Here is a 177,792-nt window from a genome sequence, read left to right as displayed (position 1 = left end):
ACAACTCCCACCACGCCGACCCGACCGGCGCGCGGCACGGCGTACTGCGCGGACAGCTCGACCCGTCGGCCCGGCTGATCTGGGGCTTCGAGAAACTCGGCTGGGTGTGGGACGTCCGGTGGCCCGATCCGATCCGGCTGGCGGCCAAGCGCAACGTCGATCAATAACTTTTCGTTTCGGTAACCAGGGTCAGGCTACTATTGGAGTACCGAGTCATTTGAGCGTCGACATCATCGTCCGCGTCGGCTCGGTCGAACAGCGATTACCGGATATTTTCCGGAGACAGGTCGATGTCATGGACGTCACCGCTGCCACCACCTCAGAAGCCCGAATTCAGCTCGATTCGACGCTGTCGGGAAAAGGCATGCTCGACGGCGGTTGGTGGCCGTATTCCACTGATCCTCTCGCCGAGCTACCCGCCTTGATCGCCGCGTTGGATGCGCAGGTGGGCACCGTCCACCGGATCACGTTCAACAAGACGCTCTGGCAGAGCACACCCCGGCGAATCGCGGTCGGGGGGCGCACCGTCCGGCTCGGGTGGTACGGCCCCGCGGACATCCACGAGCTCAGCGTCTCCGGCGCCGGGCGCGACCGTCTTGACCTCCTCGTGGTTCCGCCGGACACCGGCGAGGCGGCCGCGGTGGCGGCCATGGCGGCCGCCGCGCGCGGTAACAACGGCTCACACGGGACGTCCCTCCTCAAGGCGGAAGAGACCTCGGACGGCGGATCCGCGGCTCGGACCGACGCGTCGTCCGCCACCCTGGGCTGAGAACACCGGCGCCGTCATGGGCGCGGCAGGATCTTCGACGGGCCTGCCGGTGGCGCTTCTCCTCGCTCGACCGCGGCGTCATGGCTGTCGCGGGCGCGCTGGAGGAGAGCCATCAGGGCAGGTTCGTCTCGGACCATTTGCCGGTACTTCGGCCCGAGCGCCACGATCTGATCGCGCTCGGCGAGCAGCAGGCGGAAGATTCGTTCGCGCTCGGCCGGGTCGGTCGTGTACTCCGCGTCCAGGTACGACGCGGCGTGCCGACGTGCGCCGGCGATCGCGGTACGCGCTTTGCCCGCGGGGCTGAGCATCGAGGCCACGACCGTCACCAGCAGGACTCCGACGATCACGCTCAGGGACAACCCGGTGCTGATCTCCGCCACGTGAACCGATGTGCCGTTGTTGATGAACGGGACGTTGTTCTCGTGCAGCGCGTGCAGGATCAGCTTCACCCCGATGAACCCCAGGATCGCGGCCAGGCCGTACGAGAGATAGATGAGGCGGTCCAGCAGGCCGTCGATGAGGAAGAACAGCTGCCGCAGCCCCAGCAGCGAGAACGCGGTGGCCGTGAAGACGATGTAAGTGCTCTGGGTGAGCCCGAAGATCGCCGGGATCGAGTCGAGGGCGAACAGGACGTCGGTGCCGCCGATGGCCACCATCACCAGCAGCATCGGGGTCATCGCCCGCTTGCCCTCGTGGACGGTGAACAGCTTGTCGCCGTCGAAGTAGTCGGTGGTGTGGAAGAACCGGCGGCCGAGCCGTACCGCGAGGTTGTCCGCGGTGCGGGACTCCTTGTCCTCGGGCTTGAGCATGTTCCCGGCGGTGAGCAGCAGGATCAGGCCGAACACGTAGAAGACCCAGGCGAAGGAATTGATCAGCGCGGAGCCCAGGAAGATGAACGCGGTCCGCGCCACGAGTGAGAACACGATGCCGAACAGCAGCACCTTCTGCTGGTCCTCGCGGGGCACGCGGAAGCTGGTCATGATGATGAGGAAGACGAACAGGTTGTCGACCGAGAGCGCCTTCTCCGTGACGTAGCCGGCGAAGTACTCCGATCCCGCCTGGGTGCCGCCGAGCGCGAAGACCCCGACGCCGAAGAGCAGCGCCATTCCGACGTAGAGCGCCGACCAGAGCGCGGCCTCGCGAAGCGTGGGCACATGGGCCTTGCGGACGTGGAAGACGAAGTCGAACAGGAGGAGCCCGACGATCGCTGCGATCGTCAGGCCCCAAACCAGAGAAGAGACCTCCACCAGAGCTTGCTCCTGCCAAAAGGACGGGCGGTCGAGGATCAGGCTAGGCCGGGCACGCGGGTTCGGTCGGCAACCACGGCGTGGGCGACGTCGGTGAGCCTCTTGTTGTTGTTGCGAGCGTAGGCACGGATCCGGACGAACGCTTCGTCGACGCTGATGTGGTGGATCTGGGCGATGGCACCTTTGGCTTGTTCGATCACGATGCGGCTGTTGAGCGCGCCTTGAAGCTGCTCGGTGAGGACCTCGCCGCGGCGGATCGCGCGTTCCTGCAGCAGTGAAATGGCGGCGACGTCGGCGAGTGCCTGCACGATCGGAACGTCGTTCTCGTCGAAATCGCCGCCTTCGGCGCTACCGAAGACGTTCAGCGCGCCGATGGTCTGGTTGCGCAGCCGCAGCGGGAACGCATGGACGGACTGGTAGCCGCTGGCGGTGGCCCGGGGGGCGAACCAGGGCCACCGGTCGGCTGCTTCGCCCAGATTGACGTTGATGACGGGGCGTCCGGTGCGGTAGGCATCGAGGCAGGGTCCCTGTTGGGTCTGTAGCTGGAAAAGTTCGAGAAGTTTGACGTTCTCGTTCGATCCGGCCATGAATTCCAAACGTCCGTCTTTGTCGGCCAATACCAGCCCCACCGCCGCAGCGCTCACGAGGTCAGCGGTTCGGTCGGTGAGCATGTGCAGGAACTCGAGCAGGTCGAATTGCTCGACGAGCGTGTCGGCGACATCGACGAAAATCGACGCCAACCGCTCAGCGGAAACGGTCGTCATACCTGCCTCCCGGCGTCTGGACGTTGAATTTTCGCGGTCACGAATTATCCTGCTCGAAGCTCAGACGGCCGGTGACGACGTCACGGGCGATCTCGCTCAGGCCGCGGCTCTCGGCGTACGCGTACGCGCGCATGCGGGCCATGGCCTCACTGATTGTCCCGCCGATCTGCACCATCACCATCCCCTGAGCCTGGAATAGTTCCGCCCGATGTTCGACCGCGTCGGTGATGCCCGCGCGGCCCGCGGCGCCGAGGCCGTCTTGTTCGTCGAGGAGCGCGGAGACGGCGACGTCGGCGAACGTCAACGCGTCGGTGAGTTGCTCGCTGGACAACGCGCCCGCCCGATCGCGGAACACGTCGAGGACGCCGAGACGAGCCCCGCCGATCTGCAGCGGAATCGCGAACACCGCTCGGACACCGTGATCGTGCACGGCAGGCGCGTACATCGGCCACCGGGCCATACCGTCCTCGGCGAGGTCACCGACGAGGACGGGACGGCGGCTGTCGAAGGCGTCAACGCACGGGCCTTCCCCGAGAACGAACTGCAGCTCCTCGAGCCGTTCGCTCCGAGGGTCCGAGGCGGCGCACATCCCCCGGACGGAGTCGGGGGTGAACACGCTGATCCCGGCCCCCGACGCCGCGAGCGACTCCGACGCGGCGCGGCAGATTCGCAGCAGGGTCCCCCTGCTGCCGGGTGAAGACGGTTGAGCCTCGATGAGTTGTCTGATGACGCTTTCCCGCTCAGCCACGATTTCCCCCCACGGAGCAGGGGATTCGAGTCCGGCTCAGGGAAAGAGTACCGAGAAACTGCGGGCGGCGATTCCTGCGGGGCACAACGAGGCCTCTCTCGGTGTCTCGAATTGACCGCCGAGGGCCTGGGCAGCAGGACCAGAGGCTCCGGTCCTCAATATTTCCACGGTACTCCTCTCACAACCCGGCATCCGAAAATTGGCTTCTTCCCGGAGCCGTTGTCGGCTAGCTGCGGAGCGCCCGGCGCCGTAGGATCGGAGAGCGGTCCCCGTGGTGGGCCGTTGCCCCAGACCCGGCATGCATCGCTCTGTCGGAGGCGGGCTATGCCATCGGGTGACACCTTTCACCGGTCTCAAGCAGGGCTCACGGTCACCGTTTCGGCCGCTCCAACCGCGACCGGTCAGGCCCGAGTGAGCTTGGTCGGCGATGTCGACACGGCCGCAACCAGGCTGTTGTCCGATGCCGTCGACTGGCTAGCCGACGACAGGGCGCCCGTCGTGCTGATCGACCTTGCCGCGGTGACCTACGCAGGCTCGGCACTTCTCAACTTCCTGGTCCGGCTGTTCCAGGTGATGCCTGCCGACACCGAGGTGATCTTGTGGCGGCCTTCACCACGAGCCAATTTTGTCCTGCGAACCGCCACCATGCGTCGTTCGGACATGTGCGCGATGGCCCGTATCAGCTAGGGGCCGCCGTAGCTGATTTCGGTGACGGAAGGGAGATGAAGTCATTCTCGGGGGGTACCCGCGCCCCGTGACGGGGCGGCGTTTCCTCCGGTGGATTCCGACGGCCTGGCGGCGGCTCCGTCGGCGGGTCGGTTGGCTGGATCACCTCGTCCGCGCCGCGCTGCGCTACGACGAGGCTGACGGCGGACGGCTCGCCGCCGCAGTGACGTACTACGCGTTCTTCGCCATGTTCGCGCTCGGCTTGCTGAGCTTCGCCGCTTTCGGGTTCGTCCTGGACGACCCCGCGGTGCTGCGCACGGTGGAACGGTACGTCGCCGAGAACGTGCCCAGCCTCGATGTGGAGTCGATGCGCCGCGTCCGGCGCACCGTCGGCATCATCGCGTTCATCGGCCTGCCGATCACCGGCTGGTTTTGGGTCGATGCGTTGCGGTCCTCGATCCGCAGGATGTGGCAGCTAACGGAGTACCCCGGCAACCTCGTCGTCCGGGTGCTCGTCGACTTGCTGGTGCTGGCCGGCCTGGGGCTGCTGCTGGCTGCCTCGCTGGTGGTGGCATACGGGACCACCGTGGCCGCGAACGGGCTGGTTGTCGCGACGGACCCCGGCGCCACCGGCTCGCGGTGGCTGCTCGGCGCGCTGGGGGTGCTGCTGGGCATCGGTGTGAACGTGGTTCTGGCCCTGGGCATGCTGACTGGACTGCCGCGGGTGCGGATGCCGTGGCGACGCGTTCTGGGGCCGGCGCTGCTGGTGGCCGTCGGCCTGGAACTGCTCAAGACCCTCGGACGGCTCTACGTGCAGCACACCGAGGCCAATCCCACCTACCAACTGGTCGCCGGCTCGGTCGGACTGTTGGTCTTTCTTAACGCCGTCAACCAATTGGTACTTTTCGCCGCTGCGTTGACCGCGACGAGCACCACCGGTCGTCCGGCTGACCTCGCCGCCGGAGCCGACGACGTGCCACCGGTCCGTACGACGCGACCCGCCGGCGTCGGCCGTCAGCCTTGATGAGGGGCGCCCCTAGGTGTCCTGCGTTGCCGTCGCTCGTGTGAGGTCGGCGCCGTTGTGGGTGGTTCGTTGGGTGCCGTGGTCGCCGTACCAGTCGAGGACGAGAAGAGACGCGTCGTCGGTAAGGGTGGGACCAGCGACGCTCAGAACAGCGTCCCCGAGTGCGCGGACCACTTCTCTGGGGTGCGTTTCGGCCAGCTCCAGTAGGCGGGCCGTCAACTCCAGCGCGGCAGCGCGGCGTTCGACCATGCCGTCGGTGAGCAGGACGACGCGGTCGCCCGGTCGCAGTGCCACGTCGGTGGTGCGGTAGGTCTGCTCGCGGCGAATCCCGAAGGCCAGGTCGATCGGGAGGTGCAGTGTCTCGACCATCCGGCCACGGATCAGCAGCGGCGGTACGTGGCCGGCGTTGACCAGACTGAGGTTGCCGGTGGGCAGGTCGAGCCGGGCGAGGATGCCGGTGGCGAATCCGAAGCCCTTTGGTGCGTTGTCGGTCAGCGCCAGGTTCGCCGCGGCGGCCCGGTCGGCGAGCGGCAATCCTTGGCGGCGGGTGTTGCGGAGGCTCCCGACGGCGAGGGTGGCGAGCAATGCGCTATCCACGCCGTGGCCCATCGCGTCGGTCATGCTCAGGTGCAAGGCGTCGCGGGCCAGGCTGTAGTCGAAGGTGTCACCGCCGATGGTGGCTGCCGGCTCGAGCCAGCCCGAGAGGGAGAACGCGGCTGCCTCGCACGTGAAGGCCGCGGGCAGCAGTCGTCGTTGGATCTCGGCGGCGAGGTTGAAACGGCTGGTGCGCTGGCCCCACTCGAAGAGGTCGGTGTGGCGTCGGGCGGCGATCACGACGAACGCGAGGGCGTGAGCGCCCCGGCTGGCGGCCTCGAGCGTCGATTCATCGGGTTCGGTCGGAAGGCTGATCTCCAGCACGCCGATGGCCTCACCGCGTTCGGTGACCGGTGCGAGGATCACGTGACCGCCGTTCGCACCGGCGTGAACCTGCACGCGCTGGGAACGCACCGCCTGTTCCTGCGGCCCACCGTTGAACGGGAGGACCGTGGCGACTTCCTCATCCTGTCGCCGGGCTTCCGCGGCTCCGACCAGCGGAAAATGAGCCAGCCGGACCAGGGCCCTGCCACTCAGGTCGGCGACGAGGAACGACACCGCGGTTGCGCCGAGGCTGGCCCCCAGCTGCCGGGTTACTGCCTCCACGGCGTCGACCGGCGCCGCGTTCTCCACGGCCGTAAGGATGTATCCGAGATCTCCGGCCACCGGCCCGTCCGCGCCCACCTACCGAATCAAAGCACAGTCGGCCGGCCTAGCGAGCTGAGCGGGAGGTGGACGGTGACGTCCAGGCCGCCGCCGTCCGGGGCGGTGACCTGAATCCGCCCGCGGTGAGCGAGCGCGACCGCCTGCACGATCGACAGGCCCAGCCCCAGCCGGTCGGTGTGGACCCGGGCGCCGTACCCGTGGACGAACGGTTCCAGCAGCGTCTGGGCCTGGTCGGGCGGGATGCACCGGCCGGTGTTGACGACACGCAAGACGGCGAGCCCGTCCGCCGTGCCGGTGGTGACCGTAAGCTGCCCGCCGGGGCGGTTGTAGCGGATCGCGTTGTCGACCAGGTTGCCGATCATTCGTTCCAGCAGGATCGGCTCGCCGCTCACCGGCGCCGGTTGCAGGTCAGTGCGGAGGTCGAGGCCGCGCGCCCGGTCCTTCGCGTCCTCGAGGGCACCGGCAGCGAGGTCGGCCAGGTCGGCGGGTTCGGCCGCGCCGATGCCGGCCTGGCTGCGGGCCAGCAGGAGCAGGCCGTCCAGAATGCGCTGCACGTGCTCGACGGCGGAGCGGACATCCCCGGCCATCGTGAGCAACTCGGCGCGGTCGGGCTCGCCGTCCAGGGTCACGTCGATCGCGGTGCGCGCGGTGGTCAGCGGTGTCCGCAGCTCGTGGGCGGCGTTGGCGGTGAACAATCGCTGGCTGCCGAGGATCTGTTCGCGCTCGGCGACGCCGCGCTGGATGCGATCGAGCATGTCGTTGACCGTGCCGGCGAGCACGGACAACTCGTCGGCGGGCGCGGTGACCGGCACCCGCTCGGTGAGGTTCTCGGCGGACAACCGCCGCGCGGTCGACGAGATCGCGCGGATCGGCCGCAGCACCCGCCCGGCCACCAGCCACCCGAGCAGGGCGGCCAGCGCGGTCACCACGACGAGCGCCAGGCCGGCCTGGACCGCCAGGGCCGACAGCGTGTCGGCGACCACCCGCTCGGATTGATCGCGCAGGGGTGTCGACGGCGGGGGCGTCGCGCCACCGCTCGGGTCGACCTCGAGGAAGAACGAACGATGCCGCAGGTTCTGCCGCATCAGCAGGTAGGTGAGTGCGGCGAGCACCGTACCGGCGGCCAGCACCAAGCCGATCAGCAGCAGGGTCAGACGGGCGCGGGCGGTCAGCCGCATCAGCCCGCTCCGGTGAGCCGGTAGCCGGCGCCGGTCACCGTCTCGATCAGCGGCGGGTCCCCGAGCTTGCGGCGCAGCGTACCCACGGTGATCCGGATCGCGTTGGTGAACGGGTCCGCGTGCTCGTCCCACACCTTGTCCAGCAGGGTCTCCGCACTGACCACGTCACCGCCCGCCGCGAGCAGCAACTCGAGCACTCCGAACTCCTTGGGCGTCAGGCGCAGCAACCGCCCCTCCCGTTCGGCCGTGCGGCGGGCCGGATCGAGCGACACCCCGGCCGCGCGCAGCACCGGCGGGCGGGCGGGGGTGCTGCGCCGGCCCAGCGCATGCACTCGCGCGACCAGTTCGGAGAACGCGAACGGCTTGCCCAGGTAGTCGTCCGCGCCGAGCGTCAGCCCACCCACCCGGTCCTCGACGGCGTCCGACGCGGTCAGCATCAGCACCCGTGACGTCCCCCGCTCGGCGAGCCGGCGGCACACCGTGTCGCCGTGGACGATCGGCAGGTCCCGGTCCAGGACGACCACGTCGTACGGCATGACATCGCACTTGTCCAGCGCGGTCTGCCCATCCTCCGCCAGATCTACCGCAAACCCGTGCTTGCGCAGTCCGACCGCGATGTATGCGGCGAGCGGCTGCTCGTCCTCAACCAGTAGCACCCGCATCCGGCGAGTATCGCAACGCCCACCTATGGAACGGATATAGCTCGTCGATCGGCTACCGATCGGCGTCGGTCAGTAGACGTGGTCAGCGTTCTAGCCAGTCAGAAAGGAACCATCATGACCACGAGTCGTCGGGCTGCTCTCGGCCTACTGGGCGCCGGTTCGCTGGCCGCCACCGGAGGGCTGGCCGTCTGGACCGCGGGCGGCCAACCCGTCGGTGCGCATCCGACCCGGCGAGTGCCGGCGGGCTTACGGCCCGGCGGCGAACTGGACAAGTTGATCGCCGGCATGGCGGACCGGGATGTGTTCTCCGGCAGCGTGCTGATCACACATGAGGGGCGGACCGTGCTGTCCCGGTCGTACGGCATGGCCGACAAGGCACGGTCGGTGTCCATCAAGCGCGACACGCTGTTCGGTCTGGCCTCGGTCGCCAAACTGTTCACCGCTGTCGCGGTGGCGCAGCTCGCCCAGCGGGGCACGCTGAACTACAACGACACGATCGGCGCCCACCTGGACGGCTTCCCGGCCAAGATCTCCGACCACGTGACGCTCCACCATCTGCTCACCCACACCTCGGGCCTGGGTGACTTCTTCGGCGATCCCGGCTTCTTCGATGCGGCCCGCACGTGGACCAGCGTGCAACAGCAGACGGACGCCATGGCCGGGTTCGTCCGCAAGGAAACGCCGGCCTTCGCTCCGGGCGCAGGCTCGCGGTACAGCAACTCGGGATACTTCGTGCTCGAACAGATCGTCGCGCGCGTGTCCGGGCAGACGTTCCACGACTACGTCCGCGAACACATCGTCCGCCCGGCCGGGATGGGTGACGCCGGCTACTACACCGTGCCGCAGATCCGCGCCAACCACCGCATCGCCCACGGCTACTACCGGCCGAAGGGCTCGAAGGAGCGAATCGACAACACCGCCGAACAGATGTTCCTGCCCGGCGCCTTCGCGACCTGCGACCAGATGGCGCGGTTCGCGCACGCGTTGTGGGAGGAACGGCTGCTGAACCCGGCGTACACCCGGCTGGTGCTCAGCCCGAAGCTCCCCTCGTTGCCGCCGCCCGGGGCGTCGACGATTGTCTTCACCGGGTACGGGCCCGGCATCACCCTCGCCGGCGACCGTTGGTCCTACGGCTACAACGGTGCCGCCTCGAACGGCGCGGTGGCCGTGCTCGAGTTCTACCCGGACAGCGGGTACGTGACCGTGATCCTGTCCAACTACGAGATGGAGAGCATCAGAGGGATTCCGAGCCTTGCCCGCAAGCTGATCGTCGGGTCCTAGCGCTCTGGGCGAGGAGCTTCACGGCGCCCGCGGAGGAGGCGTCGTTCGGCGTGTAGATCTCGAGCCGGTGGCCCGGGCTGTCGGGCTGCAACCACACCTGGTACGCGACGGTCACCGTGCCGACGGTGGGGTGCTGGAGGTACATGTCGCCGGTGGTGCAGTCGGAGACCTCACCGGTCGCCCACATGGTGGCGAACTGATCGCTGCGCATCGTCAGCTCACCGATGAGGTTCGCCAAGCGCGCGTCGGTCGGAAATCGTCCGGCGTTGAGTCGCAGATAGGCGACGTGGATCCGGGCGAGCTCCTCCCAATTGCGGTACAGCAACTTGCCCCGAACAAGACCGACGTCCGGGCCTGGCTCGGATTGCTGCTCGTGCTCGGCCCGGTGCCGGTGTGCTGCACCTCGTGCTCGGCGGCGTCACGCTCCGCCTCGGCCGTCGTCTCGAGCGACCCGGCGGATAGTGGTCAGCTCAGGGCGTCGACCAGCCCGTTGACGAGGCGGCGGATCAGCGTCCCGTCGACGTCGTTGTTGGGGTTCACCTCGGTCACCACGACGGCGGCGAGGTCGGGCACGTCGCAGAGCGCGCCCAGGACGGCGAATGCCGCGTCCGCGGTCAGCCCTCCGTTGAAGTGCGGGAAGTTCGCCAGCGGGAAATCACCGCTGTCGATCACATCGACGTCGAAGTGGACCAGCACCGGACCACGCGCGGCGAGCGGATCCACCGCGGCGCGGATCTGGCTCGCCGTGCCGTCCAGCTCGGTGACCGGAAGCGCCGTGACCGCGCTCGACTTCAGCCACGCGTGGTGCGCCGGACTCGCCTCGACCGGATGGAAACCGACGGCCAGCACGCGGTCCGGCGCCAGCAGCGGGAAGCGCGGGCCGAGTCGGGACAGGCCGGTGTCGGCCAGCCCCAGCAGGTGCGCCAGCACCATCGAGTCCAGCACGCCGGACGTGCTGTCGGCCGGCGTCGACAGGTCCAGGTCACCGTCGAAATAGGCCAGCACGGGGTCGCGTCCGGCGTCGATCAGGCCCGCGACCACACCCACCTCGATGGAGCAGTCTCCGCCGAGGACGAGCGGGACGCGGCCCTCCCTGGCGATCGCCGCGACACCGCGCGCCACCGCCGCCGCCTGCTCGGTGACCCGGGCCAGGTCGCGCGCGACGACGCCGACGCCCTGCGGTTGGTACGCCATCGGCGGGGTGTCACCGGCGTCGTGAACGTCCAAGCCCCGCGCTTTCAACGCGTCGAGGAGGCCGGCCTCACGCAGTACCCGGGGAGCGGTTTCCTGGCCTGCGTTGTGGGATCCGGCCGTCGTCGGGGCGCCCAGCACACTGAAAGCCATGCGTCCATCCTTGCCTCGACCCACGGAAGAAGCCAGGGCGGATCAGCTCGGTTGCTGATGTCAGCCTTTCCTGACATCCGCCGTCAGGCTAGCCTGACGGCATGCTTCCTGCGCTGCTGGGTGCGACCGCGCCGGCGGTGCGCGACCGAACCGTGCTCACCTATTACGACGACGCCACGAGCGAGCGCGTCGAACTCACCGTCCGCGCGTTGAGCGGGTGGGCCGCCCGCACCGCGGGATTACTCCACGAGGGCTGCGGGCTCGGCGTCGGTGACCAGGTCGCCGTAGCGTTGCCACCGCACTGGCGGACGGCGGGTGTGCTGCTCGGCGCCTGGGCTGCTGGCCTCTCGGTGTCGTTCCGGCTCTGGGCCACCGCGGGCCTGGCTCCGGCGGCACCGGTCGACGCGAGCTTCGTCAGCGCGGCCCGTCTGCGGAGCTGGCTCGATTCTCCCCCGGCAGCGCGCCACCGCTTCGTCGTGGGGCCGACGCCGTCCGGCTGTCGCGACTACCTCGCTGAGGTATCCCGCTACACCGACACGCTGCCCTCGGCGGCGCCGCTGAGCTGGATCGACGCGGCGACGGTCGACGGGACGACGTTCCGGGAGTGGGGGCGGCTCGCGGCCGAGGTCGGTGCCAACCTCGGGCTGCGCGGCGGGGACCGGTTGCTGGTGGACGCCGACGCGCACGAGCATCCGGTCGAGTGGCTGCTGGCGCCGCTCGCGGTCGGCGCGTCGGTGGTGCTCTGCGCGAACCTCGACCGCTCGCGTCTGAACGGGCGAGTCGAGTCCGACAGCGTCACCCACGTCCTGGCCTAGTCGCGACAATCTTATTGGTACGAGCACGGTTCGCGTGTGGCTCGGCGCGTCCATCGGCTCAGCGTGAGCTGCACGAGCGGAGCAAGGCGCCGGAGTGAGGCCCGGCGTGCCTGCTCGCTGCCTGGCGTCCTCGTTAGGGGGCGGGTGGGCCGAAGGTGATCGGGCCGGAGATCGTGTGGGCTTGGATCACCGGTCCGCTGACCCGGGCCTGTCCCGCGACGATGTTCGACACCTCCGTCGGCGCGCCCACCAGCGGCGCGCTGCTCTGCATCCAGCCGCGTAGCCAGTCCGCGACGTCGTCCTCGTCGGCTGCGGCCTGCTCGAGCAGAACGGCGAGGCGCGGAGCGTCCGGCTCTTCTGCGGGGTGAGCGATCAGCTCGGTGCCGGCTTCGGCGGCAGGTGAGCCGCGGCCGAACCGGTCGCGGACGAACGTCACGAGCCGATCCAGTGCCAGCTTCCCCGCTTCACCCGCAGCGCCGGTGGCCAGCGGAACGAGGACGGCGCTGAGAGCGGCGGCGCTGATGGGGTCCATGTCGTCACTCCATGGTGATGCTGATCGTGTGGGCCTGGAAGACGGCGCGGGCTTCGACGTCCGCCTCTCCGCTGATCGTGTTCCGAACCTCGGGGTTGGGTTCCGGGGTCGGTGTTTCGGGCGGGGCGTCGTCATCCATGCGCTGATCCCTTCTGCACGGTGGGCTCGGTGTTCTACGGTAACCGCGAGCCGATACCGTCCGTAGGCCGTTCAGTGCGTCGGGTGAGGGAGGGCGTCCAGATGCTTCCGCCGGACGGGACCGACGGATCGGTGCGCAACGAACTGTCCGGCCATGCCAGGGCGGAGTTCCTGGTGATGGCCGGACGGGCCGAGATCCACACCGGAGACCGGCGCTCGACACCCGAGGCTGTCGTACCCCGGCAGCTCCGCCGCGCCCCGGACCGATTCGTCGACCGCGATCAGCAGCGCGCGGCGCTGAACGAGGGACTTGCCGCTTCCAGCCGCACCGGGCCGCTGGTGGTGTTACTCGTCGGCCCCGGCGGCGCCGGGAAATCGGCGCTGGCGTTGCACTGGCTGGACGTCGTCAAGGGCGAGTTTCCGGACGGCCACTTCCAGCTCGACCTCGGCGGCAGCACGGGCCATGCTGTCTCTCCGCACGACGCACTCGGCGAGCTGCTCCGGGCGACCGGCGTCGCACCGGAGGCAGTGGCCGACACCCTCGACGGGCGGGAGAAGGACTGGCGGACCTGGACCGACTCGCGCCGGGTCGTCCTCCTGGCCGACGACGCCGTCACCGCAGCCCAAGTGCGCTCGGTGCTGCCCGCCTCTCCGGGAAGCCTCGTCGTGGTCACCAGCCGTTCGACGCTCGGCGCGCTGTGGGTGGACCTCACCCCGGTCGAGGTGCGCGTCGGGCCGCTCCCGACGGACGCTGCGCGTGACCTGCTGAGTCGAATCGTGGGCGACGACCGTGTCCGCGACGAGCCGGGAGCCGCCGAGGAACTGGTCGAGCTGTGCGGACGCTCGCCGCTGGCGATCACGCTGGTGGGCGTCCGGGGCAGGTTGCGGCCGAGAACTCGGCTGACGACGCTGGCCGAGCAGCTTCGCGGCCACCGGTTGCTGGGCATGAACGTCGCCGGGGACGTCGCACTTCGCGCCGGCTTTGACGTCGCCTACCGGGAGCTGTCGCCGCCGGTGGCCGCGCTCTACCGTGCGCTCGGCGCGCATCCCGGCCCGGAGTTCGGTCTGCAGGTTGCTGCTGCCGCGGTCGGCGAGGACCTCGACGTCGTCCGCGAGTGGCTGGACGATCTCGCCGACCGCAGCTTCCTCCAACCGGTGGGCGAGGACCGCTACAGGTTCCACCATCTGTTCTGGGAACACGCGGGGGAGACCGGCGCCGAGGTCCGCGCCGACGCGCGGCGAGCGATCGTCGAGTGGTACCTGCGGCAAGCGGTCCTGGCCGAAGTGCTGATCACGCCGCGACGCTGGCGGGTCGGCCCGCCGTATCCGGTGCCGACCGGTCCGAGCACTCCGGCGGAGCGCGCCACCGCGATGGCGTGGCTGGAGGCCGAGCACGGCAACCTGGTCGCGGCGGTCCTGGCCACGGCTGACGACGAAGCGCTGGCTGAACAGTGCTGGCAGCTGTGCCAGGCACTGTGGACGATCTGCTTCCGGCGCAAGCACCACCAGGACGGCGTCGCCACGCACACGGTGGGGATCGCAGTCGCGGAGCGGCTGGGAAACGTCCTGGCGCAGGCCCGGCTCCGGTGCCAGCGCGGGCTCTTCCACCTGGAGATGGGCGACGTAAGCCGGGCCGGCGAAGACTTCGCGGTGGCGCTGGCCACGGCGCGCCGCTGCGGTGATCGACAGGCCACCTCGACCGCGCTGGAGCTGCTGGGGCTGGTCGCGCTCGCCGACCGCCGTGGTGCGGAGGCGCTGGACTGGTTCGACCAGGCCGTCGCGGCCGCCGATCCGGGCAACCGCAGAGGTGCCGCCCTCCTCACCCATCATCGCGGTCGCGCCTACAGCCTTCTCGGCGATCACGATCGCGCTCGCACGTTGCTGCGGGACGCGATCGATCGGTTCGTCGCGCTGCCGGACGAGTACAACCAGGCCCGCGTCCTGACCAGCCTCGGCGAGACCGAGTTACGAGCCGGTCGGCCGGAGGCCGCGCTGGCGCCCCTGCGTGGCGCCCGGGACGGTATGCACGAGGCCGACGCGCCGTACCAGGAGGCGCGGGTCGTGCTGCTGCTGGCGATCGCCGCCGGGCGCGCGGGCCTTCGTGATCAAGCGCGCACCCATTGGGGCCAGGCTGCGGAGCTGTGCCGCGCGGTCGGGCTCAGTGATCCGGGCGTTCTCGCTCGGCGGTTCGCCGAGTTCGAATTCGAGCCGGATGAGTCGTCGCCACCGGCGTGAGCCGGACACGGTGGCGCCGCGCTCCGACGACGAGGGTGAACACGGGCGGCGTCGAACGATTGGCCAGCAGCGCCAGCACACCGGCGGTGACACAGGCCGCATCCGGCGCGCCGACGGTCACGCGAGCCACGAACAGCTGCCCGCTCCGCGTCCCGATCAAGCTTGTGGACGCGGTGAGTGCGACGGCGGCGAGCGTGCAACCCGGCAGACGTCCCAGCGCGGATCGGATCCAACGGCGGGGACGCCCGGCGGTGTCCTCGATGGTCGCCACCACCGTGTCGGCCGCCGCCAGCAGCTGCGGATCGTCGTGGCGCCAGGCCACCGACAGGTGGGTGACGCCGTCCGGGGGATCGTCGAGCCGCAACGCGGCGGGGTAGCGCTCGACCGCGACGACGTCCCGGTGGTGAACGGTCGTCATCACGGTTGCGGTGACCGGCGTCGGGTCGGGGGAGCGGGGGATCGGCACGATCGGGGTGCGAGCCGGTGCGCTCGGTTCGGGCAGCCGGAGCTGTTCGTAGAGGAGCGCGCGGATCAGCGCGGCGGATTGACCCGGTGCGCTGCTGGCCTCGGCGGTGAGGTGGACGTAGCGGTGGTGCTGCGGGTCGCGGATCACGGCGTCCAGTTGGTGGCGTAACGGCTGGGACGGATCGAGCCGTGGCGCGGCGACCAGCAACCGTGCCATCGGGGACGCGGGGTCCAGCTCGGACGGTTCGACGACGGCAAACGCGATCGGTCGATCCGCCGCCGCGGCGTAGAACATCACCGAGCCGTGGTCGCCGACGACAAGATCCGCGGCCACCACCGCTGCCTGCCATCCCTCTTCCGGCGGTAGCAGCGCGACTCCCGCGCGTCGGTACGGCGCCATCCATGCCCGTACTTGGTAGGGCGAGTGCCAGTGCCAGACGTTCGGGTGGAGTGCGAGCACCAGCGCGTACCGATCGAGGGGGAGCTCGGCGGCCAGTTGGAGAGCGAGGCCGGGAAGGCGGCCGTCCAAGGATCGGCTACCCCAGGTCGAGCTCAGCACCACCAGGCGTCGGTCCGGTTCGACGCCGAGCGCTGCGCGGTAGGCGTCCCGGAGATGGTGGCTGGCGTTCAGCCGGTCGAGGCACGGGTCACCGGCGACGACCGCGACGTCGGCAGCCGGCGGGTAGTACCGCCGAAGGCGGGCGAGTTGTTCGTCGGAGGAGAGGACCAGCGCATCGGGGACGAGCGCGCCCTGCGGTGCCAGCCAGGGCGCCGACAGGCCGAAGACCGGAAGATTCGATGGTTCGATGGTTCGATGGTTCGATGGTTCGATGGTTCGAGTAACTTATTGTAACCGATACCGTGCGGGAGGGTTACCAGGGGCGCTCGGATCGCCGCGAGGTCACCGCCGTAGCTGGTCGCTATCGCGAGGTCGAACTCGCTGGTGATTGCCTCGGCCCACGACAGGGCGTGCGCGCCGAGGCGCTCGAGATAGGCGTCGATACCGCGGCCGAACGCACTGGAGCCGGTGACCGTGAAGACGATCTGAACGCGTGGGTCGGAATCGAGGACGGTGAGGATCTCGGTCAGCCGGATCGCGGAGGTGACGTTGTGGACCACCGCCAGGACCGTCTTTTCCGGTTGCCGTGTCCGCCATCGCTCGACCTGGCCAATCGCGGAGGACACGGGCACAGGCTAGCTGGGCTCGCGGCAGTGCCCGCGCGTTGCGTGCGCTCACCACGAGCACGGGGTGCCTGACGGTGACCGCCGGACGGGCGTCCTGGCGGTCACCGTCCACCCGGCTCAGGTCCGCAGCCCCCATCCGTACGGGAACAGCGGACGGTACGTCGCGTCGCCGACGTTCACCGGCACCGCGTCGACGCTGCGCGGCCAGCTCACCGGCAGCCGGCCGGTGAATCGTCGCTGCCCGAACAAGACGTCCGCGACGCCGGCGCCTTCACTGCCGGGAAGCCACGAGGCCACCAGGGCGTCCATCGACCCGAGTTGATCGGTGACGACCTGCGGCCGGCCCGAGACGAGCAGAACCACGCAGGTGCCGACCGCACCGCAGACCTTCTCGACGACCGCGCGGTCGCCGGGCTGCAGCGTCAGCAGCTTCGGCTCCCGCTGCTCGGGTGTACCGGTCTGCCAGATCGGCCCGCCGACGTCACCGAACCCCTCGGCGTAGGGCGTCTCCCCGACGACGACGACGCCGACGTCGGAGTTGGTCATCGGAGCGGACGCGTCCGCGCTGTAGGTCACTCGCGCCTGTGGTGCGACCTCGCGGATTCCCTCCAGGATCGTCGTACCGGGGATGGCGTCGCCGGACCGGCCCTGCCAGTCGATCGTCCAGCCACCGGCCTGGTTGCCGATGTTGTCGGCGTTGCGGCCGGCGACGTAGATCCGGGCGTTCTTGCGCAAGGGAAGGGCCTTGCCGCTGTTCTTGAGCAACACCTGCGACCTGGCAACGGCGTCGCGCGCCAGCTTCCGGTGTGCGGCGCTGCCGATCACGTCGATCCGGTCGGCCGGGGCGTAGGGGCGCTCGAACAGTCCCATCCGGAACTTCGTCCGCAGAATGCGGCGGACCGCGTCGTCGATCCGGGCCTGGCTGACCCGGCCGGCGGTGACCTCGGCCTTCAGCAGCTGCTGGAACTGGGGGGCGGTGTTGGGCTCCATGAACATGTCGATGCCGGCGTTGACCGAGATCCGGACCTGGGCCGCAGTGGGGCGGGGTGCGCCGGCGGGCACCGACGGGTCGGGGATCTGGTGAATGCCTTCCCAGTCGGAGATGACGAACCCGTCGAACCGCATCCGACCCTTCAGCTCGCCGGTGATCAGCTCGCGGCTGGCGTGCATCTTCACCGGGTTGCCGACGCCGTCCTCGGTCCAGTCGACGCTGGAGAACGAGGGCATGACGGTGCCGACGCCGTGCTTGCGGATGGCGGCGACGAACGGCGCCAGGTTGATCCGGGCGAAGTCGGCCCGGCTGGTGACCGTGATGCCCTGATCGATCGTGAAGTCGCCCTCACCGGTTCCGTACTCGGTGTCGCCGTCACCGGCGTAGTGCTTCGCGGTGGCGAGGACCCGGTCCGGCCGGCTGGGGTCGTCGCCCTGCAGGCCGTCGATCGCGGTCGTCATCTCGGTGACCAGCCGCGGATCCTCGCCGAAGCTCTCGTAGCTGCGTCCCCACCGTTCGTCGCGGGTGACACAGATGCACGGCGCGAAGTTCCACGGGACACCGCTGGCCCGCGTTTCGGCCGCGGTGGCGGCGTAGACCCGCTTCACCAGCCCGGGATCCCGGGTCGAGCCCAGGCCGATGTTGTGCGGGAAGACCGTGGCCCCGAGCAGGTTTCCGTGGCCGTGCACCGCGTCGACCCCGTAGATCATCGGGATCTTCAGCCGTGTGTTCAGCGCGTTCCGCTGGAACGTGTTGACCATCGACACCCAGGCTGCCGCGGTGTTCGGGGTGGGTGTGGAACCGCCGCCGGACAGGATCGAGCCCAGATACCAGTCGGTGATCCGGGTCGGTGCGTCCGCGACGGCGGCCCGCTCGGCCTGCGTCATCTGGCCGATCTTCTCGTCCAGCGTCATGCGCCGGATCAGGTCGTCGACGCGTTGCTCGACCGGTAAGCGCGGGTTCAGGTACGGCACGGCGGCGGGTACCGCGGGCGCCGTCGTGGGCACGGCCTTCGCGACGTCGGTGAACGCCGCCGAGGACAACGTGAGTAGGGGTGCGAGTAGTAGGACGACAGCCCGGTGGGGTCGCCGTCGTGGGGGTCGGGTCGCCGGTGGAATGCGTCGCTGCATGCCGCCCTCCTCGATGAGAGAGAACCGGCTCGCCGGGTCGGGGGCCGGTTCGACCGCACCGTCGATTGTGGCCCGTTGCGAGGCGAATTTGGCATTTTTCGCAGCATTGGATCCGCTATGCCCGCCAGGTCTACCGCTATTTGTTGGCTCGTAGGAATGAGTGTAGAGTCGCCATCGCGTAGGAGATCGAGTTCTGGGAGGATTGATGACGACCGAAGTTCTGGATGCGCTCGCGGCATTAGATCGTCGAGTCACTGCCCTGGAGGACCGAGCCGAGAGGGAGACGGGCTTCCGAATGTCCATCGAGAGTGATCTGGCCACGATCAAGACTCGGCAAGCTGCGCAGGGCCAGATGCTTCAAGCGCTGCATCTCACCCAGAGCGAGCACACCGGGCGGCTGAACGCGATCGAAGCCAAGCTGGACGAGCACGGCCGGGTGTTGGCGGAGCACGGGCTCAAGTTGAGCGCTCTGGAGGGTGGCGTCGACCGGATCATCGGCATGCTCGACACGCTGATCGCCCGCGAGCGCTGATCGCCTATCCGTTCGTGGCGAACGGGTCGTGCTCGGCGAGCAGTTTGTCGATCCGGGCCTGGTCGACGCGGCTTACGACCGCTGTCGCCTCCTGCTGGTCACGGACGCACTTGGCCAGCGTGAACGTCGACGTCACGAGGTAGAGCAGGCTGAGCGCGAGGAACGCTCGCGGCCAGGGCCCGACCGGCAGGTTGAGGACGGCGAAGCCGGCGGCCAGCACGGCGACCCCGAACGAGATCCCGGACTGGACGAAGAACGCGGTAGTCGTCTTGCGCGGAGGAGTCGTGGTCATGGCCAAATGGTCCGGACCAGCGACGCCGGCGTCTTGAGCAGTGCTACTCAGAAATGTGGCGGCCCCGGGGGCTTTACCCGTCCCCCGGGGCCTGAACGTGGTGTCGAGCCACGTTGGAGTCGGCGGGAATCGAACCCGCACTTCATCCTCTGAAGGGATGCGCGCTTCCGTTGCGCTACAACTCTCGCCTCGCGTTGACGACCTCCGTCACCGTCGGCGCCGGTCAGCCTGATTCGCTGCGCTCTGCCGTTGAGCCATTCCGCCGTGGTGGAGGCGGAACCGGGATTCGAACCCGGACTCTCAGCGAGTGAGCCGGCGTACATGGTGTCGGACGGCCCGAGGCGATATTCAGTTTGGCGCAAGAGCTTCAACCTGAAGGCGGGCGCATCTGCCCTGGTCAGCCTCAATCTCAGTCTCAGCTTCTCCGGCTTTTGCGGCCGGTACCCCGCGCGCCAGCGGGGAGCTCTGGGTCAGTCCCGCAGAAGGTATCCGGTCAGTGCGGCACCGAGGGGGTTGTCCACAACCTCCTCCATGTTCGCCTGCTCACGCGCCATCCGAACGGCTGCGATGAGCTTGTCGACGCGGTCGAGCAGCGTCGCCTTCCGGCCGGCCGGGATCGCTCCGGAGAGCTTCACGGTCGTCCAGAAACCGACCACGACGTCCTCGTTGTACGAGGTGACCTGCGCCGGGTGCTTCTCGGTGGCCTCGTAGAGCACCTGCACCCGCGGGACCTTCGCGGTGCGGGTCGTCTCCCGCGGATCGGACCGATAGGCACCCGCGTCGGCGTCCCGGGTCCAGACGTCGGCGATGTCGAGAACCGGCAGTTTGGCCACGACGCCGCGCCAGTCGATCAGTTCCTTCTCCAGCGTCATCAGGAACGTGACCGGCACCTGCGCCGCGATCGTCTCGCCGTCGACGACGATGTCGCCGCGGGCACGCGCGTTCGTCTCGTCCTTGCTCGCCGTGACGTCGAACAGGCGGGACAGCGTGCGGGCCGCTTCGTCGAGAAGCTCGTCGACGTGTACCTGGACGCGGGTCCGCTCGTCGGGGAGCCGGACGCCCTCGTCGTCGATCGGCCGGTAGGTCCGGATCAGACCGGTGAGAGCCGCCTCCAGCGAACCGCGCTGCATCTGCTGGTGGATCGTCGTCTGCGCGTCCTTGGCACGAGCCTTGACGCTCTTCTCGATCGCGACGAGCTGGTTGAGCAGCGTCGTCCGGTTGCGGGCCTGGGTGGTGGTGGTCGTGCTCACATCCGCGAACTTTATGACTCACCGTCAACGGCGCCAACCGAGTTTCACCGCGACGACAGCACGAGCAGCAGCTCGAACCGCCGCTGTGGATCGTCCAAAGTGCCCCCGAGCAGCTCCCGCAGGAGCTTCAACCGGTAGCTGACCGTCTGCGGGTGCACGAACAGCTCGGCGGCCACCTCGTTGCGCGCTCCCCAGTGCAGCAACCAGCTGTGCAGCGTGTCGAGCAGCCGGTCGCGCTGCGTCGGACGGAGGTGCTGCAGCGGCGCCAGCCGACGCGCGGCCAGCACCGCCAGCGCGGCCGGCTCACCGCGCAACGCGAGCGTCGCCAGGTGTTCCTCGACGAACACCGGCTCGGCGCCGGTGCCCACCAATTCCGCCGTGAGCTCGGTCAGCCGCACGCCTTCCGGGGTGCGGTCCCAGCTCAGCGGTGGTCCGACGACGGCGCCCCGCCCGTGCAGTGCGTCCGGCGCCGGAGAACTCCGCAACAACAGCACGGCGTCGCGGGAACGCTCGACCACGATCCCTTCCGACCCGTACCGGAATCGGGCATCCCGCGCCTGGTCCAGCGGCAGGAGCACCGGCACGATCTCCTCCGGCGGAGGCCAGCCGATCGTGGTCGCCGCGGCCCCGACCACGCTCTCCGCCGTCCCGCCGCGGAGCAGCAGCTCGGCGAACTGACGCCGACGCCGGTCGCCCTCACCGGCCTGTTCGCGGAGCTGGCGACCGTATCCTTCGGTGCTGCCTGCCGACAGCTCGTCCACGAACGCGGTCACCGCGTCCGACAGGTCGATCAGCTCCGCGGCGCTCACCGGCCGTAGCTCGGCCAAGGCCTCGCTGAACTTCCGCAACATCAATCGGGACGCCGTCCGCAGCGCCGCGAGCAGCGCATCCGGCCCTCGTTCCTCCCGTGCCTCCGCGGCGCCGAGGCTCGCGAAGACCTCGCGGGACCGCGGTGGCAGCGCGGGCTCGTCGGTGCCCGCCAGGTCGAGGAATCGCTCCAGCGCAACCGTGACCGCGGTCCGTACGTCCCGCTCGAACTTCGGGTCGGAGATCGCGCTGAACGCGGGAGACGTCGCGGTGACCGCATCGACGATCTCCCGCACGGTCTCCTCCAGCCGAGGACGCACGGCAGGCGCAAGATCGTGCGGAAGGCGCCGCCACGGCGCCAGGATTATCACCACGAGACAAATCGTGCCCGATTTCTCGCTTGTTCGGGAACGGAGATTTTGTCGGTGGGGGCCGCCACGATGGTCAGGTGATCGCCCGCCTCTGAGTTCCGGGAGTCCCCATGGAGCACCGCACCTCCCGCCAGCACGTCGTGGACATGTGCCGCACGATGCTGGAGCGCGGCTACCTCAAGGCGACCGAGGGCAACGTCTCGGTCCGCGTACCGAGCCACGACTGCTACGCGGTCACGCCCAGCAACTACGACTACGACCGGATGCGCGCCGAGGACATCAGCCTGGTCGGGTTCGACGGGAAGCCGCTGCCGGGGTCGGGCTCCGGTCTGCCGCCGTCGATCGAGTGCGGGATGCACGCGAACATCTACCGCGAGCGGCCCGACGTCAACGCGATCGTGCACACGCACCAGCCGTACGCCTCGGCGCTGGCGTTCCTCCGCCGGGAGATCCCCGCGCTCACCGACGAGCAGGTCCGGTTCCTCGGGCGCAAGGTCGCGATCATCCCCTACGCGCCGTCGGGCACGAGCTTCCTCGCCGGGAAGGTGCAGAAGAAGGTCGCCAGCGGCGACAACGCGTTCATCATCGCCAACCACGGCATCATCGCGCTGGGCACCGACCCCGATCGTGCGGTGTTCAACATGGCGCTGCTGGAGAAGGTGTCGCTGGCCTACCTGCTGGCGCTGACCACCGAGGCCGGGAAGGTCTACACGATCCCGGACGCGATCCGCGAGATCGCGTTCACCAAGCTCCGCAAGGACGAGAAGCGGATCGCCGCCCAGATCACCGCAGCGGTGGAGCCCCTTCGCGTCCCCACGGACGAGTCGCTGCCCAGCGTCGCCGAGGCCGCCCGCCGAGCCGTGGCCGGCACCGGCTCAGCTCCGACGACCGTCCCCGCGCCGACCGTGGCCGTCCCCGCGCCGACCGTGGCCGCTCCGGTGCCCGCCGAGGCCGTCCCCGGAGCTGCCGACAGCAAGCCCGGCCTGGCCGCGGTCGTCGCCGCGGCGACCGACCTCGGATCCGCTGCGGGCGACGACCCGGCCGCGGCCCCGTCAGCGACGCCGGCCGAGGGTGCGGCCGCATCCGTCACGACCAACGACAAAACCGCTGCGGACGACGTCCCGCAACCAATTGGGGCGGAATCCGCAGCGCTCGGCTACGCGATCACGACCTATCCCGACGTCGACGACACGATGCGGCGGCTCAAGGCGCTGGTAGCGCAGCCGGTTCGCGGCCTCCGGCACGACGCGATGCACGACGTCCTCAACTACTTCGAGACGAAGTGCCGGGCCAGCAAGGAGATCACCGACCGGGCCAAACTCCGGATCCCCGGCGGCGTCCAGCACAACCTGGCGTTCAATTACCCGTTCCCGCTCGCGATCGACCGGGCGGAGGGCGCCTACCTCACCGACCGCGACGGCAACACGTACATCGACTTCCTGCAGGCAGGCGGCCCGACACTGCTCGGCAGCAACTACGCGCCGGTCAACGAGCGGGTAGCCGAGGTGATCAAGGCGAGTGGCCCGGTCACCGGCCTGTTCCACGAATACGAGCTCAAGCTCGCCGAGATCATCAACCGGTACATGCCGCACATCGAGATGTACCGGTCACTGGGTTCCGGCACCGAGGCCGTGATGGCCGCGGTGCGCGGCGCCCGCGCGTTCACCGGCAAGAACGTCGTGATCAAGGTCGGCGGTGCGTACCACGGCTGGTCCGACACGATGGTCTACGGCCTGCGGGTGCCCGGCACGTACCGGATGAACGCGAAGGGCATCCCGTTCGGCGCCACCAACAGCACGCGCGAGGCGTTCCCGCACGACCTCGGGCTGCTCAAGCGCAAGCTGATCGAGAACCGGCTGCGCGGTGGCACCGCAGCGGTCATCGTCGAGCCGGTGGGCCCGGAGTCCGGCACGCGGCCGGTGCCGTACGACTACAACGCCAAGGTGCGCGAGCTCTGCGACGAGTTCGGCGCGTTGCTCATCTTCGACGAGGTCGTCACCGGGTTCCGGCTCGGGCTCGGTGGGGCGTCCGGCTATTTCGGCGTCACCCCCGACCTCACCGTGCTGGGCAAGGCGGTCTCCGGCGGTTACCCGATGGCCGGCGGCGTCGGCGGCCGGGCCGACGTCATGGCGGTGTTCGGGTCCGGGCTGGACGGCAAGAACGGCTCGCACGTCCAGGTCGGTGGCACGCTGTCGGCGAACCCGCTGTCCTGCGCCGCCGGTTACTTCGCGATCGAGGAGATGGCCCGCACCAACGCCCCGGTACTCGCCGGGCGCGCCGGTGACCGGCTCACCCGTGGTCTGCAGCGGATCGTCGACAAGTACGGCCTGCCCTACGTCGTCTACAACCAGGGGTCGATCGTCCACCTGGAGTGCAGTGGCGTGATGTTGCTCGACATGCGTCACCCGGTGAAGCTGCTGAAGGAGAACAAGCCGCGTAAGCGGCTGATGGAAGAAATGAGCGCGGCGTACGCCGCGCACGGCATCATTACGCTCGCCGGTTCGCGGATGTACACGTCGATGGCCGACACCGACGAGGTGATCGACGACGCGCTGGCCCGGTTCGACCAGGTCTTCGCATTGGTGGAGGGCGTTTGAGCATCGAGCCGCAGGTGCTCGCGATCGACCTCGGGACGTCGGGCATGAAGGCGGCCCTGGTCGCCGCCGATGGCACCGTGACGGGCTGGGCCGAGCGTGAGGTGCCGCTGCACGTGCTGCCGGGCGGCGGCGCCGAACAGGACCCGTACGACTGGTGGAACGCGCTCGCCGACGTGGTGGCTGCGCTCGGCCGCTCGCACCCCGATCACCTGCGTGCGGTGACCACGGTCTGCTCCTCGACGCAGGGCGAGGGCACGATCCCGGTAGACGCCGACGGCGAGCCGTTGAGCCGGTGCATCACCTGGCTCGACATGCGCGGCGCGTCCCACCTGAAGAAGCAGTTCGGCGGGTTTCCGGCGGTCGACGGCATCTCGGTGCGTCGCATCGCCCGGTGGCTGCGGCTGACCGGCGGCATGCCGTCGACGACCGGCAAGGACCCCGCCGCGCACATGCTGCTGGTGCGCGACGAGATGCCCGAGATCTACGAGCGGACCGCCTCGTTCCTCAACGTGCTCGACTGGATCAACCTCAAGCTCACCGGGCGGACGGTGGCGACCGTCGATTCGATCCTGACGTCGTGGGTCACCGACAACCGGCGGCCGGCGCAGATCCGCTACTCGCCCGCGCTGGTCGCCGACAGCGGCATCGACCGCGACAAGCTGCCGCCGATCGTCGCCTGCACGGACGTGATCGGCGAGCTGTCCCCGAGCGCGGCCGCGCACCTTGGGCTGCCGCTGCGGGTGCAGGTCGTGGCCGGCGCGATCGACAACACCGCGGCCGCGGTCGGCGCCGGCACCGTCGCTGACAACCAGCCGCACCTGTACCTCGGGACGTCGTCGTGGATCGCCGCGCACGTCCGTCGCAAGAAGACCGACGTGTTCGCGCAGATCGCGTCGGTGCCCTGTGCGGTGCCCGACCGGTATCTGATGACCGCGCTGCAGGCCACCGCCGGCGCGAACCTCACCTGGCTGCGCGACAAGGTCGTGGAGTACGACGATCCGCTGGTCGGGGCCGGTCACATCAGCCGCGACGAGGGGTCGATCTTCGACGCGTTCGACCGGATCCTGCCGACGGTGCCCGCCGGGGCGAACGGCGTCCTCTACACGCCGTGGCTCTACGGCGAGCGTGCGCCGGTCGACGACCCGAAGCTGCGCGCCGGCTTCTTCAACATCTCGCTGGACACGAACCGCTCCGATCTGTTGCGTGCGGTGTTCGAGGGCGTCGCGTTCAACACCCGGTGGCTGTCCGGTGCGGTGAACAAGTTCCTCGGTGCGCCGGTGACGTCGCTGGTCATCACCGGCGGTGGTGCGCGGTCGGACGCGTGGTGCCAGATCTTCGCCGACGTCCTCGGCGTCGAGATCCGGCGAGACGCCCGGCCGGTCGCGGTCAACGCCCGGGGCGCGGGGTGGATCGGGGCGGTCGGCGCCGGGCTGGTCACGTTCCCGGAGATCGCGGACCTGGCCCGCAACGACGAGATCTTCGCCCCCGACGCGAAGGCGCACGAGGCCTACGAGGACGTGTTCGCGATCTACAAGACGCTGCACAAGCAACTTGCCCCGGTCTACCGCCGCCTCAACGCCTAACCGCGGCGGCGCCGCTGAGCAGGGTCGCGTGGTGCGTGACCTGATCGGGACAAAAACGGTCTCACTGAGTGATGACGGATTAGTCGCGCTCCGCATCGGGTAGCGCGATCATCGGATGACCACAGCTGTCCGACGGGGGGCCGGCACGGAGAGGAACCTCTCCGGGGAGGTGGCCACGTGTACCAACAGGTGCTCGACCCCGTCGCCAATTCGCTCGCGTGGAGTTCGCTCGTCGCGGCGATCCCGCTCGTCGTCCTGTTCATCCTGCTCGGCGTCTTCCGGATGCGCGCCTGGCTGGCGTCGCTGATCGCGCTGGCGGTCGCGCTCGTGGTGGCGATCGGCGTCTACGGCATGCCGGCCGGACAGGCGTTGCTCGCGACGTCCGAAGGGGCGGCGTTCGGGTTCTTCCCGATTCTCTGGATCGTCATCAACGCGATCTGGGTCTACAACATCACGGTCGAGACCGGCCACTTCGACGTGTTGCGGCGCAGCTTCACGCGGGTGAGCGACGACCGGCGGATCCAGGCGATCATCATCGCGTTCTCGTTCGGCGCGCTGATCGAGGCGCTCGCCGGGTTCGGCACGCCGGTCGCGGTGACGTCGGTGATGCTGATGGCGCTCGGGTTCTCGCCGCTGAAATCGGCGGTGCTGGCGCTGACCGCGAACACCGCGCCGGTGGCGTTCGGGGCGATGGCCACGCCGATTCTGACGCTCGGCACGGTGACCGACATCAGCAGCGACACGCTCGGGGCGATGGTCGGGCGGCAGACTCCGATCCTGGCGATCTTCGTGCCACTGGTGCTGGTGTTCATCGTGGACGGAGCGCGCGGACTGCGGGAGACGTGGGTGTTCGCGCTGGTGTGCGGTGCGACGTTCGGCATCGGGCAGTACGTCACGTCGAACTTCATCTCGGTGCCGCTGGCCGACGTGGTGGCGTCGCTGCTGTCGGTGGCGGCGCTGGTCGGGATCGTGCGGGTGTGGCGTCCGATCGCGAACCCGGTGACTGCCGAGGCGCTGGCCGCCGAGCGGCCGGGTCAGGGCTCCGACGACGCCGACGACGAACGCGACGACGCGCGCACGCCCACCGCCGCGGGGCGGGACGCCGAGCGCGAACCCGTCGAGGATTCCGGGGGAGCGGCGGCGTTACCGGATACGCGGGCTGAGATCGCGCGGGCCTACGCGCCGTACGCGATCATCATCGCGGTTTTTGTCGTGTGCCAGATCGGGCCGGTCAAGGAGTTCCTCGAGCGCGCCACCCAGACGATCAGCTGGCCAGGCCTGAACCTCACGAACACCAGTGGCGAAGAGCTCTCGCTGGTCGCGTTCAAGCTCAACTGGCTGACCACGCCCGGCACGCAGATGCTGGTGGCCGGGTTGCTGACGATGCTCGCGCTCAAGGTCTCGGTCGGCCGGGCGCTGCGGGCGTATGGCGTGACGTTGGACCAGCTCAAGTGGGCGATCCTGACCGTGATGACGGTGCTGGGCCTGGCGTTCATCATGAACGCATCGGGCCAGACCGTGACGCTGGGGACCTGGATGGCCGGGGCCGGCGGCCTGTTCGCGCTGATCTCGCCGATCCTCGGATGGCTCGGGGTCGCGGTCACCGGCTCGGATACGTCGTCCAACTCGTTGTTCGGCGCGTTGCAGGTGACCGCGGCGGAGCGGGCCGACCTGTCGGCGACGCTGATGGCGGCGTCGAACAGCTCCGGGGGCGTGCTCGGCAAGATGATCTCGCCGCAGAACCTCGCGATCGCGGCGGCGGCGGTGGGGCTGCAGAACTCGGAGGGGGACATCTTCCGCCGGGTCGTCGGGTGGAGCGTCGTGTTCCTCGCCGGAATTTGCCTGCTGAGCTGGCTCCAATCCACTGCGGTGCTGGCCTGGATGGTCCCGTAAACCCAGCGCCCCACCTTCGGCGCGGATGAAACGCGGATCGGTCCAGCCAGGGCTGGACCGATCCGCGTTTCATCTCGGAGCGGCCGCTCGGGATCGCGTGCCTTCCGTTACCTCGCCCCGCGCGCTCCACGGCCTCCTTTGAACGCTTCGCGCCAGATCAACGTCGCGATGCTCGGTTCCCCCACAACCGTGACGACGCCGATCGCCGCGCGGACGTACTGGTCATCGGTGACCTGTCGCAGCAGGCAGTCGGCCAGGTCCGCGCGGGACGTGAAGCGGCCCTCGACGTGATCCTTGCCGACGCGGTAGGCCGTCACCTCGTCGGCGTCATAGAGCCCGGAGGGCCGGACGATCGTCCAGTCGAGATCGCTGGCCCGGACCGCCGCCTCCAGCGCGGCCATGTCCGCGTAGACCGTGCGGCCGACCACGTTGACGAGGAACGGCTGCAGGATCCGGTTGAACACGAATCCGCCGGTCTGCACGTGATCCGAGCCGGTGACGGTCGACGTCACGCACACCAACCGGCGGACGCCGTGCCGCTCCATGGCCGCGACGATGTGCGCACCGCCGCGCGAGTAGACCGAGACCGGCTTACGCGTGTACGGGACGCCGAGCGCCGAGATGACCGCGTCCTGACCGGCGACCGCGTCGTCGACGGATCCAGGGTCGTGGACGTCGCCGGTGTGGACGCGTAACCGCTCGTGCCGCCGGGGGAAAGCGCGCCGGGTGAACGCGGTGACCTCGTGGCCTTCGTCGAGGGCCTGCTGGGTCACGCGGCGGCCGGTCGGACCGTTGGCGCCGAACACCAGGATCTTCACGAGCGCACCCCGGTGAGCTTGTCCGGGTTGGTGATCGTGTAGACGCCGGGGATCGAACCGTCGTCGGTCAGGTCGAGCACCATCACCCCGAACGGTGCGCCGTCGGCCCGCAGCAACAGCGAGAGATCCCCGTTGACCAGCCGATACTCGACGCCGAAGCGGTCCGGGTAGCGCGTTCCGATCGTGGCGAGCACGCGGGCGACGGCGTCGCGGCCGGTGACCGGCCGGGGCACGGCGCGCGCCTTGCCGCCGCCGTCGGTCCAGAGCGTGACGTCGGGCGCGAGCAACTCCAGGAACGCGGTCAGGTCCCCGCTGCGCAAGGCCGCGACGAACCGTTCGGTGACGGCCTCCCGGACGCTCTGGTCGGCCGGGTACCGCGGACGCCGCGTCCGGACGTGCTCGCGGGCTCGGTGCGCGAGCTGGCGCACCGCGGCCGGTGAGCGGTCAAGCATCTCGGCGATCGTGGCCTGCGGATAACCGAACACCTCGTGCAGCACGAAGACCGCGCGCTCGGCCGGGCTGAGAGTCTCCAGGACGACGAGCAGCGCGAGTGAGAGCGACTCGGTCCGCAATACGGCGGCATCGGCGGCGTCGGTGCTGATCAGCGGCTCGGGAAGCCACGGGCCGACATACGTCTCCCGGCGGCGCCGGATCGTGGCCTGCCGCGCCAGCGCCTGGTTCACCGCGGCGCGGACCAGGTACGCCTTGGGGTACTCGACCGGCGTGTCGGCCGGGCGGCTGGCCCAGGCCAGCCAGGTCTCCTGGAGCACGTCCTCGGTATCGGCGACGCTGCCGAGCAGTCCGTAGACGATCGAGAACAGCAGCTCGCGGTGGTCGACGAAGACATCGGTGGGATCGGGCATCGGGCGGCCTCCTGTTGTGGTCGCCTCCTGAGAGAGCCCGCGAGCGCTGAATGTGACATGGCACCCGCGGTCGAGCTGACGGCCGCGCGCTCCGCCAGGTTACGTTGAGGTATCCGCGCCAGGAGAGAAGAGGGAACGGTGCAGCCGCACGAGTCCGCCCGGGGCCCGCACGTGTTGCGGCAGATCAATTTTGGCGCCGTGCTGCGGGCCGTGCGGGAGCACTCACCGGCCCGGGTGGCCGACCTCATGCAGGCGACCGGACTCTCCCGGCCCGCGGTGACCAGGGCGGTCGCCGAGCTGCGGGACGCCGGCCTGGTGGCGGACGTGGACGAGACCGCGCAGGTCTCGATGGGCCGACCGGCGCAGTGGATCCGGTTCCGCGCCGAGGTCGGTCACGTCGTCGGCGTCGACGTCGGGTCGCACAAGGTGATCGCGATGGTGGCCGACCTCGCCGGCAGGGTCGTGGCGTCCCGCCAGGTGACGATCGGGGAGGGTGCGACCGGCGCGCGACTGCTGCAGTCGGTACGCGACACGATCGTCGAAGCGCTGGCGAAGGCCGACCTGACCGGCGAGGACGTCTGGGCGATCGTGGTCGGTACGCCCGGCATCGTCGAGGAGACCAGCGGCGAGGTGCTCCTGGCGCCCGGCATACCCGGCCTCGCTCACCTGCCGGTGATGGACGAGTTGCACACGCTCACGCCGGGCCCGGTGCTGATCGAGAACGACATCAACCTCGCGGTACTCGGCGAGCGGTGGTGCGGTGCGGCCGTCGGCAGCGACAGCCTGGTGTTCGTGCACTGGGGCGTCCGGATCGGCGCGGGAATCCTCATCGACGGCAAGCCGTACCGCGGCGCGCACGGCGCGGCCGGTGAGATCGGGTTCGCCGACGTGTTCTCCGAGCCCGACGCGCCGGACCCGCTGCCGCTGGTCGGCGGCGGGACCAGCGGCGTGAGCGAGTGGGGCGCGTTCGAGCGGATGGTCGGTACGCAGGCGATCGCCGAACTGGCGGATGCCGCGCACGCGTTCACCGAGCGGGATCCCCGCGCGCTGCTGTCCCCGGACGCGGTGGCGGCGGTGTTCGCGGCGGCCACCGAGGGTGACCCGACGGCGCTCGCGGTGGTGGACCGCATCGCCGGGCGGTTCGCGCGCGGTCTGGCCGCGATGTTGCTGGTGCTGGACCCGCGCGAGGTGATCATCGGCGGGGGCCTCTCCCGGGCGGGGGAGACGCTGCTCGCCGCGATCGAGCGTCACCTGCGTCCGCGGATCCTCACCTCACCCCGCCTGGTCCTGTCTGATCTCGGCAGCGACGCGGTGGCGCTCGGCGCGGTCCGGCGCGCCCTCGACCACGTCGAAGCGCGCCTGCTGGCCCACCCCGACGCCTGACGCGCCGGGCCGGCGCCCGGCCCGCGGCCCGGAGCCGCGCCCCGAGGCCTGACTCGCCCGGCCCGCCGCCCGCGCCCCGACGCTTAACGGCTACGTCGCCGTCGCGAAACACAGCCCGGTTCGTGTCTCGACGAGCGATAACGACTCGGTCACGTCCCCGTCGACTGATTGACGGCCGTCACACCCACGCGATACTAACGATCCATTCGTTAATAACCCGGCAGCGCTGCCCGCGGTAGTCCCACGAACCCCCACCCGGGTGCTCTCACGAGCGCCCACCCTCAGGAGGAACACGCATGGGTGCAAGAGGCAAGACGCGCTGGTTCGCGCGTCTGGCCGGTGCGACCGCGCTGGCATTGGGCCTGGCCGCGTGCAGCGGTGGCACCGGTGCCGACGACGCGGACAACTCCGGCGGCGGTGACAGCGCCAAGGAAATCAAGGTCGTCATCGCCGAGTACAGCAAGGACCACACGGCGACCTTCTGGAACGCGTTCAAGGCCACCTACGAGAAGCAGACCGGCGTCAAGCTGAACCTGCAGATCATCAGCTGGAACGACATCGACCAGCAGGCCAGCACGATGGTTCAGAACGGCAACCCGCCGGACATCCTGAACCTCAACGCGTACGCCAGTTACGCCAAGGACGGCCTGCTCTACAACTCCGACGAGGTGCTGACCAGCGACGTCAAGTCGGACCTGATCGACGCGTTCGTCAAGAGCGGCACGTACAACGGCAAGATGTACGGCTTCCCGGACCTCTCGTCCGCCCGGGCGCTGTTCTACAACAAGGACCTGTTCGCCAAGGCCGGCATCACGAACCCGCCGAAGACGTGGGCCGAGTTCGTCACCGCGGCCAAGAAGGTCCAGGCCCTCGGCAACGGCACGATCGGCTACGCCCAGCCGCTCGGCCCGGAGGAGGCCCAGGCCGAGTACTCGATCTGGATGTTCAACAACGGCGGCGACTGGAAGACCGACGGCAAGTGGACGATCAACTCCGCGAAGAACGTCGAGACCCTGCAGTTCCTCAAGGACCTCTCCGCCAAGGAGAAGGTCACGCAGAACAACCCCGGCAAGACCAACCGGACCGACGGCGCGTTCCCGCTGTTCACCTCCGGTAAGGCCGGCATGATCGTGGGCTTCGGCCCGCTCCAGGGCGACCTGGACACGAAGTACAAGAACGTCAAGTACGGCATCGCCCCGATGCCGACGAAGGACGGCGGACCGCCGCAGACCTACGGCGTCACCGACTACCTGATGGCGTTCAAGAAGGACGGCAACCAGGAAGCCATCAAGAAGTTCTACGAGCTCTACTACTCGCCGGACCAGGTCAACACCTGGATCAAGTCCGAGGGCTTCCTCCCGGTGACCGAGTCGGGCCTGAAGGAGTTCTCGAGCGAGGAATCGCTCAAGGTCTACCTGGACACGCTGCCGAACGTGCACCTGACCCCGACCGACGACCCGGCCTGGGACAAGATCAAGCTCGCCGTCCAGCAGAACCTCGGCACCGCGGTCTCCCCGTCGGGTGACCCGAAGAAGGTTCTGGACGACCTGCAGAAGACCGCGGAAGCCGGCGGCTGACATGGCGCCCCGGGCTGACTCCCAGCCCGGCGCGCTCGCCGAAAGCCCGGCGCCCGCCCTCTCTCCGGAGGGCGGTGCGCCGGGCGCGGGTGCGCCGGCCAGAAAAAGACCGCGGCCGCGCGGCCGCGCACCGTGGTGGGTGGCACTGATCTGGCTCGGGCCGGTCCTGGTCCTGATCTTCGGTGTCGTGATCTACCCGGCGATCGAGCTGGTCCGGGCATCGACCGGCGAGTACTCGATCACCGGCCTCCGACGGGGTTCCGCAGGCATCGAGAACTACTCGAACGTCCTGAGCCACCCGGCGTTGGGCACCGTCCTGCTGAACACCCTGATCTGGGTGGCCGCGGTCGTGCTGATCACGATCCTGCTCAGCCTCGGACTCGCCCAGTTCCTGTCCAAGGAGTTCTTCGGACGACGGCTGGTGCGCTGGGCGGTGCTGGTGCCGTGGGCGGCGTCGCTGGTCATCACGGCGCGGCTGTTCACGCTGATCTTCGACTACTACCACGGCATCCTGAACGTCTTCCTGCTGAAGCTGCACCTCATCTCCGAGCCGATCGACTGGCTCGGCGACGACAGCTGGACGATGCCGTCGATGATCCTGGTCGGCGTCCTGGTCTCGATCCCGTTCACCGCGTACGTGCTGCTCGCGGGCTTGAACGCGATCCCGGACGAGGTGCACGAGGCCGCCCGGATCGACGGGGCGAGCCCGTGGCAGGCCTACCGGCGGGTGACGCTGCCGCTGCTGCGTCCGGCGCTGCTGGTCTCGGCGGTGCTGAACATGATCTACGTGTTCAACTCGTTCCCGATCGTCTGGACGCTGAACGACCGGAACCCGGGCTACACCCACGACACGACGATCACGTTCATGTACAAGCTCGCGTTCAAGAGCGCCGAGCGGGACGTCGGCATGTCCGCGGCCGCCGGCGTGTTCAACGTCCTCCTGATCCTGGTCGCGGTGGTGCTCTACCTGCGGCTGGTGAAGTGGCGAGAGGAAGACCAGACATGAGCCTGACCTGGCGCCGACTGCGCCCGGTGATGTTGCCGATCTTCGGGCTGCTGGTCGCGATGGTGTTCCTCGCGCCGTACATCGTCATGCTGCTGGACTCGCTCCGGCCGGGCAGCGAAGCGCTGGCCAGCCCGCCGACGTTCCTGCCGCAGACCTGGCAGCTGGACGCCTACGGCGAGATCCTCGGCGACTCCCGCTTCCAGAACTGGCTGAAGACGTCGCTGCTGGTGTCGCTGGCCTCGACCGTGATCGTCATCCTGGTCGCGATCCCGGCCGCGTACTTCACCGCGCGCTTCAAGTTCCCCGGCAAGACCGCGTTCCTGTTCCTGGTGCTGGTCACCCAGATGTTCGCGCCGACCTCGCTGGTCGTCGGCATCTACCGGGAGTTCTTCGAGCTCAGCCTGGTCAACACGTACGCGGCGCTGATCCTCACGAACGCGGCGTTCAACCTGGCGTTCGCGGTGTGGATCATGCACGGCTTCTTCGCCGCGCTGCCTCGCGAGCTCGAGGAGGCCTCGGAACTCGACGGCAACGGCCGGGTCGGCACGATGCTCCGCGTCATGCTGCCGCTGACGCTGCCGGGCGTCGTCACCGCGACGATCTTCACGTTCATCGCGGTCTGGAACGAGTACGTCGTCGCGCTCACGTTGATGCAGGACGACGACAAGAAGCCGCTGACCGTCGGCATCAACAGCTACGTGACCGGCTACGACCAGAACTGGGACCAGTTGTTCGCCGCGTCGATCGTCGCGATCGTGCCGGTCGTCATCCTGTTCGCCGTGATCGAGAAGCACCTCGTCGGCGGCCTGACCGCCGGATCGGTCAAATGACGGTGAATTCAGCGCCGACCGTCGTCACTCTCGACATCGGCGGGACGACGATCAAGGGCGCCCTGGTGGCGTCCGACGGACGAGAGATCACGCTGCTCGAACGCCCGACCGGGGCGGCCGAGGGCACCGACGAAGTGGTGAGACGAGTGCGGGCCGCGGCCCGCGACCTGGCCGACGCGGGCACGGTGGGAATCGGCCTGTCGGTGCCCGGCATCGTCGACACCGCTGCGGGCGTCGCACGGCACGCGGTCAACCTGGGCTTCCGGGACACACCGCTGGCCGCGCTGGTGGCCGAGGAGGTCGGCCTGCCGGTCGTGCTGGAGCAGGACTGCCGTGCGGCGGCCCTGGCCGAGAGCGAGATCGGCCTGGGCCGGGACGCCCGGGACCTGATGGTCGTCGTGCTCGGCACCGGCGTCGCCGCCGGGCTGATCGTGGACGGCAAGGTGCTGCCCGGCGCGGGCGGCAGCGCGGGCGAACTCGGTCACCTGCCGGTGTACCCGGACGGTGAGGACTGCGCCTGCGGTCAGCGTGGCTGCCTGGAGGTCTACGCGTCCGCATCGGGCATCGCCCGCCGCTACGCGGCGGCCGGAGGCTCGTTTGCCGGTGCGACCGCGGCGAACGTGGCCGCGTCGCTCGATTCGGACGTCGTGGCAGCGCGCGTCTGGCGGGAGGCCACCGAGGCGCTCGGGCTGGCGCTGGCCACCGCCACGCTCCTGCTCGACCCGGCGCTCATCGTGCTCGCCGGTGGCCTGACCGGGGCCGGGGACACGCTGCTCCGACCGGTGCGGACCGAGTTGCAGGGCGCGCTGGCCTGGCGGGCGGCGCCGAGCGTCGCGAACTCGCCGCTGGGCGGCACTGCGGGACGGCTCGGCGCGGCGATCCTGGCCTGGCGGGCAGCCGGCTACACCGACGTCGTCTCCCGCGAACTGCGCGACGCGGTCTGACCCCCGCTGTGACGACCTACCGACACTCGTGCCTCGGTAGGTCGTCACAGAGGGCAGAGTGATGGCGTGGCACCTCTCACTGACGCCGAGTTGCCGGGCTTCTGCCGCGACCTCGGGATACCGGGCTTCGTCGACATCCACGTACATTTCATGCCGGAACGCGTCCTGCACAAGGTCTGGGCGTTCTTCGACTCGCTGCCGTCAACGGTCGGTCTCGAGTGGCCGATCGAGTACCGGCTCGGCGAACCGGCTCGCCTGGAACGTCTGGCGGAGCTCGGCGTGCTGACCCACACCGCGCTGCTCTACCCGCACAAGCCGGGAATGGCCGCCTGGCTGAACGGGTGGGCGCTGGAGTTCGCGCAGAACGTCCCGACCTGCGTCCCGACCGGCACGTTCTTTCCCGAGGCCGGTGCGGCGGACTACGTCCGCGCGGGACTCGAGAACGGGTTGCGGGCCTTCAAGTCCCACGTGCAGGTGGGTGGTTACGACCCCACCGACCCGCAGTTGGACGACGTGTGGGGGCAACTCGCAGACGCAGGCGTACCGGTCGTCTGCCACTGTGGCAACGGACCGATGCCGGGAAACTTCACCGGACCGGGGCCGATTCGTGCGGTGCTCGCCCGGCACCCGAACCTGACGCTCGTCGTCGCCCACCTGGGGCAGCCGGAGTACGCCGAGTTCCTCGACCTGGCGGAGCAGTACCCGAACGTCCACCTCGACACGACGATGACGTTCACCGACTTCATCGAGCGGATGGCTCCGTTCCCGCCGGCGCTGCGGCCCCGGCTGCGCGACCTGGGTGACCGGATCGTGCTCGGCTCGGACTACCCGAGCATCCCGTACCCGTACGCCCACCAGGTGGACAGCCTGGTCCGCCTCGACCTCGGGGACGAGTGGCTCCGGGGCGTGCTGCACGACAACGGCGCGCGGCTCCTCACGTCATCATCGTCAGCAGCTTCGTGAGCGTGTTCCAGTTACGGGCGGTGGCGGCGACCCGGGCGTCCTTCGGATAGCGCTTCTCGAAGAACGGCGGGTTCAGCTTCGCCTTACGAACGCCGTCGGGATACCAGACGTAGACCTCGCGCTCGCCGACCGCCATCACCTCGGGTGCGTAGGTGGACGGGTCGACCGCGTCCAGCTCGGCCGGGCCGGTCGGCGCGGAGAGGAACGTGACCAGCAGCTTCGACGGGTCGGTCGCGACGTCGACGAGGGGGTTGTCCTCGACGACCCGGCGGAGGTCGGCGTCGTCGCGTACCAGGACACGGACGGTCAGGCCGAGTTCGGCGGTGATCGCGGACTCGATCGCGGCGGCGAGCGCGTCCGGATCCTTCTTCTTGCTCCGGAACACGGCGTTGCCGCTCTGCAGGTGGGTCGCCACGTCGGTGTGGCCGAGCCCGGTCAGGAGCGCTCGGAGGTCGGCCATCGCGATCCGCTGATGACGACTCACGTTGATGCCACGGAGCAGGGCGAGGTAGGCGGTCACGTCGTCATCCTTGCGTACGGAACGGACATTCGCCGGGGGCGGGCACACCCGCCGGGGGAGGGTTGGCCCCCAGTAACGTGTCGCGCCGGGAAAGGTTCCCGAAATTCGGACGCAATTCAACGGCCGAATTCCGGTGGGCTCCGCCGCTCTCGGAGCGTAATGAAACTACGCCTTTCCGGACGTCGTAGAAAAGCGAGCGCTCACCCTTCCGTGGCGCCGACTCGCGTCGGGGTGACGTTATGCCGGGACACCGGATCGACGTACCATCGAGCCATTCCGTACTGATTGGACGGTCGATTTCCGCAGCACTTGCCCGCCGATCGGGAGTGCGCGGCCGCATCGGGAACCCGGCGCCGCCGTGCCGGAACGAGGCGCCGGGCGACGGCATAGCCGCAGGCCGGACCGTACCTGAACGGATCGCCGACGCTGCCGGACGGCACCGGTCCATTCGCTACCCAGCGCGAAAATACTCGATCGATAAAGCCTGTCCGTAGTCGCTGAGCAACGCTTCGTAATCCCGTGGTGTAAATCGGGTGCAAGTCCTTGGGTTTCGTTAAGCCAAGTGGAAGCAGCGTTAACTGCGCGCTAGGGTGCTCGATGGGGCCGTTGGTGGCGGTGGTGGGGCCTGCTGCTGCGGAAATAGCCGTTTACCCGGTGCGGTGAATGGTGTCACCGTGACGGAGGGCATGCGATGCCGGGAATTGACGAGAGTCTCCAGCGTGCGATGGCGATCACCGGCGCGCGCGGGGCGAACCTCGTCGACTTCACCAGCGGTCTCGTGGTCGGCACGGTGGGCGAGTGGCCCCACGGTGGCTCGGAGGCGGCGGCGGCCGGTGCGACCGAGGTCGTGCGGGCGGCCCGCGACAACTCGGCGTTCGTCGGCCCGGAGCGGTCCGTCGGTCAGGCCGGGGAGACCGAGCGCTGGGAAGACATCGTGCTCACCGCCCAGGGCCGGTACGACCTCCTGCGGTTCGTCCATACCGCGTTCGACGGCCGCTTCTTCCTGCATCTTTGGCTCGACCGCAACCAGAGCAACCTGGCGATGGCCCGGCTGGAACTCCGCCGCCTCGCCGACGAACTGGTGCTGCAGTGAATTCGGTGCGGTGCGCCGGATGAGCGCGGTCGAAACCGCTCTGCGTGAGCTCGCGACGCTCGGCGCGACCGGTGCCTTGCACGTCGAGGCCGGTGGCGGCGGTGCGGTGCTCTACCTGCACGAGGGCCGGGTCGGGCACATCGACGCCGAGGCGGCGCCCGGCATCGGTGCGGTGCTCACCGCGTCCGGGCGGCTGTCCACGGACGTCTGGGAATCGGTGCTCACGGTCGGTGCTCCGTCCGGCCGGGTCGGCGCGCTCCTCGTCGAGCAGGGTTACCTGAGTCAGGGCGAGCTGGAGCTGTGCGTGAACGGCGCGCTGTTCGACGCGGCGTTCTTCGCGCTCGGGGCCGAGCCGACGTCGGTGCGGTTCGCCGCGGACGAGACGTCGTGGTTCGGCGGTGCGCTGCGCGTGGACGTCGAGCGGCTGGTGCGGGAGGTCGCGCACCGGCGTGAGCTGCTCACGACGGCCTTCCCGTCGTCCGAGTTCGACGAGGCGCCGCTGGTGCTGGCGTCCCGGTTGCCGCGCGACCAAGTTGTCGTGGACGGCCTGCGCTGGGAGTTGCTGCTCAACGCCGACGGGCGGCGAACACCGCTGGACCTGGCCCGGCAGCTCGGGCGCGGCGGGTTCGCGATGCTGCTGGAGGTGCGGCGGCTGGCGGCGATCGGCCTGGTGCAGCCACCCTCCGCGACCGGCGCGGCGCCCGTGGTCGGCGGCCGTCCGGCAGCGCCGGGGGTCAGCGACTCTCCGGCGTCCGGCGCGGCCGGGCGTCCCGCCGTGACCGCCTACCGTCCGGCGATCGGTGGGGCCGCAGCGAAAAACGGCCGAGCCGTTCTGCCCCACCGCGCGCCGCCGGCGTCGGCGCAGCCGGCCTCGCCAAGGCCCGGGGCGGCGGAGGCCGGCGGTGGGGGGCTGACGCCGTTGCCGCCCTTGCCACGGCGGACCGCCCCGATCGGGCCCGGCCGCGTCGTGCGGCCGAGCCGACAGGGCAGGCCGCCGGAGGAACCCGCGGAGGCGTCCGCCCCAGCGGATGACACCGCGGGCCCCCGCTGGCCGTCGCCGCCGCCGGAGATCTACGCGGACCCGCCGACGCTCTCCTCGCTACGGCGGTTCCGTGACGCCCTCCAAGAATTTTCCTGACCCACCCTCGAACCGGGAAGGAGACGTGTGGACAACGTCGAGCACGAAGTGCTGACCGAGATCCGAATCCTGCGCGACCGGGTTCGGTACGTTTCGGGCAGCCTCGTCTCCCGGGCGGACGGACTCCTGATCGCGCACGACACGCACGGGGTCCAGCCGGAGGGCATGGCAGCGCTGTCGGCGACCACGCTCGGACTGAGCGAGCGAATCGCCCTGGAAGCCGGGCACGGACGGTTCCAGGAAGCGTTGGTGCGCGGCTCGTACGGCTACGTCGTCACGTACGCGGCCGGCACCTACGCGGTGCTGACCGTGCTCGCGACGGCCGAGTCCAACCTCGGTCGTCTTCACCTCGAGGCTCGGGCGCTGGCCGATCGCATCGGCTCGCTGGTGGACGCCGCGGAGGGCGCCGCGGGTGGCTGGCGCTGAACGCGAACAGCTGGTGGTCCCGCGCTCGCGGACGGCACCGCCGTCGCTCGACGTCGTCGGATCCCGAGATCCCCCAGGTCGCGGCCGAAGCCGTCACGGCTGAAGCGGCCACGGCCGAATCAGCCGCGGCCGGAGCAGCCACGGTCGGGCGCGCCGACGCGATGGGTGTCGGCGGCGACCGGTACGACGCCGACGCCCAGTACCCGGTCTTCGCCCCGGCGCCGGTCGACGACGAGTACGTCGCCCCACGCGTCCTGCCGCCCGCACGGGCCGCGCCCGGTGCGCCGTCCAGACCCGCCGCCGAACCGAACGGCGGCAGCAGTAACCCCCATCCGATCGACCGACCCCGAACAGGAGCGCACATCATGAACCTGGAAGCTTCGCTCAAGGAAGCCATGAACATCGAGGGTGCGATGGGTATCGCGCTCATCGACTACAACAGCGGCATGCCGCTGGGCACCCTCACGTCGGTGAACGACCTCGACCTCGACATCATCGCGGCGGGCACCACCGACTTCGTCCGCGCGAAGATGCGCACGCTGGAGCTCATGCGGCTGGACGAGCCGATCGAGGACATCCTGGTCACGCTCGTCTCGCAGTACCACGTGATCCGCCCGGTGACCTCGCGGTCGGGCAAGGGCCTGTTCTTCTACCTGATGCTCGACAAGAGCCGCGCGAACCTCGCGCTGGCTCGCCACAAGCTCACCCGAATCGAACGCGAACTCGAGATGTGATGGCGCCGTCCTGAGCGGGCTCCAGGTCCGAGAAACAGCAATGCGCCCGGCGGCTTTGCCGCCGGGCGCATTGACGTGCGCTAGAGGACGTGTTGGCCGTACATCTCGCCTAGGGGGTCGGCGATGAGTTCTATGCGGGCGCCGTCCGGGTCGCGGAAGTAGACCGATACGCCGCTGTGGACGACGTGCTCCACGCCGGCGTCGGACAGCTTGCGGACGAGGAACTCCCACCGCTCCGGGTCCACCGAGATCGCGACGTGGTGCAAGCCGCCGAGCACCTCGGCGTACGGGCCGACGTCGAGGCCGGGGAAGTCGAAGAACGCCAGCAGGTTGCCGTTCCCGATGTCGAAGAAGAAGTGCGACGACCCGGGATAGTCGCGATTCTCGATCAGCTCGGTCAGCGGGAACTCCAGCAGATCCTGGTAGAACCAGATCGTCCGCTCGACGCTGCTGCTGATCAGCGCGGTGTGGTGCAGTCCGCGGGCCGACGACGCCGGGCGCTGATCGGCCGGGCGCAGGTAGGTGTCTCGGAGCAGGGCGCGCTGCTTCTCGATCGCAGCCGTGTCAACGGTCATCGTTGCCTCCTCATGCGGCGATCGTGGCGTGCATTTCCCAGACGAGTATCTCGGCCGGCTCGGTCGCGGACACCCGCTGACCACCGGTGGCGGTGAGCCGGGCGGCGTCGCCTTCGCCGAGCGGCCCGCTGCCCCCCAGCGTCACGCCGCCCTCCAGCGTCACGCTGCCCCGGGCGACGAACAAATGCAGGAACGGAGCCTCCGGCAGCCGCACCGAGCCGCCAGCCTCCAGGCGGGCGGCGTAGAGCGCCGCCGACGCATTGCGGATCCGGATCGCGGCGTCGTGTCGAGCCATCCCGGACGCGACCGGTACCAGCCCGCCGCGCAGCAGTTCGTGCTCGATCTCGAGCTGCTCGTAGCCGGGGTCGATGCCGGACTCGTCCGGCAGCACCCACATCTGGACGAACCGCACCGGCTCACGTGCTCCTGCGACATCGTTCTTCTCCGAGTGCAGGATTCCTCGGCCGGCGCTCATCCGCTGGGCGAGGCCCGGGTAGATGACGCCGGAGTGCCCGGTCGAGTCCTGGTGCACCAGCGAGCCCTGCAGCACCCACGTCACGATCTCCATGTCGCGGTGCGGATGGGTCTCGAAGCCGAAGCCCGGCCGGACGATGTCGTCGTTGTTGACCAGCAGCAACCCGTGGTGGGTGTTGTCGGGGTCGTAGTGCGTGCCGAACGAGAACGAGTGCTTCGAGTCCAGCCACGCGATCTTCGTCCGGTCACGGGACGCGGACCGGCGGACGTCGACCTTCGGTTCCATGGCTCCATCCTCCGCCCGGCGCCTGCCGTGGTGAAGCGGGCGGGCGCTCCGGTCGGAGCGCCCGCGCCCGGCTCAGGAGTTCTTGATCGCCGAGACCTCGAACTCCAGCGTGATCTTGTCGCTCACCAGCACACCACCGGTCTCCAGCGCGGCGTTCCAGGTGATGCCGAAGTCCTTGCGGTTGATCGTGACGGCGCCCTCGAAGCCCACCCGGACGTTGCCGAACGGGTCCTTCGCAGCACCCTCGAACGCGAACGGGATCGTGACCGGCTTGGTGACGTCCTTGACGGTCAGGTCGCCGATCAGCTCGTAGTTGTTCTCGTCGATCACGACGACGCCGGTGGAGACGAACGTGATCTCCGGGTAGGTCTCCGGGTCGAGGAAGTCGTTGGTGCGCAGGTGGCCGTCCCGCTGCTCGTTGCGGGTGTCGATGCTGACGGCCTTGATGACGACCTTCGCCGACGACTTCTCCGGGTTGTCACCGTCGAGTACGGCGCTGCCCTCGAACTCGTTGAACGCGCCGCGGACCTTCGTGACCATCGCGTGCCGGGCGACGAAGCCGATGCGGGTGTGGGACGGGTCGAGCGTGTACTCGCCGGAGAGGTCCGAAAGGGTGAAAGCGGGGGCGGTCATGGTTTGCTCCTCGGGAAGAACTTGTTGATGCTTCAAGTACGCTATCGACAACTTGGGTGACGTGTCAACTATTCCCGGGTAGAGTGGCTCACATGACCGTGTGCCCCGGCCCCCTCCTCCGCTCCGGTCCTCGCTCGCTAGGGCTCGCTGCGATCCTCACTTCGGAGGGCGCCTCATGACCTCCCCGCGGTGGCTCGACGCCGACGAGCAGCGGGCGTGGCGCCGGTTCCTGCGGATGCAGGCGGAGCTCACTGCCCGGCTGGCACGGCAGCTCCAGACCGAATCCGACCTCTCGCTCGCCGACTTCGAAGTCCTGGTCAACCTGACCGACGTCCCCGAGGGCCGGATGCGGGTGACCGAGCTCGCCAAGCTGCTCCAGTGGGAGAAGAGTCGCCTCTCCCACCACTTCTCCCGGATGGAGAAGCGCGGCCTCGTCGTCCGCGAGAACTGCCCCAGCGACGCCCGCGGTGCGTTTGTCGTCCTGACGCCGGAGGGCCGGTCGGCGATCGAGGCCGCCGCGCCCGGCCACGTCGAGACCGTGCGCCGGCTGATGTTCGACGGGCTCACCTCCGAGCAGGTCGCGGCCCTCACGGCGATCGCCAACGTCGTGCTGACTCGCATCGAGCGGGACGCCACCGGAGAGCCGGCCCCGGCCGACGTCTGAACGCCACCCCCCGCCCGCGCCGAGGCGCGGCCACCCACCCGCCCGGAATCGCGAGCGGGGCATGATGGGTGCGAGGGCGGCCCACGTCGGGTCCGGGCGGAGGGAGTCGTACGTGCTGAAGTTCGGGTACAAGGCGTCGGCGGAGCAGTTCGGTCCGCGCGAGTTGCTCGACTACGGCGTGCTGGCCGAGCAGGTGGGGTTCGACTCGGTGTGGGTGAGTGATCATCTGCAGCCGTGGCGGCACGACGGTGGCCACGCGCCGAACGCGCTGGCGTGGCTGGGTGCGCTGGGTGCGAGCACGGAACGCGTCACGATGGGCACCAGCGTTCTGACGCCGACGTTCCGCTACCACCCCGGGCTGGTCGCGCAGGTGTTCGCGACGCTCGGGCTGCTGTATCCGGGCCGGGTGATCCTCGGCGTCGGCTCGGGTGAGTCGATGAACGAGGTCCCCCTGGGCGTCGAGTGGCCGGACAACAAGGAACGGTTCGCCCGGCTCAAGGAAGCCATCGAGATCATCAAGCTGCTGTGGTCGGAGGATCGCGTCGACCACCAGGGCCGGTTCTGGAACCTGGAGAAGGCCACGATCTACGACAAGCCCGAGCAGCCGGTGCCGCTGTACGTGGCGGGGTCGGGTCCGGCGGCGACGCGGATGGCCGGCCGGATTGGCGACGGCTACATCACCACGAGCGGCAAGGCGCCCGAGCTCTACACCGACAAGCTGCTCCCGGCGCTCCACGAGGGCGCGGAGAAGGCCGGTCGCAGCGTGCAGGACCTCGACCTGATGATCGAGGTCAAGGTCTCGTTCGACCCGGACAAGGCCAAGGCACTCGAAGACACCCGGTACTGGGGTGCCCTCGCGCTCAAGCCCGAGGAGAAGAGCGACGTCGAGGACCCGATCGAGATGCAGCGGCTGGCCGACGCGCTGCCCACCGAGCGGACCGCGTCCCGATTCATCGTCTCCGACGAGCCCGAAGAGCACGTCGCGGCGATCAAGCGCTACCTCGACCTCGGGTTCACCCACCTGGTCTTCCACGCCCCCGGCCCGGACCAGGCGCGTTTCCTGAACCTCTACGGCGAACAGATCCTGCCCCGGCTGCGCAAACTCGGCTGACCGCGTCCGTCCACAAAGAGCGGCGTGACCGTCCAGGTCACGCCGCTCTTTTGTGCATGACTTCGGAACCGGCTGGGCATCCTCGGCAGGAGTGCTGACCGGGTGATGCGCTGACCTCGCGTGTGGACGGGCGTTTGCCGGTTACATTCAGACGTCAGAGTTGCACTCAATGTGGCCCCTGGGCCGCATCTGATCGAGGTGAGGGGCGTGAGCGGCGCGCGTCGGCGGTTTGTGATCTCGCACGTCGGCCGTGATCGGCCGTGGGCGGAGTGGATCGCGGCCAGGCTCGCCGACGCGGGAGAGCCCGACAGCATCGAGATCCGGCTGGTCAGCTGGCGCTGGAACGCCGGAACTTCGCTGGTCACCACCCTGGAGAACACGCTGCTGCAGGCCGAGGGCGGCGTCGATCGGATCGTGCTGGTGTTCTCCACCGCGATGATCGAGGCCCACGAGTACGCGGGCGATCGGCGTCCGGACCTCTCGTTGCTCGGCCGGGTCGTTCCGGTGCGGGTGGAACCGGTCGGCCTGCCCGAACCCTGGTCCGGGGTGTTCGGCCCGACGCTGTTCGACGTCTCGCCGGTCGAAGCGGCCAACCGTCTGGTCACGACCGTGCTCGGAGCCGGCGCGGCCACGGTCGCCTCGGACCGGCTGGCCCGGACCGTCGCCCGCGACCGGAGCGGCCCGGCGATCGTCACGCCCCGGCCCCGCCTGCCCGGCCACCGGCCGGACATCTGGAACGTCCCGGCGCGGACCGACGTCTTTGTGGGGCGGGACGAGGCGCTGGTCGCGCTGCGGACCGCGATCGTCGCCGACGGCCGCGTGGCGGTCGAAGGCCGGTTCGGGATGGGCGGCGTCGGGAAGACCCGGCTCGCGCTCGAGTACGCGCACCGCTTCGGCTCCGACTACGACCTGATCTGGTGGATCCCCGCCGACCGACCGGTGCTGGTGGGTGATCAGTTCGCGGCGCTCGCGGTACGGCTGGGGCTGGTGGGGCCGGAGACCGACACCGGTACCGCCGCCACCGTCGCCCGGACCTACCTGCGCAGGCACTCCGGCTGGCTGATCGTGTTCGACAACGCGGAGTCGGCCGAGGCGCTCGCACCCTGGCTGCCGGGCGGCGACGGGCACACGATCATCACCTCGCGGACGTCCGGGTGGGGACCGGTGGCGACGCCGCTGGAAGTGGAGTTGCTGAGCCGCGCGGAGTCGATCCAGCTGCTGCGCCACCGGGACCCCGGCCTGACCGTCGTGGAGGCCGGACGGCTGGCCGCGGTGCTGGGCGACCTGCCGCTGGCCGTGGTCCTCGCGGTGGGCTTCCTGGCCGAGACCGGCACCCGCGCGGGCGACTACCTGACCGAGCTCGCCCAGCACGTCGCCGACGTGCTCGACGAACAGCGCGCGGTGAACTACCCGCACGCGCTGGCGGGAGCGATCGCGACCGCGACGAGCTGGCTGGCCACGCGCGACCCGACGGCGCTGGCGGTCGCCCGGGTCTGCGCGTTCCTCGCGCCCCGCCCGATCCCGGTCGGCCTGCTGGGGCTTGCCGATCCGGTGCTGACCGACACCGGTGACGGCCGGGCCCGCCCGAGCCCGCGCGTGCAGTCCTCGGCCGCGCAAGCCCGGGCCGGGAGCGGTCCCTACCGGCATCCGCTGGCCGCGCTGGAAGGGATCTCGGACGGCAGCGCGCTCCTGCAGCGCAGCGTCGGCCGGTTGCAGCGGCTCGGCCTGGTCGAGGTCGAGCGGGTGACCCGCTTCGGCGTCGGCGTGGGCGACCCGTTGAACGGCAGCAACGGCGTGGTGAGCCTGCACCGGCTGGTCTCCGCGATCCTGCGCGACCAACTCGGCGACGACCGCAGGGACGACGTCCGCGCCCACGTGGACGCGCTGGTCGCCGCCGCCGATCCCGGCGATCCCACCGATCCGCACCGGTGGAGCAGCTGGATGCTGCTCCTGCCGCACCTCTACGCCGCGGAGCCGGCGCACACCGACAACGGGGCGCTGCGCGCAACCGCGGTATCCGCGGCCCGCACGCTGCTGGCCAGGGGCGACGTCCGGTCGGCGCGGGACCTGGCCGACCAACTGCACCGCCGTTGGCTCGACCGGCTGGGGCCGGACCACGAGGACACGCTGCGGGCGGCCCGCTGCCTGGCGCAGACACTTCGGACGCTCGGCCGGTTCGACGCCGCCCAGGAACTGGACGCCGACGTGCTGCGCCGCCGCCGCGAGACGCTCGGCGAGGACCATTCCGACAGCCTCGCCGCCGCCACGGATCTCGCCGACGACGCCTACGCGCTCGGCGACGTCGGCATGGCGCGCGCGCTCGACGAGGAGATCCTGGCACGGCGTCAGCGCGTTCTCGGGGAATCGCACCCGAGCGCGATCGAGTCGGCCCGCAGGCTGGCGCGTGACCTGACCGCGCTCGGCGAGGCCAAGCGCGCGGAGGAACTGCGTTCCTGGGTGGAGCGGGCCGAGGCCGACCGCCGCCGCCCCGCGGGCTGATCCGGGATCATCCGACCTGCGTAATCTCGAATGTGGGGCACGCAAAACGTTCCGCACTCCGCGGATAAGGTAATGATAAGGATTTAGGACATCGCACCTAACCGTGGGTGACGCCATTGTCGGCACATATATTTCGGAATCGATAACCCCCGGAAAGTCGTAGCAGGTATCTGCCGCGGTACGATTCCCCCGCTCCACCCTTGTGACCTGGATCGAGTCTCTACGCCCCGCGCCTGCCCACAGTGACCTGGGTGTCTCCGGTCAAACGGCATGACCGTGAGTGATTGTGTCGCCGATGACAATTTCTGGCGGAATTGCACTCAGTAGGTCGATAGCTTCGCCCGCAATGCCCCCGGTACGCATTTCGGCAGGCCGCCCGGAACGGGATTCGGTCTTGACAGTGTTCGATGGCGTAAATATCGTGACCGCACTCCACCGGTCTGGCAATCCGCGAAAAGAATAACGATCGGTTGTGGGGTGTTCTCCGGCCTTCCCCGTACCGCGCCACACGTTCAAGGGAGACCCGATGTCCCGCACCGCGGCCCCTGCGGCCATCGTCCCCGACCGGATGTCACCGCTGCCGGCGCACCTGGCCTACTGGGCCGGTCGCACTCCCGACGAGCCCGCGCTCACGTTTCTCGACTACCTCTACAGCCCGGACGGCATCGCCCGCACGCTCACCTGGGCGCAGCTCGACCGGCGCGTCACCGCGGCCGCCGCACGGCTGCAGCAACTCGTGCGACGCGGGGAACGGGTCGCGCTGCTGGCCCCGCAAGGGCTCGAGTACGTCGTCGGTTTCCTCGGTGCCCTGCGCGCGGGTGTGATCGCGGTTCCGCTGTTCACCCCGGACCTGCCCGGACACGGCGACCGGCTGGCGGCCGTGGTCGCAGACGCCGAGCCCGCGTGCGTCGCGACCACGACCGCTGCCGAGACGGCAGTGCGGGACTTTCTCGCGGCCGAAGGCCTCGCGCCGAGCGTCCTGGTGTTGGACGCGGATCAGCCGGAGCCCGAGTTCAGCCCGGTCGAGCTCGACCCGGACGAGGTCGCCTACCTGCAGTACACGTCGGGTTCCACCCGGACGCCGTCCGGCGTGATGATCAGCCACCGCAACGTCGTGGCGAACACGCACCAGGGGTCGGTGCTCTACGGCGCCGAGTACGGCCGTTCGACGCTGGTCAGCTGGCTGCCGCTCTTCCACGACATGGGGTTGGTGCTGACCGCGTGCGGCGGTGTCGTCTACGGCATCCCCGCGGTGTTCACCGACCCGGTGGCGTTCCTGCTGCGTCCGGTGCGCTGGCTGGAGATGCTCTCCCGGTACCCGGGCGGCATCACGGCCGCGCCGAACTTCGCGTTCGACTACTGCGCGAAGCGGATTCCGCCGGAGGAGCGGGCCGGGCTCCGGCTGGAGAACGCCGACCTGGTCATCAACGCGGCCGAGCCGGTGCTGGCCGAGACCCTGGACCGATTCGCCGAGACGTTCGCGCCGCACGGCCTGCGCCGCGACGTACTGTCCGGCGCCTACGGCCTCGCCGAGGCGACGGTGCTGGTGACGTGCTGGGCGTTCGACGAGCCGTTCCGGGAGCGCACGTTCGACGTCGAACAGCTCTCGCGGGGGATCGCGACCACCGCGGTGACGAGTCGTGGCCAGCGGATGGTGGCCTGCGGCGGCCCGGAGAACCCCGAGGGCGCGCAGCTCGCGATCGTCGACCCGGACACCCGGCAGCGCTGCCCCGACGGGCGCGTCGGCGAGATCTGGGTGACCGGCCCGAACGTGTCCGCCGGCTACTGGAAACGGCCCGAGGACACCGCCGAGACGTTCGGCGCGAACTTGGACGGCGCCGTCTGGCTCCGCTCCGGTGACCTCGGCGTCCTCGTCGACGGGGATCTCTACGTCACCGGCCGGATCAAGGACCTGATCATCCTCGACGGCCGCAACCACTACCCGCAGGACGTCGAGGTGACGGTCGAGGACGCGCACCCGGTCGTCGGGCGGCATCGGGTCGCCGCGTTCTCGGTGCCCGCGCCGGACGGCGAGGCGATGGTCGTCGTCGCCGAGGTGTCCCGGCACGCCACCCCGAGCGTGGGTGAGCTCGACGAGGCCCGGACCGCGATCCGGCGGGCGGTGTCCGCCCGGCACGGCGTCCCGCTGCACGACGTCGTCCTGGTCGACCCGAACGACGTCCCACGGACGTCCAGCGGAAAGATCGCGCGGTCCGCGACGCGCGACCGCTACCTCGCCGGATCCCTGGTGGTCGCCCGATGAACGAGCGTGAACTCACCGAGTGGCTCGTCGCTCGGATCGCGGCCGCCACCGGCGCCGACCCGGCCGACATCGACCCGCATCATCCGCTCGGCGAGATCGGCCTCTCGTCCCGCGACTCGGTGGCGATCATCGGCGAGCTGGAGCGGGTGCTCGGGCGCTCACTCGCGCCGACGCTGGTCTGGGAGTTCCCCACGGTCCAGCGGTTGGCCGCCGGACTCGCGTCCGTCAGTAACAGCGCGAGCCCGTCGACCGGCTCGCCGGTACGTGGAGCCACCGGCGAGCCGGTCACGGGCCGTCGCAGCGAAGGGGAGCCGATCGCGATCGTGGGCCTCGGGTGCCGCTTCCCCGGCGACGTCCGGACGCCCGCCGAGTTCTGGGAGCTGCTCGCCGAGGGTCGCAACGGCGTCCGGAAAGTGCCGGAAGACCGCTGGGAGCAGTTCAGCGACGGGTCGGCCGGGGACCAGGCCGTGATCGACGGGACTACCCGGTGGGGTGGCTACCTCGGTGACGTCACCGGCTTCGACGCGGAGTTCTTCGGGATCACGCCGCGCGAGGCCGAGTTGATGGACCCGCAGCAGCGGCTGCTGCTGGAGGTCGCCTGGGAGGCGCTGGAGCACGCCGGCCTGGTCCCGGAGAGCCTGCGCGGCACCGCGACCGGCGTCTTCGTCGGCGCGTCCGGCACCGAGTACGGCCACCTCACCGGCGCGAGCCTGCAGGCGATCGACGCCTGGACCGCGACCGGCTCGGCGCTCTCGATCGTCAGCAACCGGCTCTCGTACCTGCTGGACCTGCGCGGTCCGAGCGTCACGCTGGACACCGCGTGCTCGTCGTCGCTGGTCGCCGTGCACCAGGCGTGTCAGAGCCTGCGGGCGGGGGAGAGCGACACCGCGCTGGCGGGCGGCGTCAACCTGCTGCTGTCGCCGTCGGTGACCGTGACGTTCGACCAGGCCGGGGCACTGGCCCCGGACGGCAGGTGCAAGACGTTCGATGCCGACGCCGACGGGATCGCCCGCGGCGAGGGCTGCGGCGTCGTTGTCCTCAAGCGACTGTCCGACGCCCGGCGCGACGGCGATCGGGTGCTGGCGGTGATCCGCGGCTCCGGCGTCAACCAGGACGGGCGGTCGAACGGCCTCACCGCGCCGAACCCGGTCGCGCAGACCGACCTGCTGCGGCGCGTCTACGCCGCCACCGGTCTGTCCCCGACCGAGATCGACTACGTCGAAGCGCACGGCACGGGGACGCTGCTCGGCGACCCGATCGAGGCGCAGGCCCTCGGCGCGGCGCTCGGGGCCGGACGCGAGATCGACCGGCCGCTGCTGATCGGCTCGGTGAAGACGAACCTCGGTCACCTGGAAGCGGCCGCGGGTGTGGCCGGGCTGATCAAGGTCGTGCTGGCGATGGTCAACCACCGGATCCCGGCCAGCCTGCACTACACCGCGCCGAACCCGCACATCCCGTTCGAGGACGCCCGGCTCGCGGTCGCGGACCGCAGCCTTCCGTGGCCCCGGTACGCCGGTGTCGCCAGGGCCGGGGTGTCCGCGTTCGGCTTCGGCGGTACGAACGCGCACGTCGTGCTGGAGGAGCACCCCACGGCCCCGCCGCCGCGCAGCCGCCGCCGCGAAACCGAGCCGGTCGTGAGCCTGCCGCTGTCCGCGCCGACGCCCGAGCGGCTGCGCACCGCCGCCGGGGCGCTGGCGGACTGGCTCGAGTCGCCCGCCGGCCGTCAGGCGCGCCCCGCCGAGGTTGCCGCCACGCTGGCGCACCACCGCGGCCAGGGGCGGACCCGGGCCGTCGTGGTGCACCGCGAGGGCGAAGGCGGCTCCGCGAGCACGGTCACTGACGCGGCGGTCGAGTCGCTACGCCGCCTCGCGGCGGGCGAGGAGTGGCCGGGCGTCGTCACCGGCCCCGCCCGCCCGGCCCCGCCCGCGAAGGGCCCGGTCTGGGTGTTCTCCGGGTACGGCTCGCACTGGGCGGGCATGGGGCAGCGGCTGTACCGCGAGGAGCCGGTGTTCGCCGACGCGGTGGATGCGCTCGACCCGCACCTGGTCGCGATCGCCGGGTTCTCGCTGGCCGCGCTGGTCGAGAGCGGCGAGAAGCCGCGCGACCTGGCCGTGATCCAGATCGCGACGTTCGGGATCCAGCTCGCGCTGACCGCGGTCTGGCGCGCGCACGGCGTCGAACCGGCCGCCGTGATCGGCCACTCGATGGGCGAGATCACCGCCGCGGTGGTGGCCGGGGCGCTGTCGCCCGAGGACGGCGTCCGCGTGATCACGTTGCGGTCGAACCTGATGGTCGAGGCCGCCCGGCGCATCCTGTCCGGCGGCGGTGACCTGGGCGGGACGGCCGTCGTCGACCTCACCGCCGACGAGGTCGACGCGTTGGCCTCGCGCTGGCCCGGGGTGGGCGTCGCGGTGTACGCGTCCCCGACGCAGTGCACGGTCGCGGGCGACAGCGCCCAGCTGGCCGAGCTGGTCGCGCACGTGGAGTCGCTCGGCCGCGCGGCGCGGATGGTCAACGTCAAGGGCGCCGCCCACTCACCGATCATCGACGTGATCCTCGACGACTTCCGGGCGGGTCTGACCGGCCTCACGCCGCACGAACCGTCGATACCGCTGTACGGCACGGTGTTGCCCGATCCCCGGACGGTTCCGGCGTTCGACCCGGAGTACTGGGCGGCGAACGTCCGGCGGTCGGTGCGGTTCACCCAGGCGGTCGCCGCGGCCGCCGCCGACGGGCACACGGTGTTCGTCGAGGTCTCGCCGCATCCGATCGCGACCGTGCCGACCGGGCAGACACTCGAAGCCGCCGGGGTCGCCGCGCCGGTGCTGGCCTGGACGCTGCGCCGCGACACCGACGACCTGGTCACGTTCGCGTCCAACGTCGCGACGCTGCACGCCCACGGCGTCCCGGTCGACCTGCGGATCGCCCCCGGGCGGCTGGTGGACCTGCCGACGACGCCGTGGCGGCACCGGCCGCACTGGGTCGCCGCGCGTCCCCGCCACACCGTTCCGGCGGGCGTCCACCCGCTGCTCGGCGTCCACGTCGAGATGCCGGGGCAGCACGCGTTCCGCGGGAACGTCGGTACCGAGGCGGTCAGCTGGCTGGCCGATCACCGGGTGCACGGCGTGGTCGTGCTGCCCGGTGCGGCATTCGCCGAACTCGCGCTCGCGGCCGCGGTCATCGCGTTCGGCGTCCCGGCCGGACGAGTCGCGCTGACCGACCTGGAGCTGCAGCAGATCCTGCCGCTCAGCGCGTCGACCGAGCTGACGACCACGCTGACCGGCGCCGGAGCGGTCGAGGTCTGGGGCCGCTCGGCCGCCGGCGACTGGATCCGCTACGCCACGGCGACCGTGTCGATCACGGACGAACCGCTGCCGGACCCGGAACCGTCGTCGCCGGGCGGCGAGGCCGTCGACCTCTACACGCGTGTGCCGCTCGCGGGCCAGTCCTACGGTCCCGCGTTCCGCGGCGTCGTCCACGCGACCCTGCCCCCGGCCTCCGCAGCGAGCGGCCCGGCAGCGAGCGGCCCGGCGGCGGGCGACGGCGTCGGGCGGGCCACGGCGCGGGTGACGTTGCCGGAGGCGGCGGGTAGCGCCGCCGGTTACCACGCGCACCCCGCCCAGCTCGACGCGCTGCTGCAGACGCTGGCCGTGGCCGCGCTGGCGTACGACGTCCCGACCGACTCGATCTACCTGCCGGCCGGCATCGGCGCGCTGCGGCTGGCCGGGCCGTTACCCGCCGAGGTGCACGCCGACGTGACGCTGGTGCCGTCGGGCGACAACGGCGCGCTCGGGACCGTGCGGGTCCGCGACGCCGAGGGCGCGCTGGTCGCCGAGCTCCGCGACGTCTACCTGCGCCGCGCGGACCGCGGTTCGGTGCCGGTGCCGCTGGCGGAGAAGCTGTTCGAAGCCGCCTGGGAACCCGCCGAACGGCTCGAGGCGGCACACGACGGACGATGGCTGGTGCTCGGGTCCGGCGACCGCGCCGACCGGGTTGGTGTCCTTCTGGGGGACGCCGGACAGCAGGTGATTCCCGGCACCGATCTCGCGCCGGACGTCACCGACGTACTGGTGCTCCCCGACCACGGGTCGCCCGAGCAGGCCGTGCTGGCGGTGGCTCGCGCTGCTCAACTGCTCAGCGACACAGCGTCCCCACCCCGGTTGTGGACGGGAACCACCGGCGCCGCCGCGGTCGCCGACGGCGAGGTCGTCGAACCGGCCGTAGGCGCGGTTCGGGCGCTGATCCGGGTGCTCGGCGTCGAGCATCCCGAGCTCACCGCGACGCTGGTCGACGCGGACTCCGCCGAAGCGCTGGTGTCCGAGCTGCTCGCGCACGCGCCCGACACCGAGATCGCCCGTCGTGGTGACCGCCGCTGGGTGGCCCGCCTGACCCGGGTCGAGCTGCCGGACGCCACCGGCGGGCCGCTGGTCCGGCCCGGCGGGTACGTGATCTCCGGTGGCCTCGGCGGGCTGGGCCTGCTGCTCACTTCCTGGCTGGCCGAGCGCGGCGCCGGGCGGATCGTCCTGAACAGCCGCCGCGGCACCGCGACACCCGAGGTAGCGGACGCGCTGGACCGGCTACGGGCGGGCGGCACCGAGATCGAGGTCGTCACCGGCGACATCGCGGAGCCGGGTGTCGCCGAGGAACTGGTCGCCGCCGCGACGTCCGGTGACCTGCCGCTGCACGGCGTCGTCCACGCCGCCGGAACGCTGGCCGACCAGGCCGTACTGAACCTCGACGCGGAAACCCTGCAGCGGGTCTGGTCGCCGAAGGTGACCGGTGCGCTGCGCCTCCACGAGGCCGTGGGAGACACCGGCCTGGACTGGTTCCTCGTGTACTCCTCGGCCGCCGGGCTGCTCGGCTCGCCGGGCCAGGCGAGCTACGCGACCGCGAACGCCTGGCTGGACGCGTTCGTGGAGTGGCGGCGGGCCCAGGGGCTGCCGGCCACCAGCATCCAGTGGGGTGCGTGGGCGCAGGTCGGCGGTGCCAGGGACACCACGAACGCGCTGCTGGAGCCGATCACCCCGGAGGAGGGCATGGAGGCGCTGGCCGCCGTGCTCGGCTCCGGCCGGGCGGTGACCGGTGTGACCAGGCTCAACGCCGCCCAGGTGCTCGCGCTGTTCCCGCGGGTCGGGCAGATCCCGTTCTTCGCGCACGTCATGGCCGAGCTGTCGGTGCCGGACGAGCCCACGGCGGACTGGATCGGCGTCGAGGCGCTACGAGCGCTGGAACCGACGCAGGCCTGGGACGGGTTGATCGACCGGTTGCTGGCCCGCGTCGGCGGCATCATGGGGTACCGCGCCGGTGATCTCGATTTCGAGACACCGCTGACCGAGCTCGGGCTGGACTCGCTGATGGCGATGCGGGCCAAGAACGCGGTGGAGGCCGACTTCGGCGTCCAGCTGCCGGTACGCCTGCTGTTGCAGGGCGCGAGCCTGGACGACTTCGTCCGCCACATCGGGAGCGAGATCGGACTGCCGGAGAGGGAAGCGTCCGCGACGCCGAAACGCAAGGTTCTCGCCGGGCGCGACCACACCGAGCGGCTGCTGCGCGGGCTGATCGAAGAGGTGCTCGACCGCACGGACGTCAGCGTCGACGAGGAGTTCGCCGGCGACCGGGCCGCGGCCGAACGCGTCCGCGAGCTGGTGCTCACCCGCGCGCCGGACCTGCCGTACGACGTCGACACGCTGTTCGCGAACCCGACGATCGCCGCGATGGCCGACCTGGTGCGGCCGTACTACGAGGGATCACCGTCGCCGCTGCGGGTGCTGCGAGCCGAGGGCAGCAGGCGGCCGCTCTTCCTCGCGCATCCGGCAGGCGGGCCGAGCAGCGTCTACCAGGAACTGGTCAGCCTGCTGCACCCGGACCAGCCGGCCTACGGGCTGGAGCGGATCGACGAGCTGATCACGATCGAGGCGAAAGCCGCGCGGTACATCGAGCTGATCCGCGAGGTGCAGCCGCACGGGCCCTACCAGCTCGGCGGGTGGTCGCTCGGCGGGTGTGTCGCCTACGAGATGGCTCAGCAGCTCCGCGCCGACGGCGAGGAGGTGGCGTTCGTGGCAGTGATCGACACGATCGTCCCGCTGCCGCCGGAGCCGGGGAAGTCCGAGCAGGAGCTGATCACCGACCGCCTGATGGGGTTCCTCAATTACCTGCACGACATCTACGGCATCCAGGTCGAGATCCCGTACGACGAGCTGTTCCAGCTGGACGACATCGCCCAGACCGACCTGCTGATGAAGCTGATGGCCGACGCCGGACTCGGCATGAGCAAGGGCATCCTGCAGCACCAGCGGGACTCCTACCTGGACATGCGGGTCGCCGAGCGGTACCGGATCCAGCCGTACGACGGGCGGGTCATCCTCTACCGCGCCACCGAGGCCGCCGACCTCATCGCCGCGCAGGACCCCCGCTACCTCCGCACCGACGAGGCCCTCGGCTTCGACGAGTGGTGCTCGAACCTGGAGGTCGTCCCGCTTCCGGGCGACCACCTGTCGCTGATCGACCGTCCCAACCTCGACGTGCTGGCGAGTCACCTCGACGGGGTCCTCGCCGAGGAAGGTGCTCGATGACGACTACCGAGCTTCCCCGCAGTACCGCGGGGGGCACCGCCGCGAAGATCGCCGAGCTGGCCCGGCGCCGCGAGGTATCCCGGCAGGGCTCGATGGCCTCGGTGGAGAAGCAGCACGCGAAAGGCAAGCTCACCGCCCGCGAGCGGATCGAGGCGTTCCTCGATCCGGGCACGTTCGTCGAGGTGGACGAGTTGGCACGGCACGGCGCCGGCGCCTACGGCGACGACGCCAGGGAGTTGTACGGTGACGGCGTCGTCACCGGTTACGGGCTGGTGAGCGGCCGGCCGGTCTGCGTCTACGCGCAGGACTTCACGGTGTTCGGCGGCAGCGTCGGCGAACGCGTCGGGCAGAAGATCGTGAAGGTCATGCAGCGGGCGATCGACGTCGGCTGCCCGATCGTCGGGATCAACGACTCCGGCGGCGCCCGGATCCAGGAGGGCGTCGCGTCGCTCGCCGCGTACGCGGAGATCGGCTACCACATCGGGCTCGCGTCCGGCGTGGTGCCGCAGGTCTCGCTGATCCTCGGCCCGTGCGCCGGGGGAGCGGTCTACGGCCCGGCGGCCACCGACATCGTCGTGATGGTCGAGAAGACGTCGCACCAGTTCGTCACCGGCCCGGACGTCATCCGCGCGGTGACCGGCGAACAGGTGACGTTCGAGGAGCTGGGCGGGCCGTCCACGAACGCCGCGGCGGGCAACGTGCACTACGTCGCGGCCGACGAGAAGGACGCGTTCGACTGGGTGCAGACGCTGCTGTCGTACCTGCCGTCCAACAACCTGGACGAGGCACCGGACTTCGGTGCCGAAACCGAGTTGGAGATCGTCGCCGACGACCTCGGGCTCAACGCGGTGATCCCGGACGAGCCCAACCGGCTCTACGACATGACGACCGTGATCCAGTACCTGGTCGACGACGGCGAGTTCCTGGAGATGCAGGCCGCTTTCGCGCCGAACCTGCTGGTCGGGCTGGCCCGTCTCGAGGGCCGCACGGTGGGGATCATCGCGAACCAGCCGATGCACCTGTCCGGGGCGCTGGACATCGACGCGTCGGAGAAGGGCGCGCGCTTCATCCAGTTCTGCGACGCGTTCAACATCCCGATCCTGACGCTGGTCGACGTGCCGGGTTACCTGCCGGGGCTCGAGCAGGAGCGGGGCGGGTTGATCCGGCGCGGCGTGAAGCTGTCGTTCGCGTACGCGACGGCGACCGTGCCGATGGTGACCGTGATCGTGCGGAAGGCCTACGGCGGCGGGTACGCGTCGATGGGCTGCAAGCACTACCGCGTCGACACGAACCTGGCGTGGCCGACCGCCGAGATCGCGGTGATGGGCGGCGAGGCTGCGGTCAGCGTGCTGTTCCGGCGGCAACTGCAGGAGGCGGCCGCCGCCGGTAACGACGAATACGTCCGCGACGCGCTGATCGCGGCCTACCGTGCCGAGAAGTGCACACCGTACGAGGCCGCCGAGCGGGGCTACATCGACGCGGTGATCGCACCCTCGGAGACCCGCATCGAGGTCGCGAAGGCGCTGCGCATGCTGCGGACGAAACGCAAGACCGGTCCGGCCCGGAAGCACTCCAACATCCCACTGTGAGAGGTCGTCCCCCGATGAGATTCGTCCGCCTGCGGCGGTTGCGGTCCGAACTGCGCATGCGGACGCTGTGCGCAGCGCTGGCGCTCGTGGTCGGCGGCGCGCTCGGCGCGGTGGCCGTCCCGGCGGCGGCGCAGCAGCCGGCGGCGGCGCCCGGGCTGATCGTCGGGTCGGCGGCGCGGGCCGACGACGGCGCGTACGTCGTCTCCGAGACGCTCGTCGGCCCCCGCACGGTGGACCTGCTGATCCACTCGCCCGCGCTCGGCGGGAACGTCTCGACGCGGCTGCTGCTGCCGAAGGACTGGGCAGCCAACCCGACCGTCACCTGGCCGACGCTCTGGCTGCTGCACGGCGCCGGGGAGCCGCAGGACTACAAGTCGTGGACGCACTTCACCAACGTCGAGGCGTTCACCGCGGACAAGAACGTGCTGGTCGTGATGCCCAGCGACGGTCAGGCCGGCTTCTACACCGACTGGTTGTTCGGCGGCTCGGCGAAACCGCGCAAGTGGGCGACGTTCCACATGGTCGAGTTGTTCCAGCTGCTCGAGCGCGGGTACCGGGCCGGGCCGAACCGGGCGATCGCCGGCCTGTCGCTGGGCGGGTACGGCGCGCTGACCTACTCGTTCCAGTACCCGGGCCGGTTCAAGTCGGCGGCGTCCTACAGCGGTCTGGTCGACACGCTGTTCCCCGGCGCGCCGGTGCTGGTGCAGGCGATGGTGCTGCGCGCCGGTGAGCTGCCGATCCAGATGTGGGGCGACCCGGTGCTGAACTTCTTCGGCTGGGCGGCGCGGAACCCGGCGTCGAACGTGGCCAAGCTGCGCGGGATGCGGCTGTATCTCTCGTGCGGCAACGGCAAGACCGAGACGGGTGACGCTCCGCTGGACGCGACGCTGCTGGAGAGCGTCGCCGCGCCGGCGAACGACGCGCTGGCGTCGAAGCTGCGCGCGGCGGGCATCCCGGTGACCACCGACCTCGGCAACACGGGCGTCCACGCCTGGCCGTACTGGGAGCAGAAGCTCCGCTCGTCGTGGCCGGTCCTGGCCGCGGGCCTCGGCGTCCCCGCCTGAGCCCGGCAGGCAGGCTCCGGCCCGGCGCCGTCTGAGCCCGGCCGTTTCCGGCCCGGCCCCGCGGGGCCGGGCCGGCCGGTCAGACCTGGACGGGTTCGCGGACGTCGTCGGCCGCTGCGGGCGACGGCGTCCGGCGCCAGGGCATCCACCAGTTCGCCCGTCCGCACAGCTCCATCACCGCGGGGACGAGCACCATCCGGACGACCGTGGCGTCGATGAGCACCGCCACGGCCATACCGAATCCGGCCTGCTTGACCGAGATGTCCGGACCGAGCAGCGACGTCGTGAAGACCGCGATCATGATCGCCGCCGCGGCCGTGATGACCTTGGCGGTCCGGGCCAGCCCGCGCGCGACGGCAGCCCGGGTGTCGCCGGTGCGTTCGTACTCCTCGCGGACCCGCGAGATCAGGAACACCTCGTAGTCCATCGACAGCCCGAACAGGATCGGGAACATCATCATCGGCAGCCAGGTCGTGATCGGCATCGCGGTGGGGAAGCCGAGCGCGGTGCCGAACCAACCCCACTGCACGACCGCGACCAGGACGCCGTACGCGGCGCCGATCGACAGCAGGTTCATCACGGCGGCCTGCAGCGCGATCGTGACCGACCGGACCAGCGCGATCAGCAGCACCAGCGACATCGCGAGGACAACGGCGATCATCAGCGGCAGGCGCGAACTGATCTCCTCGGCCGAATCGATCGCGAGCGCGTTCGGGCCGCCGATGTGGACGCCGTCCCCGCCGGGCGCCGCGGGCAGCACGTCGTTGCGGAGTTCGTGCACCAGGTCCGCGGTCGCCTCGTCCTGGAACCCGGTCGTGGGGTATGCCATGAACGTGGCGGCCTGCTGGTCCGCGCTGATCCGCGGCGGCGTGACGTAGGCGATGCCCGGGGTCGCGCGGACCGCGTCGACGACGGGGCGCAGGTCGGCGTCCGAATCGACGCGGGTGGCGAAGACCAGCGGTGCACCGTACCCGGGGCCGAAACCCTCGGAGACGATCTCGTGCGAGGTGTAGCTGCTGCGGTCGCGCGGCTGGACGCTTGCGTCCGGCAGGCTCAGCCGCATCGACAGCGCCGGAGCGGCCAGCACCAGCAGCGCCACACCGGCCAGCGCGGCGGCGACCAGCGGCCTGCGCTGCACGACGGCGGCCCAGCGCTCGGCCGGAGCCCTGCGGTTCTTCCGCGCGCGGCGAGGCAGGCGCATCCCGAGGATCCGGTAGCCGGTGAAACCCAGGAACGCCGGGAGCAGCGTCACCGCGGCGACCATCGTGACCAGGACCGTCACCGAGGCGCCGATGGCCACGCCGGTCATCATCCGCAGCCCCATCGTGACCAGGCCGAGCAGCGCGATCACGACCGTGGTTCCGGCGAACAGCACGGCGCGGCCCGCGGTGGCGATCGCGGTGACCGTCGCGGCCTCCGGCTCGTCGCCGTTCTGCAGGCTCTCCTTGTAGCGGGTCACGATGAACAGCGCGTAGTCGATGCCGACACCGAGCCCGATCATCGCGGCGATGAGCACGGTGAAGTCCGGTGAGGGAGCGAGGTGCCCGGCGAGCTTCATCAGCGCGATGCCGCCGACGATCGCCAGCAGCGCGGTGGCGATCGGCAGGCCCATCGCCACCAGCGATCCGAACGCGATGAAGAGGATCACCGCCGCCGCCAGGACGCCGACGCTCTCGGCCGCGCCCTGCGGCGGCGTTTCGGCCTTCTCCGCCGCCTTGCCGCCCAGGCCCAGCGTCACACCGTCGCCGGAGGCCTCCTTGACCGTCGTCACCAGCGGCTCGACATCGGCCTCCGAGACCTCGGCCGCGGTCAGCGGGATCGTCGTTCTGGCGATCCGGCGGTCCGCCGTGACCAGGCTCCGATCCTGGTAGGGCGAGGTCACCGGCCCGGTGACCGGTGAGGCGGCCAGGTCGGCGATGACGGCCTCGATCGTGCGCCGGGCGGCCGGATCGTCGATGCCGTTGTCGGCCTTGATCGCCAGCGTCAGCGTGTCGCCCTGCTGGTCGGGGAAGTGCTCTTCGATCAGCGACTGCGCTCTGGCCGACCCGGAGTCGCCGCCGGAGGCGGAGTTGTCGGACGCGGCGCCGAACCCGAATCCGGCGAACGCCACGGCGATGACGCCGACGATCCAGGTCGCGACGACCAGGCGGCGGCGTCGGTAACAGAGCCGCGCCAGCGAGGCCAGTATTCCGGTCGACATCGGATGCTCCTCGGGGTTGGGAACCGTCGTGGCCGATCGTGTCGCCGGAGACCGCGCAGGTCGTCTGGCAGACGCAGACACTTCGGACTGCCGCGGAGGGCGTGGGAACGCTGCTGCGGGCGCCGCAGAAACCGCAGAACTACTGCGTGCGCAGTAGGCGGATGCTCGTCGCCGAGCACGACTCGCGCGCCGCGCCCGCGGGTTAGGGTGCGGCCATGAGCACAGGACGGCCCGGTCTCCGGCCGGCTGTCACAGACTGGGCGATCGCCGTCTGCGTGGCCGCGACGGCGGTGTTCACCGGGCTGTCCGGTGCGGGTTCCGGCGTCCCGGGTGTGGTGCTGCTGGCGCTGGGTGGTCTCGCGCTGGTGGTTCGCCGCCGGGCTCCGATCCCTGTCCTGGTCGCGATCGGGCTGTGCACCGTCGGCTACCAGGCCCTGGGGTACGACGTGCCTGCCGTCGCGTATCTGGTCGCGGTGTACTCCGCGGTGCGGGCCGGGCACCGTCTGCTCACCGTGCTGGTGTCGGTGGTGATGCTGGCCGCGCTGCCGCTCGCAGTGCTGATCGCCGTCGTGGACGGATCGGTGAGCCAGGCGCTCGCACAGGCCCGCGGTGCGCTGGAGCTGGCCTGGCTGATCGCCGCCGGCGCGGCCGGCGAGGCGCTGCGGCAGGCCGAGCGGCGGGCGGACGAAGCCGAGCGCACCCGCGAGGAGACCGCGCGGCGGCGGGCGAACGAGGAGCGGTTGCACATCGCGCGTGAGCTGCACGATTCCTTGACCCACCAGATCTCGATCATCAAGGTGCAGGCCGAGGTCGCCGTGCACCTGGCGAGCAAGCGCGGGGAGCAGGTGCCGGAGTCACTCCTCGCGATCCGGGACGCCGGCCGGGAAGCGACCCGGGAGCTGCGGGCGACGCTGGAGGCGCTGCGCGAGGACGGCAAGACGCCGTCGAACGGGCTCGACCACGTTCCGGAACTCGTGGAACGGGCCCGCGCGACCGGCTTGGACGCGACGCTGACGATCGCGGGGCAGCGGCTCGACGTGCCGGTCGCGGTGGATCGGACCGCGTACCGGATCGTCCAGGAGTCGCTCACGAACATCGCAAGGCACGCGGCCGCCGCGACGGCCTCGGTGCGGATCGACTACCGCCCGGACGCCCTCGCGATCCGCGTCGAGGACGACGGCAAGGCCACGCCCGCGACCGCGCCGGAACCGGGCGTCGGGCTGCTCGGGATGCGTGAGCGGGTCACCGCGCTCGGCGGGCGACTGCGGGCGGAGCCGCGGGACGAGGGCGGTTTCACCGTCCACGCCGAACTCCCGGTCGGCCGGGCGTCGTGATCCGCGTCCTGCTGGTCGACGACCAGCCGCTGCTGCGCAGCGGGTTCCGCGCGATGCTCGACGCCGAAGACGACATCGAGGTGGTCGCCGAGGCCGCCGACGGCGCCGAGGGGGTGGCGCTGGCCCGGGAGTACCTGCCGGACATCGCGCTCGTCGACATCCAGATGCCGGTGATGGACGGCGTCGAGGCGACCAGGCGCATCGCGGCGGACCCGGCGCTGGCCCGGGTGCACGTCGTCATCCTGACCAACTACGGCGTGGACGAGTACGTGTTCGACGCGCTGCGGGCGGGCGCCGCCGGTTTCCTGGTCAAGGACATCGAGCCGGAGGACTTCCTGCATGCCGTCCGGGTCGCGGCGCGCGGTGACGCGCTGCTCGCGCCGTCGATCACCCGCAGGCTGATCGACCGGTACGTCACCGAGCCGTTCCGCGCCGGCGTCGGATCCGGGCTGGCCGAACTCACCAACCGCGAGCGCGAGACCGTCGCGCTGGTCGCGCATGGCCTGTCCAACGACCAGATCGCCGAACGCCTGGTGATCAGCCCGCTGACCGCGAAGACCCACGTCAACCGGGCGATGGTCAAGCTCGGGGTCCGGGACCGCGCGCAACTCGTGGTCGTCGCCTACGAATCCGGGCTGGTGACGCCGCGCACGGGCTGAAGCGGACGAACCGGCTCCGCGGCGGGGAACGGGCGGAGCGTGACGAGGCTGATCGCACCACCGAGCAGGGTGAGCGCGGCGGAGCACCAGAGGCCGAGCGCGTACCCGCTCGCGAACGCATCCACCGGAGCTGCCCCGTCCGCCGTCGCCGCCGCCTCGCGGGCCGCGACGACCGCGCCGGTCAGCGCGATCCCGAGCACGCCGGAGACCTCCCGGGACACGCTCACCACCGCGGCCGCGACGCCGGCCTTCGCCTCCGGCACCACCTCCAGCACCGCCGACGTCAGCGGTGTGGTCAGTGCGGAGCCGACCCCGATCAGCACCAGGCCGGGTAACAGCATCGCTGCCGTGTCGCCACGGCCGACGAACGAGACCCACACCAGCCCGATCGCGATCAGCACCATCCCACCGGCAACCGTGCGGTGGACGCCGGCTCGGTTGGCGAGCAGCGCGGAGACCGGGACGAACAGCACCAGCGCGATCGCCAGCGGCACGAACATCGCCCCGGCGGCCGTGGGGCTGAGCGCGAGCACGTCCTGGAGGAACAGCGACGTGAAGAAGAAGACCCCGTTGATGCCGAGGCCCCAGAGCACCTGGGCGGCGGTGCCGCCGCTGAACACCCGGTTCGCGAACAGCGTCACGTCGATCATCGGTGCCTGCGCGAACCGTTCGACGACGACGAACGCGGCACCACCGACGACCGCGAGCACGGCGGCGATCAGGATGTCGGGCGAGCCCAGGCCCTTGGCATGGCCCTCGATCAGCGCGTACGCCAGCGCGGTCATCGCCACGGTCGAGGTGACCAGCCCGGCGACGTCGATGCCCTGGCCGTCGGCTCGCGACCGCCCGATCGTCCGGGCGCCCAGCGCCATCGTGAACAACCCGATCGGGACGTTGAGGAAGAAGATCCAGCTCCAGTGCCAGTACTCGGCCAGCGCGCCGCCGACCACCGGGCCCAGCGCGAGCGACAGCGCGATCGACGCGGTGAAGATGCCCGCGCCGAGATGCCGGGCGGCCGGCGCGACGTCGGCGGCCAGTACCGCGAGCGTGGACGGCAGCACCAGCGCGGCGCCGACGCCCTGGAGCACCCTGGCGCCGACCAGAAAGTCACCGGACGTGGCGAACCCGGCCAATACCGAGGCGCCGACGAACAGCCCGAGTCCGATCAGGAACACCCGCCGCCTGCCGTACAGATCGGTCAAGCGGCCGCCCGCGAGCAGCAGGCCGGAGAACGCGAGGATATAGCTCGTCGCGATCCATTGAAGGCCGCTGACCGGCAGGCCGAACTCCCGTTGCATCGACGGCAGCGCGACATTCACGACCGTGTTATCTAGCGACGTGACAAATGCTGCGAGCGCAATTGGCACCAGCACCACACGAGAAGTCACCGACGTCCTCCTTGTGCCGCCGCCGGGTGGTTTCGCCGTGACGCGGACGATCACGTCCGACCGTTTCCGCCCCGATGGTCACGCCATCATCGCAGAACGACCACGACGAAGTGGGCGATTCGTGCGAATTTGACTAATCTCGTGGAGGAGTCTGTCGCGGCCGTCGAGAAAGCGTCCACAGCGTGTTCTGAATGCGGAAAGGTTGCTCGGGAAACGGCCGCCCCCTCCTCACCGAGGGTATTTCCTGGAAATGGCAGAGCGGAACGAAAATTCGTGGTACTGCCAAAATTTCTGGTTCCGTGGGCGTAACTTGTCTGTTGACAGTTGCAACGCCTTGTTAATAGTCTGCCGTCAGTTTCGCATTACTGTCTGTGGCTTCGGGGTCGTCACAGGACGTTGCGCGAGCCACGCGCGCAGCCGCCTCCTCTCCGACCGAAGGCACCCTTCCGGTGTCCGGGGTGATGTGCAGCTTCCGCGTGCTCGCGATGCAGGTATCGCCGTGCGTCACCCGGCCGCCACGGGTCGGGTCGGCTGGAGGTGGCCAGATGTCGCAGTTAGCCCTGCGCCCAGGGGCGTTCGAACCCTGGGCGGGCCTGCCGTCCGAGTTGGCAGAGATCATCAAGCCCGAACTCGGCACGTTGGCCGAGGAGATCGTCGAGGCGGTGCGGGAGCGCATCCCTGAGTTCGGCCAGTCGATGGGCGAACCGTACGAGTACGTGATCCGCGTCGGGGTCGAGCGTGCGCTCACCCAGTTCGCGGACAAGGTCGGCGACCCGAGCCTCACCGTCGACGACTGGGACGCCGTGCACCGCAAGCTGGGGTACGGCGAATATCAGCAGGGCCGCAGCCTGGACGCGTTGCAAGCCGCGTACCGGCTGGGTGCCCGGGTCGCCTGGCGGCGGCTGGCCGACGCCGGGCTGCGGCTGGAGCTGCCCGCGCCGCTGCTGTTCCAGCTGGGCGAGGCGGTGATCGCGTACGTCGACCAGCTCGCCGCGCTGTCGGTCGAGGGGTACGCGGAAGCGCAGGCCCACGCGGCCGGCGCGAGGGAACGCCGGCGGCGGCAGCTGATGCAGATGCTGCTGTCCGACCCACCACCGTCCGCGGCGGCGATCGCCGACCTGGCGAAGTCGGCGCGGTGGACGGTGCCCGAGCGGTTGGTGGCCGTCGCGCTGGAGCCGCGCGCCGACGACCGGGAGCTGACGCTGCCGGACCTGGGGCCGGCCGTGCTGGTCGACCTGGAGGGCGCCGAACCCTGCCTGCTCGTGCCGGAACCGCAGCTGGACCGCACCGAGGGTGCGCTCCGCACGGTCCTGCACGGTTCGCGGGCGGCGCTCGGACTTCCGGTGCCGGTGCAGGACGCGCGGCGGTCGCTGCGCTGGGCCCGGCGTGCGCTGGCGCTGCTCCGGCGCGGGACGCTGAGCGGTAAGCACGTCGTCCGCAGCAACGACCACCTGTCCACGCTGATGCTGCTGGCCGACGAGCCGCTGGTCGAGCTGTTCGCCGCGCAACGGCTGGCACCGCTCCGGCAGCTCACCGTGAAACAGCAGGCGCGGCTGAGCGAGACCCTGCTCGCGTGGCTGGAGACCCGGGGTGGGGCGCCGGAGGTGGCGTCGCGGCTCCAGGTGCACCCGCAGACCGTGCGGTACCGCCTGCGGCAGCTCGAGGCGCTGTTCGGCGAGCAACTGCACGACCCCGACTCGCGGTTCGAGCTCGAGTGCGCGCTCCGTGCGCTGACCGTCCTCCGCGGCCCGACGGTCTTGGACGCGGACTGACGCGAAAGCGGGCTCTAACGACTCGTTAGAGCCCGCATTCGCGTCAGCGCACGGTCGGGACGCAGACCTCGGCGTACTCCTCGGCGGTGATCAGCGAGGGGGTCCCCGCGGCGGGCAGGCACTCCCGGACGTCGTCCGACCGGGGGCCGTGCCGACATGGCACGCACCTCCGTCGGTGTCCCCCTGAGATTAGGCAGGCGTGAGGACTTCGGCGACCTTCGCGAGCAAACTGCGCCGTGTGAACGGTTTCTCCACCAACGTGACGTCCGGGCCGATCGTTCCCTTTGACGTCAGCAGCGGCTGGGCGAAGCCGGACATGTAGAGGACCCGCATCGACGGCCGGTCGATCCGCAGCCGGTTCGCGACCTCCTGCCCGGACAGCCCGGGCATCGTGACGTCGGTGAGCAGCAGGTCGATCGTCCCCTCGTAGGCGCTGGCGAGTTGCGTCGCCTCGTCGCCGGAGCCCGCCGACAGCACCGCGTACCCGCCCCGGCCGAGGATGATCTCGATCGACTTGCGCAGGTCGGGCTCGTCGTCGACGACCAGCACGCACCGGTCGGGCCTGGCCTCCGGCGTCGGCGGCCGACCCGCGCCCGGCGCTTCCGGACGCGTGGTGGGCGCGCCGTCGGAGGCGGGCAGCAGGATCGTCACCGTCGTACCCCAGCCCGGCCGGGACCGCAGGTAGACGGTGCCCGCCGCCTGCGAGACGATCCCGTACACCGACGCCAGCCCGAGCCCGGTGCCCTGCCCCTCGGGTTTGGTCGTGTAGAACGGCTCGAACGCCCGCTCGGCCACCTCCGGCGGCATCCCGGTGCCGGTGTCGGTGACCCGCAGCTGCACGTAGCGGCCGTCGGTGAGCCCGTACCGAGCGGCCTGGGCCGAGTCCAGCGCGACGTTGGCCGCGTCGATCTGCAGCGTCCCGCCCTTGGGCATCGCGTCCCTGGCGTTCACGGCCAGGTTGACCAGCACCTGTTCGATCCGGCCCGGGTCGGCGGTCACCGGCCAGAGCTCCGGGTCGCTGCTCGTCGATACCCGGACGTCGGTGCCGAGCGTGCCCGCCAGCAGCCGGGTGACGTCCGCCATCACTTCGCTGAGCAGGAAGACCTGCGGACGGACCACCTCGCGCCGGCCGAACGCGAGCAGTTGTTTGGTCAGGCGGGAGCCGCGCTCGGCGGCCTGGTGCATCTGCTCGACGGCGCGGCGAGCGCCGGCGAGCCTGCCCTGGTCGTCGCCGAGCGAGATCAGCGACTCCAGGCCGTTGAGGTCCTCCTCGGCGATCGACGCGTGGCTCAGGATGATCGCCAGCACGTTGTTGAAGTCGTGGGCGACGCCGCCGGCCAGCTGCCCGAGGCTGTCCAGCCGCTGCGACCGCTGGAGTTCGTTCTCCAGGCGCAGTCGCTCGGCCTCGCCCTCCAGCCGCGCGGTCATGTCGTGCACGGTGACCGCGATCAGCACGCCGTCCTCGGTGAGCAGCGAGGAGAGCCGGATGTCGGCCGGGAACTCGGAGCCGTCCTTGCGGCGGCCAGTGGCCCGGGAGCTGTCGACGTCGGTCTGCCCGACGCCGCGGCGGGAGCTGCGGGATTCGTCGAGCACGGCCTGTCTAGCGTCCGGCAGCACCGTGTCGATCTGCTCGCCGACCAGTTCGTCGGCGAGGTAGCCGAACGCGCGGGTCGCCTCGGTGTTCGCCATCTGGATCCGGCCGTCGACGTCCACGCCGATGATCGCGAGCGGTGTGGCGTTGAGCAGCCAGCGGAACTTGGCTTCCGCGCGCTCGGAGTCGCTCAGGTCGCGGGCCGCGTAGGCGATCCCGACGACGCCCCCGTTCGGTCCGACGATCGGGGACGCGGTGACGCTCACCGCGACCCTCCGCCCGTCGGCGCGGAGGATCTGGCCGTCCGGGATGTGTACGGTCTCGCCCTCGCGGACCTGCGCGAGCGTCTCGGAGACCAGCTCGGCGTGGACCGGTTCGACGAACGCGGTGATCGGGCGGCCGACCATCTCCGCGGACGTCCAGCCGTAGACCCGCTCGGCGGCGGTGTTCCAGGAGGTGATCGTCCCGTCGGTGGACGCGCTGACGATCGGCGTGTGCGCGTGCTCGACGATCGCGGACAGCCACCGCATCCGCTCCACAGCCCGGTTGCGCCGCCCGAGGTCGCGGATCGCCACCGAGACGAGCGGCCCCTCCGGGGTGTCCATCGGGGTCAGCGAGAGCTCGGCGAGGAACTCGCTGCCGTCCTTGCGCAGGCAGGCCAGCTCGATGCCGGCGTGCGGTTGAGCCGTGGCGTCCTGCAGCTCGGCCGGTTCGCGGAGCAGGTCGTCGAGCGGCCGCTGCGCCAACTCGTCCCAGCTGTAGCCGAACAGGAACTCGGCGCCGGAGTTCGCCTGCGTGATCCGGCCGTCGGGGTCGACCGCGACGATGGCCTCGGGTAGGTCGGGAGGGAGGTCACCGCCCGACGCGCTCACCCGCGGGACCAGTTGATCGGTCACCCTGCCTCCCGATTTATCCCAATGATGGAGGATTGTACTTTCTCGGGCGTGTTGGCGGCCGGAGTGCCGCGCTCCGCGCGGCTGTGCGAGCCTTCCCGCGTGACTGCTGATTCGGACGCCGGGCTCGCGGCGGTCGCGGCGTTGGTCGCGGAGTACGGCGTTCACTCCCGGCCGATTCGGGACGTGGTCGTGGCGCTGACCGACCGTGGGTGGACGCTCGCCGAGTTGGTGCGGGTGACTGCGGTGCCGCGCCGCACGGTGGAGGAGGTGCTTGCCGCGCTCGGTCCCGATCTCGCGCCCGGCGAGGCCCTCCGGATCCGCGGCGACCGCGCGGGGGAGTACCGGGAGCGGTTCGGTCTGCCGCGCACCACCGCACTCGCGGATCCGCTCGGCCCGGCGCTGGCCGCGGCCGGTGACCTGCTGGCGACCATGACCCGGCTGCGTGCCGACGCCCCGCCGCCGCGGCGCGCGCTCGACCACGTCGCGGCGACCCCGGAGACCGCGGTCCGCCGCGCGCTCTGGCTGGACGCCCACTTCGACCTGGCCGGTGGCCACCTGCTCTGCGTCGGGGACCACGACCTGACCGCGCTGGCCACCTGCCTGCTCCGGCCGGAGCTGACCGCGACCGTGGTGGACGTGGACGAGCGGCTGCTCGCGTACCTCGACGGGGCGGCGGTGTCGGCCGGGCTCTCGGTGCGGTGCCTCGCCGGTGACCTGCGGTTCGGGCTACCGCCGGCGGCGGCCGGGCGAGCCGGACTCGCGTTCACCGACCCGCCGTACACGCCGGACGGCGTGCGGCTGTTCCTCGAACGGGCGGTCGAAGGGCTGACGGCGGGCGGCCAGGTTCTTCTCGCGTACGGGTTCTCGGAGCGGACGCCTGCCCTCGGGCTGGCCGTCCAGCGGACGTTCGGGGAGCTGGAACTCGTGGTCGAGGCGCAGTGGCCCGCGTTCTCCCGCTACGACGGCGCCCAGGCGGTCGGCAGCGCGAGCGACCTCTATCTCTTGCGTCCGACGAACAAGGCGCGCCGGAAGGGTGCGCGGGGCGGCCGGCCCACGATTTATACGCACGGCGAGCAGTCGGCCGAGGCGTCCGGCGTGGCCTCGGCGGAGGTCGCGGTCGCGCTGGTGGAGGCCGCCGCCGGCCCGGAGGGTCTACCGGTGCTCGAGGCGGCGCCGACGCCAGGCGTGCTGAGGGCCGCGCTCACGCGGGGCGGCTCGGCCGCGCGGCTGGTGGGGGAGCGGCCGCTCGGGGCGGTCTGGACCGGCGGGATACCCGGGCCGGCGCGTTCCGGGGCCGTCGCGGTCGACGCGACCGCCGACCCGGGGAGCTGGCTGCTCCGGATCCTGCTGGCGGTGGACGCCCGGCGGGTCGCGGTGGCGGTCGGTAACCAGCATCCTGACCTGGCGGACGCGGTGAGCCAGCGCGCGCTCGCGGAGCTGGTCGCGCCGAAGTGGGCGCTGCGCTTCCGGCGGAGTACGCCGGGACCGACGTCCGCGCTGGTCGAGGCCGTAGCCGTGGACGAGCCGCCGGACCAGGGCGATCGGCTGGTGCGGCACGTGCTGGACCGGGCGCACGGAAAGCTGGTGAACGTCTGGCGGGACGGGCTGGTCACGATCTGCGGCCTCCCGAAGCCCGACGCCACGAGGCGCGTCGCCGAGTTCCTCCCCACGGCGCGGCCGCCGGGGCGCCCGGGCGCCCCGGCCGCCGCGCCGGAGATCGACGCGACGCTGATGGAGATTCCGCGCCACCGCCTGACCCCCCTCTTCGCCGCGATTCGCGCATCTGTGTGAACCACGCCTACGAAGGGGATCATTCAGACACGCCGACGCGAGGTAGACCCCCGCCGAGTCAGACATGAGAGACGGACTATTCTGCTCGCGAGGCTTGCCAGCCGCGGGCCCGCACACAGGCTCAGCGACGCCGATCTGCCAGGAGGGTCCGGCTGTGACCATCGAAGCCGAGCGCATCGAACCCGAACCGATCGTGAGCCGGCCCTGGCCGGTGCGCGAGTCGGTCAAGGGCAACGCGTTGGCCCGGATCATCCGGACGACCGACGCGAAGCAAATCGGCATCATGTACCTGATCACGTCGTTCTTCTTCTTCGCAGCCGCCGGCATCATGGCGCTGCTGATGCGCGCCGAGCTCGCCCGCCCGGGCCTGCAGTTCCTGAGCAACGAGCAGTACAACCAGCTGTTCACGATGCACGGCTCGGTGATGCTGCTGCTGTTCGGTACGCCACTGGGCTTCGCGTTCGCGAACTTCCTGGTCCCGCTGCAGATCGGCGCGCCGGACGTCTCGTTCCCGCGACTCAACGCGTTCGCGTACTGGGCGTTCGCGTTCGGCGGCCTGATGGTGCTCTCCGGCTTCCTGACGCCGGGCGGCGCTGCTGACTTCGGCTGGTTCGCCTACGCGCCGCTGAACTCGCAGATCCACTCGCCGGGCGCCGGTGCCGACCTGTGGATCGTCGGCTTCGCAATCGCGGGTCTCGGCACGATCCTCGGTGCGGTCAACATCATCACGACGATCCTGACCATGCGCGCGCCGGGCATGACCATGTTCCGGATGCCGATCTTCACCTGGAACATGCTGGTCACCAGCCTCCTGGTGCTGATGGTCTTCCCGATCCTGACCGCGGCGTTCTTCGGTCTGCTGGCCGACCGCCACCTCGGCGCCCACGTCTACGACTCCGACACCGGCGGCCCGATCCTCTGGCAGCACCTGTTCTGGTTCTTCGGCCATCCAGAGGTCTACATCCTCGCGTTGCCGTTCTTCGGCATCATCACCGAGATCCTGCCGGTCTTCAGCCGCAAGCCGCTGTTCGGCTACAAGGGCCTGGTCGGCGCGACGGTGGCGATCGCGGCGCTGTCGATGACCGTGTGGGCGCACCACATGTTCGTCACCGGCGCGGTGCTGCTGCCGTTCTTCAGCTTCCTGTCGTACCTGATCGCGGTGCCGACCGGCATGAAGTTCTTCAACTGGATCGGCACGATGTGGCGCGGCCAGTTGACGTTCGAGACCCCGATGCTGTTCTCGGTCGGCTTCCTGGTCACGTTCCTCTTCGGTGGTCTGACCGGTGTTCTGCTGGCCAGCCCCCCGGTCGACTTCCACGTCTCGGACAGCTACTTCGTGGTGGCGCACTTCCACTACGTGCTGTTCGGAACGATCGTGTTCGCCGCGTTCGCCGGCATCTACTTCTGGTTCCCGAAGATGACCGGCCGGATGCTCGACGAGCGCCTCGGCAAGCTGCACTTCTGGCTGACGTTCATCGGCTTCCACACCACGTTCCTGGTGCAGCACTGGCTGGGCAACGAGGGCATGCCCCGCCGCTACGCCGACTACCTGCCGATGGACGGCTGGACGACGCTGAACACGATCTCCACGATCGGCGCGTTCATCCTCGGCATCTCGACGCTGCCGATCATGTGGAACATCTGGAAGTCCTACAAGCTGGGCCGCGTCGTGAACGTCGACGACCCGTGGGGCTACGGCGGTTCGCTGGAGTGGGCCACGTCCTGCCCGCCGCCGCGGCACAACTTCCTCGAGCTGCCGCGGATCCGCTCCGAGCGTCCGGCGTTCGACGTGAAGTTCCCGCACCTGGCGCCCTGGGCCCACGAGGTCAAGAACCCTCAGCAGCCCACGATTTCAGCCTGACCAACAGCGAAGCGGCTGGCCTCCCGGGGTCGGCCGCTTCGCTGTTCGGTGGAGTGGCTCACAGGAGGTGGGGGCGGGCACGTGACGAGCAGCGGCGGCGTTCTACGGTGGGTAGGCGCCACTTACGCTTCTCGAGCCGCGGAACCGGAGCGATGACCCACAGCACGCGTGCCCTGCTCACCGTCACCGGAACCGACCGCCCCGGCGTCACCGCGGCTCTGTTCTCCACGCTCGCCACGCTCGACCTCGAAGTCCGGGACGTCGAGCAGGTCGTGATCCGCGGCCAGTTGCTCCTCGGCGTCTCGGTGGAGCTGCCGTCCGCTGACGACCTGCCGACGCTGCGAGACCGCGTCACCGACCTCGGCCGCGCGCTCGGCATCTGGATGGAGGTGGCGCTGGCCCCGTCCGGCGACCACCCGATGACCCGCCGCCAGCAGAAACCGCACCACGTCACCGTGCTCGGGCGGCCGCTCACCGCGTCGGCGGTCGCCGCGATCGCAGCCGGGATCAGCGAGCTGGGCGGCAACATCGACACGATCACGCGGCTCTCGAAGTACCCGGTCACCAGCCTGGAGCTGCGGGTGTCCGGCGTCGACGGCGCACCGCTGCGCACCGCGCTCTCGGCACTGGCCACCGACCACCACATCGACATCGGCGTGGAGCGCAGCGGCCTCTCCCGCCGTGCCAAGCGGCTCGTCGTGTTCGACGTCGACTCCACGCTCATCACCGGTGAGGTGATCGAGATGCTCGCGGCGCACGCGGGCCGGGAGGCCGAGGTCGCCGCGGTCACCGCCGCCGCGATGCGGGGTGAGCTGGACTTCGCCGATTCGCTGCGGCAGCGGGTGGAGGCACTGGCCGGCCTGGACGCGGTGGTGCTCGAGAAGGTGCGCAACGAGGTGCGGCTGACGCCCGGCGCGCGCACGCTGGTCCGGACGCTCAAGCGCATGGGGTATCGCTGCGGCATCGTTTCCGGAGGATTCACGCAGGTCACCGACCATCTCGTCGACCTGCTCGGGCTCGACTTCGCGGCCGCGAACACGCTCGAGGTCGTCGACGGGGTGCTCACCGGGCGGGTGATCGGCGAGATCGTCGACCGCCCCGGCAAGGCCACCGCGCTGCGGCGGTTCGCCGAGGCTGCGGGCGTGCCGATGGCCCAGACGGTCGCGGTCGGCGACGGGGCGAACGACATCGACATGATCACCGCCGCCGGGCTGGGTATCGCGTTCAACGCGAAGCCGGCGCTGCGGGAGGTGGCCGACACCGCGCTGAACCAGCCGTACCTGGACGCGGTGCTGTTCTTCCTCGGCGTCCCGCGCGAGGAGATCGACGAGGTCGAGGACCTCTAGGACTCCCTCGCCGGCACCGGGTCGCGCTCAGAGCTGGCCGAGCTCGCGGGCCAGGACGGCCGCCTGCACCCGGCTCCGGAGCCCGAGCTTCGCCAGGATCCGGCTGACGTGGGTCTTGGTGGTCGCCTCGGCCATGTCCAGCCGGTCCGCGATCTCCGCGTTCGAGAGCCCCTGGCCGAGGCAATCGAGCACCTCGCGCTCGCGCGGCGTCAGCTTCTCCAGCCCGGGCGGCGGCTCGGTGATCGGGGCCGGGCCGCGGGCGAACGCGTCGATCAGCCGCCGCGTCACCCGGGGCGCGACCATGCCCTCCCCGGCGGCCACCAGCCGCACCGCCGCGATCAGGTCGGCGGCCTCCGCGTCCTTGAGCAGGAAACCGGCTGCGCCGGCCCGGAGCGCGCCGAACACGTACTCGTCCAGGTCGAACGTCGTCAGCACGAGGACGTCGGCCACGCCCTCCGCGGCCAGCGTCGCGGTCGCGGCGATCCCGTCGAGCCTCGGCATCCGCACGTCCATGACGACGACGTCCGGGCGCAGTTCCCGGGCGAGGTCCACCGCTTCGATGCCGTCCGCGGCCTCGCCGACGACCTCGATCCCGGGCGCGGAGCCGAGGATCAGCACCAGCCCGGTCCGCACCGCGGCCTGGTCGTCGGCGACCAGCACCCGAACGGTCACAGCGGGATCTCCGCGTGTACTCGCCATCGTCCGTCGCGTGGCCCCGCGTCCAACGCACCTCCCACTAGCGTCGCCCGCTCCGCCATCCCGACCAGACCCGCGCCGCCGACCAGCGGGAACGGGCAGTCCTCGGTCGGCAGCGGGTTCTCGACGGTCAGCGTCAGCGCGTCCGGACCGTACCGGACGAGCGTGTCCACCGGTTGGCTCGCGGCATGCTTCCGGGCGTTGACGAGCGCTTCCTGGACGATCCGGTAACCCGCCAACTCGACCGCGGGCGCCAGCCTGCGCGCCTCACCGTCCACCCGGAGCGTGGCGTCCTGGCCGTCCGCCCGGATGCTCTCGACGAGCGTCGGTAGCTGGTCGAGCCGCGCCTCGGCGGGGGAGTCGCCCCCGTCGTCGGCCCGCAGCACCCCGATCAGGTGCCGCATCTCGGCCAGCCCGCTGACGCTGTGCTGCCGAATGACGCCGAGCGCCTCCTGCGCGGCCTCGGCGTCGTCCGGACGCGCCAGCGCCGCGGTGGAGTGCAGCGCGATCACGCTCAGGTCGTTGGCCACCAAATCGTGCAGGTCACGGGCCACGCGGGTCCGCTCGGCGGTGATCGCGGCCCGCTGATCGAGCTCGGCGAGCCGGGCGGTCTGCTCCGCACGTTCCCGCTCGGCCGCGGCGGTCTGCCGGTGGCGCCGGACCGTCATCGCGGTGTCCACCGGCAGCACCGTGAACAGGGCCACCTGCACCCCGTACAGGGCGCCTTCGATGTCACCCTGCCGCGCCAGGCCGATCACGGTGAACACCAGGACCGCACCGATCGAGCCGATCATCAACCGACGACCGGTCCGCTCCGACCCCCGTTCGGTGAGCTCGTACAGCGCGTTGGCGAGGACGAAGATCGGCACCAGGTTCGGCCCGACCATCCAGTCCACGGCGAGCGCCGCTGACGCCACCCCGAGGCTGAGCCGGGGGTAACTGCGGAGGAACAGCAGCGACGCCGTCGAGGCGCCCAGCGTGGCCACCCCGACCCAGGAGTCCAGCGGGTAGCCCAGCGCGAACAGCACCAGGCCGACGGCGAACGCGCCGACCGCCAGCCCGAATCGCCGCCAGCTCAATCCCACCTCCCGATTCGACCACGGCCGCCGGCGGACGGCGTCCACCGGAACGACGGACGGCCGCTGACCGGCGTCCGCCGAAGGATGTACGGACAGAAGCGGTGAACGTCGGTCGGACGACGTACCGGCAGATCGTCGCTGAGCTGACGCGATGCGTCAGCACGGACGCGATGCTCGATCCATGGTTGTTTATGTCTTGGCCGCGTGTGAGATCGGGTTCTGGGCCGTCCTGCTCGCGGGGCTGGTGGCGCGGTACGTCTTCGGGTTGCGGAAGATCGGCGCGGGGCTGTTGCTGTCGACCGCGCTCGTGGATCTGGTCGCGTTGACGGCCGCGATCATCGACCTGCGCGGTGGTGCGACGGCCGACTGGACGCATGGTTTGGCGGCGATGTACATCGGGTTCTCGGTGGCGTTCGGGCCGATGATGGTGCGCTGGGCTGATCAGCGGTTCGCGCACCGGTTCGCCGAGGGCCCTGCGCCGACGAAGCCGCCGAAGTACGGCATGGCCCGGGCACGGTACGAGTGGACGCTCTGGATCCGGGCGGTCGTGGCGTGCGGGATCTCGGCCGCGTTGCTGTTCGGCGCGATCCGGCTCATCGACGACCACGACCGGACCGCAGCGCTCGACGTAACCCTGTCCGCGCTGCTCAAGGTCGTGGTCATCTGGGGAATCGTCGCCCTGACCTACACGGTCTTCCCGAAGCGGGCGAACGCCTAACCGGCGACGACCGGCTCGCCCACCAGCGCGACGCCCGCCTGCTCGAGCTCGAGGAGCGCGCGCTGAGTGGTGGGGGCCGCGACACCAGCGGTGAGGTCGAGCAGCACGGTCGTGGCGAAGCCGTTGCGGGCGGCGTCCAGCGCGGTCGCCCGCACGCAGTGGTCGGTGGCGATGCCGACGACGTCCACTTCGGTCACGTCGTGCGCCCGCAGCCAGGTCGTCAGGTCCGCGCCGTCGGAGTCGCGGCCCTCGAACCCGGAGTACGCCGCGGCGTACTCGCCCTTGTCGAAGATCGTCGCGATCCGCCCGGTCTCCAGGTTCGGGTGCAGCTCGACGCCCGCCGTGCCGACGACCGTGTGCGCCGGCCAGGTGTCGACGAAGTCCGGCTGGTCGGAGAAGTGGTGGCCGGGGTCGATGTGGTGGTCGCGGGTGGCGACCACGTGGTCCCACTTCCGGGCGTCGGCGGCCAGCGCGGCGGAGATGCCGCCGGCTACCCCGGCGCCACCGGCCACGGCCAGCGAGCCGCCCTCACAGAAGTCGTTCTGGACGTCGACGACGATCAACGCGCGAGCCATGAGCGTGCCCTCTCAGCTAGCAAAAGCGACAGAAATGGCCGGCTCTCCGGCCGACAGGCTCAGACCCTCCCAGGGGATCGTCACGAGGGCCTTTTCCAGGTGGTCCCGCGACTGCAGCAGCGTCGGGGCCTCGGGTACCCGGATCCCGTTGCGGACCAGCGGGATCTGCAGCAGCCGGTCGTGGTCGCCGAGTTCCGGGGTGGCCGCCCCTGCGGTGATCACTTCGTCGACGGCGGTGCCGGTGGGCTTGTAGCGCCGGACCGCGGTCTTCCGCCCGCCCCGGGACGCCTTGTTCTCGCTGCGCTTGGCCACCGGCCGGCCTTCGACCTCGACCAGCTTGTAGACCATGCCCGCGGTGGGTGCGCCGGAGCCGGTGACCACCGCGGTTCCGGCGCCGTAGGCGTCGACCGGGGCGACGGCCAGCGCGGCGATCGCGTACTCGTCCAGGTCGCCGGAGACGACGATCCGGGTGGCGGTCGCGCCGAGCGCGTCCAGCTGGTGGCGGGCCTGGACGGCGAGCACACCGAGGTCGCCGGAGTCGATCCGGACGGCACCGAGCGACGGCCCGGCCACCTCGATCGCGGTGCGGATCCCCGCCGTGATGTCGTACGTGTCGACGAGCATCGTGGTGCCGACGCCCAGCGCCGCGAGCTGGCCGGCGAACGCGGCCTTCTCGGTGTCGTGCAGCAGCGTGAACGCGTGTGCGCTGGTGCCGGTCGTCGGGATGCCGTAGCGCCGACCCGCCTCGAGGTTGGACGTCGCGGTGAAACCGGCCAGGTAGGCGGCCCGCGCGGAAGCCACCGCGGCTTCCTCGTGGGTGCGCCGGGAGCCCATCTCGATCAGCGGCCGGTCGCTCGCGGCGATGACCATCCGGGCGGCCGCGGTGGCGATCGCCGAGTCGTGGTTGAGGATCGAGAGCGCGAGCGTCTCCAGCAGCACGGCCTCGCCGAACGTTCCCCGCACCGTGAGGATCGGCGATCCGGGAAAGTACAGCTCACCCTCCGGATAACCGTCGATGTCACCGCTGAACCGGTAGTCCTTCAGCCAGGCGGCGGTGTCGGCGTCGACCGCTCCGGCGCTGCGCAGGAAGTCGAGCTCGTCGGCGTCGAACCGGAAGTCGGCCAGCGCGTCCAGCAGGCGGCCGGTGCCCGCGACGACGCCGAAGCGTCGCTCCTTCGGCAGGCGGCGGGCGAACACCTCGAACACGCACTCGCGTTGGGCCGAGCCGTCGCGCAACGCGGAGGCCAGCATCGTGAGCTCGTAGTGGTCGGTCAGCAGTGCTGTCCCCATGACTCCAGCCTACGAGCCGCCGATCGGTACCCCGGCTCGACCCCACGGACGAGAACTGCGTTGCCCGGGGTTGTTGCGAGAACCTCCAGCGATGGCACGATGGGGTTCATGACCGCTCCCCTGGTCGCTCCGGCGGAGACACCGAGCACCGTAGAAAGGCCCGCGCAGCAACGACCGTGGGTCACGGTTGTCTGGGACGATCCGGTCAACCTGATGTCGTACGTGACCTACGTGTTCCAGAAGCTGTTCGGATATGACAAATCCAAGGCGACCCAGCTGATGCTCGACGTGCATCACAAGGGCCGAGCCGTGGTGTCGAGCGGCAGCCGGGAACGCATGGAGCACGACGTCGCCAGGCTGCACTCGCACGGGCTCTGGGCCACCCTGCAGCAGGACTGAGATGACATACGGCTTCACACGGTCGAACAACGCCTACACGCTGCGGCTGAGCGCTGAGGAAGCGCAAGCGGTCGGGCTGGTGGTCGCGCAGGTCGCCGGGCTGATCCAGGCCGGCGACCGACGCGGCGTCATGAGCCTCGACCTCGGCCCGTCCTCGCTGGGGCGGGTCTCGGCTGCCGACCCGGACCCGTTCGGGCCCGGGCCGTTCGGGGCTTCACCCCGGCCGGGCGACGTCTTCGACGATTTCGACAAGATCGAACCCGACCCGGAGGACCTCGAGGTCGAGCTGGTGGACGACGGGGTCGACGCGGTCGGGGTCGCCGGTCCGAGCGCCGACCCGGTCCTGGCTCGCCTCTTCCCGGACGGCTACCGGGACGACCCGGAGGCGGCGGCCGAGCTGCGCAGCCTCACCGAGTCGTCGCTGCGTGAGCAGAAGATCGGCAACGCGGGCGTGATCCTCGACGACCTCCCGTTCGAGGGTGGCGAGATCCGGCTGGACGACGATCGGGCCGAGGCCTGGCTGCTCGCGCTCAACGACGCCCGGTTGATGCTCGGCACCGCGCTGGAGATCGAGGCCGACACCGACCCGCTCGCCGAGCTCGAGGCGGCTGCGGGCGTCGACCCGACCGGTGCCCGCGTGCTCGGGCTCTCGCTGTACCAGTTCCTGACCGGCCTGCAGGCCAGCCTCGTCGATGCGATAGACCCGGAGTGATGCGCGTCCCGTCTGGGTGAATCCCGCGCGATGGGCTGGGTACGCTGGACGTCGTGTTGACTCTCGACCGGGCTATCTATGACGCCATCGTGGCGCACGCCCGCCGCGATCACCCCGATGAGGCGTGTGGCGTGGTGGCGGGTCCGGCCGGTAGCGACCGGCCTGACCGGTTCATCCCGATGTTGAACGCCGCCCGGTCGCCCACGTTCTACGAGTTCGACTCGATGGACCTGCTCAAGCTCTACCGGGAGCTCGACGACCGGGACGAAGAGCCCGTCGTCATCTACCACTCGCACACCGCGACCGAGGCGTACCCCTCGCGCACCGACATCTCCTACGCGCAGGAGCCGGGTGCGCACTACGTCCTGGTCTCGACCCGGGACGCGGACACCGTCGAGTTCCGCTCGTTCCGCATCGTCGACGGTGTGGTGACCGAAGAGCCGGTGGAGATCATGGAGTCCGCGTCGTGACCCCCACCCAGTCCTACCTCTTCGGCCATACTCCGGCCGAGGTGGTCTACGACTGTCGTTGCCGCTGAGTCCAACCCGTGCCGCACGATCTGGCACGTGAGGATCCACCGCATCAGCCTGCCCCCGCCGGCTGCTCTTTCGTCACTTCCAGGAGGTTTAAGTACTTATGGCGATCGAAGTCCGCATTCCGACGATCCTGCGCACCTACACCGGCGGCGAGAAGACCGTGCAGGGCGACGGTGAGACGCTCGAGGCGCTCATCGCCGACCTCGACGGCAAGTACCCCGGCCTGCGTGGCCGGCTGGTCACCGACACCGGCACGCTCCACCGCTTCGTGAACGTGTACGTCAACGACGAGGACGTCCGGTTCACCGGTGCCCTCGACACCGGCCTGAAGGACGGCGACTCGGTGACCGTGCTGCCCGCGGTGGCCGGCGGCTGCTGAGCACGGCCGGCGGGGGCCTGCGGGCCCCCGCTAGCGGCCGGTGCCAGAAGGGAGATCGACGATGGCCCGATACGACTCACTGCTCGACGCACTCGGCGAGACGCCGCTCGTCGGGCTGCCGCGACTCTCCCCGAGCGACGACGTCCGGCTCTGGGCGAAGCTCGAGGACCGCAACCCGACCGGGTCGGTGAAGGACCGCCCGGCGATCTACATGATCGCCGAGGCCGAGCGAGACGGCCTGCTCCGTCCCGGCGACACGATCCTGGAACCCACCAGCGGCAACACCGGCATCTCGCTGGCGATGGCGGCGAAGCTCAAGGGCTACCGGCTGATCTGCGTGATGCCGGAGAACACGTCGGTGGAGCGGCGTCAGCTGCTGCAGATGTACGGGGCCGAGATCATCCCGTCGCCCGCCGCCGGTGGCTCGAACCAGGCCGTCGCGATGGCGAAGCAACTGGCCGAGGAGCACCCCGACTGGAAGATGCTCTACCAGTACGGCAACCCGGCGAACGCGCGTGCGCACTACGAGACGACCGGCCCGGAGATCCTGCGGGACTGCCCGTCGATCACGCACTTCGTCGCGGGCCTGGGCACGACCGGCACGCTGATGGGTACCGGTCGGTACCTGCGCGAGAAGGTGCCGGACATCCAGATCGTCGCCGCCGAGCCCCGGTACGGCGAGCTGGTGTACGGCCTGCGCAACATCGACGAGGGGTTCGTCCCTGAGCTGTACGACGCCAGCGTGCTCACCACCCGGTTCTCGGTCGGCCCGCGGGACGCGCTGCTGCGCACCCGGCAGCTGATCGAGGTCGAGGGCATCTTCGCCGGCATCTCGACCGGTGCGATCCTGCACGCGGCGCTCGCGACCGCACACCGCGCGGCGAAGGCGGGGCAGCGCGCCGACATCGTGTTCATCGTCGCCGACGGTGGCTGGAAGTACCTCTCCACCGGCGCCTACGCCGGAACCCTCGCCGAAGCCGAAGCCGCTTTGGAAGGCCAGCTCTGGGCCTAGGTTCCTAGCGGCGGCCCGAAGCGCACCGGCACGCCGGGCGAGAAGAGTACGGACGGCGGCGGGCCGCTCGGGGCGGGCAGGCCGGCGGCGGTCAGCAGGGTCTCGTCCAGGTCCGTGAGGGTTGCGCTGTGTAGCGGCCAGGCCGGGTGCTCGTTCGGGAGGTAGATCGTCCGGCCGCGCGAGACGGTGTGCAGGCCCCAGCGTGCGGTGAGGAAGTCGTTGAGTGGTTCGGCCGGCGCCGGACCGCCCGGTACCACGGTGAACGCCGTGCGCGGCCCGGCGTCGGGCCAGCGGCGGACGCTCTCGTACGTGTACGACCCGTCCGGGCGCCGCCGGATCGCCATCCGCGACCACACGTAGTTCAGCCCGAAGAGCGTCCGCCCGATGACTACGGGCAGTAGGCGTGCGGCGTCCAGCGACCGGAAGACGACGCCGCGCCGACCGGCGGCGTCCACCGAGTAGAGCCGCACGTTCGTCTCGGCGAACCGGCCGAAGTACGGCACGCCGACGCCCAGGCCGACCCGGTCCATCCGGAAGCCGATCAGCCCCACGTAGGTCACGCCGTCGAGCGTGTCGGGACAGGTGCCCGCCGGGAGCAATGGTGCCACCACGGACGGCTCGACCGGCCAGTGCAGGAACGCCAGCTCCCGCCACCACTGGGTCATGATCGCCCGGCGGATCGGCCGTGGCGCGGTGGGCGTGACCGGCTCGGTGTTCATGGGAACAGCCTGCCACCCCTGCTTCAGATCTCATATATCGAGACGCTAATCTCGAAATATGGAATCAAGGCGGCGTTGGGTGGTGTTGGCGGCGGGCGTGGCCGGGATGACGGCCGGGTGCGCGTTCCTCTACGGGCTGCCGTACCTCCTCCCGCGTCTCCGCGCCGACGGCCTCTCGCTCACCGAGGCCGCCGTCCTGGTCGCGTGCCCGTCGCTTGGACTACTGGCGACGCTGGTGGTCTGGGGTGCACTGGCCGACCGCTACGGCGAGCGCGGCGTCATCGGGCTGGGGCTGGCCGGGGCGGGCGTGGCGCTGCTGGTCGCGGCCGCGGTGTCCGGCCCGATCGCGCTCGGGGCCTGCCTCGTCGTCGGCGGTGCCGCCGCGGGCTCGGTGAACGCGGCCAGCGGGCGGCTGATCCTGGGCTGGTTCGGCGCCGCCGAGCGTGGGCTGGCCATGGGCATCCGCCAGATGGCGCAGCCGCTCGGCGTCGCGGTGGCCGCGGTCGCGGTGCCGGTGCTCAGCGAATCCGGCCGCGCCCCCGCGCTCGTGTTCCTGGCCGCGGCGTGCCTGGTGACCGCGGTGCTGATCGCGGTCGTCGTGCGCGATCCGGCGCGGGTCGAGTCCGGCGGAGCGTCCGAAGCCGGGAGCCCATACCGCACTCCGATGCTCTGGCGGCTGCACGGCTCCGGCGCCCTGCTGGTCTTCCCGCAGTTCGCGGTCGCGACGTTCGGTTTGGTGTTCCTGGTCGACGTCGAACACTGGGACGCCGCGCAGGCCGGTCGGCTGCTCGCGGTCGCCGCGTTCGGCGGGGCGGCGGCACGTCTGATGGCCGGCTGGTGGTCCGACCGAGCCGGCAGCCGCACCGGGCCGATGCGAGTGCTCGCCGGCACCACCGGCGTCGTCGTCGCGCTGCTCGCGGCCGGAGCCGCCGGCGTGCCGGGCGTGGCGGTGACCGCGCTGGTCGCGGCCGCCGTCGTGTCGGTGTCGACGAACGGGCTCTCGTTCACCGCGGTGGCCGAATACGCCGGGCCGGGGTGGGCCGGGCGTGCGTTGGGCATCCACAACACCGGGCAGAACGCGGTCGCCGCGCTGACCGCGCCGGTGCTCGGTGCGGTCGTGACGCACGCGGGCTACCCGGTGGCGTTCGCTTCGGCCGCGTGCGCAGCGGCACTGGCCGTCGCGGTCGTCCCCACGATCCACGTCCGCGAGCCCCAGCCCGTCGCCTGACGCGAAAGCGGCCTCTAAGCCGCCCTTAGAGGCCGCTTTCGCGTCGATCCGCGCGTGAAGGCGGAACAGCCCGCGCGCCGTGGGCTGTTCCGTCGGCCGGTCTCGGGGTTATGGTGGCCGCGTCACTTGTACGCGGGAGCTCGCGCCGAAAGCGGGCTGAGAGGGTGGCTGTCCGACCAGGACGGTGCCGCCGACCGCTCGAACCTGACCGGGTAATGCCGGCGTAGGGAGCGCTCACATGAGCCGTGTTATCTCTGTTGGTCCTCTTCCGGCGAGCCGCAAGGCATACCGGGGCGAACTACGCGTCCCGGTGCGGGAGATCGAACTGACCACCGGCCAGGTGGTCGAGCGTTACGACACCTCCGGCCCGTACACCGAGTCCGATTTCCGGCCCGACCTGGACAACGGCCTGCCGAAGATCCGGAAGGCCTGGCCACGCAACTACCCCACCCAGCTGCTGGCCGCCCGCGCCGGCGAGATCACCACCGAGATGGCGTACGTCGCCGCCCGCGAGCACCTACCGGCCGAGGTGGTGCGCGACGAGATCGCCGCAGGCCGCGCGGTTTTACCGGCGAACGTCAACCACCCGGAGTGCGAACCGATGATCATCGGCAAGCGCTTCCTGGTGAAGGTCAACGCGAACATCGGCACGTCGGCGGTCACCTCCTCGCCCGCCGAGGAGGTCGAGAAGATGGTCTGGGCGACCCGCTGGGGCGCCGACACCGTCATGGACCTCTCCACCGGCCCGCGCATCCACGAGACCCGCGAATGGATCCTGCGCAACTCGCCGGTCCCGATCGGCACCGTCCCGATCTACCAGGCGCTCGAACGGGTCAACGGCGACCCGACGAAGCTGTCCTGGGACGTCTACCGCGACGTCGTCATCGAGCAGTGCGAGCAGGGCGTCGACTACATGACCGTCCACGCAGGCGTCCGGATGGCCTACATCCCGCTCACGGTCGGCCGGAAGACCGGCATCGTGTCCCGCGGTGGTTCGATCCTGGCCGCGTGGTGCCTGGCCCACCACCGGGAGAACTTCCTCTACACGCACTTCGCCGAGCTCTGCGAGATCCTGCGCGACTACGACGTCACGTTCTCACTCGGTGACGGTCTGCGGCCCGGCTCGGTCTACGACGCGAACGACGACGCTCAGCTGGCGGAACTCCGCACGCTCGGTGAGCTGACCCAGGTCGCCAAGGCCCACGGCGTCCAGACGATGATCGAAGGTCCGGGGCACGTGCCGATGGACAAGATCGCCGAGAACGTGAAGCTCCAGCAGGAATGGTGCGACGAGGCACCGTTCTACACGCTCGGCCCGCTGGCCACGGACGTCGCGCCCGGCTACGACCACATCACGTCCGCGATCGGCGCCGCGATGATCGCGTGGCACGGCACCGCGATGCTCTGTTACGTCACGCCGAAGGAGCACCTCGGACTCCCGGACCGGGACGACGTCAAGGCGGGCGTCATCGCGTACAAGATCGCCGCGCACTCGGCCGACGTCGCCAAGGGGCACCCCGGCGCCCAGGACCACGACGACCAGCTCTCCGACGCGCGCTTCGAGTTCCGCTGGGCCGACCAGTTCGCGTTGGCGCTCGACCCGGAGACCGCGCAGTCCTACCACGACGAAACACTGCCGGCTGCGCCGGCGAAGACCGCGCACTTCTGTTCGATGTGCGGTCCGAAGTTCTGCTCGATGCGCATCTCGCACGACCTGCGTACAAGCTATGCGGACGCCACGGAGCCGGCCGCCGCACCCAACCTGGCGCTTGCCGAGGCCGGCATGGCCGCGAAGTCCGCCGAGTTCCAGGCCGCAGGCGCCAAGATCTACCTGCCCGTGGTGGAGCCGTGAACAGGCCCACGGTGGCGATGACCGTGGCGGGGTCGGACTCGGGGGGCGGGGCCGGTCTGCAGGCCGACCTGCACACGTTCGCCGCGTTCGGCGTTCACGGCACCACCGCGGTCACGGCGGTGACCGTGCAGAACACGGTCGGGGTCACCGGCGTCCACGAGATACCGCCGCAGATCGTCGCCGACCAGATCGCGTCGGTCGTCGGAGACCTCCGCCCGACCGCGGTGAAGACCGGGATGCTCGCGTCGGCGCCGATCATCGAGGCGATCGCCACGGCGTTCCGCGAGCACGGCATCGGGCGCGGCGGGACGATCCCGCTGGTTGTCGACCCGGTGTGCGCGTCGATGCACGGCGACCCGCTGCTCCGGGCCGACGCTCTGGCCGCGCTGCGCGACTTGTTCGCGCTGGCCACGGTGGTGACCCCGAACCTCGACGAGGCAGCGTTGCTGGTCGGGACGCGCGACCAGCCGGACGCCGCCCGGGCACTGCTCGCGCTCGGGGCGGAGCACGCCCTGGTCAAGGGCGGCCACGGCACCGGCCCGCGCAGCCGTGACCTGCTCACCGACGGCGTCACCTCCTGGTGGCTGGACGCCGAACGGATCGAGACCGGCAACACGCACGGCAGCGGCGACACGCTGGCCGCCGCGATCGCCGCCCGGCTGGCAGGTGGCGACACGCTGCCGGACGCCGTCGCGGTGGCCAAGCGGTACGTGACGAGGGCGGTCGCGACCAGCTACTCGGTCGGCGCGGGCCACGGCCCCGTCGGCCACCCCACGGCCGACGACCCAGCCGGCCACCCCAGCCCGGTCGCCGCGGCTGAGTCCACGTCGGCCGGGGCGGTGGCTGGAGCGCCGTCGTGAGCGCCGTCCGTGTCGCGGTCGTCGGGGGCGGGGTGATCGGGCTCTCGTGCGCCTGGCAGCTGGCCCGGGCAGGCGCCGACGTCACGCTGATCGAGCCGGACCCGGCCCAGGGTGCGAGCCGGATCGCGGCCGGCATGCTCGCGCCGATCACCGAGGCCCACCCCACCGAACCGGCCCTGCTCGCCGCCGGTCGCCGTGCCGTCGACGCCTGGCCGGCGTTCGCGGCCGACCTGACGTCCACCGGCATCGACCCCGGCTACCGGACGACCGGCACGCTCGTCGCGGGGTACAGCGCGGACGACGTGGCAGCCCTGGACGAGCTCGCGGCCCGGCTGGCCACGCTCGGCCTCGACGTCGAGCGGCTCACCGGCACGGCCTGCCGCCGGTCCGAGCCGGCGCTCGCCCCGGGCGTCCGGGGCGGGCTGAGCGTGCCGGGCGACCACAGCGTCGACAACCGGGCACTGTTGCGGGCGCTCTGGGCCGCGCTGGAAGTCGTCGGCGTCCACGTCGTCACCGACACCGTGGAAGCACCGCTCACGCTCGATGCCGACGTCATGGTGCTCGCCGCGGGTGCCTGGACACCGCGGCTCACGCCGACGCTCGCCGGGCTGGTCCGTCCGGTGCGCGGCGAGAACGTGCGGCTGGTCGCCGGGCGGCACACGCCGGTGCTCACCCGGACGGTGCGGGCACTGGTCGACGGCCGCGGGGTGTACCTGGTTCCGCGGACGACCGGCGAACTCGTCGTCGGGGCCACCCAGGACGAGGTCGGCTTCGACCGGACGGTCACCGCCGGAGGGGTCCACCGGCTGCTCACCGACGCGCGCAGGGTGCTGCCGTCGATCGACGAGTACGCGCTGGTCGAGACGTCGGCCGGGCTGCGGCCGATGAGCACGGACGGAGCGCCGCTGGTCGGGTGGGTCGGCGGCGACACCCTGGTGGCGACCGGGCACGGGCGTAACGGAATCCTGCTGGCGCCGCTCACGGCCGCGATCATCACGCACCTGGTCACCGGCGCGGGGCACACGCCGGACGCGGCCGTCGCCGGCGCGTTCGCCCCCGACCGCTTCCCCGCAGCAGCGGGAACATCCCGTGCCACGGGTCCCGGCGAGGCCGACGCGGCGGGAGTGCCGCGGGCGGCGCATCGCGGGGGTGGGCGATGACGACGCTGCGAGTGAACGGCCGGCGGATCGACGTGGCGGAGCCGCCCACGATCGCGGCGATCGTCCAGGAGGTGACGCAGCGCCCGGCCGGATTCGCGCAGGGCGTCGCGGTGGCGGTCAACGGAGAGGTGGTGCCGCGCGGCGGCTGGGCCGGGACCCAGCTGGTCGACGGGGACACCGTGGAGATCATTACGGCGGTGCAAGGTGGTTGAGACGGACGCGCTGATCATCGCCGGGAAGCCACTGGCATCCCGGCTCGTGATGGGGACCGGCGGTGGTGCGATCAGCCTCGCGGTGCTCGGGGAGGCGCTCCGCGCGTCCGGCACCGTGCTGACGACGGTGGCGCTCCGCCGGGTCGACGTCGAGACGGGCACGGGCGTGTTTCCGCTGCTCCGCGAGTGCGGCATCGAGGCGCTGCCGAACACCGCCGGGTGTCGCACCGCCGCCGAGGCGCTGCTCACCGCACGCCTCGGCCGGGAGGCGCTGGAGACCGACTGGGTGAAGCTCGAAGTGGTGGCCGACGACCGGACGCTGCTGCCGGACCCGGTCGAGCTGCTCACCGCGGCGGAGCAACTGGTCGCCGACGGGTTCATCGTGCTGCCGTACACCAACGACGACCCGATCCTCGCCCGGCGGCTGGCCGAGGTGGGCTGCGCGGCCGTGATGCCGCTCGGTTCGCCGATCGGGTCGGGGCTCGGGATCCGGAACCCGCACAACATCGCGTTGATCGTCGAGGAGGCGCCCGTTCCGGTCATCCTCGACGCCGGGATCGGCACCGCCAGCGATGCCGCGCTGGCGATGGAGCTCGGCTGTGACGGCGTGCTGCTCGCGACCGCGGTCACCGGCGCCCGCGACCCGGTCGCGATGGCCACCGCGATGCGGCTCGCGGTCGAGAGCGGCCGGCTGGCCTACCGCGCCGGGCGGGTGCCCCGCCGCTGGTACGCCCAGGCCTCGTCCCCACCGGTGCCCGAATGACGACCGCCCGGGCGCGGCTGGCGGACGCGCGGCTCTACCTGTGCACGCCCGACCGGCCCGACCTCGCCGAGTTCGCCGACGCCGTCCTCGCCGGCGGCGTCGACATCATCCAGCTGCGCGAGAAGGGCATCGAAGCGCGCCACGAGCTCCAGCGCCTCGAGATCCTGAAGGAGGCCTGCGAGCGGCACGGCGCGCTGCTCGCGGTCAACGACCGGGCCGACGTCGCGCTGGCCGTCGGAGCCGACGTCCTGCACCTGGGCCAGGACGACCTGCCGGTGACCTGGGCCCGCCGGATCCTCGGTGACGACGTGCTGATCGGGCGTTCCACGCACTCGCCGGAGCAGGCCGCGGCCGCCGACGCGGAGCCCGGCGTCGACTACTTCTGCGTCGGCCCGTGCTGGCCGACGCCGACCAAGCCGGGGCGCCCCGCCCCGGGCCTCGACCTGGTCCGGCACGTCGCGACCGTTGCGACCCGGCCCTGGTTCGCGATCGGTGGCATCGACGAGGCCCGGCTCGGCGCGGTCACCGACGCCGGCGCCGCCCGCGTCGTCGTGGTCCGGGCGATCACCGAAGCCGACGACCCCGAGCAAGCAGCACGCGTTCTACGTGCCGGCGTCGTGAGCGAGTAACGCCAGCTGCACGCGGTTGTTCAGCCCGAGCCGGGTCAGGATCCGCGACACGTGCGCCTTGACGGTGGCCACGCTCATGAACAGTTCACCGGCGATCTCGGCGTTCGAGGCGCCCCGTCCGACCGCCTCGGCCACCTCCAGCTCGCGCGGGCTGAGTTGGCCGAGCAGGCGGGTCGCATGCGCCTTGCGCGAGTCGACGCCCGCCTCGGCGACGTGCGCGATCAACTGCCGGGTGACGGTGGGGGAGAGCATCGGCTCGCCGGCCGCGACCGACCGGATCGCGCGGACGATCTCGGCGGGCGGCGTGTCCTTGAGCAGGAAGCCGCCTGCCCCGGCCCGCAGCGCGCGCAGCACGTACTCGTCCGCGTCGAACGTCGTCAGCACGATCACCTCGGGCGGATCCGGTCGCTTGCGCAGCGCCTCGGTGGCGGCCAGGCCGTCCAGCCGGGGCATCCGAATGTCCATCAGGACGACGTCCGGCGCGCACGCGGCGACCGCGGCGCTAACCTCGATGCCGTCCGCGGCCTCGCCGACCACCCGCAGGTCGTCGGTGCCGGACAGGATCATCGTCAGCCCGGCCCGTACCAGCGCGTCGTCGTCCACGATCAGCACCCTGGTCAGCTCTCCCACGGCAACCATGCTTTCAGCCGGAAGTCGCCTGCTGTCGAGGGGCCGTGCTCCAACCGTCCGCCGGCGAGCCCGACGCGTTCGCCGAGCCCGATGATGCCGGTGCCGGTACCAGGAATTTGATCGGTCACCACCGCACTCCGAAGCGGCAGCCAGTTCCGCACCTCGACGGTGAGCCCCTCGTGCCGGTTGCCGCTCACCATCACCCGCACCGCCGCGCCCCGCGCGTGTTTGCGGGCGTTGGTGAGCCCCTCCTGCACGACTCGGTACGCCGTCCGGCCGATCACCGGCGGCACCGCGTCCGCATCGTCCACCTGGACGTCCAGGTCGATCGTCGACCCGGCCCGCCGCGCCTCGGTGACCAGCCCCGGCACGTCGCCGAGCGTCGGCTGGGGCCGGTCGTGCTCGGTGTCGTTGCCCCCGGCGCGCAGCACGCCGATGACGTCGCGGAGGTCCTGGAGCGCCTCGTGAGCGCTCGCCCGGATCACGCCGGCGGCCCGTGCGATCTCGTCCGGCGGCGCGTCCGGGCGGAACTCCAGCGCACCCGCGTGCAGGCTCAGCAGCGAGATCCGGTGCGCGAGGACGTCGTGCATCTCCCTGGCGATCCGGGTGCGCTCCAGCTGGCGGGCCTGCTCGACGCGGCGGTGCTGCTCCTCCTCGGCGCGCCGGGCCCGCTCGCGCAGCGAGGCGATCAGCGCGCGCCTGGCCTTGATGAAGCTTCCCCACGCCACCAGACCGGCGGCGAGCAGGTTCACCATGAGGAACGTGACCCAGTACGGGACATCCGGGCTCGGCCGCACCATGTTGTAGACCGCGCCGGTCGCGACGAACACCGCCGAGGCGAGCAGGACCTGCCGCGGCCGTCGGTGGATCGCGACCGTGAGCAGCGTGATGCCCTGCGCGATGCTGGCCAGCGTCGCGACGGTGGCCAGCACCGAGACGACGACCGAGATCGTCGTCGGCCAGCGACGGCGCCACCAGACCAGCGGGGCGCACACCGTGGCCATGATCAGGTCGAACCACTGGATCGGCTCCTCGACCACGGTGTGGCCGGTCGCCAGCGCGATCCAGAAACCACAGGGCAGCGCGGCCGACACCACCACGCAGATCACGTCGATCAGGCGTTGGCGCCGGGGCGACGAGTCGGGCTCCGGGCGGTCGGTCGCGAGCGTCAGCAGCATCGCCTCGTCGGTGACGGGCTCGGCGTCCGCCTCGAGTTTGTCCGCCACCGAGCCCATGCGGTCAGGCTACGACCGCCGAAGGCGGTCGGATACCGACCAAAGTTGATCGTCGTTGCGACTTCGGTGACCCGCCGTAGCCTTCCGGGCGAAGCCTGGGGACGCCGTCCGCAGCGACGCTCATACCCATGATCGTTGTTGACCGACTCACCAAACGGTACGGCGGCTATCTCGCGGTGGACGACGTCTCGTTCCGCTGCGAACCGGGTAGCGTCACCGGCTTCCTGGGCCCGAACGGCGCAGGCAAGTCCACCACGCTGCGGATGATCTGCGGGCTCACCCCGCCCACGCACGGCACGTCGGCCGTCAGCGGCCTGCCGTACCGTGACCTACCCAACCCCGGACGCGAGGTCGGCGTCCTGCTCGACGCCGGTGCGCAGCACGCCGGCCGCACCGGCTACGAGGTGCTGGCCGTCTCCGCCCGCGTCCTCGGCGTCGAGCGGGACCGGGTCCGCGCGCTGCTCGACCGGGTCGGGCTGCCGCCGGAGGCCGCCAAGCGCCGCGTCGGTGCCTACTCGCTCGGCATGCGTCAGCGTCTCGGGCTGGCGCACGCGCTGCTCGGCGACCCGACCGTGCTGATCCTCGACGAGCCGGCCAACGGTCTCGACCCGGAGGGCATCTTCTGGATGCGCGGGTTGCTCCGCGAGTTCGCCGACCGCGGCGGCACCGTGCTGCTCTCCTCGCACCTGCTCCGCGAGGTCGAGGTGATCGCCGACCACCTGGTCGTCATCGGCCGCGGCCGGATCGTCGCCCAGGGCAGCAAGGCCGACCTGCTCAGCGCTGCGGGTGTCCGGGTGCGAGCCACCGACCCGAACGCGCTCCGCGCGGCCCTGGAGGCCGCCGGGCTGTCGGCGGCCGGAGCCCCCGGCGGCGGCTTCTCGGTCGACGCGGACACCGAAGCGGTCGGTCGTGCGGCCGCCGCGGCGGGTGTTGTCCTCACCGAGCTCCGATCGGCCGACGGAAACGGCCTGGAGGAGATGTTCCTGCAGCTCACCGCTGCCCAGCACGAGGAGGTGGCGGCATGACCGCGGTAGCCGAACAGATCGCCGTGCAACGGCCGGCGGCGCCTGCGGCCCCGTCGATGGGTCGCCTCACGCTCGTGGAGCTGCGGAAGATGGCCGACACCAGGGCCGGGCGCTGGTTGCTGGCGAGCGTCGGGCTGATCGTCGTCGGGCTGGTGACCGTGCGGGTCTTCGCCGGGCCGTCGGACACCCGGACGCTGGAGAACTTCCTGACGTTCGCCACCGGCGGGGTGAGCGTGCTGCTGCCGGTGCTCGGCATCCTCGCGGTGACCAGCGAGTGGAACCAGCGCACCGCGCTGACGACGTTCGCGCTGGTACCGCGGCGGCACCGGGTGCTGACCGCGAAGCTGTTGGCCGCGGTCGTCATCACGCTGCTGTCGGTGATCGTTTCGGTGGTCGTCGCGGTGCTCGGCAACCTGGCGGCCGACCTGCTGAACCGCGGCGGCGCGTGGGAGCTGGGCGTGGACGCGGTGTTCTACGCGCTGCTGTTCCAGCTGATCAACATGCTGATGGGGGTGGCGTTCGGCGCGCTGCTGCTCGCGTCCGGGCTCGCGATCGTCCTGTACTTCGTCGTTCCGACGGTCTGGTCGATCCTCGGTACGACGATCACGGTGCTGGCGGACGTCGCCGGGTGGCTCGACCTGGGCACCACGACCGAGCCGCTGCTGACCGCGTCGATGACCGGCGACGACTGGACGCGCCTCGCGGTGTCGGTGGCGTTCTGGGTGCTGCTGCCCCTGGTCGGCGGAGTCTTCCGAGTCCTACGCCACGAGGTGAAGTAGCGCCGGAAGGCGGGGCGCCGAGGCGCCCCGCCTTCTCAGCTCTCCCTACCGATCAGGGTGGCGAGGAACACCTTTTCGATGTCGGCGCCGGTTCGGGCCGGGTAGGCGTTGCCGCCGACCGCGTTAGTGATCGTCTTCAGCTCGACGAGGTCGGTGTCCGGCCCGTACCCGATGATCAGCACCTGGATCGGCTTGTCCGGGTTGGCGGTGGCCCGCAGCTGCTGTATCAGCTCCTGCTGCGAGATGCCGTCCGGGTCCTCGTTCTTGCCGTCGGTCATCAGCACCAGCAGGTTGAGCCGGTTGTCACCGAGCCAGTTTTCCTGCATGAACTTGTATGCGGCGAGCAGGGTGTCGTAGAGCCCGGTCGAGCCTTCCGGCTGGAGGTCGCGGTAGACCGACGCGTCCAGTGCGTCCCGCCGGGGCGTGCCGTCCGGCAGCTGGCCACCGACCGGCCCGATCGGCACCATCTCCTCGTAGTCCTTGTCGCCGTCCAGGTTCGTGGAGAACCGCCAGCTACCGACGGAGGACTCGGGGTGGAACAGCGCGTCCGCCCGCAGGCAGGCCTGCTGGACCACCTGCATCCGGGTACCGCTGCCGTCCGGCGCCGGCTCCGCCATCGAGCCGGAGCTGTCGATGACCGCCAGCAGGTTCGCCCGGCGCTGCAGCGCGGTCCAGTAGCCCACGGTCTGGGTGACCGACTTGGGCTCGGGCAGCTCGCGGGCCGCCTCCGCGGTCTGTCCCATGCCGAGTTCGGTGTCGAGCCCGACCGCGTACTGGGTCGAGAGCTGCGGGTCGCGGAACCCGGCCGCTCCGTAGGCCTTGCGGCTCTCGTCGCCCTGCAGGTACTTCAGGAACTCCGCGGCGACCTGCTGCCGCACCGAGTCGACCCAGTCGGCCTTGAGCACCAGGTACTGGTAGTCGGCGAAGACCGTGCCCTCGAGCGGGTTGACCGCGACGAGCGGGACCTTCGGCTTCGCGTTGTCGTAGGCGGCCACCTGAGCTTCGGTCGCCGGGAACGGCCCGGCGTCCTTCAGCGCGCCCTCGCTGGTGACCTGCCGCATCTTGGCGATGAACGCGTCCGCGGTGACGTCGGTCACGGTTGAGGCGCGGGACAGCACCAGCGCATTGCCGAGCTCGGCCTCGGCGACGGCGTTGTTGCCGTCGGCGTCGGCGACCGAGAGCAGCGTGCCGAGCGCGGCGAACGACGCCCGCGGGTCGCCGATACCGATCTTCAGCGGACCCCAGTCGGCGTGCTGGTACCGCGCCCACGTGGTGCCCGCGACCCTGGCCTTGGCCAGCTCGGCCCAGGAGATCACCTTGTCGGGCCAGCCCAGCGCCTCGGCCATCGGCTTCGGCAGCGCCATCACGACCGGCGACTTGGCGATCAGCGTGGGCTTGTTGGACACCATCTCGGCGATCTCGGTGCGGGCGGCGGCGCTCTGCACCCAGATCGACGAGTCCGGCATCCAGACGTCGATCCGCGGCTCGTCGGAGTCCGCTTTCCAGTTCGTGGTCAGCGAGTTCGCGACCTCGGCGGACTGCACCGCCCGGACGCTGATCTCGGCGCACCGTCCGTCGATCTCGGGGGCGTCGTCCTGCCACTTCTCGGCCAGCGACTCGACGACCGGCGCCTGATCGGGGGAAGCGGCGATCGACAGCTCGACCGGGCTGCCTCCGCAACTCGCGGTCACCCAGAGGTAGCCGAAGGTAGTTCCGCTGACCACGGTTGCGAGAACGATCGCCACGACCACCCACGGGGCGATCGCGCGACTCCGCCGGGAGGATCGAGTGGCGGCGACCCGTTCGACCGCCGACCGTCGGCTGACTTGCTCACTGCGGTGTCGACCGCGAGCCATCATTGCTCCGCGTTAGGCGTTGACACCTGTCAGTGTCAACAACGTCCATCACATCCGTCACGTAGGGCGGAGCATACGCAGCGCGGAGTGCGGAGGCGGCGTAGGCGGCAGAACCGGCCAGATTCGGCCCTTTTGTCGACGACCGTCTAGCCGAATTGGCCAGGCCGTTTTCCCCTCTTTGTTGGCAACTGTGCATCTCCGTGTCGTGCATCCTCGGATGCAGGTCGCCCGATTCCGAGAGAACATGGCCAGTCGGGCAGTGCGACAGCGGAGGTGGAAGACACGTGTCCGAGACGACGGTGACGTCGCGCGGTACGGCGGTGGCCGAGCAGGATCCGCTCGCCGAACCGATCCGTACTCGCGCGGACGCCGAGGCGTTCGTGGCGAAGATCTGCTTCAAGATCGGACCACCGCGGCTGGCGGGTATCGAGCTGGAACGCCTGATCTACGACCCCACCGACCCCGCCGCGCTCATCCCGGTCGAGCGGCTCGCCTCCGCACTCGGACGCTGGAGCCCTCCCATTCTCACCTCGTCGACGGCCGATCCGACGGCCCTCGGCGCCCCGCTCCCCGCCGGCTCGACGGTCACCGTCGAACCCGGTGGCCAGGTCGAGCTCTCCACGCAGGCGTGGGGGACGTTCGCCGACTGTCTGGCCGCCGCGAGCACCGACGCGGACGCCGTCCGGGCCGCGCTGGCCCGCTACGGCCTCGCGGTCGGCCACTCCGGCATCGACGCCCACCGGCCGGCCACCCGCATCGTGCAGAAGGCCCGGTACGCGGCGATGGAGCGGTACTTCGACCGGGACGGCGCAGCGGGCAGGCTGATGATGGGGTCCACCGCGTCGGTCCAGCTCTCGGTCGATGCGGGCACGGAGTCCGGTGAACACGCGCTCGCCGAGCGGTGGCGGACGCTGCACGCGATCGGCCCGACGCTGGTCGCGCTGTTCGCGAACTCGCCGATCTACGCGGGCGCCCCGACCGGTTGGCACTCCACCCGGCAGCGGGTCTGGATCAAGCTCGACCCAGGGCGAACCACCTCGGTCAGCGCCACCGGCGACCCGAGGGCCGCCTACGCGGCCGCCGCGCTCGACGCCCGGCTGCTCTGCCTGCCGAACGAGTCCGACTGCTGGGACGCTCCGCGCGACGTCACGTTCGCGGACTGGATCGACGGCGCGCTGGACCGTCCGGCCACCTACGCCGACCTCGAGTACCACCTCAGCACGCTGTTCCCGCCGGTGCGCGCGAAGGGCTTCCTGGAGGTGCGCTACCTGGACGCCCAGGCGGGCGACGACTGGCAGGTGCCGCCCGCCGTCCTCTGGACGCTGCTCGGGTCCGGCCGGCTGCGGGACGCCGCGCTGGCGGCGGTCGAGCCGCTCGGCGAGCCCACCTGGCCGGACGCCTGGGCCACGGCGGCTCGCGACGGCCTCACCGACCCGGGCACGGCCCACGCGGCGTCGCAACTGCTCACGATCGTGCTGGAGGGTGCGTCCGCGGCCGGTCTCCCCGGCGACGCGATCGCCCGGATCAGCCGGTTCGCCGAGCGGTACACGTTCCGCGGCCGGACACCCGCCGACGACCAGCTCGACCACTTCGCGTCCACCCACGACCTGCACCGCGAGGCCCCGGAGGCGATCTCATGACCCTCGAACAGCTCCGCCACTCTCCCGAGCAGCTGCGGACCCGGATCGCCGAGGAACTCGACCGGGCGCGGAGCCGGAGCGCGCGCCTCACCGACATCGACCGGGAGGACCTGGTGCGCCAGCACTCCCCGCTGATGTCACCGCTGGTCTGGGACTACGCGCACATCGGCAACCAGGAGGAGCTCTGGCTCGTCCGGGACGTCGGCGGCCGCGAGCCGGTCCGCGAGGACATCGACAACCTCTACGACGCGTTCCAGCACAAGCGGTCCGACCGCCCCTCGCTACCGCTGCTCGGACCGGACGAGGCCGGAGCCTACGTGGCCGAGGTCAGGCGCAAGGCGCTCGAGGTCCTCGAGCGCACACCGCTGGAGGGCCGCCGCCTCACCGAGGCCGGGTTCGCGTTCGGCATGATCGTCCAGCACGAGCAGCAGCACGTGGAGACGATGCTCGCCACCCACCAGCTCCGGGTGGGTGCCCCGATCCTCGACGCGCCGCCGCCGCCGCCGACGGGCCCGGCAGCCGACCGGACCGAGGTCTACGTCCCCGGCGGGATGTTCCTGATGGGCACCGACCTCGAGCCCTGGGCGCTGGACAACGAGCGCCCGGCACACGCGGTCGGCGTCGACTCGTTCTGGATCGACACCGACCCGGTCACCAACGCGCAGTACGCGGCGTTCATCGACGCCGGTGGGTACGACGACGAGCGCTGGTGGACGCCCGCGGGCTGGGCGCACAAGAACACGGCGGGCCTCACCGCGCCCCAGTTCTGGCACCGCGAGGACGGCGTCTGGTGGCGTACCCGGTTCGGTCACGTCGAAGAGGTACCACCGCACGAAGCCGTGCAGCACGTCTGCTGGTTCGAGGCCGACGCCTACGCCCGCTGGGCGGGCAAGCGCCTCCCTACCGAGGCCGAGTGGGAGAAGGCCGCCCGCTACGACCCGGCCACCGGCCGGAGCCTCCGTTACCCGTGGGGCGACGAGGACCCGACGCCCGAGCACGCGAACCTGGGCGGCGTCTACCTGCAGCCCGCCCCGGTCGGCGCTTACCCGAAGGGCACGTCGCCGCTGGGCGTCCGGGGGCTGATCGGGGACGTCTGGGAGTGGACCTCCAGCGACTTCACCCCCTACCCGGGGTTCGCGATGTTCCCGTACCCGGAGTACTCCGAGGTGTTCTTCGGGCCCGAGTACAAGGTGCTGCGCGGTGGCTCGTGGGCGGCCGACCAGAGCGCGGTCCGGGCGACGTTCCGCAACTGGGACTACCCGATCCGCCGCCAGATCTTCAGCGGGTTCCGCTGCGCCAGGGACGCCCGGGACGCCGATGTGTAGGCATCTGGCCTACCTCGGGCCGGCGATCTCGCTGGCCGAGCTCCTGATCGCGCCGGAACACGGGCTGTTCCGCCAGTCGTGGGCCCCGCGGCGGCAGCGGTACGGCACGGTGAACGCCGACGGGTTCGGCGTCGGCTGGTACGCGCCCGGCGACCCGGTGCCCGCGCGCTACCGCCGGGACCGGCCGATCTGGGGCGACCCCAACCTGCTCGACCTGGCCCGCGTCGTCCGCTCCGGTGCGGTGCTCGCCGCCGTGCGGTCGGGCACCGAGGGCATGGGGTTCGCCGAGGCTGCCGCCGCGCCCTTCGCGTCCGACCGGTGGTTGTTCAGCCACAACGGCGCGGTACCCGGCTGGCCGGGGTCGTTGCACGGCCTGGCGGCCGCGCTCCCGCCGGAGGACCTGGTCGGGCTGGAGGCCCCGACCGACTCCGCGCTGCTCTGGGCCTACGCCAAGCACCGGCTGGCCGCCGGTGATCCGCTGCCGGTCGCGTTGACCGCGACCGTCCAGCAAACCGCTGCGGACGCTCTGGGAGCGCGATTGAACCTGCTCGCCACCGACGGCACCACGATCGTGGCCACGGTCGTGGGCGACACGCTCAGCTGGCGCCGCGCGTCACCGGCCGGCGTCCTGGTCGCCTCAGAGCCGACCGACGACGGACCGGGGTGGCACGAGGTCCCCGACAACTCGCTGCTGGTGGCCACCGCCGACGCGGTCACCGTCAACCCGCTCGCACTCACCGTGGAGGTCGTGTCGTGACCGTTGCAGTGGCCAGCACCCTCACCGTCGAGAACCACCTGCCCGCCGACTTCACCGCCCGCGCGCTCCGCCAGGACGTCGTCACCGGGCTGTCCGCGCCGGCGAAGTGGCTCCCGCCGCGCTGGTTCTACGACGACCGCGGAAGCGAGCTGTTCGACGAGATCACCCGGTTGCCGGAGTACTACCCGACCCGGGCCGAGCGCTCGATCCTCCGGGCCAGGGCCGCCGAGATCGCCACCGTGTCGGCGGCGACGACGCTGGTCGAGCTCGGCGCCGGCTCGGCGGAGAAGACCCGCCTGCTGGTCGACGCGCTGCGAGCCACCGGAAGCCTGGGGACCTACGTCCCGGTCGACGTCTCCGACGCCGCGCTGCGCACCGCGGCGGCGGGTCTGCTCTGGGAGTACCCCGGGCTCGCCGTGCACGCGGTCGTCGCCGACTTCGAGCATCACCTGGACCGGCTGCCGGCCACCGGCCACCGGTCGGTGGTGCTGCTCGGCGGGACGATCGGCAACCTGGTGCCCGCGGACCGGGCCCGGTTCCTGCGGGACGTCCGGGCGGCGCTGCGCCCGGGCGAGACGCTCCTGCTCGGCACCGACCTGGTGAAGTCGCCGGACGTCCTGGTGCCCGCCTACGACGACGCCGCGGGCGTGACCGCCGATTTCAACCGCAACGTGCTCCGGGTGCTGAACCGGGAACTGGGCGCGGACTTCGAGCCGGAGGAGTTCGACCACGCCGCGGTCTGGGACGCCGAGCACGAGTGGATCGAGATGCGGCTGCGGGCCCGGCACGCGATGCGGGTACGGATCCCGGCCGTCGACCTGACCGTCGAGTTCGCCCGCGGCGAGGAGGTGCGGACCGAGATCTCGGCGAAGTTCCGCCAGGACGGGGTGGCCGCGGAACTGGCCGCCGCCGGGTTCGAGCCGACCCGGTGGTGGACCGACGAGGACCACCGGTTCGGGCTGAGTCTCGCGACCGCTCGGTGACCGCCGTCGCCCCGATCAGGTGACAGTCATGACACTGCCCGTCGAGTTAGCTTCCGGACAGACAGACCACCACCCCTGCCGCGTACGCTCGGCGCCGTGACGGAGGCGCCAATCGGGATTTTCGATTCCGGAGTCGGCGGGCTGACCGTGGCGCGTGCCGTGCTCGACCAGCTCCCGAACGAGCAGTTGATCTATGTCGGCGACACCGCCCACGTGCCCTACGGCCCGCGGCCGATCGCCGAGGTTCGCCGCTTCGCGCTGGAGGTGCTCGATCACTTGGTCGAGCGGAACGTGAAGATGCTGGTGATCGCGTGTAACAGCGCCTCCGCGGCGTGCCTGCGTGACGCTCGGGAGCGGTACGACGTCCCGGTGGTCGAAGTCGTGCTGCCCGCGGTGCGACGGGCGGTCGCGGCGACCCGCAACGGCCGGGTCGGCGTGATCGGGACCAGGGCCACCGTGACCAGCGGCGCCTACCAGGACATGTTCGCGGCGGCACCGGACGTCGAGGTGACCGCGGTGGCGTGCCCGGAGTTCGTCTCGTTCGTCGAACGCGGGGTGACCAGCGGGCGGCAGCTGCTGGGCCTCACCCAGGCGTACCTGGAACCACTGCAGCGTGCCGAGGTCGACACGCTGGTGTTGGGGTGCACACACTACCCCTTGTTGACCGGAGTGATCAGCCTGGTGATGGGGGACGGAGTCACGCTGGTGTCGAGCGCGGACGAGACCGCGAAGGACGTCTACCGGGCGCTCACCGCCCGGGACCTCCTGCGCGGGGACGACGCCGGACCGCCGCAGCACGAGTTCCTGGCGACCGGCGATCCGGGGCCGTTCGCGCGGCTGGGCCGCCGGTTCCTGGGGCCGGAGGCGGCAGTGGTGGGTTCCCTTAGGCTGCCAGCAGGAGGAAAGCTGGAGGTGGCCGGATGAAGCTCTCCGTTCTCGGGTGCGCCGGCAGCTTCCCGGGCCCGGATTCGCCCTGCTCGTCGTACCTGCTGGAGGCCGAGGGTTTCCGGTTGCTGCTCGACTTCGGCACCGGAGCGCTGGGCGCGCTGCAGCGTCACCCGGCGGGCATGCACGGCGTGGACGCGATCGTGCTCTCGCACCTGCACTGCGACCACATCCTGGACGCCTGCTCGTACGTCGTCGTGCGGCGGTACGACCCGGCGGGTAAACACCGCCCGATGCCGCTGTACGGCCCGGCGGGTACGGGGGAGCGGCTCGCCCAGATCTACGGCCCGGAGGACTACGTCGGCGGCAGCGTCGAGGATGTGTACGACGTCAAGACGCTCCAGCCGGGACGGTTCGCGGTCGGTCCGTTCGCGATCGTCGCGGCCAGGGTGAACCATCCGGTGGAGACGTTCGGCGTGCGGATCGAGCACGGAGACAGCGCGATCGCCTACTCGGCCGACACCGGGCGGAGCGAGGCGCTCGTCGACCTGGCGCGTGACGTCGATCTGTTCCTGTGCGAGGCGTCCTATTTAGAGGACAAGCCGCACCCGCCGGACCTGCACCTGACCGGCCTCGAGGCCGGCGAGTACGCCACCCGCGCCCAGGCCGGGAGGCTGGTGCTCACCCACCTGGTGCAGGCCTGGGGAGACCCGGAGAAGACGCTGGCCGAGGCGCGCAGCGCGTACGCGGGACCGATCGACCTGGCCTACGCGGGCGCCGAGTACCAGATCTGACGCCGCCGCTGCGTTCGGCGCAGCGGCGGCGGAAATCAAGCCACCGAGTTCGGGCAGCGCGCCATCGCGGTGGTGCGGAACGAGTCCTCGCTGGCGCTCTCCACCAGCACCACACCCTCGTCCAGGTGACACGGCGCCAGCAGCACGCCCCGCTCGGCCGCGACCGAGAGCAGCCGCTTGCGGGTCTTCGCCGCGTCGTCGGTGCCCTCTTCGTAGCGGTAGGCCAGGCTCGCGGTCGTCATCTGGCCGCGGTGCACGAACGCGTCGCCGGTGATCAGCAGCGGACGGTCCGGCGCGTCGACCAGCAGGCACTGGTGGCCCGGCGTGTGGCCGGGGGCCAGCACCAGGTCCAGCCGCTCGTCCAGCGTCGCCGCGCCGGCGACCTCGACCAGGAGCTGCGCGTCGACGAGTGGTTTGACGTGGGACTCGTACAGCTCGTCCCACTCCTCGCCGGATTCCCGCAGCCACTTCAGTTCCGCGCCCTGCACGACGTGCCGCGCGTTGGCGAAGTACGGCTTCGGATCGTCCTCGTCGGCAACCACCCACCCGATGTGGTCGGGATGCAGGTGGGTGAGGATCACATCGGTGATCTCCTCGGGGCCGACGCCGAGCGCGGCGAGTTCCTCGGGCAGTCGCCCGGGGCGGCCGAACCAGCCTCCGGCCGGCGCCCACACCGGCCCGATGCCCGCGTCCACCAGAACGGTCCTGGTCGGCGTCCGGACCAGGTGGCAATGCACATGCATCGGCCACCGGCCGGTGTTCCCCGCGTCGGGGAAGGCCTCCTCGAGAGGTTCGGGAAACGTTCCGGCGGCGTCACACAAGGTAGTCACCGTCAGGTCAGCACCCAACCTGAGCGTGTCGGTTGGCACGTCACCTCCGCTGTCCGGGCCATCACAGCGATAACCCGGTGGAGCCATCCTGCCTCGTCGCTGACCGCGGCGCACCGAAGGTAGCCGACTTCGCGGGGTGCGGACACCTTTGGCCGGTCGTTCCCCTCCCGGCCATCCGGTAGTGACCAGGGGAAAAGCCTCGATCGCGACGCTGAGTCGCATGCGTGTCGCGATCATCACGGAGTCGTACCCGCCGGACGTCAACGGGGTCGCCCACTCGGTGCTGCGCACCGTGGAGCATCTGCTCGCCCGCGGGCACGAACCACTGGTAGTGGCGCCGGTCTCGACGGCGGTGGCCCGTTCCGGGCTGCCGGACATCCCGGTCGTGCGGGTCCCGAGCGTCGGGTTGCCCGGTTATCCGAGCTTCCGGGTCGGGCTGCCGACCCGTCGGGTGGCTGCGGCGCTGCGCCGGCACCGGCCGGACGTCGTCCACCTGGCGTCACCGATCGCGCTCGCCGCGCAGGGCGCGTTCGCGGCCGCCCGGCAGGGCGTGCCCGCGGTCGCGATCTACCAGACCGACGTCCCCGGCTTCGCCGGATTCTACAAACTCGGTGCCGGACGCGCGGCCGCGTGGCGTTGGTTGCGCCGGGTACACGGGGTGACCGCGCGGACACTGGCCCCGTCCAGCGTGACCGCGACCGAGCTGGCGGCACACGGCATCGGACCGGTCCACCTGTGGCCGCGGGGTGTGGACGCGGTGCGGTTCGACCCGGCGAAGCGCTCGGACGCGTTCCGGGAGTCCGTCGGCGGTGACGTGATCGTGGGGTACGTCGGGCGGCTGGCACCGGAGAAGCGGGTGGATCTGCTGGAGCCGGTCACCCACCTGCCCGGCGTCAAGGTCGTGATCATCGGTGACGGACCGGCGGCACCGGCATTGCGGAAGCAGATGCCCCGGGCCACGTTCCTCGGCGAGCTGGTCGGCGAGGATCTCGCCACCGCGTTCGCCAGCCTCGACGTCTTCGTGCACACCGGCGCGCACGAGACGTTCTGCCAGACCGTGCAGGAGGCGATGGCGTCCGGTGTCCCGGTCGTGGCACCGGCCGCCGGTGGCCCGGTCGACCTGGTCCGCTCCGGCCGGACCGGCTACCTGGTGACGCCGTCGGACGCCGGCGCGATCACCGTTGCCGTTCGCGCGCTGGCCGAGGACGCAGCGCTCCGCCGTGAGTTCGGCGCTGCGGGGCGTGCCGCGGTGGCCGGGCGCAGCTGGACCGCGGTCGGCGACGCGCTGATCGGCCACTACCAGGACGTGATCGGCCGTGGCACGGTTGCGCCGGTGGAGCGCGCCGCGTGACCGAGCCCGGCGCGGAACCGGCGACGATCGTCCGGCTGGCGAACTTCGTCGGGCCGCGCTCGGGTGGCCTGCGGACGGCGCTGTACGAGCTCGGCCGCGGATACCGCGCGGCCGGACACGACCCGGTGCTGGTCGTCCCCGGCCCACGCTTCGAGGAGAACGACACACCGCAGGGCCGGGTGATCACGCTGCCCGGCCCCACCGTGCCGTGGATGGGCGGCTACCGGGTGGTCGTCGGCCGTCGCCGGCTGACCGCGCTGCTGGAGGAGCTGCGCCCGGATCGGCTGGAGGTCTCGGATCGCACGACGCTGCGCTGGACCGGCGCGTGGGCCCGCAGGCACGGGATCGCGTCGATCATGGTGTCGCACGAGAACCTCACCGCGCTGCTGGAGATGGCGCTGCCGCTCTGGGCCCCGGTGCGGCGGATCGCCGACTCGTTGAACCAGCGCACCGCGGAGACGTTCGACACGGTGGTCGCGACGACCGAGTTCGCCGCTGCCGAGTTCCGCCGGATCGGCGCGACCGGCCTGGTGAAGGTGCCGCTCGGCGTCGATCTCGCGCGGTTCCACCCGGGGCTGCGTGACGCGTCGCTCCGGGCCTCGCTCGCCCGGCCCAGCGAGCTGTTGCTGGTCCACTGTGGGCGGCTGTCGCCGGAGAAGCGGGTCGAGCGTTCGGTGGACGCGCTGGCGGCGCTGCGGGCCCGCGGGGTGTCCGCGGTGCTCGTCGTGGTCGGCGACGGGCCGCGGCGTCCGTTTCTCGAGCGGCGCGCCCGCGGCCTGCCGGTGCGGTTCCTCGGGTTCGTGCCCGACCGCGGGCTGGTGGCTCGGCTGCTGGCGACCGCGGACGCCGTGCTGGCCCCCGGGCCGGCCGAGACGTTCGGGCTCGCCGCGCTGGAGGCGATGGCGTGCGGGACGCCGGTGGTCGCGGCGGGCGACGGCGCGCTCGGCGAGGTGGTCGGTGACGCGGGGGTCGCGGTGCCGGGGAGCACCGGGTTCCGCTTCGCCGAGGCGGTGCTGGAGCTGGCCGCGCGTCCGGAAGCGGACCGGCGGTCGGCCGCGCGGCAGAGAGCACAGCGTTTCGGCTGGCCGACGGCGGTGAGCGGGATGCTCGCCGCTCATGGCCTTGACGCGTTGCAGACGTTCGAGGAGGTGGCGTCGTGGCCGGGATCGACCGTCCGAGCGTCCGCTTCGCGGCGCTCGGGGACTCGGTAACCGAGGGGTTGGGTGACCCGCTGCCCGGCGGTGGCTGGCGCGGGTGGGCGGCGCTGCTCGCCGAGGGCTTGTCGTCCGAGCGGTTCGTGAACTACGCGAGCAGCGGGGCGACCACCGCGCGGGTGGTCGACGAGCAGTTGCCGTCGGCGCTGGAGTTCGCCCCGACGGTGGCGAGCGTGGTCGTCGGCGTGAACGACGTCCTGCGTCCCAACTTCGATCCGGCGGCGATCGAGGACCGGCTGGACCACGTCGTCAGCGCGCTCTGCGCGTCCGGCGCTGTCGTGCTGACCGCCCGCATGCCCGACCCGGGCCGGATGCTGCGGCTGCCCGGCGCGCTGCGTCGCCCGCTCGGCCGGCGTACCGACGACCTGAACACGGCCGTCCAGGCCGTCGCCAGCCGGCACCGGACCATCCACGTCGACCTCGCTGATCATCCGGCCGTCGCGGACCGGTCCGCCTGGCACGTCGACCGGCTCCACCCCAACGAGCGCGGTCACCGGGTGGTGGCCAGGGAGTTCGCCGGAGCGCTCGCCGACCGGGGCGTGCCGGTGCCGCGGATGCCCTCGGCCGAGCCCGGCGGCGGTGCGGCGCCCCGTCCGTTCGAGCACGTCTGGTGGCTCGCCACGAAGGGCACCGGCTGGGTGATCGACCGGGGCACCGACCTGGTGCCGTACCTGGCCGGGCTGGCGGCGCGGGAACTCTGGGCTGCGATCCGCCCCCGTCGGTGGGGTCGCACGGGAGGATAGGCTGCCGCCCATGACGGACTCCTCCACCGTGCTGACGATCGGTCACCGGCCCGACGGGCGGGTAGCCCATGCTCTTCGCCCGGTTTCGTTCGAACGCGGCTGGTCCGACCACGCCGAGGGTTCGGTGCTCGTCGAGTTCGGCCGGACCCGGGTGCTCTGCACCGCGAGCGTGGTCGAGGGTGTTCCGCGCTGGCGCAAGGGCAGCGGCCTGGGCTGGGTCACCGCCGAGTACGCGATGCTGCCGCGCGCCACCCACACCCGCGGCGACCGCGAGTCGGTCAAGGGCCGGATCGGCGGCCGCACCCACGAGATCTCCCGGCTGATCGGTCGCAGCCTGCGCGCCTGCCTGGACCTCAAGGCGCTGGGCGAGAACACGATCACGCTCGACTGCGACGTGCTCCAGGCCGACGGCGGAACCCGCACCGCCGCGATCACCGGCGCCTACGTCGCGCTGGCCGACGCCGTCCAGTGGCTGGCGTCGCGGCACGCGCTCGCGGCGTCCCCGAAGAAGGCGCTGAAGAACTCGGTCGCCGCGGTCAGCGTCGGTGTCATCGACGGCGAGCCCCGGCTCGACCTCAACTACGACGAGGACGTCAAGGCCGGCGTCGACATGAACGTGGTCTGCACGGGCTCCGGCGAGTTCGTCGAGGTCCAGGGCACCGGCGAGGCGATCACGTTCGGCCGTTCGACGCTGGATTCCCTGCTCGACCTCGCGGTCGCGGGTTGCGCGGAGCTGACGTCGTTGCAGCAAAAGGCACTCTCATGACGCTTACCAGGGTCGTCCTGGCCAGCCGTAACGCCAAGAAGATCGCCGAGCTGCGGCGGATCCTCGCGGTGGCGGTGCCGCAGATCGAGGTCGTCGGGCTGGACGAAGTGCCGCCCTACCCCGACACGGTCGAGGACGGCGCGACGTTCGCGGAGAACGCGCTGCTCAAGGCCCGGGAGGCGGCGGAGATCTCCGGATTGCCCGCGATCGCCGACGACTCCGGGATCGCGGTCGACGCGCTCAACGGCATGCCGGGTGTGCTCTCGGCGCGCTGGGCCGGCCGGGCCAAGGACGACGAGGCGAACCTGCGGCTGGTGCTGGAGCAGGTGACCGACGTGCCGGACACCCGGCTGGGTGCGGCGTTCGTGTGTGCGGCTGCGCTGGTGTTGCCGTCCGGGGCGACGCACGTGGTCGAGGGCCGGATGGAGGGCTCGCTGGTCCGGGAGCCGCGCGGGACGAACGGCTTCGGGTACGACCCGATCTTCCTGCCGTCCGGCTCGGTCCTCACGTCCGCCGAGATGACGGCCGCCGACAAGGACGCGATCAGCCACCGCGGCAAGGCGTTCCGCGCGCTCGCCAAGGTACTTTCTGAGACTCTCACCACCGCTTAGTCCGTTTTCAGGGCGAGACATGGGGCTAAACAAAGGGCTGCAGCCGTCCCCGACCTCGTGAGGAGTCCACTTCGTGTTCGACGAGCTGCCCGATGTCGTGACAACCCTGGTGACAGCGGCCGTGAGCGTGGTGCTCGCGCTCGTGCTCGTGCAGATCGTGCACATCGTGGTGCGGCGCATCGGCCGCCGCGCCCCGCTCTTCGACCAGCTGGCCACGCGACTGCACCGGCCGGTGCAGTGTCTGGCGGTCGTGCTCGCCGTCCAAGGCGCGCTGCACGCCACTACTGCCACCGGTGACTGGCGAGGCCCTTTACTGCACGGGGTCACGGTGCTCGTGATCGCGTCCGGCGCCTGGGTCGTCGGCGCGTTGCTGTTGGTGCTGGAGGACACCGCGCTCGCCCGGTTCCGCACCGACGTGGAGAACAACAAGACCGCCCGCCGGGTGCACACGCAGATCACGGTGGTGCGGCGGGTCACGATCGCGGTGGTGGTCGTCGTCGCGATCGGCGCGGTGCTGGTGACGTTCCCGGCCGCGCGCGCCGCCGGAGCGTCGCTGCTGGCCTCCGCCGGTCTCCTGGGTGTCGTCGCGGCGCTGGCCGCCCAGTCGGTGCTGGGCAACGTGTTCGCCGGCATCCAGCTGGCATTCAGCGACGAACTGCGGCTCGACGACGTCGTGGTCGTCGAGAACGAGTGGGGCCGCGTCGAGGACATCACGCTGAGCTACGTCGTCCTGCACCTCTGGGACGACCGGCGGCTGACGCTGCCGACGTCGTACTTCACCACCAAGCCGTTCCAGAACTGGACACGGAACGAGTCCGCGCTGCTCGGTGCCGTCGAGATCGACGTCGACTGGGCGGTGCCGACCGAGGAGATGCGCCGGGAGCTGCGGCACATCTGCGAGGGCACCGACCTCTGGGACACGCGCGCTTGCATCCTCCAGGTGACCGACGCGATCGGTGGGCTGGTGCGAGTGCGGGCGCTGGTCACCGCCAAGGATGCGCCGACGCTGTTCGACCTGCGGTGTCACGTCCGCGAGCGGTTGGTCCAGTGGTTGCGGGAGAGCTACCCGGAGGCGCTGCCCCGGTCGCGCGCCGACGTCACCGGCATCCCCGGGCTGCGGATCGACAAGGTCGAGGGCCTCAACGGCCACTCGATCCCGGAGCAGCCGGAGCGAGTCCCCGGTGCCGGCGCTGCCGGCCGGGCGCTGCCACCCGGCAACGTGCCGGACGCCTCGCGGGACGCGCGGGTGTTCAGCGGCTCGGTGGAGGGGCGCGAGCGCTCCGCCGCGTTCGCCGGCCCCACGGAAGAGGACCACCGGCCGTAGGTGTCCGCGGGCCGTGCCGTCAGAATGGCACCGGCTGCGGAGGAGGAACCGATGTCGGACGGTCTGCGGACTGCGCTCTACGTGTTGAGCGCGGCGATGGGCGCGTTCGGCGTCCTCCTGCTGTTGCTCGCGTTCGTGCAGAGCCGGCTGAAGACGCGCGTCCGCGAGACCACGCCTTTCCGCGTGCTCGCGCTCGGGATCCTCGTCGTGTCGGCCGCGGCGACCGTCGGCGTCATCGCCTGGGTCTGGCCGCATCCACCGCAGTGAGGTTGAACCACTCGGCCGTGATCATCATCAGTCCCTGCGCGCGGCGGGGAGTGAAAATCGCGCCGGCTGAAGTGCGGGAGGTGGGAGTCGAACCCACATGTCCGTGAGGACACCGGGACCTAAACCCGGCGCGTCTAGCCTTTCCGCCACTCCCGCTCGGCTGACATCGTACGCACCCCGGACCCTCAGTCGATCCCGAGGTCGCGACGGAGCTTGGCGACGTGCCCGGTGGCCTTGACGTTGTACTGGGCCTTCTCCACCTTGCCGTCGGCGTCGATCACGAACGTCGACCGGATGACGCCGGTGACGGTCTTGCCGTACATGGTCTTCTCGCCGTACGCGCCGTAGGCCGAGAGCACGCTCTTGTCCGGGTCGGAGACCAGCGGGAACGTGAGCGACTCCTTGTCGCGGAACTTCGCGAGCTTCTCCGGCTTGTCCGGCGAGATGCCGATGACCGTGAGACCGGCGGCCTTGAGCGAGTCCAGCGAGTCGCGGAAGTCGCAGGCCTGCTTCGTGCAGCCCGGCGTCATCGCGGACGGGTAGGCGTACAGCACGACCCGTCCGCCGCGCAGGTCGGCCAGGTGCACGGTGTTGCCGGAGTCGTCGGTCAGCTCGAAGTCGGGAGCGGTGTCGCCGGGGGCGAGGCGTGGCGCGGCAGTCATGGCCCGAGCCTAAGCCGTCCGTTGCCCCTCCGCCGCGCTGCCTGTGTTAGCTAGCGAACGGCACGCCGCCTGCTATTGCAGATAAGTTGCAACAGCAGAGATGATGCGGCAAGCGTTAATCGAGGGGGAGCGGTGGAGCCAACGGGAACGCCCGTCGCGATGCATGTCTCCGACGGCATCGTCAATCTTCCGGTCTCGGCCGTCTTCGGCGTCGTCGCCGTGGCCTGGATCGCGTTAAGCCTGGTCAAGGCCCGCCGCGACCTCGACGACCGGCTCGCGCCGATGGCCGGCCTGGTCGCCGCGTTCATCTTCGCCGTGCAGATGCTGAACTTCCCGGTGCTGCCAGGCGTCAGCGGGCACCTGCTGGGTGGTGCGCTCGCGGTGATCCTGGTCGGCCCGTGGGTGGGCGCGCTCTGCGTCGCGACCGTGCTGCTCGTCCAGGCTCTGCTGTTCGCCGACGGCGGCCTCTCGGCGCTCGGCTTGAACATCACGAACATGGCGGTCATCACGACACTGGTCGCGTACGGCGTCGTCGCGGTGGCGCTGCGGGTGCTGCCGAAGAACCGGCTCGGCATCGTTCTCGCGTCGTTCGTCGCCGCGACGGTGTCGGTGGTTGTCGCGTCCCAGGGATTCGTGGCGCAGTACGCGCTCGGCGGTGAGGTCGACAAGGCGCTCGGCGAGATCTCGGTGACGATGGCCGGCGTTCACCTGCTGATCGGCATCGGCGAAGGCCTGATCACCGCGACGACCGTGGCCACGGTGGCCGCCGTCCGCCCGGACCTGGTCTACGCGCTGCGCCGCTACCGCACCCAGCCGCTGCTGATCACGGCGCCGCCGACGGCGTCCACCACGACGTCGTCCGAATCGACGTCGTCCGAATCGACCAGGGCCGCGGAGAGCAACGCATGAGCAACCACACCACCGGCCGGAGCCGGGTCCGGCTCGCGGTCTTTCTCGGCCTCGGCCTGCTGGTCGCGCTGCTGCTGGCCGGTGTGGTCAGCTCCGCGGCCAGCTCGAAGCCCGACGGCCTGGACGCGACCGCCCGCGAAGGGTGCACGTTCAACGCCGACGACGAGATCACCGGCGGCAACTGCCTGGCGAAGTCCGCGAAGGAGCACGACCTGGGCGACTCGCCGCTGGCCGACTACGGCATCCGGGGCATCGACAACTCGTTCGTCTCGACCGGCCTGTCCGGGGTGGCGGGCGTCCTGCTGGTCGCGGCGGTCGGCGGCGGCCTGTTCTGGGTGCTGCGTCGCCGCGGGCCGGCCGGTCAGTAAGAGATGGGCGCCGGCCACTCTCATCCGCTGCACCGTCCGGGGACCTCGCCGGTCCACCGGCTTCCGGCCGAGGTGAAGATCGTCGCGGCGCTGGCGTTCGTCGTCAGCGTCGTGGCGACGCCCCGGGAAGCGGTCTGGGCGTTCGGCCTGTACGCGGTCCTGCTGGCCTCGGTCGCGGCGGTCGCCCGGATCCCGGCCGGATGGCTGGTGACCCGCGGATTGATCGAGACGCCGTTCGTCGTGCTCGCGGTGCTGCTGCCGTTCCTCGAGGGCGGGCCGGTCGTCCACCTCGGTTTTCTGACGCTGAGCGAGGCCGGGCTGTGGGCCGGCTGGAACATCGTCGCGAAGGGCACGCTCGGTGTCTTCGCGTCGCTGCTGCTGGCCGCGACCACCAACGGCCGTGACCTGCTGCTCGGGTTGCAGCGCCTCCGGACGCCGGGGCCGATCGTGCAGATCGCGACGTTCATGCTCCGCTACGCCGACGTGATCCTCGGCAACGCCAGGGCGATGCGGATCGCGCGCCTCTCGCGGTGCCACGACCCACGGTTCCTCTGGCAGGTGCGGGCGTTCGCGACGTCGATCGGCAGCCTGTTCCTGCGGTCCTACGAGCGGGGTGAGCGGGTCTACGTCGCGATGCTGTCGCGGGGGTACACCGGCGCGCTGCCGATGGGAAACACGGACCGGCCGCCCGCTCGGCAGTGGGCGACCGCGCTGACGATTCCGGCGGCGGCCGCGGCGGTTAGCGTTACGGCGTGGCTGACGACCTGACCCTCGACGTGCAAGGCCTGGCCTTCGCCTACCCGGACGGCAGGCAGGCGCTGTTCGGCGTCGATCTCACGGTCGGGCGGGGTGAGCGGGTCGCGCTGCTCGGTCCGAACGGCGCCGGTAAGACGACGCTGGTCCTGCACCTCAACGGCATCCACACCGCCGGTGCGGGCAGCGTCCGGGTGGCCGGGTTGCCCGTGATCAAGGAGAACCTGACCGAGATTCGGCGTCGGGTCGGCATCGTCTTCCAGGACCCCGACGACCAGCTGTTCATGCCCACGGTCGCGGAGGACGTCGCGTTCGGGCCGGCGAACCTGGGTCTCCGCGGCACCGCACTCCAGGAGCGGGTCACCGAGGCGCTGACCGCGGTCGGCATGGCCGAGTTCCGCGACCGGGCCCCGCACCACCTGTCGTTCGGGCAGCGCCGTCGGGTGGCCGTCGCCACGGTGCTGGCGATGCGGCCGGAGATCCTGGTGCTCGACGAGCCGTCGAGCAACCTCGACCCGGCCAGCCGCCGCGAGCTCGCCGAGATCCTGCGGAGCCTGGACGTGACGCTGCTGATGGTCACCCACGACCTGCCGTACGCGCTGGAGCTCTGCCCCCGGTCGGTGCTGCTCGACGGCGGTGTCGTCGTGGCGGACGCCCCGACCGCGGAGCTGTTGCTCGACGCCGAGCTGATGCGGAAGCACCGCTTGGAGCTGCCCTACGGCTTCGATCCGTCGGTCGCGCTCTAGCCCTTCGCGGCGTCGATCGCGGCGGTGAGGTTCGCCGTCGTCGGGTTCTCCAGCGCGGTGCCGTCGACCTTGACCGTCGGGGTGCCGGTGACGCCCGACTTCGAGGCTTCGTCGGTCACGGCCTTCGTCCAGTCGGCGTACTTCTGGTCCTTGACGCACTCGGCGAACGTGTCGCCGGTGATCCCGGCCTTGCTCGCCAGGCTGATCATCGTCTCGTCGGTGAGGCCGGTGCCGCCCTCCTCGGGCTGGTTGCCGAAGAGCGCGGTGAGGAACTCGGGGAACTTCCCGGCGTCGGACGCGCACCCCGACGCCGACGACGAGCGGCTGGAGTACTTGGTGCCGGACGAGAACCGGTCGAGGTACGCGACCGGGTGGTAGACGAGCCTCACCGTGCCCTCGTCGACGTACTTCTGCAGGGTGGCGCCGCTCTCGTCCTCGAACGTCTTGCAGACCGGGCACTGGAAGTCGAGGTAGACGTCGACCGTGACCGGCGCGTCCGCCTGCCCGACGGTGACGCCTGCGAGCGTGGCGCTCTTCGGCAGCGCGACGTTCTCCGGCTGGTTCGATCGGTAGTACGCGACGCCGATGCCGGCCGCGACGACCAGCACCACCAGCGCGATGACCGACACGATCAGCGTGCGTCGACGTCGCTCGGCGGTGCGCTGCTTGGCGAGTTGCTCGGCGGCGATGCGTCGGGCTCGGTTCGACTTTGCGCTCATTTGCGGGGAGCCTCCGCGGCGATCCAGTTGTCAACGGCCAGCCGGCCGCGTGGCCACCGGGCCAGCGCGAGCGCTATCAGCAGCAACGCGCTGTCCCGGACGATTTCGGTGGTGTAGGCGGTGCTCTGCCCGGCGTCGAGCTCGCCGCCGCTACCGAAGCAGCCGCAGTCGATCCGCAGGCCGCGCGCCGCCGCCGAGACGATGCCGATCAGGAAGACGACCATCAGCGCGGCCGAGAACAGCGCCCCGAAGCGCACCGCGACCCCGGCCACCAGCAGCAGGCCGAGGGCGATCTCCAGCCAGGGCAGGCCGGCGCCGATCACGGTCGCCGCACCCTCCGGCAGGAGGCGGTAGGCCCGTACGGCGCGGACCGACGCGTCCAGGTCGGTGGCCTTCGCGGCGCCCGCCCAGAGCCAGACGCCACCGAGCACCAGCCGGGCGACGAGCGGCAGCCAGGGGAGCATCCGGCGCCACGCCGCGGAGTGGCCGCGGACCTCGCGGCCCGGGGCGCGGCGGGGGGAATCGCTTCGCGGCGTGGACATCAGTAGTTGGTCGTTTGCCGGGCCCGGCCGGTTCCCGATGTGTGCCAGGCCACGATCGAGTAAAGCGCACCAATCGGCATGAAGGCGATCCAACCGCACGGGGCGGTTCGGGGCTGTCCCACGGTGGCCGAGATCTCTCAAGCCGACATTAAGCGGTGCGTAATGGTGCCCGCATCCCGTGTCGATCGGCGTTCTGGGCTGGTGAACTTAGTTCACCGCAGCGCGGTCCCGGTCGTCGGAGGTGGGCGGCCCGGGGTAGCGGGTGGGAGCGGTGGCGGCCGCGGCCCGGGTTGGGAGACAGGGGGCCCGGGTCGCGGCTGAAACCTCGGGCGGGCCGAGGAGCCGCGATCAGATCGACCGGCGTGACTTCTGTCCCGCAGGTCTGAGGCTGCCTGGGAGACGCCCCTCTCCCAGGCAGCCTTCATTTGTGCACGGCCCGCTCAGGACGACGCTGACAGCCGCGCGCATGGCCTTGAGTATGGGTAATACGAGGCGGCCATGCGCGCGGATGTCAGCGCCGCCCTGAGCGGGCTCCACCGCCGTTGTTCGGGTTTTCAAGACGTGGCGGCTTGTTGTAGGGCGGTTGTCAGGTCGTCTCTTGCTCTCGCTACTCGGGAGCGGATGGTGCCGATGGGGACGTCCTCTACGGCGGCGGCTTCCTGGTACGAGAGCCCGACGAGCTGCGTCAGCACGAACGCGGAGCGCCGTTCGGGGGGCAGCCGCTCCAGCAGGTCGGCGGTCGCCGACGTGGCGGACGGATCCGCGACTGCCGCGACTTTGGGTACCCGCGCCCGGAGCACGTCGTCCAAGCGCCGCCTGCGGATGACCGAGCGCAGGTGGTCCGCGCAGGTCCGTCGTGCGATCCCGAGCAACCACGTCCGGACGCTGGCCCGCGCGGCGAACCCCGGCAGTGCACGGAACGCCCTCAGATACGTTTCCTGAGTGAGGTCATCGGCGGCATCCGCGTCGACCAGCGAGGCGCAGAACCGCCAGACGTCCGCCTGGGTCGCCCGGACGAACGCAGCGGTGGCCAGCGCATCACCCTGCTGGGCGCGCAACGCCCACTCCGTGACGTCATCGTTGCTGACGTCGTCGAAGGGGCGCACACGATCAGCGTACGGCCGAATCCCCGGGAACCATCGCCGGGCGGCGGACGACTACCCCCGTATGCAGTGCGCTCAGATCAGGGTTGCCCTCTCCGCTCTGGCGGACGACGAAGACCCCGGAATCGACCGGGACGACGTCGACGCCCACCTCACCGGCTGCACCGAGTGCCGCGCCTGGCACGCGGCCGCCGCGGACGCCACCGCGGCGGCACGGGCCGGCTGGCGCCGCGAGGCGGACGTGCCCGACCTCACGGCCGAAGTACTGGCCGCCGTCGCTGCCGATCGTCGCCCACGGAAGGCCGCCCGGGCTGCTCGGGCCGGCGCCGGGGCTCCGGCGGGTCGGAGCCTGGTGCACGCGGGTGTCCTGCGCTGGGCGCTGGGACTGTCGGCGGTGGCGCAGCTGCTGCTCGCGCTCCCCGCCATGCTCGCCGATCCCGGCATCGGCGACGCCGCGTCGCACACCGGCCGGGAGATGGCCTCGTTCGACGTGGCGGTCGCGATCGGCTTCCTGTTCGTCGCCGGACGTCCGGCCTGGGCCAGGGCCCTGGTGCCGCTCGCGGTTGCGCTGGCTGGTTGTCTGTTGCTGACGAGTTCGATCGACGTCATCGACGGGGCCGCGCAACTCGGGCACGAGCTGAACCATCTGCTCGCCGGCGTGCAAGCGGTGCTGGTGTGGTTGCTGGCGCGCACGGATCGAACGCCGGTCGGCCCGGAACCGTTCTCCGGGGACGGGACCGATCGCACGGTTCCTGGCCAGGCATGACGAACGACAGGATGGGGAGAAGCGTGCCGAAGGTCCAGCGGGCCGGTCTGCGACGGCTCAGCAGGCGGACGCTCGTCGTCGGGTTGCTCGCGCTGCTGGCACTCGGCTTCGGGGCGTCCCCGGCACAGGCCCACGCGACGCTGGAGGGCACCGACCCGCCGCGCGGATCGATCGTCGACACCGCGCCGAGCGTCGTCACGATGAACTTCAGCGAGCGCGTCGTGCCGGTCGACGGGCGGATCAAGGTCGTCGCCCCGGACGGCAAGAACGTCGCCGAGGGCGAGCCCACCACGGTCAACAACGGCGCCCGGCTGCGCATCCCGCTGAAGAAGGACCTGGGTGACGGCACGTACCTGGTCAGCTACCGGGTGATCTCCGCCGACGGGCACCCGATCTCCGGCGGTTACACGTTCAGCATCCGGGTGCCGTCGGCGCTCGGCGCCAAGGCTGGCGACCTCAGCGCAGGCGCCGAGTCGGCCTCGGTCGACAGCGGCGTCCGCGCGGTGCAGTCGGTCAGCCGCTACGCCGCGTACGCGGGCGTCGCGTTGCTCGCCGGTCCGCTGGTGATCCTGCTCGGGCTCTGGCCACGACGCCTGGCGACGTCGGGACCGCGACGCCTGGCCTGGACCGGGTGGGGGCTGCTCGTCGGCGGCACCATCGGCACGCTCGTCCTGCAGCAGCCCTACGCGGACGGCGGCACGCTCGCCGACATCTCGGTCAGCGGTATCGGCGGAACGCTCGACGAGACGGTGGGGCGTGCGCTGCTGGCCCGGCTCGGGTTGCTGGTGGCGGCGATCCCGGTGCTGATCCGGGTGTTGCGCCCGGCGGCGTCCGCGGACGGGGACGACCCCGGCTGGGCGGGACCGGTCGACCGGGCGCTGGTCGGAGTGCTCGGCGTCGCGGTGCTGGTCACGTTCCCGTTCGCCGGGCACGCGGGCCAGTCGCCCGCGCCGCTGATCTCGGTTCCGGCGATCACGCTGCACGTCGGCGCGATGGCGGTGTGGCTCGGCGGGCTCGCGGTGCTGGCCCGGTACCTGTTGCCGCGGGCGCGGTACCGGGAACTCGAGGTGATCCTGCCGGTCTGGTCGCGCTGGGCGTTCTGGGCGATCGGTGCGCTGGTGTTCAGCGGCTTGATCGAGACGTTCCTGGAGATCGGCGGATTCGGGGGCCTCGACCGGCTGGTCAACACCGTCTACGGCCAACTCGTGCTGACGAAGGTGATCTGGCTGGGCGCGATCATGGTGGTCGCGGCGAACGCGCGGGCATGGATCCGCCGCCGCTTCGGCATGCCGGTCGCGTACGCCTTGGCCGCGGAGGAGCCCAGCAAGGCCCCCGCCACCAAGGCGGCCAAGGCCAAGGCCAAGGCCCCCGAGGCCAAGGCAGCCAAGGCCCCCGAGACCAAGGCAGCCAAGGCCCCCGAGACCAAGGCGGCCAAGGCGGCCAAGGCCCCCGCGACCAAGGCGGGCAAGAAGCGCGCGCCTGAGCCGGAGACCGCGGACTTCTCGGCGGCGGGTCGCGCCGCCGACGAGATCCGCCGGCTGCGGACGCGAGTCAGCATCGAGGTGCTGCTCGGCGCCGTGGTCCTCGCGCTGGCCACCGCACTGGTGCAGGTCGCGCCGGCCCGCAGCGCCGACGACGCCGCCGAGGCCGCGGCCAACCTGCCGTACAGCGCCCAGGTGAACGCCGGCCCGAACGTGCTGCAGATCGACCTGAGCCCGGCCCGGATCGGGACGAACGAGCTGCACCTCACGGCGTTCGACCAGAACGGCCTGCCGGTCAAGGTCGAGGAGTGGGGCGGCTCGGCGGAGCTGCCCAGCGGCAACGTCTCCACCGACGTCGTCGCGCTGCCGCTCACCGAGAACCACGCGGTGGGTCAGGTGGACCTGCCGCTGGTCGGCGACTGGAAGTTCACGTTCACGCTACGGACGTCCGACATCGACCAGTACAGCGTCACCCGCACGATCACGATCCGCTGAGCCCGGTCGGCGCCCCCGCACGGGGGCGCCGACCGGGTCAGATCATGTCGAGGTCGTGCAGAGCCGCACGGAGGAGTTCGGCCGTTTCCGGGTCGGTCGCCTCGCAGCGCGCCAGCGCCTCCTGCACCCGCAGCCGAGCCCGGTCCAGCGCCGACGTCCGCTCGGTGGTCGCGACCTCGGTCGAGTGCACCCGCTGCTGGAGCAGCTCGGTCCGCTCCAGCAGCAGCCGGTTCTTCTCCCAGAGGTCGATGAACACGCTGACCTTCGCGCGCAGCACCCACGGGTCGAACGGCTTGGCGAGGTAGTCGACCGCACCGGTGGCGTACCCGCGGAACGCGTGGTGCGGCTTCCGGTCGATCGCGGTGAGGAACACGATCGGGATGTGCCGGGTCCGTTCCCGCCGCTTGATGTGCTCGGCGGTCTCGAAACCGTCCATTCCGGGCATTTGGACGTCAAGCAGGATCACCGCGAAGTCGTCGGTGAGCAGGCGCTTCAACGCCTCCTCACCGGACGGCGCGGTCACCAGGTCGTGGTCGAGCCCTTGCAGGATCGCTTCCAGGACGAGCAGGTTCTCGGGGCGGTCGTCGACGAGGAGGACTTTCGCCCGCTTCCGTTCAGTGCTCACGCGGCAGGTCCGGGCGCGCCCGCGTCACGCGTGCACCATCCGGCCATCAGCCGGAGGAGGCGGTCGAGGTCCACGGGCTTCGTGATGTAGTCGCTGGCACCCGCCGCGAGGCTCTTGTCCCGATCGCCGGGCATCGCCTTCGCGGTGAGGAACAGGATCGGCAGCTCGCTGAACCCGGGCATCTTCCGGATCGCCGCTGTCGTCTCGTTACCGTCCATGTCGGGCATCATGACGTCCATCAGGACGAGGTCTACCTCCGGGTGTGCCTGCAACGTCGCGATACCGGCCGCACCGTTGTCGGCGTAGAGCACGGTGAGGCCGTGCAACTCCAGCGCCGACGTGAGCGCGAAGACGTTCCGGACGTCGTCATCGACGATCAGTACGGTCCGTCCGGCGAGCACCGCGGTGTCCACGGTCGGGCCGGCCTTGCCGCGCATCGGCCGCGGCGGCTCCACCTGACGCGGTGCGGGTGTGGGCGGTCGGACGGATTCCTCCGGCGGTGTCGGCCGGGCCGGGCCGGCGGCCTGGGTGATGATCGCGGCGCCGATGTCCTCGGCGTCGACGATGCTGCTCGGGCCCGGGAGCGACGCCCGTAGCGGCCCGGAGTACGTCGACCCGGCGAACAGCCCGTGGTCCTCGTCGTGGAGCCGTTCCAAGCCGCTACCGGGCTCTGCCGCCTCGCCGGGGTACCGCTCCGGCAGGTACAGCGTGAACGTGCTGCCGCGCCCGACGTCGCTCTGCACGGTGATCGACCCGCCGAGCACCCGCGCGATCTCCCGCGAGATCGACAGTCCGAGGCCGGTGCCGCCGTACTTGCGGCTGGTCGAGCCGTCGGCCTGCTGGAACGGGTCGAAGATCAGCTTGAGCTTGTCGGCGGCGACGCCGATGCCGGTGTCGTTGACCGCGAACGCCACCACCCGGTCGGCCGCGTTCAGCGTCGGGCTGGCGAACAGCATGTCCTCCGGACCGACATGGATCGAGAGCGTGACCGTGCCGGCGTCGGTGAACTTCACCGCGTTCGACAGCAGGTTCTTGAGGATCTGCTGCAGGCGCTGCTCGTCGGTGAACAGGTGGTCCGGGACGCCAGGACCACGGTCCACCGCGAACCGCAGGCCCTTCAGCTCGGACTGGGCGCGGAACGTCTGCTCGACGTAGCCGCAGACGTCGTCCAGCGCCACCCGGCCGGCGTGGACGTCCATCTTCCCGGCCTCGACCTTCGACAGGTCCAGGATGTCGTTGATCAGCGTGAGCAGGTCCCACCCGGCGTCGTGGATCGTCCGGGCGAACTCGATCTGCCGCCCGGTGAGGTTCGACTCGGTGTTCTCCGCCAGCAGTCTGGCCAGCACGAGCAGCGAGTTGAGCGGCGTCCGCAGCTCGTGGCTCATGTTCGCCATGAACTCGGTCTTGTACTGCGACGACAGCGCGAGTTGTTCGGCTTTTTCTTCAAGACCCAGCCGGGCCATCTCGATCTCGCGGTTCTTGATCTCGATGTTGCGGTTCTGCTCGCTCAGCAGCGCCGCCTTCTCCTGCAGTTCGGCGTTGGTGCGCTGGAGCTCCATCGACTGCGCCTGCAGCTCCTGGGTGAGCCGCTGCGACTGGGCCAGCAGCTCCTCGGTGCGGGCGTTCGCGATGATCGTGTTCAGGACGACGCCGAGCGTGTCGACCAGCTGCTGCAGGAAGCTCATGTGCAGGTCGGAGAAGCTCTTGAAGCTGGCCAGCTCGATCACGCCGAGCACCCGCTCCTCGAACAGCACCGGGACGATCACCAGGTCGGCGGGCGGCGCCTCACCGAGGCCGGAGCCGATCGTCAGGTAACCCGGCGGCGTCTGCGGGACGCGGATCGACCGCCGCTCCACCGCGGCCTGGCCGACCAGGCCCTCACCCAGCGAGAGCACCGACTCGCCGCGCCGGGGCGCGTACCCGTAGGACGACGCCAGCCGCAGCCGCAGGCCCTCTCGAGTGGCTTCCAGCAGGAAGAACGCGCCCTGCTGAGCGTCCACCACCGGGGTGATCTCGCTCATGATCATCTGGCAGACCTGACGCAGGTCGCGCTGCCCCTGGAGCTGAGCACCGATCCGCGCGAGGTTGGACTTGAGCCAGTCCTGCTCGGCGTTCTTGGTGGTCGTGTCCTTCAGGTTGCTGATCATCTGGTTGATGTTGACCTTGAGCTCGGCGAGCTCACCCTGCGTCTCGACGGTGATCGCCTGGGACAGGTCGCCCCGGGTCACCGCGGTCGCCACGTCCGCGATCGCGCGGACCTGCGTGGTGAGGTTGCCGGCCAGGATGTTCACGCTCTGGGTCAGGTCGCGCCAGGTGCCGGAGACGTCTCGCACCTCCGCCTGGCCGCCGAGCTTTCCTTCGGTGCCCACTTCGCGGGCGACTCGGGTGACCTCGTTGGCGAACGACGAGAGCTGGTCGACCATCGTGTTGACGGTGTTCTTGAGCTCCAGGATCTCGCCCTGGGCGTCGACCGTGATCTTCTGACCGAGGTCACCCTTCGCGACCGCGGTGGTGACCTGGGCGATGTTGCGGACCTGGCTGGTCAGGTTGCCCGCCATCGAGTTGACGTTGTCGGTCAGCTCGCGCCACGTGCCCGAGACGCCGCGGACCTGGGCCTGGCCGCCGAGCCGGCCCTCGGTGCCGACCTCGCGGGCGACTCGGGTGACCTCGTCGGCGAAGGACGAGAGCTGGTCGACCATCGTGTTGACGGTGTTCTTGAGTTCGAGGATCTCGCCCTGCGCGTCGACGGTGATCTTCTGCGTCAGGTCACCCTTCGCCACCGCGGTGGTGACCTGGGCGATGTTGCGGACCTGGCTGGTCAGGTTCCCGGCCAGCTGGTTCACGTTGTTCGTGAGTTCCTGCCAGGTTCCGGAGACGCCGCGGACCTGTGCCTGGCCGCCCAGCTTGCCGTCGGTGCCCACTTCGCGGGCGACTCGGGTGACTTCGTCGGCGAACGAGGAGAGCTGGTCGACCATCGTGTTGACGGTGTTCTTGAGTTCGAGGATCTCGCCGCGGGCGTCGACGGTGATCTTCTGGGTGAGGTCGCCCTTGGCGACGGCGGTGGTGACCTGGGCGATGTTGCGGACCTGGCCGGTGAGGTTCCCGGCGAGCTGGTTGACGTTCTCGGTCAGCTCTTTCCAGGTACCGGAGACCCCGCGAACCTGCGCCTGGCCGCCCAGCTTGCCGTCGGTGCCCACTTCGCGGGCGACTCGGGTGACTTCGTCGGCGAAGGACGAGAGCTGGTCGACCATCGTGTTGACGGTGTTCTTGAGTTCGAGGATCTCGCCCTGCGCGTCGACCGTGATCTTCTGCGTCAGGTCACCCTTCGCCACCGCGGTGGTGACCTGGGCGATGTTGCGGACCTGGCCGGTGAGGTTCCCGGCGAGCTGGTTGACGTTCTCGGTCAGCTCTTTCCAGGTACCGGAGACCCCGCGGACGTGCGCCTGGCCGCCCAACTTTCCGTCGGTGCCCACCTCGCGGGCGACTCGCGTCACCTCGTCGGCGAACGAGGAGAGCTGGTCCACCATCGTGTTGACCGTGCTCTTCACCTCGAGGATCTCGCCCCGGGCGTCCACGGTGATCTTCTGGGTCAGGTCACCACGGGCGACGGCGGTGGTGACCTGAGCGATGTTCCGCACCTGACCGGTCAGGTTCCCGGCCATCGAGTTCACGTTGTCGGTCAGCTCGCGCCACACCCCGGAGACGCCGCGGACCTGGGCCTGGCCGCCGAGCTTTCCTTCGGTGCCCACTTCGCGGGCGACTCGGGTGACCTCGTCGGCGAACGACGAGAGCTGGTCCACCATCCGGTTCACGGTGGTGCCGATGCGGAGGAACTCACCCTTGAGCGGCTGACCGGCGATCTCCAGCGCCATTTTCTGGGTGAGGTCACCGCGGGCCACCGCGTCGATGACGCGAGCCACCTCGGTGGTGGGGCGGGCCAGGTCGTCGATAAGCGAGTTGATCGCCTGCGCGCCCGCGGCCCAGTCGCCGCTGCCGATCGACTCATCGACCCGCTCGGCCATCCGGCCGTCGCGTCCGATGACCCGACTGACCCGTTCGAACTCGCGATTGCGTTTCTCCATGCGGCCGGCGAGCTCGTTGAAGATCTCCGCGATCTCCGCATCCGGGCCGTCCCGCCTGGCCAGCCGCGCGCTGAAGTCACCGCGGCGCAGGGTGTCGAGTGCGCCGGTCAGTTCCCCGAGGATCTCGGGGCGTTCAGCAAGCATCGTCCCACCTTGGGGCGCTGCCGGATCGTCGGCGGGCGCTGACCCGAGCTCTTCGGGACGGCGGTTGCGCCTGCCCCGTTCGGCTGTCGTCATCGTGTGCCTCATCTCGCCGGGTGTCCGTGACGCCGAAGGTTCCGGTGCCGCGTGGACCCCTCCATCTTTGCGTATCACGCACGGTGGAGCGTCGGATCCGATCGGTACCCCCCGATCGGATCACTTCGGGCGCCTCGTGCGATTCACAGTGTCGGACAACGGCCCGAATCGTGCTGGACTCTGCAGCGGTTGGCCCCTGGACGCTAGGGTCTGTCCGGGACTTCCCGAACCGACCCGGCCTGCACCGGGTCGACCGGAGGGTCCTCCCTCGAGTTCGGCACCGGCCGAGCTGTCCCGGGCGGGGGTTTGTACGGCGATAGCTGGGGCAGTGAACGGGCGGCGCAGGACGAGCGGCGCGAGGTGAGCCAGCGGATGGGTCATCAGATGAGTTCTTCGGAACCGGCGGGTTCCGCGGTGGTGTCGAGACGGGCACCACTGCCGGGCGACGCCCGGTCTCCGGCACTGGCCCGCGCGCTGGCCCGCGACGTGGTGGAGGAGTGCGGTCTCGCCTCGCTCGCCGACGAGGTGGCGCTGCTCACCACCGAACTCGCGACGAACGCGGTCGTCCACGCCGGAACCGCGATGCAGATCGAGGTCGTCGGCGACGGGGGCAGCATCACGGTCCGGGTCACCGACGGCAGCCGCGCGGTGCTCGGCCCGTCGCTACCGCCGCCGATGCTGGCCGAGGGTGGTCGTGGCCTGCACCTCGTCGATTCGCTCGCGTCCGAGTGGGGCGTCGCCTATGGCAGGCAGGGCAAGTCGGTCTGGTTCCGCCTCGACGCGGACGACCCGGTGGTGACCCGCGCGGGCTCGGTCCCGACGCCGCCGCCGGTGGACGAACCGGCGGAACCGGTCGAGGCCCGCTGGGGCCTGCGCCGCGAACCCGGCGTCGGGCTGGGACGCAAGATCCGCGGACGCCGCAACGCGACGGTCACCGCGGGTGGCGTCGCCTCCGGCGGCCTCACGATCCGGCCCGCGACGCCGGCACCGGCACCCGCGGTCGCCGAATCCGCGCCCACGCCGGTCCCCGCACCGAAGCAGATGCGACGCCCGGTCGCCGGTCGGAGCGCCGCGGTGGTGCCCGCCGCCGAAGCGGCCGGCTGGCTGACGTACCTCACCGACCGCGTCGTGCACGAGCTGGACTCGACCGAGCTGGCCCAGGAGATCCTCTACCGGGTCTGCGAGGTCACCGGCGCGGCGTTCGGCATCCTCTGGGTGGACGAGGGGTCCGGCGTCAAGGCGCTGGCCTCGGTGGGCATCACCGAGGACCCGATCGACCCGCCGGTCCGGCTCTGGCCGGACGATCCGCCGCGCCCGCGCAACGCCGACCTGCTACCGCCGACCACCGCGCTCGCGGAGGCAGGCGCCGGGGTGGCGCTCTCGGTGGCGCTGCCGTCGAGCCCGCCGATCCGGGGCCGCCTGGAGCTGGGCATGCCCGCGGGCAGCCTGTTCCGGTCGACGGACGCCGTGTTCGCACTGTTGGCCGCCGAGCGCCTGGCGGTGAGCCTGGACGCCGCCCGGCTGCGCGACACCGAGCAGACCCGCCGCGGTGACCTCGCGTTCCTCGCCGACGCCAGCGAGCTGCTCGCGTCGTCGCTCGACGTGGACCTGACGCTCGCGCTGGTCGCGCAGCTGTGCGTGCCGCGCCTGGGCGAGTGGTGCGTGATCCACACCCTCGACGACGCCGGCGATCCCGAGCTGGTCGTCGCCGTGCACAACGACGAGCGTGGCGTCCCCGAGTTGGAGGAGGCGTTTCTCGCGCCGGAGGGCGCGGTTCTGCGGGAGCGCATCCGGGCGGCCACCGTCACGCACGCGGCGACGCCGCTGACCGGCCCACTGTCCGGATTGGTGCTTCCGCTCACCGCGCGGCGCGAGGTCGTCGGCACGATGTCGATCGGTGACCCGCCGGGGCGTCGGCACACGTCCGAGGAGGTCGCGATCGCGGTCGACCTGGCGCGGCGGGCCGCGCTGTCGGTCGACAACGCGCGGCTCTACTCCGAGCGCGACTCGGTGGCCGAGGCGCTGCAGAGCGCGTTGCTCCCGGCGTCGCTGCCGGTCGCGGAGGGGCTGGAGTTCGCGGCGCAGTACCGGCCGGCCGGGGCGAGCAACGAGGTCGGTGGTGACTTCTACGACGTCCTGCCGCTGGGCGACGACCGGTGGCTGTTGGCGATCGGGGACGTGTGCGGCAAGGGGCCGCAGGCCGCGTCGGTGACCGGCATGGTGCGGGACGTGCTGCGCACGCTCGCGCGCGAGGGGCGCGACCTGCCGTACGCGCTGGCCGCGCTGAACCGCGCGCTGGTGGAGGAGGCCGACCTGGTGCGGGAAGGCGGCGGGCCATCCACCGGCCAGACGGTGTTCTGCACGGTCGCGGCCGCGCTGGCCGAGCGTCGGGAGGGCGGGCTGCGGGTGCGGCTCTGCCTGGCCGGGCATCCGCTGCCGATCCTGGTCCGCGCGAGCGGGGGAGCGGAGCCGGTCGGCATCGGCGGGATGGCCGCGGGGCTGGCCGATCACATCGAGGTCGAGGAGTCCGTGGTCGACCTCGGGCCGGGGGACACGCTGGTCTTCTTCACCGACGGCGTGACCGAGCGTCGCCGCGGTGACCTGCAGTTCGGCGAGGAGGGGGTGGCCGAGGTGCTGGCCAGGGTCGCCGGCCTGCCGGCCGCCGACATCGCCGCCCGCCTGCGGACCGCCGCCACCGACTTCGGCGACGGTCCCCTGCGCGACGACCTCGCGATTCTCGTGCTCCGCGCGGCGCCCTAGTCGCCCGCTGCCCACAGGCCCGTGAGCTGCCGCTCCTGGACCGGCGCGGGTTCGACGCTGATCGAGATCACCGCGACGTCGTCGTAGCCCGGCGGGTCGAACTCGTTCATCAGGTTCCGCACCCACCGCACCAGCGACTTCGCGTTGTTGTGGGGCCGGTCCGCGAGCGCGGCGGCCAGCCGTCCTTCGCCGAAGCGCTGCCCGTAGCGGCGGGCGTCGGTGATGCCGTCGGTGTAGAACAGCAACCCGTCGCCGGGCCCGAGCAGCGTCTCCAGCGTCGGGTACTGGCTGTCGGGCAGCCACCCGAGCATCGGACCGGACTCGGTGAGCCGCTCGATGCTGCCGTCGGCGCGGCACACCACGGCCGGCGGGTGCCCGCCGTTCGCGAGCCGGACCTGCGCCGATCCGCTGTCGGTCTGCTCGATCACGCAGAACACCGCGGTGCAGTACCGGGGCACGTCCTGCCCGGCCTGGTCGGCGACGATCGTCTCGTTCAGCGCGGCCATCACCAGCGACGGATCCGACGTCTGGATCGCCGCGCCTCGCAGCGCGTAGCGGGCGAGCGACGTCAGCGCTGCGGCGTTCACGCCCTTGCCGGAGACGTCCCCGATCGAGATCGCCCACCGCCGGCCGCCCAGCGGGAAGACGTCGTAGAAGTCACCGCCGACCTCCTGCAGCGGAGCCGCGTGGTAGAACGCCGACAACTCCATCCCGGGTACCTGCGGCATCCGCGGCGGCAGCAGCGTCTGCTGGAGCGTGCGGGCGACCTCCTCGACCTGCCCCTTCGACCGCTGCACCTCCTCACGCCGACGCCGTTCCAGCCGCACCTCACGGATCGCCGACAGCCGCAGCTCCAACTCGTCCACCACGATCGACGCGAGGTCGCCGAGCGTCTCCAACTCGGTGTCGCCCGTCTGCCGCGGCACCCGGTCGATCACGTTGACCGTGCCGAGGTTGTAGCCGTCGCTGGTGGTGATCGGCGCGGCCGCGTAGTAGCGAAGCCCGAACTCACCGCGGACCAACGGGTTGTTGTAGGCGACCGGGTCGAGCGTGGCGTCCTCGATCGCGGTGGGCCCGTCGACGAGAATTGCAGATGCACAGAGTCCCGGGTCACGGCCTATCTGAGTGACGTCGACGCCATGGGTGGCCTTGAACCAGATCCGGTCTTCGTCCACGATCGTCACCGTGGCGACGGGAACCTCGAAGATGCGTGCGGCGAGTGCCGCAATGCGGTCGAATGCCCCGTCGGGGGGCGTATCGAGGATGTCGTATCGACGGACCGCCCGCAGTCGCTCGGCCTCGTTGGGCGGAATCAGGCCGCTCACCTGGGGGCGGGCCTGGTCACCAGCGGAGGCTGCGCTCTCGGCGTCGGTCATTTCGCCCTCCTCGAGGGGTATCCGTTGACACGTGCTGAAGGGGTGGAGATGAACTTGTCCGTCGTGGTGAGTAATGCCGGAGAGGCCAGTAACGTCGGCGTTCTCCGGCTCTCCGGGGAACTCGACATTGCCACGTCCGGCACCCTGCGCCAATCCCTCGACGCGTTGCGTAACGAGGGTCGGGAGAGCCTCGTTCTGGACCTGAGTGGCGTGACCTTCTGCGATTCGACCGGCCTCGGCACGGTTGCGACGCACGCCCGGTGGGTGATGAGCGTCGGTGGTGCGCTCGTCGTCTGTGGGCTGCGGCCGGACGTCGAGGCCGTGTTCGCGATCTCCGGCCTGTCCACCGTACTGCCGACGGCGAACTCGCTCGACCACGCGGTCGAACTGGCCGCGGCGGGAACGTCACCCAACTAACACCCGCTCCGAACGGAGCAGAACTGCGCCTGTGCCATAGTCCTATCAAACTGGTAGGGCTTATGTGCTTTACTGGACTCATGGGTCAGGAGTGCTTTCTGGGGCAGGCGGGGCTGGCGAGGCATGCGCCCTCCGGCGGCGTACCGCGATGTCGCAAATCGGTTGTCTGACGCATCCGACCGATAACCGCGACAACCCGGAGAGCATGATGACGATCAACGACACCCTGCCCGCTCCCACGGTGCCCGGGCTCCGGCTCGGATCGCTGCTGCAGCGCCTGGTCGCCGAGGTGGACTGGCAGTCACAGGTCCGGTACGACGTCGACCGCCGCTGGTACGGCCGCCTGGACGTCGGCGACGTCCTGGGCGGCGACACCGTGGAGGCGTGGCTGCTGAGCTGGTGGCCCGGACAGCGGACCGGCCTGCACGACCACGGCGGCTCCGCGGGCGGCTTCGCCGTCGTCCGTGGCAGGCTCCGCGAGAACACGGTCTGGGCGCCCGCGAGCGCGCTGCCGCAGCTGCGCGGCCGCGTGCTCCAGGCGTCCGAGCAGCGGGTGTTCGGCCCCCGCCACCTGCACGACGTCGTCAACGACGGCGCCGAGCCCGCGGTCAGCATTCACCTCTACTCGCCGCGGCTGACCAGCATGACCCGCTACCGCTGGACCGAGCACGGTCCCGAGGTGACCTCCGTCGAGAAGGCGGGCACCGATTGGTGACGAGCAGTACCGACGCCGGGCCGACTCCACGGAGTCGGCCCGGCATCTTTTTTGGGGTGTGTCCGTCAACATGCAGCGGACGTGGCTGGCCGGGTTTGGGGGCTAGCACGGTTGCGACGCCGAGGGGGAGCAGTGGTTGACCCGTCCGCTGCGCGTCCGCCTCTGCCCGCGCCGAGACCGAAGGTGCGGAGCGACGCCGTGGCGCGGCGTCTGCTCGCCGAGGAGCGCGTGCTGGCCTCGTGGCTCGACATCCTCGTTGCGGACGGTCTGGTACCGGACCGATCGGCGACCTTGAACCCCTTTTAGGGGCATTCTTCGGGCATGTGGGTCGGTTCGCGCCGCCCGGGGTATGTCCGGTGAACCGTTCGTTCGTGCTGGTCAGCACCAACGGTTGAGCGCGAACGGTACGGCCGGTCAACGTGGACTCGACCACTCTCGACGGACGCGTTTCCCCAGCTAGACTCCGGCAACCGAGGTCGCGGTCGCCAAACAACCGGCCTTCTCGGGGGAGAAGGCGGGTTCTTTCTTAGGGCTAGCACGGTGGAGAGGCCCCTTTCGGGCCTGACAGCGTGAGGGCCTCTCGGCAATCGCGGTTCACCGACCGCGGTCGGTCTGCGGTACCAGGGGGAACCGCGAGGGGGGACGGAGGCGCAGTACTTCATGGCGGCGAGGGTGTTCGCGCCGCGCCGCACGGCTGAGCCGCGCCGACAGGGCGGCGGCGCCGCGCGGACGGCAGCGGTTGAGGTTCGGGGCGGGGGCCCCGCGGACCGGTCCGACGCGGACGACAAAATGGACGGTAAAGACGACAGCGGAAGCGCCCAGGTAGGACGGAGCGCGGCACCGGCCGCGGGCACCGTCGCGCAGGACGCCCTGGACGCCTCCGCCGCACGCATCGCGCTGATCTTCCGGGTGGCGTGGTCGGCGCTCACTCCGGCGCTGGCCTATCCGCAGGCGATCGCGGCGGGCGGCGTCGACGCGTGGCAGCACGCCGCGGTGGCGAGCACCGTCGTCTGGGGCGCGTCGTACGCCTGGTTCCTCCGGCACGGCCGATTAGTGCCGTGGGTAGCGGTCGCCGACAGCCTGCTTTTCTGCGCGTACCTGGCGCTCGCGCCGTGGATCCTGCCCGCCGCGGCGGTCGGTGACCCGACGACGTGGGTGGTCGGCGGCGCCAGCGTCGCGATCTTCGTCGCGTCGTGGTCGCTGGCTCCGGTCTGGACGATCCTGCTCGCGGTGGCGGAGAGCGCGGCGTTCCTGGTCGGCGTCGTCGCGGCGGGCAAGCCGCTGATCGGCAGCCACGACAACCAGGCGGCGATCTTCGTCCTGCAGGGTTTCCTCGCGGTCGCGGTGATGCGGCTGATCCGCGGCGGCGCGCGCCGCGCGGACGCCACGCTCGACCACGTCGCACGGGCCCGCGCCGAGCTGACCGTCGAACGCAGCCGCCTGCACAGCCGGCGGCAGTTCGAACGCAACCTGCACGACACCGTGCTCAGCACGCTGACCGTCGTGGCCAGGGGAACGCTGGCCGACCGGCCCGACCTGGTGCGCGCCCGGTGCGGACGCGACCTGGCCCTGCTCGACCGGCTCGACCTCGACCGGCTCGACGCGGCCCCGGAGACGTCGGGGTTGTTCGCGAGCATCGGCTGGGAAGCGGGCTGCCGTGCGATGTCGGTCCGGCTGTCGCTCCCCGGCGAGGAACCACGCCTTCCGCCGGATGTCGTCGAAGCGATCGCCGGCGCGGTACGCGAGAGCCTGTCGAACGTCGAACGGCACGCCGGGGTCAACGACGCGGAGCTGACCGGCACCGCGGTCGACGGCGGCGTCCGAATCGTGATCTCCGACCACGGCAAGGGCTTCGACCCGACCGCGACCACGGCCGACCAGACCGGCGTCCGCCGGTCGATTGTCGAGCGAATGGCGGCGGTCGGTGGCCGGGCGCGGATCGACTCGGCGGTCGGCCGCGGCACCGAGGTGACGCTGAGCTGGCGGTCGCCCGACGGGCCCGGCCCCGCCGTCCCCGCGCGCAGGCGCCCGGAGCCCGACGAAGCCGCGGTCGCCGCCGGCTACCGGGCCGGGATGGCCTGGGCGCTGGTCGTCATCGCGCTGGTCTGGCACCTGTACTGCGGCTCGCTCCTGCTCGCCTCGCGCGACGCCTATCAGCCGCTCTGGCTCGAGGTGGCGGCCTGGCTGACGATCCTCGCGGTCGTGGTCGGCGTCGCGGTCCGCGGCCCGACCAAGCCGCTCCCGGTCGCCGGGATGATCGGCGCACAGCTGCTGGTGCTCGCGGCGGCGGCCGGTGGCCTCGCCGCGATCGACGGATCCGACCAGGTCGTGCTCTGGATCAACTGGATTCCGGGTGACATCGGCTGGCCGCTGGCGCTCGTCGCGCTGCACCGGCCGATCACCGAGTATCTCGGCTGGTCGGCGCTGGTCGTCGCGCTCTGCGTGGGTGCGGTGCTCGCCCAGATGGGCCCGGACGCCCAGGCGATCGGCCGGATCGTCACCGCGCTGCTCTGCGCGCTGGTCCTGCAACTGGCCGCGGTGGTGGCGTACGGCCTGGTGCGGCGGAACGGCGCGCTGGCCGAGGCCGGTGTGCAGGAGGCGGCCAGGATCTCCGACAGCCGCCAGTCGCTGGCCGCGGTGGCGCGAGACCGGCAGCGGTGGCAGCGCGAGCTCGGGGCCTCGCTGCGTCCGCTGGTCCGCGCGCTGGCCCACGGCGCGCTCGACCCCGCCGACCACGAGGTGCGGGCGCGATGCGCGATCGAGGCCAGCCGGCTGCGGGCCATGCTCTCCGAACTCACCGAGGCCGGTGAACATTCGGTCTGGCGCCGGGACATGGTCTCGTCGTTCTCCGGCGCCGCCGCCGACCGATCGGCCACGCTGGAGGCGCGGATCGCCCCCGACTTCGGCGAGGTACCCGAACCGGTGCGCGCCGAGTTGGTGGCAGTGGTCCTCGCGATCCTGCGGCTGACCAGCCCTGGTGAGGCGGTGGTGACGTTGAGCGGCTGCACGGAGGACGCCTCCGCGACCGTGCTGCTCCCGGTCGCGTCCGAGCGGTCGGCGGTCAAAGCAGCGATGTGGACGTTGCTGAACCGGGTCCGGGCAGCGATACCCGGCACGGTCAGCACGGATGTCGAAGAACCGGGTTCGAGCAGTTTCTGGGTGGAGGTGAGGTGGGTCTCATGATCACAGTGGCTGCTGTCGACGACGACCCGTTGGTCTTGCAAGGGCTCCCGGCCTGGCTGGCGCCGGCCGACACCGGACTCGTGGTGGTCGATCTCGCCCAGTCCGTGGACGAGCTCCTCCAGGGGCGGGGACGGGGTGCGGACGTCGTCCTGCTGGACGTCTGGTTGGGTGACGGAAGCGCGGTCGGCGACAACGTGCGCGCGGTGACCGCTGCCGGCCCCGCCGTCGTGACGATCAGCACGCAGGACGTCACCGACTTGATCGTCGAGTCGATCGAGGCCGGCGCGTTGTCCTACGTGCACAAGAGCCTCGACCCGACCGAGATCAGGAACGCGGTGCGCGCGGCCGCCATCGGGCACAAGTTCATGACGCCCGCGCTGGCGTTCGCGCTCCGCAGCGACCGGCGGCCCACCCGGCCGTCGCTGAGCCTGCAGGAGACCGAGTCGCTCCGCCTGTACGCGTCCGGATTGCGGATGACCGACGTGGCACGCCGGCTCGGGGTCAAACCCTCGACGGCGAAGGGCTACCTCGACCGGGTCCGGGCGAAGTACGACGATGCGGGCCGGGCCGCGCGCACGAAGCTGGACCTTCGCGAGCGCGCCCTCGAGGACGGGATCCTGCGTCCGTCACCGGCCCTCGGGCCGCGGGCGATCCGTCGGATTCCTAGCTGAGAGCGCGCCGATGACCACTGTTCAGCGGGCGCGAGCCCCACGGGCGAGCGCCGAGACTTTGAGTCCACGCTCTCTCTCGTCACAGCCGGTCACAGATTCCCGTACTGCACCAGGAAGCTGAACGGAGTCGAGGTGGTCGTCGTCTCGGCGGGTCCGGCCCGCCTCACACCGGATCGGGACACCGCGGAAGTCGCGCGTGTGGTCTGGACCGCGCTCACGCGTCAGCGGCAGCAGCTGCACCAGGGACGTCGTTGCACGGCGTCCCGCAGCCCGCTGCTGCGAAACGCGCACTCACAGCACTGCTTGGTCTGCGACGAGCTCGCGCTGGACGCCCAGGAGCGGGTCGTGGCGGCCTGGCAGCGCCAGCCCGCGCGCGAGCCGTGGACGCAGGCGCGCATCGTCAGCTGCGCCCAGTCGGTGCTCGCCGACCGGGTGCGGACCCGGCTGTCGGTGGCCGGCCTGGTCGCCCGGCCGGAACGCTGGCTCGATCAGCGGTCGTTCCTGCCGCACGTCGACCCGACCGGGCGGGTGCTGCTGGTCGCGCTGATCGTCAGCGTCGGGTACTACACGTGTATCCCGACGTCCGGCGGGCGGGTCCGGCTCGGGCCCGCGGTGGTCGCTCCGCTGGTCGACGGAGTGCGGCGGGGCGCGTTCGCGTCGGCGCTCACCCGGGCCTGGCCCACGGACGCCGAGCCCGACCTGGCGGCGTGCGCCGGGCACCTCGCGGCGGCGCTGATCGCCTGGCGGGACGCGCGGCCCGAGCAGTACGCGGCGCTGGTGGATCTCGCCGAGGCCAACCGCACCGTGCTCAGCCTGGACGTCGCCGGGCTGCGATCCGACGTCGAGTTCACGCACCTGGCCGGGGGGCCCGCGGGTGACGACGTCGCCGAGGTGGTGATCGAGCAGCGGGGGCGGTGGGTGGTGGGCACCGAGCACGTCGCGGCGGCCGGCGCGTTACTCGGCCGCTTCCTCGACCGGGTGCGGGAGCTGGCACGCGAGGCCGAGCAGCGGCCGCGCAGCGGCGTGCTGGCCGAGGATGGCGAGCTGTCGCGGCGTCCGCCGAGCGGCCCGGCGCCGGGGGAGTTGCGGATGCTGCTGGTCGAGGAGGCCGAGAAGCTCGCCGCCGAGGGGAACGGCCCGGCGTGGCTCTGGCAGCTACGCGACCGGCCCGCCGTGGTCACCGCCCTGATCGACCACGCCACGGAGCTGTTCTGACCGGGCGGCCCGGGCCGGCTCAGCCGGCGATCGGGAGCGCCGAGCGGGCGCTGATCCGGTCGGCGATCGTGACGGCCTGCGCCCGGATCTCCGGGATCGCGGTCGTCTCGTAGCGCGAGCCACGGCGGAGCGGGCCGAGCGTCCAGAGACCGGGCACCGGCTCGCCGTCGGCGCCGATCAACTGGCCGTCGTCGGTGGTGGCGAACCCGATGCGGTGGGCGTCGGGGCTGGTCAGGCCGTCGGCGGCGAGCTGACGGGCAAGCGGGTCTGGGTGTCCGACCCAGGCGCCGGGCCCGCGGCAGTCCACGACCGCGTCGGCGGTGAGCGGAACCGGCCGACCGGTGCCGCGTGGCGTCCAGGTGACCGTCGCCCCGTGCGGTGTTGACTCGACGCGCGAGATCGAGCCGGCCACCACCCGCAACCGGCCCTCGATCGTCAGTCGCCGTAGCTGCGCGCCGATCACCGGAGCCATCCGGTGGCGGTGGATCTCCCAGAGCCGCGACAGGTGGCGGAGGAAGCGGTCCTGCTCGGTCACCGGCAAGCCGGTCCAGAGCCGGTCGACGTCCGGCCGTAGCCCGTCCACGACGCCGCGCCAGTCACCGCCGGTCCGGGCGTGGAGGTCGACCGCGTGGCGGATCTGCCCGAGCAGCTCCCGGCTGGTGTGGCCGGAGACCTTCGGCGGCACCGGGCGCGGCGGCGGATCGACGTGGATGCGCGGCAGGAGCCCGTGCCGGGAGATCGCGACGAGCTGCCCGGTGTGCCCGCGCCCGGCCAGCGTCACCAGGACGTCGACGGCGGTCAGGCCGGTGCCGAGCAGCACGACGTCGTCGGACGGGTCGATCCGGTCGAGCGCGCCCGGACACCACGGGTCGATGTCGGCGGTGCGGGTCGGGGGGTGGCCGAGCGCCAGCACGACGTCGGAAGCGGACAGCGCGCCCCCGTCCGCCAGCCGGACGACGCGCACGCTCCCGGCGTCCTCGACCGCGACCGCGCGGCCCCGCACGACCCGCACCCGGCCGCCGGACCGGCGCACGGTGTTCTCCAGCGCCTCGGCCAGGTAGCGACCGTAGGTCGCGCGCGGGGCATAACCGGCCGGACCGCAGTACAGGCCGTGCTCGCGGCACCACTCGAGGAAGTGGCCCGGCCGGTCGGGGTAGAGGCTCATCGTCTCGGTGCGCGAGTTGAGGAGGTGGCCGTAGTCGGTCGTCGAGTACGCGACCCCGCGGCCGACCGTCGGAGCGGACTCGACCACGGTCACCGGTCCGTCCGCCTGCGCGGCGAGCCGGACGGCGGTGAGCACACCGCTCGCACCGGAACCGATCACCACGGTGCCGCCCACAGACCTCTCCACCGTCATGCCACGACCCTAGTCTCAGATTCCCTACCTATCAAGTAGGCAAACCAGGTGGGGGCCGGTTTTACGCGCGTGAAACGGCCCACCACCGTACGGTGGCGGGCCGTGTACGACGGGTGCTCAGCCGAAGTAGAACGTCGCGGCGCGGGCGTCGCGCGGTTCGTTCGCCGGCTCCTCCGGGGGTCCGACGGCCTCCTGCATCAACGCGGGGCCGGCGAAGTTGCGCAATACCTTCAGCACCGACCAGAGCGTGTGGTCGCGGCGCATGTAGAGACCGCCGCGGTACTGCACCATCCCGACGTGCTGCAGCGGGCCGAGGGCGCTGCGCACCGTCGACTCGGGCAGGTGGAGTTCGGCCGCGCAGCTGTCGACGCCGAACAGCCCGCCGTGTGCGGGGGCCATCCGGTCGATCCAGAGCGCGATGCGGACCCGGTCCGCGTCGCCGAAGACGTCGGCGAACGCCTGTTCCGGGGGGTCCGCGAGGCCCGCGTCGTGGTCGCTCCACAGAGCGCGGACCGGTTGTGCCGGGGCGGTGTTGTACGCAGTTCCGACAGCACTACCAGTGCCGGTGGTCTGGGTGCCCATCATCGTCATCCAGCCGCTCCCTTCCTCGGGCGGGATCGCCGCCGCTGTCGCCTCCCCTCGGGCGAACCACTCCCACGAAAGCATATAAAACCGACGAAAAGGAGTCTTAGTGTCAAGTTTTTCGATCAAGAACGCCAGTAATGCCAGATCGTCTGTTTCAGGTGTTTACTGGAGTGCTATTTAGGGGCGTCCGGGACATTTGCTCGTTACGTTGCGCGACGTCCTCTGGCGGAGCGTGTCGGACGACTGGGGATATCGGGTATCTCGGTAGCGGCGACGGGCCATCATGGGACCGTCAGCGGCGACGGAGAGGAACGGTGTAGTGACGACCGTGCACGAGGCAGGGGACCAGAACGTGCCACCGCCCGCAGCCGACGAGGTGAGCGTCTGGGAGGACGACCCCGGTGCGCCGCCCTCGACGCGAACCCCGGTGTTACGCGCCCGGCCGGCGTTACGCACCGGTCCGCTCGCGATCGACGTCGAGGGCGCCGTACCGCCGGACGCCGAGGGGGCGGTCCGCTACTGGACCGCGGCCGAGGCGCTCGGACGCACGGTCGCGCTGTACGCGCCGCTCTTTCCACCGGAGGTCTTCCCGGACGGCGCGGCCTGGAACCCGGCGGTCGGCGACACGCTGGTCGCGAACCTGAACGCGGGCGTCGACCTCAACGCCTACTACGACCGGCAGGGGCTCGCGTTCTTCCGGCAGCACGTCAACGGCGTGACGGTCTGGTCCGGTGAGAGCCCGGACATCGTCAGCCACGAGACCGGCCACGCCGTGCTCGACGCGCTCTGCCCGTGGATGTGGGACGCGGCGAGCGCGGAGATCGCGGCGTTCCACGAATCGTTCGGCGACATCACCGCGGTCCTCTCCGGGCTGCGGCTCGCGACGTTGCGTGAGCAGGTGATCGGTGAGACCGGCGGAGAGCTGTCCCGGTCGTCCCGGCTCTCCCGGCTGGCCGAGCAACTCGGCTGGGCGGTGCGTCAGGTCGCGCCGTCGTCGGCCGACCCTGACTGCCTGCGCAATGCGTCCAACGAGTTGTTCTACAAGGACCCGGTCTCGCTCCCGCCGAGCGCACCGGCCAGCCAGCTCTCCAGCGAGCCGCACTCGTTCTCGCGGGTCTTCACCGGGGCGTTCCTGCGTGCGCTGGCCGGCATGGTGCACACGCTGGCCGGCGAAGGCACGGTCGACGACGAGGCGCTGCGGATCGCCGGGGAGGACGCGGCCACGCTGCTGGTGACCGCGGTGACCCGCACGGCGGCGGTGCCCTCGTACTACGCCCAGGTCGCCGCCCACCTGATCCGCGTCGACCAGGAGAAGTTCGCCGGCAAGTACACCCCGGCGCTGCAGGCGGCGTTCGTCCGCCACGGGATCCTGTCGCCCGGCTCGGCCGAGTCGGTGGCCGACGGCCTCGGCGCCGACGACGAGAAGCTCGAGCGCCAGATCGCACCGGACCTCCCGGAACCGCGTGGTGGGGCCACCTCCGCGGTAGCGGTGTCCGGTCGGCCGTACGGGCTGCCGGACGACCTCACCGTGCGGGCGCCGATCGAGGAGCCGCGGTTCGCGGTGGCCTCAGCGGCGCCGTCCCGCGGCGACCTCACGCCGACGCCGGGCGAGGACGTGGCGGCCGCGTTCGTGGAGGACCTGTTCCGGCAGGGCCGGATCGTCGTCCCGCCGGAGTACCGACGCGGTTTCGCCGCGTCCGGGGGCCTCGACGGGACGCTGCGGACGCACGAGATCGCGAACAACGGCATCGGCCTGGTGCTGGTGCGCCGCGTGTTCGATTAAGAGTCGGAAAGCGGTCGGGGGTCCTTGGAAGTCGGGACTCCCGACCCGATCCGTAGCGGCGTCGGACGCGTTACCGTCGATGTGGTGGGTAAGTAGGAAGAGCCATCCGGGCAACCCGGCCGGCATGAGGAGGCAGGCGTGAGCGCTGCAGGGCGGGCCGTCGAAACGGCCGAGCAGACCGCCGCCGAGGTCGAGGCCGCGGAGAAATTCATCGCCGATCTGATCGCGCGGGGCGAGGCGGTGGAGGTCGACCGAAAGCGGGACGCGACCGAGGAACCGCTGCCCCCCGGCGCGACACACGAGATCCACCGGGACGACAAGGGCGAGCCGGTCGTCCGGCGACGGCGTTACTCAGCGTTCTGAGGTTTCCGGAACGGGCCGAGCCGCGCACGGCTCGGCCCGTTCCGTGTGAGATCCAGTTTTCGCCGCAGAAATATTTGCGAACCGGCATCGAAACCGGCTCTGGCGACTCTCGTGGGCATGACCAGCTTCGACCGGAAGTTCCGCGAACTCGACGAGCCGGATGAGGGCACCGAGTACACCCTCGCTGACGACCGTCCCGACGACGCCGATGCCCTGGTCTCCGACTGGGCCACGGCCACGATCCACGGGGTGGCCGCATGAGCCGGCACCTGGTGGTCGTCGGCCACGGCATGGTCGGCCAGCGGATGGTCGAGGCGATCACCGATCGCGATCAGCACGGCGGGTGGAGCGTCACCGTTCTCGGTGAGGAGACCCACCACGCCTACGACCGGGTGGCGCTCTCCAAGTACCTGACCGACCCGGACGCCGGCCTCGGGCTGGTGCCGGACGGGTGGTACGACGCCGCCGGTCGCACCTGCCACCTCGGCGACCCGGCGGTCACGATCGACCGGGCCGCGCGCACCGTGCGCACCGAGTCCGGCCGGGAACTGAGCTACGACGCCCTGGTGCTGGCCACCGGCTCGCGGGCGTTCGTCCCGCCGGTGCCCGGGGCCGACCTGACCGGCTGCCACGTCTACCGCACGCTCGACGACCTGGACCGGATCCGGGCCGAGGCGGCGGATGTTCGCGCGGCCGGCGGCTCGGCGATCGTCGTCGGCGGCGGTCTGCTCGGACTCGAGGCGGCCGGCGGTCTGCGTGACCTCGACGTCCCGGTCCACGTGGTCGAGTTCGCACCGCACCTGATGCCGCAGCAGGTCGACGCCGGTGGTGGCGAGGCACTCCGCCGGTTGGTGGAGCAGCTCGGTGTGGAGGTGCACGCCGGCGTCGGTACCGCCTCCTTGCAGGCCGACGCCGAGGGGCGGGTCACCGCAGCCACCCTCACCGACGGCAGCGTCATCCAGGCCCGGCTCGTCGTTTTCGCGGCCGGTATCCGTGCCCGGGACGAGCTGGCGCGCGAGGTCGGCCTCCCGGTCGGCACGCGGGGCGGCGTCCTGGTCGACCGGTCGTGCCGCACCGAGGATCCGGCGATCTGGGCGATCGGCGAGTGCGCCGCGGTCAACGGGTCGGTGTACGGGCTGGTCGCGCCGGGCTACGCGATGGCCGAGGTCGTCGCCGACCGGCTGCTCGGCGGCACCGCCGAGCTGGCCGACCCGGATATGTCTACCAAGCTCAAGCTGCTCGGCGTCGAAGTAGCCAGCTTCGGTATCACCGGCGGTCCCGGCACGCTCGACGTCGTCTTCGCCGACCCGGTCGCTGGTCTCTACAAGAAGCTCGTGATCTCCGACGACGCCCGTACGCTGCTCGGCGGCGTCCTGGTCGGTGACGCGTCCGCGTACGCCGGGCTGCGTCCGCTGACCGGGCGTCCGCTCCCCGCGGCACCGGACACGCTGCTGCTCGGCGGCGGCGCGGGTGCGGGTGCGCTCGGCGACGACGACCAGGTCTGCACGTGCAATGCGGTGACGAAGAAGGACATCGTCACCGCGATCAGCGAGCAGGACGCCACCGACGTGCCGGCGATCAAGGCGTGCACCCGGGCGGGCACCAGCTGCGGTTCGTGCATCCCGATGCTCAAGACCCTGCTGGACGAGTGCGGTGTGCACGTCAGCAAGGCGCTGTGCGAGCACTTCGACTACTCCCGCGCCGAGCTGTTCGAGCTGATCCGGACGTCCGGCATCCGGACGTTCTCCGGCCTGATCGCCGCGCACGGCACCGGCGGCGGCTGCGATCTGTGCAAGCCGGCGGTCGCGTCGATCCTGGCCAGCCTCGGCAACGGTTACATCCTCGACGGCGAGCAGGCGGCGCTGCAGGACACCAACGACCACGCGCTGGCGAACATGCAGCGCAACGGCACGTACTCGGTCGTGCCGCGGATCCCCGGTGGCGAGATCACGCCGGACAAGCTGATCGTGATCGGTGAGGTCGCCCGCGACTTCAACCTCTACACGAAGATCACCGGCGGCCAGCGGATCGACCTGTTCGGCGCCCGGCTGGACCAGCTGCCGCAGATCTGGAAGCGGCTCGTTGACGCCGGCTTCGAATCCGGCCAGGCGTACGGCAAGTCGCTGCGCACGGTGAAGTCGTGCGTCGGCGAGACCTGGTGCCGGTACGGGGTCCAGGACTCGGTGGGTCTCGCGATCGACCTCGAGCTGCGCTACCGCGGCCTGCGGGCGCCGCACAAGATCAAGATGGCGGTCTCCGGATGCGCCAGGGAGTGCGCGGAGGCTCGCAGCAAGGACATCGGGGTGATCGCCACCGACAACGGCTGGAACCTCTACGTCGCCGGAAACGGGGGGTTCCGACCCCGGCACGCCGACCTTTTCGCCAGCGATCTCGACACCGAAACACTGCTGACATACATCGACCGGATCCTGATGTTCTACATCCGGACCGGCGAGCGTCTGCAGCGCACGGCCGCCTGGTTGGAGAGCCTGGAGGGTGGGCTGGACTACCTGCGGTCGGTCGTCTGCGACGACGTGCTCGGCATCGCTGCCGATCTGGACGCCTCGATGGCGGCGCACGTCCTGAACTACTCCGACGAGTGGGCGGACACGCTGGCCGACCCGGCCCGGATGGCCCGGTTCGTGCCCTTCATCAACGCCCCTGACGAAACCGACACGAGCATCGAAATCGTCTACGAGCGTGGCCAGCCGCGGCCCGCCCGTCCCGGTGAGAAGCCGGCGCCGACCCTGGTGGCCGGTCCGACTCTGGAGGTAATGCCCCGATGACGGTGACCGCCTCTCCGCTCACAGCTCCCGCTGCGTCCGACGCGGTCGACTGGCGAGCCGCCTGCCGGCTGACCGACCTGCTTCCCGAGCGGGGCGCGTGCGCCCTGTTCGACGGTGACCAGATTGCCCTGTTTAGGCTATGGGATGACCAGGTGTATGCCGTTGGGAACCGTGACCCGTTCACCGGTGCTCAGGTAGTCTCCAGAGGTCTGGTCGGCACCCGTGGCGGGCGTCGGACGGTGGCCTCCCCGCTGCACAAGCAGGTGTTCGACCTGCTGACCGGGGTGTGCCTCTCGGATCCGGCAGTGCCCGCGCTACCGACTTGGCCGGTCCGGGTCCGCGACGGCGTTGTCGAGGTCGGTCTTTAGGTGAATTCTTTTCGACCGACCCCTGCGGACGGTGTGCCGCCTGCGGGGCTACGTGAGGTTGAAAAGAGTTCAGTGACGGGTCGCCGGGGCACGTGCGTGTCACCGGATACGAGGCGGAGCGAATGAGCGAGCTCGAAGGCTTCACAGTTGCCGTGACCGCCGAGCGGCGGAAGGAAGAGCTCGCCGCTCTGCTCGAGCGCCGTGGGGCGAGGGTCGTGCTGGCTCCCGCCCTGCGGATCATCCCGCTCCCCGACGACGAGATGCTGGCGGCCACGACCCGTGGCCTGCTGGAGAACCCGCCCGACATCGTCGTGGCCACCACCGGCATCGGGTTCCGTGGCTGGATGGAGGCGACCGAGGGCTGGGGTCTCGCCGACCCGCTCCGGGCGGTGCTGCACGAAGCTGCGGTGCTGGCCCGCGGGCCGAAAGCGCGGGGTGCGATCCGGGCCGCCGGGCTCACCGAGGCGTGGCACGCGGCGTCCGAGACCAGCGCCGAGGTGCTGTCGTACCTGCTGGAGCTCGGCGTGGCCGGCAAGCGGGTGGCGATCCAGCTCCACGGTGAGCCGCTCCGTGACGTCGCCGCCGCGCTCACCGACGCGGGTGCCGAGGTCGTCGAGGTCGAGGTCTACCGGTGGGTGCCGCCGGAGGACCCCGCGCCGCTGCGTCGGCTGGTCGAGAGCGTGTGCGCCGGTTCGGTCGACGCGGTGACGTTCACCAGCGCCGCGGCGTCCGCGAACTTCCTGGCCACCGCCGACGACTGCGGGAAGGGCGAGGCGGTCGTCAAGGCGTTCGCGACGTCGGTGCTCGCGGTCTGCGTCGGCCCGGTGACCGCGTCGGTGCTCGTTCGGCGAGGGATCCCGGTGGTGAGCCCCGAGCGGTACCGGCTCGGAGCGCTGGTGCGCTCGGTGGCCACCGAGCTACCCGCGCGGTGCCCGACGTTCCAGGTCAAGAACCACCAGGTGCAGGTGCGCGGCTTCGCGGTGATGCTCGACGGGGTGGCGGTGGCTGCGCCGCCCGCGTCGATGGCGGTGCTGCGGGCGCTGGCTTCGCGGCCGGGGCGGGTCTTCAGCCGGGCGGAGCTACGCGAGGTGCTGCCGGCCGGTGACGCGGGTGACCACGCGGTGGAGATGGCGATCACCCGGTTGCGGGCGGCGCTCGGCGAGGCCGACCTCGTCGAGACCGTGATCAAGCGGGGCTACCGGCTTCGCACCGAGGTGGTGCTCACCTCGGCGATGGGCTGAGATTCGTCGCCGGCGCGGGGCAACCTCGGGCGGGGTCGGGCGTCTGGAGGGGTGACGGGCTCAGAACGAGCCCCTGACCCAGGGAGCATCAGTGCCTCTGCCCCGCCTCCGCACGCGCTCGTTACTGCTCGCCGCCGCGGCGACCGCGACCCTGGTCGTCGGTGGGGGACTGGCGGCGCACGCCGCGATGTCGACCGACGAGCCGTCGCCGTCGCCCACCACGGTCCGGGCGACGCCCAGCCAGACCGGGCCTGCGGCGCCCGCGCCGAGCCCGGTCCGGCCGAGCACGCTTCCGCCGGACACCGAGGCGACCGGCCCGTGTGCCACGAAGCCCGAGTCCGAGCCGCCGATCCCGACCACGGGTGCCCCGACCGGGGTTCCGTCGCCGACCTCGACCGCGGTCCCGGCGGAGACCGCCCCGCCCGCGCCGGTGCCCGCGAAGCCGGCGCAGGTACCGACGAAGCGGGTGCCGGTGCCCGCGACGCCGGCGCCGGACGTGCCGACCACGGTCCCGTCGCCGACCGAGACGCCGACCGAGTGCGGGACTGCGGCACCCGCGCCGGTACCGACGGTCACCACCGCCCCGAGCGCGCCGGCAGACGTGCCCGTACCGAGCGCGCCGGCCCCGGTCGCCCCGACCCCGACCCATCGGTGAGGATCAACCGATGACGACGTTGGCGTTCCCTGATGCGCGCGCCCGGCGCGCACGCGGGTTCTGGCGACGCGGGTGGGAGCGACTCGCCCGCTGGGCGGCGAGCCCGGCTGCCGAGCCGGAGGGGGCCTTCCCGGCCCCCACGCCGGTCGCGGACGCCGAGGAACTGGCGTGGTCCCCCCGGAGTGCGGTGGCCGGATCGGCGGGCGGTGCCGGCCCGGACCTCGTCGAGCTGTACCACCACCGGCGGCTCGCGCTGGTCCGGCTGGCGGTGCTGCTCGTCGACGACCTCCCCACCGCCGAGGACGTCGTCCAAGACGCGTTCGCGGCGGCCTACCGCAGGCACGGCGCGACGCTGTCTCGCGTCGACAACCCGGACGCCTACCTCAACACCTCGGTGGTGAACGCCGCCCGCTCGGTCCTGCGTCGCCGACGCACGCTTCGGGCGGCACCACCGCGGGTGGAGTACGGGCCGCCCACCGACGAGCGCCTGCTGCTCGCCGAGGAACACCGCGAGGTGCTCGCCGCCCTCCGGCGACTGCCGCGACGGCAGCGCGAGGTGCTGGTGCTGCGGTACTGGTCCGACTTGAGCGAGGCGCAGATCGCCGACACGCTCGGAATCTCCCGCGGCACAGTCAAGTCGACGGCCAGCCGGGCGCTCGCCGCGCTGGAGAACCTGCTGGAGGCGGACCGCTGATGCCCACCCAGATCGAGGAACGCCTCACCGCAGCCCTGGCGGCGCGGGCCGACCAGGTGACCTCCACCGACCTCCGCCCGCCCGCGCCACCGACCGGGCCACGTCGACCGCCGCACCGCGGGCTGTACCTGGGCATGGCCCTGGCGGCCGCGCTCTCGGCGATCGCGGTGCTCGTGCTGATCGCGCAGGTCCGCGACGCTCCGATCCGGCCGAGCGAAGCACCCGACGGCGGTATCACCCGGCTGCCCGCGACCACGTCGATCGATCCGAGCGCGTCGCCGAGAAAGACGGTGCTCGGCCCCCCGGTCGTCTCCTCGCCGCATCCCACGGCACGCACACCGGAGGGACCGGCCACGACGGCGCCCGACGAGCCGATCACCCCCGGCGGCAACGGCAGCAGCCCGACCGTGGTCCCGACGCTCCCACGCCCCAGCGTGACCGCGTCCCCCGCCGACCCGGTCCTCGAGACGCCCGCCCCGAGGCCGAGCTAGGGAGCCGACCAGGCCTGGAGGTCGACCAGGCGGCCCCGAGCGCGTGCGGAGTCCGCCGTGCCCGCCGCACCGGGCGTCCTCACCAGGATGCGGGTGCGGTCGGCACGGAACAGGTCGTGGGAGAACTCGAACGGGACGCCGTCGGCGTCCTTGGCGGTGCGGGTGATCGACAGCAGCGGCGCGCCCGTCGTGATGTCGAGGACCGACGCCTCGTCCGGTCCGGCCGACACCGCCTCGATCCGCTCCAGCGCCTCGGCCGGCCGCACCCCGTAGTGCTCGTCCAGCAGCTCGTACACCGACCCGCCGAGCGGCAGCTCCAGTAACCCGGGAAACCGGCTCGCGGGTAACCGCGCGTGCTCGAGGGAGACCGGTGACCCGTCGGCCAACCGGATCCGGACGATCTCGGTGACCAGCCCACCCGGCTCCAGCTCCAGCGCCGCAGCGGTGGCGTCGTCCGCCCCCATGATCGACGCGCTGATCACCCGTGACCCCGCGGTGAACCCCTGGGCGCGCAGCAGCGCGGGCACACCCACCACGCTGGACAGGTCGCGTTCGATCTTCGCCCGGCTGACGAACGTCCCGCCGCCCCGCCCCGGCACCCGACGCACCACACCGGACTGTTCCAGCACGCCGAGCGCCTGCCGCAGGGTGGAACGGCTGACCCCGAGATCGCTGGCGAGTTCCCGTTCTGAGCCCAGCCGCTGTCCCGGTTCCAGAGACCCGGACGCGATCAGCTCGAGCATCCGTCTGCGGGCCGCGTCGACCGCTGTCTCGTCGGTTACCTCGCTGGTCACCCTGCCACCACATCCCGTCGGCGCCGCCCGTCGGCGGCCCGTCCAGGATATCCGTCAGTGATGGTTCGGTCGGTCCGACCGGTCGCGCTCCGTCGTCCGACGCTGTTCAAGCGGTGACGATCGCGTCCAGCGACTCGGGCAGCGTCTGCCCACCGTCGACGACGAGCGTCTGGCCGGTGATGTACGCGGCCTCGTCGGTGGCCAGGAACAGGCACGCGTTGCCGATCTCCTCGACTGCCCCGAGCCGCCCGAGCGGGATCGACGCCTCCATCGTCCGCAGGTAGTCCTCGCCGAGGTCGGACAGCCCTTCGGTGAGCACGTTGCCGGGCAGGACCGCGTTGACCGTGATCCGCTGCGGCGCGAGCTCGAGTGCGGCGGTGCGGAGGAAGCCCAGCTGGGCGGCCTTGCTCGCGCCGTAGTGCGACCAGCCGGGGTAACCGGTGATCGGCCCGGTGATCGAGGACGTCAGGATCACCCGGCCGTGCCCGGAGGCGGCGAGCGCGGGGGCGCACGCCTGGACCGCGAAGATCGTCCCCTTGACGTTCGTATTGAAGACGTCGTCGACGTCGGCCTCGGTGAGGTCGGCGAGTTTGCGGTCCGGGAAGATGCCCGCGTTGGCGCAGAGCACGTCGATACCGCCGTGCCGTTCGATCGCGGTCTCGGCAACCGTCCGGCATCCGTCCGGCGACGCGATGTCCGCGGCCACCGCGGTCGCACCGAGCTCGTCGGCGACGGCCTGCGCGGCGTCCAGGTTGCGCCCGACGATCAGCACCGAGGCGCCCGCGTTCGCGAACACCCGCGCGATGCCCTTCCCGATCCCGCGCGAGCCGCCGGTGACGATCACGGACCGTCCGGCCAGAGATGTGAACATGGGGAGTCCCCCTCAGGAGTGGGTGGAGAGGTACTTCTCGGCCAGCTCGCAGCTGCCCCGGCTGTAGGTAGCTCCGAGTTCGACGGCGATGTCCACGGACGCGTGCGAACCGATCCACGCGACCAGCAGCAGGCGGCGGAGCAGCACGAACGTCCAGAGTTCCGCTTCGTCCGCTGCCGACAGCGGCGCGACCGAGCGGTAGCCGCGCGTCCACGCGTCGATGACTTCGGGAACCTCGGGAAGGTGTTCGACGAAGCTCAGGGCCGCACCGAGGTCGTACAGGTACCAGCCGAACCCGCAGTCGTCGAAGTCGATCACGCTCACGCCGGTGCCCTCGGCCACGAGCAGGTTGGCCAGCCGAAGGTCGGCGTGGATGAGCCCGTACCGGTCGGGACCGGAACCGAACCGGCGCAGCCGGTCGCGGAGCGTCGCCTCCAAGCGGGCCAGCACCGCCTCCTCGGCCGGGCCGATCCCGGGTGCGGCCCGCCAGGCGCCCCACCGGCCCGGCCCGGCCGGCGTACCGAACGCCGCGTCGGCGTCCCAGTGGAAGCGGACGAACCCGGGCGGGCGCTGCCAGGTGCGAGCGTGCTGGTGCATCCGGGCGGTCAGCGCGCCGAGCGGCTCGAAATCGGCCACCAGGTTGTCCTCGCGCGGCTCGCGGCCGGGCAGGAACTCGAACAGCACGCAGTCGCGGGGAGGGCCGCCTGCCGGGTCGGCGACCGTGACGACCCGCGACCCGTTGGTGGCGGCCACGACCCGCGGTGTGCGCACTCCGGCCTCGGTGCGGAGCGCGTCGAGCCAGGCCAGCTCGGACGGGATCGCGCCGGGCGGGTGGTAACCGAGCCGGTGCACTCGGAGCACGGCCGTGAGGTCGGCGTCCCGAACCAGGTACGTCTCGTTCTCGGACACGTTGAGCAGTTCGACGGTCGTGTCCGGGGAGAACCCGTATCGAGCGACCGCCTCCTCCGCGATCACCGGACGTCGTCCTTCGAGAGCCGGACCGCCGTCCTGGTCCGGTCGAGGATGTCCGCGGCCAGCTCGGGCGTGACCAGCAGGCCCGGTTTGTACTGCAGGACGCGCGGGTCGAGCGTCGAGAAGATCGCCCAGACACCGCCCTGGTAGAGCCGCCGCATCACGTACTTCGCGCCCTCGGCGTGGGCGAACTCCAGCCCGATGACCAGGCCGTCCTGGCGGATGCCGACCAGCCAGTCCGGGAACTCCGCCCGGATCGACGCCAGCCCGGCGGCGAACGTGTCGGTGAGCGCGGCCACGTTGTCCCGCGTCGTCGCGCGCAGCGTCAGGTCGAGCGTGGTGAGCGCCGCGACGCACCCCAGCTCGGCGCCGCCGAACGTCGAGATGTGTCCGAAGCCGTCCTCGGTCAGCCAGGCTGCGGCCCGGTCGGTGGCGAGCACGGCCGTGACCGGGTAGATGCCGCCGGACAGCCCTTTGCCGGTGATCAGGATGTCGGGTTCGACGTGGTGTTTCGTGATGCCCCAGAGCGCACCGGTACGGCCCAGCCCGGTCTGCACCTCGTCGGCGATGTAGAGCGTGCCGTGGTCCTCGCAGAGGCGCTTCACGGCCGCCAGGTAACCGGGGGCGGGCATCGGGAAGCCGTACGTGGCCGGGATCGTCTCCATGATCACCGCGGCGACGTCGTCACCCCGCAGAGCGTCGGCCATCGCACCGAGGTCGTTGAACGGGACGTGCGGGAAGTCGGCCGGGCTGTCGGCGAGGAACATCCGGGAGAACCGGTCGTCGCCGGTACCGACCGCGAGCCCGGTGTGGCCGTGGTACGCCTTCACGATCGAGACGATCTTGCGCCGCTTGGTGGCGTGCCTGGCGGACTTGATCGCGATGTCGACGGCCTCCCCGCCGCCGCTGCCGTAGACGACCTTGGCCAGGCCGGGCGGCGCGGTGCGGATCAGCGCTTCGGCCAGCGCGGTGCGGGCCAGCGACGGGAAGTGGTGGTTGCCGACGTCGAACCGGTCGGTCGCGCGAGTCACCGCGGCCACCACGTCGGGGTTGCGGTGCCCGAGGTTGTACGTGCCGCCGTTGAGGTGGACGTCGATCAGCGTGTGCCCGGAGACGTCGTGCAGGTGGTATCCCTCGCGCCGGTCGATCACCAGCGGGACACCCTCGTCGATCCAGAACCGGGTCTTGCCGGGGTTCCAGTACGCCACCGAGGCGCCGAGCATCTCGTCCTTGGAGGCCCAGGGGAAGCCGCCGCTGGACAGGGCGGTCGCCAGCTCGGCGACTCGATCGAGGGACTGGTCGGATTGAACCGTCATGTGCGACCTTCCGCGCCGGGATCCGGGGGAGTGTCCGCCGCGCTGCGGGGCCTTTACGGTAGGCCCAACAACTAGACCTGGTCAGACCGTTTAGTCAAATGGTTGCCGAGAAACGAGACCGTAACAGTCCGGCTATTGATCGCGTGTCGACGTGGTGCCACGATCCTGCTCGTGCTGTGACGGCAGCTTGCCGGTTCGGTATCGAATCCCCGCAGCTTTTAACGAACCAATTCGGACGCGGCGTCGCGCCCCTGGCGAACAACCGTTTACTCCCTGCTGTCAGGAAGGGCGTGGGCCCGTGAGTACGACCAAGGACGACGGGGCGGTGGAGACCACCGTCGCTGCCGAGGAGGGGCTGGCACCGCACGAGGTGCACCGCCTCAAGCCCGGGACGATCGGGCTCTGGGCGGTGCTGTTCATCGCGCTGGCCAACGCCGCCCCGATCACGGCTATGACCGGCAACGTGCCGATCGCGATCGGCTATGGCAACGGGCTGGGTGCCCCGGCCGGCTTCTTCTTCGCCACGGTCATCCTGACGATCTTCGCGATCGGCTACGTGACGATGGCGAAGCACATCACGACGACCGGCGCGTTCTACGGCTTCATCTCGCACGGCCTGGGCAAGGTCGCGGGCATGGGCGCCGGCCTGATGGCCACGCTGGCCTACATCGTGTTCGAGGCGTCGCTGATCGGCATCCTGGCGTCGTTCACCAAGAGCACGATCGAGACGTTCGGCGGCCCGGAGATCAGCTGGCTGGTCTACGCGCTGATCGGCATCGCGATCATCGCCGCCCTCGGGTACTTCGAGATCTCGCTCTCCGGCAAGGTGCTCGGCGTCTTCCTGGTCGCCGAGGTGATCATCCTGGCCGCGCTGGCGATCGCGATCCTGGTGCGCGGCGGCGGTCCGAGCGGCCTGGAGGCCGGCGCGCTCAACCCGGTCAACGCGTTCTCGGCGGTCGCGAGCGACCCGCAGGCGGCGATCACCGGCAGCGCGGCGATCGGTCTGTTCTTCGCGTTCTGGTCCTGGGTCGGGTTCGAGACCACCGCGGTCTACGGCGAGGAGTCGAAGGACCCGAAGAAGATCGTTCCGCGGGCCACGATGATCGCGGTGATCGGCCTGGGCCTGTTCTACGTGTTCGTCTCCTGGATGGCGATCGCCGGCAACGGGCTCGACAACGCGATCGCGATCTCGCGCGGCAGCACCGGCAACGCGTTCGACCTCTTCTACGGCATCACCGACCAGTTCCTGGCCGGCTGGGTGAAGGACGTGTACCTGGTGCTCGTCGTCACCGGCTCGTTCGCCTGCGCGCTCGCGTTCCACAACGCCGCGTCCCGCTACCTGTACGCGCTCGGCCGGGACGGCGTCTCCAGCCGGCTGCAGCGGACGCTCGGCTCGACCCACGGCAAGCACGGCTCGCCGCACATCGCCTCGGTCGTACAGAGCGTGATCGCGCTGGTGATCACGCTCGGGTTCTTCCTGCTGCAGAAGCCGACCGACGCCGCTCCGGACGTCGCGTACATCCACCAGTACGGCCTGATGGCGCTCATGGGCACGATGGCGCTGCTGATCGTCCAGTCGATCTGCTCGATCGCGGTGATCTGGTACTTCCACGTGCGGAAGCAGCACCCGGAGACCGCGAGCTGGTGGCGGACGTTCCTGGCTCCGCTGGTCGGCGCGATCGGCATGCTCTACGTCGTCTACCTGCTGTTCAGCAACATCGACTTCGCGGCCGGCGCGGCCGCGGGCAGCCCGGTGTTCAAGGCGACGCCGTACGTGGTGCTGGGCATCGGCGTCATCGGTGTGATCGGCGCCCTGGTGCTGAAGTACCGCAGTCCGGAGCGGTACGAGCGCATCGGCTCCACCGTGATGTCGGAGTCGCACGAGCGCTGACGGTCTTGGCGTGAGGGCCCAGGTGCACTAGACCTGGGCCCTCACCCAACTAAGGGGGATCGGTGGACTATCAGCCTGAGGTGGACGTCGACCCCGCGTCGCTGGTCTACACGTTCGGCGGGGTGGCACCGGTCGCATTGCTCCGGCCCGGCACCGTGCTCACCACCTGGACGCGTGACTGCTTCGCGGGCGTCGTCCGCTCGGTGAACGACCGGAGCTCGGAGCTGTGCGATCCGCGCTACCTCAACCCGCAGACCGGGCCGTTCTACATCGAGGGCGCCGAACCCGGCGACACGCTCGCCGTGCACTTCATCTCGATCGAGCCGCGGGAGACGTGGGGCGTGAGCACCACGGTCCCGTTCTTCGGGTCGCTGACCGCGACGCCGGTGACGCCGCTGCTGCACCCGGCGCTGCCGGAGCGCACCTGGATCTACGACATCGACGCGGTCGCCCGCACGGTGCGCTACCGCGCGCTGGACTCCGACTTCATTGTCGACCTGCCGCTCGACCCGATGCACGGGACCGTCGGGGTCGCGCCGGCGCTGGGGGAGGTCCGCAACTCGCTGGCCCCCGGCGACTGGGGCGGCAACATGGACACCCCGGAGATGCGCGCCGGGGTCACCTGTTACCTCCCGGTCAACGTCGAGGGCGCGCTGTTCAGCTTCGGCGACGGGCACGCCAGGCAGGGCGAGGGGGAGACGTGCGGTGTCGCGGTCGAGACCGCGATGGACACCGCGCTCGTCGTCGACGTCGTCAAGGGACACCCGTGCCGCTGGCCGCGGATCGAGAGCGACGACTACCTGATCACGACCGGCTCGACCAAGCCGCTCGAGGACGCGTTCCGGATCGCGCACGCCGAACTGGTGGGCTGGGTCGTACAAGAAACCGGCCTGAGCACGCTCGACGCGTACCAGCTCGTCTCCCAGGCCACGCTGACGCCGGTGGCCAACGTCGTCGACACCGTCTACACGATGACCGCGAAACTCCCCAAGTACGCGCTGCCGGGAGTGACCGCGATGGGCGGCGTCCACGCTCGACTCCGGGCCATCGCCGCGGCCTGGCGGGCACAGCAGTCATGAGTGACCCCGAAGCGCCGGACCTCGACACCGCCCTGCTCCTCTGCGCCGCCGCGCTCGCCACCGCGAAGGAGGTCGGCGCGCTGGTATCGGTCGCGGTGGTGGACGGCGGAGGCAACCTCGTCGCGTTCGTCCGGATGGACGGCGCCGAGATCGCCGGGCCCACGCTGGCCGTCGACAAGGCCTACACCGCGGTCGCGCACCGGGTCTCGACCGAGGTACTCGGCGTCCTCGCCCGGCCGGGCGGGCCGCTGCAGGGCCTCGCCTCGGCGGCGGGCGGCCGGTACATCTGCTTCGGGGGTGGCAAGCCGCTCTGGGCGGGCGGCCGGGTCGTCGGCGGCATCGGCGTCAGCGGAGGGACTGTCGAGCACGACGTCGCGTGCGCCAAGGCCGCGGCCGACAAGTGGCCCTACCCGGCTCCTACGGATTCCGCACCATGAACTCATTGGCCGTTCGGGGGACTTTGTGTAACCACCTGAGAGGGGGAGCGTTACCGAATCGGTCGGCATCTACCCATACTTTCCGGCGCCAAATCCCCCGAGCCCCCCTAGCTCGGCAGAATCGCGTTCGTACCAACCGCTGCGGCAGCGGAGCCCGAGTTACGGGACGGACGTGGATCATGCTGATGAATCGCGAGCGCATGGGCGCCGCGTTACCGGCATACGAGATCGGCGAGCGCATCGGCCGAGGTGGTTATGGCGTCGTGTACGCCGCCCGCCATCGTCGAATCGGCTGGCAGGCCGCGGTCAAAGTCCTGGCGGACGGGGATACCGACACCCTGCTCAGGGATCGGTTCCTCGCCGAGGCCACCGCACTGGCCGAACTCGACCACCCGCACATCGTGCGGATTCATGACTTTGTGGAGCACGACGGACTCTGCCTGCTGATCATGGAGCGGATCAGCGGCCCGATGCTGCACCAACGTCCCGGGTTGACCGCGTTCGAGGCCTGCGGAGCAGGTCTCGCCGTCTCCGACGCGCTGGCCGCCGTCCACCAGCGTGGTCTCCTGCACCGCGATATCCGTCCCGAAAACCTGCTCTACACCACCGATGGAACGCTGAAAGTCGTGGGATTCGGTACGGTTTCCGATGGTGCGTCGCTCGTCAGCGCGGCGTCCGGGACGCCCGCCTACACCGCTCCGGAACGGATCCAGGGTTTCCGCCTCGGCCCGGCCACCGACGTCTACTCGCTCGGCGTCCTGCTGTACGAGCTGTTCAGCGGGCACCTGCCGTTCAGCCGGGATCTGCCGCTCTCGGCGTTGCTGCACCACCACGTCAACGTGCCCGCGCCCTGGCTGTCCACCGTGCCCCGGCAGTTGGCAGCGGTCATCGACCGTTCGCTGAGTAAGGACGCCGGTGACCGGCAGCGGTCGGCGCACGAGTTCGCCGTCGAGCTGGGCTATGCCGCAGCCGCAGCTCTCGGACCGGACTGGCTCGACCAGGTCGTCGTCCCGGTGCAGGTCAGTGCCCGGGTCCGGGACGCCGCACGCGGCCGGAACGCGAACTCGAGCGGCGGGTCGGCGACCACCGATCCGCGGCCGCAAACGGCCAGGGCGAGCGTCCCGCTCCCGTCGCTGACCGGTGCCCCGACGAGTGGTGCGCCGACGAGCGGTGCCCCGGCGAACGGCAACGGTGCGGCGGCCGCGCTGGCTGCGCCGACCAGCGGCGCTCCGGTCAGCGGGGTGCCGGTCAGCAGCGTCCCGATCAGTGGAATGCCGGTGAGCGGCGCGACCCCGCCGCCGCCCGACCCCGCGGGCGCGCCGCCCCGCGAGCGGAATCCCGGCCGCCACGCGCAGCTCCCTCCGGACGATCGACCACCCGCTGACTACGAGTACGACTACGACGAGGAGCAACGGCCGCGTCGGCCGTGGTACCGGCGCCCGTGGGTGATCGGGGTGGCGACGCTCGCGCTGATCGGCGCCGCGGCGCTCGTCGTCATCGCACCGTGGAACGCCGGCAGCGACGACGGGGGCCTCGCGATCCGGACGTCCACGCCGCGTGGGGTGCTCGTCGGCCCGTCCGGCGACCTGTACGTCAGCGACGTCTCCAACCGGCAGGTCCGCAAGATCAGCCCGTCCGGCACGGTGACGGTCGTCGCAGGCACCGGCCCGAACGTCAACCCGGGCTCCGGTGGTGACGGCGGACCGGCCAAGGATGCGCAGCTGTCCTATCCCCAGTCGATGGCGCTCGGCCCCAACGGCAGCCTCTACATCGCCGACACCGCGGAGCGCCGGATCCGACAGGTCACCTCGGACGACAAGATCCGCACGGTGGTCGGTGCGAAGCCGACCGCCGACGAGGCCGACGACCTGACCGACCCGCAGGCCGCCGCGCTGCCGAACTTCTTCGTGATCGCCACCGGCCGCAACGGTCAGCTCTACATCGCCGAGTCCGGCAGCGGCGCGCCGCGCATCCGCCGGCTCGGCACCGACGGCCTGGTCACGGTCGCCCAGAACCCCGCCGAGGAGACGCCGGAGGGTGGCACGCCGGAGGGTCCGGCGCTGGAGTCGATCCGATCGATCGCGGTCGGCAGCGACGGGCGGATCTACATCGCCGACCGCGGGCACCACCTGATCTGGGGCTACCAGCCCGGCACCGAGATGACACAGGTGGCCGGTGGCGGCACGCTCGCGGACTGTCCGTCGAAGGTGGTGTACAACGGTCCGGACACGCTCGCGGTCGGCGACGACGGAGCGCTCTACGTCGGCTCGTACGGCCTGTGCGAGCTGCGCAGCGGCGGTTCCGCGCGCGAGCTGGTCAGCGGCCGGTACATCGACGCGGTCGCGGCGGGCCCGGACGGCACGGTCTACTTCATCTCACGCAACACGGTCTTCAAGCGGACGTCGTCCGGTGAGCTGACCGAAGTAAGCATCAGCTGACAAAGGGAGAGTGCATGGCCGATCGGCGGGTGGGGCGAATCCGCGACTTGGACGCCCGGCGCGTGAACCTCGACGGGTTCGCGGTGGAGAACGCCGATCTCGGCCTGGTGGCGCTGCGCTCGCCGTACGACCCGGAGCCGTCCCTGCGGCTGGTGGACGGCCGGGTCGTCGAGCTGGACGGCGTCGCCGAAGCGGACTTCGACACGATCGACGCGTTCATCGCGGCGCACGGCTTGGACCTGAGCGTCGCCGAGGAGGCCACGGCGTTCTCCGACGTCGAACTGGCGCGTCTGTTCGTGGATTTCGCCGTGCCGCGTGCCGAGGTGGTGCGGCTCGTGGCGGGGTGCACACCGGCCAAGCTCGCCCGCGTCCTGGCGCTGCTCCGACCGGCCGAGCTGACGATGGCGATGACCAAGCTGCGGGCTCGCCGGACGCCCAGCAACCAGGGCCACGTGACGAACCGCGCCGACGACCCGCTGCTGCTCGCCGCCGACGCCGCGACAGCCGCCGCCTACGGTTTCCGCGAGCTGGAGACCACGGTGCCGGTGCTCGCCGACGCGCCCTCCAACGCGGTCGCGGTGAGCGTCGGCGCCGCGGTGGGCGCCGCCGGGGTGCTCGTCCAGTGCTCGGTCGAAGAGGCGCTGGAACTCGAACTCGGCCTGCGCGGCTTCGTCTCCTACGCCGAGACCGTCTCGCTCTACGGCACCGAGGGCGTGTTCACCGACGGCGACGACACCCCCTGGTCGAAGGCGTTCCTGACCTCCGCGTACGCGTCCCGGGGCATCAAGATGCGGGTGTCGTCGGGCGCCGGCGCCGAGGTGCTGATGGGCGGCGCGGAACGCCGCTCGATGCTCTACCTGGAGTCGCGCTGCGTCTCGCTGGCCCGTGCGATCGGCGCGCAGGGTGTGCAGAACGGCGGGATCGACGGGGCGTCGGTAGCGGCGGCCGTTCCCGCGGGCGTCCGGGAGCTGATGGCCGAGAACGTGATGGTGATGGCCCGCAACCTGGAGGCCTGCACCGGCAACGACGCGCTGATGAGCGAGTCCGACGTCCGCCGCACCTCGCGGACGCTGCCGATCCTGCTGGCCGGCTCCGACTTCGTCTGCAGCGGCTTCGGCACGATCCAGCGCTACGACAACATGTTCGGCCCGAGCAACTGGAACGCCGAGGACCTCGACGACTGGCTCGCGCTGCAGCGCGACTGGGGTGTCGACGGCGGTCTGAAGACCGCCCCGCCGGAGTCGCTGGGCGCGCTGCGGCGCCGGGCCGCCGAGGCGGTGCAGGCGGTGTACCGGTGGTTCGGCCTCGCGGACCTTTCTGACGAATCGGTGGACGCCGCCGTGGACGCCGTCGGCTCCAAGGACCTGGTGGGTGACGACGCGCTGAGCGTCCTCAACGCCGCCCGCACGATCCGGGAGTCGGGCCTGTCGATGGTCGACGTGGTCACCGCGCTGGCCGAGTCCGGGTTCGAGGAGGAGGCCGAACGCGTGCTGGCCATGCTCAAGGCCCGCGTCGTCGGCGACTACCTGCAGACCGCGGCGATCTTCGACTCGTCGATGAACGTGCTCTCGCTGGTCACCGACCCGAACGACTACGCGGGGCCGGGTACCGGCTACGAGCCGTCGGAAGCCAGGCAGGCGGAGATCGACGACATCCGGCAGGCCCGCTCGGTCGAGGACCTCCGCGCCGAGCAGGCCTCCTGGGCCTCCTCCGAACTCTCGGTGGTGGGGCCCGCGCTTCCCGGGACCGACCCCAGGGAGGTGCTGGTCGGCGTCTCCCCGGCGACCGGCCGCGAGATCTGGCGGACGCTGTCCGGCCTACCGGTGGTCGACGTGCTCCGCGAGATCCTGGCCGGGATCGAAGAGGAGGGGTGCGTCGGCCGTGTCGTCCGGATCAACGACACGCTCGACCTCGGCATGGTCGGGCTCTCCGCGGCCCGCTTGGCCGGTTCCGGCGTCGCGGTCGGGCTGCAGGCCAAGGGCACCGCGCTGATCCACCGGCGCGACCTGCCGCCGCTGGCCAACCTGGAGCTGTACTCGGTGGCACCTGCCCTGGAGCGTTCCCACTACCGGCTGCTCGGGGTGAATGCGGCCCGGCACGCCCGCGGCGCCACACCCGAACCGGCCAAGAACCCCTATACCGACGAGGCGATCGAGGCCCGGTACCACACCGCGGTCGTGTCGCTGGTCGCCGTCGAGCGCGGGTGCTGCGCCCCGCTCGGCCCGGACGAACTGAAGGTAACGGATGAATCCTTTTCGACCGGCGACAACTGAGGCCGCCTCACCTCCGAGCACGCCGGAGGTTGAAAAGGGTTCATTGACCAAGGCGTTCTCCGGGCGGCCGTTGGACTCCCTGACGCTCGACGCCGTGCGGGCCGGTGAGGTGACCACTGACGACCTGCGGATCCACCCGGAGACCCTGGAGCACCAGGCCCAGGTCGCGGAACAGCACGCCAACCCGCAGCTGGCCGCGAACTTCCGCCGGGCGGCCGAGCTCACCGCGCTCGACGACGCCGACGTGATGCGGATCTACGAGGCGCTGCGGCCCCGGCGCAGCACGTTCGAGGAGCTCGAGGAGATCGCGGCCTGGCTGGACGCCCGCAACGCGCCGATCAACGCGGCGCTGGTGCGGGAGGCCGCCGAGGTCTACCGCCGCCGCGGCCTGTGCCGGTGACACCTCCGCTGGTCGCCGGCGTCGATATCGGAAACGCCACCACCGAGGTGGTGCTCGCCGACGCCACGACGGGCACGCCGGTGGCCTGGGACCGGACGATGACCAGGGGCGCGAAGGGCTCGCCGTCCTCGGTGCAGGGTGCGGCTGCGCTGGTGCGCCGGCTGGCCCGGCGGGTCTCCGGCACCGTGGCGCTGGCCGCGGTGGCGCCGCTGCGCCCGGTCAGGACGTCGGCGGCCACGGTGCCGGAGCCGCCACCCGACACCGGCCGGTTCCGGGTGCTGACGGCCGGTGTCTCGTCGCCGGGCGGCTCCGGGGTGGGCATCGGGCGGCCGGTGCCGCTCGACGAGGTCCCGGCGTCCGGTGAGCCGGTGGTCGCGCTGGTGGCGGTCGGCTACCGGGAGGCCGCCGCCCGGCTGCGTGCGCTGCTCTCGGCGGGGGCCCCGATCGTCGCGGTGCTGCTCGCCGCCGACGAGGCGCGGCTGGTCGCGAACCGGCTCGGCGCCCCGGTGCCGATCGTGGACGGTGTGGACCTCGCTGCGGTGGCCGGATCCGCGCTGGTGGCGGTCGAGGTGGCTGAGCCGGGGCGTCCGCTGCGGTCGTTGACCGACCCCCTGTTCCTGGCCACCTCGTTCGGGGCCACCTCGTTCGGGGCTGTCCCGGCGGACAGCGGCGCGCTGCGCCGGGTGGCGCGGCAACTGGCCGACGTCTCCAGCGCGGTGGTGACGGTCGGCGGCTCCGCGTCCGACGTGTCCTCGGAACCGCTCCCAAGTCGAGTGTGGACGCCAGACGGCGCGGTTTCCCTCGCGGAGGCGGCCCGTCTTCTGGCGGACGCTCGGCCGGGCGCCTTCGCACGCTACGCCCTCGACGGCGGGGATCCGATCGTGGTGGCCGACCTCGCGGTCGTGGACGTCGGCGCGCTCGCGTCGTCGCTGCTGTTCCGGGCGGGCACGAACGAGGGTGGTTACGCGCTGGCGGGCCTGCTCCCTACGGCCGGTCCGGTACCGGCCGACGTTCTGCTCGGCAGCGCGCTGGGCGTGCCGGTGGTGTGCGCCACCAGCGAGGCGACCGCGGCGCACGTCGGTGCGGTGACGACGCCCGGCGCCCCGCCGGACGCCGTCGTCGTTGATCTCGGCGGCGGCACCGTCGACGTGGTCCGCCCCGAGGGGGAACGGGTGGTGGCCGGCGGCGGTGACCTGTTGACCGCTGCGGTCGCGCTCGGGCTCGGCGTGACCCGCGGCGCCGCGGAGTGGGCCAAACGCGGCCCGGCCGTGCGGCTGGAGACACCCCAGCTCGCGACGCAGGAGGACGGCGACAAGACGTTCCTGCCGGTGCCGCAGCAGGCCGGGGCCGTCGGTTGGCTGGCCGCGCCGGGACCGGCCGGGCTGCTGCCGATCAGCGTCCGGATCGGACCGGCGGAGTGGCGGTCGTTCCGGCTCGCGCTGAAGCAGGCCGTGCTCGGTACCGCCGTCCGGCGCGGGCTGCAGGACGGCGTGACCGGGACGGTGCTCGTGGTGGGTGGTCCCGCGGGTGACGACGAGGTGCTGCGCATCGTCGACGCCGTGCTGCCGGACGGCGTCGGGCTCGGGCGCGGCAACGTCGCCGGTGCCCTCGGCCACCGCTACGCGGTCGCCTGGGGTCTCGCACTCGCCGCACTCGCGGCACTCTGAGCGCGGCTCGGCTCTACGTACCGGCGAGGCGTTCGACGACCGGGGCGAAATCGTCGATCGAGGTCGCGTTCAGCGTCACGTAGGAGACACCGAGCGCGTCCCGGCGCCGGGCCAGCCGATCGGCCATCTCGGCCGGGGACCCGAGCAGCACGGCGATCGACCCGGCCGCCGCCAGCTCGGCGGGTGTACCGCCGAGCCACGCGGAGACCCCCGGCACCTCACGCTCACCCACGATCACCAGGTTCGTCGCGAGCTCCACCTGGTCGAATCGGTCGCCGGCGGCATCGCGCACCAGCGTGACGACCCGCTCCAGCGCGGCGTCGTTCTCCGAGGGTGGCAGCGCGAACGACACCGTGTCGGCGACCTGCCCGGCCAGCGTGAGGATGCGGGTTCCGGTGCCGGCGATCAGGATTCGCGTCGCGTCGCCCTGCTCGCGGACCGCCCGGACGACGTCGGCCACCCGGTCGACTCGTTCGGCCGGCGGTGGCAGTTCGGTACCGAGGATCGCGGCGAGTTCGTCGGCGCCCGGGCGTCCGGTGCCGAGCCCGAGCTCGAAACGGCCCCCGGTCAGGCGGTCGAGCGTCGTGGCGTCCCGGGCGATCGACGTGGGTTGCCGAACCGGCGCGACCAGGACGAACGTCCCCACCCGCAACGTCGTCGTCGCCCCGGCGGCCAGCGCGGCAGCCGGCAGCGGCGATCCCAGATCCGGCGTGTCGGGAACGAGCAGCGTGTCGTAGCCGAGCGCCTCGGAACGGCGGGCGAGAGCGACCCAGGCGTCGCCACTCAGGTTCGGTGCCGCGACGAGTCCGAATCGGAATTTTCGGTCGGTCATGCCGTTCCTCCCACGATCGTCTATGGCTGTAACGACCCGGAGAATCCGCCGCGTATTCCGAAGTGGGCAGCCGTTGTCGGGTTGAGACTTGGTGCGCGTTGTGGCTGACGTGCCGGACATGGAGGATTACTCCCGGTCGTCGCGTGGAGCTGGAGCCGCTAACTGAAACGGACCCCGGATGATCGTTGATCGGGCGCGTATCGAGGAGGCTCTACCCGGCTACGTGCTGGGCGAGGAACTCGGGCGTGGCGCGTTCGGTCTGGTCATCGCGGCGCGCCACCGCAGGCTGGGCCGGGAGGTCGCGGTCAAGGTGCTCGCCGGAACGGGCGATCGGGCATCCGAGGCTGACCGGGCATCCGAGGCTGACCGGGCATCCGAGGCCGAGCAGCGCTTTCTGGCCGAGGCGCAGGTCCTCGCCGAACTCGACCACCCGCACGTCGTCCGGCTCTACGACTACGTGGAGGGCGAAGGCCTCTACCTGCTGGTGATGGAGCGGTTGAGCGGTGGCAGCCTCGGCGCTCGCGGCAATCGCCGGGTGACGCCCGAGTACGCGTGCGGCCTCGGGCTCGCGGTCGCCGACGGCCTGGACGCCGCCCACCGCCGCCGGGTGCTGCACCGCGACGTCAAGCCCGACAACCTGCTGTTCAGCGGCGACGGCACGGTCAAGGTCACCGACTTCGGCATCGCGAAGCTCCTGGACCGGACGGCGGCGGCGTCGAGCACGTTCGTCGGCTCGCCGGTCTACATGGCACCGGAGCAGGCGTCGCTCGGACGCCTCGGGCCCGGCACCGATTTGTACTCGCTCAGCGTCGTGCTCTACCGGCTGCTCACCGGCCGACCGCTGTTCTCGGTCGACCTGCCGCCCGCGGCGATGCTGCTGCAGCACCTGAGCCAGCCACCGCCGCCGATGCCGGACGTCGCCACCCGGGTCGCGGCCGTTGTCCTGCGTGGGCTGGCCAAGGATCTGGACGAGCGGCAGCCGACCGCGCGGGCGTACGCCCTGGACCTCGCCACCGCAGCGGCGGAGGCGTTCGGCTCGGACTGGCTCGCCCGCGCAGGCCTGCCGGTGCGGATCGACGACGAGCTGCGCAGCGCCGCGCAGTCGTCCGGCCCCGGCCGCGGTGGGCTGGTGCGTCCGTTCGAGACCACGGTCGGCCGCCGACTGCCGGATTGGCCCTGGGGACCGCCCCCGGCCCGCCTGGACGAGGTGCTGCGGGACGAACCGCCGCCCACCGCCGCGACCGTGCGCCTGCCGGTACTGCGCGACCGCCCCGCACTGCCACCCGCCTCGCCCGCACCACCAGCCCTGTCCGCACCACCAGCCTCGCCCGCACCGCGCGACCCACCGGCCGACGAGGCGCGGATCGGCCAGGACGAGGTGACCTGGGGCGGCGAAACCCGCAGCACCACCAGCGCGCTCGTGGTCACCGCAACACCGCAGTGGCTGCTCGGCAAGCGCCCGGACGGACGCTTCCCGGCGCTACCCCGGCGGATGCTGGCGATCGGAGCGGCGGTGCTGGGTGCGGCCCTCGCCGCGGTCGTCGTCGGGCTGGGCGCGAGCCGATTCGCCGAGCCTGCCGTCGTCCCCGGGCCGGGCGGCATCGTCACGGACGGCACGACGGTCTACGTCTCCGACCCCGTGCGTAGCGAGGTCCGGAAGTTCGACTCGGTGCGGGTGAGCCGCGACGGCGGCGTCGTCGTCGCGGGCAACGGCCGGGAGGGGTTCTCCGGCGACGGAGGCCCGGCCGTGCGGGCGTCGCTGAGCAATCCGGCCTCGCTGGCCGTCGACGGTGCAGGCAACCTGTACATCGCTGACCTGGGCAACCGTCGCGTGCGCAAGGTCTCCACCGACGGCCGGATCAGCACGGTGGCCGGCGGCGGCAGCCGGCCGGTGAACGGCCGCACACGCGGCACCCGGGTGCGGCTCTCCGAGCCGTTCTCGATCGCCGCGAGCAGCCAGGGCGTGCTCTGGATCGCCGAGCAGCAGCGCAACCAGGTCAGCCGGGTGCGGTCCGACGGGACGATCGAGGCGTTCGCGGGCACCGGCCAGCGGGGGTTCGGCGGTGACGGCTTCTACGCGAGCTGGGCGCTGCTCAACGCGCCGACGGCGCTCGCCGTCGACTCGTCCGGGGTGCGGCTGTTCGTGGCCGACCAGGGCAACCGGCGGATCCGCGTGGTTCGGGTCGGCTCCGGTTTCATCCGGACGTTCGCCGGTGACGGTACGAGCGGGCCGCTGCGCAACGACGTGCAGTCCACCGAGGTCGGGGTGGAGGCCGTCTTCGCGCTGGCGGTCGCCCGGGACGGCAGCCTCTACTTCGGGGGGAACGACGCTCGGCGGATCGACCCGGAGGGTTTTGTGCGGCCGGTGGCGGGGCTGCGGACGGTCGGGATAGCGGTCACCGACGACGGCGACGTCTTCCTGGTGACCGAGGAGCGGACCGGGTCCGGGGATCGCGTCCACCGGCTCTATCGCCGCACGGCGGAAAGTCGGCTGACCCGGCTCCCGTGGTGAGGGAGAATCCGGGCAGTGACTACACCTTTGGTTACCTCGGTGAGCAGGGACGCGGAACACCGGTTCAGCAAGCGGGCGGTCCCCGAGATCGTGTTACTGGCCGGGCTCGGTGTGGAGGGTGACGCGCACGCGGGCGTCACCGTGCAGCACCGGTCCCGGGTCGCGGCCGACCCGACGCAGCCGAACCTCCGCCAGGTCCACCTGATCCAGAGCGAGCTGTTCGACGAGCTGGCGCCGCAGGGCTTCGACGTCGAGCCCGGTGGCCTTGGCGAGAACGTGCTGACCCGCGGCGTCGACCTGCTGGCGCTGCCGACCGGCGCCGTGCTGCGCCTCGGCGCGGACGCGATCGTCGAGATCACCGGCCTGCGGAACCCGTGCGGACAGATCAACCGATACCGGTCGGGCCTGCTGAAGGCCGTCCTCACCACCGACGATCTCGGCGCGGCGGTGCGGAAAGCCGGTGTGATGGGCATCGTGCTGACCGGCGGCACCGTCCGTACCGGCGACCCGATCGAGGTGACGCTGCCGGCGCTGCCGCACCGGCCGCTGGAACGCGTCTGAGCCGCGGTCGGTGAATCCCCGCATACCGCCGACGGTCCGGACGTAGTGTGAAGAGGTGGACCAGCGACCACTTCGGGTAGCTGTCGTCGGATCGGGCCCCTCGGGCATTTACGCTGCCGAGGCGCTGACCCGACAATCCGACGTGGCGGTCGAGGTCGACGTCCTCGACCGGCTGCCGACGCCGTTCGGACTGGTCAGATACGGCGTCGCGCCGGACCACCTGAGCATCCGCGGCATCCGGGAGACGCTCTGGCGGCTGCTGCGGAACCCCTCGGTCCGGTTCCTGGGTAACGTCGAGATCGGTGCCGACGTCTCGACCGACGAGCTGCGCAGGCACGTCGACGCGGTCGTCTACACGTTCGGCGCGGCCCGCGACCGGCGACTCGGTATCCCCGGCGAGGACCTGCCGGGCAGCCTCGCCGCGACCGACTTCGTGGCCTGGTACTGCGGCCACCCGGACGTGATCCGCGGGCCGGTGGAAGAGGCGCTGCGGCCGGCCCGCTCGGCGGTCGTCGTCGGCGTGGGCAACGTGGCGCTCGACGTCGGGCGGGTGCTGGCCCGCTGCGGAGCGCTCGACCACACCGACATGCCCGAACACGTCCTGAGTGCACTCGGCGGCTGCCCGGTCCGCGACATCCACCTGCTCGGGCGCCGGGCTCCGGCCCATGCCGCGTTCACCACGAAGGAGCTGCGGGAACTCGGCAAGATCGACGGAGTCTCGGTGCACGTCGACCCCGCGGACCTGGCGGCGCACCCGGTGACGGACGCGCTGGTGGCGAGCGATCGTGCGGTGGCTCGCAACGTCGACGTCCTGCGGGGCTGGGCGGGCAGCCCGGACGGCATCGGTAACCCGACCAGCGTCCACCTGCGGTTCTTCACCAGGCCGGTGGAGATCCTCGGCACCGACCGGGTCGAGGGCGTGCTGGTCGAACGCACCGCGCTCACCCCGGACGGGCGGGTGGTCGGCACCGGTGAACAGGCGGTGATCGAGGCGCAGCTGGTGGTTCGGTCGGTCGGGTATCGCGGGGTGCCGCTTCCGGGCCTGCCGTTCGACGCGTCCGCCGGTGTGGTGCCGCACGAGCGGGGACGGGTGGTGCGCGACGGGGCGCCCGCGCCGGGGGAGTACGTGGCGGGCTGGATCAAGCGCGGGCCGACCGGCGTGATCGGCACCAACAAGTCCGACGCGCACGAGACGATCGAGACGCTGCTCGCGGACGCTGCCGCGGGTAGGTTGCTGCGAACCGAGAGCCCCGACTCCCTCACCACGCTGCTCGCCGACCGCGGTGTCCGGGTGTTCACGCTTGAGGACTGGCGAACGATCGACGCCGCCGAGATCGCGCTCGGCGAGAGCCGCGGCCGCACCCGGACGACGCTCGCGACCCGCGCTGAACTGCTCGACGCCGTCGACTCACACCAGCGCATCTGCTGAGCGAACGTCGCGGGCGGCCACCGCCTGGGCGGCCAGCGGCACGATCGGCGCCGCACACGCCACGAAGAACCCGGCCAGCACCGCCCACCCGTAGGCGCCGAGACCACCGACGAGCGCCGCGACCACCGCGGGCGCGAATTCCTGCACCGCTCCGGTGAGCGTCGCGTTGAGGCCCTGGTACTCGCCGCGGCACTCCTCACGCATCAGCGGTACCGACACGCCCCACTGCCCGGACACGAACAGCAGCTCACCGGCGACGTGCAGGAGCCCGGCACCGAGCACGATCACCGCCGCCCACCCGGCTCCCACCCAGGCCGCCGGAACGAACGCCAGGCAGCTCGCCGCGAGCACCACGCCGCTGAGCGTCGCCGCGCGTGCACCCCGCCGCACGGTGACGACCCGGGCGCTCACCGCGCTCTGCAGTGCGGCGATCAGGATCGAGCTCACGATCACGGTCGTCGCGGCGACGGCCGGGGACGCGTCCGTAGACGACACCACCCAGAGCGGGATGCCGACCGACTGCACCGCCCAGCAGGCTGTGAGCGCGGTGATCGGCAGCATCACCGCGAGGTAGCGCCGGTCGCGGATCGCGGTACCGCGCAGCCCGGCCCACCGGCTGATCCGCCGGCTGGTCGCCGTCTCCGGCACGCCGACCAGCAACGACGCGTTGACGACGAACGTCGCCGCGTTCCCGACGATCGCGGCCGCGTAGGCCCACGGCCGGTCGATCGCGAGCACCGCGGCACCGAGCCCGGCACCGACCGTGTTCCCGGCGTGCACCGCCGCCCGCGAGCGCGCCAGCATCCGCACCCGCTCGTCACCGCGGAACAGCCCGGTGATCAGCGCGTTCCCCACCCCGGACCCGACCACCTGGGCACCGTTGAACACCGCGGCGACGAGCGTCAGCGCGAGCACGCCGTCGACCGCGAGGAACGCCAGGCCCGCGGCGGCGCGGACCAGGTTGATCGTCACCGCTACCCGCCGCGCGCCCAGCCGGTCCGCGAGCGCGCCGCCGGGCAGCGACAGCACGATTCCCACGACCCCGGCCACCGCCAGCGAGAGCCCGAGCTGACCGGCGGACAGCCCGACCACCCGGGTCAGGTACAGCGCCCAGATCGTGAACCACAGCCCACCGCCGACCCCGTTGATCGCCGTGCCGGTGAGGAGACGGGCAGCAATCACGCGCTCATGTTTCATGACAACCTGAATTGTCAATGTCGGCTAGCGTCAAACCTCGGAGGCGCGATGACTGACGTTCTCAGCGCGATCGGCGACCCGATCCGCTTCGAGGTGCTGCGACAGCTCCTCGCCGACGACGGGCCGGCCCAGGCGGCGCTCGCCGAGCGGCTCGGCGTCACGCCGTCGCGGCTCGGCAACCACTTGGCCGCGCTGCGCGCAGCCGGTCTGGTGGATCCGGTGCGGGCCGGCCGGTCCACCCGCTACACACTGCGCAATCCGGACGCTGTGCGCGCGCTCGTCGGCGCAGTGGACACCCTCGCCGGCCAATCGCCCGGATCCGTTGACAGGGCAGCCGTTGATGCCGCGGCCGGCAACGCCGCAGCCGCTAAGGCCGCTGTCGGCAACGCCGCAGCCGTTGGCGCCGCTGTCGGTGACGCCGCGGCCGTTAACGCCGCGGCCGCTGCCGTCCGCATCGCGGCGCGCGCGGCTGCGGGCGCAGGTGCAGGGGCGGGCGGCAGGCTCTCGCCGTTCGCCCAGGCCCGGACCTGCTACGACCACCTCGCCGGTGAGGCCGGCGTGCGGGTGCTCGACCGGTTGATGGCGGACGGGGCGCTGATCCCCGGCCCGGAGCCGGAATCGGTCCTGCAGCCGGGGGCCACGCTCCCGGCCGCGCTCGAGCGGCTCGGGGTGGACTATCCGCAGGTGGGGCGGCGCAAGCTCGCCGTGGGATGCCTGGACGCCACCGCTGGGCGCCCCCACCTCGGCGGCGCGTTGGGCGGCGAGATCCTCCGCAGCTTCCTCCGCCGCGGACTGCTGCTGCCCGGCCCGGTTCCCCGCAGCCTGATCGAACACGCCGCGCTCGAGCCGCTCCTCGGCTAGCCGATCGCGGGCTCGATCGGACAGCTATCCACAATGCTCGATCGGCGCCCGCGCCGCCGGTGGAAAACGATTTCTGTCGTACGTGAGTGCGATAGTGATTGGCATGAGTTTCTCGCAGGTGAGCGCCCTGATCAGCGGCGTACCGGTCGGCCCGGAGCTGATCGCGGTACTGGCGGGGATAGGGCCGGTGGAGCGTCGGACCACCGACGAAGCAGGAGTGCCGGAGGCTCTGCCCGACGCGAGCGACCAAGTACTGGTCGCGCAGGCGTGGCAGAAGGCGCAGGCCTGGCTCGACGCCCGACTCAACGACGCGGTGTTGCAAATCGCCGGGTCGCGGATCGGGCCGGAGGACGAAGACTGGGGGCGCGAAGAGGTCGCTGCCGGGCTGCGGTGGTCGAACCTCGCCGCGTCCGACCGCATCGAGGTCGCGCGTGCGCTGGCCAGCCGGTGTTTCCTCACCCGACGTGCCCTGAGCGAGGGCCGCATCACCTACCGGCACGCGGTGGAGATCGTGCACGCTCTGGAGCCACTGGACGACGAGCGTGCTGCGGAGGTCGAGGCCCGGCTCCTGGACTCCGCCGAGAAGAAGACCCCGGCGCAGCTCGCACGGCAAGCTCGAAGGGAGGTCGCGAAGGCCGATCCGGACGGAGCGGAGAAGCGACACCGGAAAGCGCGCAAGGGCCGGCGGGTGGACTTCACCCCCGTGGCCGACGGCATGGCCGAGTTACACGCGATCCTGCCCGCCGACGACGCTGCCCGTCTGCGCGCCGTCGTCGATCAGTTCGCCGGTCGCACCCGGGTCGGCGGCGACACCCGCACGATCGACCAGCGTCGCGCCGACGCGCTGGTCGCCTTGGCCGAGATCGGCGCCCTCACCGCCTCCGGCCTGATCCCCACGGCCCCCGCCACGGCCACGCCCGCCACGGCGCCCACCACGGCCGGGCCCGGCACAGCGCCCCCCACGGCCGCGCCCGCCACGGCCGCGCCCGCCACGGCCGCGCCCGCCACGGCCGCGCCCGCCACGGCCGCGCCCGCCACGGCCACACCCACCACGGCCACCGGCGGCGAGACGTCCGACCGGGCCGCTGAGTTGATCGCCAGGGTCCTCGCCGGCAAGCACGCCGTCCCACCGCGGGTCGCCGTGACCGCGCCGCTCTCCACCGTCCTGGGAGTCGGCAACCAACCGGGCGATCTCACCGGCTACGGCCCCGTCCCCGCGTCGATCGTCCGCGAACTAGCGGCGGATGGCCGTTGGGGAAAGTGGATAACCGACCCCGGTGGCGTCGTCACCGACCTCGGCCGAACCACCTACCGGCCAACCGCGCGGCTCGCCGCGCTCGTTCGGGCGACCTATCCCACCTGTGTGTTCCCCGGGTGCTCCCAGCCGTCCTACCGCTGCGACCTGGACCACAACGTCCGCCGCGTCGACGGTGGTGAAACCAGCGCTGCGAACCTGGTGGCGCTTTGCCGCCGGCACCATCGAGCCAAGGACGAAGCCGGCTGGGAGCTCGTTCACCACCCCGCCACCGGCGCCTGCACCTGGACCAGCCCCGCAGGCCACACCTACACCGTCGATCCACCCGATCAAGGTGACGAATCGGAAGCCCTGCGAGTGCCGGCGGATTGGTCGCAGCTCCTCCCGGTGCCGGCGCGTGGCTCGGCAACCGCGCTCGCCGACGATCCGCCGCCCTTCTAGCTCGCAGACGCCCCGGCACCGGACCTACTCGAGGTAGGCCCGGCGCTGGTGCGTGCCACGGCATCGGCAACGGCGCGGCCCACTCGAACGGTGTCCGGACCCACCGCCATGACCAGCACAGCGGCCGGATCCACCAGCGGCAGCACGTCACACCGCACCCCATCCGCGGTGTGCTGCCGGACGGCGTCCACAGCAAAACCGGAGGGATCAACGGCGAGGGCCGTCGCCAGCACACGGGCGCCACCCAGCACGGCCGGACCGTCCCACCCGCGCGGGGCACCGGCGCCGACGTCCAGGTCCTGGGCGAGTAACGTCCGGCCACCGCGGCGGATCCGCCAGCGCGTCCGCAACCGACCGGGCTCCTCCTGATGCCGCCCGAGCACGAGCGTCTCGATCAGCGTCAGCCGGGCCGACTCCACGAGGGACACGTCCAGCGTCGCCACGTGATCGGCGCCGGAAGCCACCACCAGCGGCTGCGGCTCCCACCGCAGCGACGCCTCGGCGCCGACGTGCAGCGACACCAGCGCGTGGCTGGTGCCGCCGTGCGCGCCCGGCAACGCGAGCGCAGCGCCCGCCGAGCCAACGGTCAGCGACGCGCCGTCGCCCACCGACACGGTCAGGTCGGTCTGGTCACCGCCGAGCGGACCGGCCGCCCCGGTGACCATCGTCAGGCCGCGGTCGGTCTGCCGCAGCACGATCGGCGGCTGCGACGCGAGTTGCCGCAACACCGTGCGGCCGTCCACGAACTCGGCGACCGCACGCGCCGACGCCTTCACGAATCGGCCAGCCAGCGCTTCCGGGCATCCCGGATCCACTCGGCCACGGCGGACGCCGAAGGATCCTCGGTCAGCGACTGGAACACCACGGGCTTGCCCCGCCGCACCGCAGCGGCGTCCCTGTCCATCACGCCGAGGTCGGCACCGACCAGCGGTGCCAGGTCGGTCTTGTTGATCACCAGCAGGTCGGAGCCGGTGACGCCCGGCCCGCCCTTGCGCGGCACCTTGTCACCACCCGAGACGTCCAGCACGAACAGCTGCACGTCGACCAGGCCGCGGCTGAACGTCATCGTCAGGTTGTCGCCACCGCTCTCCACCAGCACCAGGTCCAGCGGGGCGAACGTCTCCTCGAGCCCTTCCACCGCGTCGAGGTTCGCGGCGATGTCGTCGCGGACCGCCGTGTGCGGGCAACACCCGGTCTCCACCGCGGCGATCCGCTCCGGTGCGAGCACACCCGAGCGCCGCAGGAAGTCGGCGTCCTCGGTCGTGTAGATGTCGTTCGTGACGACGCCCAGCTGCAGCTCGGGGCCGAGTGTCCGGCACAGCGCGGCGACCAGCGCGGTCTTGCCGCTGCCGACCGGGCCGCCGACACCGACCCGGAACGCCCGCCGCCCGTCGACCGGGGCGAGTTCGCCGGTGAGCGGCGCGTGCTGTTCGAAGACGTCGTGGTCGTGCGGTTCGCCGGTGGCGTGGGCACGAGCGTGAGCATCAGGAAGCAAAGAGACGCACCTCCGAACGAGCGTGGGCCTGCGCGAGCAGGTCCAGTAGGGGAGCCGACGGCGCCGGGAGCGCGTCCGTCGGTTGGTCGGCGTAGCGGGCGGCTTCTGCCACTACCGCGTCCGCCGTCGTGGCGAGCGCCGCTTGCGCGGCGGTGAGGGCGAGCGGATCCAACCCCAACAACCGCACCGCAGCGGACGCCGGGCCGCTGACCGCTCCGGCCACGGCGACCGCCGCAGCCTCAGCCGGGGTGCCCGCTGCCGCGTGAACGGCCACGCCGAGCGCGACCGGGTGGTGGGGGTGCGTGCCCAGGGCGTCCAGCAGCGGGTGCGGGAACGCGCGCCGGGCGACCCTGAGCAGCGCCCGACCCTGAGCGCGGGACACCGCGCGCTGAGCGGGCGCCGGAGTCCGAGCGTCGACCTCGGCGTCGAGCTCGGCCCACCCGGGGGACGCGCCGCTGGCCGTGGCCGGGCTGCGGTCGGCCTCTGCCGCGAGGTGCGCTGCGCGGGCGGCTACGGCGGCGGCCAGCAGGCCTGCGGTGTGCAGGCGCCCGCGCAGGAACTCCACGACCTCGGCGAGGTCACGGCCGTGCCCGCCGACGAGGTCCGCGTCCACGGCCGGAGCGACCCCGCCGCTGTGAGCGTGGGCCCCGGCCGGTAGCCGGGAGTCCGCGAGCAACAACAGTGCTTGGCGCATCAGAACAGGAAGTATCGCTGGGCCATCGGGAGTTCCGCCGCCGGAGCCTCCTCGATCAGCTCGCCGTTGACGTACACCGCGAACGTGTCCGGGTTGACGCGGATCTCCGGGGTCGCGTCGTTCAGCGGCAAATCGGCCTTCCCCCGACGTCGCACATCAGCGACGGCGGCCAGCCGACGCCGCACGTTCAACCGATCGGCGAGGCCGTCTTCGATGGCGATCGGCGCCACGAAGTGGAGGCTCGTGGCGCTGGCGGCCGTGGGCCGCGCGCCCCACATCGGTCGCGGCAGGACCGGCTGCGGCGTCGGGATCGACGCGTTCGCATCACCCATCTGCGCCCAGGCGATCATCCCGCCCTTCACGACGACGTGCGGCCGGACGCCGAAGAACTTCGGCTCCCACAGCACCAGGTCGGCCAGCTTCCCGACCTCGACCGAACCGACCTCACCCTCCAAGCCGTGCGCGATCGCTGGGCAGATCGTGTACTTCGCGACGTACCGGCGAGCCCGGAAATTGTCGGCCGGACCGCCGCCCGACAGGTGGCCGTAGCGGACCTTCATCGTGTGCGCGGTCTGCCAGGTGCGCAGAACGACCTCGCCGACGCGCCCCATCGCCTGGCTGTCCGACCCGATCATCGAGATCGCGCCCAGGTCGTGCAGGACGTCCTCGGCGGCGATCGTCGACGGGCGGATCCGGCTCTCGGCGAACGCGAGGTCCTCGGGCACCGCCGGGTTCAGGTGGTGGCACACCATCAGCATGTCGAGGTGTTCATCGAGCGTGTTGACGGTGTGCGGCCGGGTCGGGTTGGTCGAGCTGGGCAGCACGTTCGGGTGGCTCGCGACCGTGATGATGTCCGGCGCGTGCCCGCCGCCCGCACCCTCGGTGTGGTACGTGTGGATGCCCCGGCCGGCGATCGCGGCCATCGTGTCCTCGACGAACCCGGCCTCGTTCAGGGTGTCGGTGTGCAGTGCCGCCTGGACGCCGTACTCGTCGCAGACCCGCAGGCAGGCGTCGATCGCCGCGGGGGTCGAACCCCAGTCCTCGTGCAGCTTGAATCCGGACGCCCCGGCGCGCAGCTGCTCGACCATCGATTCGGCGGAGACCGTGTTGCCCTTGCCCAGCAGCGCGACGTTGAGCGGGTAGTCGTCCAGCGACTCGAGCATCCGCGCCAGGTACCAGGGGCTGGACGTCACGGTCGTCGCCTTGGTGCCCTCGGCCGGACCGGTGCCGCCGGCGATCCAGGTCGTGACGCCGGAACCTAGCGCCTCCTCGACCTGCTGCGGCGCGATCAAGTGGACGTGGCTGTCGACCGCGCCCGCGGTGAGGATCTTGCCGTTGCCGGCCAGCACCTCGGTGGACGGTCCGATGACCAGCGTCGGATCGATTCCGTCCTGCGTGTCGGGGTTGCCGGCCTTGCCGATGCCGACGATCCGGCCGTCCTTGACGCCGATGTCGGCCTTGACGATGCCCCAGTGATCGAGGATCAACGCCCCGGTGATCACCAGGTCGGGGGCGCCCTCGGCGCGGGTCGCGCGGGACTGCCCCATCGACTCGCGGATGACCTTGCCGCCGCCGAACACGACCTCTTCACCGGCGGACGGGCCGCGCGACAGATCGTCCTCGACCTCGATCAGCAGGTCGGTGTCGGCCAGCCGGACGCGGTCGCCGGTGGTGGGGCCGAACAGCAGCGCGTATCGGCTCCGGTCGATGCTGTCGGTCACGCTTCGGGACCCCGTTCGTCGAGTAGGCCGGCGAACTCCGGCCGCAGGCCGGGCACGTCCCGAGTCCCGGCGATCGCGACCAGGTCGACCTCGCGGACGACGCCCGGCTCGAACCGGACGGCGGTGCCTGCCGGGATCGCCAGGCGGTAACCCCAGGCCGCACGCCGGTCGAACGCCAGCCCGGTGTTCACCGCGGCGAAGTGGTAGTGGCTGCCGACCTGGATCGGCCGGTCGGCGGTGTTCGTGACCTCGACCGTGAGCCGGTCGCGGCCGGTGAGCAGCGGCACCGGCTCTTCGGCGACCACGATCTCGCCGGGAATCATGGAATGGGGTGGTGGACCGTGACCAGCTTGGTCCCGTCCGGGAAAGTCGCTTCCACCTGCACCTCCTCGATCATCTCGGGGACGCCGTCCATGACGTCGTCCCGGCCGAGCACGTGGCGCCCGGCTTCCATCAGGTCGGACACGGTGCGTCCGTCCCTGGCTGCCTCCAGCAGGAACGAGGTGATCACCGCGACCGCCTCGGGATAGTTCAGGCGTAGCCCGCGCTGACGGCGGCGCTGCGCCAGGTCGGCCGCGTAGGAGATGAGCAGTCGTTCCTGCTCGTGCGGGGTCAGGTGCACAGCGTTGTCCTCTGGTTCGTCCGGGTCTCGCGGACCCGTCGGCAGTCCGCCCGGCAGCGTAACCGCGATGTGTTACCAGCGGATCTCGCCTCGCCGGTCCACCCCTGATCGCCGTTCACCAGCGAGCTTGCAACTTATTGGTACGTGTGTCAGAGTGTCGCTATGCGAGCTCAGCCGGTAGATCCCGATAGCCTGCCTTTTGACGATGCGGTGCGCGGTGCCCCGTCCACGCGCGGCCGGCTGCTCGAGGAGGTCGCCATGAGCACGGAGCCGCGCTTCCGAATCCCCCTGCCGCCGAACGGCGAGTGGACGGAGGCGGACCTCGACGCACTACGGGCTGACGTTCCCTACCGGACCGAAATCGTCGACGGGAACCTGATAGTGAGCCCCCGCCCCTCGCTCTGGCACAACGACGTTATCCGAGTAGTCGCGAATGCGCTGGTGGCAGCTGCCCCACCAGGCCTGTGGGCCTATCTCGAATCAGAGATCCGATGGTCCAACGGTGAGTACGTGCGTCATTCGCTCGCCCCGGACGTGCTAGTAGCTCCCAGGCACTTGCGTGACGAGCGGCAGCGCTATGCGCCGCCGGATCTCGTGCAGCTTGTCGTCGAGGTGGAGTCACCGTCCTCGACGAATATGGATCGTGAAACCAAGCCTCTGCGCTACGCGGAGCTCGGCATCCGGTCGATGTGGCGAATCGAGGACGGGCCGAAGCTGGTCGAGTACCGGCTCACGCGGGAGTCCGGTGCGGAGATCGTGCAGACCGTGACCACGGGTACGTTCACCACGGAGGTCCCGTTTCGAGTGACGCTCGACCTCGACATCCTTCGCTAGGCGTCGGCATCGTCGCTCGGAAATCTGGTCCGGCGGGCCAAGCGCCGGCGGCGGGCGAGCGCTACCACGTCCGCGACCAGCGTGTTCCACGCCGTCATGTCCTCGTCTTCGGGAAAGTGCACGGTCAGCGGCACGGTCGCTGCTGCCGCGTCCACAGACGGAACGGAATCGCCGCCGCGGTACCTGTCCTCGTCCGGCCCGCGGGTGCCGAAATGGAACGGGTGAGGATTGACAATGCTCCCGGGTAAGCCCTCCCACCCGGAGGTCAGCCGAAAGCTCGCCGTCGCAGGATCGGTCGCCGCGAGGAAATACGCTTCGGTATCGAACGGCCGGTCGACCGGCAGGATGGCCTCGATGCCGACCTCGAACCACGTCTGGCCCGTCACCTCGTCCGGATCTGGTTCCCCGATTGCCGCGCGGTATTGGCCCCATGCCCAGACCTGATGGGCGATGAGCGCGAGCACGCGCTCCCGGTCGATCGTCGCGGCGTGGGGCGCAATTAGCGTGAGCCAGACGGACGTGCGCGTCACGACCGTCAGCAAAAGGTCGAAGAGCACCGTCGGGGCGGTGGGGTTCTCGTCGATCAACCGCACTGCGGCGCGGAGGGTCCGAGGCTGGACGACGCCGTGGAGCTGCATCTCGACCAGGCCGGCGAAGACCGCGGCCACCTCGGGATCGTCCGGGATCGTGCCGCGCCAGGCGGCTGCGCCCGCCGACAGATGCGCGTCCACCCGCAGATCCCCGAGTAGTCGCGCCTCACCCCGAGCCGCCCAGTCGGCCGGACGCGTGCCCAGGTGCCCACGGGACGACGCGCGTTCGAGCACCCACCCCGGTCGTATCGTCAACGATCCGGCCACCGCTAGCCACGCCTCGTCGTCCAGCCCGGCACGCCACTGCCGCACCAGCGACCGCCACCACTGCCCGGTGTCGACACCGGCCGGCGCGAACGAGGACACCGGAACCGGCGATTCCAGCTGCGCCAGCAGCGACACCAGGTTGAGCGTGTAGATCGCGTAGTGGTCGATCGTGTCGCGCCCGGAGGGGTTGTACGCAGCCGGAGTCCACGGCCCGAGTTGGTTCCGGGCACCGGCCACCAGCGCCCGCAGCACGTCCGAGACGTCGCTGCAGACCTCGCCGATCAGCTCCAGGACGCGCGGGAACTTGAGCAGTGGCTCGTGGGAGAGCAGTGCCCGCAGCCCGTTGCTGTCCGGCGCCGCCGCGAACCCGAGGCCGGAGGCCTGAGCGTACGCCTGGCGAAGGAACTGCAGCTGAGCGGCCAGATGAGCGGCGACGAGATACTCGCCGAACGTCGAGTGCAGGAACTCGTACGTGGGCGGCAGTTCGTGCGACCCACCCTGCCGCTCGCCCGACGCGTGCACGAAGAAGAACCGGCCGACGGTCCGGACGGTGTGGTCGAGCGGCTCCTGCAACTCGTGCGCCCGGCTCGGCGACGCGCCGAGGAACGCCCCGAGGTCACGCTCCAGCTCCGGGCCGGTGGCGTACGGCCGGCCGCGGTTGACCATCGCGAACGCCGCCAGTGTCAGCGACCGGCGCCGGTCGGCCATCAGCGTCTCGGGGGACAGATCGCGCCCGGACTCCTTCAACGCCTCCCGACGCAGGAAGTGCGTGATGAGCTGGTCGTACAACGCGACGGTGGTCACGCCTGCCGTCAGCGGCGGCGCATCCGGGTCCGCTGTGTAGAGCGCCACCAGCAGCAGGAGCAACGGTTGGCGGGTCAGCTCCGCGAGCCCGGCGGGCAGCTCCGACGGCGGCGGGAGCGCCCGGAAGCTCCGCGGGTGGTTCAGCGCGTTCCAGATCGCGACCCACCGCTCGACCTGAGCGTCGTCGAAGCCTTCCAGCCGGACGATGATCGTGCCGGGCGGGATCTGAACCCGATCGGCCATCACGGTTCGCGAGGTCACGACGGTCGCGACCGGCCGCCCCATCGCCGCCTCTCGATCTTGGAACTCGGCGACCTCGAACAGATACCGCGACTGGGACGCCCCGCTCGCTTGCATCAACTCGTCCAGGCCGTCGAGCACGACCACCCGAGTCGTCCCGGCGGCCTCGGCGTCGTCGGCGATGTGCGGCCACCGCAGCCGGCCATGTCCCTCGCTGTCCAACGCCTCCTGGATCTGCGTGGATACGGCCGCATCCGCTCGTACGTGCCGCAGCGGGACCCGCACCGGGGTCCAGCCGGACACCGGCAGCCGGGCCGCGAGCATCTGGGTCAGCATCGACTTACCCGCGCCCGGTAGTCCGAGGACCAGCAGCGGGGACCCGGCACTCTCCGGCGAACACAGGTAGCCGGCCAGGAACAGCTCGGTGTCGGCGACCAGCGGCTGCTCGGCCCACCACCGCTCGTCGGACGGCCGCGCGCTTCGATCAGCGACCGCGACCCGGAGCCGCGGGGTGATGTACGCCTGCTCCACCGTGGGCAGCGTCGCGTGTTCGTCGGCGTGGAGCGTCGGATCGCCGAGCACCGGCCGTTCCAGGATGCTCCGGTTGAGCCGGCCCAGCACGTCCAGCGTGGATCGCGCCGGCGACGGTGTCCGGATGACCTCGTTCAGGAGCCGCTCGATGGCGTCGAGCCGGTCAGTGGCCCGGTGAGCGGCGCCGAGGAGATCGCTGCCCCAGGCGCGCAGTTCCCGACGCGTCTCGGTCGACTCGCCGAGCATCAGCCACAGGCCGAACTCGGGGACGTCGGCGGCCAGCCGGACGAACGCGCTCTCGTACGTGCCTACGGCACCCTCGGTGACCTCCGCAGGAAGCCGTACCGGGGACCCGGGATCGGCACCGGCGCCTGCCGCAGTGCGTCCAGCCACGAGTGAGGACCGAACCAATCCCCGGTCGTCAGGCCGATCTTCTCCGCGTCGGTGAATTCCAGGTCGCGGTAGTGCTCGCCGAGGTGCGCCTGCAGCGCTTCGAAGAACGAGGACACCACCAGGGTGGTGTGGGCCGCCGCGATCAACTGCAGGCGGTCGAAACCCGACGTCCCTAACAGCCTGTCCTGGACGCCGTCCAGCGCGCCACGCAGGAGCCGGACGCCGTCGTTCTTGGGGTCTACCAGGTCCAGGAATCCAGCGCCGAGCATCGCCGTCGACAGCAGGCCCTCGAGCCGGTCGAAGAGAGGGCGGTCGTACTTGCCGAGGATGCTGAGCGCCCCGCGGTAGGTGAGCGCAGGATCTACCCGCATGCGGGCAGGGTATCGGCTCAGATCACGGCCACTGTCGAATGTAGAGATTCGCGTAGACAAAGTTCGCCGCGCCTTTTGAAGCAGAATAACAATTAACCGGAATTAAGGTCGACGCCGGTAATCTTGCCGATCCGATGCGGCGCGCCCGGTACTTACGTTGATTCGGCCACGTTCACCAACTGCTGTAGGAACGGCCGATCACGGCTGGGTGCGAGCCCGGTCGACCGGTCCGGAAGGGCCACTTCGTTATGTCCTTGTCTCTCGCGGTTCGCCGCGTCGTCACCGCGGCGGCCGTCGTCGCGACCAGCGTCACCGGTCTGGCGATGACCGCATCGCCGGCCACCGCCGCGTGCGCCGACGTCGAGGTCGTGTTCGCGCGCGGCAGCACGGAACTGCCAGGTCTCGGCATCGTCGGGACGCCGCTGGTGAGGGCGATCCAGCAGAATCTGCCGGGGAAGACCGTGACGTCGTACGCGGTGAACTACGCCGCGAACGTCTCGCAGACCAGCGCCGGCCCCGGCGCCACCGACATGAGTAATCACGTCAAACAGGTTGCCGCGCAGTGCGCCAACACCGTTTTTGTGCTCGGCGGTTATTCGCAGGGCGCGAGCGTCACGGATATCGCGATCGGTATCCGGACGTTCCTCGGTACCGGCGGAACCATTCCGACGAACCTCGCGCCGCGGATCAAGGCGATCACGGTTTTCGGTAACCCGCTGCGGCTCTACGGACAGAACATCAACACGGCCAGCCCGCTGTACGGTTCGCGCGCCCGGGACGTCTGCGCGACCGGTGACCCGGTGTGCGGCGGCGGGTTCAACGCGCTGGCCCACCTGAGCTACCCGACGAACGGCTCGGTGACGAGCGCCGCTCAGTTCGCCGCGAACCTCGTCAAGGCGGGCTAGAGGGCGGCCCGCCGGGGGGCGAGCCTGACGGCCGCGCGCAAGGACTTGAGACCACCACAAGGTCGAGGCGTCCTTGCGCGCGGACGCAGCCTCGTCCTCGGCGGGCTCCAGGTCAGGGCAAAACTGTGGCCAGGGCTCGTGCGGCCGTGCGGAGGTCGTGACCGGCCGCCTCGACGTCGAGCGTCTGGAGCACCCCGTCGACGACGATCGTCCGCCCCTCGACGAGCAACCGCGCCAGCGGCGGCGGCGACGCGTACACCAGCGCATCCACCGGGTCGACGATGTCGGCGTGGAACGGCCCGTCCACCCGCCACAGCGCGATGTCGGCGCGCTTACCGACCTCCAGCGACCCGATCTCGTCCTGACGCCCCAGGCACCGCGCGCCGCCGATCGTCGCGATCCGCAGCGCGTCGCGAGCGGTCAGCCCCGACGGTCCGTACCGCAGCCGCGCGGCGAACAGCGCCTGCCGCAGTTCGTCGGCCAACCCGCCGTTCTCCTGCGACGCCGCCCCGTCGACGCCGAGCCCGAGCGGCGCGTCCGCCCGCACCAGCGCGGCCACCGGCGCGATACCGGAGCCCAGCCGCGCGTTCGAGCTCGGACAGTGCGCGACCCCGGTGCCGGCCGCGGCCAGCGTCGTCACGTCGGCATCGGAGAGGTGCACGCCGTGCGCGAGCCAGACGTCAGGCCCCAGCCACCCCACGTCCGAGAGGTACTCGACCGGCGTCCGGCCGAACTTCTCCCGGCAATAGTCGTCCTCGTCGTGCGTCTCGGCGAGGTGCGTGTGCAGCCGGATCCCCAGCTCCCGGGCCTGCGCGGCGGACTGTCGCATCAGATCCTGGGTCACCGAGAACGGTGAGCACGGCGCCGCGGCGATGCGCAGCATCGACCCCGGCGACGGGTCGTGCCACTGCGACACCGCCGACGCCACCGACTCCAGGATCGTGTCCAGGTCCTGAACGACGCTGTCCGGCGGCAACCCGCCGTCGGCGACGCCCAGGTCCATCGATCCCCGGGTCGGGTGGAACCGCAGCCCCACGGTGGACGCCGCGGAGATCGTGGCGCCCAGCACGTCGCCGCCGGAGCGCGGGAACACGTAGTGGTGGTCGGTGCTGGTCGTGCACCCGGTCAGCGCCAGCCGTGCGAGCCCGGCTCGTGCGGCGGCGCCCACGATCTCCGGAGTGATCCCGGCCCAGATCGGATACAGCGTCTTCAGCCACTCGAACAGCCCGTCGTCGACGGAGACCGCTCGCGTTGCCCACTGGTACAGGTGGTGGTGCGTGTTCACGAGCCCCGGCGTCGCCAGGCAGCCCGAAGCGTCCACCCGCTCGGCGTCCCCCGTGAAAGGACCAGGGCCGACGGCCGTGATCACGCCGTCGGACACCACGACGTGGCCGGAGGAGTACTCGGTGCCGGAGGCATCGACGGTCGCGACGGCGCAGCCGTCGTAGACGGTCACCACAGCTGCGGTCCCACGGTCGGAACCATCTGGTGGCGCTGGACCGTGCCCTGGATCAGCCCGTAGGGCTCGGTCGGCGCGACGTAGACCTGGTCGGGGTTGTCGAGCCCGAATGGCGTGAGGTCGACGAGGTGATGGTGCTTGTTGGGCAGCGAGAGCCGGATCTCGTCCACCGACGGGCACTGGTGGAGCACGTACGAGCCCATCGAGAAGAGCGTCTGCTGGAGCGAGAGGCTGTAGGTGGACGCGAACGCGGTGAGCAGCGCGTCGCGGGCCTCGGCGTAGGACTTACCCCAGTCGACGTCGGCCGAGTCGTGGTCCCACCACGCTTCCACCGAGGTCGCGAGCATGCGTTCCCGCGTCTCCGGCAGCGTCGTGTACTTGTCGCGGGGGAAGCCGTGGAACTCCGAGTTCGTCGTGTTCAGCAGGGTCAGGTCGCCGAGGCCGGACGAGACCGCGACGTCGTCCTCGGTCACGATCACTTCAGCGCGGCGAGTTTCGGTCCCGGCCCGGACGAACGAGTGCGGTGCCGGCTCGCCGTGCGGTGCCAGGCGCTCCCACGTGTGCTGCTCGATGTTGACCCGTGCGTGGTAGATCGCCTCCTGCGTCGTGACGAAGTGCTTTGCCAGCCGCAGAGCGAACGCCTCCGGCTCGCCGACGCCGAACTCCCTGGCGAACGCGTAGACGGTGTTCTTCTGCGTATCGGTCGGGAGCACCGCGCTGTTGTCGCCGGTGAAGTGGGTGTCGTCCAGATGACCGGCGAGCGCGGTCGCCACCGTGAAATCGGTGACGAGGTGCCGGTCGCCGTCGCGCTGCACGCTGACCAGCCGGATGCCGGCCTTTCCGTACTGGTTCGAGCCCAGGAAGAAACTCACGTCAGCTCCCGCGGTAGGTGGAGTAGGCGAACGGCGACAGCAGGAGCGGCACGTGGTGGTGTGCCGCGGTGTCGGTGACCTCGAAGACCACCGACACCTCGGGGTAGAACGTGCGCTGCCGTCGCGCGGCGAACCACGCTCCGGTGGCGAAGACCAGGCGGTGCACGCCGAGCCCGAGCTCGGTGGCGCCCCAGTCGGAGATCCGGCCGTCGCCGTCGGTCTCCCGGGTGGCGACCGGCGTCCAGGTTCCGTCGGACCAGCTGTCCCAGACGGTCCGCACGCCGTCGGCCGGGCGTCCGGTAGTCGCGTCCAGGACGTGCGTCGAGAGAGTCAAGGACGGACCTCCACTGATTCGTCAGCGAACAGCTTCTGCAGCCGCAGCCGGGTGATCGCCGCGAGCTCGCCGCGCACTACGTCGTGTTCGTGCGCCGGGTCGTTGTCCAACCGGTCCTGCAGGATGCCGAGCAGCTCTTCCGCCGACTTGCCCGACGCGCACACCAGATAGACGTGGCCGAATCGTGCCTCGTACGCGGCGTTCCCGTCGGCCAGCGCGGCCAGCACCTCGCCGTCGGCGTCGGCGACCCCCGCCTGCTCACCCTGGGACCACTTCTTCTCGGTGGTGGCGGCGTCCGTGGGGCGGTCACCGATCCGTGGGTGCGCGGCCAGCGCTTCCTCGACGTCTGCCCAGCTCAGCGACCTCACGATCGGGTCGGATGCGGCGAGGAGCGCGTCCAGACCGGGATACGGACGACCCGCCACGACTGCCCGCCCCCAAGCCGTCGAGGCGCAGCACGGATGCAGCATGGCCGCAGCGGCGTCGGCTTCGGCGGCGTTCAACTCGTCCACGCTGGTCAACGGTGCCCCCTGGAGATACTCGTCCGTGCTGCCATCCTGGTGTCCATAACACACCGCCCGACATGCTGATGCACTCCAAGCCCACCGAGTCGGAGGGATACCTCCTTGTAGGTTCCTCCAAGGAGGTGGACGGTGCTGCTCGGAGAGCTGCTCGAGACGGGTGACCTGGGGCTACGGCCGCTGGTGCTGCCGTCGGGTGCTGAGCGGCGGGCGATCGTGGACGTCTACACGACCGACCTGACGGACCCCGGCCGGTACCTGACCGGCGGGGAGCTGGTGCTCACCGGGTTGGTCTGGTGGTCGGCCGAGGCGGCTGCCGGGTTCGTGGATGCGCTGGTGGACTCCGGTGCGACGGCGCTGGGGGCGGGGGAAGCGGCCCTGGGCGGTGTTCCGGACGAGTTGACGGACGTCTGCCGACGCCGGGGGTTGCCGCTCTTCGCCGTACCGGCCTCGCTGTCGTTCGCCGAGATCACTCGCCGGGTGCTGGCCGGGAACGCGCCCGCCCGGCCGGTGGGGCGTCGGCTGCTGGCGGTGCTCGCCGGGCGGGCCGGCCTGAACCGGCTGCTGGACGTCGCGGCGGCCGAACTGGGGGAGCCGTGTGCGGTGCTGAGCCCGGTCGCGGGCGTGATCGCCGGTGCGCCGCCGCCGGAGCGCGCTGCGCTCGTCCACGCGGTGCTCACCGCACCGCGGCTCCCGGCGTCGGTGACCGTGGCGGGCCGCCGGATCCGGCTGCTGCCGGCCGACGCGCCCGACCGGCACCGGACCGTCGCCTGGTTCGTCGCCTGCCCGGCCGAGCTGGCCGACGCCATGGTGCTCGCCGAGGAGCTCGCCGGGCTGGTCGCGTTGGAACGAGCCAGGGTCGACGCCGGACGCCGCGCCGAGCGCCGCCTCGCCGACCAGGTGCTCCGGGCGCTGACCGCGGGCGGCGACGCGGCCGCAGAGCTGCTGCCGGCGCTGCGGGTCGCGGGGATCGGGCCCGGTACCCCGGTGACCGTGCTGGTCAGCGACGGTGAGCTGGGGGTCGCGGTGCTCGACGAGGTGCTCCGGACCGCGGTACCCGACCCGGTCGTCGGCGTCCGTGGCGGGACGACGTTGGCCGTCGTGCCGTCCCGTGACCTGACCGCGGACCAGCTGGCCGACGCCGTCCGCGCCGGGTACGCCGCGGTGGCAGCGGGTCTGGGCGGTGCCCGGCTGCCCACCGGCGTGAGCGGCACGGTCGCGGCCGGCCCCGCGCTGTTCGCCGCGTTGGAGGAGGCGCGGCACGCCGCCGGGCTCGCGGCGGCCCGGAGCGAGGCCGCCGCGGTGGTCA

156 protein-coding genes, 1 tRNA gene, 3 pseudogenes and 1 riboswitch (1 of these 161 running past the window's edge) are annotated in these 177,792 nt (G+C 71.2%); of the genes and pseudogenes, 98 read left to right on the top strand and 62 right to left on the bottom strand.

Annotated elements, in window-relative coordinates; all coding sequences use genetic code 11:
* Window positions 1-167 (top strand): annotated as a pseudogene (locus tag BUB75_RS48510) (acyl-CoA desaturase); the annotation flags it as partial.
* The gene (locus tag BUB75_RS17545) at window positions 119-769 is read left to right on the top strand and encodes a DUF5994 family protein (protein ID WP_178379892.1); all 651 of its coding nucleotides are present in this window, start codon (window positions 119-121) and stop codon (window positions 767-769) included. The pseudogene BUB75_RS48510 and the gene BUB75_RS17545, both read left to right, overlap by 49 nt.
* Before the next feature lie 14 nt (window positions 770-783).
* On the opposite strand, the gene BUB75_RS17540 is transcribed toward BUB75_RS17545, so the two are convergent.
* Genes BUB75_RS17540 through BUB75_RS17530 form a run of 3 tightly spaced genes read right to left on the bottom strand, consistent with a single transcriptional unit; the run spans window position 784 to window position 3,528 of the window.
* On the bottom strand, window positions 784-2,016 hold the full coding sequence (locus BUB75_RS17540; RefSeq protein WP_073258368.1) for a TerC family protein: 1,233 nt from the start codon (window positions 2,014-2,016) through the stop codon (window positions 784-786).
* Between the two features lie 38 nt (window positions 2,017-2,054).
* Window positions 2,055-2,780: a GAF and ANTAR domain-containing protein gene (locus tag BUB75_RS17535; protein ID WP_073258366.1), complete on the bottom strand. Its 726-nt coding sequence runs from the start codon at window positions 2,778-2,780 to the stop codon at window positions 2,055-2,057.
* Between the two features lie 37 nt (window positions 2,781-2,817).
* On the bottom strand, window positions 2,818-3,528 hold the full coding sequence (locus BUB75_RS17530) for a GAF and ANTAR domain-containing protein (RefSeq protein ID WP_218617579.1): 711 nt from the start codon (window positions 3,526-3,528) through the stop codon (window positions 2,818-2,820).
* A gap of 411 nt (window positions 3,529-3,939) precedes the next feature.
* Between BUB75_RS17530 and BUB75_RS17525 the strand changes: the two genes are divergently transcribed.
* Together BUB75_RS17525 and BUB75_RS17520 are read left to right on the top strand one after the other, a co-directional pair.
* Window positions 3,940-4,215 (top strand): STAS domain-containing protein, encoded by a 276-nt coding sequence (locus BUB75_RS17525; RefSeq protein WP_073258360.1) that lies wholly within the window; start codon window positions 3,940-3,942, stop codon window positions 4,213-4,215.
* 67 nt (window positions 4,216-4,282) lie between these two features.
* Complete coding sequence (locus BUB75_RS17520; protein ID WP_073258357.1) at window positions 4,283-5,218, top strand: YihY/virulence factor BrkB family protein; 936 nt, start codon at window positions 4,283-4,285, stop codon at window positions 5,216-5,218.
* Window positions 5,219-5,230: 12 nt separating this feature from the next.
* On the opposite strand, the gene BUB75_RS17515 is transcribed toward BUB75_RS17520, so the two are convergent.
* From BUB75_RS17515 to BUB75_RS17505, 3 genes are read right to left on the bottom strand one after another with little or no spacing between them, the layout of a single operon-like run.
* Window positions 5,231-6,496, bottom strand: coding sequence for a PP2C family protein-serine/threonine phosphatase (locus BUB75_RS17515; RefSeq protein ID WP_073258356.1), 1,266 nt, complete (start codon window positions 6,494-6,496; stop codon window positions 5,231-5,233).
* Window positions 6,497-6,504: 8 nt separating this feature from the next.
* The gene (locus tag BUB75_RS17510) at window positions 6,505-7,656 is read right to left on the bottom strand and encodes a sensor histidine kinase (RefSeq protein WP_143175259.1); all 1,152 of its coding nucleotides are present in this window, start codon (window positions 7,654-7,656) and stop codon (window positions 6,505-6,507) included.
* Window positions 7,656-8,318: a response regulator transcription factor gene (locus tag BUB75_RS17505; protein ID WP_073258355.1), complete on the bottom strand. Its 663-nt coding sequence runs from the start codon at window positions 8,316-8,318 to the stop codon at window positions 7,656-7,658. Before BUB75_RS17505 ends, BUB75_RS17510 begins: the two co-directional genes overlap by 1 nt.
* A 114-nt stretch (window positions 8,319-8,432) precedes the next feature.
* Here BUB75_RS17505 and BUB75_RS17500 point away from each other — a divergent pair, with 114 nt between their 5' ends.
* Entirely contained in the window at window positions 8,433-9,599 is a 1,167-nt protein-coding gene (locus tag BUB75_RS17500) for a serine hydrolase domain-containing protein (protein ID WP_073258354.1), read from the top strand.
* Here BUB75_RS17500 and BUB75_RS17495 read toward each other — a convergent pair.
* Together BUB75_RS17495 and BUB75_RS17490 are read right to left on the bottom strand one after the other, a co-directional pair.
* A pseudogene (locus tag BUB75_RS17495) lies at window positions 9,553-9,921 on the bottom strand (MmyB family transcriptional regulator); the annotation flags it as partial. The gene BUB75_RS17500 and the pseudogene BUB75_RS17495 overlap by 47 nt on opposite strands.
* Window positions 9,922-10,064: 143 nt before the next feature.
* Window positions 10,065-10,943, bottom strand: a complete 879-nt coding sequence (locus BUB75_RS17490) for an arginase family protein (RefSeq protein WP_073258353.1) — start codon at window positions 10,941-10,943, stop codon at window positions 10,065-10,067.
* 101 nt (window positions 10,944-11,044) lie between these two features.
* On the opposite strand from BUB75_RS17490, the gene BUB75_RS17485 reads away from it, so the two are divergent.
* Complete coding sequence (locus BUB75_RS17485) at window positions 11,045-11,758, top strand: TIGR03089 family protein (protein WP_073258352.1); 714 nt, start codon at window positions 11,045-11,047, stop codon at window positions 11,756-11,758.
* A 133-nt stretch (window positions 11,759-11,891) separates the two neighbouring features.
* Here the strand turns inward: BUB75_RS17485 and BUB75_RS17480 are convergent, their stop codons facing one another.
* Window positions 11,892-12,290 (bottom strand): hypothetical protein, encoded by a 399-nt coding sequence (locus BUB75_RS17480; protein WP_073258347.1) that lies wholly within the window; start codon window positions 12,288-12,290, stop codon window positions 11,892-11,894.
* Window positions 12,291-12,294: 4 nt separating this feature from the next.
* The gene (locus BUB75_RS48150) at window positions 12,295-12,429 is read right to left on the bottom strand and encodes a hypothetical protein (RefSeq protein WP_281248323.1); all 135 of its coding nucleotides are present in this window, start codon (window positions 12,427-12,429) and stop codon (window positions 12,295-12,297) included.
* 83 nt (window positions 12,430-12,512) lie between these two features.
* Between BUB75_RS48150 and BUB75_RS17475 the strand changes: the two genes are divergently transcribed.
* Window positions 12,513-14,663: a tetratricopeptide repeat protein gene (locus tag BUB75_RS17475; RefSeq protein WP_073258346.1), complete on the top strand. Its 2,151-nt coding sequence runs from the start codon at window positions 12,513-12,515 to the stop codon at window positions 14,661-14,663.
* On the opposite strand, the gene BUB75_RS17470 is transcribed toward BUB75_RS17475, so the two are convergent.
* From BUB75_RS17470 to BUB75_RS17460, 3 genes are all read right to left on the bottom strand, one after another.
* Window positions 14,587-15,858 carry a CDP-glycerol glycerophosphotransferase family protein gene (locus BUB75_RS17470; RefSeq protein ID WP_245806277.1) on the bottom strand — a complete coding sequence of 424 codons (1,272 nt, stop codon included), beginning with the start codon at window positions 15,856-15,858 and terminating at the stop codon, window positions 14,587-14,589. The two genes, BUB75_RS17475 and BUB75_RS17470, sit on opposite strands and share 77 nt — an antisense overlap.
* The gene (locus BUB75_RS47665; protein ID WP_245806274.1) at window positions 15,756-16,313 is read right to left on the bottom strand and encodes a hypothetical protein; all 558 of its coding nucleotides are present in this window, start codon (window positions 16,311-16,313) and stop codon (window positions 15,756-15,758) included. The genes BUB75_RS17470 and BUB75_RS47665 overlap by 103 nt, the downstream gene beginning before the upstream one ends.
* 117 nt (window positions 16,314-16,430) lie before the next feature.
* Window positions 16,431-18,434, bottom strand: coding sequence for a glycoside hydrolase family 3 protein (locus BUB75_RS17460; RefSeq protein WP_178379891.1), 2,004 nt, complete (start codon window positions 18,432-18,434; stop codon window positions 16,431-16,433).
* A 205-nt stretch (window positions 18,435-18,639) separates the two neighbouring features.
* Between BUB75_RS17460 and BUB75_RS44270 the strand changes: the two genes are divergently transcribed.
* Complete coding sequence (locus BUB75_RS44270) at window positions 18,640-18,966, top strand: hypothetical protein (protein WP_073258342.1); 327 nt, start codon at window positions 18,640-18,642, stop codon at window positions 18,964-18,966.
* 4 nt (window positions 18,967-18,970) lie between these two features.
* Here BUB75_RS44270 and BUB75_RS17450 read toward each other — a convergent pair whose 3' ends face one another.
* From BUB75_RS17450 to BUB75_RS17435, 3 genes are all read right to left on the bottom strand, one after another.
* Window positions 18,971-19,258: a YiaA/YiaB family inner membrane protein gene (locus BUB75_RS17450; RefSeq protein ID WP_073258341.1), complete on the bottom strand. Its 288-nt coding sequence runs from the start codon at window positions 19,256-19,258 to the stop codon at window positions 18,971-18,973.
* A gap of 470 nt (window positions 19,259-19,728) precedes the next feature.
* Window positions 19,729-20,508, bottom strand: coding sequence for a DUF7873 family protein (locus BUB75_RS17440; protein WP_218617577.1), 780 nt, complete (start codon window positions 20,506-20,508; stop codon window positions 19,729-19,731).
* Window positions 20,509-20,552: 44 nt separating this feature from the next.
* Window positions 20,553-21,689: a helix-turn-helix domain-containing protein gene (locus BUB75_RS17435; RefSeq protein WP_073258340.1), complete on the bottom strand. Its 1,137-nt coding sequence runs from the start codon at window positions 21,687-21,689 to the stop codon at window positions 20,553-20,555.
* A gap of 107 nt (window positions 21,690-21,796) precedes the next feature.
* Here BUB75_RS17435 and BUB75_RS47140 point away from each other — a divergent pair, with 107 nt between their 5' ends.
* The 3 genes from BUB75_RS47140 (at window position 21,797) to BUB75_RS17415 (ending at window position 27,759) form a co-directional block, all read left to right on the top strand.
* Window positions 21,797-24,283 carry an aminotransferase class III-fold pyridoxal phosphate-dependent enzyme gene (locus BUB75_RS47140; protein ID WP_218617576.1) on the top strand — a complete coding sequence of 829 codons (2,487 nt, stop codon included), beginning with the start codon at window positions 21,797-21,799 and terminating at the stop codon, window positions 24,281-24,283.
* Window positions 24,280-25,866, top strand: coding sequence for a xylulokinase (locus tag BUB75_RS17420; protein WP_073258338.1), 1,587 nt, complete (start codon window positions 24,280-24,282; stop codon window positions 25,864-25,866). The genes BUB75_RS47140 and BUB75_RS17420 overlap by 4 nt, the downstream gene beginning before the upstream one ends.
* Before the next feature lie 177 nt (window positions 25,867-26,043).
* Complete coding sequence (locus BUB75_RS17415; RefSeq protein WP_073258336.1) at window positions 26,044-27,759, top strand: L-lactate permease; 1,716 nt, start codon at window positions 26,044-26,046, stop codon at window positions 27,757-27,759.
* A gap of 107 nt (window positions 27,760-27,866) precedes the next feature.
* Here the strand turns inward: BUB75_RS17415 and BUB75_RS17410 are convergent, their stop codons facing one another.
* Window positions 27,867-28,577 carry an NAD(P)-dependent oxidoreductase gene (locus BUB75_RS17410; protein ID WP_073258334.1) on the bottom strand — a complete coding sequence of 237 codons (711 nt, stop codon included), beginning with the start codon at window positions 28,575-28,577 and terminating at the stop codon, window positions 27,867-27,869.
* Window positions 28,574-29,440 (bottom strand): RNA polymerase sigma factor SigJ, encoded by an 867-nt coding sequence (gene sigJ / locus BUB75_RS17405; protein WP_073258331.1) that lies wholly within the window; start codon window positions 29,438-29,440, stop codon window positions 28,574-28,576. The genes BUB75_RS17410 and sigJ overlap by 4 nt, the downstream gene beginning before the upstream one ends.
* A 138-nt stretch (window positions 29,441-29,578) precedes the next feature.
* Here sigJ and BUB75_RS17400 point away from each other — a divergent pair, with 138 nt between their 5' ends.
* The 6 genes from BUB75_RS17400 (at window position 29,579) to BUB75_RS17375 (ending at window position 36,143) form a co-directional block, all read left to right on the top strand.
* Entirely contained in the window at window positions 29,579-30,823 is a 1,245-nt protein-coding gene (locus BUB75_RS17400) for an ROK family transcriptional regulator (protein WP_073258329.1), read from the top strand.
* 296 nt (window positions 30,824-31,119) lie between these two features.
* Window positions 31,120-32,400: an extracellular solute-binding protein gene (locus tag BUB75_RS17395; protein ID WP_073258327.1), complete on the top strand. Its 1,281-nt coding sequence runs from the start codon at window positions 31,120-31,122 to the stop codon at window positions 32,398-32,400.
* Window positions 32,401-32,539: 139 nt separating this feature from the next.
* Window positions 32,540-33,406: a carbohydrate ABC transporter permease gene (locus BUB75_RS17390; RefSeq protein WP_073258325.1), complete on the top strand. Its 867-nt coding sequence runs from the start codon at window positions 32,540-32,542 to the stop codon at window positions 33,404-33,406.
* A complete protein-coding gene (locus BUB75_RS17385) occupies window positions 33,403-34,236 on the top strand; it encodes a carbohydrate ABC transporter permease (protein ID WP_073258323.1) in 834 nt (277 codons plus the stop codon). The genes BUB75_RS17390 and BUB75_RS17385 overlap by 4 nt, the downstream gene beginning before the upstream one ends.
* Window positions 34,233-35,180, top strand: a complete 948-nt coding sequence (locus BUB75_RS17380; RefSeq protein ID WP_073258321.1) for an ROK family protein — start codon at window positions 34,233-34,235, stop codon at window positions 35,178-35,180. Before BUB75_RS17385 ends, BUB75_RS17380 begins: the two co-directional genes overlap by 4 nt.
* A gap of 66 nt (window positions 35,181-35,246) precedes the next feature.
* Complete coding sequence (locus BUB75_RS17375) at window positions 35,247-36,143, top strand: amidohydrolase family protein (RefSeq protein ID WP_084741352.1); 897 nt, start codon at window positions 35,247-35,249, stop codon at window positions 36,141-36,143.
* Here BUB75_RS17375 and BUB75_RS17370 read toward each other — a convergent pair.
* The gene (locus BUB75_RS17370; RefSeq protein ID WP_073258319.1) at window positions 36,115-36,663 is read right to left on the bottom strand and encodes a DUF1697 domain-containing protein; all 549 of its coding nucleotides are present in this window, start codon (window positions 36,661-36,663) and stop codon (window positions 36,115-36,117) included. The two genes, BUB75_RS17375 and BUB75_RS17370, sit on opposite strands and share 29 nt — an antisense overlap.
* A gap of 691 nt (window positions 36,664-37,354) precedes the next feature.
* Between BUB75_RS17370 and BUB75_RS17365 the strand changes: the two genes are divergently transcribed.
* From BUB75_RS17365 to BUB75_RS48505, 4 genes are all read left to right on the top strand, one after another.
* Window positions 37,355-37,756, top strand: coding sequence for a hypothetical protein (locus BUB75_RS17365; RefSeq protein ID WP_073258317.1), 402 nt, complete (start codon window positions 37,355-37,357; stop codon window positions 37,754-37,756).
* 19 nt (window positions 37,757-37,775) lie between these two features.
* Window positions 37,776-38,894 (top strand): DUF4388 domain-containing protein, encoded by a 1,119-nt coding sequence (locus BUB75_RS17360; RefSeq protein ID WP_073258315.1) that lies wholly within the window; start codon window positions 37,776-37,778, stop codon window positions 38,892-38,894.
* 27 nt (window positions 38,895-38,921) lie between these two features.
* Entirely contained in the window at window positions 38,922-39,320 is a 399-nt protein-coding gene (locus BUB75_RS45230; protein WP_073258313.1) for a roadblock/LC7 domain-containing protein, read from the top strand.
* A 362-nt stretch (window positions 39,321-39,682) separates the two neighbouring features.
* Window positions 39,683-40,054 (top strand): hypothetical protein, encoded by a 372-nt coding sequence (locus tag BUB75_RS48505; protein WP_073258536.1) that lies wholly within the window; start codon window positions 39,683-39,685, stop codon window positions 40,052-40,054.
* 80 nt (window positions 40,055-40,134) lie between these two features.
* On the opposite strand, the gene BUB75_RS17345 is transcribed toward BUB75_RS48505, so the two are convergent.
* From BUB75_RS17345 to BUB75_RS17335, 3 genes are all read right to left on the bottom strand, one after another.
* Window positions 40,135-40,629 (bottom strand): VOC family protein, encoded by a 495-nt coding sequence (locus tag BUB75_RS17345; protein ID WP_073258311.1) that lies wholly within the window; start codon window positions 40,627-40,629, stop codon window positions 40,135-40,137.
* Window positions 40,630-40,639: 10 nt separating this feature from the next.
* Window positions 40,640-41,389, bottom strand: coding sequence for a pirin family protein (locus BUB75_RS17340; RefSeq protein WP_073258309.1), 750 nt, complete (start codon window positions 41,387-41,389; stop codon window positions 40,640-40,642).
* A 72-nt stretch (window positions 41,390-41,461) separates the two neighbouring features.
* Entirely contained in the window at window positions 41,462-42,022 is a 561-nt protein-coding gene (locus BUB75_RS17335; RefSeq protein WP_073258307.1) for a YceI family protein, read from the bottom strand.
* A gap of 175 nt (window positions 42,023-42,197) precedes the next feature.
* Between BUB75_RS17335 and BUB75_RS17330 the strand changes: the two genes are divergently transcribed.
* The 7 genes from BUB75_RS17330 to BUB75_RS17300 all read left to right on the top strand — a co-directional run bounded on the left by BUB75_RS17330 (window position 42,198) and on the right by BUB75_RS17300 (window position 57,784).
* A complete protein-coding gene (locus BUB75_RS17330; protein WP_073258305.1) occupies window positions 42,198-42,686 on the top strand; it encodes a MarR family winged helix-turn-helix transcriptional regulator in 489 nt (162 codons plus the stop codon).
* 112 nt (window positions 42,687-42,798) lie between these two features.
* Window positions 42,799-43,797, top strand: coding sequence for a glucose-6-phosphate dehydrogenase (coenzyme-F420) (fgd, locus tag BUB75_RS17325; RefSeq protein ID WP_073258303.1), 999 nt, complete (start codon window positions 42,799-42,801; stop codon window positions 43,795-43,797).
* Window positions 43,798-44,004: 207 nt separating this feature from the next.
* Window positions 44,005-46,296 (top strand): FxSxx-COOH system tetratricopeptide repeat protein, encoded by a 2,292-nt coding sequence (fxsT, locus tag BUB75_RS17320; protein WP_178379890.1) that lies wholly within the window; start codon window positions 44,005-44,007, stop codon window positions 46,294-46,296.
* 526 nt (window positions 46,297-46,822) lie between these two features.
* Window positions 46,823-48,559, top strand: a complete 1,737-nt coding sequence (locus tag BUB75_RS17315; RefSeq protein WP_084741349.1) for a fatty acyl-AMP ligase — start codon at window positions 46,823-46,825, stop codon at window positions 48,557-48,559.
* On the top strand, window positions 48,556-55,131 hold the full coding sequence (locus tag BUB75_RS17310; RefSeq protein ID WP_073258299.1) for a type I polyketide synthase: 6,576 nt from the start codon (window positions 48,556-48,558) through the stop codon (window positions 55,129-55,131). Before BUB75_RS17315 ends, BUB75_RS17310 begins: the two co-directional genes overlap by 4 nt.
* Window positions 55,128-56,720, top strand: a complete 1,593-nt coding sequence (locus BUB75_RS17305) for an acyl-CoA carboxylase subunit beta (protein ID WP_073258297.1) — start codon at window positions 55,128-55,130, stop codon at window positions 56,718-56,720. The genes BUB75_RS17310 and BUB75_RS17305 overlap by 4 nt, the downstream gene beginning before the upstream one ends.
* Window positions 56,721-56,734: 14 nt before the next feature.
* Window positions 56,735-57,784 (top strand): alpha/beta hydrolase, encoded by a 1,050-nt coding sequence (locus tag BUB75_RS17300; protein ID WP_218617575.1) that lies wholly within the window; start codon window positions 56,735-56,737, stop codon window positions 57,782-57,784.
* Between the two features lie 79 nt (window positions 57,785-57,863).
* Here the strand turns inward: BUB75_RS17300 and BUB75_RS17295 are convergent, their stop codons facing one another.
* Complete coding sequence (locus tag BUB75_RS17295; protein WP_073258295.1) at window positions 57,864-59,984, bottom strand: MMPL family transporter; 2,121 nt, start codon at window positions 59,982-59,984, stop codon at window positions 57,864-57,866.
* A gap of 38 nt (window positions 59,985-60,022) precedes the next feature.
* On the opposite strand from BUB75_RS17295, the gene BUB75_RS46270 reads away from it, so the two are divergent.
* Genes BUB75_RS46270 through BUB75_RS17285 form a run of 3 tightly spaced genes read left to right on the top strand, consistent with a single transcriptional unit; the run spans window position 60,023 to window position 61,977 of the window.
* Window positions 60,023-60,190, top strand: coding sequence for a hypothetical protein (locus tag BUB75_RS46270; RefSeq protein WP_178379889.1), 168 nt, complete (start codon window positions 60,023-60,025; stop codon window positions 60,188-60,190).
* A 9-nt stretch (window positions 60,191-60,199) separates the two neighbouring features.
* Window positions 60,200-61,318, top strand: coding sequence for a sensor histidine kinase (locus BUB75_RS17290; RefSeq protein WP_073258293.1), 1,119 nt, complete (start codon window positions 60,200-60,202; stop codon window positions 61,316-61,318).
* Window positions 61,315-61,977 (top strand): response regulator, encoded by a 663-nt coding sequence (locus BUB75_RS17285; protein WP_073258291.1) that lies wholly within the window; start codon window positions 61,315-61,317, stop codon window positions 61,975-61,977. The genes BUB75_RS17290 and BUB75_RS17285 overlap by 4 nt, the downstream gene beginning before the upstream one ends.
* Here the strand turns inward: BUB75_RS17285 and BUB75_RS17280 are convergent.
* The gene (locus BUB75_RS17280) at window positions 61,941-63,365 is read right to left on the bottom strand and encodes an MFS transporter (RefSeq protein ID WP_084741347.1); all 1,425 of its coding nucleotides are present in this window, start codon (window positions 63,363-63,365) and stop codon (window positions 61,941-61,943) included. The two genes, BUB75_RS17285 and BUB75_RS17280, sit on opposite strands and share 37 nt — an antisense overlap.
* A gap of 545 nt (window positions 63,366-63,910) precedes the next feature.
* Here BUB75_RS17280 and BUB75_RS17275 point away from each other — a divergent pair.
* Complete coding sequence (locus BUB75_RS17275) at window positions 63,911-65,137, top strand: helix-turn-helix domain-containing protein (RefSeq protein WP_073258289.1); 1,227 nt, start codon at window positions 63,911-63,913, stop codon at window positions 65,135-65,137.
* Between the two features lie 189 nt (window positions 65,138-65,326).
* Here BUB75_RS17275 and BUB75_RS17270 read toward each other — a convergent pair whose 3' ends face one another.
* Window positions 65,327-67,624: a PAS domain-containing hybrid sensor histidine kinase/response regulator gene (locus BUB75_RS17270; RefSeq protein ID WP_178379888.1), complete on the bottom strand. Its 2,298-nt coding sequence runs from the start codon at window positions 67,622-67,624 to the stop codon at window positions 65,327-65,329.
* A 99-nt stretch (window positions 67,625-67,723) separates the two neighbouring features.
* Between BUB75_RS17270 and BUB75_RS48145 the strand changes: the two genes are divergently transcribed.
* From BUB75_RS48145 to serB, 3 genes are all read left to right on the top strand, one after another.
* Complete coding sequence (locus BUB75_RS48145) at window positions 67,724-69,415, top strand: bis-aminopropyl spermidine synthase family protein (protein ID WP_073258287.1); 1,692 nt, start codon at window positions 67,724-67,726, stop codon at window positions 69,413-69,415.
* Window positions 69,416-69,575: 160 nt separating this feature from the next.
* Window positions 69,576-71,276: an aa3-type cytochrome oxidase subunit I gene (gene ctaD, locus BUB75_RS17260; protein WP_483863803.1), complete on the top strand. Its 1,701-nt coding sequence runs from the start codon at window positions 69,576-69,578 to the stop codon at window positions 71,274-71,276.
* Between the two features lie 152 nt (window positions 71,277-71,428).
* Complete coding sequence (serB, locus tag BUB75_RS17255; protein ID WP_073258285.1) at window positions 71,429-72,622, top strand: phosphoserine phosphatase SerB; 1,194 nt, start codon at window positions 71,429-71,431, stop codon at window positions 72,620-72,622.
* Window positions 72,623-72,649: 27 nt separating this feature from the next.
* Here the strand turns inward: serB and BUB75_RS17250 are convergent, their stop codons facing one another.
* Entirely contained in the window at window positions 72,650-73,321 is a 672-nt protein-coding gene (locus BUB75_RS17250; protein WP_073258283.1) for a response regulator, read from the bottom strand.
* Window positions 73,291-74,397, bottom strand: a complete 1,107-nt coding sequence (locus BUB75_RS17245) for a sensor histidine kinase (protein ID WP_143175255.1) — start codon at window positions 74,395-74,397, stop codon at window positions 73,291-73,293. The genes BUB75_RS17250 and BUB75_RS17245 overlap by 31 nt, the downstream gene beginning before the upstream one ends.
* Before the next feature lie 181 nt (window positions 74,398-74,578).
* Here BUB75_RS17245 and BUB75_RS17240 point away from each other — a divergent pair, with 181 nt between their 5' ends.
* Window positions 74,579-75,115, top strand: coding sequence for a hypothetical protein (locus tag BUB75_RS17240; RefSeq protein WP_073258281.1), 537 nt, complete (start codon window positions 74,579-74,581; stop codon window positions 75,113-75,115).
* On the opposite strand, the gene BUB75_RS17235 is transcribed toward BUB75_RS17240, so the two are convergent.
* Window positions 75,112-75,690 carry an isochorismatase family protein gene (locus tag BUB75_RS17235; RefSeq protein ID WP_073258279.1) on the bottom strand — a complete coding sequence of 193 codons (579 nt, stop codon included), beginning with the start codon at window positions 75,688-75,690 and terminating at the stop codon, window positions 75,112-75,114. The genes BUB75_RS17240 and BUB75_RS17235 overlap by 4 nt on opposite strands.
* 12 nt (window positions 75,691-75,702) lie before the next feature.
* Complete coding sequence (locus BUB75_RS17230; protein ID WP_073258277.1) at window positions 75,703-76,980, bottom strand: nicotinate phosphoribosyltransferase; 1,278 nt, start codon at window positions 76,978-76,980, stop codon at window positions 75,703-75,705.
* A gap of 108 nt (window positions 76,981-77,088) precedes the next feature.
* On the opposite strand from BUB75_RS17230, the gene clpS reads away from it, so the two are divergent.
* From clpS to BUB75_RS17205, 5 genes are all read left to right on the top strand, one after another.
* Window positions 77,089-77,379, top strand: coding sequence for an ATP-dependent Clp protease adapter ClpS (gene clpS / locus BUB75_RS17225; protein WP_073258276.1), 291 nt, complete (start codon window positions 77,089-77,091; stop codon window positions 77,377-77,379).
* Between the two features lies 1 nt (window position 77,380).
* Window positions 77,381-78,091 carry a DUF2017 family protein gene (locus tag BUB75_RS17220; protein WP_073258274.1) on the top strand — a complete coding sequence of 237 codons (711 nt, stop codon included), beginning with the start codon at window positions 77,381-77,383 and terminating at the stop codon, window positions 78,089-78,091.
* Window positions 78,092-78,144: 53 nt separating this feature from the next.
* The gene (locus BUB75_RS17215; protein ID WP_073258272.1) at window positions 78,145-78,561 is read left to right on the top strand and encodes a M67 family metallopeptidase; all 417 of its coding nucleotides are present in this window, start codon (window positions 78,145-78,147) and stop codon (window positions 78,559-78,561) included.
* Between the two features lie 166 nt (window positions 78,562-78,727).
* Entirely contained in the window at window positions 78,728-79,006 is a 279-nt protein-coding gene (locus tag BUB75_RS17210) for a MoaD family protein (protein ID WP_073258270.1), read from the top strand.
* A 61-nt stretch (window positions 79,007-79,067) separates the two neighbouring features.
* Entirely contained in the window at window positions 79,068-80,018 is a 951-nt protein-coding gene (locus BUB75_RS17205) for a PLP-dependent cysteine synthase family protein (RefSeq protein ID WP_073258268.1), read from the top strand.
* Here the strand turns inward: BUB75_RS17205 and BUB75_RS17200 are convergent.
* A complete protein-coding gene (locus BUB75_RS17200) occupies window positions 80,015-80,737 on the bottom strand; it encodes a YqjF family protein (RefSeq protein ID WP_073258266.1) in 723 nt (240 codons plus the stop codon). The genes BUB75_RS17205 and BUB75_RS17200 overlap by 4 nt on opposite strands.
* A 79-nt stretch (window positions 80,738-80,816) precedes the next feature.
* Between BUB75_RS17200 and BUB75_RS17195 the strand changes: the two genes are divergently transcribed.
* The 7 genes from BUB75_RS17195 (at window position 80,817) to thiE (ending at window position 87,441) form a co-directional block, all read left to right on the top strand.
* Entirely contained in the window at window positions 80,817-81,965 is a 1,149-nt protein-coding gene (locus BUB75_RS17195; RefSeq protein ID WP_218617574.1) for an MFS transporter, read from the top strand.
* A gap of 122 nt (window positions 81,966-82,087) precedes the next feature.
* Window positions 82,088-82,212: riboswitch (TPP riboswitch) on the top strand.
* Window positions 82,204-83,817, top strand: a complete 1,614-nt coding sequence (thiC, locus tag BUB75_RS17190) for a phosphomethylpyrimidine synthase ThiC (RefSeq protein WP_073258261.1) — start codon at window positions 82,204-82,206, stop codon at window positions 83,815-83,817. It overlaps the preceding riboswitch by 9 nt.
* A gap of 17 nt (window positions 83,818-83,834) precedes the next feature.
* The gene (thiD, locus tag BUB75_RS17185) at window positions 83,835-84,677 is read left to right on the top strand and encodes a bifunctional hydroxymethylpyrimidine kinase/phosphomethylpyrimidine kinase (RefSeq protein ID WP_084741404.1); all 843 of its coding nucleotides are present in this window, start codon (window positions 83,835-83,837) and stop codon (window positions 84,675-84,677) included.
* Entirely contained in the window at window positions 84,674-85,837 is a 1,164-nt protein-coding gene (gene thiO / locus BUB75_RS17180; protein WP_073258257.1) for a glycine oxidase ThiO, read from the top strand. The genes thiD and thiO overlap by 4 nt, the downstream gene beginning before the upstream one ends.
* The gene (thiS, locus tag BUB75_RS17175; RefSeq protein WP_073258255.1) at window positions 85,834-86,049 is read left to right on the top strand and encodes a sulfur carrier protein ThiS; all 216 of its coding nucleotides are present in this window, start codon (window positions 85,834-85,836) and stop codon (window positions 86,047-86,049) included. The genes thiO and thiS overlap by 4 nt, the downstream gene beginning before the upstream one ends.
* 49 nt (window positions 86,050-86,098) lie before the next feature.
* The gene (gene thiG / locus BUB75_RS17170) at window positions 86,099-86,812 is read left to right on the top strand and encodes a thiazole synthase (protein WP_084741399.1); all 714 of its coding nucleotides are present in this window, start codon (window positions 86,099-86,101) and stop codon (window positions 86,810-86,812) included.
* On the top strand, window positions 86,809-87,441 hold the full coding sequence (gene thiE / locus BUB75_RS17165) for a thiamine phosphate synthase (RefSeq protein WP_073258251.1): 633 nt from the start codon (window positions 86,809-86,811) through the stop codon (window positions 87,439-87,441). Before thiG ends, thiE begins: the two co-directional genes overlap by 4 nt.
* Here thiE and BUB75_RS17160 read toward each other — a convergent pair.
* Window positions 87,415-88,080 carry a response regulator gene (locus BUB75_RS17160; RefSeq protein ID WP_073258249.1) on the bottom strand — a complete coding sequence of 222 codons (666 nt, stop codon included), beginning with the start codon at window positions 88,078-88,080 and terminating at the stop codon, window positions 87,415-87,417. The genes thiE and BUB75_RS17160 overlap by 27 nt on opposite strands.
* Window positions 88,059-89,306: a sensor histidine kinase gene (locus tag BUB75_RS17155; protein WP_073258247.1), complete on the bottom strand. Its 1,248-nt coding sequence runs from the start codon at window positions 89,304-89,306 to the stop codon at window positions 88,059-88,061. Before BUB75_RS17155 ends, BUB75_RS17160 begins: the two co-directional genes overlap by 22 nt.
* 128 nt (window positions 89,307-89,434) lie before the next feature.
* Between BUB75_RS17155 and BUB75_RS17150 the strand changes: the two genes are divergently transcribed.
* Together BUB75_RS17150 and BUB75_RS17145 are read left to right on the top strand one after the other, a co-directional pair.
* Window positions 89,435-90,331 carry an ABC transporter ATP-binding protein gene (locus BUB75_RS17150; RefSeq protein ID WP_073258245.1) on the top strand — a complete coding sequence of 299 codons (897 nt, stop codon included), beginning with the start codon at window positions 89,435-89,437 and terminating at the stop codon, window positions 90,329-90,331.
* Window positions 90,328-91,110, top strand: a complete 783-nt coding sequence (locus BUB75_RS17145; RefSeq protein WP_073258243.1) for an ABC transporter permease — start codon at window positions 90,328-90,330, stop codon at window positions 91,108-91,110. Before BUB75_RS17150 ends, BUB75_RS17145 begins: the two co-directional genes overlap by 4 nt.
* A 35-nt stretch (window positions 91,111-91,145) precedes the next feature.
* On the opposite strand, the gene BUB75_RS17140 is transcribed toward BUB75_RS17145, so the two are convergent.
* Window positions 91,146-92,966 carry a substrate-binding and VWA domain-containing protein gene (locus tag BUB75_RS17140; RefSeq protein WP_178379887.1) on the bottom strand — a complete coding sequence of 607 codons (1,821 nt, stop codon included), beginning with the start codon at window positions 92,964-92,966 and terminating at the stop codon, window positions 91,146-91,148.
* Window positions 92,967-93,250: 284 nt separating this feature from the next.
* Here BUB75_RS17140 and egtA point away from each other — a divergent pair, with 284 nt between their 5' ends.
* The 6 genes from egtA to BUB75_RS17110 all read left to right on the top strand — a co-directional run bounded on the left by egtA (window position 93,251) and on the right by BUB75_RS17110 (window position 99,350).
* Window positions 93,251-94,606: an ergothioneine biosynthesis glutamate--cysteine ligase EgtA gene (gene egtA, locus BUB75_RS17135; protein ID WP_073258239.1), complete on the top strand. Its 1,356-nt coding sequence runs from the start codon at window positions 93,251-93,253 to the stop codon at window positions 94,604-94,606.
* Complete coding sequence (egtB, locus tag BUB75_RS17130) at window positions 94,603-95,931, top strand: ergothioneine biosynthesis protein EgtB (RefSeq protein WP_073258237.1); 1,329 nt, start codon at window positions 94,603-94,605, stop codon at window positions 95,929-95,931. Before egtA ends, egtB begins: the two co-directional genes overlap by 4 nt.
* Window positions 95,924-96,688: an ergothioneine biosynthesis protein EgtC gene (gene egtC, locus BUB75_RS17125; RefSeq protein WP_073258235.1), complete on the top strand. Its 765-nt coding sequence runs from the start codon at window positions 95,924-95,926 to the stop codon at window positions 96,686-96,688. Before egtB ends, egtC begins: the two co-directional genes overlap by 8 nt.
* A complete protein-coding gene (gene egtD, locus BUB75_RS17120; protein ID WP_218617573.1) occupies window positions 96,685-97,671 on the top strand; it encodes an L-histidine N(alpha)-methyltransferase in 987 nt (328 codons plus the stop codon). The genes egtC and egtD overlap by 4 nt, the downstream gene beginning before the upstream one ends.
* Window positions 97,672-97,767: 96 nt before the next feature.
* A complete protein-coding gene (gene murI / locus BUB75_RS17115; protein ID WP_073258233.1) occupies window positions 97,768-98,595 on the top strand; it encodes a glutamate racemase in 828 nt (275 codons plus the stop codon).
* The gene (locus BUB75_RS17110; RefSeq protein WP_073258231.1) at window positions 98,592-99,350 is read left to right on the top strand and encodes an MBL fold metallo-hydrolase; all 759 of its coding nucleotides are present in this window, start codon (window positions 98,592-98,594) and stop codon (window positions 99,348-99,350) included. The genes murI and BUB75_RS17110 overlap by 4 nt, the downstream gene beginning before the upstream one ends.
* A gap of 35 nt (window positions 99,351-99,385) precedes the next feature.
* Here the strand turns inward: BUB75_RS17110 and BUB75_RS17105 are convergent, their stop codons facing one another.
* Complete coding sequence (locus BUB75_RS17105; RefSeq protein WP_178379886.1) at window positions 99,386-100,093, bottom strand: MBL fold metallo-hydrolase; 708 nt, start codon at window positions 100,091-100,093, stop codon at window positions 99,386-99,388.
* Between the two features lie 307 nt (window positions 100,094-100,400).
* Between BUB75_RS17105 and BUB75_RS17100 the strand changes: the two genes are divergently transcribed.
* The 7 genes from BUB75_RS17100 to BUB75_RS17070 all read left to right on the top strand — a co-directional run bounded on the left by BUB75_RS17100 (window position 100,401) and on the right by BUB75_RS17070 (window position 106,456).
* A complete protein-coding gene (locus BUB75_RS17100; RefSeq protein ID WP_073258227.1) occupies window positions 100,401-101,531 on the top strand; it encodes a glycosyltransferase family 4 protein in 1,131 nt (376 codons plus the stop codon).
* Window positions 101,528-102,742 carry a glycosyltransferase gene (locus BUB75_RS17095; RefSeq protein ID WP_073258225.1) on the top strand — a complete coding sequence of 405 codons (1,215 nt, stop codon included), beginning with the start codon at window positions 101,528-101,530 and terminating at the stop codon, window positions 102,740-102,742. Before BUB75_RS17100 ends, BUB75_RS17095 begins: the two co-directional genes overlap by 4 nt.
* Window positions 102,688-103,488 (top strand): SGNH/GDSL hydrolase family protein, encoded by an 801-nt coding sequence (locus tag BUB75_RS17090; RefSeq protein ID WP_073258223.1) that lies wholly within the window; start codon window positions 102,688-102,690, stop codon window positions 103,486-103,488. The genes BUB75_RS17095 and BUB75_RS17090 overlap by 55 nt, the downstream gene beginning before the upstream one ends.
* Window positions 103,489-103,498: 10 nt before the next feature.
* On the top strand, window positions 103,499-104,254 hold the full coding sequence (gene rph, locus BUB75_RS17085) for a ribonuclease PH (RefSeq protein WP_073258221.1): 756 nt from the start codon (window positions 103,499-103,501) through the stop codon (window positions 104,252-104,254).
* A complete protein-coding gene (gene rdgB / locus BUB75_RS17080) occupies window positions 104,251-104,865 on the top strand; it encodes an RdgB/HAM1 family non-canonical purine NTP pyrophosphatase (protein WP_073258219.1) in 615 nt (204 codons plus the stop codon). Before rph ends, rdgB begins: the two co-directional genes overlap by 4 nt.
* Before the next feature lie 73 nt (window positions 104,866-104,938).
* Complete coding sequence (locus BUB75_RS17075) at window positions 104,939-106,189, top strand: mechanosensitive ion channel family protein (protein ID WP_218617572.1); 1,251 nt, start codon at window positions 104,939-104,941, stop codon at window positions 106,187-106,189.
* A gap of 51 nt (window positions 106,190-106,240) precedes the next feature.
* Entirely contained in the window at window positions 106,241-106,456 is a 216-nt protein-coding gene (locus BUB75_RS17070) for a hypothetical protein (RefSeq protein ID WP_143175254.1), read from the top strand.
* A 72-nt stretch (window positions 106,457-106,528) separates the two neighbouring features.
* Here the strand turns inward: BUB75_RS17070 and BUB75_RS17065 are convergent.
* Both BUB75_RS17065 and bcp read right to left on the bottom strand, forming a co-directional pair.
* Window positions 106,529-106,612, bottom strand: a tRNA-Leu gene (locus BUB75_RS17065).
* Window positions 106,613-106,641: 29 nt separating this feature from the next.
* The gene (bcp, locus tag BUB75_RS17060) at window positions 106,642-107,118 is read right to left on the bottom strand and encodes a thioredoxin-dependent thiol peroxidase (RefSeq protein ID WP_073258215.1); all 477 of its coding nucleotides are present in this window, start codon (window positions 107,116-107,118) and stop codon (window positions 106,642-106,644) included.
* Window positions 107,119-107,277: 159 nt separating this feature from the next.
* Between bcp and BUB75_RS17055 the strand changes: the two genes are divergently transcribed.
* The 4 genes from BUB75_RS17055 to BUB75_RS17040 are packed head-to-tail and all read left to right on the top strand — an operon-like array spanning window position 107,278 to window position 109,894.
* Window positions 107,278-108,027: an energy-coupling factor ABC transporter permease gene (locus BUB75_RS17055; protein ID WP_084741330.1), complete on the top strand. Its 750-nt coding sequence runs from the start codon at window positions 107,278-107,280 to the stop codon at window positions 108,025-108,027.
* Complete coding sequence (locus BUB75_RS17050) at window positions 108,024-108,395, top strand: PDGLE domain-containing protein (RefSeq protein ID WP_073258213.1); 372 nt, start codon at window positions 108,024-108,026, stop codon at window positions 108,393-108,395. The genes BUB75_RS17055 and BUB75_RS17050 overlap by 4 nt, the downstream gene beginning before the upstream one ends.
* A 3-nt stretch (window positions 108,396-108,398) precedes the next feature.
* Window positions 108,399-109,163: a cobalt ECF transporter T component CbiQ gene (gene cbiQ / locus BUB75_RS17045; RefSeq protein WP_073258211.1), complete on the top strand. Its 765-nt coding sequence runs from the start codon at window positions 108,399-108,401 to the stop codon at window positions 109,161-109,163.
* On the top strand, window positions 109,148-109,894 hold the full coding sequence (locus BUB75_RS17040) for an energy-coupling factor ABC transporter ATP-binding protein (protein WP_073258209.1): 747 nt from the start codon (window positions 109,148-109,150) through the stop codon (window positions 109,892-109,894). The genes cbiQ and BUB75_RS17040 overlap by 16 nt, the downstream gene beginning before the upstream one ends.
* On the opposite strand, the gene BUB75_RS17035 is transcribed toward BUB75_RS17040, so the two are convergent.
* From BUB75_RS17035 to BUB75_RS17025, 3 genes are all read right to left on the bottom strand, one after another.
* The gene (locus tag BUB75_RS17035; protein WP_073258207.1) at window positions 109,891-110,613 is read right to left on the bottom strand and encodes a DsbA family protein; all 723 of its coding nucleotides are present in this window, start codon (window positions 110,611-110,613) and stop codon (window positions 109,891-109,893) included. The two genes, BUB75_RS17040 and BUB75_RS17035, sit on opposite strands and share 4 nt — an antisense overlap.
* Complete coding sequence (locus tag BUB75_RS17030; RefSeq protein WP_073258205.1) at window positions 110,610-111,077, bottom strand: MauE/DoxX family redox-associated membrane protein; 468 nt, start codon at window positions 111,075-111,077, stop codon at window positions 110,610-110,612. The genes BUB75_RS17035 and BUB75_RS17030 overlap by 4 nt, the downstream gene beginning before the upstream one ends.
* A 632-nt stretch (window positions 111,078-111,709) precedes the next feature.
* Window positions 111,710-112,261, bottom strand: coding sequence for a sigma-70 family RNA polymerase sigma factor (locus BUB75_RS17025; protein ID WP_218617571.1), 552 nt, complete (start codon window positions 112,259-112,261; stop codon window positions 111,710-111,712).
* 61 nt (window positions 112,262-112,322) lie between these two features.
* Here BUB75_RS17025 and BUB75_RS17020 point away from each other — a divergent pair, with 61 nt between their 5' ends.
* Both BUB75_RS17020 and BUB75_RS17015 read left to right on the top strand, forming a co-directional pair.
* Entirely contained in the window at window positions 112,323-113,024 is a 702-nt protein-coding gene (locus tag BUB75_RS17020) for a zf-HC2 domain-containing protein (RefSeq protein WP_073258201.1), read from the top strand.
* Window positions 113,025-113,047: 23 nt separating this feature from the next.
* Window positions 113,048-115,000, top strand: coding sequence for a copper resistance CopC/CopD family protein (locus BUB75_RS17015; protein ID WP_073258199.1), 1,953 nt, complete (start codon window positions 113,048-113,050; stop codon window positions 114,998-115,000).
* A gap of 37 nt (window positions 115,001-115,037) precedes the next feature.
* On the opposite strand, the gene BUB75_RS17010 is transcribed toward BUB75_RS17015, so the two are convergent.
* Both BUB75_RS17010 and BUB75_RS17005 read right to left on the bottom strand, forming a co-directional pair.
* On the bottom strand, window positions 115,038-115,625 hold the full coding sequence (locus BUB75_RS17010) for a response regulator (protein WP_084741324.1): 588 nt from the start codon (window positions 115,623-115,625) through the stop codon (window positions 115,038-115,040).
* Window positions 115,622-119,851, bottom strand: a complete 4,230-nt coding sequence (locus BUB75_RS17005; protein ID WP_073258197.1) for a HAMP domain-containing protein — start codon at window positions 119,849-119,851, stop codon at window positions 115,622-115,624. Before BUB75_RS17005 ends, BUB75_RS17010 begins: the two co-directional genes overlap by 4 nt.
* A 477-nt stretch (window positions 119,852-120,328) precedes the next feature.
* On the opposite strand from BUB75_RS17005, the gene BUB75_RS17000 reads away from it, so the two are divergent.
* A complete protein-coding gene (locus BUB75_RS17000; RefSeq protein ID WP_073258195.1) occupies window positions 120,329-122,704 on the top strand; it encodes a SpoIIE family protein phosphatase in 2,376 nt (791 codons plus the stop codon).
* Here the strand turns inward: BUB75_RS17000 and BUB75_RS16995 are convergent.
* Entirely contained in the window at window positions 122,701-124,080 is a 1,380-nt protein-coding gene (locus tag BUB75_RS16995) for a PP2C family protein-serine/threonine phosphatase (RefSeq protein ID WP_084741320.1), read from the bottom strand. The two genes, BUB75_RS17000 and BUB75_RS16995, sit on opposite strands and share 4 nt — an antisense overlap.
* A 48-nt stretch (window positions 124,081-124,128) precedes the next feature.
* Here BUB75_RS16995 and BUB75_RS16990 point away from each other — a divergent pair, with 48 nt between their 5' ends.
* The 5 genes from BUB75_RS16990 (at window position 124,129) to BUB75_RS16970 (ending at window position 130,281) form a co-directional block, all read left to right on the top strand.
* Complete coding sequence (locus BUB75_RS16990) at window positions 124,129-124,497, top strand: STAS domain-containing protein (protein WP_073258516.1); 369 nt, start codon at window positions 124,129-124,131, stop codon at window positions 124,495-124,497.
* A gap of 208 nt (window positions 124,498-124,705) precedes the next feature.
* Window positions 124,706-125,212: a cysteine dioxygenase gene (locus BUB75_RS16985; protein WP_073258193.1), complete on the top strand. Its 507-nt coding sequence runs from the start codon at window positions 124,706-124,708 to the stop codon at window positions 125,210-125,212.
* 789 nt (window positions 125,213-126,001) lie between these two features.
* Window positions 126,002-128,395: a sensor histidine kinase gene (locus BUB75_RS16980; RefSeq protein ID WP_143175251.1), complete on the top strand. Its 2,394-nt coding sequence runs from the start codon at window positions 126,002-126,004 to the stop codon at window positions 128,393-128,395.
* Window positions 128,392-129,066 carry a response regulator transcription factor gene (locus BUB75_RS16975; RefSeq protein ID WP_073258189.1) on the top strand — a complete coding sequence of 225 codons (675 nt, stop codon included), beginning with the start codon at window positions 128,392-128,394 and terminating at the stop codon, window positions 129,064-129,066. The genes BUB75_RS16980 and BUB75_RS16975 overlap by 4 nt, the downstream gene beginning before the upstream one ends.
* A gap of 132 nt (window positions 129,067-129,198) precedes the next feature.
* Window positions 129,199-130,281, top strand: a complete 1,083-nt coding sequence (locus BUB75_RS16970; protein ID WP_073258187.1) for a hypothetical protein — start codon at window positions 129,199-129,201, stop codon at window positions 130,279-130,281.
* Between the two features lie 19 nt (window positions 130,282-130,300).
* Here the strand turns inward: BUB75_RS16970 and BUB75_RS16965 are convergent, their stop codons facing one another.
* Window positions 130,301-131,638 carry an FAD/NAD(P)-binding protein gene (locus tag BUB75_RS16965; protein WP_073258185.1) on the bottom strand — a complete coding sequence of 446 codons (1,338 nt, stop codon included), beginning with the start codon at window positions 131,636-131,638 and terminating at the stop codon, window positions 130,301-130,303.
* A 117-nt stretch (window positions 131,639-131,755) separates the two neighbouring features.
* Window positions 131,756-132,229, bottom strand: a complete 474-nt coding sequence (locus BUB75_RS16960; RefSeq protein ID WP_073258183.1) for a hypothetical protein — start codon at window positions 132,227-132,229, stop codon at window positions 131,756-131,758.
* 313 nt (window positions 132,230-132,542) lie between these two features.
* On the opposite strand from BUB75_RS16960, the gene BUB75_RS16955 reads away from it, so the two are divergent.
* From BUB75_RS16955 to BUB75_RS16935, 6 genes are all read left to right on the top strand, one after another.
* Window positions 132,543-134,006: a gluzincin family metallopeptidase gene (locus BUB75_RS16955; protein ID WP_143175250.1), complete on the top strand. Its 1,464-nt coding sequence runs from the start codon at window positions 132,543-132,545 to the stop codon at window positions 134,004-134,006.
* A 138-nt stretch (window positions 134,007-134,144) separates the two neighbouring features.
* Complete coding sequence (locus BUB75_RS16950) at window positions 134,145-134,369, top strand: hypothetical protein (RefSeq protein ID WP_073258181.1); 225 nt, start codon at window positions 134,145-134,147, stop codon at window positions 134,367-134,369.
* Between the two features lie 117 nt (window positions 134,370-134,486).
* Window positions 134,487-134,630: a hypothetical protein gene (locus BUB75_RS46265; protein ID WP_178379885.1), complete on the top strand. Its 144-nt coding sequence runs from the start codon at window positions 134,487-134,489 to the stop codon at window positions 134,628-134,630.
* Window positions 134,627-137,155, top strand: coding sequence for a nitrite reductase large subunit NirB (gene nirB / locus BUB75_RS16945; protein ID WP_073258179.1), 2,529 nt, complete (start codon window positions 134,627-134,629; stop codon window positions 137,153-137,155). Before BUB75_RS46265 ends, nirB begins: the two co-directional genes overlap by 4 nt.
* The gene (gene nirD / locus BUB75_RS16940; protein ID WP_073258177.1) at window positions 137,152-137,523 is read left to right on the top strand and encodes a nitrite reductase small subunit NirD; all 372 of its coding nucleotides are present in this window, start codon (window positions 137,152-137,154) and stop codon (window positions 137,521-137,523) included. The genes nirB and nirD overlap by 4 nt, the downstream gene beginning before the upstream one ends.
* 122 nt (window positions 137,524-137,645) lie before the next feature.
* Complete coding sequence (locus BUB75_RS16935; protein ID WP_073258175.1) at window positions 137,646-138,764, top strand: uroporphyrinogen-III synthase; 1,119 nt, start codon at window positions 137,646-137,648, stop codon at window positions 138,762-138,764.
* 60 nt (window positions 138,765-138,824) lie between these two features.
* On the opposite strand, the gene BUB75_RS16930 is transcribed toward BUB75_RS16935, so the two are convergent.
* Window positions 138,825-139,340, bottom strand: a complete 516-nt coding sequence (locus BUB75_RS16930; protein WP_143175249.1) for a hypothetical protein — start codon at window positions 139,338-139,340, stop codon at window positions 138,825-138,827.
* An 89-nt stretch (window positions 139,341-139,429) separates the two neighbouring features.
* Between BUB75_RS16930 and BUB75_RS16925 the strand changes: the two genes are divergently transcribed.
* Window positions 139,430-140,113: a SigE family RNA polymerase sigma factor gene (locus tag BUB75_RS16925; RefSeq protein ID WP_084741315.1), complete on the top strand. Its 684-nt coding sequence runs from the start codon at window positions 139,430-139,432 to the stop codon at window positions 140,111-140,113.
* The gene (locus BUB75_RS16920; protein ID WP_073258171.1) at window positions 140,113-140,604 is read left to right on the top strand and encodes a hypothetical protein; all 492 of its coding nucleotides are present in this window, start codon (window positions 140,113-140,115) and stop codon (window positions 140,602-140,604) included. Before BUB75_RS16925 ends, BUB75_RS16920 begins: the two co-directional genes overlap by 1 nt.
* Here the strand turns inward: BUB75_RS16920 and BUB75_RS16915 are convergent.
* From BUB75_RS16915 to BUB75_RS16900, 4 genes are all read right to left on the bottom strand, one after another.
* The gene (locus tag BUB75_RS16915) at window positions 140,601-141,347 is read right to left on the bottom strand and encodes a GntR family transcriptional regulator (protein ID WP_073258169.1); all 747 of its coding nucleotides are present in this window, start codon (window positions 141,345-141,347) and stop codon (window positions 140,601-140,603) included. The two genes, BUB75_RS16920 and BUB75_RS16915, sit on opposite strands and share 4 nt — an antisense overlap.
* 157 nt (window positions 141,348-141,504) lie before the next feature.
* Window positions 141,505-142,269, bottom strand: a complete 765-nt coding sequence (gene fabG / locus BUB75_RS16910; protein ID WP_073258167.1) for a 3-oxoacyl-ACP reductase FabG — start codon at window positions 142,267-142,269, stop codon at window positions 141,505-141,507.
* 12 nt (window positions 142,270-142,281) lie between these two features.
* Window positions 142,282-143,244 (bottom strand): phosphotransferase enzyme family protein, encoded by a 963-nt coding sequence (locus BUB75_RS16905; protein WP_073258165.1) that lies wholly within the window; start codon window positions 143,242-143,244, stop codon window positions 142,282-142,284.
* The gene (locus BUB75_RS16900) at window positions 143,241-144,464 is read right to left on the bottom strand and encodes an aminotransferase class III-fold pyridoxal phosphate-dependent enzyme (protein WP_073258510.1); all 1,224 of its coding nucleotides are present in this window, start codon (window positions 144,462-144,464) and stop codon (window positions 143,241-143,243) included. Before BUB75_RS16900 ends, BUB75_RS16905 begins: the two co-directional genes overlap by 4 nt.
* A gap of 391 nt (window positions 144,465-144,855) precedes the next feature.
* Between BUB75_RS16900 and BUB75_RS16895 the strand changes: the two genes are divergently transcribed.
* From BUB75_RS16895 to BUB75_RS16865, 7 genes are all read left to right on the top strand, one after another.
* Window positions 144,856-146,448 (top strand): APC family permease, encoded by a 1,593-nt coding sequence (locus BUB75_RS16895; protein WP_218617569.1) that lies wholly within the window; start codon window positions 144,856-144,858, stop codon window positions 146,446-146,448.
* A 62-nt stretch (window positions 146,449-146,510) separates the two neighbouring features.
* The gene (locus BUB75_RS16890) at window positions 146,511-147,527 is read left to right on the top strand and encodes an acetamidase/formamidase family protein (RefSeq protein ID WP_073258163.1); all 1,017 of its coding nucleotides are present in this window, start codon (window positions 146,511-146,513) and stop codon (window positions 147,525-147,527) included.
* The gene (locus BUB75_RS16885; RefSeq protein WP_073258160.1) at window positions 147,524-147,964 is read left to right on the top strand and encodes a GlcG/HbpS family heme-binding protein; all 441 of its coding nucleotides are present in this window, start codon (window positions 147,524-147,526) and stop codon (window positions 147,962-147,964) included. Before BUB75_RS16890 ends, BUB75_RS16885 begins: the two co-directional genes overlap by 4 nt.
* Before the next feature lie 185 nt (window positions 147,965-148,149).
* Window positions 148,150-150,402, top strand: coding sequence for a serine/threonine-protein kinase (locus BUB75_RS16880; RefSeq protein ID WP_178379884.1), 2,253 nt, complete (start codon window positions 148,150-148,152; stop codon window positions 150,400-150,402).
* Window positions 150,403-150,416: 14 nt separating this feature from the next.
* Entirely contained in the window at window positions 150,417-152,675 is a 2,259-nt protein-coding gene (locus BUB75_RS16875) for a propanediol/glycerol family dehydratase large subunit (RefSeq protein WP_073258156.1), read from the top strand.
* 43 nt (window positions 152,676-152,718) lie between these two features.
* Entirely contained in the window at window positions 152,719-153,075 is a 357-nt protein-coding gene (locus BUB75_RS16870; protein ID WP_073258154.1) for a diol dehydratase small subunit, read from the top strand.
* Window positions 153,072-154,742, top strand: coding sequence for a diol dehydratase reactivase ATPase-like domain-containing protein (locus tag BUB75_RS16865; protein WP_143175248.1), 1,671 nt, complete (start codon window positions 153,072-153,074; stop codon window positions 154,740-154,742). Before BUB75_RS16870 ends, BUB75_RS16865 begins: the two co-directional genes overlap by 4 nt.
* A gap of 13 nt (window positions 154,743-154,755) precedes the next feature.
* On the opposite strand, the gene BUB75_RS16860 is transcribed toward BUB75_RS16865, so the two are convergent.
* The gene (locus BUB75_RS16860) at window positions 154,756-155,574 is read right to left on the bottom strand and encodes an LLM class flavin-dependent oxidoreductase (RefSeq protein WP_073258152.1); all 819 of its coding nucleotides are present in this window, start codon (window positions 155,572-155,574) and stop codon (window positions 154,756-154,758) included.
* Window positions 155,575-155,752: 178 nt separating this feature from the next.
* Between BUB75_RS16860 and BUB75_RS16855 the strand changes: the two genes are divergently transcribed.
* The 3 genes from BUB75_RS16855 to BUB75_RS16845 are packed head-to-tail and all read left to right on the top strand — an operon-like array spanning window position 155,753 to window position 160,076.
* Window positions 155,753-158,086 carry a serine/threonine-protein kinase gene (locus BUB75_RS16855; RefSeq protein ID WP_073258150.1) on the top strand — a complete coding sequence of 778 codons (2,334 nt, stop codon included), beginning with the start codon at window positions 155,753-155,755 and terminating at the stop codon, window positions 158,084-158,086.
* Between the two features lie 39 nt (window positions 158,087-158,125).
* Window positions 158,126-158,647, top strand: a complete 522-nt coding sequence (locus BUB75_RS16850; RefSeq protein ID WP_218617568.1) for an MOSC domain-containing protein — start codon at window positions 158,126-158,128, stop codon at window positions 158,645-158,647.
* Between the two features lie 55 nt (window positions 158,648-158,702).
* Window positions 158,703-160,076: an FAD-dependent oxidoreductase gene (locus BUB75_RS16845; protein WP_073258146.1), complete on the top strand. Its 1,374-nt coding sequence runs from the start codon at window positions 158,703-158,705 to the stop codon at window positions 160,074-160,076.
* On the opposite strand, the gene BUB75_RS16840 is transcribed toward BUB75_RS16845, so the two are convergent.
* Entirely contained in the window at window positions 160,056-161,258 is a 1,203-nt protein-coding gene (locus BUB75_RS16840) for an MFS transporter (RefSeq protein ID WP_073258144.1), read from the bottom strand. The two genes, BUB75_RS16845 and BUB75_RS16840, sit on opposite strands and share 21 nt — an antisense overlap.
* Before the next feature lie 63 nt (window positions 161,259-161,321).
* Between BUB75_RS16840 and BUB75_RS16835 the strand changes: the two genes are divergently transcribed.
* Both BUB75_RS16835 and BUB75_RS16830 read left to right on the top strand, forming a co-directional pair.
* Complete coding sequence (locus BUB75_RS16835; protein ID WP_073258142.1) at window positions 161,322-162,134, top strand: ArsR/SmtB family transcription factor; 813 nt, start codon at window positions 161,322-161,324, stop codon at window positions 162,132-162,134.
* A 103-nt stretch (window positions 162,135-162,237) separates the two neighbouring features.
* The gene (locus tag BUB75_RS16830; protein ID WP_073258140.1) at window positions 162,238-163,830 is read left to right on the top strand and encodes an HNH endonuclease signature motif containing protein; all 1,593 of its coding nucleotides are present in this window, start codon (window positions 162,238-162,240) and stop codon (window positions 163,828-163,830) included.
* On the opposite strand, the gene BUB75_RS16825 is transcribed toward BUB75_RS16830, so the two are convergent.
* The 6 genes from BUB75_RS16825 to BUB75_RS16800 are packed head-to-tail and all read right to left on the bottom strand — an operon-like array spanning window position 163,827 to window position 168,362.
* Complete coding sequence (locus tag BUB75_RS16825; protein ID WP_084741299.1) at window positions 163,827-164,606, bottom strand: urease accessory protein UreD; 780 nt, start codon at window positions 164,604-164,606, stop codon at window positions 163,827-163,829. The two genes, BUB75_RS16830 and BUB75_RS16825, sit on opposite strands and share 4 nt — an antisense overlap.
* Entirely contained in the window at window positions 164,603-165,325 is a 723-nt protein-coding gene (gene ureG / locus BUB75_RS16820) for an urease accessory protein UreG (RefSeq protein ID WP_084741298.1), read from the bottom strand. Before ureG ends, BUB75_RS16825 begins: the two co-directional genes overlap by 4 nt.
* Window positions 165,315-166,019 (bottom strand): urease accessory protein UreF, encoded by a 705-nt coding sequence (locus tag BUB75_RS16815; RefSeq protein ID WP_073258136.1) that lies wholly within the window; start codon window positions 166,017-166,019, stop codon window positions 165,315-165,317. The genes ureG and BUB75_RS16815 overlap by 11 nt, the downstream gene beginning before the upstream one ends.
* On the bottom strand, window positions 166,019-167,740 hold the full coding sequence (locus tag BUB75_RS16810; protein WP_073258134.1) for an urease subunit alpha: 1,722 nt from the start codon (window positions 167,738-167,740) through the stop codon (window positions 166,019-166,021). The genes BUB75_RS16815 and BUB75_RS16810 overlap by 1 nt, the downstream gene beginning before the upstream one ends.
* Window positions 167,737-168,063, bottom strand: a complete 327-nt coding sequence (locus BUB75_RS16805; protein ID WP_073258132.1) for an urease subunit beta — start codon at window positions 168,061-168,063, stop codon at window positions 167,737-167,739. Before BUB75_RS16805 ends, BUB75_RS16810 begins: the two co-directional genes overlap by 4 nt.
* Window positions 168,060-168,362, bottom strand: a complete 303-nt coding sequence (locus BUB75_RS16800; protein WP_073258130.1) for an urease subunit gamma — start codon at window positions 168,360-168,362, stop codon at window positions 168,060-168,062. The genes BUB75_RS16805 and BUB75_RS16800 overlap by 4 nt, the downstream gene beginning before the upstream one ends.
* Window positions 168,363-168,620: 258 nt before the next feature.
* Here BUB75_RS16800 and BUB75_RS16795 point away from each other — a divergent pair, with 258 nt between their 5' ends.
* Complete coding sequence (locus BUB75_RS16795; protein WP_178379883.1) at window positions 168,621-169,196, top strand: Uma2 family endonuclease; 576 nt, start codon at window positions 168,621-168,623, stop codon at window positions 169,194-169,196.
* Here the strand turns inward: BUB75_RS16795 and BUB75_RS16790 are convergent.
* Window positions 169,193-172,392: pseudogene (locus BUB75_RS16790) on the bottom strand (NACHT domain-containing protein). The gene BUB75_RS16795 and the pseudogene BUB75_RS16790 sit on opposite strands and share 4 nt — an antisense overlap.
* A 248-nt stretch (window positions 172,393-172,640) precedes the next feature.
* On the opposite strand from BUB75_RS16790, the gene BUB75_RS16780 reads away from it, so the two are divergent.
* Window positions 172,641-173,297 carry a cutinase family protein gene (locus BUB75_RS16780; RefSeq protein WP_073258122.1) on the top strand — a complete coding sequence of 219 codons (657 nt, stop codon included), beginning with the start codon at window positions 172,641-172,643 and terminating at the stop codon, window positions 173,295-173,297.
* Window positions 173,298-173,409: 112 nt separating this feature from the next.
* Here BUB75_RS16780 and BUB75_RS16775 read toward each other — a convergent pair whose 3' ends face one another.
* The 4 genes from BUB75_RS16775 to uraD are packed head-to-tail and all read right to left on the bottom strand — an operon-like array spanning window position 173,410 to window position 176,474.
* Window positions 173,410-174,753 carry an 8-oxoguanine deaminase gene (locus BUB75_RS16775; RefSeq protein ID WP_073258504.1) on the bottom strand — a complete coding sequence of 448 codons (1,344 nt, stop codon included), beginning with the start codon at window positions 174,751-174,753 and terminating at the stop codon, window positions 173,410-173,412.
* Window positions 174,750-175,628, bottom strand: coding sequence for a factor-independent urate hydroxylase (gene pucL, locus BUB75_RS16770; protein ID WP_073258120.1), 879 nt, complete (start codon window positions 175,626-175,628; stop codon window positions 174,750-174,752). The genes BUB75_RS16775 and pucL overlap by 4 nt, the downstream gene beginning before the upstream one ends.
* A gap of 1 nt (window position 175,629) precedes the next feature.
* A complete protein-coding gene (gene uraH, locus BUB75_RS16765; RefSeq protein ID WP_073258118.1) occupies window positions 175,630-175,962 on the bottom strand; it encodes a hydroxyisourate hydrolase in 333 nt (110 codons plus the stop codon).
* A complete protein-coding gene (uraD, locus tag BUB75_RS16760; RefSeq protein ID WP_218617566.1) occupies window positions 175,959-176,474 on the bottom strand; it encodes a 2-oxo-4-hydroxy-4-carboxy-5-ureidoimidazoline decarboxylase in 516 nt (171 codons plus the stop codon). The genes uraH and uraD overlap by 4 nt, the downstream gene beginning before the upstream one ends.
* Before the next feature lie 141 nt (window positions 176,475-176,615).
* Here uraD and BUB75_RS16755 point away from each other — a divergent pair, with 141 nt between their 5' ends.
* Window positions 176,616-177,792, top strand: the 5' portion of a protein-coding gene (locus BUB75_RS16755) for a PucR family transcriptional regulator (protein WP_073258114.1). It continues 305 nt past the right edge of the window; only the first 1,177 of its 1,482 coding nucleotides appear in the window; the start codon lies at window positions 176,616-176,618; its stop codon lies off the right edge, out of view.

This window comes from Cryptosporangium aurantiacum (assembly GCF_900143005.1).
In the GTDB taxonomy this organism is placed as follows: domain Bacteria; phylum Actinomycetota; class Actinomycetes; order Mycobacteriales; family Cryptosporangiaceae; genus Cryptosporangium; species Cryptosporangium aurantiacum.
The sequence above is the reverse complement of the archived record's forward strand: the minus strand, read 5'-3'. Positions and strand labels throughout refer to the sequence as shown.

Bases quoted from the DNA above. Each gene is read 5' to 3' on its own strand.
- BUB75_RS17070 (WP_143175254.1), top strand. From the start codon at position 106,241: ATGTCGGACGGTCTGCGGACTGCGCTCTACGTGTTGAGCGCGGCGATG.
- egtC (WP_073258235.1), top strand. From the start codon at position 95,924: ATGTGTAGGCATCTGGCCTACCTCGGGCCGGCGATCTCGCTGGCCGAG.
- BUB75_RS16925 (WP_084741315.1), top strand. From the start codon at position 139,430: ATGACGACGTTGGCGTTCCCTGATGCGCGCGCCCGGCGCGCACGCGGG.
- BUB75_RS17250 (WP_073258283.1), bottom strand. From the start codon at position 73,321: ATGGCGAGTACACGCGGAGATCCCGCTGTGACCGTTCGGGTGCTGGTC.
- BUB75_RS17490 (WP_073258353.1), bottom strand. From the start codon at position 10,943: ATGGCTTTCAGTGTGCTGGGCGCCCCGACGACGGCCGGATCCCACAAC.
- BUB75_RS17220 (WP_073258274.1), top strand. From the start codon at position 77,381: ATGACATACGGCTTCACACGGTCGAACAACGCCTACACGCTGCGGCTG.
- BUB75_RS17460 (WP_178379891.1), bottom strand. From the start codon at position 18,434: ATGCAGCGACGCATTCCACCGGCGACCCGACCCCCACGACGGCGACCC.
- BUB75_RS17500 (WP_073258354.1), top strand. From the start codon at position 8,433: ATGACCACGAGTCGTCGGGCTGCTCTCGGCCTACTGGGCGCCGGTTCG.
- BUB75_RS17305 (WP_073258297.1), top strand. From the start codon at position 55,128: ATGACGACTACCGAGCTTCCCCGCAGTACCGCGGGGGGCACCGCCGCG.
- fabG (WP_073258167.1), bottom strand. From the start codon at position 142,269: ATGTTCACATCTCTGGCCGGACGGTCCGTGATCGTCACCGGCGGCTCG.
- BUB75_RS16830 (WP_073258140.1), top strand. From the start codon at position 162,238: ATGAGTTTCTCGCAGGTGAGCGCCCTGATCAGCGGCGTACCGGTCGGC.
- BUB75_RS16835 (WP_073258142.1), top strand. From the start codon at position 161,322: ATGACTGACGTTCTCAGCGCGATCGGCGACCCGATCCGCTTCGAGGTG.
- BUB75_RS46265 (WP_178379885.1), top strand. From the start codon at position 134,487: ATGACCAGCTTCGACCGGAAGTTCCGCGAACTCGACGAGCCGGATGAG.
- BUB75_RS44270 (WP_073258342.1), top strand. From the start codon at position 18,640: ATGACGACCGAAGTTCTGGATGCGCTCGCGGCATTAGATCGTCGAGTC.
- egtB (WP_073258237.1), top strand. From the start codon at position 94,603: ATGACCCTCGAACAGCTCCGCCACTCTCCCGAGCAGCTGCGGACCCGG.
- BUB75_RS17100 (WP_073258227.1), top strand. From the start codon at position 100,401: ATGCGTGTCGCGATCATCACGGAGTCGTACCCGCCGGACGTCAACGGG.
- BUB75_RS17365 (WP_073258317.1), top strand. From the start codon at position 37,355: ATGCCGGGAATTGACGAGAGTCTCCAGCGTGCGATGGCGATCACCGGC.
- BUB75_RS17145 (WP_073258243.1), top strand. From the start codon at position 90,328: ATGACCGCGGTAGCCGAACAGATCGCCGTGCAACGGCCGGCGGCGCCT.
- BUB75_RS17035 (WP_073258207.1), bottom strand. From the start codon at position 110,613: ATGAGCGCAAAGTCGAACCGAGCCCGACGCATCGCCGCCGAGCAACTC.
- BUB75_RS17340 (WP_073258309.1), bottom strand. From the start codon at position 41,389: ATGGAACCGAAGGTCGACGTCCGCCGGTCCGCGTCCCGTGACCGGACG.
- BUB75_RS16880 (WP_178379884.1), top strand. From the start codon at position 148,150: ATGAATCGCGAGCGCATGGGCGCCGCGTTACCGGCATACGAGATCGGC.
- BUB75_RS16990 (WP_073258516.1), top strand. From the start codon at position 124,129: ATGAACTTGTCCGTCGTGGTGAGTAATGCCGGAGAGGCCAGTAACGTC.
- BUB75_RS17395 (WP_073258327.1), top strand. From the start codon at position 31,120: ATGGGTGCAAGAGGCAAGACGCGCTGGTTCGCGCGTCTGGCCGGTGCG.
- nirD (WP_073258177.1), top strand. From the start codon at position 137,152: ATGACGGTGACCGCCTCTCCGCTCACAGCTCCCGCTGCGTCCGACGCG.
- BUB75_RS17310 (WP_073258299.1), top strand. From the start codon at position 48,556: ATGAACGAGCGTGAACTCACCGAGTGGCTCGTCGCTCGGATCGCGGCC.
- BUB75_RS17205 (WP_073258268.1), top strand. From the start codon at position 79,068: ATGGCCCGATACGACTCACTGCTCGACGCACTCGGCGAGACGCCGCTC.
- BUB75_RS17505 (WP_073258355.1), bottom strand. From the start codon at position 8,318: ATGCGGGTGCTACTGGTTGAGGACGAGCAGCCGCTCGCCGCATACATC.
- BUB75_RS17300 (WP_218617575.1), top strand. From the start codon at position 56,735: ATGAGATTCGTCCGCCTGCGGCGGTTGCGGTCCGAACTGCGCATGCGG.
- BUB75_RS16920 (WP_073258171.1), top strand. From the start codon at position 140,113: ATGCCCACCCAGATCGAGGAACGCCTCACCGCAGCCCTGGCGGCGCGG.
- BUB75_RS17235 (WP_073258279.1), bottom strand. From the start codon at position 75,690: ATGGCTCGCGCGTTGATCGTCGTCGACGTCCAGAACGACTTCTGTGAG.
- BUB75_RS17230 (WP_073258277.1), bottom strand. From the start codon at position 76,980: ATGGGGACAGCACTGCTGACCGACCACTACGAGCTCACGATGCTGGCC.
- thiE (WP_073258251.1), top strand. From the start codon at position 86,809: ATGACGACCGCCCGGGCGCGGCTGGCGGACGCGCGGCTCTACCTGTGC.
- BUB75_RS16795 (WP_178379883.1), top strand. From the start codon at position 168,621: ATGAGCACGGAGCCGCGCTTCCGAATCCCCCTGCCGCCGAACGGCGAG.
- BUB75_RS17110 (WP_073258231.1), top strand. From the start codon at position 98,592: ATGAAGCTCTCCGTTCTCGGGTGCGCCGGCAGCTTCCCGGGCCCGGAT.
- serB (WP_073258285.1), top strand. From the start codon at position 71,429: ATGACCCACAGCACGCGTGCCCTGCTCACCGTCACCGGAACCGACCGC.
- thiG (WP_084741399.1), top strand. From the start codon at position 86,099: ATGGGGACCGGCGGTGGTGCGATCAGCCTCGCGGTGCTCGGGGAGGCG.
- BUB75_RS17005 (WP_073258197.1), bottom strand. From the start codon at position 119,851: ATGCTTGCTGAACGCCCCGAGATCCTCGGGGAACTGACCGGCGCACTC.
- BUB75_RS17330 (WP_073258305.1), top strand. From the start codon at position 42,198: ATGACCTCCCCGCGGTGGCTCGACGCCGACGAGCAGCGGGCGTGGCGC.
- BUB75_RS17360 (WP_073258315.1), top strand. From the start codon at position 37,776: ATGAGCGCGGTCGAAACCGCTCTGCGTGAGCTCGCGACGCTCGGCGCG.
- bcp (WP_073258215.1), bottom strand. From the start codon at position 107,118: ATGACTGCCGCGCCACGCCTCGCCCCCGGCGACACCGCTCCCGACTTC.
- BUB75_RS17155 (WP_073258247.1), bottom strand. From the start codon at position 89,306: ATGGGCTCGGTGGCGGACAAACTCGAGGCGGACGCCGAGCCCGTCACC.
- BUB75_RS16995 (WP_084741320.1), bottom strand. From the start codon at position 124,080: ATGACCGACGCCGAGAGCGCAGCCTCCGCTGGTGACCAGGCCCGCCCC.
- BUB75_RS17315 (WP_084741349.1), top strand. From the start codon at position 46,823: ATGTCCCGCACCGCGGCCCCTGCGGCCATCGTCCCCGACCGGATGTCA.
- BUB75_RS17105 (WP_178379886.1), bottom strand. From the start codon at position 100,093: ATGCATGTGCATTGCCACCTGGTCCGGACGCCGACCAGGACCGTTCTG.
- BUB75_RS17240 (WP_073258281.1), top strand. From the start codon at position 74,579: ATGGTTGTTTATGTCTTGGCCGCGTGTGAGATCGGGTTCTGGGCCGTC.
- BUB75_RS16780 (WP_073258122.1), top strand. From the start codon at position 172,641: ATGTCCTTGTCTCTCGCGGTTCGCCGCGTCGTCACCGCGGCGGCCGTC.
- BUB75_RS17275 (WP_073258289.1), top strand. From the start codon at position 63,911: ATGTCGCAGTTAGCCCTGCGCCCAGGGGCGTTCGAACCCTGGGCGGGC.
- BUB75_RS16900 (WP_073258510.1), bottom strand. From the start codon at position 144,464: ATGCTCGGCGCCTCGGTGGCGTACTGGAACCCCGGCAAGACCCGGTTC.
- BUB75_RS48150 (WP_281248323.1), bottom strand. From the start codon at position 12,429: ATGGATGACGACGCCCCGCCCGAAACACCGACCCCGGAACCCAACCCC.
- thiC (WP_073258261.1), top strand. From the start codon at position 82,204: ATGAGCCGTGTTATCTCTGTTGGTCCTCTTCCGGCGAGCCGCAAGGCA.
- BUB75_RS17030 (WP_073258205.1), bottom strand. From the start codon at position 111,077: ATGCTCCCCTGGCTGCCGCTCGTCGCCCGGCTGGTGCTCGGTGGCGTC.
- BUB75_RS17150 (WP_073258245.1), top strand. From the start codon at position 89,435: ATGATCGTTGTTGACCGACTCACCAAACGGTACGGCGGCTATCTCGCG.
- BUB75_RS16915 (WP_073258169.1), bottom strand. From the start codon at position 141,347: ATGCTCGAGCTGATCGCGTCCGGGTCTCTGGAACCGGGACAGCGGCTG.
- BUB75_RS16965 (WP_073258185.1), bottom strand. From the start codon at position 131,638: ATGACGGTGGAGAGGTCTGTGGGCGGCACCGTGGTGATCGGTTCCGGT.
- BUB75_RS17510 (WP_143175259.1), bottom strand. From the start codon at position 7,656: ATGCGGCTGACCGCCCGCGCCCGTCTGACCCTGCTGCTGATCGGCTTG.
- BUB75_RS17335 (WP_073258307.1), bottom strand. From the start codon at position 42,022: ATGACCGCCCCCGCTTTCACCCTTTCGGACCTCTCCGGCGAGTACACG.
- BUB75_RS16985 (WP_073258193.1), top strand. From the start codon at position 124,706: ATGACGATCAACGACACCCTGCCCGCTCCCACGGTGCCCGGGCTCCGG.
- BUB75_RS17380 (WP_073258321.1), top strand. From the start codon at position 34,233: ATGACGGTGAATTCAGCGCCGACCGTCGTCACTCTCGACATCGGCGGG.
- BUB75_RS17140 (WP_178379887.1), bottom strand. From the start codon at position 92,966: ATGGCTCGCGGTCGACACCGCAGTGAGCAAGTCAGCCGACGGTCGGCG.
- rdgB (WP_073258219.1), top strand. From the start codon at position 104,251: ATGACGCTTACCAGGGTCGTCCTGGCCAGCCGTAACGCCAAGAAGATC.
- thiS (WP_073258255.1), top strand. From the start codon at position 85,834: ATGACGACGCTGCGAGTGAACGGCCGGCGGATCGACGTGGCGGAGCCG.
- BUB75_RS47140 (WP_218617576.1), top strand. From the start codon at position 21,797: ATGGAGCACCGCACCTCCCGCCAGCACGTCGTGGACATGTGCCGCACG.
- BUB75_RS17480 (WP_073258347.1), bottom strand. From the start codon at position 12,290: ATGGACCCCATCAGCGCCGCCGCTCTCAGCGCCGTCCTCGTTCCGCTG.
- BUB75_RS17485 (WP_073258352.1), top strand. From the start codon at position 11,045: ATGCTTCCTGCGCTGCTGGGTGCGACCGCGCCGGCGGTGCGCGACCGA.
- BUB75_RS17020 (WP_073258201.1), top strand. From the start codon at position 112,323: ATGCAGTGCGCTCAGATCAGGGTTGCCCTCTCCGCTCTGGCGGACGAC.
- BUB75_RS16860 (WP_073258152.1), bottom strand. From the start codon at position 155,574: ATGACCGACCGAAAATTCCGATTCGGACTCGTCGCGGCACCGAACCTG.
- BUB75_RS17450 (WP_073258341.1), bottom strand. From the start codon at position 19,258: ATGACCACGACTCCTCCGCGCAAGACGACTACCGCGTTCTTCGTCCAG.
- BUB75_RS16855 (WP_073258150.1), top strand. From the start codon at position 155,753: ATGATCGTTGATCGGGCGCGTATCGAGGAGGCTCTACCCGGCTACGTG.
- BUB75_RS17210 (WP_073258270.1), top strand. From the start codon at position 78,728: ATGGCGATCGAAGTCCGCATTCCGACGATCCTGCGCACCTACACCGGC.
- BUB75_RS17050 (WP_073258213.1), top strand. From the start codon at position 108,024: ATGAGCAACCACACCACCGGCCGGAGCCGGGTCCGGCTCGCGGTCTTT.
- BUB75_RS16885 (WP_073258160.1), top strand. From the start codon at position 147,524: ATGAGTGACCCCGAAGCGCCGGACCTCGACACCGCCCTGCTCCTCTGC.
- BUB75_RS17385 (WP_073258323.1), top strand. From the start codon at position 33,403: ATGAGCCTGACCTGGCGCCGACTGCGCCCGGTGATGTTGCCGATCTTC.
- BUB75_RS16960 (WP_073258183.1), bottom strand. From the start codon at position 132,229: ATGACGATGATGGGCACCCAGACCACCGGCACTGGTAGTGCTGTCGGA.
- BUB75_RS16805 (WP_073258132.1), bottom strand. From the start codon at position 168,063: ATGATTCCCGGCGAGATCGTGGTCGCCGAAGAGCCGGTGCCGCTGCTC.
- nirB (WP_073258179.1), top strand. From the start codon at position 134,627: ATGAGCCGGCACCTGGTGGTCGTCGGCCACGGCATGGTCGGCCAGCGG.
- BUB75_RS16975 (WP_073258189.1), top strand. From the start codon at position 128,392: ATGATCACAGTGGCTGCTGTCGACGACGACCCGTTGGTCTTGCAAGGG.
- BUB75_RS17295 (WP_073258295.1), bottom strand. From the start codon at position 59,984: ATGTCGACCGGAATACTGGCCTCGCTGGCGCGGCTCTGTTACCGACGC.
- BUB75_RS16815 (WP_073258136.1), bottom strand. From the start codon at position 166,019: ATGCGCCAAGCACTGTTGTTGCTCGCGGACTCCCGGCTACCGGCCGGG.
- BUB75_RS17535 (WP_073258366.1), bottom strand. From the start codon at position 2,780: ATGACGACCGTTTCCGCTGAGCGGTTGGCGTCGATTTTCGTCGATGTC.
- clpS (WP_073258276.1), top strand. From the start codon at position 77,089: ATGACCGCTCCCCTGGTCGCTCCGGCGGAGACACCGAGCACCGTAGAA.
- thiD (WP_084741404.1), top strand. From the start codon at position 83,835: ATGACCGTGGCGGGGTCGGACTCGGGGGGCGGGGCCGGTCTGCAGGCC.
- sigJ (WP_073258331.1), bottom strand. From the start codon at position 29,440: ATGCCCGATCCCACCGATGTCTTCGTCGACCACCGCGAGCTGCTGTTC.
- BUB75_RS17290 (WP_073258293.1), top strand. From the start codon at position 60,200: ATGAGCACAGGACGGCCCGGTCTCCGGCCGGCTGTCACAGACTGGGCG.
- cbiQ (WP_073258211.1), top strand. From the start codon at position 108,399: ATGGGCGCCGGCCACTCTCATCCGCTGCACCGTCCGGGGACCTCGCCG.
- rph (WP_073258221.1), top strand. From the start codon at position 103,499: ATGACGGACTCCTCCACCGTGCTGACGATCGGTCACCGGCCCGACGGG.
- BUB75_RS16980 (WP_143175251.1), top strand. From the start codon at position 126,002: ATGGACGGTAAAGACGACAGCGGAAGCGCCCAGGTAGGACGGAGCGCG.
- BUB75_RS16875 (WP_073258156.1), top strand. From the start codon at position 150,417: ATGGCCGATCGGCGGGTGGGGCGAATCCGCGACTTGGACGCCCGGCGC.
- BUB75_RS16935 (WP_073258175.1), top strand. From the start codon at position 137,646: ATGAGCGAGCTCGAAGGCTTCACAGTTGCCGTGACCGCCGAGCGGCGG.
- BUB75_RS17055 (WP_084741330.1), top strand. From the start codon at position 107,278: ATGCATGTCTCCGACGGCATCGTCAATCTTCCGGTCTCGGCCGTCTTC.
- BUB75_RS17200 (WP_073258266.1), bottom strand. From the start codon at position 80,737: ATGAACACCGAGCCGGTCACGCCCACCGCGCCACGGCCGATCCGCCGG.
- BUB75_RS17000 (WP_073258195.1), top strand. From the start codon at position 120,329: ATGAGTTCTTCGGAACCGGCGGGTTCCGCGGTGGTGTCGAGACGGGCA.
- BUB75_RS17345 (WP_073258311.1), bottom strand. From the start codon at position 40,629: ATGACCGTTGACACGGCTGCGATCGAGAAGCAGCGCGCCCTGCTCCGA.
- BUB75_RS17160 (WP_073258249.1), bottom strand. From the start codon at position 88,080: ATGGTTGCCGTGGGAGAGCTGACCAGGGTGCTGATCGTGGACGACGAC.